The following is a 230686-nucleotide window of genomic DNA, read 5'->3' as shown; positions in this document are numbered from 1 at the left end:
GTCAGGGCCAGCGCTACACCAACCACCAGAATCGCGAGATTATATTCAAATCCGTTCTGTGTGGACCAGTATCCGTTCGCTCCATGGACTTTCACAATCGCAATGACCATCGTCAATGCAATCAGAATGCCACCTACCGGTGTGAGCAGACCCAGAGCCAGCAGCAATCCGCCACCAAATTCCGCGAGTCCAGCCAGTAACGCTACCAATGCACCGGGTTTCATGCCCATCGACTCAAACCAGCCGCCTGTACCCTTGATTCCGTAACCTCCGAACCAACCAAACAGCTTTTGAGCCCCGTGCGCCATGAACGACAATCCAATCACCAAACGAATCAACAACAACCCTACATCCAACATCATTTTCTTTTTCCTCCATTCAATATATACAAAATAGTATTCTTAGATTAAAGATATTATGCACATTTTTTCTTCATGATTCTCTGTGACGCAAACCCCTTCAACTGGTTTACATTTTATCTCATGAATGATAACTTATCCGCAACGTTTGCCCGGATGAAGTTTGTCATTTGCGTAACTCTTTAACTCATGTGTTGAGTATAAGTTACATACTTACTTTTTGTCAACAACTTAATTTAAATTACTTATTTCCTTATGATGGATACCTCCCTTTTACCCGCTAAAAAGCCTGGGGACACCGCAAAATTGCGAAGTCTCCAGGCTCAGTCATGTTGTTTATGTTGTTAATTCCCTTAACCTAACCGTTCACTTGCCAGATCACGCTGTCCTCGTCCTGACCATTCACCGGCCACCAGTGGAATCCGTCCTGCTCCAGCAGCTTATCTGTCGCTTCTGGTCCCCAAGTTCCAGCAGGGTACGTATGAAGCTCTCCTTGATTCTGCCCCCAGGCTGCTGCGATCCGATCCACAAAGGACCAGGCTGTTGCCACTTCATCCCAACGGGTAAAGTACGTAGAATCCCCTTCTGCTGCATCGTGCAGCAGGCGTTCATACGCTTCAGGCGAGTTGATTCCAATCATGCAGCTCTGACAGAAATCCATCGCGAGCGGCTGAATCTCGGAATCCGAGCCTGGTTTCTTGGCATTAATTTTGATATATATGCCTTCCATCGGATTCACCCGAATGACCAGCAAGTTCGGTTCGAGCTTATATTTTTTCCCAAGGTACACGTTGTTTGGCATCGACTTGAACTCAACTACGATCTCAGTCGTTTTCACCGGAAGACGCTTGCCTGTCCGAATGTAGAATGGAACACCCGCCCAGCGGAAATTATCCACGAATACACGTGCTGCAAAATAAGTTTCCGTATTCGACTGCGGATCAACCTTGTCTTCCTGGCGATACCCCGGAAGCTGCTTGCCACGGTACTCCCCTTCGGAATACTGTCCCCGCACAACGTTGTTGCTCACTTCCTCATCCGAAGTAAAGGCTCGCAATGAGCGCAATACCTTCACCTTCTCATCCCGAATGTCCTCCGGGAACAGGCGACTCGGCGGTTCCATCGCAATCATCGTCAGCATCTGAAGCATATGGTTTTGCCCCATATCACGCAGTGCGCCAGAGTGATCATAATAACCGCCACGTTCTTCCACACCTACCGTCTCGCCCAGCGTAATCTGAACGTTGGCAATATGTTTGTTATTCCACAGCGGTTCAAAAAAAGCATTTCCGAAGCGGATCACTTCGATATTTTGCACCATTTCCTTGCCCAGATAATGATCAATCCGATAGATTTCCTCTTCACGGAATACCTCACGAATCTGCTCATTCAGATGTTCGGCCGATTGCAGATCATAACCAAATGGTTTTTCGATCACCAAACGGTTCCACCCCTGACTTTCCAACATACCGCCGTCCCGCAAACTGTACGAGACACTGCCAAACAGCTCAGGTGCCAATGCCAGATAGAACAGCCGATTACCCGGCGTGTTAAACTTCGATTCTAGATGCTCCGTCTGCGCACGCAGCTCTTTGAATCCTTCCACATTATTGATATCCAGTGCTTTGTATTCAAAATGATCGACAAAAGCGTTCCACTCATCAGGTTCCCCCGCTGGATAACGGCAGAACTCTTTAATGGATTCATAGATGTCTTCCCGGAATTCTTCTGGGGACCTCGGACGACGTGCTACGCCAATAACCGCAAAGTCTTCGGCAAGCTTGCCTTCACGGTAAAGACTGTAGATGGCCGGAAACAGCTTCCGGCGGGCCAAATCACCCGTTGCTCCAAAAATGAAAAATACTGCGCCTGGTGTCTGTACTTCATCTTGCGATTGTTTTTCGACCATGGGCTCCTCTTTCTTCCGGGAAGATAACCTTCACGCTCTCCCCGAGCTATGTAATGGTGTTATATATGCACGACATACAACTATCAATTACCAGCAAGTTCCTTCTTGGATGTGATGCCATTTTAGCATATCAACTGAATGGATGCACTATTTCAAACTCTTTTTTCTGATAAAGATTCTCACTAGCCGCTCCAAGTTCATAAAAAATTCATCCTTAATATTCAATCGTAATCACCGGGAAACCTACGGTGATTCGATTGTTCCCTTGTTCACCAACCTGGTGAACTGCGAGTTGCATATTCAACATATGCGAGCCACTCTTGATCGACAGGGGCAGCTCAGCAGCTTCATAAGAGATACTTGCAGTGCCTGCGTCTGTATAACGTTCAACGGAGGTGTTATCCACCTTTGTGGACAGCTGTTCTTCGATCAGTTCCAGTTGCTGACTCGCATCATGTTCAGTAGCAGTTACTGCTGTACCTTGCACAGACATATTCCAGCTTGCCTTCATCCCTGAGTCTACAAGCAGTTGATCCACCTGTTCATGAACTGTCATTAAAGTCTTCCGATCCGTGTGTGCATCCCCTGAAATTTGTACGATGGCGTAGTAGCCGTTATCTCCTGTCTCGACGACATTGACCAAAAGACCTGCTTCTCCAGTAGCCTCATTAACAGCCATCTCACTGCGGTACACATCATGGCCCGTCTGGCGTACCCGTACTGGTTGTTCCAGACCCAAGTGACTGGCCAGTAATGCTGCTTGTGCCTCAGCATCTCCCCGGCCTTCTCCTTGCCATTTAATCACCAGACGATCAACATTATCAATCACGCTGTCAGCTGTATAGATTAGCTGTTCCAGTTGGGCTGCTTTGGGTTCGTTCTTCTCTGCATATACCTGTGTCACACCGATAAGAATAATGATTGCTATTGCCAAAATACCTGCTGTCATCCAACGATTTACCATTTGAATCCCCCGTTCATTCTTGCATTCTATGAATCTATCAACAGCATGCCCCTTTCGCATATTTGCTATACTTCTTCTGCACACAGCAAAAAAGCCCCACCCGCCACATGCATGGCAGATCAGAGCTTTCCATTCATACTTATAGAGGTTGTTCAAAAAGTCCGCTTTTGATTACGAAGGGTGCCTAGCGGCGGCATCAACATCGAATATGGAATTCAGCCGAAATAAGTAGAGGCTTACGAAGAATGTTTCCTTTGGAAACATTGCGGTTGCTCACGTAGCTTGATCTACGCTCCGCTACTCCATTTCTAGCTTTATTCCATCTTCTTCGTACTGAAAACCGACCTTTTTGAACACGCACTTATATATAAATCATCTCTTATCTATAACTTCCGCACATTAATGCACGGTTCTTTGGCTTGATTATGATATTGCATATGATCCTGCTTACTCTGCAAGTCCGTTTTTATAAGCATAGATCGCGGCCTGTGTACGGTCGTCTACGCCCAATTTTGCCAGTAGGTTTGTAACATGGAATTTGACCGTCTTGATACCAATGATCAGATCATCAGCGATGTCCTGATTCGATTTGCCTTTAGCCAGCAACCGGAGCACATCCATTTCACGGTCTGTCAATTCATCATGCAAAGGAGCTGCTGCCTGTGGCTGCCGAAATCGATTCATCATTTTCGAAGCGACCTGTGACTCCAGAACGGATTGCCCGCGAGCGGCTGCGCGAATCGCATCTGCCACTTCATTGGCTCTTGATGTTTTCAACAGATAACTGAATGCGCCTGCTTCAATGACAGGATACATTTTTTCATCATCCAGGTAACTGGTCAATACGATGACTTTGCACTCCGGATACATTTTAAGTACCTGACGAGTAGCCTCAATGCCATCCATGCCTTCCATAACCAGGTCCATCAGAACAACATCAGGCTTATATTCCTGTGCGAGCCGAATACCTTCCTCTCCACTACCTGCTTCACCAACAACTTCAATTCCATCTTCGGTATCCAGTACCGCTGCAAGACCAATACGTACCATCTCATGATCATCCACGAGCAATACTTTGATCGACGTTTCCGTCTCCGTTTCGACTTCCGGTTCCATTGACATGTTCTTCCTCGCTTTCATCGTTCATCAAAGGTATCGTAATCTCAATCCGCGTTCCCTTACCAGGCGCTGTTACAAATTGTATGGCCCCGCCAATCTCCGTAACACGTTCACGCATGTTAGCCAGACCGTAGGAAGCTTGTTTATTCTCATCCAGATCGAAGCCTTGCCCATCATCACGAATCAATACCCGGATCGCATCAGTACGGCGCTGGATCCGTATCTCCATTTTTTCCGCTTTTGCATGTCGTAACGTATTGGACATAGCCTCCTGAACAATCCGGAACAGATGATTCTCGATGCCTTTGATCAGATCAATGTCTTCGTCCATTTCGAGCACAATGTCCATGGGTACTTTTGTTTTCAGTTCCATCACCAGATCACGCAGACCTTGTTCGAGATGTTTACCCTCCAGATAGACTGGCCGCAGATGTAACAGTAACGCACGCATCTCGGACTGGGCTACCGAAGCCATCTCCTCAATCAAAGCCACCTGCCGCTGAGCACGTTCAAAATCCTTCTCCATCTTCCGTCCAACGGCTGTTGCTGTCATGGATATCGCGAACAATTGCTGTGATACCGCATCATGCAGTTCCCTTGCCAAACGTTGCCGCTCTTCCACAATAGCCGTAATTCTGGCTTGTTCAGCAAGCTGTGCATTATGAGTAGACAATCGCTGGAGCGAAGATATCTGATCTTCCCACTTTTTGCCGATTCGTCCGAGTTGCTCACTTAAACGGCCCACATCATCATCGCCCAGATCAGGTACAGTGCGTGATAGAGAGCCCTTCTCCCACAGTAGAAGTGTTTCCCGCAGCAGTTCGAGCCGGCGTTTAACCCGGTAACTCTGATAGAACCCAAAGACCGCACCGATTCCAATCAGAAGCAGCAATAAGGCCAGACCCGATTGAATCAGATGACGCCAACCCGTAAACGGAGCAAGATAACCATATGTATACAATACATACAAAATAACAGCGAGCACAATGAAAACCAGGAGGATCCCTTCACCCATACTTCGGGTTACCATGTCGGTATGTCGTTTTGTCTTCATCGGGGTCTCCTCCTTCTCTTCATCTATTTTACTACGGATTACTGATGTTTAGGTCGCCAACAATATAAGAAATGACAAATTTTGCTTTATGTTCACTGGATTCATATCCAGGTGTTCTCCATACTAATTTGTTCATCATGCCGCTATCTTGTTCTCCAAGAAGATTAATCCGGCCGAAAAGAACCGATGCTTCAATCTCCACACCATAATCTTCTGGTAGCGTAAGGCGAACATTACCCATAACTCCTTGCAGCAGCACAATCGTTTGTTTCTCCTCCGGAATCGAAAGAGATAGATCGGCGTTAACCTCACCTATGGCATGCCACAGACTCATACTACGTAACGTCCAGGATGATTGATCCCAGTAGTAACGAGCCATGAAATTCTGTTTCTTCATAACGCCTTCGTCCAGATGAATCTTTTTGTTTTTTGAATAAAAGTAAGCTAAAGACGCAAGTACAATCAAAAATACAATCATTAAATTATCCAGCAATAACAGTGCCGCACCAATGCCAAGATACCGATGACCTTTGCGGGTATCCCCATTGCGGACTTGAAGCATTCCAACCGTTAACAGAATGAGTGCGGCAGCGGTCAGCAAGTTAATATTGTCATTCAATAACATCATTGTGCCAATAATCATAATGACAACTGCAAGCCATTTATTCTTTTGATTCATCCCCGCCGCACCTCCTCTGTAAGTTAATCTCTCTTTATTCAACGGAAAAGCCATACCAGGCAATGAAGTCCTGTATGGCTTAACTTTTGTTCTACCAACCGTACATTATACACGATTTATAGAATATCATATTGTCCACTAAGCGAACAGTTATTCTTTTGAAGTTCCGTTCGCTTCATTCTTGGAACCATTGCCCATTTTATTTTTGAGGGCTTGTAATTGCTGATCCACTTTGAACTGTTTTTCCACATCTACAGGATTCGTGTACGTGGATGATGTGTTGCGATAAGGTGCACGAGCTACGTCAGCTTCAGCTTCCAGCTGCATGATTTTCTCTTCCATGCGGTGGAATCCAAGTGATGCGCCGCCACTTTCGATCGAATGCAAGCTGTTGATGGAAGACATTTGTTTTTTAGCTTTTGCCATTTGTGCACGGGATACAAGTTCATTACGTTTGTTACGCATTTTGTAGAACTCATCTTTCATATCATGCAACTGTTGCAACAGATCTTTAGCTTGTGCTTCGGACTGTGCGTGCAGTTCGCTGTACTCTGTAATTTTTTGATCAAAGTAGATTTTCTCTTCCAACAATTTGCGTGCCACTTCTTCCTGACCGTTAGACAGAGCAGCTTCTGCTTGGGACTCACGTTGTACCGAAGTACGCTCCGCTTCATCCAAACGTTGTTTCATGCGACGCTCATTTGCCATTTGTTTGGCAACAGTTACCTCTGCCTCATGAATCTCAGCCTCCATATCACGCAAGTACTGGTTCAACATTACAATCGGATCCTCTACTTTATCCAACATATCATTTACCGATGCTTTCGTCATATCCTTAATCCGTTTAAATACTCCCATTTTACTTTTCTCCCTTCTCGTAACGAGATAATTTTTGGCGAAGCTCTTCAACTTCTTTTTTCAGTGCTTTTTTCTCGATATCTTTCATCATGGAATCAAGTTCACTTTCTTGCGGTGCTCCTGCTCCGTAGGCGTTGTTGTCATAAGAACGGGGACCAGATTGAGGTCTGCCGTTGAATCCAGGGCCGGGATCGAAGTTACCAGGACCTTGCTGGTTGTGATTATTTTGAAAAGGACCTCTTGGTGGCTGATGATCATAGTTGTTGTATCCTCTGCCAGGGCCTGGGCCCGGACCGTAGCCATATGGATCATAAGGCGGATACGGTTCTTTTGGTACCACCAGTGCTGCGATAAAGTAAATTAACAACGACGTGCCGCCAGTTACGAAGATACTGATAACAAAGATGATACGCAGCAGGGTGGAATCCATTCCGATGGTTTCGGAAATTCCGCCGCACAAGCCGGTTAACATCCGGTCACGCGTTGAGCGGTATAATTTGCTCATGTGCTTGCTCCTTTCGTTTACTTGTATCCTCTTACGTTGGAATCATAAGCATATGGATCAACGTGATTGGATTCCTTTGGTACCACCAATGCAGCGATGAAGTAGATCAACAATGATGTACCTCCCGTAGCGAAAATACTGATGAAGAAGATGATACGTAGCAGCGTGGTACTCAATCCAAGATTTTCAGAAATGCCACCGATCAAACCTGTTAGCATTCGATTACGCGCCGAGCGGTATAATTTACTCATTGTGACTACTCCTTTCTGTCATTGTTCAATTTTTGTCTTAAGCGTTCCAGTTCCTTATCCAGCGTAGAGGATGACATGCTGCCAGTCACTCCTGAACCATCTTGATTCATCCGCCGGATATCGCGGAGACTTTGTGCTTCATATTCGAGATCAGAGACTTGATCATCCAGTCGGTTAAACATACGGGGTACATTCTGACCGTTGTGATTGCCTCTCTGGTTCATACGTTGCTGTAACTGAATCGTCTGCATACGAGCGTAGTAATATTGGCGTTTGCTGTATACGTTCTGATATTCAACCTTCAGCTGATCGATCTGTTCATCCAGCTCCTGTAATGCCGCATAACTTTGTGCATACAATTCATTGTACTGTTCCATTTTTTCCTCGTGGAGGATTTTCTCCTGCAAGGCCAGCTTAGCGAGATGTTCTTCCCCTGCTTTCAGAGCCATGGAAGCCTGTTCTTCCCGTTTGTTCACCATACCTGCTGCCTGATCGGCTTGTTGTTTCATTTGTCTGGTATGGCTTGCATATTGATGACGAAGTTTCTCGGCTTCACCGATGTCTTGGCGGGTCGAGACCAGGAACTGATCAATCAGTTTGACTGGATCCTGACTTTGCTCCAAATGTTCGTTCAGATTGGCTACGGTAATATCCCGCATTCGACGAAATACACTCATTATGTTCTGTCCCTCCTTTTCATAATCGTGAAAACTTAGTACCGACCACGACGACTGCGGTTATTGCTTAGCATTGAGATACCAAAGATGATTAACCCGATCGCGATGATCGGTCCGATCAACCATGCCAGTTTACCCATCAGTGAGATGATACCGATGATGAGAACAATCCAGCCAAGCATCACATTCCCTCGTTTAACTCCGTAGTATCCCAGTGCAATCATCAGGACTGGAATCAGATAACCCATTAAGTGTCCAAGAAGTGGAGTTAACTTTCCGAAGAGGAGTAGTGCACCCAGCGCAATCAATACAATCGCCCAGCCATTTCCCTTATTCAATCTCATAATTGTTGTTCACCGCCCTTTCCATTCGTTCGTTTTAATGTGTTGAGTCATTTGTTCGTTTGTTTCTTGTTTTTTTGTTTCCGTGTTTCTTGTTTAACCTTATGTCCTTATTCTAGGGGATTCCGCGACTTTTCAAAACAGACCGTGGACGGTTTTTCATCCTAGACTCAGGTCGGGGATCTAGTTGGACCTTTGACTGTCCCTGTATAAGACCAACGTTCCACCTAAGCTGAATAACACTCCAGATACCTTCCATTACCCGTATTCAGGCTACCCTTTAGCCGATATCGACCTGTAGAGAGAATGATGTCCATGTCTCTATTTACGTTCACACTGCAATTTCGTTTCTCATGATTCCGTGTTGGATAGTCAGTCCAAGCCGTTTCTCTAGCCGTTTCTGCAAGATCATCTATCAGCAATCCCTTATCTCTACTTCTATACCCTCTCGTAAAATTACTTATTTATCCAAATAAACAAAATTTAGATTGTTCTATATGTAAGCGTTTACTAAAATAGAAAGTGTTACTATTTCTAATGTCAGGGGTGGAACTGAGACTGTGCGACCAATCAGCTATCTCCATAAAATGATCATCTTTGGAATCCTGTTAAGCACCCTGCCCATTTTGTTAACGGGAATTGCCGCATTTATCTATTCATCAAACCAAACTGAGCTGCATCGTACGCAGGCCAACAGACAGTTGCTGGAACAAATGCAATCCAACGTAGAGCACAAACTCGCTACAGTCAGTTATATGCTTGATCAGGCCGTTCGCTCCCCAGTAACTCTCCGTTCCCTGTCTGCTTCTTCTTCACTGGAAGTGAAAGGGCCTTTGCTTGCCGACAAACTACAGAGTGAATTTAAGAATATGAGGTCATGGGAACCTTTGCTGGATATTACCCTGGTGAATCAATCTCAGAATTGGCTCATTGATCATGCCGGATTATATCGTAATACGGATTTTCCGCTGGCTCTTCCAATGAAGGAATTGATATCGGATACGATTACCTCTGGATGGCAGCTCTCCCCTTCATCGGTGTTCAGTAATGATGAGCGTTCACCCGGTACAGGCTGTATTTATCATATTGCCCTTGCGAGATCTATTCCGAATCTAAATACGTCTTCCGATGCTGCTCTGATTGCGGGAATTCCTGCATGCTCTTTGCAAAATACACTAGGAGAAGCCTCCTTAGGCAATGCTGCCTCAGGACTGATCATTTTGAATCGGGAGCAACGTATCTTGGTCCACCCCGATCCTGTATACATTGGACAACCGTTGTCTGCCATTGGATTACACGATGTGGATACGGAAGCCAACATAACCAAACTATCACCCATCACATTTTCAACAGGCTTTGAAAAACGGGAAGTTAAGATCGCCGATACACATTATACTCTGACGTATAGCCCTTCTACCTTAAAAGGATGGACTTATGTTCTAATCTCACCTACCAATATTCTGACACAAGAATATATCGATATCGGATTGCACACCTTGTATATCAGTATCTTCTTACTTTTACTTTCATTATTACTCGCCTGGCTCGGATCCAAGCGAATGCATGTCCCGATTCGTAAACTTTTAACCCAACTTGGTGACAACCACCTGTCCAAAGAAGGAAACACATTAGCTCAGCAATCACCACCATTTTCTGATGAGTTCGAACAGATTAGAGCAGGAGTCTCACAATTATCTGCCTCTCGCTCCCAATTAGAGAACACACTTAATATGCATCTGTTGCAGATTCGCACTCATTTTATGATGAATCTGTTCCAGGGCAGGAGCCCTGTGCATACTCTTCATGACACCTTGAATGAATATGGCTACACGCATCAGGTTCGGGAATGGCAACAAATTGCTGTTATTACATTACAGGCAGATCTTGTTAATCATACAAAATATAGAGCTTGTGATCGTGACCTCTTATTATTCGCTATTCAAAATATATTGGCGGAAACGGTTGTGCATAACCAACAATTGCTTCCCATTGTGCTGGAACATACGGTAGTCACGGTGATTGGGACCGTTGAACAGGATCAGTTTATTTTTTCACAGCAGCTATATGTATTAACAGACCAGTTACAGCAACAGATGGACAAGATTCTGGCTCTTCAAGTCAGTATAGGATTCAGCCAGCCGCACAGCTCTATATATCACATCCCTCAAGCTTACACAGAAGCCATGGAAGCACTAAGGCATCGGATGAAGCTGGGAACAGGCATTATTTTTCAATATGAGAACATAGATTATTACGCTCCCACTTGGTCCATGACCTACCCGGAATCATTGGAATATTCGTTGATCCAAGCTATTCAAAATGCGGACGAAGTCCAGGCCTCTGCTTTTTTGCAACAACTGCTTGAAGTGATCTTTGGTATGGAGGTTACACCCGAGGAGTATGAGGTGGCTCTTACGAGGCTACTCACGCATATTTTGCAAATGACTCAGGAATCCGGCATACGACTCGGACAGATCTCCCAAGGTCGTGGCTCGATGTTTCATGAACTTCATGGTTTGCAGTACGCTGCTGAAGTTGAGGATTGGTTTAACCATCAAGTCATCTTGCCCGTTATTCAGGTTTTTAAAGCGAGACAGTATGCCCAGTATCAGCATATATCTGAGAAAATGATTGCCATGATTCATCAAGATTATGATAAGGATCTGACGCTTGAGGAATGTGCTGTTAAGCTTCACTACAATGCCAACTACTTAAGTAGTGTTTTCCGCAAAGAGACAGGCTGTGCATTTAGTGAATATCTGACCAAGTACCGATTTAATATCGCTAAAAAATGGCTTGACGAAAGTGATCTAACCGTTAAAGATATCGCAGCACGACTTCGGTACAATAATCCGCAAAACTTTATCCGATCATTTCGTAAGTGGGAAGGAATCACACCCGGCCAGTACCGGGAGCGTAAGCAGAAAGTAGAAGTGTCGAACAGAAATTAGAAAAGGAGCACGATTGTAAGTCGTACTCCTTCGGCCAGCTTGGATACCTCTCCATATGGCTCCCCTAACAGGGCTCGGACCTGTGACAACTCGATTAACCGTCGAGTGCTCTACCAACTGAAATAACAGGGAATATGCTTAAGAGATCACTCTCTGAAAACGAGGTATGTGTTTTGTTTTTCGTTGTCTCGAACATCTCTAAATAAACGAGGGTCTGGTTCAAAGCGGTCGATATAAGTGCTTCAAAAAAGAGGGAGCACATAACCTGCTCCCTTCACTTACAACTTCACTTCTGCAATCTTAACTTCATATGTTTCAACCGTTCATCTTTTGGCACAGCATTGTGATGCTTGCTAGCGTCATCTTAGACGTTAGACTACATTGTCCGCCTCAATTCCCGTTTATTAGTACACGTGCCGAGCTTATCCGATTTATCGCTTATCCTTAGTACGAACTGTTTTCATATTGGGCTGTTCCAGTTGGATTAGAATTTTACCAAACCTTGCTCCGCGTGAGAAGGTCACCGTACTATCCTTGTACGTATCCCGAATATACTTCTCAGCCAGTCTGAGAGAATCTTCATCCGATGGTAACTCATACGTATTAAGCCATTCTGGCAGCTTCTCTACAACCTCTTCCACCGGTATTTCAAATGAGTTAACTTCTTTCGTAATGATCATGGTGTATGAATACCCCTTCAGATACAACAATTGTTGGATATACCCCATATCGCCGACCTTGTGTGAAGAAGTTACACCCAGTACATCCTTAAGTTCATCCATTAGTGTGTGTTCCTTCTGTCCCGCCATAGTACTTATATACACATACTTCCGGGCGCAATTAATCGCCTGCTCAATCGTTTCCCAATCCGACATTGCTGGACACATGGATGCAAATGCAAAGTCATATTTTTTCTCCCAACCCTTATCCTTAATGGAGATTTCCTCATATCGTTCGTTTACGATTTCGATATTGGATTCCAAAGATGAAGGTATCGTCTCTTTCATAAGGGAGACAAGCAACTCCGAAGGCTCAACTGCGGTCACACTTGCCCCCTTTTCCGCAAAAGGAATCGTAAATATGCCTGAGGCTGCTCCAATGTCCAAAATGGATAACCCTGCAAATTCTACACCCTGATTCTCAATCCAGCCCATAATGCGCTCAGAACGCTGCTTTCCTTCTTCAGTGAACGACTGTGCATGATAATCCCTGGCCCACCGCCCAAATGCTTCTTCTGTATTAGAGGGGACGCTTTTCTTCTTATAATTTGAACTTCTCGGACAATTCTTCCATGCCTCTTCCCATACAGAAAGATCAAATAACAGATCGGTATCCGATACATTTTTTCCATCAGTCACTCTACTTCACTCCTCTACATTAAAGACTTTACTTATCTACAATATACTTTATATAATCATACGTCAATCTTTAACTCTAGATTTTCTTACTGCACATAAATCGTTTCATATAAAATAAAAATAACCCTACACATTGCATAAGCAACATGTAGGGCTATTCAATATACCGGCGAGAGGACTCGAACCTCCACGGTTTCCCACTCGATTTTGAGTCGAGCGCGTCTGCCATTCCGCCACGCCGGCATATGCTGGAGGCGCCACCCAGATTCGAACTGGGGATAAAGCTTTTGCAGAGCTGTGCCTTACCACTTGGCTATGGCGCCATATTTTGGAGCGGACGACGGGAATCGAACCCGCGACCCTCGCCTTGGCAAGGCGATGCTCTACCGCTGAGCCACGTCCGCATAATGGCTGGGGATATAGGATTTGAACCTATGCATGACGGAGTCAAAGTCCGTTGCCTTACCGCTTGGCTAATCCCCAATAAAAAATGAAAAAACAAAGGGGCGATCGAGGGGAATTGAACCCCCGAATGCCGGATCCACAAACCGGTGCGTTAACCACTTCGCCACGATCGCCACAAAAGGTTATTTTCTAAAAATTTAATTGGCAGGGGCAGCAGGAATTGAACCCACACCAACGGTTTTGGAGACCGTTGTTCTACCTTTAAACTATGCCCCTAAAAACTGGTGGAGGATGATGGATTCGAACCACCGAACCCGTACGGGAGCAGATTTACAGTCTGATGCGTTTGGCCACTTCGCTAATCCTCCAGGATTACATGGTGCCGGCGAGAGGACTTGAACCCCCAACCTACTGATTACAAGTCAGTTGCTCTACCAGTTGAGCTACACCGGCATATTAAATTATTTTAAAAATGGTGGCTCGGGACGGAATCGAACCGCCGACACGAGGATTTTCAGTCCTCTGCTCTACCGACTGAGCTACCGAGCCATAATAAAGTCTAATCTTAATTCCTTACACTTTATATAGGGCATCAGTGCCATACAGCAGATGTAGTGAACAGTTTGCCTCATGTAAAGATTAAATGGCGGAACCGACGGGATTCGAACCCGCGATCTCCTGCGTGACAGGCAGGCATGTTAGGCCAACTACACCACGGTTCCAGATCACTTTCTCAAAGGAAAGTATAATTGCGGGGGCAGGATTTGAACCTGCGGCCTTCGGGTTATGAGCCCGACGAGCTACCGGGCTGCTCCACCCCGCGTCGTTATAAAAGTTATATGGTGGAGGCTGAGGGGATCGAACCCCCGACCCTCTGCTTGTAAGGCAGATGCTCTCCCAGCTGAGCTAAGCCTCCGAACAACACATTTATGATCATACCATAATCTTGTTGTAAAAATCAACTTCTTTTTTTGAAGTTATTATGACCCGTAGGGGATTCGAACCCCTGTTACCTCCGTGAAAGGGAGGTGTCTTAACCCCTTGACCAACGGGCCTTAATATTATGGCGGAGAGAGAGGGATTCGAACCCTCGAGACGCTTGTGACGCCTACACGATTTCCAATCGTGCTCCTTCGGCCAGCTCGGACACCTCTCCATATGGCTCCCCGAACAGGGCTCGAACCTGTGACAACTCGATTAACAGTCGAGTGCTCTACCAACTGAGCTATCAGGGAATATGCTTCAGAGATCGTTCTCTGAAAACTAGATTCGAAACGAAACATGCGAATTATCACTTGCTAATTGGATAAGCCCTCGACCGATTAGTACTGGTCAGCTCCATGCATTGCTGCACTTCCACCCCCAGCCTATCTACCTCGTCGTCTTCAAGGGGTCTTACATACTGGGAAATCTCATCTTGAGGGGGGCTTCACGCTTAGATGCTTTCAGCGTTTATCCCGTCCGTACATAGCTACCCAGCGGTGCTCCTGGCGGAACAACTGGTACACCAGCGGTACGTCCATCCCGGTCCTCTCGTACTAAGGACAGCTCCTCTCAAATTTCCTACGCCCACGACAGATAGGGACCGAACTGTCTCACGACGTTCTGAACCCAGCTCGCGTACCGCTTTAATGGGCGAACAGCCCAACCCTTGGGACCTACTTCAGCCCCAGGATGCGATGAGCCGACATCGAGGTGCCAAACCTCCCCGTCGATGTGGACTCTTGGGGGAGATAAGCCTGTTATCCCCAGGGTAGCTTTTATCCGTTGAGCGATGGCCCTTCCATGCGGTACCACCGGATCACTAAGCCCGACTTTCGTCCCTGCTCGACTTGTAGGTCTCGCAGTCAAGCTCCCTTATGCCTTTGCACTCTTCGAATGATTTCCAACCATTCTGAGGGAACCTTTGGGCGCCTCCGTTACTCTTTAGGAGGCGACCGCCCCAGTCAAACTGCCCACCTGACACTGTCCCCGCACCGGATTACGGTACCAGGTTAGAACCTAGATACGATCAGGGTGGTATCCCAACGTTGCCTCCACGCAAGCTGGCGCTCACGTTTCAAAGGCTCCCACCTATCCTGTACAGATCGTACCCAAATTCAATATCAAGCTGCAGTAAAGCTCCATGGGGTCTTTCCGTCTTGTCGCGGGTAACCTGCATCTTCACAGGTATTAAAATTTCACCGGATCTCTCGTTGAGACAGCGCCCAAGTCGTTACGCCATTCGTGCGGGTCAGAATTTACCTGACAAGGAATTTCGCTACCTTAGGACCGTTATAGTTACGGCCGCCGTTTACTGGGGCTTCGGTTCACAGCTTCGGATTGCTCCTAACCACTCCCCTTAACCTTCCAGCACCGGGCAGGCGTCAGCCCGTATACTTCGCCTTACGGCTTCGCACAGACCTGTGTTTTTGCTAAACAGTCGCTTGGGCCTTTTCACTGCGGCCCCCTCGTGCTATTCACACTACCGGGGCACCCCTTCTCCCGAAGTTACGGGGTCATTTTGCCGAGTTCCTTAACGAGAGTTCTTCCGCGCGCCTTAGAATACTCTTCTCGCCTACCTGTGTCGGTTTGCGGTACGGGCACCTTCACCTGGCTAGAGGCTTTTCTTGGCAGTGTGAGATCATGACCTTCGCTACTACAATTTTCGCTCCCCATCACAGCTCAGCCTTACAATGTGCGGATTTGCCTACACATCAGCCTCACTGCTTAGACGGACATCCATCAGTCCGCGTCACTACCCTACTGCGTCCCCCCATTGCTCATAACGGCTTACGGTGGTACAGGAATTTCGACCTGTTGTCCTTCGACTACGCCTTTCGGCCTCGCCTTAGGTCCCGACTTACCCTGAGCGGACGAGCCTTCCTCAGGAACCCTTAGGCTTTCGGCGGATCAGATTCTCACTGATCTTTTCGTTACTCATACCGGCATTCTCACTTGTATAATGTCCAGCGCTCCTTACGGTACACCTTCAACCCTTATACAACGCTCCCCTACCCCTGATGCAAAGCATCAAGCCATAGCTTCGGTGGTGTGTTTAGCCCCGTTACATTTTCGGCGCAGAGTCACTCGACCAGTGAGCTATTACGCACTCTTTCAATGGTGGCTGCTTCTAAGCCAACATCCTGGTTGTCTGTGCAACTCCACATCCTTTCCCACTTAACACACACTTGGGGACCTTAGCTGATGGTCTGGGCTGTTTCCCTTTTGACAATGGATCTTAGCACTCACTGTCTGACTCCCGGAAGTAAGTCTATGGCATTCGGAGTTTGACTGAGCTTGGTAACCCTTGCGGGCCCCGCACCCAATCAGTGCTCTACCTCCACGACTCTGTTTTCCGAGGCTAGCCCTAAAGCTATTTCGGGGAGAACCAGCTATCTCCGAGTTCGATTGGAATTTCTCCGCTACCCCCACCTCATCCCCGCATTTTTCAACATGCGTGGGTTCGGGCCTCCAGTGCGTGTTACCGCACCTTCACCCTGGACAGGGGTAGATCACCCGGTTTCGGGTCTACGTCCACGTACTATGTCGCCCTATTCAGACTCGCTTTCGCTGCGGCTCCGGCTCTTCACCTTAACCTTGCACGGGAACGTAACTCGCCGGTTCATTCTACAAAAGGCACGCCATCACCCCTAAAACGGGCTCTGACTTTTTGTAAGCACACGGTTTCAGGTTCTATTTCACTCCCCTTCCGGGGTGCTTTTCACCTTTCCCTCACGGTACTGCTTCACTATCGGTCGCTAGGAAGTATTTAGCCTTGGCAGATGGTCCTGCCGGATTCATACGGGGTTTCACGTGCCCCGCACTACTCGGGATCCGTCTCGGAGGGAACAGACTTTCAACTACAGGGCTTTTACCTTCTTTGGCGGGCCTTTCCAGACCTCTTCGCTTAACCGGTTCCTTTGTAACTCCATGTGAGACGTCCCACAACCCCAAAGAGCAAGCTCTCTGGTTTGGGCTTCTCCGCGTTCGCTCGCCGCTACTGACGGAATCACTATTGTTTTCTCTTCCTCAGGGTACTTAGATGTTTCAGTTCCCCTGGTATGCCTCACACTAACCTATGTATTCAGTTAGGTGTAACTGGAAATTACCCCAGCTGGGTTTCCCCATTCGGACACCCCCGGATCAAAGCTTGCTTACAGCTCCCCGAGGCAGTTTCGTTGTTCGCCACGTCCTTCATCGGCTCCTAGCGCCTAGGCATCCTCCGTGTGCTCTTAGTAGCTTAACCATTTTGTTCCGGTTTTGACTGCTCGCTTCCCTTGTTTTGCTTGCGCAAAGCCAAAAGTCGCTCCCATCCAATACCATCACAAAAGCAATTTGACTACCGTTTTTATTGAAACTTGTTTAACACAAGTTCAGCTAAAAAGGAATGTTCTAATTCGCGTTTGTTTCGTTTCGATATCTAGTTTTCAAAGAACAAGCTCCATGCAAAAGCAAGCTGTTTGAGAGTTTGAGCTCTCAAAACTGAGCAACGAGTGAGTGTTTTGCAGCTAAGCTGCATATTTGAATGTTTCCGTTGCAGGAAACGATTCTCCATAGAAAGGAGGTGATCCAGCCGCACCTTCCGATACGGCTACCTTGTTACGACTTCACCCCAATCATCTATCCCACCTTCGGCGGCTGGCTCCTTGCGGTTACCCCACCGACTTCGGGTGTTATAAACTCTCGTGGTGTGACGGGCGGTGTGTACAAGACCCGGGAACGTATTCACCGCGGCATGCTGATCCGCGATTACTAGCAATTCCGACTTCATGCAGGCGAGTTGCAGCCTGCAATCCGAACTGAGACCGGCTTTGTTGGGATTGGCTCCATCTCGCGATTTCGCAGCCCGTTGTACCGGCCATTGTAGTACGTGTGTAGCCCAGGTCATAAGGGGCATGATGATTTGACGTCATCCCCACCTTCCTCCGGTTTGTCACCGGCAGTCTATCTAGAGTGCCCACCCGAAGTGCTGGCAACTAAATATAAGGGTTGCGCTCGTTGCGGGACTTAACCCAACATCTCACGACACGAGCTGACGACAACCATGCACCACCTGTCTCCTCTGTCCCGAAGGAAAGATACATCTCTGTACCGATCAGAGGGATGTCAAGACCTGGTAAGGTTCTTCGCGTTGCTTCGAATTAAACCACATACTCCACTGCTTGTGCGGGTCCCCGTCAATTCCTTTGAGTTTCAGTCTTGCGACCGTACTCCCCAGGCGGAGTGCTTAATGTGTTAACTTCGGCACCAAGGGTATCGAAACCCCTAACACCTAGCACTCATCGTTTACGGCGTGGACTACCAGGGTATCTAATCCTGTTTGCTCCCCACGCTTTCGCGCCTCAGCGTCAGTTACAGCCCAGAGAGTCGCCTTCGCCACTGGTGTTCCTCCACATATCTACGCATTTCACCGCTACACGTGGAATTCCACTCTCCTCTTCTGCACTCAAGTCACCCAGTTTCCAGTGCGATCCGGGGTTGAGCCCCGGGATTAAACACCAGACTTAAATGACCGCCTGCGCGCGCTTTACGCCCAATAATTCCGGACAACGCTTGCCCCCTACGTATTACCGCGGCTGCTGGCACGTAGTTAGCCGGGGCTTTCTTCTCAGGTACCGTCACCTTGAGAGCAGTTACTCTCCCAAGCGTTCTTCCCTGGCAACAGAGCTTTACGATCCGAAAACCTTCATCACTCACGCGGCATTGCTCCGTCAGGCTTTCGCCCATTGCGGAAGATTCCCTACTGCTGCCTCCCGTAGGAGTCTGGGCCGTGTCTCAGTCCCAGTGTGGCCGATCACCCTCTCAGGTCGGCTACGCATCGTCGCCTTGGTGAGCCGTTACCCCACCAACTAGCTAATGCGCCGCAGGCCCATCCCCAAGTGACAGATTGCTCCGTCTTTCCAGTTTCCTTCAGGCGAAGGAAACAACTATTCGGTATTAGCTACCGTTTCCGGTAGTTGTCCCAAACTTGAGGGCAGGTTGCCTACGTGTTACTCACCCGTCCGCCGCTAACCATCAGAGAAGCAAGCTTCTCATCAAGTCCGCTCGACTTGCATGTATTAGGCATGCCGCCAGCGTTCGTCCTGAGCCAGGATCAAACTCTCCAATAAAGTATTGAAAAGAGCGATAAGCTCATTTTGAATCTGACGAGATTTAAAATCTCATTTGTGCTCCAGTCGATCCAAGCCAAGGCTTGGATCGACCTTTCGCGTTCATTCTGCAAGCAGAATGTTTACTCACTCGTTGTTCAGTTTTCAAAGATCAAACACGATTTGTTTCACTTCTTTTTCGTCTCAACCAAGTTTCGGCGGCGACTTAAATAATGTAACACATTTCGTTTGTTTTCGTCAAGAACTATTTTTGATTTCTTTTTTCGAAGCTTAAGTTCTTCACTTTTCCTCTGAAGAATTTATCGTTTGTTGACGATAATCTCGTTTGAGGAACGAAATATAATGTATCATATATCGTGAATCAGAGTCAACCTCTTTTTATAAATTATTAAACAAACAAAAAAGGAAGGTTTCCCCTCCCTTATGTGATCAATATAATGTCAGGCCTCTGGAGAAGGTTATGCCTCAATCCAATACCGAATTTCCCTACCCTCTCCTTCGATCGATGGCCATCCTGCCGATTCTTTTACAATAGAACGAAAGACCAGCTTACGTATAACCAAAGGCAGATCTTCTCGAACAAATCTTAACTGCGGATGATGAACAAGTTCATTCATGCTCCACGGCTCCTTGCGACTTCTTAACACACGCAGCAGCAGTTCTGAGCATTCACTCATTTTGGACATTACGGAAAACTCACAGGCAAGCAGGACAAGCTCTACTCGCTGCTCTAGCGTCTCCGAGCTTACGGTAAGCTCTTGATATAGTTTCCATAAAGCGCGATCCAGATTCTGCACATGTGTCCAGACGGCATGATCCGGGTATATCCCCTGTTCAATCAATACAATTCTTGCCCAGTTCCCCAGAGCCTCTAATACATTGTAGTAGGCGTCTACAACATGACCTTCCTGAATATGACGTTTGGCCTCCACATACATTCTCAAGAAACTGGTGAATTCATGAAGCAGCTTCTGCTCACGCAATTCTGCCCCAAAGGTAGACAGTTCTTCTCGCAAATCACTTAAGGCGCTATCCGCTTCCCAGATAATCTCACCTTCAATCAGACACTGGGTGAGATTATTATGATTCCCGGTTACTACACTACTCTTTAATTCATGACGGCTCGCATAGATCATCTGATAACGAAGATCACCATATCTGTAATGTCCCACCGCCGACTTCAATTGATCATCATTATGAACAACAAGTACTAATAATTCGAAATCTTGAATTAGGGAGCCGTGGAATCGCTCTCCCGGGTGGGAATAAGCGATAGCCCCAACTGCCCCTGTCTCTTCCGACTGTTCGGACAAAAAAGCAAGGTTCTTTAATTCCACGATTCCCTCCATACATTTCATGGCAGATAAGCGCCAAGTCAGTTATAATGTAATTCTACATCCAGACTGAAGTTTCCTTCTTTTCCAGGTCCAATACTACTCATACGATAGGAGCATTTTTCATGATTTTTAAATCAGCAAAAATTAATGCTTTTCGCACTTGGGGATTACTACTGACCATGCTAGGTATGGGCCTAATGATACTGGGAACAGCCGGGATTGTTTTTTGGGGACATGCAGGCAAGGTATTCGCAGCTGTAGGACTTGTCATCGGACTGATTGCCATGATGGCCAGTCTAGCCATTTATTTCTGGGCGGGTATGCTCTCCACCAGCGCAGTACAAGTCGACTGTCCGGAATGCGGGAAGTTAACCAAAATGCTTGGCAAAACAGATCGTTGTATGTTCTGTCATACCATCCTCACCCTAGACCCTAATAAGGCCAATATGACCAGTCAACAACTGAAAGCGCCTTCTACACAAGCTCCCCCCACCGATGGTTAGCACAAAATGATCTCCAACGTTAAATGTTTTACCTTAATTTCATTGAAGAACAAAAAAAGGCCCGGTATGTTTACCGGACCTTTTTGGACTTGGCTTATAAGTAAGCCCTTGTTGCTGTTATCAATAGCCAAGATATGAAATTATGTTATAAGTTCTACGATCAATAAAACGCTAGACTGCACGTATGATGGTATCCAAGGAGAAACTTTGAGCTTAGCGAAAACAAATTGAACCAAGCAGACACTCTGAGTTCGAGTAAATTATTTCTGGTAACCGGCCTGCTTCAATACCTCCCATGCAGAAGCATTAGCAAAACTCCGATTCCATGCTGCTACTCCGCCCAGCTTCAACGAAGCAATCAAATCCACCCGCGCCTGAAGGGACACGGCATCTTCGATCCATATTTTCTTGGTAGCTCCGTCTTCCTTATATTCCACATAGTTCTGTCCACTTGCCTGATCCAATTCAGGTTTGAGTTTCTTCTCTTTGATCAGCTCCACGATGGTATTCATGCCCACCGCTTTGGAAGACACTTTAACCTCACCCTGATCATTCGTCTCTTCCGTCCATATCCGTGTATAGAGCGGAACCGCCATGATCAACTTGTTAGAAGGGACTTCATCCTCCTCAAGTATACGTCTCATGGAAGCCTCGGTCCAAGGCAGAGATGCAACCGAACCTGCCTTAGGACTGGCCGCCCAATGTTCATCATAAGCCATCACAATAACATAGTCTGCAAAAGAACCTAATGCACGGCGATCCAGAAAGGCAGACCACATCTCACTGTTTGATTTTGGTGTTACATCGATTGATAACATCAATCCATGTATACGAGCCATCGCCTTGATCTCGCGCACAAACTGCGTAATATTCGGCCCGTCATCGGTATACACGTTCTCAAAGTCGATGTTGATACCATCCAGTTGATACGTCTGTGCATACTCTAACATCTGCTCAATAATATGCGTGCGTGTCTCGTAAGAAGCTACTGCTTCTTTGGTAACGTCCGGATCAAAGCTGTTATCCATGAGTCCCCATACTTCCATACCCGAACGGTGAGCCCAGTTCACATAAGCTTGGTTTCCCTTGCTTTTCACAGTACCCTGTCCATCCGTAATATGAAACCATGTGGGGCTGACCACATTCACACCGGGCATTTTACCGATAGAGCCCACATCAGGCTGACGATTGTACACGGCTTCCCAAACCAGATTTACCGGTTTATTCTGCCACTTCTTCTCTGCTGCAGTCAGCGTATACTTGGGCAAGTCCACCTTCTTTTTCTCAGTGAGGACAATATAATCATTATCTACATATCCGGCATATCCATTATCGAGTTGAACAAAACTCTGTTTATCACCCGTCTGCCATACACGTACCCTTGCATCCTTTTCCATATCGGCAATGATTGGTGAGGATTCTCCCCCACGTTTATATAATGGCACGGTCTTGTCCGCTTTGGATGATAATGTATCAATCTCTGCATACTGTATCATGTCTCCTCCACGCATCAGCAGCACAGCACCTGTTACTGAATCTTCCTGTACGGTTATGCCATATACTTCTTTCAAAGGTTTGAGTGGAATATAGGCTTCTCCGTCTTTAACCTCAGGCTTAACTGTCATAGGATAATCTTTGTGATTAAGTTCTGCTTGTGTGCTCCCATCTTTCATATGAAGGACTCGCTGAGGAGAGGCAATAATGATATCTCCCGATTCTGATTCATAACGTATGCCTTCATCAATCGCTTCTTGCAGCACATCTACAGGCAACTTGAGTTGATCTCCTGTACCCAGAGCGTCTCCATCCATCAGTTGCCCGTCTACAAAAATAGGCTGGCTTCTTCCTACCCAGTCGGGGTCTTCATGGGTCTGGTTCAACCATACATTTGTTATAAGCCAGTAAGCCCCCCCGGCGATCAGACAAGCCCCGAGAAAACCGGGCCAAAATGAACGTCGCTTCTGACGTGTATATCTGCTTTTTCTACCCAAACGTCTACCTCCGTTAATTATGCTGATCATAAGGATGTGCGCATAAGTTGTTATAAAATGAGCATTTTTCATAAATGCTAAAAAAAAAACGTGAAGAATCCATACTGAATTCTGCACGTTAATATTGTAATTCAACTCTCTTAATCCCTGCAACTTTTGCAAACTCCATATACTTCCAATCGGTGACCGTGTACTTCGAATCCTGTACTAGACTCCGCCTGAAGCTCTACACTTTTGAGTGAAGGATAGCTGAAGTCTTCAATCTTGCCGCATTGATCACAGATAACATGATAATGATCCGTCACATTGGCATCGAAGCGACTTGAATTATCTCCGTATGTCAATTCCCGGACCATGCCAGCTTCCAGAAACATCTTCAAATTATTATATACCGTTGCCACGCTCATACTGGGAAATTGGGGTTCAAGGGCTCGGTAAATTTCATCGGCTGTCGGATGCCCCATGGATTCCATCAGATAGTTCAATATGGCATGACGCTGGGGTGTAATACGGACACCGGTCGTTTTCAGATGCTCCAACGCATGTTGGACACGTGTTGCCATAAAACCCACCGCCTTACCTTTCATTCTCTGGTGAAGAGTAAGTTACTGTCTCCTCGCTCAGAGTTGATTCCCGGCCATTAAGAACGACAATCCATCTTTCATGCCGTGTAATCTTGCCAGTGTACATTTATTGTACGGCGATTACAAGTTTATTGTCAACGCGGCGGTCAAGGAACCTCTGTAGAATCCTCCTGGGAATTTGGTCCGTCCTCGGTAGTCTGTTCCAGATTCTCAGCCGTATCTTCAGAATCAGGTGTAACTGTTTCAGGCGTAGATACAGCCGGGTTACTCTGAATGGTGAGATCACTGTTGCCTTCAATTTTCACCCTGTACTCGCCCTCACCGAGCTGGCCTTCTATGGTTTTATTCTGTACTTTGAATGGCAGATCCGTACTTAGATCTCCATAACTGCTGGAACCCGCAAGACTGTAGTCTCCACGATCAGGAAGTAATACGTTAATGGCTCCCACCGCACTGTACACATCCCAGTCCCCTCCGACTTTGGTAGATACGATGTTAATGCTGCCATTAAGCGATTGGGCTTTGATTCCCAGATTGGCTCCATCCAGCGTAATATTGCCGTTGCGTGTCTCTGCGGTGAATTCACCAACGGAGTCCGCAATACTGATACTTCCCACTTGTGTAGCAAGATCTACATCGCCGGAAATACCGCGAGCCTTCATGTCGCCACGGTTACTGTCCAGATCCACATTACCGATGGCGTTGGCTACAATGACATCTCCGTTCAACGTTTTCCCAGAGATATCTCCAACAGCATTGGTAATCCGGATACGTCCGTTACCCGTTTCAGCCAGTATGGTACTAATGGCTTCCGGACGGTTTAATAATATGGCTCCATTGGAAGTTCGAATATCCAGATTAAAACGACGATCATCCGGGATCGTAATGGTAAGATTCATACGCGGCTGCGTTTTTTCATTGTCTCCATACGTCTTGCCTGTAGCTTTGATATAAATTACTTTTGTACCATCGGCCTCTACAAAAGAGGCTGCTGCAACGGCCTTTGCCTGTACTTCCGTCGTCTGATCTACCCAGATCACCGTCCGTACTTCAATCTCATCCGTATCTCCGCGTTGTACCGAGATATCTCCGTTAACACCTTCGACCACCAAATCTGACGTATCCATGCGAACAGGTACACGAATCGTGCCCTTATCCTCCATATATCCTGCCGCTTGACTATAGTCCATGGATGCCGCTCCGAGATTTAGACTCACTCTATTCCATAAATGCATGTAGTGATCCTGCTCGGTGACGATAAATACGGAAGCCGCCAAAATCAATGAGGTTAGAATGCCTTTGGCATCGGGTCTGAAACGTACTTTGATTTGCTCATCAGGATTGCTCGGGTTATCCGATTGCACCTTGTTTCTTCTGCGTGTCCATAGGAACAGCACAATATATTCAACACCTAAAACAACGAGCAAAAATGGCCACCAGTCCACCATCTCATATACATAGTCAGTTCCCCACCGTTTATCCAAAATCAACAGCACACCGACCGCTATGATTAAGGCGGCAGCCGTATAGCGGCCAACCCGGACTTTACGGTTCATCACGTTCCCTCCTTGTGTCGTTTCCACTACAATTTTTTCTTGTTCAACATAACCCAGAACTCACGACCAAACAGAAGCAAACCGCCTACGATCATGAGAACCGCAAATGAATATCCGCCGTACATGGCGAGAATCTCTTGAAACCAACGTGGTTTGCGAAAAAACAGCACCATCAAAGACCCTCCCACAATCAGAAGTAATCCAAACGATATGCCTCTCTCCCAAACCATCATTGCATCTCTCGTAGAACGTTCATTGGATATCGGCTTGTCCGAAGTTGCCTGGGTTACGGCTCTACGTCTGCGCATCATGACCCAATCTGCAGATTGCAACACATCATATACATTGTAAAAGTAAATAACCGGAATACACAAAGCCAGTAAGATGAGCAATGGCACATTGATCTGTATTCCAATGGATGAGAAGTACAATACTGCTGACAGATCAAGCAAAACAAGCAGCATAAAGGTCAAACCTCTCATGTACAATCTCAGATAAATATGACCCAGGCCAGGAATAATGGCACTCAGTAATCCCGCAATAAACTTGTGAGTCCGATTTCTGACCGGTTTGGTCTGAACTGTACGGGTCTTTTGGTTCAATTGACGTCTCCGTTTCATAACATACTCCTCTCTTCTGATCTGACCTTCCGCTCTTCATGCATTTGGTTAGATAGTACCCTAAAGAGCAAGGAGAGTAACTGGAAGAAATATGGATATGACCAAAAACCCTCCGGCACTACTGGCCTCGGGAGGGTTGTAATTCATTTATTCGATCGACACCTTGGTAACGTGTTCCCATTGTCTTAACTTGGATACCAAGCCAACCGTTTGGAAATCATGCGGTACCTGAACATGTAACACAATCTCAATTTTACGTTCAACCGACACCATCTCTGCATAAGCAAGGTCTTGTTCATTCACGGTAATTTTACGAATTTTGATCTTTTCCTGCTCCATACATGAAGACAGCTGTTCCAGGAAACCAGGTTCTGACAAGGTATGAAGTGTAACAACATGCAGTTTGTTCCCTCGTAAATACCTTAGCTCTAATTTGTTAAAGACCCAGAGATTAAGCAATACCAGAACGGTTGAAACGATAGAGGCAAAAAAGAATCCCGCACCTGCTGCGAGCCCAATGGCTGCAACAACCCAGATTGAAGCAGCTGTAGTCAGTCCGGTAATGGATTTTCCCGTGAAGAGAATTGTCCCTGCTCCCAGGAATCCGACACCAGTAATTACAGCAGTAGCCAGACGTGCTGGATCGATCCTTACATTTAATTCATTAGCAAAATCTTTAAAGCCATAAACAGACAACATCATAATCAGTGCAGAGCCAAGACATACCAGGATATGGGTGCGCAAACCAGCAGCATGATTGGACCGTTCCCGCTCCAGGCCTACGAGCCCTCCAAGCAGCATAGCCAGCAATAATCGTAATAAAATGTGCCACTCATCAATGAACCAGGGATCGCCCAAAGTCGGTATTCCTCCTCAAGTTGTTAATATTATTAAAGTTTATTCTTGTGAAAAGTCGTTAATTCCACTCCAGGTGCAATCTGTGTGACCTCCACGGGCGTAAAACCAAATTTGGTGTACAGATTCACTGCAGGTTGATTCAGCGTTCCTGTGGAGACGATATAACGTGGAAGATCCGCATGCTGTTCCAACACATACGTCATCAAAGATGCCGCAATTCCCTTGCGAAAGTGATCCGGGTGCACCATCATTCGTGTAATGGTCAGTGTATTCTCCTCTTCCTCTGCTACAGCAACAGCCCCGATAAGCTCTCCGTCATCATGGATACAACCATAAAAGCTCTCTCCACAATCCCGCAGTGTCTCCATCGTATCCATCAAAGGAGGAATCTCCTGAAATCCGATGATTTCGGCTTCCAATCGATAAGCTACATGTTGTAGTCTCCATAACTGTCCCAACATCTCCAGATCACTCAGTGACAATGGTTGAATGTTCATATCCGTTCCCCCGTCCGAAATACATTTGTATCTTTCAATACCAAAAAGAGGCTGTCACAGGGACGAGCCTCTTTCTGTCCGGCCTCACCGGAAGGATTAGCGGTTCAGTACATCTGCAAGCAGTTGGTTGGCTAGAGCGGGATTCGCCTTGCCTTTACTTTCTTTCATAACCTGACCAACAAGGAAGCCAATGGCTTTTTGTTTACCAGCTTTATAGTCTTCCACGGATTGAGGGTTATTCGCTACAACCTGCTCAACGATGGCAAGAATGGCGCCTTCATCACTAATCTGCACAAGACCCTTCTCTTCAACGATCTGCTGCGGAAGCTTGCCGCTCTCCAGCATTTCCTTGAATACCGTTTTGGCGATTTTGCTGTTAATGGTGCCCTTCTCCAGCAGTCCGATCATCTCACCCAAACCTTGACCTGTCAGCGGAACCTGAGTCACCTCAAGATTGCTCGTATTCAGGTAACCCAGCAAGTCGCCCATGATCCAGTTGGATACGGATTTGGCATCTTGAGTGAATTTCAAGCTATCTTCGAAAAGATCAGCTATAGCCTTGGATGATGTAATAACCTCTGCATCATAGCTAGGCAATCCGTAATCAGCCGTATAACGAGCTTTGCGTTCGTCTGGAAGCTCAGGTATGGTAGCTTTGATGCGCTCTTTCCAGGCTGCATCAATATGCAGCTTCACGAGGTCCGGGTCCGGGAAATAACGGTAGTCATGCGCCTGTTCCTTACCACGCATCGACAGTGTTTTTCCTTGAGCTTCGTCCCAACGACGCGTCTCCTGAACCACTTCACCGCCATCATCCAGAATTTCAGCCTGACGATATTGTTCATATTCCAGACCACGCTGAACACCACGGAAGGAGTTCATGTTTTTCAGCTCGGCTCTTGTTCCCAGCTTCTCCTGTCCATGTGGACGCAAACTGATGTTGGCGTCACAACGCAGTGAACCTTCTTCCATCTTCACGTCCGATACATCACAGTACTGCATGATTGCACGCAATTTTTCAAGATACGCACGTGCTTCTTCCGGAGAAGAAATCTCAGGTTCGGATACAATCTCCACGAGTGGCGTACCAACACGGTTAAAGTCCACCAAAGACGCGTATCCGCCATCGATATGTGTAAGCTTCCCTGCATCTTCCTCCAAGTGAAGACGTGTGATGCCGATTCGTTTCGTTTCACCATTCACTTCGATATCGATCCAGCCGTTCTCACCAATCGGTTGATCAAATTGCGAGATTTGATAGGCTTTTGGTGAATCGGGGTAAAAGTAGTTTTTACGGTCAAACTTGCTGACATCAGCAATCGTGCAATTGAGGGCCATCGCTGCTTTCATGGCGTAGTCTACCGCCTGACGATTCAGGACAGGCAGTACGCCCGGATGTCCGAGACAGACCGGGCAGGTATGCGTGTTCGGCGGAGCTCCAAAAGCTGTGGAGCAGCCACAGAAAATTTTGGAGTTTGTATGCAACTCCACGTGGACTTCAAGTCCAACGACCGTTTCATATTTAGATGCGGACATTTCTATATTCCTCCGTTCCGGACAGTCTACAGCTGCGGACGCTGCTTGTGGAATTCTGTATTTTGTTCAAACGCATGCGCTACACGCAATACGGTTGTTTCATCAAAGGCTTTACCGATAATCTGCAGGCCAACAGGCAATCCATCCGAGAATCCGCATGGAATGCTAACGGCGGGTACACCAGCCAGGTTGACCGGGATCGTCAAAATATCGTTCAGATACATCGTAAGTGGATCATCCACCTGTGAACCGAGTTTGAATGCCGTAGTTGGCGCCGTTGGTCCAATAATTACATCATATTTGGCAAATACATTGTCGAAATCTTGTTTGATCAATGTACGTACTTTCTGTGCTTTCAGATAGTAGGCATCATAGTAACCCGAACTGAGTGCATACGTTCCAAGCATGATACGTCGTTTCACTTCGGGACCAAAGCCTTGGCTCCGAGACTGATGATACAGATCGAGCAAGTTGTCCGGGTTGTCTGCACGCACGCCATAACGTACGCCATCAAATCGAGCCAGGTTCGAAGAAGCCTCTGAAGAAGCAAGCAGATAATACGTAGCCACCGCATATTCGGTATGCGGAAGCGATACTTCTTCCCATGTTGCCCCAAGTCCTTCGAGAACTTTCAATGCAGACAGAACCGTCTCTTTCACTTGTGGGTCGACGCCTTCACCGATGTATTCCTTCGGAACAGCAATACGAAGTCCTTTGACATCACCTGTCAGTCCGCTCAAATAATCGGGAATCTCTACTTTTGCAGATGTCGAATCCTTGGCGTCATAACCGGCAATGGCTTGCAATACATAAGCAGAATCTTCAACATTTTTCGTCAAAGGTCCAATCTGATCCAAAGATGAGGCAAATGCTACCAAACCAAAACGGGAAACAAGTCCGTACGTCGGCTTCAATCCAACAACACCGCAATACGAAGCAGGCTGTCTGATAGAGCCACCTGTGTCTGATCCGAGCGTGAAGTATGCTTCTCCCGCAGCCACAGCTGCTGCAGAACCACCGCTGGAGCCTCCTGGAACACGATCAAGTGCCCATGGATTACGTACAGGGGAGAAACTTGAGTTCTCATTGGAGCCACCCATGGCAAATTCGTCCATGTTGAGTTTACCAATAGTTACGGTGTCCGCAGCTTTCAATTTCTCGACAACTGTCGCATCGTACACCGGGTCGAAATTACGAAGAAATTGACTGCCACACGTCGTGCGCAGTCCGTTCGTAACGATGTTATCCTTAATACCTACAGGCAGGCCAAAAAGCAAACCTTTCTCCTCACCGCTAACCAGACGGTCATCCAGTTGACGTGCACGAGCGCGTGCTTGTTCTTCATCCAGTGCCAAATACGCCTTAACCTTATCATCATGCGCGCCAATATTCTGATACGCCTGATCCACCAGATCGCTGACCGACAGCTCTTTGGCATTCAGCTTGTTATGTAACTCAGGCAACGATTGTTCAAATAAACTCACAGTTTTTGTCCTCCTTCCGGTTATCCGTTATTCCATTACAGCAGGCACTTTAAACTGCCCGTCTTCTTCTTCCGGTGCATTACGCATCACCTGTTCAATCGACAGGCTTTCTTTGGTCTCATCTTCACGCATGACATTGCTTACGTGCAGAACGTGAGTGGTAGGTTCGATGTCGTCCGTATCCAGCTCATTTAGCTTTTCTGCATATTTTAAAATCGCGTTCAGCTGACCTGTCAGGGTCTGTTCTTCTTCAGCAGTCAAGTTGAGCCGGGCCAGCTTGGCCACATGCTGAACGTCATTATTCGAAATACTCATTAGCGGATGCCTCCTTCATTCGTTCTGATTCCCGAAACGACCTGAAACGAATCGCTCGTTTAACGGGCTAAAGTCTCAAGATAACTTTTTTCATTATAGGTGAGATAGTTCGACAATTCAATGCAAATGACCTGACAGTCTTCCGGGAAGCCAAAAACGAACTTACAAAATAAAAAAGAGCCGGCATCAGCCGACTCTTAAAATTCTAAATCCATGCACGCAGATTAACCTGCTTTATAAAATCCGCCTGAGACATAACATCGTTCGCGGTTTCCTCTTCCTCTTCCACAGCTTGAAAATCTCCGTTCATCAAATGATGAAACAGCTTCTCATTGTGTGTCGCAAGGGCGTAATCTATCAACGCTTCTCGCTCGACCCGCTCAGCTTCCTGCTTCAGCAGAACCTCTTCCAGATCGACGTCGCCGGATGGAACAAAAAAGTTCCGATTCACCTGCGGCACTCGAAGCACGTAATCGAACGCATTGTCCGGATTCCGGTCATAAGCGATGATGAAACCATATTCCCCCACAGGAAGATTCTGCTCAAACGCATCCGCGACGATGACAACCTTCTCTCCTAATCGCAGCATCGTCTAACCTCCTGGTAGTCTATCATTAATATTTATTTGTATAGTCTACTAGAAAAGAATAACGATGTCTAGGAATACTAGAATTAAACAACATATTTGTGCAAAATCTTTTTTTCCATTTTCAAAATGATGTTATTTCTGATTTCGTGCACCTGGCTTGCGCTGTGATCGAATTACGACAAACCAATATATGATGAGTGGCGTGGGAAATCCTGTGATGCCCCATAATCCCCATAACCAAGGGAAATGTCCACGTCTGCGTGCGTCCCGAAAAATCCATGTGCCCTGAACCAGAAGAAAAATGCCAAGCAATGTAAGCCACAGTGGAGAAATTTCATCCAATGAATAATGCATTTTATTCATGACGAACCTCCTTCCGGCGCCGTCCGGCCCAAATCACAGCCAAAATCACCGCGACAGCTGTACCAAGAGCCTGGATTCCCAGATATAGAGCTGGAGCAGATACAAAAAATAATGCCCCGAAGGTAATGGCAAACAATCCAACCAACCAAAAACATATCATCTCGATCATATTGGCTCGCCGTCTAATCTGTCTCCGTTCCCTGACTTGGGCTTCAAGTGCACCCAAAGAAGGAATACTTGGCGGCTCAAATGCATCATCCAGCACTTTCATGTGTTGCTGCAATCGTTCTACAACTTCTTGTTCTTGTGCATCATCTGATCTGCTCATCCTTATTCCAGCTCCTTTCTTAACTGACGGAGACCATAAGCTGTGCGTGACTTCGCCGTTCCCGCAGGAATACCCAGCATTTCCCCGATCTCGTCATACCCGTACCCATAATAATGCTTCAGTAACACTGCAACACGATGTTCGGGTGTCAGTCTTGTCATCGAATCCATGACATCTGTCCATTCTTCATTTCGAGTCTCAAGCTGCCAGCGGAATCGACGTACGGCCTGATCCCGGATGAGAGCAAGCCAGTTCTGTTCTCTCTTCTTACGTCTTGTCTTATCGATATAGATGCGGGTCGCAATGGTGATCATCCAAGATGAAAAGGCAGATGTGCCGTCATATCGATGGATATTTTCCATACAACGAATCATCGTATCCTGCACCGTCTCTTCTGCGAGGTTAGCGTCCATCGTAACTTTGACAAGATACTTATATACAAACGTGTAGTGACGTTGCAACAACGCTGCGAGCGCGCTATCGTCTCCCGATACTGCTCTCCGTACTTCTTCGAGTTCAGCTGCCTTTATCATGAAATCACCTGCTTCCCGTTCAATCTGGAGTTAATACGACAGGCTCTGCAGAAACGTTCAATGGGATCAAAAAAAAAATTAAAACCCGACAATTTCCCGGGCAATCAGACTTGATTCCGGTAATCCTGCAGCTTGTCGAACCACGGTTGGTTACGGGCCCCGTTTCTTAAAACACGGCTTGTCCATATATTCTGCTGAGACTTCACCACCTCATTGGTCACGCTAGGGTTATGTATTAAAGCTTGCTCAGTACCTGTTTCTCTTTTCCCACTTTCCAATATACGACGGTTTTCTTCAACGCTCGGATACTCGACACGCTGTCCCAACGGAATAACTCTTGGTTTCTCCACTTTGATATTCCCCACTCTCATGATCTATATAAGTTGAACTAAAGATTATTTACACTGACACTACGATGACAGAATAACCTTCCAATCGCTGTTATCCCCTGATTTTTTGATTCCCTTTTCCGAAGGGGAAAATCCGGGGATAGCTTATGCTTCCGATGCAGCTTTCTTTCAGAAAGCTTTTAGGCGAAGTTTATGCTTTCGAAGTAGCTTTCTTGCAGAAAGCTTTTAGCTTCGCTTTTTCAGGTTCTTTCTGTCCTCTCCGTTATCGTGTAAATGATTAGTTCAACTTATATACTATTTTCTTAATCTCATCATTTCTAAACAATCTGTTCTTGTTGCTAACTTGTTATTGGTCCCAAGCTGTCTTCTGATGAAGCGCATCTTACATCTCTATGTAGCGTAAAAAAGGCTAATTCTGCGATAAAAAGGGGCTGAAAACAAAAAAAGAACGCAAACCGGGTATAGACCACAGTCTGCGTGCTTCGCGAGGTTGGGTGTTTCTTGGTAATGCTTCAGTTAGATGATGCCTTAACGCTTGTAACAACTAATTGCTATTCTAATGAAAAAGTTGTCACTTGTCCAGACTTTCTTCACATATCATGTCGGATTATCTTGCGGACACGTAAGGATTGTTCTGTTTCTCATAACCAATGGTCGTTTTGGGACCATGACCTGGATATACTTTAACCTCATCAGCAAAGGTGTAGAGCTTGTTCTGGATTGAATCAATCAGATCCCGTTCACGCCCTCCTGTCAGGTCCGTTCTGCCCACACCCATGCGGAACAGCACATCACCGGCAAACAGGTCGTTATCACAAAGCAAACTTACACTGCCCGGTGAATGTCCGGGTGTATGGAACACTTTAAACGTATGACCAATCAGATTCAGCTTCTGCCCTTCGTCCATGGCATATTCAGCAGGATCTGTCGAAAGCGGTGGTGTCGCCTGCGGCCAATTCAAAGATCCATTTAATTTCGGGGTGGTAAGCCAGTCACTCTCCAAATCATGAAGATAAACGGGACATCCCTTCAATTTGCGGATCTCATCTACCCCGCCCATATGATCAAAGTGAGCATGAGTCAGGAGTATGGCTTCAATCTCCAAGTCTTGGATCGCTTTAAGCAGCGGCCCTGGATTCATGCCCGGATCGATAATGACGGCTTTACCTGGATCATCTCCTTGTAAGAGATACGCATTGGTCTGAAGCGGGCCTAGTGTAAACGTGCGAATGTTAAGCATATCGGCTTAGTAACCCGAAATCAGTTCACGCAACTCACGGATAATGGCTGCATGTGACTCCGTTCCTTCCCCATAACGTTTACCAATCTCTTGACGTGCTACAGCCAAATTTTCTTGATAATCTGCTGCTTCACGATCCGGATTAAGGCGTTTGAATTCAATCATGACTTCCTGTACATGCTGCGGACGAGGTCCCCACTGACCGAGGACATGACCACCTGTATCAGCGAAAATAACAACTGGCACGGAACGGCCACCCATCGTCAGAAACTCATCCATCACTTCGGGATGGTTCTCCATAATCAGAACTTCCGTTGGGATTCCTGAGATTTCAAGCGCCTGGAATACAACGGGAATATTACGTACAACATCCCCGCACCAGTCAGCAGCCAAAATTAACACACGCAGATCGTCGCGATGGTTCAGGCTCTCAAAGAACTCACGATCCTCTTCGTTCGACCAAGTAAAGCTATCATAGTTGGCCTGGAATTCACTTTGGTTCTTGGTCATACTCTCGATAAAATCCTTCGGTGGCAGACCTTTACCAAATTTGTGAGACAAGTTGGGTTTACCCATGACTAGACACTTCCTTTCTTTTTACGAGCATTCATCCATTTAATAAGTACATAAACGATCATAAGGGCGAGAGCGACAAGCAAAATAGGCATTACATACGGCGCCGCTTTCTCATCAATATGCTTCCATTGATCTCCAAGAATCATCCCTAAATATATAAACAATGCAGTCCAAGGTATAACAGCGAGTGTAGTAAGCAAGATGAATTTGCCTGTGTGCATTTTCGTGATGCCAGCCGGGATGGAGATTGCATGTCTTACCACCGGAACAAAACGCGCCGTGAAAATGACACCTGTACCATACTTGCGGAACCACTCCTCGGAATGGTCGATGTGTTTTTTCTGGATGAGTATGTATTTACCGTAGCGTTCAAGTACAGGTCTGCCGCCATAACGGCCAATCCAGTAAATAAATAACTGGGCAATCACACCGCCCACCGTACCAAAAATCATAGCACCGAAGAAGTTGATATTACCTTGTGAAACGAGAAAACCTCCATACGCCAGCACAATTTCGCTTGGGATAACTTCCACCATTAATCCAAGCATGATTCCAAAGTACCCAAGACTTTGAATCCAATCGAACAATTGGCCAACAAGGTTATGAATAAAGTCCATCTCAACCCTCTTTCTCCATCCTGATTGGCGGTGCCCCTCCGCACCATGGATGTTCGTCCCTATTTTATCACAGGGCTGTGGACGTTGCTACTTCACGAGGTTGGGATAGTGTCCCGTTCGCAGCAGTCCGCATATGGTATGGGGAGAGGAGCGTGAGAAGATGTCACACAAGTCAATACCCGGTTCTCCGCCGGTCAAACATACGCAATCTGGTCAAAACCTTCCTTCTGCTAGAGGAATTCGCCGGGCATGCAGCAAGGAACTGTACCGGACAGCCAAAAGGCTAAAAGTATATGTCTCTCCCGAACGGATGAAGCAGGCAGAAGAATATTATTACGGTAAGGTGATTGCTAATCTGCTCTGGATTGGGGAGAATCGCGACAACCGTAAAAAATTATGTGAGTGGTGGAACACGGATGTCAGTGCAGAGATCGCCGCAATGTGGGAAGTAGAGGTTGAACCATTAAAAGATGCGTTTCAGCACGCATTTGGCGGTTATCGTCTGTAGATATGGAGGAATGAGGCAGGTAGCTGTGTTTTCAAACCTACTGAATGACGCAGCAAAGCTGAAGCGAATCTGAACATGTTAGGAACAGGCGCGGGCACTGTGTCCTTAACGTGTGATGTTAATGTGTCCTTCACGTACGAGTAAGCGATAGAGACAACAAAAATGCGATTTTCTCTTTCCGATGTAAAGCTTCACTCCAGGTGAAATTCGGGGGCGACCTCTGGCTTGCGGTTGGAGCAGAGCATGGAGCCGACCTCCAGGTGGGCATGAATATAAACTGTGAGTATGAACATAAGCTGGAATTATATTTTCATGCTCATGCTCAAGCCCAAGCCCATGAGCGGTAACAAATCTGAGACGTCTTATTCAAGGATTTGAAGCACTCTTAGAAATCTAAGGAATCTGAGACACGTTATATCGGAATTTTTGGCTTTTTATAGAGTTTTTGTTAGGGGATTTCGGAAAATAACGTGTCTGATGTTCCTTACAATTTACAAAGAGAAGCTGGAGGCGATATAAGACGTCCTGTGTTCCTTAGAGAATCGCATACCCTCCGCAAAGAGCAGCCAGCTTGGACTTCCAGACTTTTTACACGCTGACATCCATCATCATATCGCTTGGGTAAACGACAAGATCCAGTAGTGATTCATGGGCTCCGCTTGGTCAACTCTGGAGTAAACGATGGAGAAGAAGCCGAAGCAAGCCTGCGCAGGTTCTCTCCATAGCCTGGAGCATGTTCCTCCAATACAAAACGGCGATCATTGCGAACGTTTCCTGCTTCCACTTCCTCAGCCAACAGTTGATACCGTTCATACATCTGGACACCAGCGGCAGCAGTCTGTCGGGCTCGCTCTCTATATCCTGCCTCCCATTCCCGCCGCGCTGCCTGCTCCATCCAATACAAAGCCGCGGATTGGCCAATGCTATCATACCGATTCAATGCAATCGCTTGTTTAAAATATACTCCAGCCTGCTGTCCTTCGCCGAATTGTGCTGCCAATCGTCCCAGTTCGATGTAAATCTGAGGGTGCATCGGGGAATGGGACAGGTTGTTTAAAAGGAGTGATTCTGCTTCTCGTCCTGGGAGCGTTCGCGCAAGAGATATCACGATATCCGATCGATTCGGGTTAGACCGAAGGGCAGCCATAAGATGCACCTTCTGTGCTGGAGTGCCATAAGGTTCAGACATCGCCTGACGGTACTGCACTTCTGCTACGGCATATCGGGAGGTCAGCCAGACTGTTCCACCAAGCCAGAAAAAGATGATCATCACTGTGGATACCCTTATTAGCCGAGCAGTTACTCGCTGAAAAATATGAAAGAAGGAGCGCATCGGGACAGCTGATGGGTGGGATTGGGTTGGTAAATATCGCAAGAAAAGAGATCTGGATTTAGATCTCATTTTGGATCTCAATTTAGATCCCGATTTGGATCTGATAGGAGTGTATTCCACAGTTCCGCCGGATCGTTGGACTCCCTCTGTTTCCGTCTTCAATGCTGATGCCCAAGCACCGAGCCAGATGAAGAACATCCAGAATAAGGTGAAGCTCCAGTCAAAGTCCATCGCCCCATGCAGACCAAAAACAAGCACGGATGGCATGAGCTGTGGTGCAAAACGAAAGATGCTCCGCAGGGTGATGAGAAACCACCCTGCGACAAGCAGGATGCCAATCATGCCCGTGTCCAGGGCGAGATCGAGCAAGCCGTTGTGGACCTCGCCTCCAACATAAGGCGAGGATTGAATGGCGCGAAACATGTTGCGCCATGTATCCCCACCGTGGCCGAGCCATGCGGCCTCGGTCCACAGCTGGAGGGCGTCCCGCCACATCTGTAGGCGGGACACCCCCGTGCCGACACCCGCCGCGAGGCGATCGGCGGTGGAGGCCACGGCCATGAGTGCGGCGGCGGCTCCCGCCAGCACGATGGCCGTCAGGGCAGCGGCGCGCGGAGCCTTGGCGGCGCCGCTGTGCCATAGACGGCACAGCAGCAGCGTGCCGAGCAGCGCAGCTGCCCATGCCCCGGCCAGGGCCAGCAGGCCGGGCACGGGTGCAGGCGCCAGCTGGGCAGCAGCCAGCTGGCGGTACAGCCAGGCCGCGCACGCCAGTGGCGCGGCCATGGCCAGCAGCAGCGGCAGGCGGGCACCGCGCCGCTGCAAAGCAAAGGCGGCGACCGCGGCGCAGCCGGTCGCCAGCCAAGCGCCGCGCGACTCGCTCAGCAGGAGCGCGGCTTGCGCGGGCATGAGCGGCAGCACTGCCGCGATGAGTCGCCCGACCGGCACAGGCCGGGCTATGACTCGCGCGGCGGCTGTTAGCCGCTCCAATGCGTACATGCCAACAATAGCACCGTACGCATTCGGGTACTGCAATAATCCGCCGAGCCTTGCTCCGGCGGAGCTGATCTCGGGGTCAGCAGTCCGCATCACCCCGAAGGGCAGCGGCAATATCCCGCACACGGCAAGGATGCCGCTTAGCACAAGCAAGCCGCCTGCCATCTGCCAACCGCAGGCTAACCAACGCGCACCATTCGTGCGCGCAGCCAGTAATTCGGTGAGCAGAGTAAACATCCCAAGCAGGCTCCACCGCAGCATCTCATCCATGCTGCCCTCTTTACTCACCGAGCCTGCCAACGCATGTACCCCAAAACATGTCATCATCCCCAGCGGCCACAATACCCGCCACATTCCCGGAAATCGAAATATGTTCTCAACGATTCGTTCGATGTTCCCCTGATCCTGTACCAATGACATGGGTATTCGTTCACTCGCCTTCTGTGGACGAGTCCCTACAAGGAAAAGAAATAATAGGATCAATATGCTTCCTGCTGCGATCAGAATGACAGGATACAGATCCGCCGAATAATATAGTCCCCGACTCAGACACCCTGCAAGTAGCAAGATAATTGAGAGTATGCCCAGCCCAACAGTCCCTCCCGACCCTGAATAATGTTCACTTCTCAAGATCCAAGGAAAACGACTTGACCCATCAATTTGGATAACTCCATTTGATTGATATGTATCATCTTTTTCATACATATCATCTTTGTTGTATGTATTTTCCCTATGATATGCACTGTCTCTACTGCCTTTACTGTCTCTACCGTCCCTCTTGCCCCCATTACATAAGTCCCTGTTATCTATACATTCTGTACCATTTGCATGGTGAGACCCTTCAAACACCTGTTCCACCATTTCCTCATTCGCCGCATACCCTCGTCTATACCTTACAACTCCCTTATGCATTGTCCTATTCTTCATCCTTATCCACCCTCCTTACTTCCACCGCTTCCTATGCATAACAAAAAGACAGAAGATCCCCATAACGGGTCCTTCTGCCTGATATACATCTGACAGTTATAATGTTGATTGCTACGAAGTATGTGCATTGAATATCATTTTACATTCAGAGACCCTAATTGCAGTATGTCCCTGTATTGTCATTGGCACACTCAGCAAAGGTCGCAATTTGCGGAATCTTGAACGGTTTCTTTGCTCGAATTTGATTTCCCGTTGGCCTGCTTGCCATCGCCAGGAAGCAAATCGGCACAAGCCCGCTCTAAATATGGATCGGCATGAATGAAATCACGGAAAGCCGTATATTCATTCCACATCTCCGTCACTTCGCCCGCCTGACCGCGAACAGCACGAATCAATATGTTTTTAGGCGTATTCTCCATATCGATGAATTCAAGCAATTGTGTCTTGTATCCCATCAGATCAAGCAACTTCGCACGAATCCCATCCGTAGCCAGTGCGGAAAAACGTTCCTTGAGGATGCCATGGGACAACAACGGATTCATCACGGAAGCCTCTACTTGATCAAACAGTTCATGCTGACAGCAAGGAACAGACAGAATAACAGAAGCCCCCCAACGAACTGCCTTCTCCAAAGCAGCATCGGTAGCTGTGTCACAGGCATGAAGCGTGACAACCATATCCACTTCATTCAATTCATCGTAGTCCGCGATGTCTCCAACCAGAAACTTCAGATCGCCATAATGCAATCGATTAGCCAGATCATTACAGTGTTCAATTACATCTGCCTTCAAGTCCAACCCAATAATTTTGAGTGAACGCCGTTGTTGTACAGACAGATAATGATATAACGCAAATGTCAGATAAGACTTCCCGCAACCAAAATCAACGATGGTCAGTGGACGTCCCTCTGGCAGATGCGGAATGACATCCTGCACCATTTCGAGGAAACGGTTGATCTGTCTGAACTTGTCATACTTGCGGGCCAGCACACGACCTTCTTCGTTCATAATACCAAGTTCAACGAGGAACGAGACGGGTACTCCCTCCTCCAATACATATTGCTTCTTGCGATTATGCGACAGATCCACTGCAGTTTTGGAAGCAGATTTGGTCAGAATGGATACTTTATATTTTTTGCTGATCAAAATTTGATAGTCTGCCTCAGTCGTACAGAGCAGGCCTTGACGAAACGTCTCTTCGCATAACAAAGTCATACGCTCTGCCGCTTCAGCCGGAGTCAAATTCTCGTGCAGCACTTTGTTGTTATAGTGAAATGCAAATTGATAATGCAGCTGATTCTTCAGTGTCACCGGCTTGACTTGCACTTTGGTATACGAGACATTGTCCCGTCTGCGCAGCTGGCTCCAGGTCGCTGTAATCAGCGAATTCTGTTCAAAGATGTCTTGTATAAGCTTTCGCAATGAATCCACGGGGTACATCTCACTTTCGGTTTGGTTTGGTCAACCGTTACCATACCACAATTACGTTCCCTCTCCAAGTAAGGGCATGTAACAGGACTTAATCCTATCCATATTTAGGAGCTCATCTCTTGACGACTTAGTTCAGCTAACCCCTCTTCAACTTCGTTGCGTGGCAAACCGCCTTGCACCAGTTGTTCATCCGTGAGTTGGCTCAACCTTTCGTAGAACGACTGTACATCATCTCGGTAGCTCACCGGGAACTCATCACCAAGCTGGAGCAGTCTGTACCAACTGTTCTCTGCCTGGTCGTAACGTCCTTGTTGTTCACGATAGAGGGCAAGCTGTCTTTCAGTTCGAGCAGGAAGTTCATATTCTTTCGTAAGCCCCAATACACCCTCCACCCGTTCCGGTGCATTCAATAACTGGGGATTAGCACCATGATTCAATGCATATAGGTAAAAATGAAGTGATCTCATCAATCGAATGACAGCCTCATCTTCTGCGTCCATTCTCTCCTGATCGTCGATGCCTTCCACTTTGGCCTTCTCTTGATAAATATATGCCTCTTCTTCAATTAGCCTGGCGGCTTGCTGCAGATTGTCTACCTCAATCATTCCGCGAAAACGGAACATTTCAATAACATCCTCTGCTGGCAATGAGTTCAGTAGAGATAAGTTCAACCCAAACTGCCTGCGCATCAACTCATCCAGTTCAGACAATGCCTCGGTGTGCTTACGCTGCTGTTTGAGCGTGAACACTTTGCCAATTGCTTCAGTCATTTCCTCCATCATGCGGAGCAGATAATCTTTTCTGAACATGCTGTATGCCCCCTCATCATTCGACCCTGTATATCCCAAACGCCCTAATATCGTTCCTTTATATTTATTTTAATTCATGCCATGACAAAAAGCCAAAAACAAGACGCACAAGTCTTTGCTCTGGCCATGAACACACCAAGCCCCCGCCTATCCCATAGGGACATTGCAGGGGCTCGGTTGGAATGGAACTGGTTACTCCTCCTCCACAAGAGGTTGAATCATCCAGAAACCAAACTATATTCTAATTTCTAATAAAATCAACATAAATTACTTCATCAATTACTTCGATAATCCAGCCATAAATTGTTTAATGACCTGAATTAATTCTTCAGGAGCTTCATACATGCTCATATGACCCGCACCCGCGATAACGGCCTGCACGATATGTGGCTTGTCACTTGTAAATGTACGTTCTGGCGGGATAATAGCATCCTTCTCTCCCGCAACCAGCAATACAGGTAAAGGTGTAGCCGATAACACATCGCGGCGATCCGGGCGTTCTCGCATAGCAAGTGCAGCACCAACCGCACCTTGAGGAGCAGTCTGGTAACCAATTTCCTTCACACGTGTGACATGCTTAGATAGCGATTCCACATGTTCCGGTGCAAACAGTCCGGGAACCAGTCCATCTACAAAATTTACGATACCTTCAGTTTGAATGGTGGATACAGCGCGAAGGCGTTTCTCCTTAGCTTCTTCACTGTCCGGATAGGCTGTCGAATGAATCAGACCAAATGCATTCAATCGTTCCGGGTGACGTTGTGCAATCGAGAGCGCAATATATCCCCCCATCGAGTGTCCCAGAAGGACTGCTTTTTCCACTTTCAACTCATCCATCAACTGCAATACATCGTTGCCCATCTGTTCGATGGTATAACTTCCTACAGGTGCATCTGTTTTTCCGTGTCCACGCAGATCAGGTACGATACAGCGATAGCTGCGTGCCAGTTCAGGTACGACCTCATCCCAATACGATGAACTGCCACAGTATCCGTGGAGCAAAATGAGTGCTTCTCCCTTACCTTGTTCGGCATAACAAATCGTCGTTCCATCACACATCACTTTTTCCATATGAATCCCTCTCTCTGCGCGAATTAAATAATTCAGGTTGTATATTATTAAGCCTACATATCATGAATGAAACGTTTGTCTCCATTTCCATGCTTCAATTGCGGCGTCTGCAATCGTCCGGGACATCCCCATGACCAAGTGGAGCGAGGTCATCTGCAAAATGGAATAGGGCCTTGGTCCATTCGCATTAACCACAGCTGCTACACTGTATTGTCCAACAGGGGGTAGCTTGCCTCCGACCGATTGGGCCGGAATGAGTGGGTTATTCGAGAGATAGTATGTACCTACCGCATTTTTTGGACCCAGACATGCATCAATCGCTATGATGGCATGGTGTGCAGGAATAAGTGCCAATTTCTTTTCCAGCGTATCTGCATCACAAGGGGAAGACAGCGTGCCAATCATGTTCTCCATTCCACTCTCTTGCAGTAAACTTCCTGTCAGTGGACCCAGAGCATCCCCGGTGGAACGATCAGTACCGATGCAGACAAACGTGATTTCAGCTGGAGAATGAAGTTGAACGATGTTTTTGAAAAATAAGACCAGATTCTCTGCAGGCACACCTTTGCGGACTTCCCTTCCTTGATGGCGAACCATTTCTCGCTTATACGCTGCCAAGCTGTATTCCCTCCAGTACACTCAGGTTTCCGTTAAATCCTGTTGTTGTATCCATCATTGTAACCGATGCTTGGTTTCCCCGCAAAAGCATTAGCCTGAGCGCTTCCAATCATGATACAATAACAAGAGTTTCCGATACGGAAGGGATGAACTTAACGATGGATTTAACACAAGCAACAGCAGCCAATATGGAATATATGATTGAAGCGATCAAAACCAAACTTCGTATGGCAAGCGGTGCCGCCATGCAAGCTTCTTCATTCCCACTTGAGAAATATGAAGATCTGTTTGACCTGTATGAAATGATTTTGAGCAAGGAACATCTCAGTATCTCTGAAGTGGAAGCTGTCGCTTCGGAACTGGGTAATCTTCGTAAATCTTAAGCCAAAAAAGGACCTGTTTCCACATCACCGTGGGAACAGGTCCTTTTTCACATGTTTATATTTCCAGACTATCTTTTAAGGAATACATCCCATCCTTAAGGCAGGTCAACCAAAACAAATTCGGCAGGTTCACTGGCTGTGCTCGTGATTTGCAGATCAAAACTTTTGCGAATTCGTGCAGCATCTCCCGGCTTCAGGTTGAAGTTACCATCCGAACAATGAATCTCCATATGCCCACTGATCAGGAAAAGATGTGTCCGTCGATCTTCGTGTTGTGGGTACATCAACTTCTTCCCGGACTCCAAATGGGACAGGTAACAGGTTACATCCTGGGAAATAGGCAATGCGCCTTCGGTTCCCTCTCCCCCTTGCCCGGATACAATCGGATATAGACGATTTAAATGCTCCTGCGGCTCTATTCTCCGATTCGTATAGGATGGTTTCAGCATACGCTCCGATGGCAAAAACCACATCTGGAGGAAACGTACCGGTTCATCCGCTGACGGATTGGTCTCAGAATGTTCCACTCCCGTACCCGCACTCATCACTTGGACCGTACCCGGTTCAAGCAATTGCTCTGTTCCCATACTATCCGTATGTTTGAGTGTACCTGATATGACATAACTGACAAGTTCAAGATCATGATGTGGATGTTTCTTAAAGCCTTCTTGCGGCATCAGCGTGTTTTCATTATGAGCCAACAGACAGCCAAAATGGGCATTGCTTGGATCATCATAATCCGCAAAGGAAAAGCTGAATTCACTGTGTATCCAACCTCGATCCGACGTGTGCCTTTCTTCCGATGTCACCACTTTAATCATGTTCATCCACCTCCAAGGGTTTAGAGCTGCCACATTACCGCGGCAGTCCGTGCGTGTATATGAATTGTATAGATGAATACCAGTTGGTATGTCATCTTTACCCGGGGTCCGGCAACTCTAATCACGCCCCTTCTTAAGGTTATACGCTATCTTCAAGTGAGTGAAGAATGAACTCACTATCTGCATGACCTACAAGGGTACCCGCATCATTTCGGATGTCCGAAGGGAATACTTCAGCCAATCGCGCAATGGTTCTCTCATTGGAGTAACCAATCTGTTTCAGGATGGATTGGGTAATAAAGGCCCACTCTTCCTCAGAACCATCAAGGACCTTGAAGGTGATTCCCAATCGTTCTTTTTTCAGACCAAAACCGAATACCCCTTTGAATCCACCTTTCGCTACAATGTTATCATCTTCCAGCAGCACTGAATCTACACGCTCCGTGCCACCTACCATCAACGGATGTTCATTCATAGCTGATGTTATGGTCTCTACAGCTGTTCTTGTGGAAGGATCAGCGATAAGATCCGGACAGGCGAGCTTCAGATAAGCGTTCGACAATGCCGACAACGGCAAAGAAAATACCGGAAAGCCGCAGCCATCCGTCCCAAGCTCAATCTCTTTTTCCTCAATACCTGCCAGGTCGGCAAAGGTTTCAAGAATTTCACGTTGTACCGGATGATCCGGTTCAGCGTAACTGCCCAGATCCACCTGCTTCATCTGACTGTACCCCAGAATTCCCAGATGTTTTCCGGAGCAGTTATGCAAGATGCGGCGTTTCTCCCCTTGTCCACGTATCCATTGATTACGGCTTTCTTCATTAAGCGGATAGCTTGGTGCACAGATCAGGCATTCTTCTCCCAATCCGATCTTACCGGATAACTGCTCCAGCACCCGAATGTGTTCCGGTTCCGAACGATGCGAAGAGGACATAATGGCGATCTCCTGTGATGATAGGCCATAGTAACTGGCAATTCCTGCCCGAATACCTGGAATGGCTTGAAAAGGTTTGGCAGATGAACGAGTGAACGCTCTAAAATGAGGGTCACCAGCCGAGTATACGATTCGGCCATACTCATCCGTAATACTTATGTGTCCGTAATGGGCGCATTCCATGACGCCTGCACGGTATTCTTTAATTAACAAGGCACTCTCCATGCGAGTTCTCTCCTTTGTGCTCCCGATTTCATCTCTGCTTTGCGTCACGACGCCGCATGGGATATCTTAAATAGTATAGTACAAAAGCGAGGTTTTTACAGTTTTTTCGACAGGCATTTCGGGTATAGCTTTATCATCTATGTTCATCTACTACAATAACTGAAGGAGAAACTCATTATGCAGCGCAAAACGTATTCATCAGCCTCATTCAGTTCAACTCCCGGCACGTTGTTACGTCCACTCCTCAACTGGGGTTTGGCTGGTCTGGCCCTTAGCGCATCGGTCGTATTCATCTTGGCAGGTCTGGGTGCCTGGTTGGGTGCTGAAGTTATTATTCGTCTGGATGATGAAATTCAACAATTATTTTATCTGAATTCAGATTCACGTCTTCATCTATTCCCTTACACTGCATTCATAACCGCACTGGGCTCATTCAAAATCTCTGCTGTGGCTGCAGGAGGTTTTGCTCTTCTTTTCTTCATTCAACGCAGTCCAAGGTTTGTTATATATGGATATGCGCTCACGGGAAGTTTTGCCATGATGTGGATTCTGAACACGTTATTGAAGGAATTTTTCAGACGAAGCAGACCTGAACTGGATCATCTGCTGGTTGTTCACGGGTACAGCTTTCCCAGCGGACATGCCATGATCTCCATGGGCTTCTACGGCATGCTCTTTGTAATCTGGGCCATTGAACGGCAGCGACATAACACTTCCAGTGTGTGGCTTCCTGTTCTATGTGGCATTAGTTTTATTTTCTTGATTGGCCTCAGCCGGATCATGTTAGGCGTTCATTATCCTACGGATGTATTTACTGGGTTTACTGCTGGATTGGCATGGATCTTCTGCATGGTTAAGGGCATTAAACAAAGCCGCTAAAGAATGAATTCCTCTGATTTCCAGTTCATTCATCCTCATCTTTATTGTTTCACAGGGTTGCACGGGGTTTATATACGAAGTAAGCAAACGCGAACAGACAACATCCTACATCAAGTTTAAAGGAGGCGGTTGTTATGTGGGGCATCATTATCAGCATTGTGATGGCTGTCATCATCGGTTTGATCGGAGATGCACTTGCCGGTCACAACATGCCTGGAGGCATAATCGGTGCAATGATTGCCGGATTTGCCGGAGCCTGGCTGGGAGCACTTTTGCTTGGTAACTGGGGACCAGTTATCGGTAACTTTGCCATTATCCCTGCTATCATTGGTACAGCGCTCTTTGTTTTCTTGCTGGGGCTTGTGTCCAGACTGCTAAGACAGGCTGCCTGATTCGGGCAACAAGGTGTTCGTTGTTTCGTATTTGTTTCTTAATTTGAAGAAGGAGTGATTAGACATGAATAAAGCAGAAGAGCAATATCCTGTACAGACGGGTTCGACTTTCGCAAAAGGTATTTTCATCGGGGGTTTGCTGGGAGCTGCAGCAGCACTACTCTTTGCGCCTAAACCGGGACGTGAATTGCGTGGTGACCTTTCGGAGAAAGTGGGCATCGTTACTGACCGCACCAAAGAAGTGGCAACTGTTGTAGGTGACAAAGCCTCTGAACTGGCTAAAACGGTCTCTTCCAAAACTTCAGACATTGCAAAAACGGTAAATCAAGGCCGCAATGATGTAATGGACTCTGTGAGAAAAGCGTCCGCTGATGTGGCTAACGAAGCATCCCGTGCATCTGATGAAGTGGCTGCCGCTTCCGTTGAAGCGAAGGAAGATGCACGCAAAGAACTTAACTCGACTAGCCTGTAAGGCGATACAGATCGAGTGACCAATAGCCAGCTGCACTCCAGCTGGCTATTTTTTATCCAATGCGAGTTGAGGAGGACGAATAACATGAGTAAAGTTACAATCAACGGTAATACTCCAATTACGGGAGGAACACCGGCACAGCAGTATGATACAAGCGAGCATCCATTTGAATTGCGTCATGAGGTAAAGCGATTGAACACCCGTCTGGACCAGATTGCAGACAGTCTGGAGAGAGCACAGATTAAGGATATTATTGAGAATTACAGCAGTCCTAAAAAGCGGATTATTACCAATTTCACAGCGGGCATGGCACGAGGACTCGGTCTGACTGTGGGTACCTTTGTTGTTCTCGGTTTGCTGGCATTCATTCTCAGCCAATTCGTGAATATGCCGATTGTGGGCCAATATATCGCTGACTTGCTTGGTTATATTGAAGATTACAAAAACTAAGAAACAAAGAAACTAAGAGGACTAACCAACAGTAGGCTTACCCTTACGTTTTTCCGCTGCTCCTTTTTTCTCTGTCTCTTCAGCTGAAGGCTGTGAGGATTTCACTTTGAGCAGATCTCCTGTCCAGCCTTTCATCATCAGCCATACATACATGCTGATCATGCTTAAGATAATAACAACAAGGACCAGTACAACTCCCCATGATTTATCGATAAAGGGCAGGTTCTCAAAATTCATCCCCCATATCGCGCCAGCTGCTGTAGCGGGTATGAACACAGCGGTAACAATGGTCAGTGTTTTCATGATCTCATTGCCACGTACACCGGAGATTGCATTATCAATGGAGATTAATGTATCGATCTCTTTCTCGTAATGACTAAACAATCGTTCCATTCGCTCTACTCGATGTTGGAGCTGTTGGAAGTATCGATTCTCATTTATTTCATCAAGGTAAGCCTCATGTGAAGCGGCCATCAGTTCCGAATAAGGGATGAACAGGTTACTCCAATACAATAATTCAAATCGAGCAGCGAGAATCTGGTCCATCAAGGTGCGAGCATTGCGGGATTCCATCTTCCGTTCCAGATCACGCAGGTTCATCTCAAAATGATCCATTCCCACATGGTAGTAATGCAGTATAGCTCGAAAAAGTACAAACATCCCGTCCCTGGCCTCACTACATTGCTGTAACATATACGCTCGTTCATCCGTCTTCATAATTCCTCGGGTATTGTCATCCATATTTAAAGTAACCAGGTTATTGCGATCGACATAAAAAAACATCTGATTATCTTGGCGTTGGTCATCTCTCTCATTCTTGATCGCATACAACAATGAACCAAATATAACTGGTTCTGTACCATTCACAAAACGCACGGACAGATAATTCGATTCAACTTCCGGAATTTTATGAAGCCAATACTGCATATCCGGAAATGCCTCTGTCAGCTCCTTCACAGCATCCTTCATGCTATCGGTGTCAGGTGCAACCCAATCCCACCATTGCCAATGGTCCGAGCAATTTAACTTGTCACGGCGAGCTTCCAACTTGATATGGTTCACAATCACTTTATCCACTCCTGCACTTATGTTCGTTCATTGCATACCCATCTTTTTTTTGATCCCAAAAAGGACACGTATGCATTTCAGTGCAATGACGTGTCCTTCTTTATGCCGTACTCAACAACATTAGGGTTCCATTTTTCATAACATTGAAGCATTCGACATGATCTGTTTCAATTTCTCTGTAGCACGTTTCTGAATCCGAGATACACTCATCTGTGAAACACCAAGCTTCTGGGCAATTGCCCGCTGAGATTGGCCATCCTGGAATGCTAGAATAAGTACCTGTTGTTCTTGTTCCTTCAATTGTCCCAATGCCTGTTGCAAGTCCATCCGTTTTTCGACCGAATCATAGTCGTTAACATCTGCACTGATCAGTTCACCCAATGTAGCTGCACTGTCATCCTGAGATAAAGGAGAATCCAGTGATACATAGTGATAACATTCCCGACCAGCCAGAACTTCAATCGTTTCTTCTGCAGTCAAATCAAGGTATTCAGCGATTTCATTCACACCGGGTGAGCGCTCCAATTTCACGGTTAACTCATCAATGGCATGTTGCACAAGTGCTCCCTTTTCCTTAATCCTCCGGGGCACCTGAATATACCAGGATTTGTCTCGCAAGTAGTTCTTCATATGACCAATCATGCTCTTCATGGCATAAGGTTCAAACGGAATACCCAAGTTGATATCGTATTGCTTAAGCAAACGAATCAAGGCCATCTGCCCGGTCTGATACAAATCTTCGTATAGATCGGGGCGATTCCGAGCGATTTTACCTGCTGCCATCTTGACCATCGGTTCATATTTACGGATGAGAACTGTTGCAATTTCATTATCTTGGGTCTGCTGGTATTCCCAGATCAAACCTATAGCTTCAGACATGGACTCTGGGGGAGTCACTTTTTCATTCATACTTTCTCCTCACTTCTTGCAAGACGTTTTACGAGTACTACTTTCGTACCTTTGCCCGTCTCACTTTCCACACTGACATCGTCCATCAAGGCTTGCATCAGGTAGAAACCAAGTCCGCCAATCTGTGCTTCTGTCAATTCTTTGTCGTGAAGACCAGCGCGTGACACAGCAGGGTTCATGTTCTCGAAGCTGGCACCTTCGTCCTTGACAGTAATGGACAATGTTTCGCCATCCACTTCGAATACAACTTCAACCATGCCGCCTTCGTGTGAGTAGGCATACAGTACAGAGTTGTTACAGGCCTCGGATACAGCAACTTTCATATCCTCAATGTCTTCATAAGAAAATCCCATTTTGGATGCAACTCCATAGAGATTAAGTCTTACAATATCAACGTAATCAGCTGTCGCCGGTAAATTAAGGGTGACTCTTTGAACTTCTGCATTCATTCCTTTTTCGATCCTTTCCTATTGGGAATTCTTCTGTGTGACAAAGAATTTGGCGATGCCCGTCATGTCAAAAAGTTTCTGGATTTGCGCAGGAACTTCCTGTACTTCAAAGCGAGCTTCCATTCCATGTCTTGCCTTCAGAACAGATAACAGGATACCAATCCCTGTACTATCGATGTACTTCAATTCTTTCATGTTGATTACAAGATCCTGTTCCTTGTTATCCACGAGCGGCTCCATCACCAAGCGGAAGTCAGGAGCAACCGACAAATCCAGTTCGCCAGTCAGATACACCGTGCATACGCCGTCCTGAGTTTCAGTTCTTGCATTGAATTTTTCATTTTTATTTGTATTCATTAGACATCTCTCTCCTGATCAATGGTTTCCTTACCTAATAACCCAACTTCAGCACGAGTGAAACAAAAAGAAGTTTGGCAAATGTTTCAATTGGCCTGATTCATGGCTGAAGGGCCTGGGTCTAGCATTTGTCGTTGTTTCTGAAACTGGGCTATTTTCTGTTTTACATTGCCCATTTTCACCGGTTTACTAATATAATCATCCATACCGGCAGCAATACAGCGCTGCTGAATACCTTCCATCACGTTAGCAGTCATGGCTATAATGATTGGCTGATCAGACTGGGACAGACTCTCTCGAATCCGCCGTGTACATTCCAAACCGTCCATAACAGGCATCTGCAGATCCATAAACACATAGTCATAGGGATAACGGCTGCCGTTTACCATATCAAGTGCGCTCTGCCCATCTTCAGCAATGTCAGAGAGCAACCCAAGCTTACCGAGCATAATCGCCATCAACTTCTGGTTAATAGGATGATCATCCACTATTAATACCGTAGGATATTTATTCTCATTTTTCACATCCGTTGGCTTCTCTTCCCCGTTCCTCTGGACCAGTTCAGTTTCTACATAACGTTTCGCCTGAATTGTAAATACAAACGTCGCTCCCCGTTGCTCTGTTGTATCCAGATAGATCTGTCCACCCATCATTTCAACCAGAGTCTTGCATATTGCCAGTCCTAAGCCAGTTCCACCGTATTTACGTGTCATGGATGTATCCAGCTGGGAAAACGGCTGGAACAGGCGATCAACCTTGTCTGAAGCGATACCTATCCCGGTATCTTTAACAGCAAACTCCAATGCTATTTGTCCGTCTTTTTCTTCATTCACTGACACGATCAGATATACTCCACCCTGGTCAGTAAATTTGATTGCATTGGCAATAAGATTCAAGAGAACCTGACGTAGCCTTGCCATATCTCCATAGATTAATTCAGGGACAGAATCTTCCAGAAAATAATCCAGTTCCAGATTCTTTTTGCCTGCTTCTGCAGCAAACAATCCCAACACTTCCCGAATACAGGAGACAAGTTCAAAAGGATGCTCTTCAAGTTCCATTTTTCCGGATTCCATCTTGGTAAAATCAAGAATGTCATTGATGACCGTAACGAGTGCATCTGCACTGCGACGAACAATGTCTGCATATTCCTTCTGATCTTCCCTCAGTTCAGTCTCCATCAGCAGATCAACCATGCCGATAACTCCGTTCATCGGTGTACGAATCTCATGGCTCATCATTGCCAGAAACTCGGTCTTTGCATTGGCTGCAATTTCTGCTTCTTCTTTAGCCTGAATGAGTTGTTGGTTCATCTTCTCCAGTTCCTGTGTCTTCTGGTGAAGAAGCATGGTCTGTGTCTTCAAACGTTTATTGGTGATAAACATCTCCACAAAGCCCTCGATTTTGGATTTCAAAATCTGAGGAATAAATGGCTTAACCATGTAATCAATGGCCCCGGCTGAATATCCGGCAAACAAGTGCTCCGCTTCTCTGCTGTTCGCAGAGATGAATATAATCGGCACATCCTTGGACTTGTCCCGTGCCTTAATTAACTTTGCTGTCTCAATTCCGTCCATTCCAGGCATCTGCACATCGAGAACGATAACCGCAAATTCGTCTTTTAGCAGACAGCGGAGTGCCTCTTCTCCGGAAGTTGCCTTAACGAGTTTATATTGTTCCGATTCCAGAACCGCTTCAAGAGCAAGCAAGTTCTCAGGGCGGTCATCTACCAATAATATGTGGATTGGTTCATTGAGCCCCATGGCTAACCCTAACCCCCTATTTGATCTTCCGGTATATTTTTTCGGTCCGGTCTAACGGCTCATAGGTATCACTGAACTCTGTAAAATGTATCGATTCTTTCGACCCCAGAACCAGAATACCAAAGTGGCTCAAGCTCTCATGAAACAGCCCATGCACATGGTTCCGCAGTTCATCATTAAAATAAATCATGACATTACGGCAAAAGATAACATTAAACTCGTTAAATGACCGGTCTGTTGCCAGGTTGTGCTCGGCGAAAATGATGTTCTTCCTTAGGAAAGGATGAAATATCACCGAATTGTATTTCGCTGTATAGTACTCGGAGAAGGCTCTGGTACCCCCTGCCTCCAAATAATTTGTAGTAAATAGTTTCATTTTCTCAATACCGTATACGCCTTCTTTGGCCTGTTGCAAAGAACGATCATTCATATCCGTTGCGTAGATTCTTGCCTTGTCATACAGTCCTTCCTCATGCAACATGATTGCCATGGAATAAACTTCCTCTCCCGTAGAGCATCCCGCATGCCATATTCGGATATACGGGTAGGTTCTCAGGATAGGAATAATCTGTTCCCGAAACATTCGGAAAAGCGAAGGATCTCGAAACATTTCCGTTACAGGGATGGATAAGTTCTGTACAAAACGGTCAAACGCGGAACGGTCATGAAGAACACGTTCCTGCAAGCCGGATATGCTTTTAACACCTTCAGCATGTGCATGATGCCAGATTCTTCGTTTCAGGGATGGCAGTGCATAGTTTCTAAAATCATATCCATATAAACGGTGCATGCCTTCCAACAGCAACTCAATCTCGATCAGCTCGCGTTCTTCATCTTGCGGCATACGGACCAAATCTGCCCCCGTCTCGGTAGGTTCCCACGGTGTCATAAGTTCTCTCCACTTCTTCATTTGTTACTTGCGTATTCGTCGTATTGTCTTTCATTACCCAAACAATGAGCATACGAATAATGAACTTACGAATACAGCCATACGCGCATTAGGGATAACAATTGATCGGTCTGGATCGGTTTTTTCACATAATCAGATGCTCCGGCCTCAATACATTTACCGCGATCCTCTTTCATCGCTTTGGCCGTGAGCGCAATAATCGGCAACTTTTCAAACTGCGGGATCTGTCTGATTCGTGTCATTGCTTCATAACCGTCCATTTCTGGCATCATCATATCCATCAGTACCAGATCAAATTCAGGATTTTTGTCCAAAATTTCCAAAGCCTCTCGGCCGTTTTCAGCAAACGTCACATCCATCCGATAGCCTTCAAGGACACTTGAAAGGGCAAATACGTTACGAATATCGTCATCTACAAGCAATATTTTCTTGCCTTCAAACAACGTTTCTTTGTTGTGTAGTTTCTGTAAGATTCGACGCTTGTCTTCCGGCAAATTGGCTTCTACCCGATGCAGGAACAAAGTGGTCTCATCCAGCAGACGTTCCGGTGACTTCACATCCTTGATAATGATGGATTCCGCATATTTGCGCAGCTTCATTTCTTCTTTGGAATCCAGTTCTTTGCCTGTATAAATTATAATCGGCAGATCGTTCAGATATTCATCATCGCGAATCTGGTCGAGCAACTCAAACCCGGTCATATCCGTTAACATCAGATCCAGTACCATACAGTCATAACGTTGGCTGTGTAATTCATTCAAAGCCTCACTACCTGTCGATACAGCGGTGATTGCAACATCATCATGACCAATCAATTCAATAATGGCTTTACGCTGAATCTCATCATCTTCGACGATCAACAGTCGTTTCAATTGATTCTCGGTATATGATTTGATATGCGAGAATGCTTTATCCAGTGAATCCTTGCTCGAAGGTTTTTTCAGATACGCAATGGCACCCATCATCAGCCCTTGCTTCATATCATCAATGACTGAAATCACATGTACCGGAATGTGACGTGTTGCCGAACTGCTCTTCAGCTCGCCCAGAATGGTCCAACCATCCATCACCGGCAGTTGAATATCCAGGATAATGGCATCCGGCAGATATTCACGTGCCATTTCAAGTCCTTTATCACCTTGAAGGGCAACAAGTGCTTTGAATCCTCTTCCTCTCGCCATATCCATCAAAATATGTGCAAAGTTCACATCATCCTCAATGATGAGGAGAATTTTGTCGCCTTCCATGATATTCTCCCGATCATCTTCGATCTGCGTGACATCTGGAGTATGGGAAGGAGACAGATCTTTACCCACGCTACGCTCCGGATCAGGAGAGAGAATGGACTGATGACTTGAAAGCATGGTCCGTGTTTCGATGGACTGTTCATAAAGATCCTCTGAGGATACAGCCGCTTCTCTTGAAGCACCTTCCTCCGCCAGCGCTTCCTCTTCATGATTATCCGGCAGGTACAAGGTAAAGCAGCTACCTTCCCCTTCGGATGATTCCACCTGTATTGCGCCACCAAGCAAACGTGCCAGCTCCCTGCTAATGGACAATCCCAGGCCAGTTCCGCCGTATTTCCGACTTGTTGTGCCATCTACTTGCTGGAACGCTTCAAAGATCAGATCTGTTTTATCCGATGGAATACCAATGCCCGTGTCTTTTACACTAAATCCGAGATATTCCTGATTGGTGTTCATATAACCCGGAAGTTCTTCCGGTTTCATCCGTCGTCCAATCAGACTAACCGAACCCCGATTGGTAAACTTAAAGGCGTTCGACAACAAATTCCGTAAAATCTGTTTGACGCGATGACTGTCGGTGTATACCCATTCCGGCAGATTGCTGTCGAAATCGATATTCAAGCTAAGTTCCTTTTTATTCGCCATCGGTCCAAAGTTCTGCTGAACAAAGCTGGTCAGCTCTTCCATTCGAACTGTCTCATAATTGATATCCATCTTACCTGCGTCCACCTTGGACAGATCCAGAATCTCATCAATCATCTTCAGCAGATCCGCGCCCGACATGTAGATGGTTTGCGCATATTCCTGCTGTTTGTCAGTCAGATTTCCACCTTTGTTCTCCGACAATAACTGGGACAAAATGAGCAAACTGTTCAATGGTGTACGGAGTTCATGTGACATATTCGCTAAAAATTCGGACTTGTACTTGCTTGTCATCGACAGCTGTGTAGCTTGCTGTTCCAACTGTGTCTTTGTTTTCTCAATTTCGTCATTCTTCTCTTCGACTTCACGCACCTGCTCTTCAAGCGCACGCGTCTTGGCCATGAGCTCCGTATTGAAATGCTCCAGTTCTTCCTGCTGACGCTGCAGCAATTCCTCGGAACGTTTAAGCGCTTCTGTCTGCTCCTCCAGATTCTCATTGGAACGACGGAGTTCTTCTTGCTGTGTCTGCAATTCTTCCGATTGAACCTGCAGTTCCTCAGTCAGTGCCTGAGATTCACGCAGCAGCTCCTCCACACGCAGACGACGTCGAACGTTGTTCAAAATTACGCCCAGGTTCATAATCAGTTGTGTGAACAACTGCTTGTGAAGTTCGTTGAACCCTTCAAAGGAAGCCACTTCAACTACACCAATCAGTTCATCTTCAAACACGACAGGATAGATCATGATACCCGCAGCACGTGTTGAGCCTGAAGCTGAACCAATATGCACGTAATCTTCAGGCGTATTTTCCAGAATAATCGGTGTCATATCCAGCGCGGCTTGACCAATCAGGCCTTCACCGATGCGATACATTTCTTTACCAACATCTTCGTTCTCTTCAAATGCGTATGCACCGTAGCGTCTCAGTTCGTCGGGATGTTTCTCCTCATCAATCAGATAGACGACACCCAACTGAGCGCCAAGCACAGGTGTGAATTCACTGATAAACATCTGTGATATTTGGCGAATGGAGCCAATCCCCCGAAGCAGCTCCGGGACTCTTGCAATATTCGAACTCATCCAGTTTTGATCCTGCTGAGCCTGTACATAAGCCCTCTCGATCTCCAGTTTTTCTTCCAGATCACTGGATACATCTTTGAACACACTGGCAATCTGACCAATCTCATCGGTTGATTTGACCTGTATGCGCCGAATGGTTCGGTAACGCCCTTTACCAAAGCTGGTAATCATCATAGATACAGTGTTCAGACCCCGTGTAATACTCGGCAGCACCCACATAATGACACCCAATGCAAGCAACAACCCCGCAATCATGATACTTATCGTGATCTGTACGGCTCTCGTATACGCTGCGTTAGCGTTCTTGATCTCAGCATCAATCTCTTGGTCCTGATAACGGGAGAGAGCATTCAAACTATCCACAGCTTCTTTTTGCACCGCGAGTCCTGTTGAATTGCGGTAGTTATTCGCATCTTCTACCCTGCTTTGGGACATCAGGTTGATCTGTCTCGTTGCATAAGAAGTATAAGCGGTCCACGCCGTATTCACACGATCCACCAATTGATGTTCAGGTGCACTGTCTGCTCGGTTTCTCACTTCTGCGAGGTAGCCATCCCCCCGATCCTTCATCTCCTTCAGGTCACCTTCAGCAGCACTGATCGAATTGTTCGGATTTAATAACAAGTTAGCCAGCACTTTGGCAATATCGTTAACTTCTCCACGTGCAGCAGAAGTGAACCTTACTTTGAGATAACGTTCCTGATACATCTGATCAATCTGTTGATTACTGCTGTTTAGCCGTTCATAACTCACAAATGTGAGCACGATCAAAATAGCCATCAGAGCGGTAAAACCAATCAGTAGTTTATTCCTGATCTTCATTCATCCCCCGCCCCTTTATCCAGAGTAATCCAGACCAGACATTTATCATCATCCCGCTCCTGGGGAATTTCGTCGTCAAAAAACATGGCCTGCATGGCAGCTTCATTCCACTGATGCGAGCCGGTCAGTTTTTCGATCAGGAATTCATGTTGTTCCTCCTGCCCGCCCTGAACAGCTTCCAATAATCCATCCGTATAGAGTGCAATATGCCCGTCACCCTCATAATGGATCGTTTGTGGTTCAATATCCATCTTGTCAAATAAACCGACAGGACAGCAGACGCTGTCAAATGTGGTCACACTGCCGTCGTTTCGGAAAAATAAAGCAGGTGGATGCCCTGCGTTAACATAATCAATGCGCTTCATCCGTGTATCAACGACCAGATAAATTGCCGTAAAATAATACTGCACCAATTGTTTCTCCAGATGGAGCTGGTTAAAACGACGGTTCAACTCCTGAATGACCTTCTCTGGATCCACATAAGTGGTAACCGTATCTTTCAACACGGAAGCGATAAACATCGTAAACAGGGATGAAGATATCCCATGTCCCATCATGTCGAGCAGCAGTACTCCGTAACGGCCTTCCCCAAGGGGGTACCAAGAATACAGATCACCCGCAAGCTCAAAGGATGGTTTATAGATGGCATGCACTTGGAACAACGGGTCCCTAATTGCCGGACTTAAAACAGCATTTTGGACCATTGCTGCCAACTTGAGCTCATCCTGAATACGTTGATCACGCTCTTTATGCCAATCCTTCTCCTGTTTCAAACGAAGTGCGAGTCGAATTCTGGCCATCAGTTCGACTTTATTAATCGGTTTGGTCACATAGTCAGATGCACCAGCATCCAATGCTTCGGCAAGTTTCTTAGAATCTCCGATGGCAGTCACCATAATAATCGGTATATCCTTCAGGTTCTCAAATTTCTGCACAATACTGCAGGCTTCGATACCGTCCATCTCGGGCATCATCATATCTAGCAAAATCAGGTCAATATCCGACGGTTTTGGACGAAGTTCGTTGCTTTCCTCTCCAATTCCCAACACTTCAAACATTTCCATGGCGGAACTCGCCGTTACAATGTCACGATAGTTCTCTTTTTTCAGAATTTCTCGAATGATAATGACATTCGTCGGATTGTCGTCAACAATAAGTATTCTCATTGATATCTCCTTATCTGTGGCGTCCGGGTTTGTCGATTCTTATTAAGGTAAAACGAACGTTGATTATACAAATTTTGCATACAAAACGGCAGTAGACATAATAATTCCTAGTATAACTATAATCGTAAAAACAAAAAAACTCTATCAGTAAATGGCACCATCGCAGGGGAAATAGCCCGCTTGTTACCCTGTTTTTGCAGCGTTCTGATCCCGCTTCCAAACTTGCAAAAACATAGATAAGGAATGGGGAAAGCCCCATTCCTTATCTATGTTTTTGATTAAGCATTTTACTTAAGTGATACAGAAGCTTGTCTTGTTCAGCAAACTTCCATTTGCACTGTTATATGGATCAATCTTTCTTTTTGGCAATTACGAGTACTTTACCTTTGTCTAACTCACTCTCGTAGAAGTCAGCTTCGGCTTCGGTAAAGCCCATCGAAACAATTTTGGCCCGGAGTTCATCACCACGTGAGCGGAACAGATTCGCCAAGGAATCAAATACGCCTTCTTCCTTTATGCCAATTTCTTTGGCATCTGCTGTATCAGCAATGCGATCTGTACGATCCTTCTCATGGGCGAGAACAAAGATTTGATCAGCAAGGTATCCGGTAATCTGCAATTCTTTCACCGCTTCTACCGCCTGGACTCCGTTTTCTACCACTTTTGCATAAGCTTGCTCATTGGTTGAATTCATCGTTTCCACTCTCCTCTGATTTAATCTTCTGTATCGAGCTACTTAATATATAACCATACTATATGGGGTTGAAACGATTCGGTAATAACCAATCCTAGGAAACTGTGTCATCAAAAAGATCAATGCCTTCAATCTGATGAGAACCTGACTTCATATATACCTTTAGAGCCTGGTCTCCACGGAGAAACACTTCTCCGTCCTCTGCCACATAATACGGTTTCCCTAGAGCATGATGGATCGCTTCAATATTCATCTCAATTCTCTTTCCGTTTAACATGATGTGATTCTCAGATGCATCGATATGCACATATTGAATGACATCCGTATCTTCACACAAGCCAACCTTCACATCATGAAAGTGATATTCAGGACACCCCAGATAAGGATCTTCCTGTTTATGCCCCGGCTGGCCCTTCTTGGCCAACATATTATCCATGGTGTCATCCAGAGAAATGCCATTCAGAGTCCGAAAATGCTGGAAAGTCTCGGATCGATCAACAGCCAGAGTTACCTCTGACGCCTTCTCTTCCATTGCCGTCCATTGCATATCGTGAGCAGCGGGTACCGCTGCCGGTTGAACGGAAAAGGGAGAAATTACGCTAAACATCACAAGCAGTAGTTTCATCATGATTCTCACCCTTTCATCAGGTTCATCACCGCTCTGAAGGCTTCTTCATGGGTTACAAAGCGGTCATGTTACTTGCGCATCCGTTGCCATACATTCGCTGCAACATCAACATACTTCATCCAGTTTTTCCCGCCCTTAGCTTCACCATTATATGTAGCTTCATAGGATTGTAGTGTACGATCCGTTGATGTAGCAGGCGGTGCAGTTACATGAACCGCTTCAGCATGCTTCGTCTGTTCAGCGTTGTTACGTTTGGTCTGAAATTTCGCCATCAGCGTTGTGGAGACTTGTTTGGCTGCTGCCGTCACTTCATTCAACACTTCTCCCAGATTCTCAACAGATTCCATAACAGGATCAATTTTTTTCATTTTGTGCTGTACATCCACCGTAATATCATTGGCATGCCTTACCGTCTGCTTCACTTCATAACTAAGTTCATCAATGGTTTTCTGTACCTCCTGCAATGTCTGTGAGACATTGTCCAAAGAACCCTGAGCGGATTTCAAGGTACGAATTAAAAAGAAAACCAGTACTGCAAATGCCACTGCAATCAGGGCCACGCTAATTTGATAGATCATAGAAGAACCTCACTTTCCATATGTGCATCAGTTTGTTATTGCTATAGTTACCCGGCGATTTCCCGGACGAAACAAAATTATATATCCCTTCATATATGCCTTCGCTTGGAAAAAAAACCAATGTTTCAAGCGGTTAGCACTCGGTTAAAGTTAGACTACACAAGGCGGTGAGGTGAACACAACTCACTCCACAATCAAGTAAACGAAAGGATGAATACTTATGTTGAAATGGTCTGTATTATTTCTAATTATTGCACTGGTAGCAGGTATTTTTGGATTCTTCGGTATTGTTGAAGCAGCTGCTTCAATCGCGAAAGTACTCTTCTTCATCTTTGTTGTACTGTTCGTAATCTCCCTGATTACGGGACGCAGCCGAATGCGATAACCTCAGGCTCTGATATGACTGAGCAATATTAACGAATACATACAAAAGCCGATCGTGCTACCCAGCCGATTGGCTTTTGTGCGTTTAGGCATAGGTCAACTTTTCTATATTATGTATTGCACTCCTTCCTGCTTTATTCCAAGCTGCTCTCCCATGAATTTAAAAAAAACAGGACCTTTTTGAGATAGCCAACCCGGTTTTATCCCACCGAAGTATGATATTTACAGGCTTGCTATATACCCACATATGATCCAGTTGACACTGGAGAATGCAAGAAAATATTGTTATAATTTGTGATTCATAAGGTAGCTTGCTTGGTTACTTTTAACACAGGACAACAAATTACATAACAAACCGAGGAGGAAAAAAAATGAAAAAAATCGTAAGTTTCGCCGCTGCTTTAACGTTGATGGGTTCGATGGCTGCCGCTGCAGGTGCTGAGGAAGCAGTTACTGGAACGGTAACTCCGGAAAAAGGAACAGAGGCTACAACAACGACAACAACAACTCCTGCTGTTGAAGTGAACAAACCTGCTGTAGAAACAGTAGAAGGTACTACTGAGACAGTAACCGGTGCTACCTACAGCACTAATGGTAATAACCCTTCTCCTACAACAGATAAGTTATTCGACGAACCAGTTGTAAAACCAGGCGATGAAGTACTGGCACCTACAATGTTGCTGAACCTTCTGGAGCGCACTTGGTTCTATGATGCACCTAACGGTAAACCAATCGGTGCATTAGGCTCCCAAGTCATCGATACAACAGGTGAAGTGGTTGACGGATTCGACGGTGGCGAGTGGGTGCAAGTGTACACTTGGAAAGGCAAAGCGTGGATCCACGTTGCCATTCAGTAACATCGTATAATCGTTCTAACGATAAGTAAAGAGGACAGCACGCACAATCGCGGCTGTCCTCTTTTGATTTTCCAAGATGTTCACGCCCTGTTCAAGTGTTCCCTATGACTTCTTCTGTCTTCGGTTCCACATGTACATGTACATGCATTATATTATGCGATCGCTTCAAACGCTCTTCCACTCGGTCACAGATCTGATGGCCTTCAATCAAGCTTAAACTTCCGTCCACTTCAATGACCACATCCACAAGTACATGACTGCCATGCACACGTGCCTTCACATCCTTGATCATCTCAACACCTGGAACGCGTGCTACTGAGGATCTGAGATCCGTCAGTTCCTTCTGGTCAAATCCATCGGTAAGACGATGTGTAGAATCCCGAAAAATCTCCCAAGCCGTTTTGCAGATCAACAGACCTACAGCAATGGCAGCTACTTTATCCAGCCATGGAAGTCCAAACTGCGCGCCTATAATTCCAACTGCAGCGCCTATGCTGACCCAGGCATCCGAACGATTATCTTTCGCCGCTGCCATCAGAGCCTGACTATTAATTTGTTTAGCCAGACGGTGATTGTAACGATATACGCCTAACATCACCACAGCACAGACTACAGCCACCGCTGCCGCCCACAGGTTGGGAGCCACAAAGGCTCCTTCATACCAGGAGCGAACGGCTTCAACCAATACTTGCAGCCCAACCATAGCCATAATAAATGAAGCCACCAAGGCAGCAACCGTCTCCGCTCTAAAATGACCATAGGCATGATCCGAATCAGGTGGTTTCTGGGAGATTCGAAGCCCAATCAATACAGCAACGGATGCCACAATATCCGTAAGGTTATTGAAACCATCAGCCAGCAAGGCACTGGAAGCAAATAAATATCCACAGATCAGCTTAAAGGCGGATAAGACGAGATAGGCTACGATACTAACCCAAGCCCCTCGCTCCCCTTTTCGAATTTCTTCATAAGCGTTCAAACCGGGCGACACCCCTTTAACGTTTCGTATTACGGTTTTTCCATGTTACCAAATGCGGAGCGTGTGGGTCTACAGAAACAGTGTTGCCAGGCTGCATTGCTGTAGGCAAGCCGAAACAAAGTTGCCAGACGGCAGGGCTGTAGTTAATGAGAAAAAATGTTGGCCTGGGTAAAACCAAAGGTTTTGAGCATTTTATCAGGTTGCCCTTGTGGGGCTTTTATAAAACGTATAAAATAGGTACATCCCGTCCAATCTGGACGGCTCACTGTAAGACCGGGAGGGAAATAACGATGAGCGAAAATAACGAACCGAAAAAGGTCAGTTTGCAGGATGCTATACGCCAAAAGCTGGCGCAAAAGAAAGAACAAGCAAATTCCGGTAACCAATCCAGCGCCTACTTTGAAGGCGGACCTAAAGCGATGAAGAGTCAAAACAACAAGAAGCCTAACAACCAACGTCGCCGTACTGGTGGATCTTAGGTCTTAAAGCCGCAGAGAAACCCATTGAATTACAAAAAGAACCGCAAGCCCTCTTCACAGAGGCTTGCGGTTCTTTGGTGTTCCTATAATAATGTGCAGTAGATGATGCTTGGTTTAAGCTTCTACCGGATACATTTTATTGCGCAGTTCTTTGATTTCATCACTTTCCAGATATTCGTCATAGCTCATTTGGCGATCAATGATGCCATTCGGCGTAATTTCGATAATCCGGTTAGCAATGGTTTGAATGAACTGATGGTCATGGGATGTGAACAGCATGGTGCCGTCAAAATCAATCATACCATTGTTCAGCGCTGTAATGGATTCGAGATCCAAGTGGTTCGTAGGCTCATCCAGAATCAATGCGTTAGCACCAGTCTGCATCATTTTCGCCAGCATACAGCGAACTTTCTCGCCCCCGGAGAGTACACTTGCCTTTTTCAAGGATTCCTCGCCTGAGAACAACATACGTCCCAAGAATCCACGCAGATACGTTTCATCCTGATCTTTGGAATATTGACGGAGCCAATCCACAAGAGTCATGTCTACACCGTCAAAATATTTGGAGTTGTCTTTCGGGAAATAAGCTTGAGTTGTAGTTACACCCCAAGTGTATTCGCCGCTATCCAATTCCGTTTCACCCATAAGAATATCAAACAAGAGTGACTTGGCGTTCCCGTTCGGGCCAACAAATGCGATTTTATCCCCTTTGTTCACGACAAAGCTGATATCATTCAGCATTTTCACACCATCAATGGATTTGCTGATGCGATCTACGGTCAACAATTGTTTACCGGCTTCACGCTCAGGTTTGAAGTTGATAAACGGATATTTACGGTTCGATGGACGAAGGTCATCCAGCGTGATTTTGTCGAGTTGTTTCTTCCGGGAAGTCGCCTGTTTCGATTTCGAGGCATTCGCCGAGAAACGTTGAATAAAGGCTTGAAGCTCTTTAATCTTCTCTTCTTTTTTCTTGTTGGCATCACGTTGTAACGCAAGTGCCAATTGGCTGGACTCGTACCAGAAGTCATAGTTACCTACGTACAACTGGATTTTACCAAAGTCGATATCCGCAATGTGCGTACATACTTTGTTCAGGAAGTGACGGTCATGGGATACCACAATAACAGTACCTTCATAGTCCATCAAGAAGTTCTCAAGCCATTGAATGGATTCGAGATCCAAGTGGTTGGTAGGCTCATCGAGCAACAGGTTGTTTGGACGACCAAACAATGCTTGTGCAAGCAGGACACGAACTTTTTCGTTACCACTTAGTTCATTCATTTTCTTATCGTGCATGTCACGGTCGATACCCAGACCGATCAGGAGTGCCGCTGCATCCGGCTCAGCATCCCAGCCATTAAGCTCCGCAAATTCACCTTCAAGCTCACCTGCACGCAGGCCGTCTTCTTCAGTGAAGTCCGCTTTGGCATACAGCGTATCTTTTTCTTTCATAATGGCATAGAGACGACTATGACCCATAATTACCGTTTCGAGAACCGGATACTCATCATATTCAAAGTGGTTTTGCTTCAAAACGGCCATACGTTCGCCCGGGGTGATGTGCACCTCTCCCGAGTTTGATTCAATTTCACCGGACAAAATTTTCAAGAATGTTGATTTACCGGCTCCATTGGCGCCGATGAGGCCGTAACAGTTTCCTGGTGTGAATTTGATATTTACATCTTCAAAAAGTGCACGTTTTCCGTAGCGGAGCGTGATGCCGCTTGTACTGATCATTAAGCATACCATCCTTTATTGGTTAATCTGCATACTGCATGAATAGCAAGTTGCGTAAATCATGGATTCAATATCCCGATGCCTATTCTGGCACCATATTATAACACAAAAAAGCGGCAAATTCGAAAATTGGCCGCTTTTTACTTATTAAAGATTTGGTAAATGTACTGTTCATGCAGGCATATCCCTACATTAACATATTTGGCTCGCTTTTGTTAGTCCTGTTTGCTTTTCTCGTGGTGAATGCGGAGCGTCTCGCCATGACCAAGCACCCTAATCCGCTCTTTACCAATGCCTAATCGTTCACGTTCAACTTCCAGCCGATCCAGTGCTTCCTTGGGCGTATCATCCGCCAGCTTGAATGTGCCGTAATGCATTGGCACCATGAGCTGGGAGCCGGATTCAACGAACCCCTGCAGTGCTTCTTCAGGTGTCACATGCTGAGAAGTCATGAACCACTCCGGATCGTAGGCACCGATAGGCATCAGGGTAACACCAATGTCAAAGCGTTCTCCAATCGTTTTGAATCCCTGGAAGTAACCTGTATCACCCACAAAATACAACACAGGCGGACCGCCTGATGTTTTGGATGTTTCGTTCTTCCCTAATTCCGTGGATGACTCATCCTGATTGCTCGTTGTTGCAGCACTCTCCGCTGCTGAAGGCGTCGCCACATGGTTCTGCTCCAACACATAACCGCCCCAGTGGGACGTGTTGGTATCAAACAACGTTCGGCGCGTCCAGTGCTGTGCAGGGACAAAAGTTATTTTGACTCCGCCAAGTGTCATATGATCCCACCATTTCATCTCCTGGCATCGATGGAACCCTTTGCGAATCATCTTGCGCTTCAGACCATCGGGTACGATCAGCAACGTCTTGGCTGTAATCAGCTTGCGCAAGGAAGCCAGATGCAGATGATCATAGTGGGAATGGGATATCAGAATGACATCCAACGGTGGAATGTCCTGAATCGGAATGCCGGGGGCACCGAGCCTTCGTTGAAATCCCATTTTTTCGGCCCACACCGGGTCAGTCACGATGTTCAGTCCATAATATTGAATGAAAAACGTGGAGTGACCAATCCAGGTAATACTTGTGTCATCCCGGTTGGCATGCAGATAATCCAGTTCAGGCGGGTGTTTGGGCACGGTGTAGGAGTAGTCCTTCACTTTATTGCGCCGCTGCTCCCTCCATTGTTTGAATTCCTTCAGCGTTTTGTCCGTACTTACATTATCGATATTGTTATAACGGATTTTCGGCATGAAAGGGCCCTCCTCCCTTCCTCATTTCTTAACAAGAGATTACCCCAAACGGGAATGGACGCACCAACCAATCAATCCTTTGGGTTCTTACATACGGCCAGATATACAAACAGAAAGACGATAGCAGCCGCAATGATCAGTGGAGGGGCGTACATAATGGTGAATGTCTCAAAAAAGCTTAATCCGGTTATACCGGGTATCCCCGTGACTCCCTCGGTAGATATTGGATTCAGCAAGGGAGTCATGAGTAAGAACATGTTTGGGTGCATGAACAGACTCATCCTTTCTTTTTACCAGAATTACCGCGCACATAATTGGCATCAAACAGGAACAGCTTCATAATCAGCACAAGCGAAGGAATGAGCACGAGTAGCCCCAGGCTAAACGCTGTAATGAGCGCAATCCCCATCGTCCGATTTGTAAAGCTGTCGTAAATATTAATGTAAGGATACAGAATGTACGGAAGGTGGGATCGCCCGTAACCATACCAGGCAAAGGCAAACTGAAGCATGACAGCGACAAAGCACCAACCTAGATATTTACTTTTCCACACCAGCGACACGGCAATGACAAAACAAATAAACGAAGCGATGAACATCCACGAAATATTCACCATCTGCTCAAAGTGTTCGGGATTCTGTTTGTTAATCTGCAGAAAAGCCAGAAAGCTCGCAAAAATGGTAGGTAAACTCCAGAGCAGCGCGTACTCTCGAAGCACCTCATATGCCGGCTCATCCCCTGCCCGTTTTGCATAATAGGATAGAAACATCGCCGAGATGTAGAGCACACTAACCAGCGCAAGCAAAACAACCGACCAGGTATAGGGATTCGTCAAAAATTCACGCCAGCGAAAAAACACCTGATCGCCCACCTGCTCAATAATCCCACCTTCGGATATCGCCAAAATGGTTGAAAATACGGCCGGAATCAGCAACCCCGTCGCTCCATACAATGCCATGTAGATCCGGCTGTTCTGCCCATGGTTGCCATAGGTATTGTAGGCGTAATACACGCCCCGGATCGCAAGCAGTACAATGGCCAGGGAACCTGGCACCAGCAAGGCAGTCCCGTAATAGAAAGCACTGTCCGGATAAAACCCAACCAATCCAACCACAAAAAAGATCAGAAACACATTCGTCACTTCCCACACGGGAGACAGGTAGCGCTGAATGATGTTATGAATTTTGTTCTCGTGACCGGTCAAGATGCTGTAAAAGCTGAAGAATCCGGCGCCAAAATCAATCGAAGCAACGATCAGGTAACCGAACAAAAACGTCCACAATATTGCGATGCCTGCAATTTCGAAACTCAATGCACGATCCCTCCTTCAAGCCCCAGAGACTCCAGTTCCTTCTCAGCTTCCTTGTTGCGGAACAGTTTGCTGAGTACCCGAATGCACGAGAAACACAGGATCAGATACAGCAAGATGAACAACACTAACATCCAGCCTACTGAAGTTGACGTCGTGGCTGCTTCCGCCACCTTCATATACCCGCGTAAGATCCAAGGCTGCCTGCCAACTTCAGCGAACATCCACCCCAGCTCGATCGCAATCATGGCCAGAGGCCCCAGCAAAACAATGCCGAGCAACAGCCATTTGGGATATGGTTTGCGCCCGGGCAACCAGCGCCGCAGAACATATAACACAGGAATCATCAGGATGATTACTCCCGTTGTGACCTTCAGGTCGAACATATAATGAATGGACAGCGGTGGCCTCAGATCCGCAGGAAACTCTTCGAGCCCTTTTACTTCCGTATCTGGACGATTACCCGCCAAAATGCTAAGAGCATAGGGAATCTCAATGGCGTATTTCACCTCATTGTTCTCATCCAAAATACCCCCATAGACGAGCGGTGCCTCTTTCATCGTCTTGAAATGCCATTCTGCGGCAGCCAGCTTTTCCGGCTGATATTTCGCCAGAAATTTACCAGAGGAATCGCCGATCATGACGGTACTGATGGCAAATACAAGCGCAGATACCGTCGTGAGTTTCAGTGCTTTTTTGTAATACACATGATCCCGTCCCCGAAGCAAACTGAAGGCTGCGATCCCTGCCAGAATACCTGCACTCAAGGTGTAGGATGAGGCGAGTACATGGGACACTTTGGTTGGCGTTGCCGGATTCAACATGGCAGCAATCGGATGAATGTCCTTCATGATGCCATTAATCAGGGTGAATCCCTGAGGCTGGTTCATGAAGGAGTTGACCGTCGTAATGAAAATCGCAGATGCAGATGAGCCGAGAGCTACCGGAATCAACAGCAGCATATGCGTATATTTCTTTTTGAAACGATCCCACGTATAGAGGTAAATCCCAAGAAAGATCGCCTCTATAAAAAAGGCAAACGTCTCCATGAACAGCGGCAGGGCGATTGCCTGGCCCGCTACCCGCATAAACATCGGCCACAGCAGACTGAGCTGTAATCCGATCGAGGTGCCTGTAACGACGCCAACGGCAACGGTGATGACAAAACCTCGCGCCCACCGGCGTGCCAGCAAGGTGTAATGCATATCATTGGTTCGGAGTCCTCGCCACTCGGCCAAGGCAATCATAAGTGGAACACCTACACCAATAGAGGCAAAAATAATGTGCACAAACAAGGTAAGGCCGGTTAGTATCCGGCTGAGCAAAACAGGGTCCAGGGATGACATGGTTACACTCCTCTTTCACATAATCGTTATGTACCACAGCAGTTACTCTGCTTGAACGTGTATCTCAATAACTCATGATTCGGATGATGCTCTTCACAACGGCATACAGCACAACCACAGCTGCAACCAGACAGACGATGATGAGTGTTTTCTCTTGTTTACGGAACATATACCTGCCGTCCTCCTTTTGCATGGGATGCAAATTATGGCTCTATAGACAGTTTGCAAAAGAAGTTGTTTTTTTATCCGGGGAAATTGAAAAACAAAAAAAGCCTTTCCCCTCATCACGCTCACGCGCTGAAGGGCAAAGGCTCTATCCGTAGGTCTCATACATAATTATTATTCATATAAAAGTGAAACACATTTCTTCATCCATCCTTAAATCTACACCAATACGTCCTGCTTGGGCAGTCGAACCTTGAACGTACTTCCTTTGCCCGGTGCAGATATAAAGGTCAACGTACCCTTGTGATCCTCTACAATTTTACGGGAAATGTACAACCCGATTCCTGTTCCACCAATCTGCCGATGATCCGAATTATCGACTCGATAGAATTTGTTGAACAGCATGTCCTTCTCTTGCTCCGCAATACCTATTCCGTAGTCACGCACATCAAGACATAACCATTCCTCTTCTTCCCATAACGTAACATCGATACGATCGGCTCCCGGCGAATACTTGACTGCATTGCCCACCAGATTATGCAGAACCTGAACCATCCTGTTCTGGTCAGCATAAGCAAAAAAGTCTCCATTAAACGTATGCACGTAGATACGTTGGGCAGACTTCATATTCCACTGTTCCGCAACCCCTTCTACCAACTCAACCAGCGGCACATACGTCATGTGGTAAGTCATACCTTCGTTGTCGAGGCGCTGAATATCGAGTACATCATCGAGCAAACTGCTCAGCCGCTTGCCCTCCGAAGAGATGGTCTGCATGAATTCCCGCTGCTGAGCTGCCGGAAGATCATACATCATCATTAATTCCACATATCCCATAATGGTGGCTACAGGCGTTCGAAGCTCATGAGATACCACACTGATCAGCTCATTTTTCATCCGATCCAGCCGTTCTTCTCCTGTCCGGTCACGGAACACCAGCAGAAACCCATGGTTTTTACCCGGGACATCCATCTGCTTCATGTATAAGGAAAACACACTTTTATCCACATTATTAAATATAAATTCGGTCTCGATAAACGCCGTTTCTCCATTCAGGAATGCTCTAGTCTGTTCCATCAGATTGAAGTTGTCCGTTAATACCATCGTATCAATCGCCTGCGCCAAATCTTCAATGGATCTGCCCATAAAATCACCCAAACCAAACATCTCTTCTATCCTTCGGTTGACGATGGTTATGGTCCCTGATCGATCAGACATCACGAGCCCTTCTCTTACGGATTCAATAAATTGCTCACTGATATCTCGCTGTTCCTGAATGGCAATCTTCTCATTGAACAACTCCGAGTTCAGCTTCTCCAGCGCAAGGGCATGACGTACACGATCTTCTTCTGCTCTGGTCCGCTCCGTAATATCCTTAATAAATAGGTTATATAATGTCTCATTTTTGCCCAACTGGATCTCAACAATTTTGTACTCAATCGGAAATACGGAACCATCCCGTCGGATACCTGAAATTTCTTCAACGATGGTGTATCTTTTACCTTCAACATATTCAAATCGCTCCAGCAAATTTTTGATCTCCTTGCAGCTGGCCCCTTGAAAAAGAGTCGGCGCTTCCTTGTGCAGAATCACTTCTTCCCGACGCAATCCAAACATTCTTTCAGCCTCCGGATTAAACTCAACGATCAGCCCACTGGAGTCCACAGCGATAATCGCATCAATAGAGGATTCAATAATGGCACGTTTGACCTCTTCACTATTCTTGAGTTCCTTGGTACGCTCAATTACCCTGTCCTCCAGCGTTAACTTGTCGTGACGAATCTGTTCAAATTGTTCCAGCAGCACATCGGCCATTTTGCGCAAATTACCAATCAGAATCTGTACTTCGGTTACATGGCTGGTTGGCCACTCCATCTTCCCATTTCGAAACAGCAGTCTCGGAAGAGAGCCTGTCATTCTGGTCAGTCTTAACAATGGGCTAACAACTTTACTGCTGAGGGGAGCCGCTACGATCATGGAAGCCACGATGATGATGAACAGGGATTGCAGCGTGGTCAGATAGATGGATTCGATTCGGGGGTAATAATTGGACGAGTCGGTCACAATGAATACCCGATAAGGTGTTATATTTGTCATTTCTGCTTCATAGATAAAAGAGGCTTGTTTCCAGTGATTCAATACATCGCTGTAATGGATATTTGCGGAACTTAACAGAAAAAGGTTATCCCTTGATTTCAGAAGACGGAATCTGTCCATGTCCAGGTAATCGCCGGCCTGAAGTGTGTTCAATCCAGAAGCAACGACTGTATCATCCCGATTCAGCAGAATCACATTCACACCCAGTAGATGATGATAACGCGCCATATTCTGATCCATGTTCTCGGAGGTAACATACTCTTCATCAATATCCTGAACAACCGCAGTCGCTGCATATTTCATATCACGTAATATGGCATCATTCATTTGACCCAATTGTCTACGGCTATCTGCGGATAACAGTACGAGAGAAACAAATACCACAAAGGCGACTACGTATTTAAACGCAATTCTTGTTAGTGGAATGGTTCCCGTCCGCTTTGATTTGTGTTCACCCGTGGTGATCCAGAAATCGACTACAATTCCCGCGATCAGCGCATTCACCATACCAATGACAGCAATATACATATACTCATACTTCAAATCGTCTATATTTAAACCCAACATAAAATGCCCGGCATAGATAACTGGAAGTAACATGACTACCCAAAAGACTGCATTAGCCTTGATTAGGCTGCCATTCTTCCAACGGATCTGCCAAACGAGCATCCAGATTAATTCCAAGAAGTGGGCAAGCATGACAGTTAAATTGTGCGGCACAAAGCCGACAAAGACGGTATTTAGCAGATGGATGACTGTAAGGGTGACAAATCCATAGATGGCCCCATGCAAACGAAGAGCAACGAGTGCTGCCGCGCTACCAATCATAAACTGTACACCATAGAATAAAGTAAACGGAAAAATAGTACTTAGTGAGCCCAGAATGATTAGAAGACTGGTCCCAATCCAGGGTATTCTCAGCTTCAACACGACCCAATCCAGCATTTGTCTTGCCTTTATACGATCCATAAGCAATTGCCCTCATGGATCATTGTTTCTTCTGTTTTCAACAACAACGTTGGTTCCCCCTATAAACTTAAGCGGATACAATCTTACTTTTTTCCCCTTAACTCGTTCTGATCCATTATACTGTAATTAGTACTTGGTGTAGCTTTGGGAAATTCTGATTGATCGGCAACCAAACTACATTCATGCTAGAATATTGAAGTTCATCAAAAAAGCTTATTCTTTCTCTACATATACATCCTATATTTTGGGATAGAAACATTAAAAAATTTGCAGCATTTATTCGCAATTCACCTTGTTTTTTTAGCATTTTCTTAACATATTATTTTCACCAGGAGTGTGACCCTATGACTATCAAAGTACTTCTTATAGAAGATGAGAAAAATCTGGCCGACATGATTGCTTTCTTTCTTGAGGAGGAAGGATATATCACTGAACGGGTTCATCATGCCCGCGAGGCACTTCAACTGTTTCCACAATTCCAGCCGGATATTGTTGTAACGGATCTCATGCTTCCTGAAATGGATGGAAATGATCTCGTAGAAGCCTTTCGCCAGCACTCCACTGTGCCCATTCTGATGATCTCGGCAAGTACCATGCTGAACGATCGACTTCGCGCATTGCATAATGGTGCGGATGACTTTCTGTGCAAACCGTTTAGTTTGAAAGAGTTGGATGCCCGGATTAAAGCACTGCTGCGAAGATCCATCATTTCCTATAAGGATAAACCGGTAAAAGAAGACAAGCAGGCAGAGGTTACGGGACATGTGAATGTGAATGAATACAGAAGAACTCTGTTTGTGGATGGCGTTGAAATCGAGGTCACTCATATTGAGTTTGAGATTATGAAGGAATTGTACCGAAATCCGGGTAAAGTGTTCACCCGCAATGAACTGATGGATCGGATCAAGGGCTCCGAACGCGCCTATCTGGATCGTACTATTGATGTTCATATCTCAAGTCTGCGAAAAAAAATTGAGCCTGACCCCAAAAACCCACGTTATATTAAGACGGTTTGGGGAACAGGCTATAAATATGTGATCTAATACGATCGTAACGATTGAAGTTAAACACTTTCGGCCATATCTCTCTTTTATCTCATGGATAAGATGGGCGGTATGGCTATTTCTGATTTATGGATAGACGACGAATGCAACCAGCTTTCCATATCCTTGATGAGCTGATCAGGGTCATGCTCGTTCCAGAGAATCATCTTCATCTCACCTGTACCTGTAATCTGTTGCAGGTGACGCTTCCGAATAAGGGATTTGAAATCCGTAATGACCAGTAACGGAAGTTGTGGCATAAAAGCCCGAATGGCATTTGCTGCTGACACCGCTTCTTCGGCAACCTGATAATCAACAATACAATAACGGGCATTTTCCCAACTTCCCCGATGTGTTTCTATGGCAGAACCAGATGTTGAGTCCTCAATCCAGTTCCTGAACAATTGAATAATATTCTCATATGCAATACGACGTTTTCCATCCGAGAGCACGGTAATGGGTTCCATAGGTATAACCTCCAGTTGATTCTTATCTTTATTGTGCCAATTTTCGTTTAAAAATGTTTGTGCGTGAACATGAAAGAAGTGTTAACAAATTTCGTACTTCTTCACATTAAGTGTTAGACACGTCCACTTCGCTTCTGGATGATTTCGCAGATTCCACACATTGATGTAAAATAGAGAAATACCCGTGTGATTTAATTTACGGGAAGTGAAAGATGAATCTGGTACTATAGGAGGTTACATTGATGAATATTGTTTCCATTGAACCAACACCGAGCCCAAATACGATGATGCTACATCTCGATGAACGTCTGGAGGACGGAATTCGCAAAACATATACACTGGACAACGAACGATCTGCTCCGGCGTTCATTCGCCAGATGCTTCATATTCCCGGTGTAAAGAGTGTGTTCCACACAACAGACTTTGTCGCACTTGATCGAAAAGGGAATGCCGACTGGTCCGTTATCTTGGGCGAAGTCCAAAATCGCCTTGGACAGCAAGGCATTGATCTGGACTGGATTGAATCCGAAGATGGTTCAGGCGAGCACTTCGGAGAAGCACAGGTATTTGTACAATTCTTCCGTGGCGTACCGATGCAGATTAGGGTCAAGGCCGGGATCAAGGAAGAACGAATCTCGTTGTCAGATCGTTTTGTCAAAGCCGTGACAGAAGTCGCCAGTGCAACGATGATTAAAGAACGAAAACTGAGTGATTACGGTGTTCGATATGGTGAATTGCCTGATATTGCACGTGAAGTCGAGCAGGAATTGGAAGCCGCTTACCCCCCGGAACGGCTGGAGCAAGTCATCAAACAGGCCATTGAACATGGCACCAAATCCGAAGAGTTCGTCGAGCGCCGCCGTGAATTGGATGGAGCCGAACTGGAAGAGGCTCTGCGAAACGAGGACTGGAATGTTCGCTATGCGGCATTTGACGGCATGGAGCCTACGGCAGAAAGACTGCCTCTCGTAGCCCATGCCTTGCATGACAACAAAATGCAGATTCGCCGCTTAGCCGTGGTATACCTGGGTGACATTCGTACACCGGAAGCGATGGAATTGCTGTATGAAGCGCTTCAGGACAGTTCTCCTGCGGTACGACGGACTGCCGGTGACACCTTGTCTGATATCGGTGACCCTGCCGCTACTCCAGCCATGACAGCCACGTTATCCGATAAAAGTAAACTTGTACGCTGGCGTGCAGCACGTTTTCTCTATGAGGTCGGAACGGAAGAAGCAGAGCATGCCTTGCGAGTTGCAGCCGATGATCCTGAATTTGAAGTCAGCCTACAGGCCAAGATGGCTCTGGAGCGGATCGAATCCGGCGAACAAGCTGCTGGAACGGTATGGCAGCAGATGGCTGGTCGTAACAAAAAAGAGGAATAGTCGTCTCTCAGACCTCACATCCAACAATTGTTATTGCACTGGAAAACCATGCGCGTTATACTGATTGTCTGTTTACTAAACAGGACACACGGTGTTAAGTTGTGTTGTTCATAATTTCATAGACAATAGATACACCTCATCCATTGATGGTGAGGTAGAGGTCGCGGGTGCGATCAGTACGCTGATGGAGGCGCTAAGGAGCCGCTTATGAGATCAGCCGAAAGGTGTACCCGCCGAAGCTCGTTGGACGTTCCTTATACGGTCCGGTGAGCTGGGGCTGCTGTCGAAAGGCGCAGAACTGTCACGGAAGGTACATTTCCTTTATATAAAGGTATGAATTCTTCTGTGTTGAGCTATCTTAATCATCTGGGACATGGTGCGGACATTGAAATATTAAAGACCGCAGGCTGATGCCTGTGGTCTTTTTGTTTATGAATTCAAGTATCGCAAACATCAGTATATCGAATGAAGGAGTGTTTCCATGCAAGACCGCAGTAACCCAACAACAACTGGACCTTCCCTGAAAAAAGGATTACGCGCACGCCATATGACGATGATCGCCCTCGGTGGCTCGATTGGTACCGGGCTGTTTCTCGCAAGTGGTACCGCCATCTCAACCGCAGGCCCTGGTGGAGCATTAATTGCCTATGCGGCCGTTGGCATCATGGTTTATTTCCTAATGACCAGCCTTGGAGAGCTTGCGACCTTTATGCCGGACTCCGGTTCATTTAATACGTATGCCGCACGTTTTGTCGATCCTGCTCTCGGATTCGCTATGGGCTGGAACTTCTGGTACAACTGGGCGGTAACCATTGCAGCAGAGCTTGCTGCCGCTACAGTACTCATTAAATACTGGTTCCCCGAGAGTTCGTCCATGTTATGGAGCTTATTGTTCCTCGTGCTGATCTTTGCCTTGAACGTGTTGTCCGTTAAAGGTTATGGAGAGTCCGAGTACTGGTTCGCCATTATCAAAGTCGCTACTGTGATCATCTTCCTGGCCGTTGGTGTGCTCATGATCTTTGGTATTATGGGTGGAGAAGCGGTTGGTTTCAGCAACTTCACCATCGGTGATGCGCCCATCCATGGCGGATTCTTCGCTGTGCTTGGTGTGTTCATGGCTGCTGGATTCTCATTCCAAGGTACCGAACTTATCGGGGTAGCCGCCGGTGAAAGTGAAAACCCGCGCGAAAATGTACCTCGTGCAATTCGTCAGGTATTTTGGCGCATTCTGATTTTTTACATCTTGGCGATTACCGTGATCAGTCTGATCATCCCGTATACGCATCCGAATCTGCTCAAAGGTGATCTGGAAAATATCGGTGTCAGTCCGTTCACACTGGTGTTTGAGAAAGCTGGCCTCGCCATTGCAGCTTCCGTGATGAATGCCGTTATTTTAACCTCTGTACTCTCTGCCGGTAACTCAGGCATGTATGCTTCAAGCCGGGTTCTCTATGCCCTTGCCAGAGACGGTAAAGCCCCTCGTTTCCTGGGTAAGCTGAATAAAAAAGGCATTCCAATGAATGCACTTTTGCTTACAACAGCTGTTGGTATGTTGGCATTCCTTGCCTCCCTGTTCGGCGATGGGATTGTGTACACCTGGTTGTTGAATGCATCCGGTATGTGTGGTTTTATCACTTGGCTGGGTATCGCTATCAGTCATTATCGCTTCCGTCGTGCATACGTTGCACAAGGCAGGGATCTGAGCGATCTGCCTTACCGTGCACGCTGGTTCCCTTTTGGGCCGATCTTTGCTTTTGTCCTGTGTATCATCGTGATCATCGGACAGAACTACCAGGCATTTACGGGTGACGAGATCGACTGGAGTGGAGCCATCGTTGCCTACCTGAGCGTACCCCTGTTCCTGGTGTTGTGGCTCGGTTACAAATGGATCAAAAAGACCAAAGTGGTGCCGCTGAAGGAATGTGATTTCACACCTACCGATTCACCAAGTGACAAGCACTAACGAAGCAATATTTACACTTGCCACTTCGATGACAGAATAACCTTCCGATCGCTGTTATCAACTTATACAGCGGATACGATTTAACATATTAAAAAACCTCCCCGTGGCGTTGCAGTTTTCCTACTGTGGCGAAACGGGGATATTTTGTTTTGGGGCGGCTTCCCCCTTCGAACATTTCTGTACGTCCTTTCGTCCCTGTCCATATTTTGTATAGATCCTTAAGTAGAATAGAGAAAGGTATACTATTTTTCTTAGACAACGGGAGTTGATGTATAATGAAAAAATTCTCTATTCTGCTCGTTCTACTGGGCATCCTGATCATCAGCTTTCCTTTCCTACGGGAAACGTATTATGACTGGCAGCAAACCCGTGTCATGAACGATCTGGAGCAATTGCAAAACGGCTTGTCTAAGCTTAATCACTCCTTCGAACAAGGCATACAGGATGCAGCTTCTGCAGAGCCGACTACTGACAATATAGGTACAGTACAAGAGGCCTCCTCAGATACGTTGGGGGTACTATCGATTGACAAGATTGATGTCCGCTTACCGATTCTGGAGGGTGCAACGGAGGACAATATGAAGGTAGCTGCAACCCATCTTGTCGAAACCACTAGGATCGGGAACAAAGGTAATGCTGCCATAGCAGCTCATCGCGCCCATAAAAAAGGCCGGCTGTTCAATCGTCTGGGAGAACTCCAGATTGGTGATTCAATGGAAGTCACCCTGGCAGATCGAACGATTATCCAATACAAGGTAGATCAGATATCCGTTGTGGAGCCAACTGACTTATCTGTGCTGGAGGATCCCGGGCTTGGACAGGTCCTTACCTTAATTACCTGTGATCCACTCGTCAATCCAACACATCGCCTAATTGTAAGAGCTATTGAAGTGAATCCGGAGGTTGCCGGATATTGATCTTCCCTAAGGTGCAGCTGAAATAAAATAAAACACCCTCTAGTAATTCACATGATGACGCTGAGTCACTTGTGAAAGTTAGAGGGTGTTTTTTTATCCAAATATGATCTGTTCCTGCATTACGTGCTGCGATCTAGCGCTGAAGCAATTGTCTGCGGCGGAAGTACATGAATCCCGCGCTACCTAGCGCCATCAGCATCATGCCCACAGCAGTGTAAGCCATTGTGCTCTCTTCACCTGTTTGTGGCAGCATTCCCTGAGATCCAGGACTTCCGTTTGGCTGTGATGCAGAATTTCCATTGCCCTGTGATCCATCTGTATCCGTTCCAGCAGGAGGTGCCAGTGCACCATCCCCATCCGGTGCATCTGTATCCCCAACAGGAGGTGCAGTGTCTTCACCGTTGGATACGCCTGGTGTCGGTGGCGCTACCCCGCCATCTTCATCTGTCGGGCTTTCGGTTCCTCCCCCAGACTCTGTAGGTTCAGTAACAACCGTGCCTGGAACCGATGGATTTGGTGTTCCTGGTTCCGGGTTTACTGGTTTCTCCGGATCTGGTGTTCCCCCCGTAGTAGGGGTTCCCGGATTATAAGGTCCACTCGATCCACCATCCGATACCGGGATAGCCTGATTCGTTTTTTCCACAACTACAGCTTCCGTTTGTATGTTCGTAATTTCAAATGGTACTGGTGTTGTGTCCAAGATATATCCGTTAGGCGCTTTTATTTCAACCAACTGATATTTATTGATATCCAGGTCTTTAAGTACAATTTCACCTTGTTGATTGGTTGTCAGTGTAGCTTCATCCAGACCTGTTACCTTGTGGAACTCCCAATTCCCATTGGCATCCATCAATGCAGTTTGAGCCCGTAATTCAAATACTGCTCCCTGAAGGTGCTGAGTTCGACCCGCATTGGTTTTAATCAATTTCACGGAACGATCATTTTCTTTATTTTCAATCGTCAATTGAGTTTCCGGTTTGATAATAGATACAAGCGTCTCTGGCTGTTCAATAACATAGCCTTCTGCCTTGGTCTCTACCAATGTATATGGACCATACGGCAAGTTATCAAATTCAATGATCCCATTGTTATTTGTAACCTGTGTGTCAACCACCGCATTAGTACTATTACGCAGTTCGAATTCGATTCCAGCTAACACGGATTGATCCTTGGCGTTTACTTTGGTCACCACCAGTTTGGCATTTGTGCCCTGCGTATTGGTATGTGTGAGCGTAACAATCTGAGTTTGATTGGTTACAATGGTAAGAGGTATGGGTGTTGAATCCAATTGATAGAATTCAGGTGCCTCGACCTCAATCAACTCATAATCCCCTGGCTCCAGATCTGTTGCTCCGATCTTTCCATCCTCACCCGAAGTTATCGTATCGATCAACTGGCTGGTTTGACCATTTTTCAGGTACAGTTCGAATGTTGCACCTTTTAGCGTTTTCGTGCTGTCAGCAGCATCCACCTTAGTTAATTCGAAGCCTTGACGAATCTTTTTATTTTCAATTTCAAAAGCAATATCCGCATCTTTGAACTCAATTGTTTTACCTGAGGCAGAGCCATATTCAGGATCAACCAAGTATCCTGCAGGTGCAGATAATTCTTTTAACTTATAAGGTACACCATTGGTCAGATTGTTTAATCGATAGTTTCTGGAGCTTTCAACTACTCCATTCTCGTCCGTTGGTTTCAATGTTTCCAGAAGCGTAGTTCCAGACGCATTATAGATTGCGAAGATCGCTCCTTCCAGCGGAACTCCGGTATCACTGACTTTGTGAATTCTGATTTTGCCTAAACCAGTGGAGGCTCCTCCACCTGCTCCAGCTAATGAAACTTTAATCCCCGCCTGATTGCCTTCCCCTACCACCGAAGAAGATTGGCCTGCAAATTCAACCTTATTCTCAATTCGGGCGCCATGATCGGCATTAATATAGGACTGATATTCCAAAATGAATGCAGTATGGATATCTTTCTTGAAGGTGAAGGTAAATGTATTGCCCTCCACAATCAATTCATAATCAGCAGGATCAACCAGTCCAGCTTTGTTGGATACATTGCCTGAATTGTTGGCAGGCAGGTTCGTTGCATATAATTTCAATGAATCAGCCAATAAAATTTGGTTCTCCGACAAGGTATCTGTTAATTGAGAACCCGCTGGAATATAAGATTGACTTGGATTGATATTTACCGTCCATGATGCTTTATCCGTTGTACCGATCTGTTGACCTGTTTTTTGTACATACACACCACCGTGAACTGGCGTGACGCTCGCTGATCGATTAAAGCGTACCTCACCATCCTCACCGTCGGTTAGAACAGCCTGGTTAGCATACGTGCCTTCGACGGAATAAGGTCCATCCAGGCTCGTTTGATACTGAATGCGATAAGCTGTTTTGCCGATGTTACCCAGATCCAATGTAAAACCTTTACCGTCCGGGTTCAGCTGGAATTGACCAGGTATGAGCGGAACCTCGCTACCTACAGCAGTAACGTTATTGGCTCCCTGTAACTCTAACTCATGAACTTTTAATGAACCGTCTACAAAAGATTGGTTACCCGTGTAGGCATCCTTGAGGATGGCTTCGTGAATATCAAACAAGTTGTAGTTTACATCAATTGTCCATGTGATCTTTTTGTCTTTGGCGCTGTATTCGCCCTTTTTGTTACCATTTTGAATGGTGTACTCTTGAGGTTTGACAACAGCAGATTTGGTAATCGCAGTCTGTGCTACATTGGATTCTTCCCAATCGATCTTGGCAGAGTTGCGATATTCATTATCCGTTGGCATACCTGCCGTCGGGTCAAAGCTTGTTGTATAGGTAATGACATGTTCCGTGTTAATTGTAACGCCGTCCTTCAGGCGAACGGAGAATCCATTTTCATACGTTGGATCAGCCGGGTCTGGAGTCAGTTCGAAGTCTTCTTTGTTAACCCCACTCACTTGAAGACTACCCGGAATCAGCTTCATGTGTCTGCCTTCGTAATTATCCGTGATGATGATATCCGTCATGTCCTGCAAATCACGGTTCAAAATAATCTGCCATTCGATTTCTTTTGTGTTGAAGTTTTCACTTTTTACACTCTTTGCAAAAATGACTTCCTGAATGTCTCTTCGGCCTGTTTTGGAAGTACCATCATACATGTTCACTGTGTTCGTAATGGTGTCGTTTGTATAAACACGATGAATGGATTGTGTATCATATTCGATCTCATAGGCCTTGGTAATATCGTTCTTAAAATGTAATCTGAAGCCATCATCGAACCCTGTACCCATCGCTTCGAGTGTGTATTCATTCGGATTGATCAGTATTCTGTTCGAAGCCGCTCCGCTTGCATTAATGTCCACTTGATACACTTTGACGGAATTGTTGATCAGTTGCTGTTTTGCCGTATCAAAGCGGTCTTCAATCCATGCATTCGTTTGCATGATTTCTTGCTGATTGTAGTTATATTGCACTTTCCATGTGATCGTCTGTGTCACCGGATCATACGCACTATCTTGCCCTGACTTGTTCAAAGGCTCATTAAAACTCACACGAACTCGGCCAATATCTGTTTCGTTGTGCTCACTCTGATCCGTTGTAAGCGCAACCTGGTTTTGATACTCCACGTTGGTGAACGGAGCAGTGGTTGGTGCTTTAACACTTGTCGTGTAGGTCACACGATAGGCCTTATCTGTATCCCCCAATTGGATTGGAAACTGTGGTTCCGTTTGAACTACTGGACCTGCTTTTACAGATCCATTCAATTGCACTTCCAATTCGCGAATTTCGATATTGCCCTTGAGTTCAAGGTTTGTTGGCAACGTATCTGTAAGAACCGCATTTTTCAAAGCCTTCTCGCCTTGGTTAAAATCTACGGTCCATTCAATTTCGTCGGAGTTGAAGTTGTTTTTGTTTGCGCTTCCCGATTTCTTCAACTTATCTACAGCTGTGTTGGCAAAATGCACATCAATGATGCCCTGCCCTACGGAACTAAAGTCTATCTGTTGTTTCAAGCCATCTTCCATCTTGCTCTCATCGAACTTAATCCACACGTAGAAGTTACCTTCCAGCTGCGCATGCTCGATCAGTTCATTAAAGGTAAAAATGATTGTGCCATCTGGATTCACCACATACTCCCCAACACCGCCATCCAGATTACCCTTAAGCTGCGATCCGATGATGAATTTATCGGGCAAGTTAAAGGTGAACGTAGAGCCATCGCTGTAGTTGTGGTTGTCATCTGCAAGTCCCCATGTAAAGACTACAGCCACCTCATCCTGAATGCGTGGTCGAATATCCTCGATTTTATCTCCTTTGACTTCAATAGTGCCATTCCCGTTGTCTTCTGGTACCTGATTGTACATCTGCACACTGGTAATCAATTGATCTGTAATTACCGGACCTGCAGCTGCCATTGCTAAACTGCTCTGGTTGAGGTTTCCCTTCCCCTCTTCTTCCGGAGTGGCTGCAACGTCAACGTTGTTCACCTCTTCCGAAACTGCCAAACCTTCTTCTGACGCTGTATCGCTGATTGCACTGGCTGGCAAATTAGTTAATTCATCCTGAGCGTGCATGGTTGGTGTAAATATCCAACCCTGCATCATTTGCGTGACCAGTAACAGAGCAATGATCACTATGCTCACTTTTTTCCTCATTTTTTGCATATCCTCCTCGTACGTAGTGTTGGCATACGCCGAAGATTAGAATAGCAAAGCGACATATACAAAAAATAGACAACACTAAAATCCTCGTTTTTGAACACAAAATTAAACGCAAAAAAGGATACCCCTCAAGCGGAGCATCCTGTTCAAACAATTGTTATAGTGTCCAGTTAATTTTGACGCGCAGATCTGTAGTACCTTCCATCTTGGACACATAATAAGATATCGATTTCATGCCAAGCTGGTACAAATCTTGCAAATCTTCAATCAGTCCAGCCTCCGTACCCTTGTACCTGAACGTGAGCGAGGTTCCGCCTTCCTTCAGTGTACTTTGAACCTTGGTCTTCAGCGCAGCATGGCCTTTGACGGCATCCTGTTCATCATACAGGGAATAGTCCAGAGCATGGTACAGCTTCTGATAAGCAGCTTTTTTGCTATCTCCGGCCTTCACCAGCTTTAATAAAGCTTCTCGATATGGGGCTGGCGCAGCGGGGTACTTGCTTTTGCCTGTCCAGATATGGTCACGTGCCATCTCATCATCGCTCAGCAAATAATAGCTGTGGCTCACCTTACCTTTGCGGTCAGGGGTAGGATCATCCCAGGTGGTGTCCATGTGGTACCACTTGCCGTCCAGGTTCACGATATTCCAGGCATGAAGCTGCCCACCCGCTGTACCTTCCACAATCCGGTTATCGATACCTACTCGCTCCAGCATCCGATATGCCAACAATGAATATCCCTGACAGACCGTACTGCCTGTTACAAGCCCGTCATAAGCCGTATATTTCTTCAACGAAGTATCGTAGGAAAGGTTAAGTACAATCCAATCATGGATGACCTTGACCTTCTCATGATCCGTCATGCCTGGTTTGATGATTTCTTTCAACACATTTGTGACTTTACGATTCACATAATCGGTCTGTTCCTTGGTCTCCCGGTAGGAGAGAGTCACATGTACTTCGGCCGACACATTGGAGCCTTTATAATTAAATGCATAACTTTTAACGGTATATTGGATATAGGGGTCACTCTTCATTGCCTCATCGATGGAGGTTTGTAATTGTTTTTTGAGGCCTTTCACATTGCCTTTGTATGTAAAAACAAGTTCCTCCGTTCGCTGTGACATTGCGGTAAGCAAGGTCTGGCGCAAATCTGTTGCCGTGGATATATCTGATGTCCCTGATGCAGCATACAGCTGATCCAGATCAACCGTACGTGGTAATGCTACAGCAATCAGACAGCCTGCCAGCAGTATGGTGATAATTCGTTTCCCGTTCTTACCCATGAAAGGAACCCACCCTTCTTTGCAAAGTTCTCACGCCCTATTGTATCACAAAAGGCTCTATCGTCATTCTTCTATATCATTTCAACTAAAGAATATTTACAAGAACACTCCGATGTCAGAACAACTTTCCGATCGCTGTTATCCCCAGATTTTTTTGATCCTTTATTCAAAAGGAAAAATCCGGTGATAGCGTATGCTTCCGACGTAGCTTTCTTTCAGAAAGCTTTTAGGCGCACGCTTCGCTTCCTCAAGTTATTTCTGACCTCTCCGTTATCGTGTAAATGTTAGTTGAAATGATTTAATTTTTGTAAAAATTAAATCAAAAGAGACCTTCTATGGAAGGTCCCTTTGATCTTCAGTTCAATGAATCACGATTACCCGTTATCTTCATCCTATGATTCGTTTGGTCACGATATGATTGATTCCTCGTCTAATACAGGCGATTACCACTCATAAACGTATCTGTCTTACCTTGAAGCTTCGCCAGCCGTTCCAATACTTGTGAAGCTTCAGCTACTGTCACTTTGCGTGCAGGCATGAATCGTCCTTCAATCGAAGGAAGTAATCCCAGCTTCAAACTCAGGGAAACAGCCCCTTTACTTGAAATGGCACTGGCATCCGCGATGTTCGGAAGATCCGATGGCAACGTGTAGAATCCGGCCAGCTTCTCATAGCGCAATATACGTACGAGCAACACTGCCAATTCTTCACGTGTCATCTCTTCCTGCGGATTCAAATTCTGTTCAGGGTCCGATCCGGCAAGCCAGCGTTGATCGATTAATGCCCGAACTGCCTTATAATACGGGCTATCAGGCGTCACATCAGCGTATAACTTGTCTTCTCCGTCCCCACTGTAGTACAGATCCATATTTGGATTAATCGCTCTTGCCAGATAGTTAAACCAATCTCCTCGGGTGATCACACGATCCGGGAATACACGTCCCTGCTCATCAGCAAGCAATACGCCATGCTGTGTCATATTGCGAAGAGCTGCTTCGGCCACATGCCCCAAGATATCCGTAGGTTCAGCCTTGGTTGCAGAGCTTGTGTCCCTGTATAAAAGCTTCCACTCTCCTGTGCTCGCATCCAGCACTTCATAATTGCCGTAGATCGAATGATCATCTCGTGTAGGCATATAAGCTAGGTTAACTCCCACCGGGATGACTTCACCGCTGTTCGTACCCCATCCACCGTAACGAGAATACGCCAGAACCAACTTGAACTCCTTCAGATAGATTGCCTTGGCCTCTTCGTAACTGATGGCTGGCTTAAGATCTGCCGGCAGTTGTTCAGACGTAGCCGCAATACGCGTATAGAACTCGTTAATCGTACCGTTGTTCAACACCTGTACTTGTGCCGTATCATCCTTAACCGGAATTCCGTTCAGATAACGCTGGAACAAAAATGTGCGAGCATCGTCCACCTCAATCACGTTAGCAAGCCGGAATTGCTCCGTTGCATCTGGAACTAGCGCAATGACCGTGTTCATCGCCAGTTTCTCAGCCTGCTTCCGCGTTACCAATTGGCCTGTCTTCTCTTCAGCAGGCTTCTCCTGTTCCATCTCCGGTCCCATTCGTTGCATCATCGTATAGCTGTATATCTGCCCGGTTACTGCATCTACCTGTGCTGAGATATCCCGCATGAACATATAGGACATATTGGCACTTCGATCGCTCCAGCTCAGACTCCATACCTGATTGTTCGGACTTGAGTAATGTCCCTTGCTCAACTGGCTATGTTCCAGCTTATAACCCTTGGGAATATCAAAGTTTGTTGCGACACGATTGGCGGCCTGCTGAACATTTAATCTCGTACCATTGGCCGGGACAAAAGGAGTCACATCACCTTTTAACTTCGTATCCTGCTGTAAAGAATCTTCATCTACAGCTTTACCTGTTAATGTATTAATCCGTTCCAACGTATTGGCTTCAATCGGAACGATACTGATATTTTTTGGTGTATATGCAAGGTAATACTGCTGACCCTGCTTGGAAGACAGACGATCTTTGGCGATATAAGCCAGTTCCACATCGAACTGTTCTTCAAACAGCTGTCTGGCCTTCTCTTCTGAAGATGCCGGTTTCGATGAGGGATACTTGGCTTCGGTAGTACCTCTTGAGTAACCTGTCACCAAACCACTTTCGTCCACATTAATGTAGACTGTCTCTGCGTCAGATAACAATCCGTCATGTTTTAACTGGTACCCGTATCGATACTCTGTTCTGCCAAACAATGACTGTTGTTCAATGGAAGAATACAGATCTCCAAGCGGAGCATATTCATTGTCCTTAAGACCTGGAATCGCTTGGTACAATAATGCCACGGCCTTTTCTTCAGCATCAGCTTTGGTTAGTTTCACATCCGATTCTGAGACATGTTTATCCAGGATATCTGACGGCAAATGTACACTTAACACTTCCCCTGTGCCTGCATGTACAGTTCCACTGAATCCCGACGTATGATTTCCTTGTGTAATCTGAAACCCGATCTCCCATGCCTTGTAGTCTGGCGGTGGATAGGAATTAGGTGAATCGAATCGTGCAGATGAGATTGTTGCTTTTTTTAACAATGGAAATAATTTCAGTATATTTTCACTGGCTTGCCTGGATGAGATTTTCGCTCCCTCAGGCACGTCATTGCTCGTTGCGTCTAGTTGTTCATTTTCCCCCGTTGTCGCTTCGGTCAACTGCTCTGCTTGCGCGGCTGATGCACTGCCTGCAAAACCTGGTGTTTGCGAAGCAAGCAGCAGTGTTGCCATCGCTGCGGTTGTTGCTTTGGTTGCGAACATTTTCATACGTAAATTAAACTTCCAATTCAAACTCAAATCTCGACCTCTCCCTTCAATTTCATACAAAGAAGCATAACAAATAACCTCGCATGAATATTGCCAGTCTATTCTATGATACCATAAGCTTCCTTTTTAATCGTCGTTTTCCGGGCAATTTTACAAATGTGAATTTCTGCATATTGCTAATAACAGCAAAAAAACGCCAACCACGTTGGCGTTTTCTCTGTTAGCCTGCACTCTTATGTAGGCTGATTCTACCTTATCAACTACTCGCTATAGACGAATCATTCGACTTCGCCTGACCTTGGACATGGGTTTTCAAAAAGGGAATAACGGTGTCCCAGAAGGCGGGATCTTCCTCGGAACAACTGTGTCCTCCGCTGTTGACCCATAGATGTTCAACAGGCGGATCGGCTTTGGACATAAAATATTCAAGCTCACTCGGGGGAATGAAATTATCTCCCTTGGAGTGCACCATAAGCATCGGCAGTTGCATCCCCCTGCGCCGTTCATTCAGCATCATCACCGGATCACGCTGACGATAGGATTTCAGAGATTCACCCAGTCGCCAGAACCAGATTCTCGGAATTAACTGGGCCAGTGGAAACAAGGGCAGACGCCGGCGTCTCAGCTCTGAACTGACGATCACCTCAAATTGCGAAGGCATCGAGTCCGTAATCACTGCTGATACAGGAATTCCCTCCGTCACTGCAAGAATCGTACCCAATCCCCCCAAAGAATGACCAAGCACTCCGATGGCATCCGCATCAATCTCTGGTCGTGCAGTCGTATACTGCAACGCCGCGAGCAGATCATCCCGGAACAGGTAGGCAGATGCAGCACGAACCGGATCACTGGCCCCATGACTACGCACATCATACATAAATAAGGCATATCCTGCTTCCCAGATCGGACGTGCGTAACGAAGAACACGGGAGCGATTGGAGCCCCAGCCATGTGCAATAATAACGAGCGGCCATGGTTTTGGAATGTCGGCTCTGGCCGGGATGAACCAGCCATGCACCCGACCTCCCCCACTGTCAAAGGTCACATCCTCAAATGGCATTGGGGGTGTCAGTGTGATTGGAATCTTCTTGGGTGTCTGGCTCTTTACCGCTGCCTTCCATAATCCACCTGCCGTTACTGCGGCCACGGCGAGCATGCCGCCTATCATTGTTTTAGCTTTCACATGGCATCTCTCCTCTCCGAATTCTGGCATACATCCATCATAAAACAATAGAATGAACGGCACGTTAAAGGACATCGGTTTTTATGATAAAGATTGATCCAACAATTAATTAAAGGTGCCTTCATATATATACCCAAATATACATATCCCTCATCTGACACTGGAGCCTAGGCTTCGGCTGCTTCCACAAATCTCCGTGCACAAGCTGCAATCTGCTCATGATCTCCTGCTACAAGAGCTTCTCGTGGTAAAAGTGCACTTCCCAGACCCACTGCAGCAGCGCCTGCTGCGTAATAATCGGCAATATTCTCCAGTGTAGCACCACCTGTTGCCAGCAGTGGAATATGATTCAGTGGGGCTTTGATCTCCCGCAGATACGGAATGCCCAGACTTGCCATCGGAAATAGCTTCACAACTCGTGCTCCCGCTTCATGAGCAGCGACAATCTCCGTAGGTGTCATGGCTCCAGGCCAGATCTCGACACCATGTTCTACAGCATATTCAATGACAGACAGATCGACATTGGGAGACACCAGAAATTGTGCTCCTGCTGCGACCGCTTCCTTCGCCATCTGCACATTCAGTACCGTACCCGCTCCAACAAAAGCCTTTCCTTCATGCCGCTCACGCCAGTCTGCAATAATATCATGTGCTCCAGGTGTGTTCAGTGTGACTTCCATCAGTCGGATTCCACCACCTGTCATACCTTGTCCAGCTGTTACTGCCGCTTCGCGGCTTATACCGCGCACAATCGCTACCAGTCTTGACTCCAATAGTACTTCCGTCAGATTCATATCCAGTTCCCCTTGCTTTATCAATTCGGCAGCCGAAGACAGGCAATCATGGTCACCGCTTTTCCGTTATTCATTATTGTAAAGCATATCCTCCCCTGGATGAAATACATTAATCCATTTCTGAAGTGAATGAGTGTTCCACGGACACTATGAAGTATTTTTATCATAACGCAAAAAAACCTCTTCATGGAAAACGGGATTAATTCACCCATTAAACTCCACAAAAGAGGCAGCATTTCAACCGAAAAATACTAAGCTTTTTCCAATACGTTATCCTTCTCCAAATCTTTAAAGTATCGATCGTTATATAACATGCTTGGATGTGTTGGATGATAGGCGAGTGCGATATCATTATGTTCCCGGGCCTTGGCACGGTTACCCATCCGGTCATAACACACACATAGTTGCAGATGCGGCATCCAGGTCCAGGCTGCTTCATTCAGCACCACCATAGGGTCATCAGGACGTACAGCACGAGTCGCCTGTTCGTACCAGAACAGGGCCTTGCGATAATCTTCACGGTCGGCAAAATAACCACCCAATCGACAGCAAATCTCGGCTCTTGGCAAATCATAGGCAAATGATCGGAACAACGCGGTGACTTCCTGTTCCGGATGTTCAAGTGCAGCTTCACAATCCGCAATTTTCTGGCAAGCAGCGATCTGATCTTCCACCCAGCCGAGCCCGGTATCCAGAAACTTTTCATAGTACTTCACCGCATCCTCATGCTGTCCATGGTCCTTCAGTTCATTACCGAAATAGTACAAGTCACGCGGCCCGAATTCTTCTCCGGCCTGTTCCCTTTTGCGATAGATACGCAGATTCCGATCGGTATACTCCTTATCTTTCTTGTGGGTAACCGCTATATCACTATGCAGCAGATTGCCCGCTACAGCCAGATATTCATGAACCGCGCCAATCCAGCGAAATTGCCGATCCCGACGCACCAGACGATTCCGGCGCAGGCTGTAGGCTACCTTGCCATCTGCTGTGAATGACAGATTGTAATCCATCGTGACACTATCCACATCCGGGTCCAGCGAACGTTTCAAGGCGATCAGTTTCGCACGATCTTCCGGTTCGAACACATCGTCAGCATCAAGCCACAGAATATATTCACTCTTCGCCTGATCGAAGGCAAAGTTGCGTGCTGCTGCAAAGTCATCCACCCATTCAAAATCAACGATACGATCCGTATATCTGGAAGCAATCTGACGGGTACGATCCGTTGATCCGGTATCCACGATTACAATCTCATCGGCAATACCATTGACTGAGTCCAGACATCTGGCGAGGGAAGCTTCTTCATTTTTCACAATCATACACAGGGTAATACTGATCGTCTCCTCACCTCGTCTCGCCCTACGATTAAAGGCAGATACCCCCGGCAGTTCGGACAATCGATAGATGTGGTACGCAGGGAAATGAGTATCGACGAACAAACGAAAACCCAGTGCCTGAGCACGGATGCAGAAATGACGATCTTCGCCCCAGAAGGATACATTGGGAATCTGGTCATACGAAACTCCTGCTGCCAGAACATTTTTGCGAATAAGGGTACATGCCCCTAGCCCTCCAACTTCATAACAACCCGGGATCCGCAGCTGATTTAGAAAAGCAGTCGTTTGCGTGCCCTCGTCTTCCGCCTCGGTTCCGTCTACTGTTTTGCCACCGCGGCGATACAGAGCATACTCATCCTGCAGCCATACCTGCGGCATTTCCCTGGCATCCGGCTGCCAGCGGGTCCAAAAGATATTGGATACAATGTCTTTGCCACTCGATACAAGTTGCTCCAGAGTCCGCGGATGCAGCACCAAGTCAGAATCAATCAGGAAAACCGCATCGTAGTGATTGTCGCGTGCATATTGCAATATGCGATTTTTCAAACCGGCTACACGCCAAATCTGCTCATCCTGCCAATAGTGTCCTCCCTCATCCTTGGTGTACACCCCTTTGTTGTCAGAACTACCGCTGCCGTGTTCATCTGCTTGAATAACCGTCCCTTCATGCTGAAGCAAAAATTCATGCAATATATTCGATGCGGCTTCTTCCACGTTATCGTCAACAAACAGATAATCCGTCTTCACTGTTGTTCGTTCCAGTGCATGCAGAGAATCCAGAAATTCACGGAGCACCGGAGTTGTCTGGCGAACCGGGCTGGCGATCAGTATTCTTTCCTGGCAAAGTTCTTCAAGCTTTTCCGATTGGCGGGTTTCCAGCGATTTATCAGAACGACTGGACGGTCGATGATTAATCTGGTTCTCTTTCTGATTCTCATTTGCGCTCTCATGTTGCTTCTCATTCTGATTCTCTTTCTCTTGGGAATTCGGCTCTGCTTGAGGTTTGAATTCTTCTTGCGATTTACGTAACGGGTCTTTCTTCAACGTGCTCACTCCCCCTCTCCTTATTCGAACCATGCCAACAGTCGTGGCTCTTGATCCAATATCGATTCATACTGTTCCTTCCAACCGTATCTTGCTTCAGGGTCTAGTGCTTGATAGCGTTCATATTTGCGGATGCGGTCTTCTTCCCGCGCCCACCCATAGTGCTTCACCCGGGGAGCATGACATCCATAGGACCAATGTTGGATCGTTAACGGAAAACGACCGCAATGCTGGGGTGTTTCCTTCCATTCATAGCTCATCCCCGGGTGATAACGAATCAGAAATGGCCGATAATAGGCATGCGCCTGCCAAAACTCATCTTCTCGGTAATGCGTCTCACTCCACATATCAAACAATCTGAAATAGATCGCATCCTCGTTGCCACTGAGCAGCAGATCCCGTACCACCCCAAAGTCACTGGTTAGAATCTCATCCGCATCCAGATTCAAAATCCACTCCGGATTGGTCGCCACCGTCTCTTCCCATTGTTGTTTTCTCAGGCTTACCTCGTCTGCAAAACGTGAAGCAGCGTTCTCCACTAATACGAGTGGAATACCGTCCAGAAGTTCCCTGCACAGCGCGACCGTTCCATCCGTGCTTCCGTCATCAATAATTACTGCGCGATCGATCCAGGAACGATGTCTCTCCAGTGCCTGCCTGAGATAACGATTCTCTTCATTACGAACGATCATCGACAAGGTAATATGTGGTCTTCCATGTTCCTCATGTCCATCCAAAGCTTCACCCCCATGCTCAAGCTTCTACCTATTAAAATGTCCGACACACGATGCCTGGACGGATCACAATCCTCTATTCTCAATCTATGCAGAGCCGGAATGCAGATATGCAGGACAAGGAAACCTTTCATGGGGTTAATCTTGATGAACGACAAAAAAGCACCCGCCTTCGCGGATGCTTTTAAATGTAATCATAAGATTAATGTAGTGAAATAAATGAATTAACGGTATTCAGCCAAACGATCATTGAGACTACGTGTCTGTCCATAAACTTTCTGATACAGTGCGAACAGTCCATCATAGACGGCAACCGTTTCCGGGTTTGGCTCATAGGACTTCGCTGGGTGAATAAACGCTGTTGCGCATTCCTGCAAGGACGAGAACCAGCCACAGCCATAGGCAGCCAGCATTGCTGCACCCATCGCAGGACCCTGTTCGCTCTCCAGCTTCACAATCGTAGCGTTAAAGACATCCGCCTGCATTTGCAACCAGGCTTCGTTCTTGGCACCGCCACCAATGGAGATGACTTCATTGACGGTTTTGCCTGCACCACGCAGAATATCAATGGACTCGCGCAGCGAGAAGGTAATGCCCTCCATCACCGCACGTCCAAAGTGCTCCAGCTTGTGTCCTGCATCCATACCGATGAAGCTGCCACGGATATTCGCATCCGGATGAGGTGTACGCTCCCCAACGATATATGGTGTGAACAACAATCCGTTGCTGCCCGCCGGAACCTGATCAATGCCCTGCAAGAGCACATCAAACGATTTGTCCGCTGCAAACGTATCCTTAAACCAGGACAGGCTGTATCCTGCGGCAAGCGTTACACCCATAATATAGAAGGCATCTTTCTCTCCATGGTTAAAAAAGTGTACTTTGCCTTCGAAGTCAAGATCTTTACGCTCTTCGTAGGAAAGCACAACCCCGGACGTTCCGATGCTGCACATCGTCTGTCCTTCACTCAGAATGCCTGCGCCAATGGCACCACAAGCATTATCCGCACCACCTGCATATACTTTCGTCGCAGCCGCCAGACCCGTTTGATCCGCAATCTCAGGCAGCAAGGAGCCCACTTCCTCAAACGATTCCACAAGACGTGGACAAAGGGAGATTGGCAGCTCGAATGCTTCTGCAATCTCTTTACTCCACTGTTTGCCTGCAACGTCCAGCAGCAAGGTACCCGCTGCATCCGAATAATCCATAGCGTAATCCCCGGTCAGGCGATAACGCACATAGTCTTTTGGCAACAAGAACAAAGATGCTTGCTGTAACAATTCAGGCTCGTTCTCCTGAACCCACAGAATTTTCGGCAAGGTGAATCCTTCCAGTGCACGGTTCCGGGCAATACTTAACAGCTTGCCATCCAGTACTTTTTCGATACGGCGGCACTGAGCCGTTGTGCGTGTATCGTTCCACAGGATTGCGTTACGCAGCGGTTTACCTTCAGCATCCACCAAAACCAGTCCATGCATTTGACCGGAGAAGCTCAATCCCTCGATTTCCGAAGGCTGCACGCCAGACACTTCGAGCAATTTACGCAAGGAAACAATGGTTTGCTCTACCCAATCTTCGGGATTTTGTTCACTGTATCCAGCCTTGGGCTGGTACAACGGATATGCCTCAGATGCTTCAAATGCCACTTTTCCTTCACGATTGACCAACACGGTTTTGACCGCGCTAGTTCCAAGATCGACGCCAATTACGTAACTCATAGGTTAACTCCTCTCGTTTATCACAGGTTATATCCACGAAAGATCCAAGTACACATGAAAGTCACTCCGTGATCAGAAAACCCTTGGATCGCCGTTACCCCCAGATTTCCTTTAATCCCTTTGAAAAGGGAGAAATCCGGGGATATGCCTATGCTTCCGAAGCCAGCTTTCTTTCAGAAAGCTCTTAGCGAACGCTTCGCTTCCTCGGGTCCTTTCTGCTCACTCCGTTTTGCATGCATGATCCTGGACACACATGGATATGAAACGAGTAAAACGTACTCGTTCTTATAACAGAAAGATTGATCCAATGACCTTGATTCGTCATTGGTTATAAATGAAACCTTGATGCTCATGTGGTCACTCCGTGATCAGAAAACCCTCAGATCGCCGTTACCCCCGGATTTCCTTTATACCCTTTAGCAAGGGTGAAATCCGGGGATAAGCCTATGCTTCCGAAGCCAGCTTTCTTTCAGAAAGCTCTTAGCGAACGCTTTGCTTCCTCGGGTCCTTTCTGCTCACTTCGTTCTGCATGTACCATCTTAGACAAACATTTATATCAAAAATTTAAAAAACGCGTTATTTGTTTAATCAAAAAACCGCCCCCGTCTTCCCAAGGGAAAGTCGGGGACGGTCCGAATGTCATGCTTGTTCAGGCGTTCCATGGTACAAGCTAATCTTGTGCATAGGCTAGTTTGGACACTAATGTCCAACCACATATGATTAACCATCGGTGGTCGACATGCACCCACCCTGCCTATCCGATATTAGTCAGCCAGGATGTACTGGTTGAGTTGCGCTCTCAGCAATTCCTGACGTCCGGATTGGTTTTTGCGTGGGCTTTCGTTGTTGAGTGCATACTCAGCAAGGGAAGCAAGTGTTGCTTTACCTGCAACCACATCTGCACCGATACCTTCGCTGAAGCTGCTGTAACGTTTTTCGATGAAGTCATCGAATACGCGATCTTCGATCAGTTTTGCTGCTACTTTCAGACCTTTTGCATACGTGTCCATACCTGCGATGTGTGCCAGGAACAGATCGTCTGCTTCGAAGGAACCACGACGTACTTTCGCGTCAAAGTTCACACCACCACGGCCGATACCGCCGTTTTTCAATACTTCATACATCGTCAATGTAGCATCGTACATATCAACCGGGAACTCATCTGTATCCCAACCGATCAACATATCGCCTTGGTTTGCATCGAGGGAACCGAGCATACCGTTTGTACGAGCTACGCGGATTTCGTGATCGAATGTATGACCAGCCAGTGTAGCGTGGTTGGCTTCCAGGTTGAGTTTGAAGTGTTTGTCCAAACCGTATTTTTGCAAGAAAGCAATGGAAGTTGCTGCATCATAATCATATTGGTGTTTCGTTGGCTCTTTTGGTTTAGGCTCAATCAAGAATTGTGCGTCAAAACCAATTTCCTTCGCGTAGTCTACAGCCATGTGGAACATGCGAGCAATGTTGTCTTGCTCCAGTTGCATGTCTGTGTTCAGCAATGTGTCGTAACCTTCACGACCGCCCCAGAATACATAGTTTTCAGCGCCCAGACGTTTACCCACTTCCAGACCTTTCTTGATCTGTGCCGCAGCGTGAGCATACACGTCTGCATTACAAGTGGAAGCTGCACCAAACATGAAGCGTGGGTTCGAGAACATGTTCGCCGTGTTCCAGAGCAGTTTTTTGCCGCTGGATTTCATATGATCTTCAATCAGATCAACGATTGTATCAATGTTGCTGTAGAACTCGCGCAGGTTGTTGCCTTCTGGTGCAATGTCCACATCGTGGAAACAGAAGAACGGCAGATTCATTTTTTCCAAAAATTCAAATGCCGCTTCCACGCGTACTTTCGCGAGGTCCAGACCTGAGTATTTATCCCACGAACGAACAGCTGTCTCCGCACCAAACGGGTCACTGCCGCCTGCAGTTAATGTATGCCAGTAAGCCATGCCGAAACGGAAATGTTCTTCCATCGATTTGCCGGCTACCACTTCTTCCGGATTATAATGTTTAAAAGCAAAAGGATTCTTGGAATCTTTACCTTCAAATGCAATTTTATTAACGGATTCAAAATAGGCCATGTGTAAAATGCCTCCTCAATAGTTTTAAGAAATCGTTTACACCGTTATCCTATCACATCGAATATACTTTGTCTATTGGTTAAACAAAGTAAAATAAAATTGTTTTTTACATGTTTGTTTACGCTATAATAGTCGAATAACTTGTTTCGGATGTGGGTCAGAACCCTTTTATCAGAAGAATAGGAGTGCCTTAACCATATGAAAATTACCGGAGACCAGATGCTGGTCAAAAAAATAAACAAGTCGATCGTTCTCGATACGATCCGGCGCCATGCCCCTCTTTCTCGCGCACGAGTGTCCGAGGTTACGGGGCTGAACAAAGCAACGGTATCCAACCTGGTTGCTGATCTGATCAGTGATGACCTGGTGCAGGAGATTGGCCCTGGTGAATCCAGCGGCGGACGTAAACCACTCATGCTGCTGTTCCGAGGGACATCAGGCTATGCAGTCGGTCTGGAACTCAGTGTGACCCATTTGAAAGGCGTGCTTACAGATCTGGAAGGACACATCATTACAGAGTACGCAGTGACCTTGGAACATCATGACGTCTCCTCTGTACTGGAGCAATTGAAATTGGCAGCAAAACAGCTCATTGAAGCTGCTCCTGCTTCCCCTCACGGTGTCATTGGCATCGGTATCGGAGTGCCCGGCATGGTGGATGAGGCAGGAACGGTCCTGTTTGCACCCAACCTGGGGTGGGAGAAGGTAGCTCTGCGCTCGATGCTTGAAGAAGAATTTGAACTGCCTGTAACGATCGATAATGAAGCCAATGCTGGTGCTCATGGAGAGTTGAATTTTGGGGCAGGTATCGGTGTCCGTCACATGATCTACATCAGTGCAGGCATGGGGATTGGTTCAGGCATCATGGTAGATGGTGAATTATACAAAGGCGCGTGGGGCTACGCAGGGGAAACAGGCCATATGTCCATTGAAGCGGAAGGTCTGCCCTGCTCCTGTGGTAATCGTGGTTGCTGGGAGTTATACGCATCGGAAAAAGCCTACGAGCACCCGGACCATCAGCTAAAATTACCTGCTCATACCACACGAGAGCTTATTCATCATGCGGAGCAAGGCCACGATACTGTTCAGGAATTATACAACACGATTGGACGCAAACTGGGGATTGGCATAACCAACATCGTTAACAGTTTCAACCCGGAACGTATTATCATTGGTGGTCCGCTTTCTGAAGCAGGTCCCTGGATTGAAACGTCGTTAAAACAGGTTGTCGAGGAACGTACATTACCTTATCACCGCCGCAGTTTGCAGATTGAATGGGCAGCTCTGGGCAGCCGTTCCACCCGCGTTGGTGCCGCTTACTCTGCGATATCCCAGTTTTTAGGAAAAATCAGAGTGTCTGTCTAATAACAGATGAAAATTGACATCATTTCGCCCCATTTCCTCCCTTTTTGTTAAAGAAATCCAGATGTATAATGGGGTTATGTGATTTTTGTCATGGCTGTGTGAATCAAGCTGTGTTAATTCCGATAACGAAACGGAGTGAAAAAAAGCGTGACCTACGTGGATACTTCAGATATCTCGGCGCAAATGTTTGTCACCGTCCTCCTGTTCCTGATTGTGCTTGCGCCCCTGTTCAGCCTTGGCATACTCCGATTGTTCCAGAGCAAAAAGAAGGCTGGTTTCATGTACATGCTGTCAGGATTGCTGGTGTATGTTGTATTTCAGACTTTCATGAGTATTTTTTTCTAGATGTAATTATTTGTTTTCATGCAAAATCCCCTTTCGCAGTTATTCATGGGTACACGTTATCATGTACTCTGAATTACGGACGCAAGGGGATTTTTCTACTTACCTATTTTAGCGTAACCGTGCTTACTTTTTGGAATTCTCTAGAGCGCGTTCTTCCATCATGTCGACAATATCCTGAATCTGGCCCATCACGGAGATCGGATCGGAGAAATAGAATTTGTAGCCATCAATTTCGTATAACTCATTGTCTTTGACTGCGTCTAGCGTTCCCCACACCGGATCACTTGCATAGTCAAACGATTCCGCTTTGGCATCCACGGCCATAAATATGTAATCACCAGCATATAATCCGGCGAGTTCATTGGAGATCGTAGCCCAGCCCACTTTTGGATCAACGCTGCGTCTCACGTTCTCGTTCATAGGCAAGTCCAATTCACCATGGATCGTTCTGCCCGTATGCGCATTACCATAAAGAGTGATGTCTTTGCTCAAGCCTCCGTCAAACACAGTAACGGTTTCTCCCTCTTTGATTATACTGCTTAAACTCTCCTTGGCCGAAGTCACCTTTTGTTCAAAATCGGTAAGCCATGCCGATGCTTCAGCCTCTTTCCCCAATATAACGCCAAGCTCTTTAACCTGATCACGAACGGGGGCCGAGTTGTCCAGAAAGACGGTTGGGGCGATTTTGGAATAAGCATCGTAACTTTTGGCATTACCTGTAACGATTAGGTCAGGGTTCAGTCCAGTTATTGCTTCAAGATTGTCCGAAATATCCTCGATACCGGAAACCTTGCCCTCCAGATAAGGGTTTTGCATGAATACGCCGTTACTTCCTACGGGTTTTACATTCAAGGCCAGAATATGACCCAAAAAGAAATCCGTTACGACACGCTGCGGATTAGCTGGCACTTCGACCTCACCCATGGATGTGTTCACTATACGTGTTGTCGCTTGGACATTTTCATTTGTATTAATATCGCTTGAACTGTTTACTTGGGAAGCTGGTGCTTTCGATTGAGCTGTACTTCCATCTCCTGTTGCAGCCCCTGTATTCCCTGAAGAACCGCCACTACATGCACTTAACAGCAACCCAAAAGCCATCAGTAAAGCCATTGGGACTCTCTTTATATTTTTCACCATTTCATCAGACCCTCCATCCAAATATTGATAATAATTATCATTATCATAAGATGGAATATAACACGGGCCTGGAGAGCCAACAATATGATTTCTTCCTGCTAAGGATATAACATCTTCCTCCTTGATTTGCTTCCGATACATCTGTGGAGAAATTCCGCTGTACTTTTTAAAGGCATTGCTGAAATAATACGCATCCTGATACCCGATAGATGATGCAATTACTCGTAACGGAAGCTTCGTCTCGGCCAATAGTTTATATGCTTTTTGCATACGTAGACGGATTAGACAGTCAATCGGTCCACGATTAAGCACTTGTTTGAAACAATTCGAGAGATGACCCGGACTCCGCCCCATCACCCCAGCCAAAGAATCCAACGTATGCGGTTTTGCATAGTTCTGCAACAGGTACTCCAAAGTCTGTATGACCAACTCGACTGGACTGGCCGTTTTGACGACCGGAGACTGTAAATAGTATTGTTCCACCATATGATAAACCCATTGATAGAAAGATGCCTTAAGTTGAAGCGGAACCGAAGGCCCCTCCTGCTGCCGGGTCTCTAACATACGATCTGCAATTTCATATAACATCATTGGCTGCGCTAGTGTCACACGATATGTAATGTGAGTTGGATCTTTGTGTTCATCTACAAACAGCGGCTCATCGCCGGACGTTGACTGCCGTTCTGCTTTATACGAAATTAGTATATACTCTGCTCCGTCTGAACCTGCGTTAACTTCAAACAGACTTTTGGAAGGAGCATGAATAATCTCAAAAGGATGGATGGAATAGGTCTTCTGATTAAGCAATACCAGTAAGTTCCCTCTCTTTATACAGAAAAAACTGCTGGACTGCATCGTGAATAATGTTCTTTCACCCTTTGCAAGAATAGCACGTTCAACATGGATATCTCGTATAATTGCCTGTTCCCAGAAGCGAAAATGCTCCTCCTGATCTATAATCATGCTGCTTGTTCACCTCAATTATGCTCTGCGACTTAAGAAAATGATATCGCACTTCTGTACATCGGACAATTCCGAATGATAATTCATTGCGCCATCATCTTAGAACTTCACGTTGCTTGCGATCAGTTAAATATCCGTTCATTACACTCAGAGTAAATGCACAAAAAACCGTACCCTTCCGGGTACGGTTCTTTCTATATCCTAACGGCTCGCGAAAACCGGAATTGCATATGAATCGAAAATTTCTTTCAACACATGATAATTCAGATAATAAGCCTGATTTAAGCGTCCAATGCTTTGGCAAATTGAGTTTTGTTCATACCCAGAATGCGGTGTTCACCAATTACAGTCAATGGCACGGCACGTACACCCATATCCCATACTTGTTGTGCAAATTCATCGCTAGTTTCGATGTTGCGCTCCTCATAAGAGATACCTTTGTCAGCCAGGAACGTTTTTACGGATTTGCAGTTCGGGCAGTTCGTTGATGTATATACAATTACGTTTTCCATGTTTAATTCACCTCATATGGTTTTATATTAATCTATAGTTTGGTTGAAATCAGCTCATTCTATTACAGAACAACTGCGCTGTGCTCCAAGCTCTCAATGTATTTCTCTGTGTCCATGGCAGCCATACATCCGCTACCTGCAGCTGTAATCGCTTGTTTGTAACGTGTATCCTGTACGTCACCACATGCAAATACGCCTGGGATGTTTGTCTCGGATGTACCTGGTGTAGTCAGGATATATCCATGTTCGTCCGTAGTGATCTGTCCGCCAAGGAAACCAGTGTTTGGTGTGTGACCGATCGCTACGAATACGCCGCTTGCCGGAATCACTTCTTCTTCACCTGTTTCGTTGTTCAACACTTTCAATCCGGTTACGCCGTTGTCGCCAGCAAGTACTTCGAGTGGTGTACGGTTCAAAGCCATTTCTACTTTTTCGTTGCTACGTGCACGATCCTGCATGATTTTGGAGCCACGCAGTTCTTCACGACGGTGTACCAGTGTTACTTTGGAACCAAAACGGGACAGGAAGCTTGCTTCCTCAAGAGCAGAGTCACCACCGCCGATGACGATGATTTCTTTGTTACGGAAGAAGAATCCATCACATGTTGCACATGTGCTGACACCACGGCCCACATTCGTTTCTTCTCCAGGAATACCGAGGTATTTAGCAGATGCGCCTGTAGACAGGATCAATGTTTCCGATACGAGTTCACCCATACCTTCAACTTGAATCTTAAATGGACGCTCGCTCATATCGATGTTGTTCACCCAGCCTGTGCGGAATTCAGCACCGAAGCGCTCAGCTTGTTTACGCATGTTATCCATTAGTTCAGGACCCATAATACCATCAGGGAAACCTGGGAAGTTCTCCACTTCAGTCGTTGTTGTCAGTTGGCCACCAGGTTGTGGTCCTTCAATAACGAGTGGGTTCAAGTTGGCACGTGCCAGATAGATTGCTGCTGTCAGCCCTGCAGGGCCTGTTCCAATAATAATTGATTTATACATGTATAGTTCCTCCCCCGGGTTCTGCAAAAAGGTTAGACCCTCCGGCATCAAAAGCTTAGGCTTTTGCATACACTAGAACGAAAAGCCCACATCATGTCCACAAGACCTGCCTGTGATATGACAATGGCCCTATGCAGAAACGGAATTCTAATTTATAATCATTCTAATCTGTTGTTCATTATGATCTCTTTTATGTACGGTGTCAATGCTCGGCAGCGATTATGAAGAAGTCTTCATCAGGAGGGAAAATGGAAGCATGAACGATGCACTCATTGGCAGTTTTATATCAGCCATGTCTACCGGCCTAGGGGCCGTACCGATTCTATTTATGCGCAAAATATCGCACCGTCTGCGTGATATCTTGCTGGCATACGCCGCTGGTATTATGACCTCGGCCTCGGTGTATAATCTCATTCCGGAAGCGCTTGGCCAATCAAATCTCTTTGTACTTGCATTTGGTATTATGCTGGGTAGCCTGGTTCTACTGGTGCTGGAGATGAAGATTCCACACGTCGATCTGGAGAATCCCGAGAAAATGCCTTTTAAAATTGAAACCAAAGCCTTCATGATTATTGCAGCCATCACCATGCACAACCTGCCGGAAGGGTTATCCGTTGGCGTCAGCTATGCAAGCTCGGATGAGAACCTGGGCAATCTCATTGCCTTTTCCATCGGATTGCAGAATGCGCCGGAAGGATTCCTGGTAGCCCTCTTTCTTGTGAACCAGAACATTGGCCGCTTCAAAGCACTGGGTATTGCCACCCTGACCGGAGCGGTAGAGATTATAACAGCTATGATTGGTTACACCTTGAGCAGTCTCGTAGCTGGTCTTGTGCCTTATGGTCTGGCCTTTGCAGCCGGTGCGATGATGTTTATTGTTTACAAGGAACTTATTCCCGAGAGTCACGGCGATGGCAATGCACGTGTGGCGACGATGTCCTTTTTGCTCGGACTCATCACGATGATTGGTCTTACCGAATTGTTTTAATTGAAGACTAAAGAACCCGGCGATCAGTCCAAGACTGTCGACCGGGTTCTTTGTTTAGCCACAAATGAAGATTCCATGAAATTACTGGGATCGCCTGTCAGAGGCATTATGTCCTCTCCTGATCAGGATTGGATGAAACGTATCAGTTCCGAATTGAATTTCTCCAATTCATCATAGAATGCACCATGACCGCTCTCTTCAAAAGCAATCAGTTGAGACGAAGCGATGCCCTTGTGCATCTGCTCGGCGAAGTCAAACGGACAGATCTCATCCTTTTTCCCGTGCAAAATGGCTGTTGGCACCTGAATGGAACTCAGTTCACCTCGCAAGTCCTCATCGCGCAACGCAATTGCACTGCGAATAGTACCATAGGATGAAGCCTCCATGCCAAGCGCATGGAACCAATCCATGAATGGCTGGCTGTGTTTCTTAGCAAAGAACATGCCGCCAAACGTCTCCAGTAACTTCGGACGATCTGCAAAGATCGGCTCAATGATCTGCTCGTTCAGCTGCTCTGGGGTCAATCCATATGGATATCCCTCACGCTGTGTGAACACAGGGGCTGCCGCAGATAACAAGGCCAGCTTGGAGACACCATGTCCCTTATGGCGAGCCATGTAATGAACTGCGATCGCTCCACCCATGGAGAACCCTGCAAGTACCGCGTCTTTCAGCTCCAGCTCATCGATAACGGCACGAACATCGTCTGCCATGCGATCATAATCATATCCTGTGGAAGGCTTATCCGATAAGCCATATCCTCTAAAATCTATCGCGATGGCACGAATGCCATGGTTCGGAAGTACGTTCAATTGGTATTCAAACATTTTATAATTAACAGGCCAGCCGTGCAAAAAGACAACCGGGGTGCCTTCGCCAATATCTTCAACATATACTTTTACATTTGGTTCCACTTGTACATAACGTCCCATATTTCACAGCTCCCTTATTATCGAATCGTCTCTTCGAATCATTACCCGCTGACCCAAGGTTCAAACGTGAGCCGTTCAACCAGCCGCATGCTACCAGCGAAACCAATTAACCATTTTCCTCTCCAAATCTGATTACCGTAGCAGCCTGAGCCCATTCAGAATAACCAGAATTGTACTTCCTTCATGTCCTACCACACCTAGAGGCAGTGCGACATCCTGGAGGAAGTTACCAGCAATTAAGGCCAGAATAACGGTGATGGCAAAAAACATATTCTGCTTCACCGTGCGCTGTGCTCGACGAGCCTGCCCAATCACCCAAGCGATCTCTTCAATGTTATCGTTCATCAATACCGCATCAGCGACCTCCAATGCAGTCCCGCTGCCGGACAATCCCATCCCCATACCCACAGTAGCTGCTGCAAGTGCTGGTGCATCATTGACACCATCCCCTACCATTAACACAGGACCATACTTTTTGCGGAGCGCTTGGACCTGCTTCACTTTATCTTCAGGCAGCAAATCTGCATAGACCATACTTACTCCTGTTTCACGGGCAATTACAGAAGCTGATCTGGCTCGGTCTCCTGTTAACATGACAACTTTTATACCCATCACTTCAAGCTTTTTCACTGCAGCTGCTGCCTGTGGCCGTACCGTGTCCCGCATCGCGATCAGCCCGACTAATTCACCATCAGCCATAACAACGGATACGGTTTTTCCCTCCCCCTCAAGACGAGAGCGTACATCGTCCCACTCAGAAGACACCTTCACAGGGGTAACACCCTGTTTATCTGGATCATCAACGTTGCTGTCTTTCATCTCCTCTGACTGCATCGATTCCATTACATCTGTTTTGCCAATACTCCAGACCACATCGTTCACCGTTCCTTCGATGCCCCAGCCCGTTAGAGCCTGTACGTGCTCCGCTTCCTGAAGTGTGATATTCTCCTTATTCGCCTGATCTACGATGGCACGAGCCAAAGGATGCATGGAGATGTTCTCAATCGCTGCCACCGCAGCTAACAGCTGGGTACGATCTACATGTTCAGCCGTAATAATATCGGTGACTTGCGGGGTGCCCATGGTCAATGTACCTGTTTTGTCAAAAGCCACGACCCGCGTGCGAGCCATATTCTCCATATGGGCACCTCCCTTGAAAAGAATGCCCCGGCGGGCGCTGCTGGACATCGCGGACAGCATAACAGGCATGATGGAAGACACCAATGCACAAGGAGAAGCAACCACCAGAAATACCATCGCTTTGTAAAATGCCTCATTCCATGTCCAGCCAAGCAGCAGCGGAGTTCCTGCAATGACAAGTAAGGTCACCCCCACAACAATACGTGCGTAAATCCCTTCAAACCGCTCCATGAAACGCTGAGAATCCGGTAGTTCCGCCTGCGCTTCTTCCACCATTTTAATGATTTTGCCGAACACTGAACCTTCCGCCGATTTTGTGACCTCTACGTATAATGCGCCCTCGCCATTTACCGTACCTGCATAGACTTCATCCCCCGCAACTTTGTCCACAGGCAGGGATTCTCCAGTAATGGACGACTGATTGATAAAAGAACTCCCTCGGTACACCACGCCATCCGCAGGAATCAGTTCTCCCGGTTTGACCAACAGCAGATCACCCGGCTGCAGATCATCAATAGCCACGAGATTCATCTGTCCATCTTCAATACGCAGTGCAGTCTCCGGCTTAAGTGCGAGCAACGATGAGATATCCTTATGACTGCGCTCTGTCGCATAACTTTCCAACGCACCACTGAGTGCAAAAATAAAGATAAGCATCGCCCCTTCATTCCAGTAACCGATGGCTGCTGCCCCAAGGGATGCGGCAATCATCAGCAGATTTACATCCAGATCATGGTCCTTAACCAGTGTCTCGATACCTTCCTTCGCTTTGGTCCAACCGCCCACGGCATACGCCACAATGTAGAGCATGATGGATAAGGTACCAAAAAACGGTGCAGTTCCCCAGGCAATCAGCATCAACAGCCCGCTGCCCAATGCAGATTGCATCTCTTTATTCTGCATCATGGCTCGAAAATCAGGCTTCTTGCCCCGATTGGGGCCGGGTGTTTGGGATGAGCGTTGTTCTGCTTGTTGCTGTCTGTGTAGAGGTTGATGTATCACTTGCATATAAATCACGTTCCTTTCAAATGGTAGGTTTGCGGATAGTGAATGTGCTCAAGTTCCGCTTCCAGAAATGAAGTTGTATTGAGAATGAGAGCCATTGTTAATGCCCTAAAAATGACACATGCTGCTGCGGGAATCCCGCAGCAGCATGGTTTTGTGAATGATTTTACAATAATCTCGAATGAGAATGATAATCATTTTTGTACTTATGCAATTATTTTTACTCAATACAACTTTTAATCAGTATATGCCTGTGATCCACATTTGTAAATGGGCTTTTTTCGATGGATAGTCATACATGCGTGTTCAAAAAGACAAAAAGCCGCTGTCCCAGAGGACAACGGTTTTAACCATCTATTTACATTCATTTGACCTGTTTATGGCATATCACTTAAGTGATTGTTCGCACATCCACCCAATGCCATTTACGCGCCTACACTTGCTCCCTGACTTGCTTTGATGGCTTGCTCCAGATCATAGATAATGTCTTGAATGTTCTCCGTACCCACAGACAGACGAATCAATTCCGGATTAACCCCTGCTGCAGTTTGTTCATCTTCAGTCAACTGTGCGTGAGTTGTACTTGCCGGGTGAATAATCAGTGACTTGGAGTCGCCCACGTTTGCAAGGTGAGAGAACAGTTTGACACTTTCAATCAATTTGCGCCCCGCGTCCGCACCACCTTTGATTCCAAAGGTCAGAATGGCACCCTGCCCTCTTGGCAGATACTTCTGTGCAAGCTCGTAAGAACCGTGGCTCGGCAGACCTGCGTAACTTACCCATGACACATCCTCATGTTTCTCAAGGAATTCCGCAACTGCAAGGGCATTGCTACTATGACGCTCTACGCGCAAATGTAACGTCTCCAGTCCTTGCAGCAACAACCAGGAGTTGAATGGAGAGATCGTTGCACCCAGGTCACGCAATAGCTGTACACGAGCTTTGATAATATAAGCAATCGGTCCAACCGCTTCCGTATATACAACACCGTTATAACTGGAGTCCGGCTCCGTCAATCCAGGGAACTTGCCACTTGCTTTCCAGTCAAATTTTCCGCTATCCACGATAACGCCACCAATGGATGTACCATGACCCCCAATAAATTTCGTTGCAGAGTGAACGACAATATCTGCGCCATGTTCGATGGGACGAAGCAGGTACGGACTTGGGAACGTATTATCCACGATCAAAGGAATTCCATGTTCATGTGCGATAGCTGCTACCGCTTCAATATCCAGTACATTCCCCTTTGGATTACCGATCGTTTCGGCATACAATGCTTTCGTTTTCTCCGTAATCGCTGCCCGGAAATTCTCAGGATCACTGGAATCCACAAATTTCACGTCCAAACCCAGTTTCGGCAAAGTTGTCGAGAACAGATTGTATGTACCTCCATACAAACTCGCCGAAGAAACGATCTCATCACCTGCACCAGCAATATTCAGAAGTGAAAACGTAATGGCTGCTTGACCAGAAGCTGTAGCCAGCGCGCCAGCTCCGCCTTCCAACGCTGCAATCCGTTGCTCAAACACGTCGGTTGTTGGATTCATCAAACGGGTATAGATGTTGCCAAACTCTTTCAAACCAAACAGGTTAGCTGCATGCTCGGTGTCCTTGAATCCATAGGATGTTGTCTGATACAAGGGTACAGCTCGTGCGTTGGTGGTTGGATCAATCTCCTGGCCTGCATGAATTGCCAATGTTTCAAATGAAAGCTCACGTTCGTTTGACATAAATCTGAATCCTCCCTCGATATATACGTTCTTGAATTTCCTGATGTCTTCACATGGTGGCATATGTTTTCCATATTCTCTCACAAGATGTCGTATTTGAAAAGACTTATTTCCGATTGTTCCGATAAGAAAAATTAAATATGTACACTATTTATTTCTGTACTAAAAAAACCTTTGCCCTCGCAAAGGTTTTTCAGCTACTTTGGCTTAGGTATGCAATACCGAAGCCAGGGTTTGGTTAGACCCGAACTGCACTCCATACTTCACGCAAATGTTTGGCTGCAGGTACAGCTTCCTCCGCAGTTACGCCTTCAAGTGAAATATCGATATGTGGCTTATACGTTTTTAGCAATTCAAAAAATAACGGGTAATCCAGTATTCCTGCCCCAGGTACTGGGTTGAACTTCTCTCCCTGTGCATCAAAGGCTACATCCTTCGCATGGATCACAATCATGCGCTGATACAGCGATTCCATCACCTCACGCAAGAAAGCCCCTTGGTCTGCTGCATGTGGCTGTTTGATCAAATTACACGGGTCGAACAGCATCCCTAGATTCGATGAAGGAATCTCTTCAAACAAACGTGTCATATGTTCATGCGTATGAAGGGTATGTGTGGACACAGGCTCAATCGCCGCATGCACGCCCCATTTCTCCGCTTCCTCAGCCAACTCCTCAACCGTTTCTTTCAGCACACTCCACGCCTTCTCTTCATATCCATCCGGATGTGTATCCTGATAGGTGTCCAAGACCCCGGTCTCCGTTGCTACCATGCTGCAACCAAAATCCCGGGCATAACGCAGATGCTCCTTGAATCGATCAATGTCCGCACGTCGTCTTACTGGATCAGGGTCAATCGGATTAATATAACAGCCCAGTACTGCAATCTTCACCCCGCGCTGTGCAAATTGATCTCCGATCTCATTTGCCAGTCCGGGGCTCAGCTTGCCATTTGATGAGTCCACATCTGATAATGCTTTGGCCAGCGCCAGCTGTACGGAATTAAATCCGTTATCCGCAATCGTCTGTGCAAGCTGTGCTGTAGGCTGTTTGCCAAATGTATGTGCCAGAATACCAAGTTTCATCTCACTGCCTCCTTATGCTAATCCGATTATCAAACGATTAACGTGCCATCCAGCCTCCATCGACATTCAGCACATGACCATTCAGATAATCCGAAGCGGCAGATGCCAGAAAGACAACCGGGCCTTTCAGATCTTCTGGTGTTCCCCAACGCCCCGCAGGAATACGGGCTGTAATATCCCGGTAACGATTCTCGTCCGCACGGATCTGGGTAGTATTATCGGTTTCCATATAACCAGGTGCGATACCGTTAATCTGGATTCCTTTACCTGCCCATTCATTGGCGAGTGCTTTGGTTAAACCGGCAACGCCATGTTTACTGGCTGTATATCCTGGCACGTTGATCCCACCTTGATAGGACAACATGGAAGCAATATTAATGATTTTGCCACTTCCGCGTTCAATCATATGTCTGCCTGCCAATTGGCTTAGGAAAAATACAGTGTTCAGGTTCAGACCAATTACATCATGCCAGTCCTGCCCTGCATGATCAGCCGCAGGTGTGCGACGGATGATTCCGGCATTGTTGACGAGAATGTCAATTCTGCCCTGGAACGCAAGCGCCTGTTCGAACACAGCCGACAACTCATCTTCTCTACTTAAATCCGCTTCAATCACATAAGCCTTGCGTCCGAGTGCTTCAATGGCACTTGCCGTTTCCGCAGGTTTGGAATAAGAGACCAGCACCACATCAGCACCTGCTTCTGCCAAACCAATGGCCATCCCTTGTCCAAGTCCTCCCGAGGTACCTGTCACCAGTGCAACTTGTCCGCTTAAATCAAATGGGTTCATGAATGATTCCTCCGCATGGTTTTGATATGCAATCCTTAGAGCCGTCCGTTCTTTAATCCCATGAATAATGAATGAGGTTAACTTTGATAATCCACTGTGACACCGCTCTGCTCGTATAAGGCAGCCGTCTCTTCATCCAAACGACTATCGCTGATAATGTAGTCCAGTTCCGAACACTGGGCAAAAGTCCGAAGTGCAAATTGTCCAAATTTATAATGATCCACAACGCCGTATACTTGCTGCGAGGCAGATATCATTGCTTTTTTCAAAGGAACCAGATCTCCCGTGTATATGGATAATCCAAATTCGGGATGAAGGGCTGTCGTGGATATAAAGGCTTTATGAATGTTAAGACTGGATATAAACGCAGCCGTATCATCCCCAACCAACATATTCCGTACACGCGCCCCGCCAGGCACAACCAGTCGCACTTGCTCCTTTTTGGTCAACTCCGCAATAATGAACAGGTCATTGGTCACCACCGTCAGTGGTTGATTATCGAGACGTTTGGCCATCTCCAGCGTGGTGCTGCCACCATCGAGGGCAACGATATCTCCAGGTCGAATGTAAGTAAGGGCACGTTCAGCAATCTCCGTCTTCTCCGGATGATGCTTCTCGGTAACTCCGCGGCTATTCAAGATGCCATACTGATCATTCTGAGCCAGCATAGCACCACCGTGGACACGTACGAGCAGTCCCATACTCTCCAACTTGTCGAGATCCTCTCGCACTGTTTTCCCAGTCACCTGCAGCAACTCACTCAGATCACTGACGGTTACTTCCTGACGCTCCAGCAGAGCCTCCATAATTTTTTCATGTCTTTTCAATGGATTCATCATAATCAACTTCCTATACTACCTGAGTCAAAATGAATGAGTGTTCTAGTGTCTACCCTGTCAATTTAACTCAGACATCTGTAATTTATTATTTCAGGTCTTTCATCGCTACGCCGTCCATATCTTCGAACGTCTGGTTCTCACCAGCCATCGCCCAACAGAAGGTGTAATTGCTTGTACCCACACCACTGTGAATGGACCAGCTTGGGGAAATGATCGCCTGGCGATCACGTACAACCAGATGACGCGTCTCGTTTGGCTCACCCATCATATGGAATACAACACCGTCTTCAGGCAAGTTCCAGTACAAGTATACTTCGGAACGGCGGTTATGGGTATGTGCAGGCATCGTGTTCCACATGTTCCCCTTGTCGAGTTCGGTAATGCCCATCACCAACTGACAACTCTGAATTCCACCTTCTCCTTGGTGAATGTAACGATAGATCGTACGCTCATTGGAAGTTTCGATGCTGCCCAGATGATTCGGCTGAGCTTGTTCTTGCGTTGCTTTTACTGTTGGATAGGTGTGATGAGCCGGTGTGGATACAAAATAGAATTGGGCAGGTTGAGCCTTGTCACTGCTCGTGAACACAACTTCCTTCACACCTCTACCGATGTAGAGACATTCCTTCGCTCCAATCTCATAACCTTGTCCGTCCGCTGTCACTGTTCCGTGACCACCGACATTAATGATACCGATTTCACGACGCTCCAGGAAAAAGTTCGTTCCGATATCTTTCAGGTTCACTTCAAGGGTAATGTCCTTGCTCTCAGGTACAGCCGTTCCCACAATATAACGATCTACATGAGAATACACCGTTACCAATTCATCGGTTGCAAACAGTTGCTCCATCAAAAATTCCTCACGCAGGCGAGATGTATCATACGTTTTCACTTCATTGGGATGTGCAGCATAACGATTTTCCATTATTAATCCATTCCTTTCGTCATTTGAATTAGTTGGGATTGAGTTTGATAATGTTCATATAAGTTCATTTTAGTTCATTATGTATCTTTTGTGTACCTTTATTTTTAAAATAATTCATATCATTAATCACTAACGATGTTTATTTCTTAAATAAAAGCAAAAAAAAGATCTCCGTAGTCTGTAAAACAGACCGGGAGATCTTCTTTGCTTCACATATTAATGTGCAACAGCATTGTTAAGCATGATCCAGATTGAACCAATTACGATGGTCATCATAATCAGTAATCCGAAAATAAGGGCCATGACATTCCAGCGTGGTTTCTCTGTTTCACGGATATGCATGAAGAAGAAGAGTTGAACCACAAACTGAAGTGCTGCTGTACCAAGAATCACAATGAGTGTACCTGTTTTGCCCATCATGTCGTTCAAAACCACCACAAGTGGAATGATTGTCAGTACGACGGACAGAATGAAGCCGATGACATAAGACTTCAGTGAGCCATGTTGTTCATGGCCGTGGGAATCATGTGAGTTGTGCTCTGCCATCTACATCACCCCCATGAGATAGACGATCGACAGGAGGAAGATCCATACGACGTCCAAGAAGTGCCAGTACAAGCTGATGACGTTGATCTTACCGCGAGTAACGTCGGTAATCCCACGTTTTTTCAGTTGGAACATGAGTCCGATCATCCAGATCAGACCAAGCGATACGTGAAGTCCGTGAGTACCCACGAGGGTGAAGAATGCACCAGAAGCTGCACTCGTTGTGTAACTAAAACCTTCGTGAACCATCTCAACAAACTCGTAAACCTCCAGGGCGATAAAGCTTGCACCCAGAACAGCTGTAACAATCAGCCAGTTAATCAATTGTTTCACTTTACCCTGGTTCATTGCCAGAACGGCAAGTCCGCTTGTAAATGAACTCGTGAGCAAGATAAATGTCTCGGCGATAACGCCAGGCATTTTGATCAGTTCGGACAAAATCGGTCCGCCCGCCGAATTGTCACGCAACACAATGAAGGTTGCGAACAATACGGAGAACAAGATAACGTCGGAAATCAGGAAGAACCAGAATCCGAGAATTTTCATTTCCTGTGGATCATGGTGGCCATGGTCATGACCATGCGCATGATTCTCACCGTGCTTAGCGGCTGCTTGAGCCATCTATACCGACCCCCTTAACGACGCTTCGGTACGCTTAATTTCGTCGACCGGAATGTAATAATCCGTATCGTAAGAGAATGAACGGGCGATCATACAGATGCCTACGCCAGCAAGTCCGAGAATCGCCATCCACAGCCAACCGAATACGAAGCCGAAACCAGCAACGAACCAGAAGACAGACATGATGAACGGAATCGAGGAATTCTTCGGCATGTGAATCGGCTCAAGCGGTTGCTCAGGCGGATAGATGCCTTTGGCACGACGTTCTTTCTCTTCCCACCACTCATCGATATCATCTCCGCGCGGTGTAACAGCGAAGTTATATTCAGGAGCTGGTGAAGGAATCGACCACTCGAGCGTACGACCATCCCATGGATCGCCGGAAGCTTTAAGTGTTTTGTATTTGCGAATACCGTCTGCAATTTGTGCAACTTGGAACAAGAATCCGACACCCATCAGGAACGCCCCGATTGTGGATACGAAGTTCAGTTCCCACCAGCCAGTATCCCAGCCGTATGTGCTCAGACGACGTGTCATACCCATCAGACCGACAGCGTACTGCGGCATGAAGCAGACATAGAAACCAATATTCCAAGTCCAGAATGCCCATTTGCCCAGTTTCTCTTCGAGTTGGAAACCGAACATTTTAGGCCACCAGTAATACAGACCAGCGAAGTATCCGAAGACAACGCCACCGATCAATACTTGGTGGAAGTGGGCAATCAGGAAGTAACTGTTGTGGAACTGGAAGTCAGCAGGAGCAACGGATAACAGAACGCCTGTCATACCCCCGACAATAAAGCACGGGATAAAGGCAAGTGTCCACATCATCGGAGTCGCCATGCGAATCCTTCCTCGATACATGGTAAACAGCCAGTTAAATATTTTGACCCCTGTTGGAATAGCAATCAACATCGTAGTTACGGCGAAGAATGCATTCACGTCCGCTCCTGAACCCATCGTGAAGAAGTGATGCGCCCATGTGAAGAAGGACAGGAAGCTGATAATTAACATTGCAAATACCATTGACTTGTAACCAAACAGTTTTTTCCGAGAGAAGGTACTTACAATCTCGGAGAACACACCGAATGCCGGCAAGACGACAATGTATACCTCAGGGTGACCCCACATCCAGATCAAGTTGATATACATCATTGGGTTACCGCCCAGATCAAGTGTGAAGAAATGCGCCCCGGCAAACCTGTCGAGGAATAACAATGCAAGTGTCACGGTCAAGATCGGGAAAGCAAACAAGATAATGATACAAGTGGAGAATACCGACCATGTGAACATCGGCATTTTCATCCATCTCATGCCTGGCGCACGCATTTTAATGATGGTAACCAGGAAGTTGATACCGGTAGCCAGGGAACCGATACCCGATATCTGTATACCCCATATATAGAAGTTCTGTCCGACCCCCGGACTGTGTGACAGCTCCGATAGAGGTGGATAACTCAGCCATCCCGCATCCGGTGAACCACCGATAACGAAGGACAGGTTAAACAGCATTGCTCCCAGGAAGAATAACCAGAAGCTCAATGCATTCAGAAACGGGAAGGCAACGTCCCTTGCTCCGATCTGTAATGGCACGATAACGTTAAATAAACCAAACATAAATGGCATCGCCATGAACAAGATCATGATCGTGCCGTGAGTTGTAAAGACCTGATTATAATGTTCAGGATGTAAGAAATCCATGTTAGGCATAGCCAGCTGCAGACGCATCATCAATGCATCCACACCACCACGGAACAACATGATAATGGAAGCAATGATATACATAATACCGATCTTTTTATGATCGACGGTAGTTAACCAGTTACGCCAGAGCCAGCCCCATTTTTTGAAATAAGTCAGCACCGTTACGATAGTAATCATCGTAATACCGATGGCCACGTCTGCTCCATAGATCAGCGGGTCGCCAGTTACGAAAAACTCCGATGCAAACTCTTTAAGTCTCTCTAACATTGGGGGCCTCCTTTCGAATCTTTAGTTAGCACTCTTGTCCTCGTCTTGATTGGACTTGTCAGTTGCACTTTGAATGGCTCCAGAAGCTTCACTTGAACTTCCATGCTTACTGTGAGCACTTTGACCATCTACAACATACTTGGTCACAATATTTTGGAACAATCCTTCTGGGAAGGCAGAATAATAAGCAACATTGCTTGTTCCTGGTTCAGCCAGTGCTTTGTAACCTTCTGTAGTCAACGCCTGAGAACTCTGTTTCACTTCAGCTACCCAATTGTCAAAATCTTCGTCCGATGTAGCATTCACATCAAAACGCATTTCTCCAAAATGCTCACCTGTGAAGTTAGCGCCTGAACCCCAGTACTTGCCTTCATGATCTGCCTGCAGATACAAGGTCATCGCCATACCCGACATCGTATAAATCTGTCCTCCAAGTTGCGGAATCCAGAATGAGTTCATTGGTGAATCCGCAGTGAGTTCAAATTTCACGGGCCGGTCTGCCGGAATATTCAGCGTGTTGACCGTTGCAATCCCTTGCTCAGGATACATAAACAGCCATTTCCAGTCCAGTGAAGACACTTGGATGGTAATTGGTTCTTTCTCATGAGCCAACGGCTTCGAAGGCTCCAGATCATACGTGTAACGAATCGTTACAATTGCAAGTATTCCAATAATAATAATTGGAACCGTCCACCAGATTGCCTCCGCCTTCGTACTATGAGACCAGTTAGGCTCATAAGCAGCTTTGTTATCCGGCTTGTCGCGGTAACGCCATACGATTACGGCAGACAAAATGAGTACTGGCACAATGATGACAGCACACAAAATTGTCGAGATGACAATCAAATCTCTCTGCGAAGCGCCAATTGGCCCCTTCGGATCCAGAACAACGTACTGCCCGCCTGCCAGCATTGGCCAGACAATCAATGCAATTGTAACCAACGTCAGGACAACCGGAATGATAATCCGGATTAGCGACCTAGGTTTCTTGTTCATTTTGATCCCCTCTCCTTAAATTCGCTCATACTGAAAAATCAGTATACTACTCTCTTCCTACTAAAGATATCAGAAATGAACAACTTTTTTGTTCTTGTTAACAAATTTGTCGATTTTACACCTTAAATGTGTGAATTTTTTCTCACAAATCGCTTGCATGCTTGATATTTGTACTTCGTAATCTTTACACTTCAAGTCACAAAATAAAACCCTTTGCAGTCCCGTTGAACAGTGTCAACGAATCCGCAAAGGGCTTTATTGACTGGATTCCGGGAACTTATCCAGTCTTATTATGAACGAATTAACGCAGGATTATAATCAATCGGCGCCTTCGTCTTCCCGGCGTGTATGAACAAGGCCAATCGCTTTGGCAATAACGTAAATAAACACACTACCTACAAGGAATCCAATACCAACCATCAAGCCAAGATTACGATCATTAAAGTCGTTCAGATTGATCAGACACATGACCACTCCCGTAATGAGTGCGACCCATGCCAGAACTGTCATCGTCAAGACGGCGCGCCGCATATTTTTGTCTTTGCGCTCCAATTGGCTAACCATTGCTGTCTTCGATGCCATAGTAAACACTTCCTTTTCCCTTTTTGTAAGTGCTTTCCTTATACCAATATACCACATCAGTATGATTTTTAGTCAACAAATGTTCAAATTTTATTCGCAATTTGGACACTTTATTTTGATTTCGACCGTTGACAAAACATTTTTCAATTCATCATACTTCTTATAACCCAAAAAACGTCTCTTCATAACAGGAACTGCACTTGACCTTATGAAACCTTTATGAACTACTCATTTCCAACGGTAAAAATACAAAAAAGACGGCATATTGGAATACTCCAATGTTACCGTCTTTTTCAACTTCAATAAGGGAACCATATATAATGAGGACCTGCTTTTCCCTTAAACCTGCCACCTAAACTATTGGGGATTATGTTCGTTCCGTGTCTCCAACCAATTATTCTTGATGACGTTCTGATACCAGTAATAACTCTCCTTCGGCGTTCTCACGAGTGAACGATAGTCCACATGAACAAGACCAAAACGCATGCGGTAGCCTTCTGCCCACTCGAAATTATCCATCAGTGACCACGCCATGTATCCTTTCAGGTTAATGCCGTCGTTAATGATGCGGTGAATCTGAGCCAAGTGCTGTTCATAATATGCAATCCGGCGATCATCATTAATTTTGCCATTCTCCAGATCATCATTGATGCAGGCACCGTTCTCCGTGATATACACATCCACATTGCCGTACTTTTGCAAATAATGCATGAATTCATACAAGCCGCGTGATTCCACTGGCCAGCCAATATCGGTTTTGGTGAGACCCATATCAACTTCTTCCGATTGCAGCGCGCCTGCCTCTGGATTGAAACGATTGATCCCCATGGTGTAATAGTTAATACCTAGTAGGTCGATCGGTTGCGAGATGATCTCCATATCGCCTTCTTGGATTGGCACCGTAGCTCCCGCTTCTGCGAACCAATCCACCATAAACTGCGGATATGAACCTTTGTAGATTGGATCAAGGAACCAATCGGTATTAAGCGCAATCGATCGGTCACACGCAGCTTGGTCCTCAGGAGATTTGCTGTACGGCTCAGCCCAGCATACGTTCGGAGCAATACCGATCTGTCCGGTTGTACCCAAACGACGGAAGGATTGAACGGCTTTACCGTGAGCGACCAACAATCCATGAGCAACATTGATTGACGTCTGCAGGTCTTTGTTTCCTGGCGCATGAATCCCGAGAAGGTTCGACAGGAACGCGATGCACCATGGTTCGTTGAATGTCAGCCAGAAGTTGATTTTGCCAGAGAATTCTTTGAAGATCACTTCGGCATATTTCACAAAAGCGTCTACAGTTCTGCGGTTGCCCCAGCCTCCGTCATCCTCCAGCGTTTGCGGAAGATCCCAGTGATACAGTGTGAGGAACGGTTCAATTCCAGCCTCGATCAATGCATCCACGAAGCGGTGGTAGAAGTCCAGACCTTCCCGATTGATCTCACCATCTCCGTCAGGAATAATACGCGGCCAGGCAATGGAGAACCGGTATGTATTAATCCCGAGTTTCTTCATCAGTTCGATGTCTTCCTCATACCGATGGTAACTATCACACGCGACATCTCCATTATCTCCGTTATATACTTTGCCAGGTGTGCGCGCAAACGTATCCCAGATGGATACCCCGCGTCCACCTTCCTGTGCCGCTCCTTCTATTTGATAGGAAGCTGTTGCTGTACCCCAGCGAAAATCTTGCGGAAATTTAAAAATGGTCATGGTTGGCTCCTCCGTCTCATGATGACACGCGGATCGTCTGTCCTGCGGTCATGGTTAAAATAATTACATAATCGCCCTGAGGCGTAAGCTCTGCCTTGGCTTGTTCGTTTCCTTCCACACGCAGCGGATAAACACTGCGAAGGGTCAGCGACTCATTTCGATCTGCCTTAATAACCGCTGACGCAAGCTTGTTGTCCGTCCACGTTATTGCTACCGTATAACCACCTCTTGCACGAAGCCCTTCAACACGACCTTGAGTCCAGAGTTCAGGCAGTGCAGGCAGTAAATGTAACTCGTTCAAGTGGCTCTGCAATAACATCTCCGCGATTCCAGCCGTGCCTCCAAAATTACCATCAATTTGGAATGGTGGATGGTCATCAAACAGATTCGGATGTGTGGACCGGGCCAGCAACGTGCGCACAAACTGATGTGCCTGGCTGCTATCCAGCAGTCGTGCATACAGATTAATCAACCATGCACAGCTCCATCCTGTATGCCCGCCACCTTGTGAGATACGACGTTCAAGTGATACCCGTGCTGCTTCTACCAATTCCGGTGTGTGTACTCGATTGATCTGCTCCCCCGGATACAACCCATACAGATGGGAGACGTGACGATGTCCTGGTTCAGATTCAGCAAAATCTTTAAACCACTCCAGCAATTGTCCTTCGCTTCCAATTCGGAATGGATAGAGTTTGTCCAGAGCCTCACCCCACTCGCTCACCAATGACTGATCTAGATTCAATTGCTTCGCGGCTTCAATACAGCGGCTGAACAGTTCACGAATTAACGTCATATCCATCGTTGAAGCCATGGATATACTGCGTGCCTCCCCAGCATCTGTGAGAAACTTGTTCTCTGGTGAAGTGGATGGAATCGTAACCAGATAACCATCAGGCCCTTCCACCAGCCAGTCGAGACAGAATAGCCCCGCCTCTTTCATGATGGGATACGCACGTTCCTCAAGAAAACGCTGATCCCCGGTAAATTGATAATGCTCCCATAGATGCGAGGTCAACCATACGCCGCCCATCGGCCAGAAAGCCCAGCTGGCATCTCCACTTGTCGGTGTAGAGGTTCTCCAGATGTCCACGTTATGATGGGCAGTCCATCCACGGGCACCATACAGAATCCGCGCCGTTCTGCGTCCTGTATCACTGAGATCGGTCAGCATATCAAACAGCGGCTCATGACATTCACTGAGATTGCATACTTCAGCCGGCCAATAATTCATCTCCGTGTTGATGTTGATGGTGTAGTCACTATGCCATGGCGGTTCTACCTGATGGTTCCAGATTCCCTGCAGATTGGCAGGCTGGCTGCCCGGACGCGAACTAGCCATTAACAGATATCTTCCATATTGAAAATAAAGTGCCTCCAGTCCAGGGTCTTGTTGCCCTGCCTGATAAGCCTGCAGCCGCTCATCTGTAGGTAATTCGGCGTTAGCCGATCCCCCTAAATCAATAGAGACTCTGTTAAACAACGCGCTATGATCCTGAATATGTCGGTCACGAAGGACTTCCGCGCCATGTGTGGTCGCTTTGGAGATCATCTCCTTGCATTCCTCTTCCAATACAAGATGATCCTTCACAGGCAAAACATCAAAACTTTCAAAGGACGTAGCTGCTGCCAGATAAAACACAACCTGATCAGCACCCTCAATATGTAACTTGCCTTCCAGATTGGAGACCTTCACCTGATCGCCAGATGCCGTAAACGCTACACGGACAGCATAAGCCGTCCCCCGATCCTCTTCATAGAGGACGGATTCCGGGTGATCCCTGAAGTAATTGGACTCCACATGACTTGGGCACCGACTGAACATAGTTAGAGCATCTCCCGAAGTCTCAATGCGATAAGGATGGGGACTATCTAGCGTAACACTTACACTCACAGCGCCCTTCTGATCAGCAGTCAATGTGCAGACCATTAGATCATCCGAAGCACTGGAATACACTTCACGTACGTATTGAGTTCCTTCCAATGAGTAGGTTGTGGTTGCAATACCCGATTCCAGATCAAGCTCCCGTTCAAATGCATCATATGAAAGATCATCCAGACCCTCATGGTGCAATAGAAAATGACCCATCGGCTGGTAGGCCTCTACATCACGACCAAGCATTTCACGGTTCAACAAATCCTCAGCTTCACCATACTGCCCAGACATGATCAACTCTCGCGTCTGTTTCAAATACCGCTGACTGCTGTATTGAATCGTATCCCGTGGAAACCCTGACCATAATGTATCTTCATTGAGCTGAATTCTTTCATCTGCTGCGCCACCGTACACCATGCCTCCAAGACGGCCGTTTCCGATGGGCAATGCTTCTTCCCAGCGCTTTGCCGGGTTTCGATACCATAGACGATTGATTTTAATTTGTTTATTGTGTTGGGACATGATTAGCTCCTGTTCCTAAATCAACTGTATATTTCTTATGACATAAAACGTTTTCGGTAAGTGCTTACAATAATAAAATTATATGTGATTTCAAAATTTGCGTCAATGCAAATCATCACATCATTCCACAAAAAAAAGGGCCCTATATAGGGCCCTTTCCTTGCGTAACCATGGATCACAGACAATCCATATTATTTTACGTCTTTTCCTGTCCACAGAGAGACACGTTCTTTAACCCAAACCGTAAATTGTTTCTCCATTTCAACTGCACCCGCTTTGTCCAAATCAGCCAGTAAAGCATCATAGGTTGCATCAAAGTTGGCTGGTGTAGTCAGAACAGCTTCCGGAATCCGTTTACGAATGATATCCTGCGTTTTCTGGAACGTTACCTCATAGTCTGTACCGGAAGGTACGGACATGTTATACGCTGCGCCCCAATCCTTAACTGGCAGATCTTCTTCAGCCGGATAGAACTCTTTCCAAGTCGTGATACCGTAAGCTTTCAGCGTTTCTTTCTCTGCAGCTGTGTAACCAGCTACAATCTGCTCAGGGAAGTTTGTTGTGTAGTAGTTATCCGTAGAATCTTTTACACCATCACCGTATCTTGCACTAAATACGTTATACATCCCAATTCCTGTTTCCTTACTGAAATTGGAGTTGTCATTCGTTTTGCGGTCCTGAACGTCATCTGGAATCACGCGTTTACCATCTTCTACGTTGTAATGTTCACCTTCGATACCCCAGTTTCTCAGAACTTGTCCTTCATCGGAAGCAAGCCAATCCATGAATTTGATGATACGCACTGGATCTTTGGCCGAAGTTGTAATCCCAATGCCATAACCGTCAAAGCCGGCTGGTTGGAACGTGTGATCCACAATTTCATCGTTAAGTGACACAGAGAAGTGAGCGTATGTGGCATCATCCTTACCCGATGATTTGAGCGCGTTCTCCGCTTCTTGATAGTTCCACTCTTGGTCAATCAGACCGAGGACACGGCCACTCGCAATTTTGGACTTGTATTGATCATCCTTTTGAACAAAGGCATCTTTGTCCAGTAGGCCTTCATTGTACATTTTATTCAACCAGCGGAAATATTCTCTTTCCTCTGGACGTTTGTAGTGCAATGTTGCTTCATACGTTTCAGGATCAATGTAATATTCACCATCATCCGGTGCGCCTGTTGCCTGGAAGGCCGGATTCGTTACCGTGATCATGATCTTCCAGTCATCTGCATTCAATGTTAATGGAATGGTTGGCTGACCATCAATGGTTGGATGTTTTTCATAATAGGCTCTGAGTACATTCTCGTAATCCTCAAGTGTCTTCACTTCAGGATATCCGAGCTCTTTCAATACTCTTTGCTGAATTTCAAATCCACCTGTAGCGTCAAACGTAACATTATCAACACCCATATTGGTTGGAATAGTATATATCGCTTGATCTTCCAAACTGTATTTCAAACGGTTCATCTGTTCTCCATAGATTTTTTTCAGATTGGGAGCATGCTCCTCAATCAGATCCGTGAGATCCAGCATCGCGCCTGCATCCACAAGCTTAGATAAGTTACCTTTAGGGTAGATCATATCAGGAAAGTCACCACTGGCAGCCATAAGGGCAATCTTCTGGTTACCACCATCGTTTACATCATATTCAGCTTCAATTGTAACGCCTGTTTGCTCCGTAATCTTTTTACCAACAGCATCTTGCATCTTGTTCCAGGTTGGGCTAGCATCCGCCCCGAAGAATGTAACCGTGATCGGTTCGGTTCCGCTGGACTCCGAAGTCTCTTTGGTTCCCGAATTCCCACAGCCAGCTGTGACCAACATTGCACTTGCGAGCATCAACATTGCAAACGTCTTGGGTGTATTGCCTTTCATTTTGCCTCTCATTGTCTAGTTCCCCCTATTATTTATGAAGGTTTTATCTGTATAACAGGCTTTATGCCTGAGGATACCACTTTTTTGAATGCGCTTTCGGTATCGTTCATTCTAACGTGTTTACTAAAGCTGATGTTTCGATTCTGCAAAAAGAAAGATTCTTCTTCTAACATACGTAAAACGTTTTCGTAAATGGAATAAATCGCTTACTGAAAGTGCTTACATGATAGATTATAGGCTATCCATCACCTCACGTCAACAATAAAAAAAGCCCTTTCTCAAGGGCTTTTTCCGCTATGAAAATCCTTAACTTTAATGCTTGGTTTTCAAGCTTATTTCACATCTTTTCCAGTCCAGAGAGCTACACGTTCCTTGATCCAAACCGTGTATTGTTTCTCCATCTCCACTGCACCCGCTTTATCGAGTTCAGCCAGAAGACCATCGTATACGCTGTCGAAGTTCTCAGGTTTGGCAAGGATAGCCTCTGGAATACGTTTACGTACGATATCCTGTGTTTTCTGGAACGTTACGTTGTAATCCGTGTCAGATGGTACAGGCATGTTGTATGCTGCGCCCCAATCTTTCAGCTTCAGATCATCTTCGGAAGGATAGAAATCTTTCCATGTTGTAATACCATAGGCTTTCAACGTTTCCTTCTCAGCTGCAGTGTAACCTGCTTGAATCTGTTCAGGGAAATTCGTTGTGTAATAGTTATCTGTGGCATCTTTCACACCATCACCGTATCTGGCGCTAAATACGTTATACATGCCTACGCCTGATTCTTTGGTAAAAGCAGAGTTATCATTGGTTTTGCGATCTTGTACGTCAGCCGGAATGATGCGTTTCCCATTCTCGACTTGGTAATGTTGGCCTTCAACGCCCCAGTTTCGCAGGACCTGACCTTCATCGGAAGCAAGCCAATCCATGAATTTGATAATACGTACCGGATCTTTGGCCGAAGTCGTGATTCCGATACCATAACCGTCGAATCCCGTCGGTTGGAACGTATGATCCACAATATCCTTGTTCAAGGACACGGAGAAGTGGGCATATGTTTTATCTCCACCATTAGACGATTTCAAAGCATTCTCCGCCTCACCATAGTTCCACTCCTGGTCGATTAGACCGAGTACACGGCCACTGGCAATTTTGGATTTGTATTGGTCATCCTTTTGAACAAATGTATCTTTATCAAGCAGACCCTCATTGTACATTTTGTTCAACCAACGGAAATATTCTTTTTCTTCAGGACGTTTGTAGTGTAGAACGGCTTCATACGTCTCAGGGTTGATATAATACTCACCGTCATCCGGTCCACCCGTAGCTTGGAATGCAGGGTTTGTTACCGTAATCATAATTTTCCAGTCATCTGCATTCAATGTTAGCGGAATCGTCGGTTGACCATCAATCGTTGGATGTTTTTCATAATACGTTCTCAGTACGTTCTCATAGTCCTCAAGCGTTTTTACTTCAGGGTAGCCGAGCTCTTTCAATACTCTTTGTTGAATTTCGAATCCGCCCGTAGCGTCAAACGCAACGTTATCTACACCCATATTCGTCGGGATCGTGTAAATGGCTTGATCTTCCAAACTGTATTTTAGACGGTTCATCTGATCACCATAGATTTTTTTCAAATTGGGAGCATGCTCCTCAATTAGATCGGTCAGGTCCAGCATCGCGCCTGCATCCACAAGCTTAGACAAGTTGCCTTTAGGATAGATAATATCAGGGTAATCACCACTGGCAGCCATCAAAGGAATCTTTTGGTCACCACCATTATTCACATCATACTCAGCTTCAATTGTAACTCCCGTTGCCTTCGTAATCTCTTGACCGACAGCATCCTTCATGTTATTCCAGTTCGGACTCGCGTCTGCACCAAAGAATGTAAAGGTCACTGGACTGGTTGTATCTCCGGAATCAACCGGTTTCTCTGAAGCGTTAGTTCCTCCTCCACTGCCGCTGCATCCTGCTGTAATTGCAAGAGCACTGGCTAACAGAAGCATTGCGAATGTTTTTGGTGTTTTGCCCTTCATGTGTAATCCCCCTTATGGATATTAATGAAGCTGTATATTTGTATAACAGGCTGACCTGCACATACCGTGACCAGATGAAACCAATGTAATTTTCTTGTTTTATAACATTAGAAGCGTTTTCTTAAAAATAAAAAAATGTTCTTTTCTTACCCTTTTCCTCTTCATTCCTGTAAGTGTTAACTTTGAGATTCAGGTGTATGCCACATGGTGTACAAGCAAATGTAAGTGCTTTCATAATTGAATAATAATCGCTCCTATATCCCTTGTCAATAGTGAATTTATAAAATTGAAAACGTTTTTTAGAAAACGTTTTAGATAAAAAAAGAACCCAAATGTTTTGGGTTCTTTTTCGTTTTAGCTCTGAATTGCGAATCGTTTATTTAGCCTCTTCACCGCTCCACAATTGAACACGGTTTTGAACGAGTTCTGTATATTGTTTCTCCATATCCTCTGCGCCTGCTTGGTTCACTTCTGTAATCATGCCGTCATAGATCGCATCGAACTGTTCAGGAGTACTCAGAATGGCTTCCGGTATACGCTTCCGGATGATATCCTGTGTTTTCTTGAAGATGACGTTGTAGTTGGAGTCACCTGGTGTTGGCAGATTGTATGCTGCTCCCCATGGTTTGATTGGGAACTCGTCTTCACTCGGGAACAGATCTTTCCACGTCGTAGCACCGTAAGCTTTGAGTGTTTCTTTCTCTACATCGGAATATGCTGCCACGATCTGTTCAGGGAAATTCGTAGTGTAGTAGTTATCCGTTGAATCCTTCACACCGTCTCCATAGTGACCAGACATATTGGTATACAGTCCAATACCCGTTTCTTTCTGGAATACGGCTGCATTATTGGTTTTCTGATCCAGAATGTCGGCAGGAATGACACGTTTGCCGTCCTTCACTTCGTACTGTTTGCCCTCAATTCCCCAGTTCATCAGCACTTGCCCTTCTTCAGAAGCCAGGTAATCGAAGAATTTAATCGTACGAACCGGGTCAGGATTCGATGTTGTAATCCCTACACCCCAACCGGATACAAAACCAGGGTCTTGGTAGGCATGATCCTTGATATCCTCGGAAAGGGTTACCGGGAAGTGTGAATACGTTGCTTCATCCTTGCCCGCAGATTTCAGTGCATTTTCTGCATCGGAATAACCCCAATCCTGGTCAATGACACCCAGAACACGTCCACTTGCAATTTTGGATTTGTATTGGTCTGTTTTCTGGATGAAGCTGTCCTGATCAAGCAATCCCTCATTGTACATATGGTTCAACCAGCGGAAGTACTCTTTTTCCTCTGGACGTTTGTAATGCAGACTTGCTTCATATGTCTCTGGATCGATGTAGTATTCACCGTCATCCGGAGCTCCTGTTGCCTGGAAGGCAGGGTTCGTTACGGTAATCATGATTCTCCAATCATCCGCGTCCAGTGTTAACGGGATCGTTGGCTGACCATCAATTGTTGGGTGTTTCTCTTTGTAAGCCTTCAATACATTCCCGTAATCCTCAAGTGTACGCACTTCCGGGTATCCGAGTTCTTTCAGTACACGATGCTGAATGCCGAATCCACCACCTGCATCAAAGTACTTCTGGTCTACCGCATAATACGTCGGCAGCACATAAATAGCCTGATCCTCATTACTGTATTTCAACCGGTCCATGTAATTACCATACAGCTTCTTCAGATTGGGAGCATATTGGTCGATCAGATCTGTCAGATCGAGCATTGCTCCGGCATCCACCAGTTTGCTGAGTTCTCCTTTGGGGGAGACGATATCCGGATAGTCTCCGCTCGCCGCCATTAAGGATATCTTATCTTGACCACCACTAACGGCAAACTCACCGTTAAGGGTTATCCCTGTTTTTTCCGTAAGGACTTTACCTACTTCATCCTTCATGCCATTCCAGTTCGGACTGGGGTCAACGCTAAAGAAGTCAAAAGTAAGTGGAGTTGTCTCTGCGCTTGTATCCTTGAACGACGTATCACCGCCGCTTCCTCCACCGCAACCTGCGAGTAAAGACATTGCAAGCACTGGTGCCAGTGCAATCTTCATTTTGGAACTTGCCATAATGGTAATCCTCCCTGTTTCATATGTCTGTCTTATCCGGGACTTTTTTGTCCCTGTCTATAGCTTCATGAATACCACACCGCAGCCCTATACGGTGAAGCGCAGACCAAATGGCTGCGCTTCGGGTATCCTGATGCTTCATTTGTAGATGTACGGCCGCTCTATGTGGCAGCCTGTACCCACTTGTTTAACCTTTTACTGCACCCAGTGTCATACCGCCAACAAAGTACTTCTGAAGGAACGGATATACAATGAGGATTGGAACCGTTACAACGATCGTAATCGCCATTTTGATCGATTCCGGTGAAATCTGTGTCATTTGCTGCGCCATATCATTGGCATTTCGTCCAGCACCTGAGCCTTGCTGTGTACTTTGCAATACTTTCATCAGCTCATATTGGAGCGTGGTCAAATGTGCCTTTGAACCATTATACAGGTACGTATCAAACCACGCATTCCATTGACCTACAGCCAGGAACAATGCGATGGTAGCAAGCACTGGTTTACACAGTGGCAAGATGATTCTGTAATAGATCGTAAAGTCATTCGCTCCGTCCAGCTTCGCGGATTCCTGCAATGAGTATGGCAGGCCATCAATGAATGAACGGATGATGAACACGTTAAATGCACTGATCATGCCAGGCAATACATATACCCAGAATGTACCGATCAGGTTCAAGTCACGCATCAGAATGTACACCGGAATCAGACCACCGGAGAAATACATCGTGAGCGCGAGTGTTGTGGAAACAAATTTTCTAAGTCCAAAATCAGGTCTGCTCAGTGTAAAGGCGATCATGGATGAACTGATCAATCCGAGCACGGTACCTACAAGTGTACGCAAAATGGAGATCTGTAAACCTTGTAACAATCCATCATATTGGAAAATCGTTTTGTAGTTCTGTAATGTGAATTCGCGAGGCCACAAGTAAATTCCGCCACGTACTGTATCTGTCGAGTTATTGAGTGAGATAGCTAGTACGTTAAGGAATGGATAAAGTGTTACAACCAGCACCATGGTCATCGCGAGGATGTTGAATATATCGAACAGTTTATCGCCCCGAGTAGCATTGAATGCTTTGTTCGCCATAATGTCGTCCCCTCCCTACATGATGCTTTCTTTAGTGAATTTTTTGAACAAGCCGTTCGCAGTAAACAGAAGGATGATACTGACAACGGAGTTGAATATACCTATGGCTGTACCATATGAGAATCGTCCCATATTCAAACCATAATTGAGCGCATATAGATCAAGTACTTCCGAGTAGTCCGTGACCAGACTGTTGCCAAGCAAGAACTGCTTCTCGAAACCGATACTGATCAGATGCCCAATTGACATGATGAAAAGTACAGAAATCGTGGTCCGTATGCCAGGCAGCGTAATATGCCACATCTGTCTCCAGCGGTTGGCTCCATCTACACGGGAAGCTTCATACAACTCATTGTCGATACCTGTAATCGCCGCCAGATAGATGATGGCATTCCAACCGGTTTCCTTCCACATATCTGAAGCGGTTACAATGTACCAGAACAAGTTCCCCTTGGCCATGAATTGGATCGGCTGATCAATAATGTTCAGGCCTACCAAAAGATCATTGATAATCCCTCCATCGGTGGAGAGCATCTTCGTAATGATCCCGGCTACAACAACCCAGGATACAAAGTGAGGCAGATATGATACCGTTTGCACGGCACGCTTGAAGAACATGCCTCTCATTTCATTCAGGAGAATAGCGAAGAATATCGGCACGATAAAACCAACAACTAGTCCCATCAAGCTCATTGCAAGCGTATTTCGAAGTACCAGATAGAAACGATCATCACTGAACAGTTCTACAAAGTGTTTAAAGCCAACCCACTCTTGATCACCAAACGATCTGGCAGGTTTATAATTTTGGAAAGCCATCGTCCATCCCCATAGTGGCAGATAGTTAAATACGAAAACCCAAGCTACGAATGGCAATGACATGAGATAGAGATATTTCTGCTGTTTCATTCTGTCCCAAATTCCGTTCCGCCGATTCTTTAAAGGCGGTTTGGGGTCACTGCTTCTGTTCGCGGAAGCGGATTTTTTTGTTAGCGTTTCCATCTCCGTTCCCCCTCCTCTGTTTTATAAAATAATCATACTCGATAGAGCGTTTTCAAAATACCATCTGGATTTTAGAGAAAATCATATAAAAATTAGATATAGACATATATAATCAGACATTAATTCGTTAAAATCAGTGATAAATTCTACTTTTAAATGATATAAAAGTAATTTTAAGGAAAAATAATGTTCAAAGTGGTAAATATCGAAAACGTTTTATAGTAATCGTTTACTTCAATTACATGGCATACAAAAAGGACCCTTTCGGGTCCCTCTGATTACAATGTAAATTGAATGGTTTGCAGTTTAACGATGCCGAGTAATTGCGCTACGGATATGGAGGTTGCTGGACGGAATTGATCTCCATTCAGATACGCAAGCATCTCCTGAAATAAGTAGGCGGCTTCCGGACGCTTCATTACAGCCAGATTGGCAAACGGAAGTGAGGATATCAAAATCTTGCCCTTCCCTACTTTTGCCTCAAAGGCATAAGCGAGTCGTTTGGCCCGATGGAAATGGTCCACCACTTCGATCAGCGGCTCCACCCCGGGCAACGTATCCAAACATATCGCTGGTGTACCGTTCACCAAGTGATACCAATGCCAGTCCGAAGCCCCATCATGCGGGAAGGAGCCTAGTAGTGCTGGCCGATCTCTCAGATACATGCCCATCGTTGCACCAGGCTGTGTAGCAAACATCAGGTAATTCCAAAATACAGGCAGATACTTGGTCTCCACTGAATCATACAACCCTTCTGCGGTTGACTGTAGCCAAACACTTCCCCCGTTGACCACATAATCAACGACATTGGGTGTTAACGACTGAACGATAACCAAGTCAATCTCCCGATTTTTCAACAACTGAAATCCATCGATGCGATCTACACAATCATCATGCGCTTCACCCAGGAATGGCTTCAACTCTGCCACGGTATTCCAGAACCGATTCGAACCCGGATGAGACTGATAAAAAGGAAACGACCAGCCCTGCCATACATTCGCTACAGCTCTTTCCAAATCGCCTGATATCAGCTCCGCTTCGATCCGAAAAGCTGCTGCCCCTTCATGAGGAGCGGTAGCGACGATGCTTCCCAGTGACATGACAGACCCACATTGGATATCTCCGGTCTTCCATTCCCCTTCAGTAAGTATCACATCATCGCTTATTAACCTCCAATGAATAGTTGCGTCCTCAAGCGGATCTTTACCATAGTGAGAGATGCGCACATCGACATGAATAGGTTCTCCGGCGAAAAATGTACGCTCCTTGCAGCTTAGCAACAGCACCAGATCCGCATTGAACCGCATGAATTCTTCAGGTGTTGTAATGCCTTTGTCGTCCCAAAATACATCCAGAATGCCCGTCATAGCATGTCCCTGGCCTGGAAAATCGCGAATGTCCAGAAGTTGTACGCCCGCAGCGTCCGGTGTTCGCCGAATCCGCTCCATGGCTTCTTTTAAGGAACGTACCAGATGGGTACCACTGACCTGTTGAAAATGCTCCAGGTCCTCGATCATGCCTTTGTTTGTTAACGATTCTTCAATCGGCCCTAACCAGCTAGGACGCAATACGCCAGTATACTTGGCACGCTCTTGGGGCCGCACATACATGGTGTACTGTGCATGTTCGTGCCCAATGACGGGATGCTCCGCAAGCCGGGTGACTGCATGATAGTCCAGCGTGGTATCCGGCACAGCAGAATATGCGGATTCCAACGGGGGATGCCAGTTCAACGACTGAATATAATAATCACCTTCCCGCCCTTGCGCCGGAAGCTGTCCAAAACCTGTATTGTCCGTATATAAGCGAGTCGGGTCTGATTCCCTTGCCCTCGATACCCATGCATTGAGTTCAGGATGGCCATTCGGACCAATAAGCTCATTCCCCATGGAGAACATGACGAATGAAGGATGTCTATGCAGCGACTGAAGCAACCCGTCCAGTTCTTGTGTCAGATAGGACAATACTTCAGCTGGCGCAGACTGATCCGATTGCTCAAAGAAACGAGACCAATGGGGAAGTTCTGCCTGTACCAGCATGCCCGCTTCATCAGCCGCCTCCCAGAAAGGCTCCGGCGCGCTCCACCCATGCAGTCGGACATGATTGAAGCCATACGATCTGGCGACCCTAAATTGCTGAAGATAATGCTCCTTGTCCCAGACGGGATAACCTGTCAGTGGAAAGATACAGCAATCGACGTACCCACGCAGATATACTGGTGTCCCATTCAATTCAAGCTGCTTCCCATTTGTTGCAAAGGATCGTACACCAAATGATTGCTCCAGCCGATCCAGTTCCTGTTCACCGTCATGCAGACGGATCACTGCCTTGTATAATTCAGGGGATTCGTCCGACCATCTTGCGATAGACTTCTCTGTTCCAAGTTCCAATCGCCACTGTTCTATTAAAGCGTTACTTTCAATTAACTCTGCTGAGCTTATATCCACATGTGATGGATCACTCAGATTCACATTACAACTATATCGATCAAGCCATGTGCCGTCCGGATGCTGAATATCCACATGTAATTGCATCGATCTAGCGGAATCATTTGCGGGAGCGCTTACAGTACAATCAACCAGAATGGTTCCGTTCTCAGCATCTGGTTGAATACGTAACGTCTGTAATCGGCATGGGGGCAGACTGTCCAGATAAACACCACCCGTGATTCCACCCCAGGCTGTGGCCGTATGCAATGAATGAATATGGCTACCCGCCAGCGGAAGTTTCATCGTATTATCCACGCAGATCTCCACACGATTCAATTCTCCCTGCTTCACCAGAGAGGTAACATCCCACTTCTGTTGATTCACCAGACTATCCTGCTGCCCGGCATACTGTCCATTGATCCAGAGATTTGTTGTCCATCGGACACCTTCCAATCTGAATACATATTGACATCCAGGATCGTCTGATGGAACATGCACATCCTGAGCATACCAGGCTGAGCCTTCATACTCGCGAACCTTGGTCCAGGTATCGAGCCTTTCATATTCAGGCTCATCTCCGTATCCTTGCTCTTCCCATGAACCGGGAATCTGAATGGTCTCCCATGATGTATTTTCACACTGTGATGGCGGTAATATCTCTTGTTCAACGAGTTCATCGGACTCCCGATTCAAACGAAACTGCCATGTTCCATTTAAGTTCAATGTATGACGTACAGCACTTGTATCAGACAAATTCATATCGTACAACCATCCCTTCATCTGGATTCTTGTAAATCCAGTCTAAGATGTGAAGCATTCCGTGACCATTGCTTATCATGGGAAGTGCATGGACAATATGATGAATCTGGAATTCCTCAGAAATACCGAAAACGTTTTATACAATAGGCAAGGGCAATGCCCAGCGCTCCGTACTTATTCCTCGTTTGTATCCGTAGCCGTTCCTTTCAACGTTGATTGGGTTCTGGCCTGTTTGTAAGCGGAAGGGGATTCCCCTACATATTTCTTGAACTTACCGTGGAAGTAGTCCACATTTGCATACCCCACTCTAGCCGCGACCTGATGGACCTTCAGTCCTTCATCCAGCAATTCCTTGGCTTTTTCCATGCGAACCTTGTCCAGAAATGCATTGAAATACTCTCCAGTATGATTCTTGAACAACTTGCCCAAGTAACTGCTGTTATAGTTAAACACTTCAGCAAGTACTTCGAGCTTGAGATTTTCGCCAGGGTTACGCTGGATAAATTCAATCATCTGTTTCAATACAGTATCCTTGCTTCCCCCACCCATACGTTGAATAAGTCGATTCAAATGTTCCGATGCCATGACTTTGAGATCAGACATCGTAAATTGATGATAGACTTCATTAATTAGAACCGAATGTTCCTGCATAATGGAGTGCATCTGTTGATTCGTCGCTGCAAGCTTGTTGAACGCCAGGGAAAATACCTGTGAGAACGCCGTCTTGATCGCTTGCTCTGTTCGGTGATATGGAACGAGGCGCTCTTCCATCTCACCCAGTACCCGCATAACGGACTCACTACTGCGGATGTCTAACGCATAATACAGCTTGTCCGCGAGTTCGTCCTCAACTGGCTCATGTGCTCCGTCCACAGCTTGAACTTCTGGCTTAACAACGCTTTCGCCTTCGCTGCCTTCAGTCCACAGCATGATACGTTTCTCCGTGAACAAAAAGCGTTCACCGAGTATACGATTCGCCTGCGTGTATGACCGCACAATTTCAGAAGTGGAATGTACGGGTTCTCCTGCAGCACCATACATGTGAACCTCCCATTCTCCCAGCAGTCCTTCCAGCTCATCATACAGATTTCTTGCAGATGACTCGGATGTGATTGTTTCCTTACTTAATAGCCCCAGACCTGAATGGAACGAGAATACAATGCCTCGGTCTTTCTGGTCAAATGCTTCAATCAGTTTGCGTTTCATTACACTTCCCCGCTGCAGGTCGGGGGCTACATGCATCTCAAGCAGCACAATTTGATAGTGAGGCCAGTGCAGCCCCAGGCTATCTTCTTCCATGCTACCCGCACCCTCCAGACTGTCAAAGAGCAAAGCCTCGATCTGATGCTCCCGATAGACGGTATCTTCACCAGCATAACGTGCCATTGTCTCCCGTTCACGGGTCAGGATTGTAGCAATACGCTCCAGTTCACCAATAATCTCTTCTTCATCAACCGGTTTGAGCAGATAACCATCCACACCAAAACTGATGGCTTTCTTGGCATAGTCAAAATCCGCGTAACCACTTAATATCAAAAAGTGCGAATCCGGATGATTCCGGCGCACTTCTTCAATCACATCCAGCCCGGTCATACCGGGCATGCGAATATCAATAATCGTCAGATCAGGCTCCAATTCCTCAAACCGGGAGATGGCCTCACGCCCGCTGGCAGCTGTAGCAATGACCTGGAATCCGTATTTTTCCCACTCGATAATGGTTGTCAGTCCCTCACGTATGCTCGGTTCGTCATCCACCAAAAACACTTTATACATGTTGGTCCCCTCCTGCTGGCAAAGTGAAAGAAACCTCTGTTCCTTCCCCATATACACTCTTAATCTGCAATCCATATGGCTCCCCGTACGTCAAGGTTAAGCGTTGATGTACATTACGCATGCCGATCCGGCTCTTCTCCTGTTCCTCTGGTCCACAGATGAACTGCATTACCTCAGCCAGTCGTTCTGGCGTTATGCCTGCACCATTGTCATCCACACGGATCTGCACAATGTTCTCTACTAAACGAATACTTATATGAACACGGACTGTACCCTCTTTGTTCTCCAGACCATGGACAATCGCATTCTCAACCAAAGGCTGAATAATCAAAGGCGGAATGTACATCTTCTCCACCTCGGGATCGATATGGATCTGGAATGCAAGGCGGTCGCCGTAACGAAATTTCTGAATTTCCAAATAGGAACGTACCATTTCAAGTTCAGCCCGGAAGGTTGTTTTTCCACTGCCAATCTCCAGACTCTTGCGCATCAGCTTGCCCAACAGCCTGACGATGTTAGCAATCTCTGCTTCTCCCTTAATATGCGCTTTCATCCGAATGGACTCCAATGCATTAAACAAGAAATGTGGATTGATCTGGCTCGCCATCATTTTCAGTTTAATCTCTTTTTGGGCGATTTCCAATTGATTGTTCTGTTCGGTCGCTTCTACCACCTGCGTCATGAGTTCATTGATACTTTTCACCATATAGTTGAACTGTCGTGACAGTTGCCCAATCTCATCGTTTCCATCAATCCGCGAAGTCACGTTCAGGTCTCCTAATGCAAGCTTGTTGAGGTGTTTACTCAGCCGGAGCAATCGGTTCGAAGTGAGGAACGAGATGATATATACGAATAATAGGGCGATAACCAGCACAAGGATAATGAAAATCATGCCAATCATGCTGACGGTGTTGGCGTCTTTGACGATATTTTTGGTGGCAAAAACCGAAATCACCTTCAGGCTATTCATGCTCGATCCAGGGCCCAACTCATCAATAACAATGTTGGATGGCTCCCCCCGAAAATCAGCTTCAATGGTGCCTTTTGCCTGATTCTGCAGATCAACGCCAAAATCAAGCTCGTCCAGCGTTTTCCCTACCAGTTCGGTATTCTTGGCTGCAACCACATAGCCTTGCTCGTCCGTAATCATCGTCTCGAATTGTTCCTGACGCAACAATCCATTCAGCTCATCCTGATTGATCACAATCATCAACACGCCCTCGGTCCGATATTCGGCAAAAGGTACTTTGCGCACCAAACTGAGCTTGTGTACAGGATTATCTTCCTTGTCCGGAATGTAGAACCACCCGATGCTGGTTGTTTTCAGTGCCTGTTGGTACCAGTAGCTCTCTTCCGTCTGCTTGTCTACCGGGATGAATTCGAGGTTGTTGATCAATGTTGGGTTAGTTGAGTAAAAACGAATGCCCGCTATCTCACGGTACAAACGCCTGTACTCCTGAAAGTCTTTGTATGCAAGATACGCTGAGGTTAACTCCACAACGCTCTTGTACCGCTTATTCACGATCTCCTTGAGATCCGCATTAAACATTAAAAGATTGGATATATCGGTTGGTACACGCAGCATGGTTGCCGTCTGGCTCTTGATTTTGTCCACATTGATGATCGTCTGTCCTATCGCATTGTCCAGGGCTTGCTGGCGAAAATAACTGGTCACAGCAAGACCAACAATCAGGACCGGAATCATGACAACCAGTACATAGGAAATGAGCAATTTATGCTTTAATTTGAGATTATTAGTGGTTCGTATCAGCCTTTTAAACATGTCTGCACCTTCCGTCATCTGTATAAGCGCTTACATATAAACAGCAGGATCAGGATGTACTGTCCTCAGAATTAATCATACCACATAACCGCCAGAATTCGGATTGTCATTCCAATGGGTAATATATTGCCAGGCAACAAGCCAGCCTATCTCTAGTAGAAGAGGCCGCCATTAACATGGCGACCGGGCTTACCGAATTATTTTCTACTGACGGAAGTTTAGTGACTCCTAGATGGGCGAAATCCATATCCTTTGGCACGCCATGCAACAATCAATGCCACCAATGTTAAAGCCAAGATGGCCCAGTTAAATGACGAAGCTCCCCATTGATTCAGAAGAACACCTCCCGCCATTCCCCCAAGGGCAATAGCCAGATTCCAAACGGTTGTATTAATCGGCATGACGAGATCCACACCTTGTTCCCCAGTAGCTTGAGCAAGTGCAGTCTGTAACAGGGTAGCCGCACCGCCAAATGTCAGACCCCACAGCGCAACAGAACCAAAGACGACAACAATGTGCTCACTCCAAAGACCTAATACCAGGGAAATCAAGGCAAAGCCCGCAAGGCTCATGAGAACCAGCATACGCAACCACCGATCAATGAAAATACCTGTAATCCAGATGCCCACCAATGCCATCAGGCCAAATAAAAGTAAAATGAGTCCAACCTTGGATTCCAAACCAACATCGGCGAGAAAAGGAGCAATATACGTGTATAAAATATTATGAGCCAACATCCAGGCCAAAACGACAGTTAAAATGGGTATTACACCGGGGGTGAACAGTACTTGCTTGACAGAGATACGCTTATCCGCTGACTGCCCCGGATAGTCGGGTACTTTCCAGAGCACCCAGAAAATCAGTACAAACGCCAGCAACGACATCAGCCAGAACACTGAGCGCCAGCCCATAAATGAACCAAGCAGCGTACCTGCCGGAACACCAAATGATAAGGCAATCGGCGTTCCAATCATAGCCACAGCCATGCCTCTTCCCTTGAGATGATCAGGTACCATGCGTAATGCATAACCACCAATTAGGCCCCAGGAGACACCTGCTGCAACACCGGCCAAGAAACGAGCGAACAGTGTCAGTACATAGTTTGATGAGAGGGCAGTAATGGTGTTGAAGACAAGAAAACCGATAATAGACAGAAGTAAAAGCGGACGCCGCCGCCAACCCTTTGTCAGCACTGCCACAGGTATGGCAGCAACCAGCGACCCAACAGCATAAAAGGTGACAAGCTGCCCCGCCCCTGCCTCAGAGATCTGCAGCCCTTCTTTTATTTGCGGCAGCAACCCCGCAGGAAGTGTTTCGGTCATAATGGCTATGAAACCCGCCATAGCCAGGGCCAGCAACCCCAACCACGGAAAACGATGAGAAGATATATCCGACATCTGTGCAGCTCCTTTTAAGATAGTGTAAAACAAGAATCGAATTATGGATCGATCATTCCTTATATTATTCAGACTGTCTCACCTTGTCAATGACTTTTGGATCGATTAGTATATAATTAAGAAAAAAGAGGGGGGAACTCTTATGGCAAGAACGGGACGTCCGCGAATTTTCGATCGGGATGAAGCCCTATTACAAGCGATGATGCTCTTTTGGGAGCAAGGTTTCGAGGCCACTTCATTACTTCAGCTTCGAGCAGCCATGGGGGATATTTCAGCAGCCAGCTTTTATGCAGCCTTTGAATCCAAAGAAGCGCTGTATAAAGAAACAGTAGAACGATATATGGATACGTTTGGACGTGTGACGGAAAGTTTCTCGGATCTCACGCTGTCACCAAGAGAAGCGATCGAAACCACATTAAGAAGTACTGCAAAAATGCAAACAGACAGCACACATCCATCTGGCTGTTTAATTGTGCTGTCAGCCAGCACATGTTCTTCCAAAAACAATCATATCCGTGACATTGCCGCTGAGAAAAGAAAGCTGACTCGCAAACGCCTGCAGGATTGCATCCAGCGCGCTGTGGATGTCGGTGAAATCCCCGCTTCCACGAATGTACACATGCTGACCACCGTATTTGATACCTTTATGCAAGGCATATCTACACAAGCCCGGGACGGTGTTCCTCATGCAACGATCGATCAGGCTATCACGGAATTCATGGGCATCTGGAACCTTGTTCAACATCCAGCCTGACTTAAACCTACGAACTTTTGATAGGTTAGAAAAGCCAAAAAAAGGCACTCCCACGATTGGAAGTGCCTTCTCAGAATAGAATCTGTATGTGTGCTATTAAGGACGAGGTGTACTTACCCCATTGAGGATCAGTTTAGGATGAATATCGGCACTCAGCGAAGCGGAGACTGCACAATATTTCTCTTCAGCCATTTGGATGGCTTTCCAGATGCGATAATCCGGGATATCGCCATCAACTTTGAAGATCAGATCAATGGATGTGAACCCTTTAGGCATCTCTTCACTGCGTGTGCCTTGTGCTTCAATCTCAATCGACTCAATTTTGTCCAGGAAAGCGTCCAGAATCATCGTAATATCGATTCCCATACAGCCGCCGAGACCCGCCAGTAACAATTCCATCGGGGTCGCACCCTTGCTGTCGCCACCATAAGCAGCAGTGGCATCCATGCCAACCGCGTAGCCAGAGGGTCCTTCGGAAGTAAACGCACGTTTGCCTTTCCATACGGTTGTTACATTCATGATGTTATCCTTCTTTCTTACAATAGTTTAAGTTCAAGCGAAAAAGATTTGCACTTGCCACTCCGATGACAGAATAACCTTCCGATCGCTGTAATCCCCAGATTTTTTTGATTCCCTTCTTCAAGGGGAAAATCAGGGGATAAAGGCGCACGCTCCGCTTCTTCAGGTTTCTTCTGTCCTCTCCGTTCTTGTGCAAAAAGTTTAGTTGAACTGATATCGTCACGACCTTAAATACCCGCTCCGGGTACGTTCGTTCTTCCGATTGCTGTTATCTTTATCAAAATTCAGTAATCTGTTGCAAGAAACGGCGGGTGCGCTCTTGCTTTGGATGTTCAAAGAAGGCCTGTGGGCTCGCTTCTTCCACAATCGACCCATCTGCCATAAAGACAATTTTGTTCGCCACATTACGGGCAAACTTCAATTCATGCGTCACGACCAGCATGGTCATGCCTTCCTCTGCCAGCTCCTTCATGACGGAAAGCACCTCTCCGACCAATTCAGGATCAAGAGCAGAAGTCGGCTCATCAAACAGCATCACTTCCGGCTCCATTGCAAGTGCACGTGCAATGGCGACCCGCTGCTGTTGTCCACCGGATAATCGGGATGGATACGCATCCTGCTTGTCCGACAAGCCGACCCGATCCAGAAGAATCCGGCCGCGTTCAGCCGCTTCGTCACGCTTGATTTTTTTCACCGTCACGAGACCTTCCATCACATTGCCCAGCACTGTCTTGTGCGGATACAGATTGAACTGCTGGAATACCATGCCGGTCTGGCGACGAATCTCCAGTACCCGGGCACGCTGGACTCGCAACGGATCTGCGCTGTTAACCACAACACCGTTCACTTCAATCTGTCCTCCAGACAACTCTTCCAGTCCATTCAGGCAGCGTAGCAAGGTACTCTTGCCGGAACCACTTGGGCCAAGCAACACAACAATATCTTTGGCATCGACATGCAGATCGATGTTCGTAAGTACTTCATTTTTCTGAAAACGTTTGGTAAGTCCAGTTGTTGTAATCATCGGTTCTCTCCTCCTATCAGTAAGCCCGGGCCAACCGGCGCTCCACTTGTTCCAGAATGGCCGAGAAGCCGATACTCATAATCCAGTAGATCACACCAATTGCCAGATAAAATGGCATATTCAATGCATATTGTGATACCAGCAGCTGTGCTGAACGCAACAACTCGGTAACACCGATGGCCGCCACAAGTGATGTTTCCTTCAACATGCCAATAAAGGTGTTCCCCATCGGCGGGATGGCAATCCGCACAGCCTGCGGGAAGATAATGCGTCTCATCGCCTGAGCCGGGGTCATTCCCGTTGCATATGCAGCTTCTGTCTGCCCTTTTGGTACAGCCTGAATGGCTCCACGGAACGTCTCCGACAGAAATGCACCTGCATTCAGACTGAGTCCCAGACATGCTGCGGTGAGTGATCCCAAGGTCACTCCATAATCGACCAATCCGTAATAAATAACGAATAATTGCACCAGCAGCGGGGTTCCCCGCATGATGGATACATAAAACCTTGCGATCAACCTAAGCCACATCGGTCCCTTTAGACGAGCAATCGCAACAAGCACCCCGATGATGAACGCAAAAAACATGGAGATCACAGTTACATACAGCGTATAGTAAGCCCCCTTCAGAAAGAAGGGGATATTCTCAAATACCAGTTCCATGGGTCAAATCTTCCCTTCGCCTTGCAGGTTCATTATTGCGCAGGCTCTTCACCAAACCATTTTTTGAAAATGGTATTGTACGTGCCATCATCTTTCATGCCTTTGAGAGCATCATTCAGTGCTGCTACGAGTTCCGGATTGTCTTTGCGTACAGCGATTCCTGCTTGGTCACTCTTAATTGCTTCGCCTACAGCTTTGATCTTTAATCCATTGGCATCAACAATCGGTTTCAATGCGTACATGTTGTTGATTGTGGCGTCAATCCGTCCAGCATTCAGGTCTTTCAGTGAAGAGATGACATCGTCATAGGTTTTGATCGTGAAGTCTCCCACTTTAGGCAACACTTCATTACGCAGATATGATTCATCATTTGTACCCAGACCTACGCCAATCGTTTTCCCTTTGAAATCTTCCAACTTGGTAATATCGTTATTGTCTTCTTTTACAATGATTTTAACTTGGTTCGTAATATACGGATCACTGAAATCGAGTACTTTCTTACGATCATCGGTGATCGTCATCTGGCTGATGATTGCGTCCAGCTTTTTGGCTTGCAGACTCGGTGTCAGACCGGAGAACTCCTGGGATACAAATTCAACTTTAACCCCAAGACGCTTTGCAACCTCAAGTGCGATATCTGCATCGTAGCCGTCCATTTCTTTCTTATCGTTCAGGAAGTTGTATGGTGCATATGTGCCCATCATGCCTACTTTGATCACGCCAGCAGACTTGATCTGCTCCAGTTCATTACTCGCCTGTGCACCATTCGTGCTTCCATTGTCTGTTGCTTTACTTCCACAAGCACTAAGTACCAGCACGGTCATCAGCAGAATCGCTGTCAGAGACCAGCCTTTACGAGTTTTCGATCCATATGTTTTGTTCATTACGTTAACTTCCTCTCAGTCATGTATTGTTCTGGATGTACATTTGGTTCCTTTATTGTGTGACTAAATCGCAATTGTACCCATTATTCCCTGCTACTTGTTTAATCATGTGAATCTCTGGTCTCTCCTTTGAAAAATAAAGCTGCGAACTCTGCACATTGCTTATGTGCCCAATAGTCCGTAAAACTCAAAGCTTGCTGCCTCAGCTGCCAGCGAAGAAGCTGTCATGGCTGAGAACTTGCTGTGCAACTCATCGGAGCCGAACAACCAGCGCGATATCATGCCTTCAATCATGCTTACCAACAGCGCTGCTCGAAGCGGTACATCCATGCTCTCAGGCAACATGCCGAGTTCGATGGCACGTTCCATATTGTGACGGAACGCTGTCTCGACAGCATTACGTGTCTCCTCAACCAGGCGTTGTACGGATTCTTCCGTCACGATGCCTTTGAGCAACAGTTCCATAAAATAACGATTCTGCGCAGCAAATGAGAACAAGTCAGTGAACAGCCTTTCCGATGCTTTCACCATATCTTCTATCGATCCGGCATCCTTGCGGTACCCTTGTCCGATCGACTCAAGCAACTTCTCCTTGCCCGTTAAGACTATCTCTGAAGCAATAGCTTCTTTACTCTTGAAGTGCCAGTAGAATGTCCCTTGCGCCACACCAGCCTCGCGGACGATATCGGAAATTTTCGTCTGATGGTAACCCTGGGTTGCAAAACGCTCCATCGCTATGCGTATTATTTGGTCCCGGCGTTCTTCACCGGGTTCCAAACCGTTAATTTTGGTCATTCATGTAACCCTCCCGATTGATCAGTCAGTCAGTTAAGTTATATCCTATGGGATAACTAGGTTTTTGTCAATATAGTTTTAAACAAATGGTTACAAGCATAAGTTGAAGTTGAGTGCATTTGTGATCATAATAGGTGATAGCCTTGTTCAAATGAACAGGCATGGTCAAGCAGGACAGCCTGTGCTGTCACCTGCATTTCAAGGAGGAAGAGAATTGGACATTATATCATCCATTATTATGGGCATCATCGAGGGTTTGACTGAGTTTTTGCCCGTGTCCTCCACTGGACACATGATTCTGACTGCCCACTTGCTGGGGTTATCGGAGGACAACGAGTCAGTCAAAACGTTTGAGGTGGTTGTTCAACTCGGAGCTGTACTTGCTGTTGTTGTACTGTACTGGAACAAATTCATTGATATGTTCCGCTTCACCGGAGGGAGCAGACCTTACTCCCGCCGCCTCAATCTGGGACATATCTTCCTGGCGATGGTTCCTGCCGTAGTCATCGGACTTGTATTCCGTGACTGGATCAAAGCACATTTGTTTGGTCCGGAAACAGTGCTGTACAGCCTCGTTATAGGTGGTATATTGATGATCGTAGCCGAACGCTGGAGTCGGAAGAGTGGGCGGATTACTACCCATGATGTCGATGATATTTCCTACAAACAGGCATTCGCAGTGGGTATATTTCAGATCTTGGCATTGTGGCCAGGCTTCTCTCGTTCCGGGTCAACGATCTCAGGCGGTCTCTTTGCAGGGGTGAGCCGTGTAGCCGCTGCGGAGTTCACATTCCTCGTGTCTGTGCCGATTATGATTGGTGCTACGGGATATGACCTGTACAAAAGTATCGATCACCTGAACGGCAGTGATTTCCCAATCTTTGCGATTGGATTCATCGCTGCGTTCATCGTCGCCATGCTGGCGATCAAGACGTTCCTGTCCATTTTGAAAAAATTGAGCCTGACCGTCTTTGCTGTATATCGCTTTGTCTTGGCAGCCGTGTTCTTTATTATTTTGATGTAATCATTACAATTCAAGTAATTAGACAGGCAAAATCAATGGCGGCCTCACGTTCCCTTGGGAAGTGAGGCCGCCATATTTTATATTTTTTGCTATACTTCCGTTACTTCATGATTCTGTTGGTTTATGATTCTTTTTCTGCTCCAGAGACAGGAAAATCCGTAATTAGAAGAAGTCTGATTCTTCATTACTTCCTTCTTTAGTGGGTTGGATCATTGGTGATGCCGACTAGGTTTACTATGTATCATGGACAACCATATTCATGTTCACTTCTAGAAAGCGGTCTGGCTTATTACCACTCTTTCACTTGAATACTCCGGTGTTTCTTACGATATTTTAATCTCTCACGCAGATTATATCTATTCTCCTTTTGTTCCTGCAGCAATTGCTTCACCCCGATCATCAACAATCGGTATCTTCGGTCATCATTGTGACTTAATTGGTGCATTTCTTCAAAAATTTCATTCTTCATACGGATCTTGTTCACTCCAAATATTCAGTTTGTTCTCACAGTATACATGGGAGCACTGAACAAATTCTAAACAAGCGTTGTTTCTCAACTCAGTTATTCGAATGCATATATGAATGCACATCATGCGTGATGGAATGAAGCAGAAAAACCCCTTCCTGTCGCAAGACAAGAAGAGGCCTCCTTAGCTAAGTTAATTAAGCAAACTGCTGAGCCTTCGTACGCTTAAACTTTGGATTCAAGCGTCTCCAGGTACTCGGAGATTTGAGCAGGTGTTTTAGCCCATTTGCTATGCAGATGTGCGATTTTCTTGCCGTTCTGGAACACGAGCAGGCTTGGAATGCCGCGTACTCCATTCTCTTCGGCAAACGGCTGGAACTTTTCTGCATCCAGGGCATAGAAGGTTTTGTCCGTATGTTGGTCGATAACATCCCCGATAAAACGATCCAGGTTTTTGCAATCCGGACACCAGGTTGTATCAAATTTAATGACGGTAAAACCATCAGAGTTAATTGTATCCAAATACTGTTGTTCACTTTGAATTCTTTCCATATGTCTTCTCTCCCTTATATGTTCCTTTTTTGGCTGATCTTCATTGTACCTTGTATAGTTACAATTGAAAATAGGCTTAATGGAGTTAACGATGCTGCTTGTACAGATTAGCGGGACTGAGCTCTCGTATTTCCTGAATTTCCGCAGCGGTGAGTTCAGGCGAATTCGAAGCAGCAATATTGTGCAGTAACTGTTCTCTTGAACTGGCACCAGGGACAACAGCTGCTACGGCAGGATGGGATAACGCGTAGCGAATAGCTGTCTGAGCCATACTGCGTTGGTCCGTAACAAGACGACTTAGCCCTTGCCGAATGGTATATAGTTGCTCTGGCGTATAGTCCAGGTAACCTTTGTCTGCCTTGGCAGATCCGGAATCGGCAAGCACACCGCTAGCTACGGGCCCACGGGCAATTACGCTGATCCCCTTTTGTTCCAATAAAGGTAGCACCTCTTCTTCCGCTCTGCGGTCAGCAATGCTGTACTGGTTCATCACACTGACGATGGATGCCCTCTTTACATACTCCCGAATCACATTGGGACGAATGGAGGAAATTCCGTAATATCGGATAAGTCCTTCCTTCTTCAGTTCCTCAAACGCTTCAATCGTCTCTTCGATGGGGTCGTCCAAGGTCCCGCCATGCAGCTGATACAGATCGATGTAATCGGTCTGCAGACGCTTCAGGCTTTCATGTACAGCCTGCTTAATGTAGGCTTTGGACGGGTCCCATGACCAGCCCTCTTTGCCAGGCAGACGACGATTACCTACTTTGGTCGCCACAATGACTTGGTCCCGACGCCCTTTAATAGCTTGTCCTACAATCTCTTCATTACGCCCTTCGTCATACAGATCGGCTGTATCCAACAGATTGACACCATGATCCAGAGCCTCATGAACCAGGCCCAAAGCGTGCTCCATTTCAGTTCCAAGTGACATACATCCCAGCCCAATCTCAGACACCATCAGTTCGGATGTACCCAGACGATTTTTCTTCATATGTGCATCTCCCTCCATACGTTCTGCAAGTATCCATTGTATCATTCTTGCTGGCAAAAATCGCATTACACACAAAAGCAAGGGATTGCTTTTGATTGCACAAAAAAACCTGGAACGACTTCATCTCCAGGTTTCTCATAATCATCATTTAATTCAATCGTTAGGTGAACTATCGAAATTTATTTCACTTCCACGCGTGGTCTGGTTTTGCTTGTTCCATTGGACGAATTGGAGCTTTTCATCATACCCGAGACAGTGCTAAACAGTTTATCTCTTGCTTGTTTGTTCCTCATCAGATAAGTCACACCTGCGCCGATAGCCGTCATGAGTATTCCTCTTCTTTTAGACATGTGCTTCTCCTCCTTCAGGATAAATGTACATCGTGTCTTGTTTGACAATTACCCTGTGGAAGCAAAACGAAACGAAGTGCAGGCTTGATCGCAGAAAAAAAGATGACCTCCGAATTAAAATTCAGCAGTCATCTTGCAATCGTCCTGTTGAAACATCAACCGAACGAGATAAATCAAACAAGCTTTCATACAATCAAGACATACGTTCACGTCCGCTTAATCGGACGGTGTTGCCACATGGGTCATTTCTTCATGTTTGTAGGTCGAACCATCCGCGGTCAGATAAAAGTGTCCGATGGGATGCAGATCTTCATCCAATTCGTAGACAAGCGGAATGCCTGTCGGGATATTGAGGGCCATCACGTCTGCTTCGGACAATTGGTCCAGATGCATGACGAGTGAACGAAGCGTGTTCCCATGCGCAGAGATCAGCACTCTTTTGCCAGCAGACACCATCGGTTTAATCTCCGCATTCCAGTACTCCAGTACACGCTTCGAGGTATCCATCAGGTTCTCCGTAAAAGGGATGGTGCATCCGAGCCGCTTGTACTTGTCCAGATCCTGCACATATCGGTCATCGGTTTGGTCCAGTGCCGGGGGAGATACGTTAACGGATCGTCTCCATTCCTTTACTTGGTCTTCCCCATACTTCAGAGCAGTCTGCTGTTTATTCAGTCCTTGAAGCGCACCATAATGGCGTTCATTCAGCTTCCAAGTCTTCGTAATGGGAATCCACATGAGGTCCATTTCATCCAGCGCAATATCGAGTGTCCGGATAGAACGTTTCAGCACGGATGCATAGGCGTAATCAAAATCAAATCCCTGTTCCTTCATGATCTTCCCTGCTTTACGAGCTTCTGCGTAACCATCCGTCGTCAGATCCACATCTGTCCATCCGGTAAAACGGTTCTCTACATTCCACATACTCTGTCCATGGCGAATCAAAACAACTCTGTACATAAATGCGAACCCTCCTTCCATGGAAACATTACCCGCAACTCAAACTAATTAGCACAATGAAACGTTCATCACATTAATAATATGGTGCCATCATGAGATATACTACAACACCTGTAGAGCTGACATATAACCAGATTGGCATCGTCCAACGTGCAATTTTGCGGTGTTTCTTCAATTGATTCGTCCAACCCCATACAAGTGTGAACAGCGCCAATGGAACAATCAGAGCTGCCAGTATACTATGGGTAATCAGAATGAAGAAATAGATCGAACGAATGATGCCCTCGCCGCCGTATTTGGACGTCTCTGGTGAGAGGTAATGAAACGTCAGATAAGTCACGAGGAATAACAGTGTTGTTGAGAATGCAGCAAGAATAAATCGTTTGTGCAGCTTCACATTCCGCTTGATAATAGCAATAAGCGCTGCGAGCAGGAAGATGAAGGTAAAGCTGTTAAACACGGCATTAAACCGCGGCAACACCGTAATATCAAAGGTTACATCACCTTTGTAACCAATGGACGGTGCGAAGAACAATAATAAAATAATGACATTAGCGAGAATGGAAATCGTGATAATGATGCCTGCGAAATTTTTATTACTCGTCGGGGACTGGATGTTCGGCTCCCCTTTGTTATTTTTGCCCAATGCAAAATCCTCCTCATATCCTAACTTCTATGTTCTATATCATTATATCTCGCTAATTCCGGGCTGTTAAGTGACAACACTCTGAACAAAACCGCTGCACTCCCCTATAAAATGCCCCTTTACGGCCATTTTCAATCAAATCCAAACCGGCTCCCATTTACCCGAGTCCACATTTGTGGTATAATTAATGCAATTAATCACATACGCGTTGAAACTGGAGGAGCCTGTCACCAAGGGCCCCTCTTTGTCTTTTTCAGGCACAGAACGGCACTTTTCTAAATGCCGTTCTGTGCCTTTTTGTCTGATTGAAGCAGAGGATGGATCGCCCTTGGGTTGGTTAACCTATAGACGCTATTACTGGAGGGAAGAACACCTATGGAATTTATTTTGGTTCTTGCACTTATTTTAATCTTTACCAAACTTGCTGGTGATCTTTCCGTAAGATTGGGTCAACCATCGGTTCTGGGGAAGCTGATTGTGGGTGTCATCCTCGGGCCTGCAATTCTCGGTTGGGTTCAGCAAAGTGATTTCGTACATTATATGGCTGAGATCGGGGTATTGCTGTTAATGTTCATCGCCGGATTGGAAACGGATCTGGAGCAGTTGAAGAAAAACTGGAAGGCGGCCTTTGCTGTGGCCGTCGGTGGTGTTATTTTACCTTTTGTCGGGGGATACGGTTCGGCCATAGCATTTGGTATGTCGCAGACACACGCGCTTTTCTTCGGGTTGTTGTTCTGTGCAACGTCAGTCAGTATCTCAGTTCAGACATTGAAGGACATGAATCAGCTGAGTTCACGTGAGGGCACTACAATCCTGGGTGCAGCCGTTGTCGATGATGTACTCGTGGTAGTTCTGCTCGCCGTTATGATGAGCTTGCTCGGCACTGGTGCGGGGGATGTCTCTATTGGATGGTTGATTAGCAAGAAACTTCTATTCTTCGTCATCATCTTTGCAGCAAGCTGGTGGCTTGTACCGCGAATCATGAAATGGATGGCCCCGCTTCGGGTCACCGAAACTGTGATTACAACCGGACTCATTATCTGTTTTGGATTCTCGTACTTTGCTGAGTGGATGGGTGTTGCTGGCATTATCGGTGCTTTTGCAGCAGGGATTGCCATCTCTCAAACCACCTTCAAACATGAGGTTGAAACCAAAATTGAGCCGATTGCTTACGGAATTTTTGTCCCGGTATTCTTTGTTAGTATCGGCTTAAATGTCACCTTTGATGGTGTGGGTTCACAAATTTGGTTTATTGTTGTTATCAGTATCATCGCTATTGTTACCAAACTTATCGGTGGTGGAGCTGGTGCCCGGCTGACCGGGTTCGACCGTTCCTCTTCCCTGGCTATTGGGGCAGGCATGATCTCAAGAGGAGAGGTTGCCCTGATTATCGCTTCAACGGGACTTGCTTCCGGATTGCTTGATTCGGAGTACTTTACCAGCGTTGTAATCATGGTTATTGTGACTACACTTGTTACTCCGCCACTTCTCAAAATCACCTTTGCACGCAAAAAAGGTGAACAGCGGGTTGAAAGAGGCATTGAGGAATCACATTTGAACGGGTAAAGTATTGAAATCATTCCGTATTTAAAGCTATACTTGATTTAGAAATGCAATATATCGGTCGTGAAGCACACGCCGCTTTGATCTATTCTTCCCCTTCGACATGAAGGTTGGAGATGGTCAGAGCGGCTTTTTGTATTTTTATAATGTAATCCTCATTCGTTACTCATTCGATTTCGCTATATAGAAAAACAAAAAAAGACCACCTTACACTCAAGAGGTCTTCCATCCTTGCCTGTTGTTACAACAGGCTGTCCCATTTTAAGTTAACACACCAACATAAAAACCAATCGAGATAAAGACAACACACCAGACGAATGCACCGATGCTGGATACAATTACGTACCTGCCAATCGCCATGCGGCTAATCCCGGAGAAACAGCACATGAGATGACGAATACCTGGAATGAAGTAACCCAGGATGATGGACCAATACCCATATTTGAGGAACCACGACTCCACCCTGCTGAATCGTTTGGCATTTACGCCGACCCACTTGCCGTATTTTTCAACCAGCGGCCTGCCCGCTTTCTTGCCAATCATGTAGCTAAGCAGCCCTCCGGTAAATGCGCCACCGAAACTGACGGCGATGGAGACGGAGTAATTCAATACCGAGATGGAGGCGAGATAACCGACAAAGGTCATCATCACCTCATCCGGAATCGGCATGCCAATAACGCCAAGAGCCAGTAGTCCGTATATTGCGAAATAACCATATTGACCAATAAATTCTTTTGCAAATTCCATACTGACTCGCTCCTTATTTCGGTTCCACAATATCCTTCTCATGTGAGGCTAGCACTTGTTTTAGAGACGGGAATCGGATTTGGCTCACCATGAGACCGGATAATACAATAATGACAAGATAGGCTACACCATGTGTGAAATAAGGACTCCAGAGCGCGAAAAAGGACATCAGACCGCCGGCAAATGTAATCGGCATCCCGACAAAACCACTGCTTGCTGTCTTCTGACAGTTATAACGGGCCAGACGCAATGCACCGCAAATCGGAAACAATGCAGTCAGTGCCATCCCCAGCACACTCACTTCAAGCATGGAATTCAGGTACAGAATCAGCACGGGTGCTGTTCCGAATGAAACTACATCCGCAAGCGAGTCCAGGGACTTGCCGAACTCACCCTCACAATGCAATTTCCGAGCCGCAAATCCGTCAAACAGATCAAAGAACATCGCTACCCATATCATCATCACAGCCAGGGCAAATTCACCATGAATAGCCATAATGACTGCCAGCATGCCTGAACTCAGATTCCCCAAGGTTAAAATCGATGGTAAAGACTTCATAAGAGTTGACTCCCTTTCGTACTAGGCTTTAGGAAAAATAATATAAAAACGGACTCCATCCGGTGTATTCACTACTCCATAACTGCACCCATGCAGATCAAGAATCTGCTTCGCAATGGCCAGACCGAGCCCGGTCCCCCCCATTTTGCGATTACGTGAGCGCTCTACCCGATAGAACCTCTCCCATATATACTGCCTCTCAGCTTCAGCAATCTGCTCGCCCTTGTTTTCAATGGAAATATGGACAAAACCTTCACGTCTGCTGATCTCAATAGTTATATCGGTATGTGGTATCGCATGACGTATAGCATTCATCATGATATTGAAAATAACTTGCTCCAGCTTGCTTCGGTCACCCTCAACCGTCTGTTCTGTTGTGGATACAAGCACCACATCCAATCCTTTGTCCTTCAGTTGCGGACCCAGACGGCCGGCGATATCTTCAATCATGTCAGCCAGTGCAACCGCATCCGTATTCAATTGAACCGCTGAGGATTCCAGTCGCACCAGATCCAGCATCTCTTCAACCATCGTTTCCATTTTGATCGCCTCATCGGCAATGATCTCAATGTAACGCTCCCGTTTGGTCTCACTCACGCCATCCTTCAGCCCTTCAGAATATCCCTTAATAATGCTGATTGGAGTCTTAAGTTCATGTGATGCATCGGCAAAAAACTTGCGCTGACGCTGTTCAATCTCCTGCTTCATTTCCATATCTGTACGCATCTGCGTGTTGGCCTGCCTCAGCTCTTCCAGTGTCTGACCCAAGGTTCCTGATAAGGCATTGAGGCTGTTAGACAGACTGCCGATTTCATCATTACGCCGGATGGGTGATTTCACCGTGAAATCCAGCGTAGACATTTTCTTCGCGACATGGTTCAAGGCCAAGAGCGGCTTCGTTACAATTCGGGACAGGAGTAACGCCAGCAACAGAATCAATATAAATGCCCCTATGCCAAAATACGCATAGAACAAACGTGTTGCCTCATTCGCTTCCCTCATCTCCTGTAGAGAGGTAAGCGAGAAGATCAGTTGCTGCTCGGGGCCGGAACGATGCACTGGAGCAATGGTGATGACATTGCGAACACCGCTCCAGCTATCCATCCATTCTTCATTGAGCATTTTGCCATTTGCCAAGGCCAGTTGGTCTTCGGTGGACAACGGGAACCGGCTATCCAGTGCTTGCACCAGCAGTCCCTGCCTCTGACTCCACGTTGCCAGATTGGGAAGAACGACCTCGGTCAATACACCTGACCATTCCTTTACCGGTTCAATTGATTCCTGAAAGCTTTCAGTTCCCCATGCGGCAGAAGTGGCATCCTGGATTTTGAATGGATAGACCATGTTCCCGCTGGCCGGACCTCGCACCGTCAGTTCTTGCCCATATTTCAGATGGGATGTAATCCAGCCAGCATTCTCACTATTGATAAACAAGGACAAGGACACCTTCACGTGACTCCCATCCTCTTGAAGCAACGTAATGTGGAACGGGTCATTAACCAATCTTCCGGTATTCGTCAAAATGACCAGATGTGATTGATTCTGACGCATGAACTTCCCTGTCTCCTTGGCTAGCTGTAAATCACTCCAATGCCCATTGGAGTATTGCTGTTCGAACTTGGACAGCTTTTTCTTCATACTGCTGACCTTTTGATGCTGATAGAAGTCGGGGAACCAGACCAACTGGGCAAAAACCGTCGTCCCATATAGAAGAACCAGACATCCTGCCATGACCAGGAAAAGCTTCATCGTTACGCCATTTCTTCTCATGTTTCTGCCTCGAAACGATATCCAGTGCCAATCACCGTCCGGATACACTTGGCTTCATCACCCAATTTGCTGCGCAGCTTCTTGATGTGGGTATCTACAACACGTGAGTCCCCTTCAAAATCAAATCCCCAGATCCGATTCAAAATGGCATCCCGGGACAACACAATGCCTGCATTGCGTACCAAATAAAGCAACAGATCATATTCCTTTGGTGCAAGTTCCACTTCAATTCCGTCCTTCTCCAGGCGTCTGGCCCATGGATCAAGGGTTACCTGTCCGAAGCGAATCACACCCTGCTCTCGTCCAAATGCACCTTCAACACGCTTCATTAATGTCTCTGCACGTGCAACCAGCACACGTGGGCTAAACGGCTTGGTAACGTAATCGTCTACGCCCAGCTGAAATCCATGAATTTTATCGTCATCCTCGGACCGTGCAGTCAGCATGATAATAGGTACGGTGGATTGGGATCGAATATGCCCACATAACGTCCATCCATCCATTTCAGGCATCAAAACATCCAGAATAACCAGATCCACCTCATGCAGAGCCAACAGTTCCAGTGCCTGTACTCCATGTTCTGCTTCTATGACGTTCCATTGTTCTTTTATGAAATAATCGGCCACAATCTCACGAATGCGGCTTTCATCTTCCACCAGAAGCACTGTTCTGATCATGGCCGACTCTCCTTTTTAGATTTCTGATGATAACATACCTATTCCATGTGTCGTCCATGTGTCCATACATGTTTTGGAATACTCCCATGATATATACGATTAATATAAGCCAAAAGTTACTAATTTTTATAAAAATTCGCACAAAAAAGAAGCCGTCAACGAGCAAGCTCCAGCTCATTGACAGCTACTTGAATGAAATCGAAGTGTGTTATCCAGAATTGATGCGCTACTGCGCGCTCCCTGGCAACACTTAACGTTGTTGCTCCAGACGGTGTGCCACATGCAGTGTCGGGCCAACAAAACGGTTCAGCGGGAATCCGCCGGCAATCGCTTTGGTCACGAAGGCTTTACCTTCACGAACAGCCTCTTTCACTGAAAGACCACGAGCCAATCCTGCGGTAATCGCCGCAGACGTTGTGCAGCCCGCACCATGCGTATATCCGGAGCCGACAACATCGGCTTCAAACCATTCGTAGTTGGTTCCATCATAGAGTAGATCCATTGCTTTCCCCGGGCTAATGACACCTCTGTCTTTGATCAGAACATGTTTCGAGCCATGGGCATGAATTGCTGCTGCCGCTGCTTCCATCTGTTCCTTGGAGCGAATCGGTCCACTCTTCGCCAGTTGGGATGCTTCGAACAGATTAGGTGTAACCAGATCAGCACCTGGCAACAGGAATTCGATCATCGCTTCCGTATTTTCCGGTTGCAGTACTTCGTCTGTACCTTTGCAGACCATTACCGGATCGATAACGATCTGTGGCAGACCGCTGCGGCGAATATGTTTTGCTACCAGTTCAATAATATCTACAGAACCGAGCATACCTGTCTTCATGGCATCAAAACCGATACCGTCCAGAACAGTGCGAAGCTGCGCTTCAACTACATTTAATTCAACAGGAAAGACCTGGTGATCCCATGTTTCGGGTTCCATTGCCACAACCGTAGTCAGTACGGTCATGCCATACACACCCAGCTCCTGAAAAGTTTTCAAATCAGCTTGAATACCTGCACCGCCGCTCGTGTCCGAACCAGCTATTGTTAATGTTTTTGGAATCGTCATGGTAGTTGCATTCTCCTTCGTGTCTCAGTTGACATTATCCTATCCCTTGTACGAGCGGATGTCAATGGCATCTGAAGCCATACAGAGCATGGTTTTCCGAATGATTCAGTTCACATCTTTTGTCTCCAGACGAACCATGGACATCGAAGCAATCCATATCCCTATTGCTCCAAGGGTCAGAGGGATAATAATAAGCGAATGAATGGAAACTTCCGACCCGTTGAATCCGGAGCAGACAATCGAAACTAGCAAAATGGACGAGACCATTGTCGCTGTAACAGAATGCTTACGCATACCGAAGAATAGGGGAATGAGTGCCATACACGCAGCCGATAAAGAACTGATACTGTACTTCACCAGAAGTCCCAACATATCCCGATTGCTCAGTGATTCAGGAATGAAGGAGTAGAATTGATTAACAATCAACAGCAGTGAACCCATCAACAGATCGGTAACCATAATCATCACAAATGTAAAACCAAACACGATAATCAATTTGGCCGCGATGATTTTATGACGCTGGATGGGATAGGTGAACATGACGTTCATGGTTTTATTTCGATACTCACTGATCACCAGCTTGGATAATAAAGCTCCTGCAAATATGATGAAGGTCGCTCTCACAAATGTATCGATAATTATAAAGGCGGTCTGGTAATCGGCATAGGCATAATCTTCTGCTCCCACATCCATGAATCCAATCATAATCAGGAAAAGAAGAATGGCTATGTTGGCAATACCTGCACCTGCAAAATTACGTGCAAAGCGGTGCTTCCGCATCTCAAGTCTGATTAGTTTAAGCAACGTCTTCATCCCCTTTTACCAACTTCATGAAGTGTTCTTCCAGGGAATGAGCCCGTTTGGATATCGATTCGATCTCAATGCCGTGTTGGATCAGCTTGGTGTTCAGTTCCGATGGAATGATTCCCGGATCATAGATGCGTAACGTTTGGTCATCGACCAGTTTATAATTACTCAAACCAAGCTGGTGTTCAATGACATAAGTCGCTTTGCGGATATCTACCGCCTGTAACTCGATGTACTCATTTTGACTTCCACGAATGCTCTCCATCGATACTTCCTCCACCAAGCGACCGCCGCGAATGACACCAACCGTGTCAGCAATTTGCTCTATCTCGCCAAGAATGTGACTAGAGACCAACAGGGTAATGCGATACTCATTGCTAAGGCGCTTGAACAAATCTCGCATCTCCCGGATCCCTACAGGGTCCAATCCGTTGATCGGTTCATCCAAAATGAGCAGTTCGGGTGTGGTTATGAGTGCACGAGCCAATCCCAGCCTCTGTTTCATACCCAGAGAGAAGTCCTTGACCGGTTTCTTGCCCGTATCCTTCAGCCCTACCGTTTCCATCGTGTTGTCGATGATCTTTTTGTTGTGAAACCCCATGTATTCACAGTGAAGCTCCAGATTCTCGCGAGCAGACAGCCTATCATAGAAAAAAGGATATTCAATAATGCTGCCCATTCGTTTCAACACTTCATAGGATGTAGGTGTAAGCTTCTCCCCAAACAGTTCAATTTCTCCTGTTGTTGGTTTAACCAGATTGGTCAGCATCTTCATGATGGTTGTTTTGCCTGCACCATTCGGACCGAGAAATCCATAGATCTCACCTTGCTTAATACTCATATTGACGTTAGATACAACCTCTACCCCTTCATATACTTTGGTCACATCTATCGTTCGTGCGATATAAGTCATCGTCTTGTTCTCCTTTACGTCCCCTGTCCGGGTTCCTATATCTGTATTGTAAAGAGAAAAGTCTGCTTTTTTATTAATCAAATCTTACAAAAACCTTAAGCTTGACCGAAAATGCCAAAACAGGCTCTACCTGGCCTTTAAGGTAACCGAAAATACAGTCCGTTGATGTGGCACACTATGTAAATGAATGCTTCCACCCATCCGCTCAACTAGCCGCTTCGTGATCGTCAGACCAAGGCCACTGCCCTGATAGAGTCGATTGCGGGAATCCTCCAGCGTATACATACGTTCGAACACACGACTATGCTCACTTTCAGGAATTCCCTTCCCTTGGTCCCAGATTTGTAGCGTCACAGGTCCACCTTTCGAATGTTCGAGCGTTAGCCCCAGCATCTTACCCTCTGCTCCATACTTCATCCCATTGGTAATGAGATTATCCAGCACACGGTCCATTGCTTCTTCATTCGCTTGCACGAAGATATCCCCGTCAGGTATCTCCAACTGCACATGCAACCCGAGATTGGTCAACATTTCATAAAAGGAGATCATCTTCAACCGGCATAATTCGCTTATATTAACTCGACTAAGCACCAGCTCAGTGTCTCCAGATTCCAGCTTCGCCAGATCGAAAAAGGAATGAATCAGACGTAGCACTTCCTGCGCCTTATCTTGTATTTTCTCCGTCATAATCTTTCGTTCCTGATCGGTCAATGATGGACTGTGCAGCAAGGTCTCACTATAACCCAGCACAACCGTAAGCGGCGTTTTCAGATCATGCGAGATGTTGGAGAGCATATTGCGCATCTCCTTCTCCTGGTTCGCATAACCGGCCGTCGCACGGTGCGCATGATCCAGCAGCTGGTTCATGTCTTTCAAAAGCTGACTGACTTGGTCATCACTATTGAATACAAGCAAGCGCTCAAAGGTGCCTTGATCCAAAATATCGGATATTTTCTGATGAATATAGGTCAGGTGTTGGTTTCTTTTCCGGAATTTCACCCACAATACAATGAAGGCAATGGCCAGAATACCCGTTGTGATGGCAAAAATTAGTGTCATCCCTGCTCCGCCTCCAGCTTATACCCGATGCCCCAGAGTGTCTTGATATACTGGGGAGCCGAAGGATCTGCCTCCAGTTTCTCACGCAGACGACGCATATGTACGTTAATGATATTTTCGTCTCCATAATACTGATCGTTCCAGACGGAAGCGTAGATCTGAGCCTTGGTGAACACTTTGCCGGGATGAGTAACCAATAACTTCAGGATGCCAAATTCCTTGGATGTCAGCTTGACGGGTGTACCTTCACGCTCCACCTCGTACGTCTCCATGTCAACTACGAGTCCTCCAATCTGAATACGTTGATCTTTAGCCACTTCAGTCACAGGCAGAGCAGTATAATTGGCGCGGCGAATCGCAGCTTTGATGCGGGCAGTCAGCTCGATTAATGAGAAGGGTTTGCTCAAATAATCGTCAGCACCGAAGCCCAGCCCCAGCGCTTTGTCCACTTCTCCATCCTTCGCAGACAGAATGAGCACAGGTACCAAACTTACTGCCCGAATGGTCTGCAGCACATCCATCCCACTCTTACGAGGCAGCATCAGGTCCAGAATAACCAGATCATATCCCGGTTGTGACTGACTGAATTGACGTTCTGCCTCTAATCCGTCATATGCATACGTGACGTCGTATCCCTCTTTTTCCAGATAAGGTCCGACCATCTCACTAATTGAACGATCATCTTCAACAAGCAATAAGCGTTGACTTGACACAAGTTCCCCTCCAACATGAACATTTTTCTTTATTACCTCACAGTTTGTTTGAATTGGCAATGACATACGAAAAAACCTGACAGGAGCACCACTTTGGTATAAAGTGTGTTTCCTGCCAGGTCTATGAGCGTTAATAGATGAGTGCTTATACGTCTAGTCTCTGTATCCGTTCTCGCTGTGTATCCAGCACAGTCCAATGGTTCCTGCACCTGCATGGATACTTACTACAGGAATGAATGGCATGATCTCGGTCTTTAATTTAGGGAGCAGATTGGCAATCTGCTTCTTGATCGTGACGGCTTCTTCCTGATTGTTCGCATGCATAATGCACACATGCTTTACTTTCTCCATATCAAGCTTGAGCATATCCAGCATGCGATCTTTCGTCCGCTTGAACGTGCGAATCTTCTCATTCACAACCACTTTGCCCTCTTCAAATCGGAGCAGCAGATGGATCTTGAGCAGTTGACTGATGATTAGCTGTGTGCCCGACACCCGTCCACTGCGATGAAGATGCTGAAGACTGGCCGGTATGAGGTAAAAGGACATGTTATCAATCATCTGTTCAATGTTTACTTTGATCTCGGCAGCTGAACATCCCTGCTTCTGCCATTCCAGTCCTTGCATAATCATCTCACGGTGAGGATAGGCACCTGCCTTTGAATCAATTGCGGTCACCGTCACTCCTGCAATCTCTGCAGCCTGCATGGACGTATGCAGCGTTCCGCTAAGCTCTGTAGAGCAATGAATCGTAATAATCTCATCGTACTTGTCTTTGAGCGACTCATACAGTTCAATGAACTCGCCAATGGGTGGCTGCGAACTGCTCGCACGTGAAGCCTCCGCAAGTTTCTCATAGAACATTTCAGATGTAATGTCATCGGTTTCCCGGTAACATTCCTCTCCAAATAAGATGCGCAGCGGTACGATGTAGATATGATTTTGCTCCGCAAAAACGGGATCCAGTGTACTGGTACTATCGGTGACCCATGCAATTTTCTTCATGACATCCTTCTCTCTTGCCGGATTGTTCGTTCTGTATCCTCAATCGTCAAGCACAAGCCCGGCGGTTTATTTAAAATTTGAATATTCCACATTGTAAACGTTTGCGATACTACCTCTCAATTATAAATGAACGGACAGACCGTTGTCTTGTGGCGCAATCATGAACACCCCTGTTAATACCATTATTAGCTAAAAAAATGTCTTGCCTGTGAAGGAATAAATTGGTATGCTGTTGTCCTTCTCTCTTTTTCGCCTTGACTGAAGTGAACGGAAACGCCGTTCAATCCACTTATCGGAGGTGTCACATGCTTTATTTCACTCTGGCTTCCAAAGCCTACTCCCGGAATCTGCAATACCGCGGGGCACACATGGTACATAACTTGGCAAGCGCCATGTTTGGTTACATGTATGCCTGCCTCTGGATCGGCATCGGGGCCGACCATACGCTCGGGGAATACGGGACACAGGGGATGATCAGTTACATTGCGTTCACGCAATCCTCTCTCTGGATCTCGGGTTTTCTCACGAACGGATTGGGTATTCCCTTATCCGTCAGGACAGGGCAGATCGCATTGGACCTGATGAGGCCAGTTCATCTGTTCACCCACCTGATGGCACGCGAATGGGGGCAGATTGCCTACCAGTTTGTGTACAAAAGTATCCCGATCTACCTGCTCTTCTCCATTGTCTTTTCCCTACATTGGCCCTCAGACGTTTCAACACTATTCTATGTCGCACTTGGTCTTGCCGGCGCCGCATACTTGTCCATCTGTATGAACTACATCATTGGTGCCACGTCGATGTGGACCACAGAGTCCTCCTGGCTTCACTGGGGCAATCACGCGATGATGAATCTGCTGGCTGGTTTTTTCATTCCGCTGGAATGGCTACCGGACTGGCTTGAACAACTTGCCTGGATATCACCCTACCCTTTCCTGCTCTATGTACCTACCCGAATCTATCTTGATTTCGAAGATGGCTCCTTGTTATGGGGAACCTTGCTTTGGTGTGTCTTTATGACGTTGATCTGTCTTGCGATTACCCAAGTGTTACGTCGTAAAGTGGAGGTACAAGGCGGATGAAGCGAACTTCCTGGTTCAATTTATATAAAATGCTGATTCGAACAAGCATCCGCAGCCGGATGCAATACAAGTTCAATTTCATCATGGCGTCCGTACTGGCCGCTTTAATTCAGATCTCCGAGTTTCTGATGGTTGCTCTGGTGCTGCACAAATTCGGAGCCATTAAAGGCTGGTCCCTCCATGAGATCGGTTATCTCTTTGCCATCATGACGTTATCCAAAACACTGTATCGAACATTCGGAAACGAAGTTCATCATCTGGAAAAATATCTGGTTAATGGTGAGCTTGATCAACTGTTAACACGTCCCATGCCCGTATTGCTGGCACTGCTGCCGCAAAACTTCCGCATCATGGCTGGGGAAGTCCTGCAAGGCGGGTTCATTCTCTGCTGGTCATTGGCAGGCATGATGCACAGCGGACAGATTGACTGGACTGCCATTCCCTTCTCCCTGCTCATTATCCTGACGGGCGCAGTCATTCTCTTTTCCATCGGACTTGCTACTGCCACACTCGGATTCTGGACCACACGTATCGAGGAATTACAGACGATCACTGAAGATGCCGCACGAACGGCTGCCCAATATCCGCTAACGTTATATCCCAAATGGATGTCTGGCATTCTGCTAACGGTGATTCCCGTGGGATTCGTCAACTACATTCCGTCACTCTACCTGCTACGTGGTGAAGGAGGAGCGTGGATTCTTGTTGCTGTTGCTGCGGTTGCCGTACTGAGCTTGGCTGCAAGTCTGCGTTTCTGGCAATTCGGCATGACCAAATATCAAAGTACAGGTAGCTAAGGAGGCGGAAACGAATCATGAATATGATCACAGCACGGCATCTGCAAAAGGAATTCAAGACCCCTGTTATTCGCGAAGGACGTTTCTCCGGGTTACGTACGTTATTTTCACGTGAGTATGTGTCCAAGGAAGCGGTACGCGATATCAGTTTTGATATCGGCCCAGGTGAGTTTGTGGGTTACATCGGTCCAAACGGAGCTGGCAAGTCTACCACGATCAAAATGCTGACAGGTATCCTGCACCCAACCTCGGGTGAGGTAAGGCTTGACGGTATGAACCCGCATCAGGACAGGCGCAGAACCGTTGGTCGACTGGGCGTTGTGTTTGGACAGCGCAGCCAGCTCTGGTGGGATCTGCCCGTGAAAGATTCATATGATATTCTGGCCGAGATGTACGGCGTCCGTACCGAGGATAAAAAGAAACGGCTGTCCCAGTTCGCCGAGCTGCTGGACCTTGAATCGTTCTGGGCCACGCCTGTCCGCAAGCTCTCGCTTGGACAACGCATGCGTGCGGATCTCGCAGCTTCCATGCTGCATGATCCCGAACTGCTTTTTCTCGATGAACCAACGATCGGACTGGATGTGAACGCAAAGCGGAACATTCGTCAATTTTTACGTACATTAAATGAAGTGTTTGGCAAAACAATTTTGCTGACCACACATGACATGGACGACATTGAGCAGTTATGCAGCCGGGTCATGGTGATTAACCATGGTCAACTGACATATGACGGCACGATCTCATCACTTCGCGAAACCATCGGACTGCCTACGTTGATACGGGTAACGTTCCGAGGAGCTTTTCACATCCCGGATGTTGTGTCGTCCGCGATACACATTACAGGAGTGGAAGGGCAGATTGTCACCGTGGAAGTGAACCGGAAGGAATGGAGCACAATGGACATTCTGAAACAGTTAGAGCACTGGGGTGAGATTGAAGATGTAGAGATGAAAGAACCCGATTTCGAAGATATCATTCATCGGGTGTATTAGTCGGCCCATTTTGTGAGTAAATAGGATGAAGACCTGTTCTTACGCCGTTACATGAAAGAGGGACATGGCGTACTGTAATAACGGAGGTGAAGCGTCATGCTTGTGACCAAACATGTCCTTCTAGCATCCAGCGTACACGCTACTCCCTACTTCATCGTACGTGGCATGATGCCGGGCCCGGTGATGTTCATTACATCCGGGGTTCACGGGAATGAAACGGCGAGTATGGCCGCTGCGCAAAAACTCGCAGATGATATTGCGACAGATCGTCACGCCATTCAGCGAGGGCTGTTAATTATCGTGCCACGCGTGAACCAGCAAGCCTACGCAAAGAAAATCAGAGGCAAGCCAGATCTGAATCGTACGTTTCCACGCCGTATGTCAGGCAAGGCCAAACATCCGCTCGCTGCGGCAGTTTTTCAGCTGGCGCGTGAACATCGGGCCGACTGGTGGCTCGATCTGCATGAAGCCAACGGCCTGTCTCAACTGAGTTCACGAGTACTTGGACAGACGTTGATCACCAATCCCGGCAGTCGGACGATTCCAGCTTGCAGAAGAGTTATCGAACGGATGAATCGGTCGATTGCCATTCGTGATCGTCATTTTAACCTCAAGCAGCATGAATTGCCTGGATCTGCCCGTACAGCGGCTTCAAGACTATTACAAGCCCGTTCCGTCACGGTGGAGACCTGCTGGAGTCTGAAACGCTCGACCCGTATCAAGTATCAGACGGAGATTGTACACCATTTTCTGCGTGAAGCAGGTATGTCATGACCAAGATCATTAAGATAGAACTACAAGAAACCTCGAACAGAGAGCGCCCGAAGTACATCCTCAGGTGCTCTCTGTTCGTGCATTTACCTTTGCATCATAGATTCTAATATTTTATTGCCCACGGGGTCCAGCGGCATGAGTGGATAAAGGTCTTTTTTAGTTATAAACTTGAATATAGCATCCAGATACTCATCCACAATGGAGACTGATCCAAAACAATAATTGGACAATAATACAACACCCATACTCTGTTCCTTATGAATAGCCAAATAACTGCTAAAACCAAATGTGCCACCGTTATGCCAGAGAATATTCTGATCTGAGATGTTATCACTAAACCAGGCGTAATGATGGGTTGAATCTCCAATCATCACAGGCATGTGACTTTGTTGTATTGCAGAGGCTGGCGGATGATCTTCATTCAGATTGGCCTGTACAAATAAACACATATCGTGAAGAGATGACTTGATCGCCCCTGCCCCTTCATGTACACCAGTATCCCAATGAGGCATCTTTTTCCCCGTTGACGTATGTCCATCCACAAATCTGCCATTCTGTTCTGCATTCAGCATAACAGCTGTCTCTGTCATGTTTAATGGACCTGTGATATATTTTTTCAGCAGATCGTCATATGTACTTCCTGATACTTTACATAGGATATAGCCAAGTAAACCCACGCCGGTATTGGAATACTCAAATGAACCCATCTGATCCGTAAAGTCAGCATCGGATAAAAAAGCAAGTAAATCATCCTCCGTATAATTTGAATACGGATTGTATCGGTTTTTCTTCGAGGACAGGTTTGTGGCAACTCCGGGTAAGCCAGAGGTATGCGTCGCAAGACTTTTTAAGGTAACCTTATTCAAATAATCGTTTTTGCCATTGTGTATGTACTTGCCAACCGTGTCATCCGTGGAAAGCTGCTGTTGACGCTCCAATTCTAACAGAAGGATCGATGTAAAAAGTTTGGTTACAGAGCCGATTTCGAACAACCTGTGTTCAGGAGAAGCCACGCTCTTCTTTTTGGGATTGCCCAATGAATGATATTCGATATCTCCCTTTGTAATAACGCCAATCTCAAGATGCAGATGTTTCTTGCCCTTAATGTAATCGGATACAAAACCTTGTAAATCCCTCATAGAAAATGTTACTCCTTTTGTGGTGTGAGTTTCATTATTGAATTATTGAAATCACGTTAACCACCATTATGTATTGGCAAACTACACTATGTATTCGTTTTAAATATCCGATTCCCTGCTCAGTAGTCCACGCCTGTTTTCTCCTAAACAGGAAAAGAGCCGCGATTACGGCTCTTTCTTTTGCACCCTGAACGATTGAATATAACTGTCGATATCGTCCTCCGGTGTATGTAACAGTCGTGCCAGATGAATCTGCATCTGTTCCAGATGGTCAATATGTTTCTGAATGCCAGCGATGCGTTCGCGTACAAGGGTTTTTAACGTATCCTTTTCCATGTCTTCCTGGCTGAGTAGTTGCAGGGTCTCTTGTATCTCCTTTAAGGAGTAACCCAGCAACTGGGCATCCTTAATGAACTTAACTTTGACCAAATAATCCTCGGTATACACCCGATATCCGTTGGAGGAACGACGGGGAGCAGGCAGAATTCCACTATCTTCGTAATAACGGAGGGTTGCCATACTCACGCCGGTACGCTTGGCCAACATTCCTCTTGTCATGGTTTCCATGTCTACTCCTCCACCTTTCTGCGGACTTATTGCGTTTGTTTGTTGCGTATCTTGGTATACGTGGCATCATAGGTGACCTCGGGAAATTGTGCTGAAGCTCCTTGCAGCAATGACTGCTCTTCCCCTTTCAGATAACGGTCAAAGAATGCCAGCGCATAGGATCTGGTTATATCCACATTATGTTCTGGCGTCATGCCTCTTGCGAATAGTTTCGGTGAAATCAACGATATATCCGTAAAGCTTTGATGGAAGAAATTATCCACCGTCAGATAATAGGTATCATTCAGACTACTTGTCATCACTCGATCCAGATCAGGCTTAAACTCTGGATAGGCTACTTTTTCCGTTTCGGTGGCATCCGGTTCCAGACTTTTGGCGGTTCCACCCGACATGATATACATAAACGGCTGTTTCAGGGCTGTCGTGGATACTTTTCCCCAGAATCCTCCCTCCAGGCTAAGTCCTGCCTGGAATCTTTCATCCTGCGCCAGTGCTTCCGCTGTTGTTGCCCCACCATACGAATGTCCCATGATGCCGACGTGATCCAGATCAAGTTTGCCTTGGAGCAGTTGATTCGGATCATGTGAATTCCACTGGGTAAGCATATCGAGAACAAAGCTTGCATCATCTGCACGTATGCCTATACCTTCTACATTATATTGATATAATTCCGCTGACGTTGCAAATTCAGGGTCAGCCTGATAGGAAACTTCACGTCCCTCGGGAAATGTCACTTGTGCTGACGTATACGGGTGATCTATCCCCACGACAATGTAACCATGGCTAACCAGTTCCTCAATCATCGTCATGCTTTGAAAACGGGCTGAGCGGACACCCGGCGAGAATAGCAGAACCGGATACTTGCTTTGGACGGTGGACATCTCAGCTCCTTGCACCACATGTGTTGGAATGGTATCCAGATAACTGAACACCTGAGACGGAATGCCAAACACCAGACTGATCGCTTCTCCCAGTTCACTAGGGTAATGCGCCAGCGGCAGCCCTTGGGCGGCCTCCTGATCCACCGGGTACCATACATTAATCATAAGTTCACGCTTGTCCCCCGCGTCGGGTGTTTGGGTCTCTTCACGAGATCCATCCACCAGGTGCTCAGAGAACGTGCCAATGGCATAGGTGCCGGTTGGTTCAGGCATCGTAAAGGCAGGTAACAGCCAGGTAAGTATGATTGAACCTGCACTGAAGGCCAGAACCAGAATCGATACCAGTGTCATCTTGATTTTTGAAAGACGGTTGGGTCTTCGCGCGCTCTGAACATAACGGCCACTACGGTATGATTTCATGAGTTGAATGATTAACGTAATGAATAATACTAGACTAACAAGATAGGTTGGTATCATCTGCACGCGAAATGAATTGATCAAGCCATGCAGAAGCACTGCCAGAATCAGAGCTGTGAGTGTCTCCATTATCATTGCCCGGCGCTTCGGAAACACCAGCATAAATACCGTAGCAGCTACGGTTACCAATACCAAAATCCATTCTAAAATTCTCATTATTCAGCCTCCAATATTTCTTGATAAAAAAAGAATAAACCTTGAAGTATACTTCAAGGTCAAGGCTGAATTTTAGATAGAATTTTATCGGGGAATTCGTAAATCCCATTTGTGAAGCTCGGTCAACGTACACGTTCCAGACGAGAAAGCCTTGATACCTGTCGAGTTCGGCCCAGGATATATTCGCCCTGTCATGACCTGCTCTCCCTGCTGAATGAACACCTCAACGGAGCTGACATCCATAAAAATATGAAGTTCCAGTTTCCCGGCAAGCAGTTCCACTGTCACAGCTCGTTCTCCGCCCGGCCCTTGTCCGGCATGCTCGCGATTTAAGCATAAACGACGCTGCTCTACATCATAGGAAATCACGGTTTCTTCATCCTCACCCGTACGCAGCTTCAATCCGAAGTGTCGTGCCTGTTCCGCTTCGAATACAGCATACAGTTCGTAACAGTCTCCACTGATTCCAAGATCAAGATCATGTCCGTCACCACTTAAATGTATACCATACTGCTCGGTGCCTTCCGACCTGTACTGTATAAGTTCGGGAAGCGGCTGGAATATCAATTGTTCTCCCCTGCGAATGAGTTGTCTCGGCAACGTCATCGCTCCAGCCCAGGCATGAGACTGTTGTGTCGGGATTTCCGTTTCCCACGTATCCATCCAGGCCACCATGATTCGTCGTCCCTGTGCATCCTCCATCGTCTGGGGCGCGTAAAAGTCGAAGCCACAATCCAGCGGAACGTACTGCTCGTACTTCAGCACACCTTGGTCTTCATCCAACGTTCCCATCATATAAACGGTCGAATGCAAGTTGCGATAGTTATCTCCCTGAGCAGGCATGCGCTGTGGAGACATGATCAGCACATCTCGGCCATCCAGTGTGAACAGATCTGGACATTCCCAATTGTCACCAAGCGTCCCGTCACTCTGGGCCATGATGTTAACATAACTCCAATCCAGCAAGTCCGTTGAACGGTATAACAGAATGACACCTTTGCCCGCAGCATCATTTGAGCCAAGGACGCAATAGTACACACCGTTTCGTTCAAACACTTTTGGATCACGGAAGTCCTTGGGACTGGTATACGCTGGGATTTGATCCAGCCGTATAACCGGATTCATCGCGCTTTTGACAAAATCAATTCCATTGTCCGAGACAGCGATATTCTGTGTCTGCAAGTAATCGTTATCCTTGTCGGGTCCAGTCACAACATGCCCCGTGTACATCAGCACCAATTTGCCATCCTGCACGATTGCACTTCCGGAGAAACAACCTCCACTGTCGTAGCTCTGATCGGGCGCCAGTGCAACAGGCAGGTAAGACCACGTAACCAAATCACGGCTCACCGCATGGCCCCAGTGCATCGGCCCCCATACCGGTTCATAGGGATAATGCTGATAAAACATATGATACATCCCACCAAAGTATATGAAGCCGTTGGGGTCATTCATCCAGCCTACCTCCGGCATCAAATGATAGGCCATTCGATAGGTTGGATCAACTTGATGTCGATGCTCCTTGATATATGCATTGGCCCGGGCGAGTGTATAACTCTCCTTCGTTTGAGCCGAAGAACTCGTCAGTCCAAGGTCTGTCTCTTGCCTTGTGTCTATTTCCTTCTGCTCGTATCGTTCCTGGTTCATATGTCCTTCACTCCTGTCTCTCTCTATATCACCCAACTGAACTTATTTGATAGCCCCTTGCATAACCCCCTGAATAATGTACTTCTGCGCAAACAGATAAACGATCAGTACAGGCAGCAGGGTCAACACCAGACCAGCCATCAATGGGCCGTAATCAACTGTGTATGTCCCATAAAAATAAAACGTGGACAGCGGCAGCGTTCGCTGCTCGGATGAAGTCAGCACCAAGGAAGGCAGCAAAAAATCATTCCATATCCACAATACATTCAGTACGCTAATCGTTACGGTTGTTGGCAGTAACACCGGCAGTACGATGCGAAAAAAGGTCTGCACTCTGCCGCAGCCATCCATTAGAGCCGCTTCTTCAAGCTCCAGGGGAATACTTTTGATAAAACCATGGTAGATAAATACGGCAAGCGGACTGCCAAAGCCAATATACATGTAGATCAGCGACCACTTGTTATCCAGCAGGCTGAGCGAGCCGTATATTTTAACCAGCGGAATCATAATGGCCTGAAACGGAATAATCATCGCAGCTACCATCAGGAAAAAGAGATACTGATTCATTTTGCTTTTGTGACGAACAAAGTAATGTGCTGTCATCGCCGCAAAAAGAGCAATCAGTAATACACCTGCAACTGTAATGAGCAACGAATTGCTGAAGGCGGATACATATCCCATTTTGTCAAACGCATTGACGTAATTATCAAATTGAAAGGAGCTTGGCAAGCCCAGCGGATCGGAGGTAATTGCCTGGTTAGCCTTGAACGAATTGACGATCAGAAGTACAAAAGGAAATACAAACAAAATCATCACAACGATTAATGCAATAAACTTCATCCAGTTGAGAATGCGTGATTGTCCAGCCATCATGCCTCGACCTCCAGTTTTTTGCTGAAATAGACCTGGAGCAATGTAATGGCGGCTACAAGGATAAACAGAACAAAGGCTTCTGCCTGACCCAATCCGTAGTCACGAGCAAGAAATGCCTGCTCATAAACATGCATGGATACCATCTCTGTGCTCTTGAAGGGCCCGCCACTGGTCAGGGAGACGTTCAGATCATACACCATGAATCCCCGTTGCAGTGACAAAAAGATGCATACAATAAACGAAGGAACCATCAGTGGCAATACAATGCGCGCCAACATTTTGCGATTACTTGCCCCATCAATGCTGGCTGCTTCCATAACATCCTTCGGCACATTCATTAGTCCTGCAATGTAGATAACCATCATATAGCCGGCATACTGCCAAACGGTCACCACAATGAGTGCCCAGAACGCTTTATCCGGGTCAGCCAGCCAGGAGGTGGAAAACAGAGTAAGGTTCATTTTTTGTCCTGCAAAAACGAGTACCTGATTAAAAATAAACTGCCAGATGAAACCAAGCACGATTCCGCCCACCAGATTCGGCAGGAAAAATCCGGCCCGAAACCAGCCCTGTGCCTTCATTCCCCGAGTTACAGCGTAAGCGAGCAGGAAAGCAACCGCATTGGTCAGCACAACGGTAATAAATACGTACTCCAGCGTCATCCCGAATGATTTCCAGAACACCGTGTCCTTGAACACACCGATGTAATTATCCCAGCCAACAAAGTTTTGATCGACTGCAATACCATCCCAGTTCGTAAACGTCAAATAAATACCATACAAAAATGGAATAATCATCACCGTAGCAAACGCAAATAATGTCGGGCCAGTAAAGATCAGGCGAGTGCGCAGACGTGTCCATAATCCTTTTTCGGTCAGCATTGTCATCCTCCACTCTATCCAAATGATTAGCCTGGCGGTTATACCGGAAACAAGTTGAACGGACCTCATGTGGAAGCTGTACATTCATCATCTCCGGCTACCGCAAGTCTCTCTCTATGTGCTGCACAGGGCTATGATTAATTCCTTTATTTCACGTTGCTCCAGTATGCCTGAATTTCGCTGGCAAGCCCGGCACGGTCAATGACATCAGCCAAATATTTCTGCATGGATGCACCCAGTTTGGACCAGTGATCCGCAGGAAGTGTACTCATTGATTCCTCGATTTTGCCTGCCTTGATGTATTCACTAATGGATTTGCCAAGCGGATCGGTTGGCTCCAGTGTAATGTTGCTGAATGCCGGAATAATACTGGCTTGATTCACCAGGAAATCCTGACCTTTTTCGTTATAAACAATCCAATCCAAAAATTTCTTCGCTGCTTCCTGCTGCGCTGGTGTGCTCTTTTCCTTATCCAGCAATATTCGTTTGGATACAGCAGCAGAGATTTGCGTATTACCGAAATCATCCGGATTATTGCTCACAGGTACCGGGAGGAAGCCATAATTTCCATCTGCTGTATCAAAGCTTGAAATTTGTGGCCATGCCCAGTTGCCCTGGAACCAGATGCCAACATCACCCTTGCCAAGCACCTCAGGTCCACGCTCATAAGTTCCGGACAATGGAGAAGCCTTGTCAATATTGTAGGTTTTCATCAGATCAAATGTATCTAACAAGCCATTAAACACGGCGTTGGAAGCAAGGTCCACTTGACCAGCCTTCAGATCAGTAATGAATTGATCCACCTTCGCACGGTCCGCCGACTGCCCACCATATGCAAGCCCCAGATAATGCGCACCAAGCGACCAATCCATCGGAGATACAATCAAAGGTGATTTTCCAGTAGCAGCAATCTTTTGGAACAGCTCCTCAAGCTGTGCAGTGGTCTGTACAGACTTGGGATCGAATGTCCCACCTACTGCCTGATCCAATACATTCTGGTTATAGATGAATCCATATCCTTCAATAGAGAACGGGAAGGCATAATTTTTGCCATCAAACGTTGTAGCCGCTGTGCTGTTCTCCACAGCATCCTTCATCCAAGACTCGGATGTGAGATCCAGAACACGATCCTTGAATTTCTCGACATCCCCTGTGTCCAGCATCATCATCGTTGTAGGGCTGCCGGAGGCATACAAAGCAGACGCTTTTTCAAACGGAGACTGTCCACTGCCTACAGGTACAATTTCGAGTGTGATATTTGGATTTTCGGCATGGAAGTCTTTAGCCGCTTGCTCCAGCTGATTGTTAATTTCCGACTTGGAATTGAGCATCGTGATTTTGACACTCTCACTGCTGCTCCCCTCCGAGGAGGAGTTGGACTCCGTCGCTGCTTTACTTCCACATGCCGACAATACAAGCATCATAATCAATGACAATACCAATAATTTCATCCATCTCTGTTCTCTTTTCATCTTGTTATGTCCCCCGATCAATAGTTTAAAAGGAAACGCTTACAAATCGAATTATAATGTCAAAGGTTTGACATGTCAATCGTTTGACATACCATTTTAAAAAAATATCGCGCCTTGATTTTTACATTGCAAAAGGACGAATATGAAAAAACGACCTGTATCAGGTCGTCTCTCTCTCCACGATGGTAACCGGCAAAATATGCTCCATTCCGATCTTCTCTTCCGCGAGCTGGCGCCGAATCAGATCAATCGCCAGCTTAGCCATAGCCTCCACCGGCTGCCTGATCGTTGTTATGCCAGGCACCGTATACGCTGCCGCACGACTGTCATCATAACCTATAATAGCGATATCGTCGGGTACCTTGCGCCCACCTAACACGATCTGCTTCAGCGCATGCACCGCCATCAGATCACTCGTTACAAAGAGCCCATCCACCTCGGGGTGTTGTGCAAGCAGCTTATCCACCAATTCCGTATACTGATGCTGATCAAACACATTCAGATCGGTTTCATGAATCATGACCGGTTTGACTCCATGAGCCTGCAATGTATCAACGAAACCTGTCGTCCGGCGATTGGACAGCATTTGCAATTCCAAATTACCGCAGATATGTGCCAGATTCCGTCTGTTCTTCGAGAGCAGCAATTCAGCAGCCATAACCCCTCCCTGATAGTTATCAGATGAGATAAACGGGATGTCTTCACCGATCTTACGATCAAAGGTCACGATTGGGGAATGCAGATTCATATACTCATCAACTTCCAGTGTATGACTTCCCATAATAATGCCATCCACGCGATTACCCTTAAGCATTTCCACATATTCACGCTCTTTGGAAGGGTCCATGTGGGAATTGCATAACATAATTTTAAATCCATTCTGGTAAGCATGATACTCAACATAGCTAGCCAGTTCTCCAAAAAACGGATGGGATACATCAGGAATAATCAAGCCTATAACATTGGATTGCTTACGCAGAAGAGAACGGGCAATTTCATTGGGTCGATAATTAAGTTCGTCCATGGTTTGATACACTTTGTCCCGAGTCTTCTGACTGATATATCCCCGGTTGTTTAATACACGCGAGACGGTAGTTACAGAAACTCCTGCCCTGAGTGCAACATCATGAATAGTTGCCATAACACCCTCTTTTCCTACAACATTCTTCATACCTTTAACATTATAAACCCATTGCTAACCCTGAACCAAACCCTTGGTACCCGCCCATTGCTTCATTCCGCTACAATTCTCGCTCTCGGCATGCTATGCATAGCTCCGTGCGTAACATGGACCTGTACCACATACGTACCTGGTTCTTCAAAGGTATGCTGGATTTCATACAGCCCTTCCTCTGACTCAGTGGCAGTAATAGCCCCCTGATTCTCCAGTTCGTCCGCTGTCATCATACCTTGTTCCGGAGATACAGAAGGCGGATCATCAAGCTCATTCCAGATCTGGAATTGCACATGATCAGCCTGACTTAACGGTGCATCTCCCTGTGTAAGCTTCACCTGCAACCTTGTTGGTTTATGAAGAGAAGCCTTCTCTGGAACGTCAAGTTTCACTTTAATCATCTCTGGCATCTCGCCTGATTGTGACTGTTCTTCATAAGAGCATCCCACCGTCAGGAGGAGCAGAATAATGAAGGGCATGAACCAACGAGCTTGTCCGCTCATCACCATCTATCCTTTCTTATTAAGAAGATTTTGGTGTTTTGCCGATACCCCACAGCATCACGATGATGATAATAAAGGCGATCAGTGCCAGTAATGGAATCGTGATGAAACCAAACCAGTTCAAATAGTCGGTATAACATGGAACCTTACCGCACGCCACGGCATTACCTGTAGCCGAAAAAATACGCTGGATTGTTACATGATATAACGAAATGCCGCCACCGACGAAACTAAGTGGGAGTACGTATTTGGTGATGCCCACGTCATCCTTAAAGTAGGCAATGCCCAACAAGATGGTTAGTGGATACATGAATATACGCTGGTACCAGCATAGATCACATGGAAGATATCCCTTGATCTCACTGAAATAGAGACTCCCGCCTGTTGCAATAACGGAAACGGCCCAAGCAACAAATAACCGGGTATCCACATTTCTCGCTGGACGCTCCGATTTTGATGATGTACTCATTCCTCTGTCCCCCTCTTCATTTTGCTTATACCAAATTATCATACCTCATTCTGGACTCCATCGGCTATTCAAGCTGTTATGTAGGTCATTACTCGATGATTATACCAAATATTTGGAACTTTTGGGTGAATACAAAAAAGCTGCCGTATGGGGCAGCTCTTTTTGTTTTAATCTTGTTTCACTCTACTATTACATCGATTTCGTCAGCGTAATGGAACCATCTTTTTGTGCCCATTTCACGTCCCAGTTCAGAAGTTCAGCAATGAAGCGCAGAGGTACTTGCGTACGTCCATCTTTGTTTACAAATACCGTTGCACCCACGTTTTTCTTCACGCCGTTCACTTCCATAACGTTGTTGTTCACCCAGAATTCAAGCGTATCATCGCCAGCCATTACCGTTACTTGTTGTGCCTTTTTGTCCCATTTCACCGTTGCACCAATACCTTCACTCAAGAAACGCAGTGGAATGTATGTTGTGTTTTTCCAAAGCACTGGTGTGGTGTCCATGTTGGTTGTTTTGTCGTTAATTTTCAGCATTTTGCTGTTCAGTTGCATCCACACCGTTGTCATTTCTGGCGCTGGTGCAGGTGTTGCTGGCTCTTGGAATTTGTCATTGAATTGAGTCACGATGGCATTACCAAGGGCTTGACCTACACCAAACATCACTTTGAAGCCTTCACGATTTGTTGTGTAAGAAGCATCATAGTTACCTGCTGCATATTGATTCAATACGTTTTGTACTTGATTTTCATGCGTTGTCAGCGCTTGTTGTCCTGCTGCTTTTGGCAGATTGCCAGCTGTTGCTGAATCCAGAAATGTAGCGAACTCTGTTGTAAATCCATCAATACGTTTCTCTACTGCCGCACGAGCCGCAGCATCGTTGTTTTTAACAGCTTTTACATAGTCGCTTTGTGCATTAACGTGGTTCGTTACCCAAATTTTCTCGAAAGCATTGGCACCATCGTTACCGTAAACGGAAGCAATCGCTGCTTTGAAGTCAGCTGTGTTTCCAGCTTCAGCTGTAATCAGTGCGTTGGAAGCTGCTGTACGTCCATCAAATTCCTCTTGCATTTGCAGAGCCGAAAGCGCAAAGTGTTCGGAAGCCAAGTGGTTGAGTGCAGATCTCAGATCGGCTGCTTTTGTATCCGCTTTGGTATTTTCGAATTTCTCAGGCATTTGTGTAGTAATGGCTGTGGAGAGTGCCTTACTTACGTCGAACATTTCTTTGAAACCTTCACGGTAAGCCTTGTATGCATCAGCGTAATCTCCAGCTACATACTCATCGAATACTTTTTGCACGAGATCTTCATGTACTTTCAGCGCCTGTTTGGCTGCTGCTTTTGGCAGCTTGCCTTCGGTAGCTGTGCTCAGGAATGTGGAGAACTCATCCACGAAACCGTTGATGTTTGCTTGTGCTTGTTTGATTCCAGCCTGGTTGCCCATTTTGGTTGCTTTCACCAGATCATCTGTGTATTTGTTATGAGCACGGAAGATGCGTTCGAATTCTTTGGCACCTGCCTCACCGTATAGGGAAGCGATGGCTGGTTGCATATCCAGTGCATTCTGGTCGAGTGCTTTATAGGCTGCATCTGCATCTTTTGCTCCGTCATATGCTTTGGCCATTGCTGTTACTGCGAGTGCAAAGTGCTCGGACAGCAGGTGGTCCAGGTTCGCTCTCAGGTCAGCCGCAGGTGTGTTCACGGATGCTTTCATCATTGTCATTGGTGTCTGTGGTGCAGAAGCTGCTCCAGCGATCCCCGGCATCAACAGTGTCAAGCTAAGTACAGGTGCGATAAACTTCTTCATTTTCATTTTCATTACGTGTTCACTCCTCGATTATGTTTTGTGTATAATTTCTTTCCTCGTCGTCGTCTTCATAGGGTGTAACGCAGGGTTCTCTATTCTGGATCACTCTGTGGACAAAAAAAATTCGCAACCTTCAGTGAAGAAAGCTGCGAGTGCCTGTTGTATCAAGGTTTTTTAATATTAAAAAATAATAAAATTGTAGTGATCCTTCCGATCCAAGACTACATACATACTGTAAGACAGATACTTCATTTCCCTTATTTTCTCAAATGAATCTTACATCAAAGGTTAACTTGAAGTACAATAAAGACATATCATATTATTTGCGAAGGAGGTCCATTCATGACCTGGTTGCCTTATGTTTTAATTGTGGGTATCGCCTTATTTGGAGGTATTGCTACCATGATCATCGGAAATTCCAAAGCCAATCAGACCAGCAACCCCGAATATGACCGTCGCACAAAGCAAAACCTAAGCAAACTTTCCTATGTATACGTTGGTGCGATTGTACTTGGTTTTGGCGGACTAATCCTCTATCTTTTTAACTAAAATGTTTCGATTCGGCAAAGAATACGTTCAAACATGCCAAGCAGCTTCAGTTTTCATTCTACATTCTCAGCATATACACACATGTTTACAAGTTGGAGATAATTCAGAATTATTCTGGATATGTTCGGGGTTTAATATAAAGCCATAAGGGACAGCGAGCCCATTAAACAAAACTAAACCCCAACTTGAAGGAGAGATATATGATGAAAAAAAACATGAAGAAATCCGTAGCAACGATGATGGTACTGGGCATGACATTAACAGGAGCAACGGGCGTATTCGCCGGAACGCAGCTGGAGAAAATCTCTGCATACCTTAATCATGGAATCAGCTTTAATGTTGATGGGGCGGCTTACTCACCATCGGATAGCAATGGCAACAAACTTGCTCCAATTACCTATAACAACTCCACTTATCTGCCTGTACGTGCGCTGGCCGATGCGTTGCATGTACCCGTATCCTATGACGGCAAAAAAGGGCAGGTTATTATCGGCCAAGCTACGAGCAATCCATCAGCTCTGACAAATGTAACGTATAGCGCAGCACAAAAAGCGGCGATTCAAAAAGCTTTTGCACAATTCGATGGGTTCGAGACCGCTTATGTCCCTCAGCAGATGATCGCAGGTGACACGTTCAAAAGTGTAGGTGCGGGTGGCGACGGCGTAAGCTTTATTTTTAGCCATATGAAAGTGGATGTATCTCCAAGAGATTATTCGGACGGCTATACGAGCAAAGACGTGAAACTATCCAATGGGGTTATCGCCAAATGGTACACACCCGACCAAACGGGCATGCTCACATTCCAACTGGATGATCGTTACGTTACCCTTAGCTCGCCGGATCATAAGCTGAGTCAAGCTCAGCTGCAACAAGTCGCTGTATCTGTTCAGAAGGCAACTGGCAACAACGATCAAGGGATCACTGCATTTGCAGATGTGAACTATAGCAAGCAACAATTGGATAACATTCGCAAAGCATTTGCGAAGTTTGACGGGTTCACAACAGCCTATGCCCCACAACATATGGTTGCTGGAGATACGTTCAAAAGCGTAGGTGCAGGCGGTGATGGTGTAAACTTTGTTTTCAATCATATGAATGTCACGGTATCCCCTAAAGACTACTCGTTCAGCTATGATGGCAAAACGGTAAAACTGCCTAATGGCGTATCAGCCAAATGGTACACACCAGACCAAACGGATATGCTCACGTTCAAGCTGGATGATCGTTATGTAACCATCACCTCACCGAATAACCAATTGACTCACACTCAACTCGAGCAAATGGCGGTATCTGTACAAAAAGTGAAATAAACAAAAATAAACACACATCATTTTGGTCCCACTCTATGAGCTGGGGCTGATTTGATGTGTGTTTTTTTGAATCTTTAGAATTTATTTTTATCAAATGGTTCTGGAAGCTTTAAGGAGTACACCATCGTTGATTTTCCTTCTTTCACGGGAAAAATCATATTAAGCACACCATCTTGTAACATGTTTTCTGGAATCTTGGCTGTGCTAAATCCCCATTTCCTCTCAGGTATGTCCATTAAAGATACTTTCCCGATCACCGAAGTGTAGTCTGGATTGGTGAAAAGCAACTCTGTAATTGAATCTTTAGAGGAAGAAATGGTCAATGTTCGATCAAAATTCAGCACTACACCATCAATTCGGTCTGGCACAGCTGATTCCATCGGCCTAGTATTTACCGGATCTAATTGGTAACTGTCCCCTACCCGATCCATCCATCGTGCACTTGCCTGAAAAGGGAGAATTTTGGGCTCCATGGCCAGATCAGTACCCTTTTCTTCATCGCTTATGCTTAATTGTTTGTTGTACCTGCTTCCTTTTGTCTCCGATACTTTGAGCCCCAAGTCCTTGCTCCACTGACCTAAAGGAATAAAGCTCTGATTGTATAGCGTCAACAATTGTTTTGAAGGTTGATTCACACTGGAAGAACGCTGTCCACGAGTGAAGGTGATCCGATCCTTGCCCAGATTATATTGAATATGAAATGCTTTAGTGAATTCTTCTAAAGGAACATAATGCTGCCCTTCCATATAGAAGGTGGGCTGCCCTTTATACTCCAATACACCCTGATCAGACTTAATAGCTACAGGTTCCATCGGAAAAAAGACATTAGAGAACTGAAAAGAATTCCAGTATTTTTTCCAGTCACTGTACGTACCATAATTCAATTTAAGATGTTTATTTTCTGAAATAACATATAAGGATGGCGGGTAAGAGCCTGGATTGGAAAAATACTGTTCAATAATATACTCATCCTCAGTAATCCACTGGATACTTTCGGTACGAGCACGATAAGGAGAATCATAGGAACGAATCCGCTTAAGGGTCTTCAAATCATAGACTTGTACCTTGGACGACTCCATCTTACTATCCAAGCCATTCTCCGTGACCAAAACCAATGTTTTTCTTTCGGGAGAGATAAATGAATGCACATAGCCCACTCGCTCTTTAATCAGTGTGGTTTTTTTACCATTCTTGGTTACAACCACGGTCCAGTCTGATTTCCGATCCCTCGTGTTACCTTGAGAAACATTTAAATGAACATCTGCACTTACCTGAAAAGCTTTAGTAGACAACCCTGTCTTCTGGTCAGGCTTCATCCACAAGTCGCTTACTTTAGCCTTTTTCCCCTTTATACCGCCATATTCAAGATAGTGGCAATCTAAAGTATCTGTGCAATACACCCCAAAATTACGGGTTTGTGGAATTGGTGATACCACATATTTGGTATCTGTCAAATCCCTTTCTAGCAAAATATTTCCGCGAGTGTATATTTTTTTTCCTGTGACCATGGAATAGTAGTTGGATTTATGTACGTTTTTCTCGTAAATCGTATAATACATTCCGATTTGAGGTTCCAAGTAGATACGGTTTTCGTCCTCATGGACTTTGCGAAGAGTGTTCGAGCTATAGTCATACTCATACAAAACGTAATAATACTCATTATCATCCGTGGCATAATAAGTTATGTATCCTTTTAATCCTGCTGGTGTGTCACTAACGATAGGATCATACTGATGGGAAGTTGTCGTCAGACCGGTATGTATCCTAGGAAGGATTGCTGGATCAGTAAAATGGTACTCATTTTCTTTGATTTCCCCAGTATCAAAACTTGTTCGAAGCGTAGTCACGGCCACCTCCGTGCCTCTGACTGCAAAACGAATGTTGTGTTGCACCCGATCTTTGGATGAAATGGATCGCTCTGCATTCTGTGCGGTTTGAACTATTGAAGTGGACGCTGAGACTGTGAATTCCGACATGCTAAGTATAAAAATTGAAACTAAACTAACGATGAGCCATTTGGATACTCTGGACATACTTAACTCCTTCTCTGTGTAATGGATTTGATTGAGACTCGTTAAGTATAGAACTTTTGATCTAAATATTCATTACTTTTTCTTCCACCTTCTGGTCATAATGGAACACTCCAAAGGACAGAGACGGATGTATTCATTTATCTGTCAACTGCCCTTTAGAATCCACTAAATCTCTTTCTACGTATGGGATGCTACCGCTCACTAGCTGCTTTGATTAATCCATCAAACCTTTAGATCAGCCAAACGAACAACCCTGCGATAGACCATCGCATCCATCAAATCCTCCCAGTCGAGTTCACTGGCATTAATGTCTCGATAATATACCGCAGCAGCAGGCAAGAAACCAACCAGCGGCCCTGTACCACCGCAAATCAGACTTCCGCCGTCTCCGCCTTTGGGCATTACGTCCCCAGCTGAATCGAGGGTAAGCTCATACTTGTAGGGATCACCGGCAAATTGCACTCCAAAGAAATTCGGCAGTTCCAGATCATAAGGACGATCATCCTTTTCTTCAACCCGTGAAGAGGCCGTCTCTGCCGATCCATCCACAATCTCATCCACGCCTTCCAGACTGCCAAAGTGCTTCAATCTCATCGTATAGTCGAAGCTGTCACCCCAGGGAAATAACGTGCGACAACCGCCGCCATAGATATACTCCCATTCGTCTTCGGTCAGCAAACCAAAACCCGCCGCAGCTTCCTCCCTCACGACGTCCTCCAGTTCTATTCCTTCATTGAACCACAGGATTCGGACTTCATCCTCACTTTGGCGAATTAGACGGAATTGTTGATGCAATTCATATTCACGTATTTCCGATTGCTTAAACTGCTCCAGGGCTGACGGGAAATCAGGATCTTCCTGTGCAAATGCTTCCTCCTCGGACACTTCAATCCAGCCAAGCGAGATCAGTTCGCATTCCACAAGCATCGGCGCAATAGTAACTTCTCTCACAGGTGACATTTGACTCGCCAGAAACGAATCTACGTCCTCCACACCATACTCACTGACCGTTTCATGCAGGTCGGCTAATGTCTCTTCGTTCATACCATGCTGCCAACGATCCCAGCCTAGTGTTACTTGATCCCCAGGGACAAACACAAATCTCAGCCCATCCTCAGTAAATACACCCGTCTCCATCCGCTGACCGAATCGTTCAAATGTCTCGAGACCCTCATATACCATACCGTCTGGTAACTGACGAACGAGCTTACGCATCCAAGCCTCTTTGTCCTGAGCATTCAACCCCTGCCACATGTCTCGTCTCAATGCCTCCATGACTCTCCCCACCTTTCCTTATACACTTTCACTTCTCTAAAATGCTCTACTGACTCGCACATCACAATCTTATTTGTCTTGTGTACATCTTCATTTCCCTGCGGCTTGCAACAGTTCCAGCAATAATTCCTTCCGTCTTCCCTCCGCTTTACGAGTGAGCATTGTGAGCTTCTCCACCTTGCCAAAGATCGGATAGAGTACACGTTCCGCTTCATAACCCTCAAGTTCTTGAACCTGCCTAACCAACTGTTCGAGTATTTCCTCATTCTCAAGCTCAGTCTGAATCTTAAGCTTCAGACTATCAGTCGAACGACGCAAACTGGCGACTAACGCAGGTATGGCTTGAACCGTTACACCCTGTTTTTCTACAAATGCCGCAATAAACTTGTCCTGAATTAACTGATGCTCATCATCCACTTCACCCATGTAATATTCAACCAGCGGGAAATACCGCTCATCCACGAGCCCCAGTCCAAAGGTTGCATAACTGCCTGGCATACAGCTTTTCTCTCCCTCGGTATCCTCGTAGAACTCAAACTCCTGGATAGCCTCACGCGCATACTCTTCCAGGAGTGGATGCAGCTCCGGGTATTCCAGTGCATTCGCAAAGAATCGGTGGGTATCCGACTTCGCGAGTCCCTTGATCGGCAAATACTGCTTTACGGCAGATTTCAGCTTGATCTTATAACCTTTTGGAAATCCCTGTTTCAATAAATAAATGATAAAGTTAAGTGCCTGTTGATAGGCACCCGCCTCCTCCTTACGAATGTGAATGTTCATCAGAGCAAATACATCATTTGCTTTGCATTCTACTTCTTCCGTTTTCACATGAATATCGTCCTTCGCATACGTACCGCTGCCTTCTGTCATCATACGTGCCGCACGTTTGCTACCGAGTTGCTTCGCGAGTTCCAATAAAGTCACACCTTTGGGTTTGCTATAACTCGGCTCAAAACGCAGAATCATGACCGCCGTGTATAACAGCAAATCTATTGGTTGAGTCCCGGGTGTTTGCGCCTTCCCCTGCTCATCCGACGGTTGGCCTGTCTGTGATTCAACGTCCCATTCCAACGTTGCTCCTGGCTTAAGCGAATATTCATTGGTACGATAAGCCGAAGACTGTACATCATAATACTGTGGCAAAAACTGATTCTCCGCCCATGCCGTCACCGCACGAGTAATCTCACCCCGATGTTCCGCAAGTGCCTCCGGACGACCCTGATTCAACTCTAGAATCCGGTCATACTGCCTGATGGTCCATGCTACATCCAACTCCGAGAACAGCTTTGGATCGAGCAGATGACTCGTCAAAAAGAAGGATTCCAATGGCTTTGTTGGATATGTACTGTTCTCCAGATTCTTGTCTACATAGGTATGAATACGCTCAAGGAGCAGCTTTCTTTTCTCTTCGTTTATCCATTCCAATAAATTCAGTTGCAGCTTGCCTTCGGTTGTTGGGAATTTCCCACGCAAGGTGAAGCGGTAGTCAATCAACGGAGTATCTGCCAGCTTGTCCAATCTAGCTTGGACAACCTCTACAAGCTTAGGCCCGATCTCATTCCGTACCTGCTCCTCGGTAAAGGCTACTGCCTGCTTTGATTTCACATCATCATCCAAACCCAGATCCAGGCTGTCTACCGTGGTCCGTCCAGGTTTGTAATCCAGCACAATATCATTAACAATACCCATTTGCAGCGTGGTTCGCTTCACAACACTTTCCAAGTCATCCCGCTTTTCCTGTTCATCAAACCATTCATGAATCGTCGTTATCATCTCTTCCATCGCCTGATCATAAAGTGTACTCATCTAATCTCCTGCCTTCCCATGCATCTTATGATGTTCATCAACCACACTTGAACCTCTATGAATCCCGGATCAATCCGGGGCATCTATGTTATAAATACGTATTGATGTTCGTATACTACCTATTATTTTACTCTCTCCAGCACACCCGGAACAATAAGGCAGCAGGGGGAGAAAAGGTGGTGAAAGATGCCCATAAGTGGTATTTAAGACATGCCCTAGTCAAAGAGATCTACGGATTAGGATTCCTTTTTTTCATATCTATGTACACTCTCGGCTTGCCCTCGCTATCATCATCCCTACGTTGTATAATTATTGTATTCCTTTTCAGGAGGTTCGAATAAATGAGCTACAGCAAATACTTCCCCTTGGAAAACTATTTGAATCAGGTTTCAATCACCCTTACATATGCAGAGCTTGAGGAAATTCTCGGATTTACGTTACCCCCTACAGCGTATAATCGCGAACAATGGTGGGTGAATAATTCCATGAATCATACACAAGCATTATCCTGGTTAAATGCCGGATGGAAGGTGGATAATGTGGTTTTAGGAAAAAACGTTACTTTTGTCCGCTGTGAGTCATAGCCGATCTGTCCGATATAGATTGGTAGCTATAACTCCTAAGACTCTATTTTTCCATAAATGTTATTCGAGACAAAAAAGCAGGGTAGATCCGATGAATTCATCGTTCTACCCTGCTTTTGTTTATTAATTGACTGTCTTATACCACTCGTTCACTTCGGCGGTAATATCATCCCCGCCCATGGATTTCCACTTTGTCACAAACGCATCAAATTCCTCAATGCCTACCTGACCATAGATGATCTTGCTGAACGTATCTTTCTCCAACTTGTCGATTGCGTCCTTCTTCATTTTCATCGTCTCGGTTGGTGCCCCGGTGAACTTGTTCTTGATCGCGTTATCTTTATTCGCAACGACGACTTCAGCGGCTACAAACACTTCCGGTTTGTTGGCAATTTTCGTATTTTTCTCAAAAGGAGTTTCCGGTTCCTTGCCTTTTGCAAGTTCCGCCAGCGTATCCATCATCAGATTCGGAATTCGGGCACCATCATACGTAATTGTATATTTGAGTGGTGATACGCCGTCCTTCACTTCGGCTTCACCAACAACTTTGCCATCCACGATGTCATAGTCATATCCTTGTGCAAAGCCATGTTCGAACTCGCTGCCCACTTCCGGGTTGGCAAAGTTGTCGAACAGATAATTTTGATACGTGAAGAAAATCTCCGGGTTCGCCATGTCCTTGTTAATCAGCACCACCCCGTTGCTTGCCCCTGAACCATGTTGGTGGCTCTCGCCTGATGGTCCTGTAGGTAAGGCAATGGCCTTATACGTGGCACCGTCCACATTTTTCTTCACATCATCAATCGGCCAGTTTGGCATCCAGTGTGGCCCCACGATAATGCCTGCTTTACCTGCGGTGAACAATTCTGCTGCCTTGATTTCGTCATAGACACCCGCTTCTTTGGGCAGGTAACCTTTGGACAACCAATCTTTCATCGTTGCAAGACCTTCCTTCACACCTGGCTGAATGGAACCATATTGCAGTGTGCCGTCTCCAGCATCATTCCATTGTCCAGGCATCGTGTTGTACATGCCGAAGATCCAGCCAGATTCCGTCATCCAGGTATTGAGCGCATTTTTCATGCCGACGGTCAGACCATACGTATCTTTTTTACCGTTCCCATCCGGGTCCTGATTCGTAAAAGCATCCATGACCGTAACCAGCTCATCCATGGTTTTTGGTTCTTCCAGTCCCAGCTTCTTCAGCCAGTCTTCCCGGATAAACATGACCGAATCGCCGTTGTAGGCATAATCGAAGATTGGAATGCCATAACGCTCGCCCTCATACATGTACGGATACCATTCCTCCGGCGCGGATTCAGATGCCTGTTTCCATGTGTCCGAAGCATACTTGTCAAACAGCTCGCCTGCATTCGCAAACTTGCCGGACTCAATTAATTCCCGGACCAGATTGTAGTCTCCCCGAATGGATACGATATCCGGCAATTCTTCGTTAGCGGACAGCGACAAGCGTAATTTCGTGTAAAATGCATCATTGGTCACCGATACAGCCCATGGCGTGGTCAGATCGATGCCAAGTCGTTCCTTGGCCCATTTGGTATGCACATTGTTCTGTGCCGTTTCCCCATTCTTGAATTTGGTATCATCATTCCAGGCCCGCAAATAACTCATCTGTACCGCCGGTTCATACTTCCCGTCTTGCAGAGCAAGTGGTGCAGCGGCTTCCTTGGCCGGTTCTTCCTTGGCCCCCGAACTGCATGCCGTTACAGCAACCATCGTTATTGCGAGTAATGCCGTCATCATTTTTCTATACATGAACTAACCCCTCCTCAGGTAACTTGGATACCCTTATGTGCCAAATGCACCTCTGCATGTGGCATTATGCACCTTACATGAAAAGGATAGTGCAGCCGGGGAGGCAAACATATATCACAATTTCAATGTTCATATTGATTTGTTAACCGTTCCGAAAATCCTGCGGGGTCAGTCCATAATGTTTGCGGAAAACCTGAATGAAATAAGGCGTGTTATTGTACCCCACTTCCTGACCAACTTCATAAATCTTCATTGCCGTATGCTTCAGCAAATGAACCGCACGTTCCATTCTGGAACGGATAATATAATCACTAATGCCTTCACCTGTGGATTGTTTGTACATTTTCGACAGATATACGGGGTGCAAATGCACCTCTCCGGCAATGACCTGCAACGATAGATCCTCGCCTAGATGATGGTCAATCCATTGCTGCACCTGCCGAATCAGCGATGATCCGGCATCCTGTCCCGCATCGCTCGTGCTCTCTTCCCACTGCTGCATCACACTTCTGGTCCACGTTTCCAGACTACGCAGCGAGATGCCATAACCATCCTTGAGCAGCTGCTGGTACTGCTCGCCAAGCACTTCGGCTAACTGTCTTCCTTCCCGATGAGCCATATAGGAGAATGCTGCCGCCAAATAATGAAAAGCCACATACACATGCTCCGGGAACACACTGTTCGACAGTTCGGCAAAGATCTGATCAATCTTACGGTGTGCATCCTCCATGCGCCCGGCTTCCAGCAACGCCGTTAGACCCGGCGGTTCATACAGTGCTGCAAGTGACTTCAACGTGGCCCCATTGGTTCCCGCAGCCGCATTCAGATGTAATCCTTTGCCCGCCTCGGCCTGCTTGCGAAGTGCACTCACAGCTTGATGATATAGCTGCGGCACCTGATCTGGGAAACGCCCCATACGACTAACGGACAGGGAAATGGTCGCGTTCAGATACTGCCTCACACTGTGGATCAAACGCTCTCCAAGCCGACCCATTAGCATTTCAGGTTCAGCCTGAGTTTGTTTGGGACTGGCCATGAAGACCAGGTCATCGTAAGCATCATCCGTATGACAGAGATGATAGGTACTGCCGTAGATCTCCTCCACTACATTCGAGATGGCGTACTTCATCAATCGAAACGCTTTATGTGTCGGTTGATGGTCATCATACCGGATGAGCAGCAGTTGCATTTTATCCTGTGGACGGAACCCGATCTCCAGTTGCTCCAGCTTGCCTTCGAGTTCAGCATCCGCAAATTTATGTCCTAACAGTACATCCTTCATCAGCTCTGCCCGCTTCTCGGGCAGATGTTCCCTTACCGAATACATCGCCCGCTGATGCAGCATTTGTTTCTCACCCTCCAGGCGAATCTGCACGGCAGCCTGCTGCACGGATTCGATCAATTCCTCATCCCGGACCGGTTTGAGCAGATAACTGACCGTCCCATGTTTAAGCGCCTGCTTCGCATAATCGAAGGAAGCATGCCCCGACAAAATAATACATTTCGTCTGTTCCCACTTTTGCCTGATGTGACTGACCAGATCCAGACCGGACAGACCCGGCATGCGAATATCCGTGATAATAATATGGACCTGTTGTGTTGCCATATGTTCCAAGGCTTCTTTGACTGAATAGGCTTTGAACACCTGACCAATCCCGTGTTCTCTCCATGGTATGGAGACAGCGATCGACTCTACTGCGGAATGTTCATCATCCACAACCATCAGATTCATCATGCGTTTGTTCCTCCTCAAACCATCGAATTTCTACACTAAGTCCCCCATAGGGAATCGCTCCAAAATGAAGACCAGACGACAGCCCATATCGCGTAACGAGACGCTGGTGCACATTCCACGTCCCTGTTCCAATCTCCTCACCCATCGGCTCATGGATCTCCCGTTCCAATTCCGCAATCTCTTCCGTTGTCAGTGTGACACCGTCATTGTCTACAAACAGGCTGTATCTTGTATATTTTCGTCCCTCAATATGTTCGGGTACCGCCATTCCCGTTACGACGACATGCCCACTGCCTTCCATCGGCTCGATGCCGTGGATCACCGCATTCTCTACGATGGGCTGAATGAGAAGCCGTGGAATGTGGAGCTGCATCAGTTGCTGCGGTACGGCGATCTCATAGGTCAGTCGGTTGGTCCGCATCTGTTGAATGGACAGATAATGGTCCAGCAGCCGAATCTCTTCTTCCACTGTGGTCATGTCATTCTCGCCCCGCGTAATGTAGCGATAGTAGTCTCCCAGACTTAGCGACATGGCAATAACCGCTTCACGGTTGCCAAGCTGGGTCATATTTTTGATATAAAACAGGCAGTTGTACAGAAAATGCGGATTGATCTGTGATTGCAGATGTTTCAGTGTGGCTTCCCGTGAGCGGATACGTTCCTCGTATACCTTCTCGATCAATTCCTGAATCTGTTCCGCCATATGGTTGAAGCTCTGGGTCAGGTACGCGAATTCATCACGGGAGTGATCAACTGGAATCCGAGTGGACAACTGCCCTTTGCGAATCTGTTGCAGCCCTCTCATCAAACGATGGATCGGCACCTGGACTTTTCGATACAAAAGTAGTGCAGCCCCGATACTCAGCACGAGCAGTAACAGAATGGAGGTAATGAACATATTCCGGCTCTTGTCCATTGGGGTTAGTAAATCATCCAATACCACCGGGTTCACGTATACCGCTTGCAGTTGTTTCGAGTGTACGTAACTGACCAGATACTGTTTGTCACCTACCTCCAGCTGATGATTACCTTCCCGCTCCGGTCCGTCAAAGGGGATATCTCGCATAATCGCTTCGACCAGTTCGGGGTCCGCCGTACGGTTCAGCAACGGATCTTTACCTGGTACGAGCAAGAAAGGATCTCCTCCCTGCGTTTCTTTGAAATCATCCAACATGGCAACCACGTTCATCGGGTCAAAATTAATCTCCATCACCGTTCGCACGCCTGTGTTCACCGGTTTTTCATTCCACTCATAGTTATCCGTGAAAAAGTAAGTGAAACTCCCCTGCTCCAGCTGCCATTGGCCCGGTTGCGGAAACGTCAACATCTTCTCATCGTAGACCGTCCGGCTGGACATGGTGGACAACACAAGTTCCGCTTGTGGCAGCACAATGGTAATATCATTCTTCCAGCGGCTGGTGGACTGGTACAATGATAATTTGTCGAGGATATCCAGATAGATACTGTTTTTCTCATATTGGCTGGTGGAGTCCGTCATGTAACGATAGTGCAGGATACTGGGATCTCGCAGCAATGTCAGGCCATACAGCGAAAGCTGCTCGATATTTTTATCCACCTGGGAACTGAAATAATTGAACTGGTTCAGACTCGACTGTTGTTTCTCTTCAACGACCATGTCCACATTTGCCTGGTTCGCGTATGTATACAGCAGCAGAATGGGTACCAGCAGGCAGATTAAGAGAATGACCGTCTTCGCAAATACTGTGAATTTCATCGTTTCACCCTGTCCCTGAATTTTTGAAGTCTTTCTATACCGAAGTCCTATTTTATATTGAAAGCCCTTACAATTCTATATGATTTTTTGTTCTCCCGCTTTCCTGTGACTGGAAATCCTCTTATACTGGGAATGAATCAACATTTCGTGAGGGGGCTCTGTGATGCAACTGACAGAACAAGGCATTTTGCACATTGAAGAAGACGATATCTCCAGCTTGTATTGTTACCGGGATCAGGATGGCATGGGTTTTGAAGCTTCCTTCCTGTTTGAATTGCAGCTTCAGGGCTTAACGTTGACACAAGGCAGCGTTCGGGCAATTCAGTTTGGTTTTGAGGAAGAGGAAGCCCCCCTCTATGAAGAACGGGAACGTCTGGTGGCCGAGGTACAGTCAGCGGTTCGTACCGTTGATGCGCAGTATGATGGCTCCATTGTGAAATGATATAGGTGCGTTCAGCATGAAGGGCATATCGGAAGCAAATAACATATGGCCGGAGCACAACCTGAAGACAGGGCATTGGACTTTACAGTCGGATGCTCCTTTTTGTCGTTTCCATCAACAAGTTAATATTTCAACATCCGCATTGAAATGTTGTTCTATAGTCCGCCCTTTTCCATTGCTATAATTCAGTTGCTCCACTCTGTGCAGAGGCTTGCTCGCCTCATGTTGCCCGGGTTGGACGAGATAAAGGAGGGACCCTGATGGCTATCGAACAACCGTTAACAACCAATACGCCGGTGCGAAAAATGACGCCTCATCCACGCAAACGTACCCGCTGGAATTTCAAACGCACATGGCCGCTGCATCTGATGCTGCTGCCTGCTGTACTGCTCACTTTGCTGTTCGCCTATGTGCCCATGGGCGGCATTATTATTGCTTTTCAAGACTTCAAACCGTGGCTGGGATTCACTGGCTCCAAATGGGTGGGCTGGGACAACTTCCGGTTCATGTTCGAATATCCCGACAGCGTTCAGGTCATCTGGAACACGGTACTGATCGCTTCGATGAAAATCGTAGCCGGACTTGTGGCCCCCGTAGTGTTCGCCATTTTGCTGAATGAGGTTCGGAACTCCACGTTCAAACGTTTCTCACAGACCTTGGTGTATCTGCCCCATTTCCTGTCTTGGGTTGTCCTTGGTGGTATATTGCTCGACATGTTATCACCGGAAGGCGGGCTGGTAAACCAGGTGTTGGCGGCGGCTGGCGTTGAACCGATCTTCTTTCTGGGGGACGGCGACTGGTTCCGTGTAACGGTAGTTGTCAGTGATGTGTGGAAGGAGTTTGGATTCGGAACGATTGTATTTCTGGCAGCACTTGCGGGTATTAATCCCGCATTGTATGAGGCTTCCGAGGTGGATGGGGCAACACGACTTAGACAGACAATACATATTACCCTGCCTGCACTCGTGCCGATGATAATCGTGGTAGGTACGTTATCGCTGGGCAATATCCTGAATGCAGGCTTTGACCAGATCTTTAACCTGTACAATCCGCTGGTATATGAAAAAGGTGATATTATCGATACCTTTGTCTACCGGATGGGGATTCTGAACGGCAAAATGAGCTTTGCGACCGCCGTTGGACTATTCAAATCATTTGTCGCGATGTTCCTGGTCATCTCTGCGTACCGGATGGCGTACAAAATCGCCAATTACCGTATTTTTTAAGGGGCATTTTGCATACATCCAGACAGCGACTTTCAATCAGCGAGATATAGATCGAAATGGTTTAGTTCGTCTATATCTTGTACACGCGAGCGATTCAAATCGAATTATGCAAAATGCAAAGGAGGAATTAAGGTGTATCACAAAACAACCGGGTACCGTATATTTAATGGCTTCAACCTGATATTCATCGCGGCCGTCTCGATCCTGTGTATCCTGCCGCTGGTCCATATTCTGGCGGTTTCCTTCAGTGGTAAAGCGGCAGCATCCGCCAATCTGGTGACACTTTGGCCGATTGATTTTACGGTGGACGCCTACACCAAAACATTTGGTAACAGTAACTTTCTAAGTGCACTCTGGATTTCAGTCCAACGTACGGTTCTGGGTACACTGCTCAGTATGACACTTGTCTTCCTGACGGCTTATCCGCTATCCAAGGAGAGTCTGCACTTCAAGGGGCGCTCGTTATACGCGTGGTTTTTCATCTTCACAATGCTGTTCAGCGGGGGATTAATTCCATCTTATATCTTGATCCAGAAGCTTGGACTGATTAATACGATGTGGGCTCTGATTTTGCCAGGAGCGGTGGCTGTCTGGAACCTGATTCTGATGATGAACTTCTTCCGTAACGTGCCGAAAGAGCTGGAAGAAGCCGCATTTATCGATGGAGCCAACCATATTACGACGTTATTCAAAATCTATCTGCCTGTATCCATGCCCGCCATTGCGACGATCTCTTTATTCACGATGGTAGGTCAGTGGAATTCCTGGTTCGACGGGTTGATCTATATGAATGATGCTTCCAAATATCCACTAGCCACGTTAATGCAGACCATTATCGTTCAGCAGGATTTCTCCAACATGAACGTGGATGCAACGCAGCTTCAGAACATGTCTCAGCGTACGGTTAACGCGGCTCAGATCTTTATTGGCGCTCTGCCGATCCTGCTCGTGTATCCGTTCTTGCAGCGTTTCTTCGTGAAGGGGATTGTGCTCGGGGCGGTAAAAGAGTAAGGCAAACACACGGAATCCCTTCTTGGAATTCTTTGTTCATTTTATAAGTGCATTCTATACGTTCATTATTTCAGTTGATTCGAATTCGTTCTTCCGCGAGTTGCGTTGTTATATTCATTAATTAACTCATCCAGCACCATGGATTGGCGAATAACCTCCGGATGCCACAGTTCCGCATATTGAGCTGCAATCTGGTAGAGCCTTTGCCGTGCATGTTCGATACATTCCTGAATGGTTTCCGGATTATGTACCATACTCCCGCCCCCTGTTGTCCTTGAATATCATCATCCAAAAAAGACCATCTAATATAATATTCGGAACAATAGGGGATTTGGATTACCCCAAAATTAAAATTTTGGTTATTTTTTCTTGTAAAATTTATTATTAGCGTGGATCACATAACCTGATGTGCATATATGTTGAATGCAAATAAACCGGATCGGCTGCAGCCTGTCCGGTTTTATAGCGTTTATTTTTTTGCAGAACAACTTCGTATGCCGAGATGAATATGAGCAGGCTCAACAGCTTACTTACGCTAATCCTCATATTTCGTAAAGAAAACATCCTCAAGAACGGCCTTGGCCTTCTTCAGATCACGGGTATTCAGCGTATGAAGCATCCCCATAATTTCATTCATTTCCTCGTTAACGGTTGACTCCCCTGTGGTCTCATTAAGTTCTGAGTCATCTTCAGGATAAGCCCCCCCATCACCAGAAACGATGGATGGCCCATCTTTTTCCGAAATGAACCAGGACGCCTGTGCCGTATCACGGAGAGCATGCGCTAAGAACTGCAATTCATCTTCGGTATATCGCTGCAAAAAACGATTTGCGCCAAGATCAATTTGTTGATGCATGGCTTGATGTAAACGATAGATGTCTTGACCCCGTTCTGTCATGCGAAACAATACTTCTTTTTTATTATCCGGCAGATATTCAGGCAAAATGATATTTTTCTGTACCAGCCTTTTGGTGATTTTGGAAACTGTGCCTTTGGAAAAACCGAATTGTTTTGAAATGGTTATCCCATTTACAGGTTCAAGTGTTCCGATAGCATCCAGCACATGTAACATCGTAACCGTCATTTCTTCGATTAACTCTTGAACTTCCGGATCAGGGCTGTGCTTAAGCAGCCATTCCTTCTCTTCGTCATCTTCCGCTTGGAATTTAATCTGTATGTCTTTCACAGCTCCCAGCACTTCATCAATCAGGTGCTCTTTATTGTGATAGTTTGATGGCTTGATCATCCTTTTTCCTCCAACACTAATGAACTTCATCCCAGTATATCAAGGACAGGTTCACAATTAAAGTTTCCAGGAAACAATATTGACAAAAGAATAGAATTCAAATTACTATTGTTGCACGGAAACTTATTGTTTCTAAGAAACAATAAGTTGTAATTTTCATAGTCCGTTAGTTATTAGAAACAGAACTTTATTTCAGATCCAATTTAGAGAGGAACATTACAAATGACAGCTATACGATTCAAGCCATTGCAAGAGAAGCAACAACCGGATGTGAGTCCATCGAGGGAAGATTACGATATCGACGTATTGGTTGCAGGTGCTGGCCCGACCGGATCTACATTAGCAGCAGATCTGTTGCGCCGCGGCCTTCGTGTCCGGCTGGTCGACAAGGCTCCCCATGCCTTTAAGGGTTCTCGTGCCAAGGGCGTACAGCCGCGAACCCAGGAGGTTTTTGAAGATCTAGGCGTGCTGAGTGATGCTCACACAGAGGGAAGTTCTTACCCGCTCGCAGGTATCCATCTAGGTCCGATCACTGTGCCGTGGCGCATGCAGCAGCGAAATAAACCTACACCAGATCTGCCCTATCCGAATATTCTTCTGCTGGCTCAACACCGCACGGATGCCATCCTGCACCGCCTACTCGAACGTCAGGGGCTGAATATTGAATTTAACAACGCGGTAGATACTTTTGAACAGGATGCCGCTGGGGTGACGGTGACGCTCTCTTCAGGGGAAAAGATTCGCAGCAGATATCTGGTGGGGGCAGACGGGGGTTCCAGCACCGTTCGTAAAGGTACAGGTATTCGATTTGTTGGAGAGACCAACGAATCAGATCGTATGCTCATCATTGATGGCACAATCGATGGCTTGTCTCGCAATCGTTGGCATATGTGGCCCCGCACAAAAGGTGAATTTGTAGGAGCATGCCCATTGCCACACTCCGACCAGTTTCAGGTCATGATCAGGTTGGGAGCAGACGAGAACCCAGATCTGGACGAGGCTGTACTTGCCGCTCAGTTTTACAAGCTCACTGGTTTACGACTCTACGACATTACCTGGAGTTCCGTATTCCGTCCCAACGTGCGACTTGCTGAGCATTATCGGTCGGGCCGGGTCTTCCTTGCAGGCGATGCTGCCCACGTCCATACCCCAGCTGGTGCGCAAGGACTCAATACCGGTGTACAAGATGCTTATAACCTAGGCTGGAAAATAAGTCAGGTCATTGCTGGTGCACCTGATCGCCTGCTTGACAGTTACGAAGCCGAACGTCAACCAATTGCCGCACGTGTTCTTGGAAAATCCAGCGAGTTGTACGCCAATCTCGATAATAAACGTCTCGCCAGTCTCAAACGCGGTGACGAGGAACGACAGCTCAAATTATCGTATCATGGTGGTCCACTTAGCTCTGAGCATGCATCAGCGACCAAGTCACTTCAGGTCGGAGATCGAGCACCCGATGCTCCATGCATCGGCCCAGGCGGAGTAAGACGACTTTTTGAAATTCTCCGTGGACCACAATTCACATTACTTGCTTTTGGAGCCATTGCCGCTCATATCCTCCCTGACCTGATCTGGCCGGATAGTGGTGCCGAATTGCACAGATACATCGTCAGTACTGGTAATGAAGCCGAACAGAATGTTATCAACGACACCACCCAAAAACTGACTGACATCTACGGCATTAACAGCGACACGCTGATACTTATTCGACCCGATGGTTACATCGGCAACATCATCAAGAGCGACTGGCAGACGGAATTTGAGAATGTAGTCAGTATAGTTACCCCGCCACGTTAAGTGAGAAATATTTAAACTGCGCTTCTAGCATCAAATGGAACTTCGGCCTGCGGTATCACATCAGAGAACTACTTATTATATTTATCTTAATCCAACATCCTTAAAACGATTGCCTATCGTCTCTGGAAAGGCACGTTTAATGGCATCAATGGCACGTTGTTCCGTAGCCCCTGCCTTCCGGATAAGCTCAATCACGCTTTGCACACAATCTGGTTCCTTCGTATTCCAAGAGATGAAGTTGTCGATTTTCTCAAAGATCATTGTATACAGGCTTGCGAGTAGCTCATACTCGTTTATGACCTGGTCCATTTGAATGGACAGATGCTTAAGTCCTGCAACATAAGAGGCAATATCCAATCTTGATTTGGCATAATAGCAAAGTACAGTTGCCGCTTGTTCAGCGTCATATCTTCCTGACTGCAAAGCAGCAGCAATAGCGGCATACGCAGCCGCCCCACAGGCATAATCTTGGGGCGGCAGCATATAGTCATGGGTTTCCCATTTGTAAACGGCCTGGATTAACGATTCCTTGCAGACTTCCCATCGATCTATGGGTGCACAAGCTTCCAGCACCTGATAGTACCAGTAGGGTGTACTGTTCCTTCCAAACGAATCATAAGGCAGACGAATGACTTCATTGCCTTTACTTTCACAGATGAATAACACCCGTTCCACATCATCATATCCAGTAACAATGACAAATTGATCGTGCCATAGAATCGCACCTACGCCCCGGTCAATGGAAGCTTTGATATCCAGCAGAGCCTGCTTCTGATAGAGCGGAAAAGTCGGTTCAAATGAAAATCCACCATGTTGTCCCGTTGTCACACCAATGAAGTCTGCTGCGACAAAGTTCTCTGCCATCCAATTGTATGCGGAGATTGACTCTGACGTCAGACGCCGATCCACCACTAATCGGAATGCACTTGCTGTCATACCTGCAATCATGTGGTGTGGGAAAACCGTCCACTGTTTATGTAATAAAATGCGATACAACGCATCTGTATACGCGCTCACACCGCTCCATGATCTATATTCATCAGCAAAATTAACAGCTTGCGGGGATTGAATCCAGTCCTGCAATACTACTTTTGTCGCCATCATCCTTCACTCCCTTCCCCTCTCATCCTATCGTGCGGAATGTGCTCCCCACCGTGGTATAGTGGACCTTTTACGGTCAGGATACTTCCTGGATATCACTCGAAAATAATCAATAGCCTGCTCTTCCAATTCTTTCGCCTTCACGAGTACCTGTGCTAGATCTTCTGTCGTATCTGATCGCAAGACACGTCTATTTTCCTGCTGAACTAGATATCCTTTCATTTGGTCAATGAACGTCCCAAGCTGTTCATAACATGCACAAGCCTGGTCCAGTTCGTTCCATATCCCTCGGACACCCTGCAAATACATCCTTATTTCGGTTCGAGCATGGCAGAAGGATTCCAAAATATAAGCCGCACCTGATTCATCAAAATCCCCACTCCGCAGGGCCTCCACCCACACATCATATGCCTTTCTACCTGAAGCAATATTCCGATCAGGTAACAGACGATAGGGAATATCCCAATCCTCAATCGCCAGTCGCAGGGATTCCAGCAGCATCTGTTCTTCAGGGATGCGGACCTGATCACCAAATACCTGACAATACCAAAATCCGGTAAAGTTCAAGCCGAAATTGTCATACAACAAAATCTTCGGTTCCTTGCTCCATCCGTCTTGCACATAAAAGATGCGATCACGGTCATCATATCCATGAATAACACCGAACTCAGGAATCCAGTAAATCACACCAGTGCCTTCATCAATACTCCGTCTCACCCAATTCACTGCATCCTGCTGATAATAACCAAACGTGGAATGACGTGTACGTCCCCCATCCCAGATCGTGAATATCCCCAGGTTATCGACTCCAGGACGATGTGCTTCCCCCCATTGCCCATACGCTGTAACCGACATGGGAAGTAGTCTGCGATGTATCGACAGCTTGAAAGCCATGCCCGTATATCCGGCAAGTACAACCTTGGAACCTTGAAACTGTCCTGTATGGGTGAGTATCGCATGCAGACTATCCACGTACGATTTGGACTCCCGCTTCATAATGAGGTTATCTAAAATATTCTCAGCCAAGGACGGATCTTCTCCTCTCTATGCTGCTTTATTCCACGTTTTGCTCACGTTGTATCGCGAGCCTGTCAATTAATCCTTCTGCGCTTTGCTGAAGCTTACGTCTAAGCCACCCAGGAGACAAAAGTTCCTCCCATTCGCTAATAAACAAATGCTGCAAGAAAGCGTCCGTGTCATAAAATTCAATTGAATAAATCTGATCTTGCCTAGCCTGGATACGATACCCTTGCCATAGGTCCATTTGCTGGAATTCCTTCAAGCGAATCTCAGCTACAAACGGTTTACGCACAGGCAGTGGTTCTTCCCATCCACCTAGGAGGGTATCTGATCTGTACTCAAATCTCTCATCCAAGATCGATACATGAACAATACCCTCCAAGCGAATGGCCACTTGCTGTACAGGGTCTGCTTCATAACCCACCACGTAATCGGCGTTAAACTGGGATATCATCTTTAATGGACACAAGGAAAACTGCCGTTCTCCATCGTGATCCCTGTAATGAATATGTACTCTGCGCAAGTCGGTTATGGCATGGGACAATAATTCAAAGAATTGCAGTTGCTTCGGTTGCGCCGAAAATACCGGAAGCTCACTACTTCCCATCTGTTGTTCCTCCAACGTAAAACGCTCCAGCAAATGCGCTACACGTTTCACCGCGTCCGATTGATCATAATCGTAATGTCGATATCGATGCGCCAGATATTTCAGCACACGTTGCTCTTCTTCGGTCATATACAAATGGGGCAATCGAAAAGTCTGATCCTCATAACAATAGCCCCGATATTTAGCCATATACACCAAAGGGGCTCGCAAGGAACTTGCCATATATTCAATATCACGCTGAGCCTGACGACGGGAGATTTCAAATTCACGGGCAAGCCAGCTGCTATTCGGAAAACGTCCACCCCGAATCTGTTCGTCAAACCAGTGAATCCGATGCATGTTACTCATCTTCCCGCCCCCATCTCATTCCATTCCTAATATATTCGATTATATCAAAAGACATGGCCCGTTCCGAAGAACAGGCCAGTTATGTTATACATGTGCCTTATCCACTCTGGATTGCACGGCTTTGAAGCATTTCTTGCATACTTTCAGACTTGTACCGTCTGTTTTTGTTTGCGTATACAACAATTTAATTCGGGTACTGCTGCACACCGGGCATGTTCCCCGGCCCCTGGAAGGAAGACTCCACAAGATGCGTCCTCTTTTAGTTTTTGCCAATGGTTGTGAACCTCTTTTCGATATGGTTTGTGTGTTCACCGTTATTATATATGGCATCGTACGACACAGAATGTCGCATCAGTTTTAAAGGTTGTTCAAAAAGTCCCCAATTGATCACGAAGTAGCCCACGAAGCGAACTCGACATCGAATCTTGCGTTCACCTTCTCGGTGCTGAATCGTTAACTTTTTGAACATGCAGTATCAGAAAATAAAAATGTCCCCTCTTCGACCTGAAGAAAGGACAAAATTTAGGAAGGATCTGTGCTTGACTGAGCTGCGGCCTGCAATAACGGTTGTAAGAGACCTGGAAAGCGCGTTTCCAAATCTTCGGATCGCAGGGTGAGAAAATGCTGTGTGCCCTGCACTCTGACCCGAATAACTCCGGCTTCCCGCAGAGTGCGAATGTGGTGCGACATCGTTGACTTCACAACAGGTGCATGAAAATGACTGCACGGTTGCTCCCCGCTTCTGGCTGCTTCCGCAACAATCCCAAGACGGGTTGGGTCGCTTAACGCATACAAGACGGAGGAAAGTTCAATATCTGACACCTGTGGATGATGTAAAATTTTCATACTGTAGTCCCCTTTTCTCAGACTATCCATTGTATTTTAACACAGATCCATGATATATTTCTAATGTTCGACACCAATCGAACTTTAATGATTTCGTTATGTAACCCCTGCTGATAGGCACGGGATTGACATCATACTACATTTTGCAAATGTTACACACCGTTTCTGAAATGTTGCGAAATACATATCACTTTAGGAGGTTTTTATGAACAACACTGCAACCGCATCATCAGGGGAACGGACCGGAATACAGGAAGGTTTAATTGTAAGCTTGCTTGGTTTCACCGTTGTACTCGTTGTTATGAATACAATGATGTTTAATCTGGCTCTTCCCAAAATTGCAGCCGAATTTATGCTTACATCCGTCGCTTCCTCATGGATTGTTACAGGGTATTCCATTGTATTTGCCATTTCCTCGATTACGTTCTCACGTCTATCGGATTTCATACCTATTCGTACATTATTCACGACCGGGCTTACGTTACTTGGTGCGGCATCCGTTCTCGGGTTCTTCAGTAATCATTTCATCATTTTGCTCATTGCACGTCTGATCCAGGCTGCGGGTGCTGCATCAGTTCCGGGGCTCGCCATTGTGCTGATTACCCGGTACATTCCACATGATCGCCGGGGTAAATCGATGGCTGTCATCATGTCCGCCAGTTCACTGGGTCTTGGACTTGGTCCCGTCATCGGCGGAAGTATTACCCAGTTCCTGGGATGGCATGATCTGTTTATCGTTACGGGGTTAACGTTATTCTTGATTCCTGTATTCTTCAAACTGCTTCCGCGGGAAACACCGCAAAAAGGTTCATTTGACCTGCTGGGTGCCGTGCTTCTTGCCATCGGTACTACGGGTGTACTGTTATTCCTGACTTCCCGTCAGTGGTACACACTTGTTATCGGTGCTGCAGCACTGCTTCTGTTCTGGCTCCGAATTCGGCGCGCGGCAGATCCATTTGTTCAACCTGCTTTGTTCAAAGACAAAAAATATATGATGCTCAGCTCGCTGGGGATTGTATCGTACATCAATAACTTCTCAACGTTGTTCCTGCTGCCGCAAATTTTGGCACATCTATATGGACTGACCCCTGCTCAATCCGGGCTAGTCATCTTCCCGGGTGCAGTCGTGTCCATGCTGCTGTCCAACCGGATCGGCCGTATGATTGACCGACACGGCAATACGTTGCTACTGAAGTTTGCACCATGGTTGCTACTGGCTGCTGCCGGGTTGTTTGCCTTATTTGCAGGCAATAACATCTACGCCATTATGGCGGTCTATGTGCTGCTCAGCGTTGGCTTCTCATCCCTGACCACTAGCGTGTCCAATGAATTGTCTGGTAATCTGACCATGGATCAGGTGGGCGCAGGTATGGGACTGTTCCAACTCAGTCAGTTCTTCAGCGGTGCTTTCAGCGTTGCTGTTACTGGCGTAGCATTAACGGCGATGCAGAACTTGCCACTCTCCTCGGCGTACACCAATATTTTCTGGGGTATGACCGTGGTCGCACTGGCATCCGTTATTTTCTCTCAGGTGTATCTAAGAATGCAGTCTCGGAAAGTCACGGAAACAAGTAGCCGGATCTAACATCATATTTAAACAAAAGAAGTCAGGAAGGGACCCTCGGGTTCTGAACCTGGCTTTTTTGTTATCCCATTTTTCTGTGTAGGTGTCAGCTGTTCTGCTCCACTAACACCAAATAGCCCCAAGGACGCATTCATTGCGCTACTCGGGGCTATTATTTTCATGGTTGATCAAATTCTCTATTCTGTACACGGATTATACTATTCAAACAGGTCCAGACGAAGACGTTTCAGACTTGTATGTTTGATGTACCACTGGCCGTCGATTTTGACAAACGTTTCGTGGTAGTGCCCAAATCCGTGGAAGGATTTGTTTTCATTGCCCTCCGGGAACGTGACCCAATCTTCCATTGGGGAGATGACCTTTGCTTCGTTCTCAGATACAAATTCAACTTCGGCGCTATGAACATGATGTACGGTTACGGCAACATCCACCAGATCACGGAATACTTGTACGATCGTATCACGGCCTGTTAATACCGGAATCGGATTGCCTTCTGTGCTGAAATCGGCCACTGCATCCGGAGCAAACACATCACCCAAGGTATCCCATTGTTTCGTATCAATATAGCGGCAATAACGCGCCTTGGTGTTCCGAATGTTTTCCAGCGCGAGCAATTGTTCCAGTCCTGTGATCGTTGATTGGCTCATGTGTTGTCCCTCCAGAGATGTAAAATGTGATGTAAGATTTGGATCATGTATGTATGCATACTATACCTTCCTTATTGTACCATTCGGCTTCTATTAGGTACAACGATACAAAAAAATCTTTCCTTACCTCTCGCGAGGTTGGGGAAAGATCTGGATATACCTATGTGCCATACGAGTTAACCGCGTCCGTCGAAGCTTCACTTGTAGTGCAAGTTACAGGGAGTGTGCACCCTTCATCTTTGAAGCCAGTTCTGACATTTTTTTATTGTTCAAGAAACTTTCCATCTCTTCTTCCGCCTGCACCATCACCTGCTGGATCAAACAACCTGCGTTATGATTCTGGGAACATTCGAACAGAGAGGCCTGACCTTCGATCGCATGAATGATCTCCAGGAAGGAAGGATCGGGATTTTTACGACTAAGCCGGTAGCCACCATTGGCACCAGAAGTTGATTCGATCATGCCCGCCTTAACCAATTTGGTCAATATCTTGGACAGATAGGTTGGTGATACCTTCTGCAATTCTGCAAATTGGTGTACACTAACCAGCTGTTCGGGGGCAGTGCTTACAAGATGAAGCATCGTATGCAAAGCATAATTTGTCGCTTTTGAATATTTCATGAGGGCACCTCATTATACACGGATTTAATTTATCCATAATAGACTTGATTAAGCTCTCTGTCAAACTATTACTCTTTATGCGCTGGCAACTTCGAAAAGATACGGGTTAATTGTGATACAATCCGCGGTAATCCGTAGGTGTCATCCCCTCGTGGGCCATGAACTGGCGGTTAAAATAACTGGCATTGGGATACCCCGCTTCCTCCGCGATTTGTCCAATGTTGGCCGTAGGCCGTTCGAGTAACCACTGCTTCGCCATCTGTAGCCGTGAACGAGTGATAAACTCCATAGGCGTCATCTCCACAGCACTCTTGAACATTTTGCAAAAGTAATACGAACTTACACCTGCGAGATCCGCCCAGTCCTGTAACAGGAAAGGTTGACAGGCCTCTTGCTGCATCTGTGGAAGAAGTGCAAGTACCCGACTCTCCGCCTTGCTTGTGGTACGAGTGCTCTTTAAAGGTACTGCATGCTGCACGAACTCGGCGAGTACGGCATAGGTCAGTGTGGATAGCTGAGCAGGACGCAGCATCGTGTTCTGTTCCGCTTCAGTCAGCAAAGCCAGATGAGCCTCTTCCCATGAGCTACGCTGCCGTAGCGTCCACAGCAGATTGCGATGCAACCCCCGCTCGATCATATAATCATGCAGACGTTCACCGTAAAAATGAACCCATCTCACATCCCACGGGTCATCTTCACTACTATAATAATGCTGCCGCTGCTGCGGGAAATAGAGAACCGCCTGACCTGCGCGAAGCTCATGCATCACCCCGTCCACTTCCACGTACCCTTTGCCCGCAGCGACATAGTGAATATTAAAGTTGTTCAGTGCTCCTGCCTCCCGCAACACGGAATGCTGGACGTGGTCCATATAATGTCCAACGGACTCGGGATAACAAAAATATGGAATATCCTGCAGGGTAAGCAATACGGTTTGTCTCATCATAGCCGGTTCTCCTTGATCAACAATATTGTGTTAACTAACTTCAATATATTATCATTTTAATTCATTGGTCTATTCTTTATAATCACAATATACATTTATACACAGGAGGATACAACACATGAATTCAGTTCAAAAATTGCGTTGGGGCATTCTTGGTAGCGCTAGCATTGCTGTGGAATCCGTCATTCCAGGCCTGCAGCAATCCGAGTTGAATGAAGTAACCGCGATTGCCAGTCGAGACGAAGATAAAGCCAAACAGACGGCCGAACAACTTGGGGTCAACAAGGCTTATGGCAGTTATGAAGCTTTGCTCGCTGATGATTCCATTGATGCCGTATATATCCCACTGCCGAATCATCTGCATCGGGAATGGACGATCCGTGCTGCTGAAGCAGGCAAACATATTTTGTGTGAAAAACCACTGGCTCTGACAGAACAGGAAGCTCAGGAGATGGTTCAAGCTTGTGCAGATGCAGGTGTACATCTGGCTGAAGCATTCATGTACCGCCATCATCCACGATATGAGCAGATCCGAGATATCATTGCCAGCGGTGAGATTGGTGAGATTCGTGGTATGCACAGCACATTTTCATTTAATAACTCCAATGCATCCGGCAATGTCCGCTTTCGGCGGGATTGGGGCGGAGGTGCACTGTATGACATCGGGTGTTATTCCATCAGCGTAGCACGTCTGCTGCTTGGTCAAGAACCAAGTGCAGTTACCGTTATTGGCATGTTCTCCCCACAGCATGATCAGGTCGATATGATGGCTTCCGGACTGCTGGAATTCGATAATCACGTTGGCGTGACGTTTGACAGCAGCATGTGGGCAGCCTTCCGCAACACGCTGGAGGTATTGGGATCCGACGGGATTATCGAAGTCCCTTCGGCATTTGTCAGCGGACAGGACCGCAGTTCCAACTTCTATGTAACGGCTGGTGGTGAACGCAGAGAGATTGAAGTCCCACAAGTGAACCACTACTCTCTACAGGGAGATGATATGGCACGTGCTGTACTTCAAGGTAAGGATCTGCGCTTCTCCCCTTCCGATGCGGTAGCTAATATGAAAGTGCTGGAAGCTTGTCTTCGTTCAGCGGAAGAACGTACACGAATTACACTATAATTGAGAGGATGAACTGACTTATGGAATATATCGAAATTGCTGGTGCAGGTAAACGTGTCTCCAGATTGATTAAAGGAACCGATTATTTCGTGCATGATGCCTACGATAAAGCAGCTACGAACATGGATGCTTTTCTGTCGATTGGCGGTAACACTGTAGATACAGCACATATCTATTGTGGTGGACAGAGTGAAGAAGTCCTTGGTCGTTACATGAAAGAACGTGGTAACCGCGACCAGATCGTCATTCTCACCAAAGGCGCGCATCATGACCAGAATGGACCACGTGTGAACGCTGATGCCATCCGCAGTGACTTGATGGAAAGTCTGGAGCGTCTTCAGACAGATCACGTAGAGATGTATGCCTTGCACCGGGATGATCCAAATACTCCTGTGAGTGTTATTCTTGAAGCATTAAACGAACATATTGAATCCGGCAAAATCGGCGCAATTGGCGCCTCCAACTGGACCTGGCAGCGGCTCGAGGAAGCTAATGCATATGCTGCGGCAAATGGCCTGAAGGGCTTCACATTCAGCAGTCCAAATCTCAGTCTCGCCAAAGCAAACGAACCTTTCTGGGAAGGTTGTGTGTCAGCAGATGCAGAGACGCTGGCATGGCATGACCAAACCAAGCTGCCATTGCTATCCTGGTCCTCTCAAGCGCGTGGTTTCTTCACTGGAAGATTCACACCTGAAGTTCGGGATAACGAAGATCTGGTGCGTGTATTCTACAGTGATGGCAACTGGGAACGGTTGCGCCGGGCTGAACAATTGGCTAATTCAAAGAAAACATCACCCATTCAAATTGCACTCGCCTATGTATTGAATCAGACTTTCCCAACCTGTGCCCTGATCGGTGCCCAGAATCAGGCGGAGCTACTGTCCTGTGACGAAGGTTCCCGCATCACGCTTACTCCTGCTGAAATCGCATGGTTGGATCTGGGAAGTAATGTGCCGGCTGGCATCTAAAGAAAGTTAATCATTCGATCATTAATTTTAATGACTCTAAGGGGCTGATATTACGCGCTATCGCAGAATATCAGCCTTTTCTGTTGTGTAAAAACGATCCACTATTGTAAACCCTATTGCACAATTACCATATCGCTGTTTACTTTTACCCACTTGCCTGGGAACAAATAAAGAAGGACTTACCCCAGAACACTTCTCTGAAGATAAGTCCCTTATATCATAGATTAAGCCATATAGAATGTTAGAAATTGCACTGTCATTCGTATGGATTACAGTTTAACGATCTGACCTGTTTTCTCGGATTCGAATGCTGCCAAGATCACTTGCAGGGAACGCAAGCCCTCTTCCCCGGAAATCGCTGGAGGGGTTTGAGTTACAATTGACTCTACAAATGCGTCAATGACACCACTCGGCACTTGTTTCTCGTTGGTAGCCATGGCACCAACTTTGTACGTCTCAACTGTGCCATTGGTCAGCTCAACGATAACTTCATCGCCTTCCACTGTTCCGATCTTCATAACACCATTTTCGCACCACAGCACTGTACTGTTGTCTCCAGCTCTGTATTGTGTCCAGCTTGCTACGAGCGTTCCGATCGCTCCGCTCTTCATACGCAGTAAACAAGTTGCGTTATCGTCAACTTTAGTGCCTTCCTTGTGCAGTGTGCTGATGAAACCAGCCACTTCAGATACTTCATCATTCAGCAAATAACGGATGAAGTCTGATTTGTGTACGCCTAGGTCGCCCATCGCGCCCATGATCGCTTCTTCTTTACGGAAGAACCAGCTTTCAGCTCCGTCCACACTCCATCCTTCCGGACCCGGGTGACCGAAGGAAGTACGGAAATTCAGGACTTTTCCGAGTCTGCCGGAGTCGAGAATTTCTTTTGCTTTTACGTGAGGAGGCATCAAGCGCTGGTTGTGTCCAACCATCAGATACACACCATTTTTCTTGGCAGCTTCGATCATTTGCTCGCCTTCTTCAGTGGATACTGCCATTGGTTTCTCAACCAATACATGCTTGCCTGCATTTGCAGCTGCAATCGCCATTGGCGCATGCAGATAGTTAGGTGTACACACACTAACGGCATCCACTGTTTCGTTTGCAAGCAATTCTTCGTAACTGGAATACGCTTTACCGCCGTAAGTCTCGGCCATCTTCTCCGCACGCTCCACAATCGGATCGGCAAAAGCGACAAGTTCTACGTTCTCATTGGCAGCGTACTCTGGAATATGTCTGCGCTCGGCAATGGCTCCACAGCCGAATACAGCAACTTTAATTTTACTCATGTACATAAGTCTCCTTTGACAAATAGATTAGCATTTTTTATGGTTCGATGGTCCGTTAGAATTGGTTCAAATAGTTCTGTTTCAGCCAGTTGTAGCTGTTGGATACGCTCTCAAGCGGAGGATTCTGACATACGTCTTGTTCCACGATCAGCCATTCCACGCCTGCATTTGTAGCGCCTTCAATAACAGCTGGCAGGTCAACCGAACCTTGTCCCAATTCCAGTGTTTTCATCTGGCCCTGTTCGTCTTTGCTGAAGTCCTTCAGATGAAGCAGCGGCAAGCGACCCGCATATTGTTTAATATACTCGATCGGATTTTGTCCCGCAAATTGTACCCAACATACGTCCATTTCCACTTTTACCGCTTCCGGTGATGTTTGAGCGAACATGGCATCAAAGGCATTAGCATCGCCAACCTGGCCATGGAATTCAAAGTCATGGTTATGGTATCCGAAGATCAAACCTTGTTTCGCTGCTTCAGCTCCATATTGTTGTAACTCAGCGAATAGCTTGGTCCATCCTTCTGCATTCTCAGGACGATCTTCTGGCATCAGGTAAGGGCAAATGATATATTGTGCACCAATTGTTTTCAGGTAATCGATTTGTTTTTGCAAGTCTTCGCGCATCGCATGTAATGAAACGTGGCTGCTGAATCCTTTCAGTCCAAGTTCATCTAGTAGCGCTTTCATTTCCTCAGCTGGAATATCGCCATATCCGGCAAACTCCACACCTTCATATCCAAGGGCCGCTACCTTACGCAACGTACCACGAAAATCTGCTGCAGTTTCATCACGGAGTGTAAACAATTGCAAACCAATATTAAGTTTTTTCATGTAGGATACACCTCTGTTCTCAAATTTGCTTTCATTGCTCTATCTGGTATCATCCTAACGCAAAACAGGCTAGAATGAACATATACAATATAGTCAGAACATGAACTATCTGATCAAATTTTATTTCCATCATTTTGCATCAATTGAATGTAGCCCATTTGAATGCATGCAGGATGTACATATTGGGGGATTTTATCTTTGGATACGTTAGAGACATCTGTACTGATCTGTGACTACTCATACCACTATAAAGCGTTCACACATAATATGAAGGGCGAGTTGCAAACCTATCTGTTCCGTCTGCAGACCGAAGGCTCGTGCAAAGTGTATGTACAGGATAAAGAATTCAGGATGACTAGCGGGGATTTGTTGCTACTCAAGCCTGGCGACGACTATCATCTCGTTGTAGATGAACCACATAAAGAAGGACGTTTGTCCAGCGGAGATTATTATCTGTTCTGCGAGGGCAGCTGGATCGAGAACTGGTGGAAACGGCAGCATCGATCTACCGTGAGCCGGATTGGACTTGATGATAAACTCATCAGCCTGTGGAGAAATATGTTACTTGAGAAACGTCGCGGGCCTCTAGAAGAAAATGCGGAGCTAAAGGATGCGTTACTGCGCGGGTTATGTCTGTATATCGACCGGGCAATTAAAGAGAATATTCAGACCGATCGGGCAGTTTCCTCTGCGCTGAAGTTAAAACGTTTTATTGAGGAGCATGCCACGGTTACGTTCAAGCTTGAGGAAGCGGCACGTTATGCAGGGCTCAGCTTGTCACGTGCAGTCCGTTTATTTAAGGAGCACTACAATCAGACCATGATTCAATATGCGATTGAGATCCGTCTGAATGCGGCGCTGGAACGAATGAAATACAGTGAAATGACACTGGAGCATATTGCGGAATCCTGCGGTTTTGCAAGTTACTCCTATTTCCACCGGGTATTCCGGGCACACTTTGGTGTGTCTCCGGCGGAGTATCTCAAATCCAGACAGCATGAGCCTATCGATGATCTGGAGCATGTGTGACGAGCAGTATCAGATCAGAAACCCATGACCTTAAAGAGGTTCATGGGTTATTTTTGATACGGTAAACTGTAATCAGCTTTTAGTGCGAATAGAAGTCAGACCATTTTTATAAGAATGAAGTTCAATTCAATATTTTTTTATGTGACTCCCACAGAACAAGACTGTACAATTATAGAGACAGTCATTTTACAAATTCATACATATATATTCGATTAACATCTATCATACTGGAGCGATACATATGCTAAACCACCAGCGCAAAGTCCTCATCATCGAGGATGAATCAGATATTTCGCGCATTCTGCGAGATTATTTAACCAAAAATCAATATGAAGCCGCCGTGGCAGCCACTGGACAAGATGGACTTCAGATTATGGAGCTTATTCAACCAGACTACATCATTCTGGATATTATGCTTCCGGACATGGACGGGATCGAGGTCTGTCGAGAGATCAGAAGGCGTAACAATATCCCCATCCTCATTCTAAGTGCCAGAGGCAGTGATACCGATAAGGTACTTGGTCTTGGTTTTGGAGCAGACGATTATATGACGAAGCCCTTTTCGCTCAGCGAATTGTTAGCACGGATTAATGCCCACTTCAGGCGTTATGACAGCATGACATCAGATCGGGACAGAACAGATCTACTGCATCTTGGAAACCTGGTGATTGATAAAAAAGCCTATAAAGTTACTTTGAACGGATCGGAAGTTTCTCTGTCTGCCAAGGAATTCGAATTACTTCATTATCTGGCAAGCCATAAGAATCAGGTATTCTCCAAAGCCCAGTTGCTCGACGCCATCTGGGGATATGCAACCTACGGCGATGAAAATACCGTAACCGTATACATTCGCAGACTGCGTGAAAAAATCGAGGCAGATGCCTCGCATCCGACCGTTCTGAAGACCGTATGGGGTGTCGGTTACAAATTCAATTACGCATAAGTGAGATTGGAGGCTCCCACATGTCATTGAACAGCTGGTCCAAACGCTGGTTGTTAACAACACTTGGGCTTCTCATTATTATCGTTTCAAGTATCCTTGCACTGTCGATGATGCTGTTACAAGATCGAAATTCAGGCGAATCCAATCTGTCCCTGAATCAGGTTCGACTCAAGGTCAATCCGATCTTACTCGCTTTGGAGCAAAATCATCAGCATCTTAATGAACAAAATATTCGTGAAGTCATACGTTCCACCGCCAGAGAGACCGGAGTTCTGCTTACCTATCTAAACTTGGATGGAAAAGTCATGCTGTCCTCCGACCCCAACTCTGAATGGACGCAAGTTAATCTGCGTTCAGCTCTCCATTATGATCTGCATCATGCCACGCAGGCCGCGGACGGTAACGATACGCTTGATATTGCGTTTCCCGTGATGGACGGACCGGTGGGAAGTCAGATCGGCAATGCCATCTTTTCCATCCCCCAAGCCATGGTTACGGTTCAGCAGTCGATGACTTTTCCGGTTATATTGATTAGCGCACTCATTCTCCTGTCACTGATTCTGAGCTTATTTCTATTCTGGATGAAACGAAAACTGGACAAACACCTGCTCTCTCCCATCCATCAATTGAAGCAACATGCGGAATCCATGCTTAAAGGCAATTATGAAGAAAAAATCCAGTACAACCGCAACGATGAATTGCTCGAAGTATATGCCATGTTTGATCTAATGCGTACGGAGATTAAACATATGAGCGAGCAGCGTATTCAGCAGGAACAAGCACAAAAGGAACTCATCACCAATATATCTCATGACATTAAAACACCAATTACCACGATAAAAGCTTACATAGAAGCTATTGAGGAAGGACTATGCAACGATCAGGAGACGCTGATGGAATATATGGGAGTCATGCGGACCCATACGGATAAAACGGCCCGCCTTGTGGAGGATCTGCTGGTTCATGCACTTCAGGAATTGGGGCAAATTTCGGTGGAAACCCGTGAGATGTACAGTGGGCCTATACTGGAGACGATGTTGAAACCTATTGAACATGTTGTCCTAACAAAGGGGCTTATCTATAAAGGACCCAACTACATCCCCAATGTGTTAATCGCTATCGATCCCACTCGAATTGAACAAGTGATTTCCAATCTTGTCGTCAACGCCCTCAAGCATACAGCTCCAGGAGACACGATACGTATAGGTATGGAACTGGAATCCGGACACTTGAAAGTGACGATTGCCGATTCGGGTCAGGGAATACGTGTACAGGACATGCCGTTTGTATTCCAACGTTACTTCAGAGGCCAAGCGAGTCAGGCAGACCAACATGTTCAGGAAGGTACAGGGCTGGGTCTTTCCATCTGCCAAAGCATTATTGAAGCACACGGAGGCCGTATTTCTTTTACTAGTAAAGAAGGAGAAGGTACGACCTTCCGATTCTATCTGCCGATCTGCTGAGCCCACACTCCACAGCTGTAATACTTTATTCATAATTTGATAAGGCTTCCTCAACATCCCTCCTCTAGAATGAATCCTATACTGCACTTGGGAGTGATTTGACTTGTCTAAAAAGGGGATTATCCGTGCACAGAATCTGTGCAAAACGTACAACAGCGGAAGTGAGCAACATCATGCCATCCGTAATGTTGATCTCGATATCTATGAAGGGGAATTCACGGTCATCATGGGTAACTCTGGCTCTGGCAAATCAACCCTCTTATATCTGCTAAGCGGACTGGATCAGATTACAGCAGGTGAGGTCTATTTTCGTGATCAGCGGATTGACGCTTATAGTGAACGGGAAATGTCCAGCTTCCGCACCCGCCGAATCGGTTATATCTATCAGAGCATCAATCTGGTCCCAGACCTTTCCATTAAAGAAAACATTGCTTTACCGGGATACATTGCAGGAAACAAAAAGAAGGACATCCAATACCGTGCTGCTGAGCTGATGAGTGCGATGGATATTGATGGACAGCGTAACCGTCTTCCCTCCCAAACTTCCGGAGGACAGCAGCAGCGAGCTGCCATTGCACGGGCTTTGATCAATTCGCCGGATATCATTTTTGCGGATGAACCGACCGGAAGCCTGAATATGGAGCACGGCACAGCTGTTCTTGATATCCTTACGGCTATCCATCGGAAAGGACAGTCTGTTGTCATGGTGACGCATGATATCAAGGCCGCCTGTCGGGCAGATCGCCTGATCTACATTTTGGACGGCAAGATTGGCGGAATCCTTGAGTTTGACACCTATGACGAACATCAAATTCAAGATCGTGAAGCGATCATCTTCGCTTTGGTTACTGGGAAGGAATAACGATGGCGGTCATGTTTAAACTTAGCTTGTCGTATCTGAGTAGGAACAAAATACAAAATGCGTTGATTGCGCTGCTTATTTTGCTGTCAACCCTACTGGTGTCCACATCTGTCATCATTCTGGCCAATACGGGTAACCAGTTCAAGGAAATGCATAGTCGGACCAACGGGTCCCATCAGATCTTGACGTTCGACAAAGGACTGAATGATCCCCAAACTGTGCATGACTGGTGGGCTGCCCAGAACGGTGTTCAAGTCTCACCTTTGCTTACTTACCGCATCTTGTCGGGCATCACTTTTGGCGGCACTGACATCCCTAACCTTTATCTGTACATGATGAGTACCCCGCCTCCTCCGTGGAGTGTAGATGAACTTGTATTTGCAAGTGGTACACAGCATTCGGCTCCTGAACAAGGAAGCGTATGGATCCCAACTTCCATGGCGAATAGCTATAACATCGCTGTCGGTGATACCATTCAATTCAAAACTGGATCTACCACACTTGACCTCGCAGTCTCAGCTATTGTTGTGGATGTTCCTTATGGAGCACCGTTCACCAATACGGCAAGAATTTGGATGAACAGTACGGATTACCAAAATGATCTTAGTACGCTTGCAGGAAAAGATATTCACATGATGGGCATCCATTTTGATGATTACAGTACGAACTCCAGCTACTGGGATCGTTATACAAGCGAGACGGGTGCCCCATTCTTGGAAACCAAAATGGAATTTGAAAGTATCTCATCCTTTTATCTGATCATCAATCAGATCGTAGGGTTCATTATGATATTCTTAGGGGCCGTCATGATGATTATTGCCCTCATTACGATTGGCTTCACCATATCCGATGCCATTCTGGCCAACTACAAAACGATAGGTATCCTTAAATCGCTGGGACTCACTTCCCGGGGCACCATTGGTACCTACGTCATTCAATATACCCTGCTGTCCATCATCGCCGTTCTTCCCGGGCTAGTACTGAGCGTATTCGTCTCCAAATTCATCATCAACATCTCCGTATCGTCCCTGCGAACTGGCCAGGGTGATCTTCCAATTGAGGGCATTGGAGCTGCTATTGTTGTGGGGCTGCTGTTACTCGTCTTGGTTATTGCATTTGTCGTGTTATACGCCAGAAAAGCTCGCACGATTGAGCCTGTTCAGGCCATTCGGTACGGTATGTCGGAGAGCGACAATGTACGCATGGCGCGACGAATGAATTCACCGCTCGCAAACCGGGCCTTGTTTGGACGATTGCCCGTCTCTTTTGTAATCGGCATACGCAATCTGATCAAAAACAGCAAAAGCTCGGTTCTGATGTTATTGCTAACAACGATGGCTGCTTCCGTACTTGTCCTCGGGTATGTTGTACTGACCAGCATTACCGGAATCTATCAGACGGCGGCCAAATGGGGGTATGACAATGCTAACATTGCCGCAGTCGTTGTAAACAAAACTACGTTTCCGAGAGCAGAGCTGCAGAACGTATTGGAAGAAGACCCTCGCATCAAAAATGTGGGCTGGCAAGGAAACATCACCGGAGTTATCCTTCCAGATGATTCAACCGACGTGGTCAGCCAGTCTACCAGTCTTTATCTAAGAGTACTGGATGGAAGCTATCAAGATCTTGGTTTTGAGACGTTGAGAGGAAACAATCCGGAACTCGAAAATGAAATTTCAATCGGGGTTAGTGTTGCCAAGATGTTAAACAAGGATATGGGAGATCTCATTGATCTCTACATTGAAGGAGAGAAGCGCACGTTCATGATTTCGGGCATCTATCAGGCCATCTCCGACTTGTCGGTATCCGGAAGAATCACAGCTCAAGCGGTTCGAAGCGTGAATCCGAATTACGGAGATGTAAATGTCGCGTTTATCAATGTCAACGATCCTTCACAGGCAGGAGCCATTGCTAACCAATTGAATGAGCGGTTCAAAGACTCTGCTTCCATCGTCACGCAAAAAACGCTGCTGGATTCTGTTTATGCAGAAGCTGCAAGCATTCTTGTGTACCCCATGGCTCTCATTGGTCTGCTGTTCATTTTGGTTACATTTATCATTATCTTCAGCACCTGCCGGATCAGTATTCGCAAAGAGAGCAAGACGTATGGCATTTATAAGTCGATTGGAATGACATCTAGCAGTATTCGGTCTTCTATTACACTGGGAGTCGTATTGTTATCCCTAATCGGTTCGATGTTTGGCGTTATTGCTGGCGTGTACCTTCTTCCGTTGTTGCTTGAAAAAGTACTCTCGGGATACGGTATTGTTCAAATCCCATTGGTTCTGAATTGGTGGGGAATTATACTTTTCTCTTCTCTGAGTATCCTTGCAGCAGCTTTTGGCTCCTGGAGATCATCCAAGGTGATTCGTCAGGCACCCCCGCGCATTCTTGTTATTGAATAACATGCAGCAGCAGACAGACATTAAAACACATGACAATATATTTCAACAAAACTCTAAATCCGACACAGAAATAGTCCTATATACCTAGCAATGATAGATATGATAGACTTAATGGCATACTATGGTAAAGGAGTTAATTTCTTTGTACAACAAAAATAAAACGAGTAAATTGTTGAAGTGGATAGCTTGGATTAGCATCATTCTATCCATTATTGCCGGCATCCTCGTTGGGCAAAATGAGTTCAGTGGCTTTCAATGGTCTTTGACTCTTCCAGTTATGATGAACGGCATTGTAGCAGGACTATTGTTACTAGGTGTTGCGGAGATCATACGGTTGGTGCAGGATATTAAAAATGAAACGGTAGGTCCAGATTAAGTTTGACCTCGATTTTTGTTAAGGAGTTGTTTATTTTGAAATGGTTATGTATTCGATTTTGTTTGTTGATCAGCATCCTGAGTCTAGGATTGTTGTCAGTAGACAAACCTTCAGCGTCGGCTAAAGCCAAGACCGTGCCACAACTTGAATGGGTCAAGCAGGTCGATTCTGGCCAATGGGGGGATGGATTCACTCCGCATTACTTCAGACTGGATTCGTCCGGCAACCTAAACATTCTGGTGAGAAAGGTTGTGAATGAGGACCTCATATATGTGGAGAACATAAGTGGTGAAACCGGGGACATCCGATGGTCCAAGCCAGAATCTGATTATGGTTCAACAAGTGATGGTTACATGTATACTTTCAAACCTGCTGAAACTGATGACTATGAAAATAGATTAGATGATATTATTACGGTCTCGGATCTGACAACTGGTAAACCGATATGGTCTTCAATAAACCCTTACTTTCGTGAAGGTCAGTCCTCAGATTTCGCCAAAAACGGAACAGTTTATTCTTTCACTTATCACAAAAACAAATATGTAACTCTTTATTATTATGATGAACAGGGACATCGAAGCAAAAAGCTTGTTCTCCCCTATATGCAATATTACACAATAGAAGGCAATTTTATTTTAGGTCAACCGGGCAACAAAAGTCCGTATACTCATGTTTTTAATCTTTCTACAGGTAAGAAGCTAACGGTGCTGACCAATGAAACAACCTTGCCCTACGGGAATAGGGTTACGGACGATGGAACCCTAATAACCCGGAAGTTTATCAATAACCGTGAACTTGAGTTGAGGGCATACTCGCCTACAGGAAATTTGAAATGGAAGTATGATTTTTCTTTTAAAAAGGGGCCTCCCGAGATATTTATCATCCATGATCGTGTGCTGTATCTGGAACAAACCGCAGGCAATATCATGCTTATGAATTCCGATGGAAAATTCATTACAGGGGTCAATGAAAATCCCTTCTACATGCAAGGTGAGCCAAATAGCTCTCTGAAAATGGCCATCGATTTACAGAGTTTTATGTACATCCAATACACGGAACAGGGAATAGAACTCGTGATTAGAGATTCAAATAATCTGAGAGAACTCTATCGGGTGTCGCAGAACGATTGGAAAGATGTAAGGTTTAATCGAGATGAACTGTTCCTCAACAAGCAAAATGAACTATTTTTCATACCTTCCGACGGGCAAACGATAAGAAAGTATCAGTTACTTCCATAATCCAGAGAACATTACATAAGGAGTCTACCAATCATGAGTTTAAAACGAATCAACTATTGGCTTATAGCCAGCCTATGCATCTTCCTTGCGATCCCATCCGAGCCAGCTCTGGCTAAAGATCTGCTGCAATTCCAATGGGGGTATGATATTACCAACGGCGGACAGAGTGCAACAAGCTCATATTCAATGAAGAGTGTTACAGATACCATGGGGAATGAAAGTCTGCTCGTAACTAAAGCAGACAAGAATAATGATTATTATATCGACAGTGTAGATGCCAAAACGGGGAAACTCCTCTGGTCCATTCCAACGAACAACGAGTACAAACTTTCCGATGATGGATATATGTTTATTTTTCACGATAATCAAGTGAGTGCCAAGCATATAGCCACAGGTGAAATCCGTTGGACTGCACCTTTGCCCGGCACGCAAGAAGATTTTTTGAGAAACGGGGCTGAGTTAGCCTATCCAGAAGAAAATGGAAGTTTATATGTGGTTATGCACGCTGACGATTCAAAAAGTAGTACACTCTACTATTACGATACAAAAGGAACTTTAATCCAAAAGTTCAAAGTTCCATATTTAATTGAACAGATTACAGGAAATGTGATCATCGGCAAAAAATTTAGTGATCATCCCGATTTCTACATGAGCAGCCTGACCACAGGAAAAAAAATAAAAACGATTGCTGGCGGAAAAGGGTATAACCAGATTATGAGTATATCTGATGATACATTGTTGCATTATAGTATTCACAAAAAAACTATGACGCTAAAAGCATACAATAGTACGGGGAAAATCAGATGGACAAAAGAACTTCCTTATATTGATTATTCAACAGAAATTGTTGCATTGAAGGATCGTTTTTTGTTTGTGGATGCTAAAAATAAACGAATAAAATTATATTCATCTGCGGGTAAGTTAATCGCTGAGAAGGCATATCTGCCGATACCAACCACCTATAACAGCTATTGGATGCCTCTTCATATGGCAGTTGATGGTACAAGTTTTATGTTTACAGCTAAAAAGAATGGAAATGACGAACTTGTTATTATGGACACAAGCAATCTTAAGGTTTTGTTCACCTACAAGAAAGGCGAATTTGATCTTGAAAAGGAACGTCTATTTCTCAATAACACAACCGGTCTGTACTTCCTGAGTGACGAAGGTCGTACCTTAGTTAGCACTCAGTTAATTAAATAGCACAATCAGAAGCATCAGAAGAGGAATGTCCTCATGTTGATGTTAACGCTAAATCACACTGAAGAAGCCCTCACCAATCCAGTAATGGGTCGTGAGGGCTTCTTCATATTTGGTTGTATCTCTAGCTTTTCGGGGTACAACTCTACATCAAGTCTTTTAATTCCGCCACTTCTTCGCAAGTTCGCCAATCTGATGTGGCGTAGTACGGCAACAGCCGCCAATGATTTTTGCACCCACAGCAACCCATGCCTCCGAAGCATCACTCATACTGCCACATGTACCCTGTCCACTCCACGTCTTCGTTGCTGCATTGTATACTTCTCCCGAGTTCGGATACACAATAACAGGTTTGTCGCTGGCACGGCTGAGAATACTTACGGCTTCTGTCACCACTTCCATCGGAGCACAGTTCAGGCCAATCGCCGCAATCTGCGGCTCGGAGCCAAACGTCTGTGCACATACCTCAAGCGGTGTGCCCTCGCTGATGCTTGTCCCGTCTTTTAAAGAAAAAGATAACCAGGCATATGCATGAGGAAACTCCTTCAGCAAATCAACCAGCACCTGTGCTTCCTGCAAGGATGGAATCGTCTCAAAAGCCAGAATATCAGCACCCGCTTCAAGCAGCGCGGCCATCCGCGGACGATGGAATGCAGCCAACGTCTCATCTGTCACACCGTAGTGACCGACATACTCCGATCCATCAGCTAGATAAGCGCCGTAAGGCCCAACCGATGCAGCAATAATTGGACGTGGACGGAGACTGTCTTCTTCGCGATCCACTGTAAGATCTACTATATGCTCCTCATTCTCCACGGTCTCGGAACGTATCGAAGGAACTTCTACAAGCTGACCTGTCGAGCTTTCTCTCCCTACTAAACCACTCTGCACTTCTGCCCATACGTCATCTCTCGCCTGTGCAGCCAGCTGCACCGTCTTGCGAATCAGGTCCAGTGCTGCCTGTTCATCGATCCCTCTCTTGCGGAAACCATCCACCGTCGCCTGATAACTGGATGTAATCGCACAGTCGGCTCCTGCTCGAAAATAATCTGCATGGACCTGAACGATAACATCCGGATTCTCAAGCAACACACGAGCAGACCATAGTGGATCATCGAGATCACATCCATGCTGTTCAAGTTCCGTTGCCAGCGCTCCATCCAGAATCATGACCGGATGTTCACGCAGGATCTGTTCTATGGGGTTAGTCTGTTGTGCTTGCGTCATGTACTTGTCCTCTTTTCTTATTCACACGTTCTGTCAGATAATAAGCAGCGTAACATACTGCGATAAACGGAACCCCACAATACAGCGCAATTCGCTGTGTCGGGTCAAAGGCAATACCTATGCATGAAGCTAGGCATAATATAAATGAAACAATTGGTACCACCGGATACAGTGGTGTGCGGTAGACCAGATCTTTGACCGCATGTCCTTCCCGGATATATTGTCTGCGGAACATGTATTGGGAGGCACTGATGCTCATCCATACCGCAACGACAGCCAGACCTGAGATGGAGACCAGAGTAATATACACGGTACCTGGTGCAATGATGCTGGACAGCAAAGCTAGTGCACCACCCACCATACTGATCAGAAGTGCATTCAGCGGTACCCCGCTTTTGGTCAATTTGGCAAACCACGGAGAGATCGTTCTTTTGTCAGCCAAAGACCAGAGCATCCGTGAAGATGCATATAGGCCTGAATTGGCAGCAGAGAGAATCGCCGTCAGAATAACAAAGTTCATAATGTCTGCTGCATAGGGTACTCCCACCCGCTCCATTACCGCTACAAACGGACTTTCCAGTACACTGGCATCCGACATGGGCAGCAAGGCCGACAAGATAACAATCGTTCCGATGAAGAAAATAACCAAACGCCACAGCGTTGTATGAATAGCCTTTGGTATCGTCTTTTCCGGATTCTCCGTCTCACCGGCGGCAATGCCGATTAACTCGGTGCCTGAGAAGGCAAAGTTTACAGCAAGCATGGTCATCAATATCGCTGTAGCCCCATGAGGGAACCACCCGGATGCGGTAATATTTGATAGAAATGGAGCCGGTTCAGAATCCGCCATGGGAATGATACCAAACATGGCTGCGCCACCGATAATAATGAAGATTACAATAGTAACTACTTTTACAGATGAGAACCAGAACTCGGATTCCGCAAATAATTTCACCGTTAATGCATTAAACAGAAAGATCATCAGTGCAAAGAGCGCGCTCCATATCCATACGTTCACCGATGGGAACCAGCGCTGCATCAGCAATCCGGCGGCTGTGAATTCGGAGCCAAGCGCAACAGTCCAGGTTAACCAGTATAACCAAGCCACCGTGTAACCTGTTGCCGGTCCGATATATTTGGCTGCATAACTATGAAATGCTCCCGTCTCTGGCATATGAACAGACAGTTCACCAAGACAGAGCATCACCAGATATACAACGATGGCTCCGATCAGATAGGACAGAATGGTTCCCAGTGGTCCCGCCTGCTGAATGGTGTAACCTGAGCTGAGGAATAATCCCGTTCCAATGACTCCTCCGAGAGAGAGCATGACCACATGCCGTGCCTGCATTTTTCGCTGAAAATGCCCTTTGTCGTTGTTGTTCTCCATACCTACTGCTCCCCTACTTCTTCATCCAGAAAAAACAAAAAAGACCCACTCTTCCTAAAGAGTGCGCCGTTACTGACAAATAAAAACAAACGCTCCTATCTATCAGGCTTTCACCCGCTGGAATTAGCACAGTATCCTTCAGATCTGTTGCTGAGGTTTCTAAGGGCCAGTCCCTCCACCTCTCTGGATAAGAAAATGATTTTTTATAAATATAGCGATTGATCATGAATGTGTCAACATTTAAATAATAAATGGCACACCTCGCTATTCCGTAGAAGACCCCGGATTGATGATGGAGGTCTTTACCTCATACGTAATGGGTATAGTAGCAAAGATTTCATCCCAGTTCCCTTTAACCTTCTTCCACGTTTTTGGATATTTAATACGAATGCTATCGCGGAAACCAGCAACATCGACTTTGTAGGTATGTTGGAGCTTGTATAGTAACTGTTTGATCTGTTGCTCGACCAGTTCAGCAAAATCGTTTTCCATTTCTTTCAGATATGCACCCTTTTCCTCTTCTTCCGGTGCCCGCCAATCCTCCATTAGCCATCCTTCAGACTCTGCCTTCACATGGAACGAGATATCATCGCCATTAACCTTCGGAATGATTTTGATTTTCTTCTTCTTGATTTCATAGAGTACCGTGAAACCCTCCTTACTATATGTTTTTATGACACCACCTTGTTCTTTAGGCATAAGCCAGGACAGAGCTTCCAAATCAGTTTGGCTGAGTTCCCCCAGAAATTTGGTTGTATTTGCAGCAAATATGCTGCCCCCGGAGAACTTGTCCTCTCCATTGGCATTCAGCACATTTTGAAGCAGAAAACTGGACCCGGACTGCATCTGTGCATCCAGTTTTGCCAGCGAAACGGGTTCCAGAATCTTGTTGGAAATGTATGCATTGTTCGTAATGCCTGTAAGGTAAAATGCAGGAATACGGGAAGGATCATCTGAGGTAAGCACATCAACCGCCCGCTGGTGACTAATCAGTACAAGACAGTTCGGTCGAATATCGTTATCCCGGAGTACAAAATCGAGCAATTGAATCAGTCCATACTTTTTGGCAATATCCTTGGAGATCACAATAACCTTCAGATGATGTCCAATGAGTGGACGATCTCGCCGCAAAGCAAACTGACGAAAAATTTGCAGCATGGAATCTCCCGTAAGCTGCTCATTGGAATAAGACTCTTTGCCAGAAGAGGGTGAACCAGATTGCTGACTTTTTTGACTGCTAGAATTCCCAGGGGCAATCTGAACGGTTGCTGTGACATTGTTTTGTTTGGGATAATGCCCACCCTGCGCTGAAATCTTCTTCTCGAAATCGGTCTCTTTTCCAACGTCAATCCCGAGACCTACATACAAGCTTAGATCTTCTATCTCGCGGCTGCTCCAGCAACCTGATATTATACACAGGATGAACACAGCACAAGTTACTCTTAAGCACAGGCGGAATGAAATCATGCGTGTTTGCCTCCTTTTTTGCGAATTATGCTGATAAGCAACAATACCAGAGGTAATATAGCGAACAAAACTACAGATACGTTACCTAACATATCGCCCAGTGCAAAAGTTTCAAACACTGTTTTAGGCATCATTGCCGTCAGATAAATGAATGGAAGCAGGGCATACATAATCCAGCGTATCTTCTTTGCCCGAAACAAGTCCCGGATTCCTACGGAAGCACAGTAATGGGTAATGGCAAATGTCGAGAAAATCTGCATAATCCAGATCACCAGCAATAACGATTCGAAACGTTCAAATATCAGTCCCTGTATCTCAAAACTTCGTACCAGATCCAATGTTGGCCATGTTCTGGTCTTAATTCCATCCAAGGACAAACTGCCTACGACCATTACAACAGTGATCAGATATACCATTGTAGAGATAGTTAACCCCCATGTCATCGCCTTGTTGCTTTTCTTCGGATCTTGCATATATGCAGTGATGACCAGCATAACTTCGTAACCGGTATACGACAGTAGCGATGGTTTCAGCCCTTTGAGTACAGGCATGATGCCCTCACCCAATACGGGTCTGAGGTTACTAATTTCGAAGAGCTGATTACTGAGCAATATCTCCATGACAAATATAATCAAGGTGATCGGCAGGATGATCTCAAACACGCGAATAATGACACCAAGCCCACCGGAGATCATATAGATGCCTATCCACATAAATACCATTACAATAGCCCATGTAGGCGTGCGCTCAAGCAGATACATCCCCGTGACATCGGCCATGACTCTAATTTCGAATGCTGAAATGATCATAAAATACAAAATTGTCACACAACCCAGTATGTAAGCAATCCAGCGCCCGGTGATCTCCCGGGTAAACTGGAACACGGTTTTCTCAGGAAATCTGCGGCACAGGGTAACCAAAATCAGACCAATACCTGTGACAATGAGCCCTGACAGCAGGATGGAAATCCAGACGTCCGGCGTTCCAACGGCTCTGCTAGTTGTTCGAGGTAACGTCAAAATACCCGCTCCAAGCATGTAGTTAACGATAATAACAACGGCCTGTGTGGTGTTAATTTTCACTCGCGAGTCATTCACTTTGTTGTACCTCCAGACCTTCTGTGGATTGTCTACTTCTTGCGATCTGCATCTACCGGATTCGTCATCTCGGGACGTCTTCTCATCATGTTGAGTGGAGCACGAATGACAAAATCTTTCCAATCACTCAAGTGATATGGAACAGCTGGTGCGACATAAGGCACTCCAAAGCTGGAGAGTCGTGCAAGATGTGTACAAACCAGCAAGAAGAACATAACGACACCAAACAGACCTAGTATTGCAGCACTAAACATGGCAGCAAACCGGAGAATCCGTAGCGTTAATCCCGCACTATAGACAGGAATCGTGAAAGAGGATATGGCTGTAACAGCTACAACGATAACAAGAAACTGACTGATGATTCCCGCCTGTACGGCAGCTTGACCAATAATCAAACCGCCAACGATACCCATCGCAGGTCCAATCGGCTTGGGTAAACGTATTCCCGCCTCTCTCAGGATCTCAATGGAGAGCTCCATGATCAGCACTTCTATAATAGAAGGAAACGGTACTCCAGTCCGGGTTTCTATAATCGTCAGTACCAGCTTGGTCGGAATCAACCCCGGATGAAACGATATAAAAGAGACATAGAGCGCTGGAGCAAGAAGGGCCAGCATGGCGGACATAAACCTCAGGACCCGGAGAAATGTACCGGGAATCCAGCGTTCATAGTAATCCTCAGGAGATTGGAGCAACATGCTGAAGGTCACGGGTACCACGAGGACAAATGGCGTTCCATCCAATAAAATAGCCACTCGACCTTCAAGCAAAGCACCGATTACCCGGTCAGGTCTTTCCGTATTCAGAACCTGCTGAAAGGGACTCAGTGTATTATCTTCAATGAGTTGTTCCACATAACCAGATTCCAGCATCGAATCCATATCCATCTCTTCAATTCGCTTGCATACTTCTGCCACGAGATTAGGATCGGCAATATCCTGAATATAGGCTATCGCCAAATCTTTTTTGATCCGTGAACCCACTTCATACTTCTTAATAAACAGGCTCTGATCACTTCCATAACGACGCAAAATGCCTGTATTATCGCTTAATTGCTCTGTAAAACCAATACGTGGCCCACGAAGCAATCCCTCAGACAGGGGTTCATTCATACCTCTTGTTTTGATCTTATGGGCTCCAATTAATAAAGCACCCGGCAGTCCATCGACCAAAAGCGCATTTTTCCCAAAAAGTACACCTACTGCAAGCTCTTGAAGGGACTTCGTCTCCTCAACCAGACTGACAGGAAGTAATTGATCTTGCAGATATGCCGACAATAAGTGGGCGTTGTCCGGATGGAGGAATCCTTCCTGTTTAAGCATGGGAACCCCTTCTAACATCAACGGTGTAATCAAGTGATCATCAATCAAATCTTGATCTACCAAGCCTTCGGTATAGATGACCGCAGCCCGTGTATTCGTTCCCCTAATGGTAAATTCCCGAATATGCACATCTGCATTTTGTCCAAAGCTTTCTTTTACGCTAATCAGATTGGTATTGTACTTCTCGGTTAATTTAATATTGGCATAATGGCCCGTTTCGGTTCCTTGACCCTGTCCTTTGGCTGCTGGCGAGATATCCTCCGAGGATACAGCAGGTTGCTTCGAACGCGAGAAGCTTCCACGCTTAATGGCGGCATTGATCCAGCGCATGGTCATGGTAATCCCAATCGGAATAATCAAGACCAAGAATGCCTGAATCCATATGGACGAATCTGGCACGTAGGATAGAATTGTTGACCACATGTTCCCACCCCACCATTTCTCTGCATGTGAAGCTGCAGGTATTCCCAAGTATTGTGTCCCCGTTTGATCACAAAAATTCCCGTTTTTTTGTGTACTGAACGACAAAAAAAACGGTTCCTGTGCACGGAACCGTTATTACTATATATTTTTATACGATTCTGGTCACATGCTCCGCTTTGGCATCCAGCAAGTGAGCCGAAGCAGCAATTGCTGTAAAATCATTCAAAGCGATCTCAATCTGCTTCTGGCTCCGCTCAACGTATTCCTCTACTTTTTTGGTGCCGCCTGTGATATTACCAATTTCCTTGGTTATTCCAGTCACGCTATCACGAATCTCATTGATCGAACTCTCCACCATTGCGGATAGTTTCTTAACTTCCTTGGCCACGATATCGAATCCTCGTCCGTATTCCCCTGCATGCGCAGCTTCAATGGCGGCATTTAATGCAAGCAATTGTGTCTGTGATGAAATCTCGCGTATGGTTCGTACCACGCCCTGAATCGATCCCGCTTGTTCCTGCAGATGAGTCAGTGTTGCACGGTTAGTAGCCGACACCTCTGAGATATAGGAGATGGTGGACATTAATTCCTGGCTCCGTTCAATACCTACATCTGCCTGCCCATTCAGTTCATGAGACATCGTTTTCAGCTCATTCACTACGACCGAAATGTTGTTCTGACGGTTGGTAATGTTGGTGGCGATTTTGGAGACACCCAGTATCTTCTGATTCGTCTCATCGTACACCGGCATATATGTCGCCTCAAGCCATACGGAATTCCCCTTTGCATCCTTGCGTTCAACCTTGTCCTGGAAGCTGACACCATTAAATATGCTATTCCAAAAAGCATCATATTCCGGAGTATTTGCAAATTGACCGAAGCACAGTTGCTGATGCTTCATGCCGTACATCTCATCTACCGTGTATCCCATCGTCTGGGCAAAGACTTCATTCACGTAGGTTACCCGGCGATCCAGATCGAATCGAATGATAGCAAGACTTTTCTCCATCGCCTTGATGACCATTGCATCGGTGACAACATCTTTCTTTTCCATATCTAATATAGACACTTGATAACCCCCACAGTTCATTCCATAATAGACAGCCTTTAACTAGCAGAAAACGATCATAACAACATATGTATCCATCAGGTTCTAGATGACTCTACTATTGATACCCGATTTGCAGAACTTTGGATCACCTGTTGTCATTTATTTTTTAAAAGAAAATCTGCTCCACCTCATCCGCTGACAATGGCTTGCTGTAGTAGTATCCCTGCACTTTATCGCAACCCTGTCCAATCAAAATATATAGTTGTTCCTTCGTTTCAATGCTTCTTCAATATCCTGGATAAAAGGCATCCGTCAACATACTTTCGGAGCATGTTCATCGTCCAGAAAAGAGACGCTATAGCTTATCTTATCCGTAAAATATCTCTGTATCTACTTGTTCGTATCGTAACATAAGGCAAAGAAGTATACACTTCTGTATTTGTAACGTATTTGTAACATAATTTCTGTTTTTTATTAAACATTTAGCCCCTATATACAAGAAAAACAGGACGATTTGTCGTCCATCGTCCTGTTTCTTATCCAGTCTCATCTTTATTATTTTTTTCGTGGTGTCCAGCGCTTCGCTTCACTGTGATTCGGATACCGAATGCCCGCAGGATAGGAGATCAGCTCGATCAGCATCCCCCAAGGTGCCCTTCCGTACACAAACTGATTGCCTTCCCCGCCTTCAATATGACCGGTCAAAGCCCCAGGCTCTGTTAGCAACACCCCGCCCGCTTCTTTGAAGTGTCGTGCAGCTTCTTGCATATCGTCCACATACAATGCCATATGCTGCAATCCGTAATCCGATGCCCTAACTGGCTCTGATTGCGCTGTATTCGCGTACTGAAATAACTCTATACTGGCACTCTCCCCGAGCGATAACATCCGAATATGAATAACTTTTGCTCCTGAACGCAGTCCTAATTTACGCTCTGCCTCAGGTCCTTCCTGTGGGGGATCATCCGGCGTTATATGATCATAGGCAAGTTGAGCTCCAAACGCCTGTTGTAGAAATAGTGTCGCCTGATCCATATCCGGTACAGTTATTCCAATATGGTCGATTCCTCTCGTAATCATATTATCCCTTCTTTCCTTTATCCATTGAACTTGCTTGTACACAGCGACATCCGTACCTATATGATTTACACGAAAAGAGGTCCGCTATAACCATCGGTTGCTCGAAAAACCTTGTATAGAAACCGAAGAAAGAAGAGCGCATGTTATCCATGGCTCTTCTTTTTTTTATGTTTTTAAGTTAGTTCCAAGTTTACATACCGAGTGCTTAACCGGGGGCCTGAACTCATTTTAAAAATCGTGCACAGTGACACACAGCTGAATTGCAATGCCAAATGGGTCCCGCACAATGCCATAACCTGGGCTGAATTCATTTTGTTCATACGCTACCAGTACCTTCACACCTTCATGTTGCACCAGAGAATGATACAGTTGATCGATTGTATCTTTATCCTTGGATTGAATACATAGTGACGTGCTGTTCCCCAGCTGCCATGCTCTCTCCGTGTCCATTGCTTCTTCCGCAATCATGACTTTGTTAACCCCAATCTCCAGCACCGAATGTGTAATATACTCATCTTGACCGGCAGGGTACTCGAAACCTGGGTTCATTTCCTTCATCTCTCTATAACTTTTCTTGAATATCACCTTGGCGCCCAGAAACTCCTCATAAAAAGCAATGGCTGCCGCGGCATCCCCGTTCATCGACAAAAATGGTATCACTTCAAAATTCATTATATTGCCTCCTTGTTCCTATTGGATTACACTTATCACTATAACAACGAAAGGTGCCAATCCATGGCACCATTAAGAGGGTTTGATATGAAAAAATCAGAACGTATGAACCAGATGTTACGCTTCATTAATCAAAAACAACAGTTCACCCTGCAAGATCTCATGCAGGAGTTCCAGATCTCCAAACGAACTGCGTTAAGAGACATCGCTTCATTGGAAGAGTTGGGTGCGCCCATCTATGTCGAATATGGACGCTACGGCGGATATCGACTGCTGCAACAGATGCAGCTGCCTCCCATTTCGTTTAATACGGGTGAGCTTCATGCCCTTTATGTTGCGATGCAGGCTCTCCGCAGTTTCTCTAGCTTACCCTTTCAAGTCTCTTTCCGTACCATTCATGAGAAATTTATGAGCGCGTTATCCGACAAGCAACGACAGGATATTGAGAACATCCAACACCGGGTTTCCTTCCGACATACGGAGCAGATCCGCGACAGTGCACATTTGGAATTTCTGTTGATGGCTGCTGTGCAGAATATAGTGATTCAGATTACGTACACTAATCAGCGTAGATCCCCTGATCAAAAGCCATCTTCTGCAAACACCAATATCCGCACCATTCAACCCATCACACTCTATGCCAGGAAAGGCTATTGGTATTGCCAAGCCTATGATCTGCATAAACAAGCGTATCGTGTATTCCGCTGCGACCGCATCATTTCAGCCGAAACAACGGAGATTGAACCTTTAACTCATGTAAAGGAACTCTATTCACAGGATGCCCAATCTCTATGGAAACCATCGGAACAAGCAATTCCATTCAAATGCCTGATTGATGAAGCCGGGATGGAGCTATTCCAGCAAGAACATTTCCCATCTATGCAGATCATCGAGCAGATGGGACACATGTATCTTGTTGGTTCATATGAACCTCACGAGCTTGATTTCATAGTGAGATATCTTGCAGGCTATGGTAAATCGATTAAGATTATTGAGCCCGTCATCTTACAGAAAGCATTAAGGCAGTACTATCTGGACTTGTTGGATCATGTATAAAAGTCCTATTTCTATATCCATTTCACTTTTAAATGCCTTTTAGCTCCTGCTCATGATCAATAACTTTTGAGCTTTTTTTATTACCAATAGCCAATTGAACGATAATCTGCAACACGATGATGATAGCCAAACCATAAAATGCTTGCACAAAGCTGCCTGTTAGATCGCGGAGCCAACCAATCGCCAGCGGCCCAAGTGCTCCAAGAATGTAGCCACCAGATTGAGTCATAGCCGACCAGCTACTGGCTTCCTGAGCATTGTTTGTCTCATCAATCGGCAACATGAGTGCAATCGGGAACAGTCCACCTGCACCGATACCGAGCGGGATCGCCGCGAGCCACGGACTGACAGAGACATTCAGCATCAGGACACCAATTAACTCCAACAACGCACATCCAACAAGCCAGAAGACACGTCTTTGGTACCGATGTACAAGCATGGGAATGAATAACGTTGAGGGCAGTGATATCAATGTAAATAACGTTTGGATGTTGCCAGCAGTCTCTTGGCTATACCCATGGCTTTGAATGGCTGGCGCAAGCCAGGCGGTTAATGAATAGAAGATCGCGGCCATCAATCCAAAGAACAGTGTCAGCACCCATGCACGCCTGTTCTTCACCGGAAGTGGTGCATGGACTACAGCCGAAGTTTGTCCGGATTGCCGCTCTGTACGCGCAGACCAAGCTAATTTCAACCAGATCGGCAATGCAATGGCTGCGAGTAATGCCCATGTAGCCAAAGAACCTCTCCAAGATCCACCCAACGTCTGCTGAAGCGGAACCGATAATCCCACACTAATGCTGGCCCCCATCACCATAGCTGTAGAGTATATGCCGACCATGGCTGCCACTCGGTTAGGAAAATACTGCTTAATGAAGCTTGACAACAGCGGCCCTGCCAATGCAATCCCTACACCTGACAGAAAAGAAGTGAACATCATCAACGGAGTTGCGCCTACGAACAATCGTAATCCCGTACCTATCCCAATAAGGATTAAAGCCAGCACAATGGCACCTTCGTTCCCCCACCTTCTACTTAGTCTTACAGAGAATGGAGCGAATATGCCCATACATAATACCGGTAGTGTAGTTAACAGACTGGCGGTCATGCCACTCAAACCCAGATCATTCTGTATGGTACTCATCAAAGGAGAAATGGAAGTAATCGGTGGTCTTAAGTTCAGTGAAGCCAGAATAAGCGCCAATACAATATAAAAAAGTTTCATTATGGATCACCTCATGGTAGTAGTATCGTTGCCTTCACCAAAGATCCCAATTGTTAATGACAAGATCTTCGGGTGGTTCACGATTAAGTATAGGATCATTAGAATGATTGAACAATACTATTGTTTCTATTAAAATGATTACTAAAACCAATGATTAGAGGTGAATTTATGGAGATTCGTCAGATGGAAAACTTTATTACAGTGTGTGAGGAGCTTCATTTTACACGGGCAGCTGAGAAACTTGGCATATCTCAACCTACGTTGAGTCAACAGATACGTGGGTTGGAGGATGAACTTGGTGTTCCTTTGTTTGACCGTGTTGGCAAAAAAATTGTGATGACCCAGGCAGGCACTCTGTTTCTGGAGCACTGTGTAAAGATGATCCGGCATTTACAGAATACCCAGGATGCGCTAGCTGAATTCCGGAATGATCAGCGGGGACGATTGGTTATTGGTGTTCTTCCATCCGATTTGGATTACCGTATCACTCCGCTGCTCGTTGATTTTCATGCCCGATTCCCCAAGGTGCAATTGAAGGTGATCTCGTCGATCTATGTCGTAAATCAAGTGTTGGAAAATGAAGTCGACATCGGCATCGAGATCACGTCTGCCCCTGATAGGCGGCTTGTACGCATTCCTTTGTGCAGTGAAGAATATGTACTGGTCGTATCCGAGAATCATGATTGGGCTGAACGAAGCACAATTGAAATTCAGGAGTTACGTGATATCCAAACGGTGATGTTCCCCGAAGGATTCACGGGCAGAGAATTGGTCGACGGCTATTGCCGCAAATACGGCTTCACCCTAAATACCATCATGGAGACCAGTTCGGCAACCTCCATCATTAGCCTGGTCAAAGCCAACGTCGGAGGAACACTGCTGCCTTATCCTCTGATCAAAGCCATGAATGAGCCCACGCTACGTTGCATCCGAATTACAGATGATCCGCCCTACCGGCACTTTGAGATCATCCATCGGTCCGACCGTTACCTGACGCAATCGGCCAAGGCATTTATTGAGAAAACAATTGAGTATTTCAATCAAAGGTGAGATTAAAAGGAGGGTATTAAAATGATAATAAGAGAAGTTGGTTTATTAACACATGAGGTCGAGGCCATAAAAGAGTTTTACGGTACACTACTGGAACTGGATCTTGTGGAGGATAATGCAGCATGCGTTTCATTCCGTGCGGGGAACTCGGTACTATCTTTCAAGAAGGCGCCAGAACAAGAGAAGCCCTACTATCATGTAGCATTTACGATTCCAACGAATAAACTTGCTGATGCAAAAAGGTGGGCTCAAGACCGAAACATTTCATTGCTCTCCAAAGATGGACAAGATGAATTTTACTTCCCCTACTGGGATGCAACAGCCTTCTATTTTTATGATCCAAACGGCAACTTGATGGAATTTATCGCTCAACATTCACTCGATAATGCAGTTGATGAAGCTTTCGAAGCGAAGCATCTGTTATGTATTAGTGAAATCGGTCTGCCTGTCGATGATGTTTCTGAGACAATGAACACATTGAATGAGCATTATCAACTTGAACCATTTGCCGGAGACGGAAAACAATTCTCCCCCACGGGTGATGCAGAAGGCATGTTTATTGTCATTGATAAACAGATGCCCTGGTTCCCAGACGGGCGTATGCCTGGTGTATTTGCTACAGACGTGAAGGTGGAAACTGGGCAGCCCGGTAATCTGCGTATACAGGACGATATGTACTCGATTGAATCGATATGATGTAAGAACGTACTGAATGAAAACCTCAAGAGGGACTTCCGGCTTAATACTTACCAAAACCATCCTCACACGTGATATCCGATTTAAGAATTTCGTACAGATTTTGTTTGGAATTCTCTAATTTATGTTGTGTTTCTTCAATTTCTGATATTTTCGCTTGGATAATGCTTGCTTGATCATTACTTGAAAACCCATGTTTAGAGACCATAGATTGGATCTCATGGATCGTAAAACCAACAGCTACACATTGTTTGACCACTTCCAGATGCTGAATAATGCTCTGCGCATATATTCGATAGTTATTATGATCTCTCAGCATATGTTCATCCGGGATAATACCTATTTTCTCGTAGTAACGAATCGTGGATATCGGAAGGTTTACATGGTTCGCTACTTCACTAATCTTCATATGGATTTCCCCCGTTTCTTCTTCTTGCTATAAAGTATACTTCATAGTTTACAATCCTCATAGTGAGACAGATGAAGATATAATTTATACCCTACTCTCACCAATATAGATATGAGGAGAGATTTCAATATGAACACAATTACCGGTCAATTCAACAAAACAAATGATTTTGATACCATCGTCTTGGAGCGCCATTCCGTTAAAGCCTACGACCCTGAAGTGAAGATCAGCCGCGAGGAGATGACCGAAATACTGGCGAAAGCTTCACGTGCCCCTTCGGCCATTAACATGCAACCTTGGCGTTTTCTTGTTATCGACAGTGCTGAAGGCAAAGAGAAACTTGCACCACTGGCCTCTTTTAACCAGACACAGACACTAACGTCTTCCGCTGTCATTGCCGTATTTTACGATGCCAACAACGTTGAATACATGGAAGAGATTTTCAGCAAATCAGTGGAACTTGGGTACATGCCCCAAGACATCATGGATATGCAGATGCAGCAGGTACAACCTTATTATGCGAACATAAACGCATCCGAACTGCGTGACATGAACCTCATTGACTCAGGCCTCATATCCATGCAACTCATGCTCGTTGCCCGTGCTCATGGCTATGATACGAACCCTATGGCCGGCTATGACAAAGGTCAGATCGCCGAAGCGTTCGGCCTAGATAAAGAACGGTTCCAGCCCGTGATGTTGATCTCCATAGGTAAAGCAGCCAAAGAAGGGTATCCTTCCTATCGTCTCCCGGTTGAAACGATTACAACTTGGGCGTAACCAACATCTACTCTCAAGACTAAAATGACTATGGATGATGCTATAGTAAATACTAAGTCTGAAAAATAGATGAAAATCACTGTGCATCCCATAATACCAGAGTACTCATCCTATATCAGTTAAAGGCTTTCATTATAATAGCCTCATACTGATTTGGACATAGGAACATTAATTATACGTTCATAAACAAAGGGTCCTGATGACAACTGTCATCAGGACCCTTTGTTACATAACTTAAATACTTTTGTCAGGTGATAAAAAAGTCGTGAAACCACCACAAATTTTCATTACCACTTCCTCAATATACCGAATGTCGCATATAACGTGCTTAAATGATCCATCTTCACCCAAGCCGGATAAAGGATTAGAAAATAATATCAATAGCCTCTAGCTCATCTTGCTCCTGTTCGGATTGCCCGTTCAGGGAAATATCCTTTAACAGCACCGAAGGCTGTTCGCCAATTTGGTTGATGATCACGAGCAGGTCCTGAGCAAAATTGTCGATCAGATTGCGCGTAAACAACTTGGTTGCATATTCAAACTGCCCGTTCATTCCCTCATCCAGCAACGAAATGACCAAGGTAAGGTCAAATTGGGAAACCGCATGCAATTCCGGATAAGATTCGATCTGGATATCCCCGAAGCTTTGAACGTTATCTTCCTTCGTTTCCAGCGCAAACATGACATCGAATACAGGATTGCGGCTTTGATCGCGCGGCACCTGCAGCTTTTTCACGAGTTCTTCAAACGGATAATCCTGATGGTCGTAGGCCCCCAGCATCGTTTCTTTGACTTCGTTCAAGTAAACAAGGAACGTCTTCTCCCCGGATGGATAATGTCGAATCGCCAAAGTGTTGACAAACATTCCGATGAGCGGCTCCAGGTCAGCATGTGTGCGGCCCGAAACCGGTGTGCCTACAATGAAGTCTTCTTGTCCCGAGTACTTGCTGAGCAGGATTGAATAGGCCGCCGATAACACCATATATAGGGTAGCACCGTTCTCATCGGCAATGCGCTGCAAGCTGTCGGTCATCTTCTTGTCGATACTGAAAGGCAGCACATCTCCCTCAAAGCTGCGAGCGGCAGGTCTGACAAAGTCCGTAGGCAACTCAAGCGTTGGCAGTTCACCTTCCAACATGTCCAGCCAGTAGGCTTCCTGGCGTTTCAGCCGTTCTTTTACAGGCTCGGACTGCTGCCAAGCGGCGAATTCCTTGTATTGAATCCGAAGTGGTTCCAGTGTCTCACCGTTATACAGGCGTAGCAGCTCTTCGATGAAGATACCCATCGACATGCCATCCGTGACGATATGATGAATGTCCAGCATAAGCAGATGACGTTCCGCTTCCCATTCAACTAAGCCCACACGCAGCAGCGGCGGCCGCTCCAAATCAAAGACACGTACGAAGGCATCCGCAATGCTTTTCGTTTCACTTTCCGTCGCTTTTGTATACTCGACGGCAAACTCCAAGTCCGAATAAACCCGTTGTACCGGTTCACCGTCGACCATTTCGAAGCCAGTTCGCAAAACTTCGTGACGAGCGATTAATCCTTTGAGCGTCGCCTCGAATTGATTCCGCTCCAAGCGCCCGACGAGAACCGTCATGCCGGACATGTTGTAGCTAAGTTCGGCACCTTCCATCTGCTGCTGGATGTAAAGCCGTTTTTGCACAGAGGAAAGCGGATAATACTCCCTTTTATCCAGAACCGGAATGGAAAGGAATTCCTGCTGCTCCAATCCGCTAATCACTTCAGCCATCGCTTCAATAGTCGAGTACCGGAATACATCGCGCAGTGGCAGGTCCACGTGTAGCTCCTTGTGCACCTTGCTGACCAGCGTCGTCGCCCGCAGCGAGTGACCGCCGAGGTCGAAGAAGTTGTCCGTCACACCAATCGTAACTGACCCAAGCACGTCCTGCCAGATGGAGACCAGTTTCGTCTCCAGATCGGTGCGCGGCGCCACGTATTCGCGCCCTGCACTTGCTCCCTCTTCCGGCGCCGGCAACGCTTTCCGGTCGATTTTCCCGTTTGGTGTCAGAGGTAAATGCTCCAGTTCGACGAAATACGACGGGATCATGTAACCCGGCAGCTCGCTGGAGATCGCTCGTTTCAGGTCGGCCGCCGTCAGTTCGATATCCGTTGTGTAGTACGCGCACAGCGCCTTTTGCCCGTTCGCATCACTTCGAACCAGCACCACCGCTTCGCGTATACCTACCACCCGCAGCAACTGCGACTCAATCTCACCCGTTTCGATCCGGTAGCCCCGGATTTTCGCTTGGTTATCAATCCGGCCGATGAAATCCACGTTGCCGTCCTCCATCCACCGCGCCAAATCTCCCGTGCGATACAACCGCTCACCCGCGGTGAAAGGGCTGTCTACAAACTTCTCTTCCGTCAGCTCTGGACGGTTCAAGTATCCACGTGCTACGCCAACGCCGCCGATGACCAGCTCGCCCAACACACCGACGGGTACGGGATTCAGATGTGCATCCACGATGTAAAACTTCGCATTCAACCACGCTTTGCCAATTGGCACATGGCCTGTCTGCGGCAGTTTCGCCAACTCCTCGTCATAGAAACTGGAGTCAATTGCCGCTTCCGTCACACCGTAGGCGTTAATGATGCGGAACGACGGGCCGAACCGTTCCTGCAAGGTACCATAATCTGCCACGCTGCAGCTGTCCGAGCTTGTGATCAACAGTTCCATCGCGCTCAACTCCAGCCCCTGCTCATGCACGTATTCCATAAACGGTACGATCAGTGCTGGTGTTGATTCAAAGATCGACACTCGCTCCCGCTCTATCCAGTAGTGCAGACGAGACGGATCAATCCGATCGTCCTTCGGTACAATGACCATGGTGCCGCCATTGTACAACGTGCGAGCAATATCGCCCACAAACACGTCAAACGAGAAGCTGGCGAGTTGCAGTAGCCGAACTGGGAACTGATCTAACCGGTATTCCCGTCGGTAACCCGCTGCCGTGTTCACCAGGCTACGGTGCTCAATCATCACGCCCTTCGGCTTGCCTGTCGTCCCGGACGTATAGATGACGTACGCCAGATCCTCCGGACGGGCTTCATGGAAGCTGTCCATACCGACAACATCAACATCATTTGGATGACTTTCGCCACCACCGTTCACAGCCCCCGTTAGCTTGCCGTTGACTGGATCGGGAGCACTGCTGGAGCCTTGGGCAAAGTCCATTGGCGCATTGCTTCGTTCCTCGTTGTACGACGCTTCATCGTCGAGATACAGCACCGTCTCCAGTGCCAGTTCCTCTTCACCCAGCCAGGATTCGGCACGCTCTCGCAGCGGCGTTTGCGTAAGCAGCACCTTCGCTCCGCTGTCTTCGAGCATAAACCGCACTCGGTCCGCCGGATAATCCGGATCAAGCGGTACATACGCCCCTCCCGCTTTCCAGACGGCCATCACGGCCACCAGCAGGTCCACCGAGCGCTCGGCGAGAATGCCAACAATCTCCTCACGGCCAATGCCGCTTCCGCGCAGCGTAGCCGCCAAGCGATTCGCCCGCTCGTTCAGCTCCGCGTACGTTAGCCGATCGTTCTCGTATACGACGGCTTCCGCTTCCGGCGTGTGTTCCGCCTGTTCCTCGAACAGTCGATGGAACGCTGCCATAGGAGCCTCTTCCGGTTGCGCAGGGTTAAACGCGCCGACAATCTGCTCTTTTTCCTCTGCCGTTAACAAGTTCAGCTCGGCAATCGTCGCCGACGGGTTGCGGAGAATGGATTCAAGCAACTGCAAGTAGTGGGCAGCCAACTTCTCCACCGTTTCGGTTTTGTATAGAGCCGTGGCGTATTCAAACAGATATTCCAAGCCGTCCTCAATCTCCGTAACGTCCAAGCTGAGATCGAATTTGGAAACATTTTCTTCGCTAGCATACGTCGACAGATGCAGTCCCGGAAGCTGGATTTCCACATTTTCTGTATTCTGCAAAGCAAACATCGTATCAAACAGTGGATGACGGCGTAAATCACGAGCCACGTTTACCTTATCCACCAGTTCCTCAAACGGATAATTCTGATGTTCAAAAGCACTCAGCGTTGTCTCCCTGATTTCCTTCAAGTAGTCAAGGAACGTCTTACTGGCAGCCGGGTAACTGCGGATGGCCAAGGTATTAACGAACATCCCGATCAGCGGCTGAACGTCGCTATGATTTCTGCCCGCAATCGGCGTCCCAACCACCACGTCTTCCTGACCTGAATATTTATGCAGAAGTACTTTATACGCCGCAAGCAGAACCATGTAAAGCGTTGCGCCGTTCTCAGCTGCAAACCGTTTCAGACCTTCGCTTTTCTCAATATTCATAAACAATTGCAGCGTGCGGCCCTCGTAGCTCTGCATAGCCGGGCGCGGATAGTCCGTCGGCATTTCCAGAACTGGCAGTTCTCCGCGGAACATGTCAATCCAGTAGGCTTCCTGCTTGGCAAGCTCCGTTTTCTGCTCGTCCGATTGCTGCCATACTGCATAATCTTTGTACTGAATGCGGAGTGGCTTGAGCGGCTCCCCGCTGTACAAGTGCACGAACTCTTCGATCAGTACGTCCATTGAAACGCCGTCCGATACGATATGATGTGTATCGAACATCAGGATGTGCCGGTCCGGCGCGAGTTCGGCAATGCCCACCCGCAGAAGTGGCGGCTTCGCTAGATCAAACGCACGAACGAATTGGCGCACCGTTTCTTCCGTCTGCTCCTCGCTGATCTGCACATATTCCACCTGGAAGGTGACATCTTCGTAAATTCGCTGAACCGCTTCGCCTTCAACCATCTCAAAGCCCGTACGCAGCGTTTCATGACGAGCTACA

198 protein-coding genes, 16 tRNA genes, 2 rRNA genes and 2 riboswitches (2 of these 218 running past the window's edge) are annotated in these 230686 nt (G+C 46.3%); of the genes, 47 read left to right on the top strand and 169 right to left on the bottom strand.

Going from position 1 to position 230686, the window contains the following annotated elements:
• The 11 genes from NSQ38_RS10305 to NSQ38_RS10255 all read right to left on the bottom strand — a co-directional run.
• Positions 1–359, bottom strand: the 5' portion of a protein-coding gene (locus tag NSQ38_RS10305) for a DoxX family protein (RefSeq protein WP_053783291.1). 40 nt of this gene lie to the left of the window's left edge; only the first 359 of its 399 coding nucleotides appear in the window; the start codon lies at positions 357–359; its stop codon lies beyond the left edge, outside the window.
• A 358-nt stretch (positions 360–717) separates the two neighbouring features.
• Positions 718–2268, bottom strand: a complete 1551-nt coding sequence (gene zwf, locus NSQ38_RS10300; RefSeq protein WP_339788959.1) for a glucose-6-phosphate dehydrogenase — start codon at positions 2266–2268, stop codon at positions 718–720.
• Between the two features lie 214 nt (positions 2269–2482).
• Complete coding sequence (locus NSQ38_RS10295) at positions 2483–3232, bottom strand: YwmB family TATA-box binding protein (RefSeq protein ID WP_339788956.1); 750 nt, start codon at positions 3230–3232, stop codon at positions 2483–2485.
• Positions 3233–3679: 447 nt separating this feature from the next.
• Positions 3680–4348, bottom strand: coding sequence for a response regulator transcription factor (locus NSQ38_RS10290; RefSeq protein ID WP_091020933.1), 669 nt, complete (start codon positions 4346–4348; stop codon positions 3680–3682).
• Positions 4290–5405, bottom strand: coding sequence for a sensor histidine kinase (locus NSQ38_RS10285; RefSeq protein WP_339788953.1), 1116 nt, complete (start codon positions 5403–5405; stop codon positions 4290–4292). The genes NSQ38_RS10290 and NSQ38_RS10285 overlap by 59 nt, the downstream gene beginning before the upstream one ends.
• 31 nt (positions 5406–5436) lie before the next feature.
• A complete protein-coding gene (gene liaF / locus NSQ38_RS10280; protein WP_339788950.1) occupies positions 5437–6084 on the bottom strand; it encodes a cell wall-active antibiotics response protein LiaF in 648 nt (215 codons plus the stop codon).
• A gap of 150 nt (positions 6085–6234) precedes the next feature.
• The gene (locus NSQ38_RS10275) at positions 6235–6942 is read right to left on the bottom strand and encodes a PspA/IM30 family protein (RefSeq protein WP_017692315.1); all 708 of its coding nucleotides are present in this window, start codon (positions 6940–6942) and stop codon (positions 6235–6237) included.
• Between the two features lies 1 nt (position 6943).
• Complete coding sequence (locus NSQ38_RS10270) at positions 6944–7447, bottom strand: PspC domain-containing protein (RefSeq protein WP_339788947.1); 504 nt, start codon at positions 7445–7447, stop codon at positions 6944–6946.
• 17 nt (positions 7448–7464) lie between these two features.
• Positions 7465–7698, bottom strand: coding sequence for a PspC domain-containing protein (locus NSQ38_RS10265; protein ID WP_017692313.1), 234 nt, complete (start codon positions 7696–7698; stop codon positions 7465–7467).
• 5 nt (positions 7699–7703) lie between these two features.
• Positions 7704–8375 carry a PspA/IM30 family protein gene (locus NSQ38_RS10260; RefSeq protein WP_017692312.1) on the bottom strand — a complete coding sequence of 224 codons (672 nt, stop codon included), beginning with the start codon at positions 8373–8375 and terminating at the stop codon, positions 7704–7706.
• A 35-nt stretch (positions 8376–8410) separates the two neighbouring features.
• Positions 8411–8719: a hypothetical protein gene (locus tag NSQ38_RS10255; protein ID WP_017692311.1), complete on the bottom strand. Its 309-nt coding sequence runs from the start codon at positions 8717–8719 to the stop codon at positions 8411–8413.
• Between the two features lie 557 nt (positions 8720–9276).
• Here NSQ38_RS10255 and NSQ38_RS10250 point away from each other — a divergent pair.
• Positions 9277–11667 carry a helix-turn-helix domain-containing protein gene (locus NSQ38_RS10250; RefSeq protein ID WP_339788944.1) on the top strand — a complete coding sequence of 797 codons (2391 nt, stop codon included), beginning with the start codon at positions 9277–9279 and terminating at the stop codon, positions 11665–11667.
• 56 nt (positions 11668–11723) lie between these two features.
• On the opposite strand, the gene NSQ38_RS10245 is transcribed toward NSQ38_RS10250, so the two are convergent.
• The 20 genes from NSQ38_RS10245 to NSQ38_RS10150 all read right to left on the bottom strand — a co-directional run bounded on the left by NSQ38_RS10245 (position 11724) and on the right by NSQ38_RS10150 (position 20859).
• A tRNA-Asn gene (locus tag NSQ38_RS10245) sits at positions 11724–11800 on the bottom strand.
• A gap of 298 nt (positions 11801–12098) precedes the next feature.
• Positions 12099–13025, bottom strand: a complete 927-nt coding sequence (locus NSQ38_RS10240) for a methyltransferase domain-containing protein (protein WP_339788941.1) — start codon at positions 13023–13025, stop codon at positions 12099–12101.
• Between the two features lie 164 nt (positions 13026–13189).
• A tRNA-Leu gene (locus NSQ38_RS10235) sits at positions 13190–13268 on the bottom strand.
• Between the two features lie 6 nt (positions 13269–13274).
• Positions 13275–13348, bottom strand: a tRNA-Cys gene (locus tag NSQ38_RS10230).
• A gap of 6 nt (positions 13349–13354) precedes the next feature.
• A tRNA-Gly gene (locus tag NSQ38_RS10225) sits at positions 13355–13429 on the bottom strand.
• A 4-nt stretch (positions 13430–13433) separates the two neighbouring features.
• Positions 13434–13508: transfer RNA gene (locus tag NSQ38_RS10220), tRNA-Gln, on the bottom strand.
• A gap of 22 nt (positions 13509–13530) precedes the next feature.
• Positions 13531–13603, bottom strand: a tRNA-His gene (locus NSQ38_RS10215).
• 29 nt (positions 13604–13632) lie between these two features.
• Positions 13633–13706 (bottom strand) — tRNA-Trp (locus NSQ38_RS10210).
• A 6-nt stretch (positions 13707–13712) separates the two neighbouring features.
• Positions 13713–13798 (bottom strand) — tRNA-Tyr (locus NSQ38_RS10205).
• Between the two features lie 9 nt (positions 13799–13807).
• Positions 13808–13883: transfer RNA gene (locus NSQ38_RS10200), tRNA-Thr, on the bottom strand.
• Between the two features lie 20 nt (positions 13884–13903).
• Positions 13904–13979: transfer RNA gene (locus NSQ38_RS10195), tRNA-Phe, on the bottom strand.
• Between the two features lie 95 nt (positions 13980–14074).
• Positions 14075–14152, bottom strand: a tRNA-Asp gene (locus tag NSQ38_RS10190).
• A 27-nt stretch (positions 14153–14179) separates the two neighbouring features.
• Positions 14180–14253: transfer RNA gene (locus NSQ38_RS10185), tRNA-Met, on the bottom strand.
• A 17-nt stretch (positions 14254–14270) separates the two neighbouring features.
• Positions 14271–14346 (bottom strand) — tRNA-Val (locus tag NSQ38_RS10180).
• Between the two features lie 67 nt (positions 14347–14413).
• Positions 14414–14485, bottom strand: a tRNA-Glu gene (locus NSQ38_RS10175).
• 9 nt (positions 14486–14494) lie between these two features.
• Positions 14495–14586: transfer RNA gene (locus NSQ38_RS10170), tRNA-Ser, on the bottom strand.
• Positions 14587–14589: 3 nt separating this feature from the next.
• Positions 14590–14665: transfer RNA gene (locus NSQ38_RS10165), tRNA-Asn, on the bottom strand.
• 67 nt (positions 14666–14732) lie between these two features.
• A 23S ribosomal RNA gene (locus NSQ38_RS10160) occupies positions 14733–17658 on the bottom strand.
• A 311-nt stretch (positions 17659–17969) separates the two neighbouring features.
• Positions 17970–19522: ribosomal RNA gene (locus NSQ38_RS10155) — 16S ribosomal RNA — on the bottom strand.
• The 16S and 23S rRNA genes sit together here with 15 tRNA genes alongside, the layout of an rRNA operon.
• Before the next feature lie 458 nt (positions 19523–19980).
• Positions 19981–20859 (bottom strand): nucleotidyltransferase-like protein, encoded by an 879-nt coding sequence (locus tag NSQ38_RS10150; RefSeq protein ID WP_240768309.1) that lies wholly within the window; start codon positions 20857–20859, stop codon positions 19981–19983.
• Positions 20860–20981: 122 nt separating this feature from the next.
• Here NSQ38_RS10150 and NSQ38_RS10145 point away from each other — a divergent pair, with 122 nt between their 5' ends.
• Positions 20982–21362, top strand: a complete 381-nt coding sequence (locus NSQ38_RS10145; protein ID WP_017692307.1) for a DUF2614 family zinc ribbon-containing protein — start codon at positions 20982–20984, stop codon at positions 21360–21362.
• Positions 21363–21622: 260 nt separating this feature from the next.
• Here the strand turns inward: NSQ38_RS10145 and NSQ38_RS10140 are convergent, their stop codons facing one another.
• The 17 genes from NSQ38_RS10140 to NSQ38_RS10060 form a co-directional block, all read right to left on the bottom strand.
• Positions 21623–23353, bottom strand: a complete 1731-nt coding sequence (locus NSQ38_RS10140; RefSeq protein ID WP_133387133.1) for a glycosyl hydrolase family 18 protein — start codon at positions 23351–23353, stop codon at positions 21623–21625.
• Between the two features lie 140 nt (positions 23354–23493).
• Complete coding sequence (perR, locus tag NSQ38_RS10135; protein WP_026081471.1) at positions 23494–23916, bottom strand: peroxide-responsive transcriptional repressor PerR; 423 nt, start codon at positions 23914–23916, stop codon at positions 23494–23496.
• Positions 23917–24083: 167 nt separating this feature from the next.
• A complete protein-coding gene (locus NSQ38_RS10130; protein ID WP_339788938.1) occupies positions 24084–25493 on the bottom strand; it encodes a DUF4097 family beta strand repeat-containing protein in 1410 nt (469 codons plus the stop codon).
• A 26-nt stretch (positions 25494–25519) separates the two neighbouring features.
• On the bottom strand, positions 25520–26113 hold the full coding sequence (locus NSQ38_RS10125) for a hypothetical protein (RefSeq protein WP_339788935.1): 594 nt from the start codon (positions 26111–26113) through the stop codon (positions 25520–25522).
• Positions 26114–26260: 147 nt separating this feature from the next.
• A complete protein-coding gene (locus NSQ38_RS10120; protein WP_017692302.1) occupies positions 26261–26971 on the bottom strand; it encodes an MgtC/SapB family protein in 711 nt (236 codons plus the stop codon).
• 32 nt (positions 26972–27003) lie between these two features.
• Positions 27004–27468, bottom strand: a complete 465-nt coding sequence (locus NSQ38_RS10115; RefSeq protein WP_339788932.1) for a GNAT family N-acetyltransferase — start codon at positions 27466–27468, stop codon at positions 27004–27006.
• A gap of 96 nt (positions 27469–27564) precedes the next feature.
• Complete coding sequence (gene gatB / locus NSQ38_RS10110; RefSeq protein WP_062836483.1) at positions 27565–29004, bottom strand: Asp-tRNA(Asn)/Glu-tRNA(Gln) amidotransferase subunit GatB; 1440 nt, start codon at positions 29002–29004, stop codon at positions 27565–27567.
• A gap of 26 nt (positions 29005–29030) precedes the next feature.
• Positions 29031–30488, bottom strand: a complete 1458-nt coding sequence (gene gatA / locus NSQ38_RS10105; protein ID WP_339788929.1) for an Asp-tRNA(Asn)/Glu-tRNA(Gln) amidotransferase subunit GatA — start codon at positions 30486–30488, stop codon at positions 29031–29033.
• 27 nt (positions 30489–30515) lie between these two features.
• Positions 30516–30803 carry an Asp-tRNA(Asn)/Glu-tRNA(Gln) amidotransferase subunit GatC gene (gatC, locus tag NSQ38_RS10100; RefSeq protein WP_339788926.1) on the bottom strand — a complete coding sequence of 96 codons (288 nt, stop codon included), beginning with the start codon at positions 30801–30803 and terminating at the stop codon, positions 30516–30518.
• Between the two features lie 205 nt (positions 30804–31008).
• Positions 31009–31392, bottom strand: coding sequence for a hypothetical protein (locus NSQ38_RS10095; RefSeq protein ID WP_024631336.1), 384 nt, complete (start codon positions 31390–31392; stop codon positions 31009–31011).
• Between the two features lie 132 nt (positions 31393–31524).
• A complete protein-coding gene (locus NSQ38_RS10090; protein ID WP_339788923.1) occupies positions 31525–31755 on the bottom strand; it encodes a sigmaY antisigma factor component in 231 nt (76 codons plus the stop codon).
• On the bottom strand, positions 31748–32083 hold the full coding sequence (locus NSQ38_RS10085; RefSeq protein ID WP_339788921.1) for a YxlC family protein: 336 nt from the start codon (positions 32081–32083) through the stop codon (positions 31748–31750). Before NSQ38_RS10085 ends, NSQ38_RS10090 begins: the two co-directional genes overlap by 8 nt.
• Positions 32084–32085: 2 nt before the next feature.
• The gene (gene sigY / locus NSQ38_RS10080; RefSeq protein ID WP_339788918.1) at positions 32086–32616 is read right to left on the bottom strand and encodes an RNA polymerase sigma factor SigY; all 531 of its coding nucleotides are present in this window, start codon (positions 32614–32616) and stop codon (positions 32086–32088) included.
• 104 nt (positions 32617–32720) lie between these two features.
• Complete coding sequence (locus NSQ38_RS10075) at positions 32721–32987, bottom strand: hypothetical protein (protein ID WP_339788916.1); 267 nt, start codon at positions 32985–32987, stop codon at positions 32721–32723.
• Positions 32988–33573: 586 nt separating this feature from the next.
• Positions 33574–34206 (bottom strand): MBL fold metallo-hydrolase, encoded by a 633-nt coding sequence (locus NSQ38_RS10070; RefSeq protein ID WP_036607016.1) that lies wholly within the window; start codon positions 34204–34206, stop codon positions 33574–33576.
• 6 nt (positions 34207–34212) lie between these two features.
• On the bottom strand, positions 34213–34782 hold the full coding sequence (locus NSQ38_RS10065; protein WP_017692292.1) for a thioredoxin family protein: 570 nt from the start codon (positions 34780–34782) through the stop codon (positions 34213–34215).
• Between the two features lie 2 nt (positions 34783–34784).
• Positions 34785–35399 carry a DedA family protein gene (locus NSQ38_RS10060; protein WP_339788914.1) on the bottom strand — a complete coding sequence of 205 codons (615 nt, stop codon included), beginning with the start codon at positions 35397–35399 and terminating at the stop codon, positions 34785–34787.
• A gap of 160 nt (positions 35400–35559) precedes the next feature.
• Here NSQ38_RS10060 and NSQ38_RS10055 point away from each other — a divergent pair, with 160 nt between their 5' ends.
• A complete protein-coding gene (locus NSQ38_RS10055) occupies positions 35560–35907 on the top strand; it encodes a dehydrogenase (protein WP_339788913.1) in 348 nt (115 codons plus the stop codon).
• A gap of 646 nt (positions 35908–36553) precedes the next feature.
• Here the strand turns inward: NSQ38_RS10055 and NSQ38_RS10050 are convergent.
• The 5 genes from NSQ38_RS10050 to yyaC all read right to left on the bottom strand — a co-directional run bounded on the left by NSQ38_RS10050 (position 36554) and on the right by yyaC (position 43088).
• Positions 36554–39160, bottom strand: a complete 2607-nt coding sequence (locus NSQ38_RS10050) for an O-antigen ligase family protein (RefSeq protein WP_339788910.1) — start codon at positions 39158–39160, stop codon at positions 36554–36556.
• A 191-nt stretch (positions 39161–39351) separates the two neighbouring features.
• On the bottom strand, positions 39352–40599 hold the full coding sequence (locus NSQ38_RS10045) for an SAM-dependent methyltransferase (RefSeq protein ID WP_244988473.1): 1248 nt from the start codon (positions 40597–40599) through the stop codon (positions 39352–39354).
• Positions 40600–40694: 95 nt separating this feature from the next.
• The gene (locus NSQ38_RS10040) at positions 40695–41399 is read right to left on the bottom strand and encodes a DUF6483 family protein (protein ID WP_339788908.1); all 705 of its coding nucleotides are present in this window, start codon (positions 41397–41399) and stop codon (positions 40695–40697) included.
• A gap of 279 nt (positions 41400–41678) precedes the next feature.
• The gene (locus tag NSQ38_RS10035; protein ID WP_339788906.1) at positions 41679–42470 is read right to left on the bottom strand and encodes an alpha/beta hydrolase; all 792 of its coding nucleotides are present in this window, start codon (positions 42468–42470) and stop codon (positions 41679–41681) included.
• 60 nt (positions 42471–42530) lie between these two features.
• A complete protein-coding gene (yyaC, locus tag NSQ38_RS10030) occupies positions 42531–43088 on the bottom strand; it encodes a spore protease YyaC (RefSeq protein ID WP_339788904.1) in 558 nt (185 codons plus the stop codon).
• Between the two features lie 158 nt (positions 43089–43246).
• Here yyaC and NSQ38_RS10025 point away from each other — a divergent pair, with 158 nt between their 5' ends.
• Positions 43247–43471 carry a DUF1128 domain-containing protein gene (locus NSQ38_RS10025; RefSeq protein WP_017692283.1) on the top strand — a complete coding sequence of 75 codons (225 nt, stop codon included), beginning with the start codon at positions 43247–43249 and terminating at the stop codon, positions 43469–43471.
• Between the two features lie 95 nt (positions 43472–43566).
• Here NSQ38_RS10025 and NSQ38_RS10020 read toward each other — a convergent pair whose 3' ends face one another.
• Together NSQ38_RS10020 and NSQ38_RS10015 are read right to left on the bottom strand one after the other, a co-directional pair.
• Entirely contained in the window at positions 43567–44292 is a 726-nt protein-coding gene (locus NSQ38_RS10020) for a pirin family protein (protein ID WP_339788902.1), read from the bottom strand.
• 139 nt (positions 44293–44431) lie between these two features.
• The gene (locus NSQ38_RS10015) at positions 44432–45451 is read right to left on the bottom strand and encodes an asparaginase (RefSeq protein WP_339788900.1); all 1020 of its coding nucleotides are present in this window, start codon (positions 45449–45451) and stop codon (positions 44432–44434) included.
• 177 nt (positions 45452–45628) lie between these two features.
• Here NSQ38_RS10015 and NSQ38_RS10010 point away from each other — a divergent pair, with 177 nt between their 5' ends.
• The 4 genes from NSQ38_RS10010 to NSQ38_RS09995 all read left to right on the top strand — a co-directional run bounded on the left by NSQ38_RS10010 (position 45629) and on the right by NSQ38_RS09995 (position 47644).
• Entirely contained in the window at positions 45629–46330 is a 702-nt protein-coding gene (locus NSQ38_RS10010) for a phosphatase PAP2 family protein (RefSeq protein ID WP_339788897.1), read from the top strand.
• A gap of 134 nt (positions 46331–46464) precedes the next feature.
• Positions 46465–46722 (top strand): GlsB/YeaQ/YmgE family stress response membrane protein, encoded by a 258-nt coding sequence (locus NSQ38_RS10005; protein WP_017692278.1) that lies wholly within the window; start codon positions 46465–46467, stop codon positions 46720–46722.
• Between the two features lie 64 nt (positions 46723–46786).
• Entirely contained in the window at positions 46787–47194 is a 408-nt protein-coding gene (locus NSQ38_RS10000; protein WP_036606997.1) for a YtxH domain-containing protein, read from the top strand.
• Between the two features lie 84 nt (positions 47195–47278).
• Positions 47279–47644, top strand: a complete 366-nt coding sequence (locus tag NSQ38_RS09995) for a DUF5665 domain-containing protein (protein ID WP_017692276.1) — start codon at positions 47279–47281, stop codon at positions 47642–47644.
• Positions 47645–47665: 21 nt separating this feature from the next.
• Here NSQ38_RS09995 and NSQ38_RS09990 read toward each other — a convergent pair whose 3' ends face one another.
• From NSQ38_RS09990 to NSQ38_RS09940, 11 genes are all read right to left on the bottom strand, one after another.
• Positions 47666–48721, bottom strand: a complete 1056-nt coding sequence (locus NSQ38_RS09990; protein WP_339788895.1) for a magnesium transporter CorA family protein — start codon at positions 48719–48721, stop codon at positions 47666–47668.
• A 126-nt stretch (positions 48722–48847) separates the two neighbouring features.
• On the bottom strand, positions 48848–49621 hold the full coding sequence (locus NSQ38_RS09985; RefSeq protein WP_047841571.1) for a sigma-70 family RNA polymerase sigma factor: 774 nt from the start codon (positions 49619–49621) through the stop codon (positions 48848–48850).
• Positions 49618–50070 (bottom strand): anti-sigma B factor RsbW, encoded by a 453-nt coding sequence (gene rsbW / locus NSQ38_RS09980; RefSeq protein WP_062836469.1) that lies wholly within the window; start codon positions 50068–50070, stop codon positions 49618–49620. The genes NSQ38_RS09985 and rsbW overlap by 4 nt, the downstream gene beginning before the upstream one ends.
• 18 nt (positions 50071–50088) lie before the next feature.
• Positions 50089–50427, bottom strand: a complete 339-nt coding sequence (locus NSQ38_RS09975) for an STAS domain-containing protein (RefSeq protein WP_036606989.1) — start codon at positions 50425–50427, stop codon at positions 50089–50091.
• A gap of 86 nt (positions 50428–50513) precedes the next feature.
• Positions 50514–52190, bottom strand: a complete 1677-nt coding sequence (locus NSQ38_RS09970) for a response regulator (RefSeq protein WP_338588544.1) — start codon at positions 52188–52190, stop codon at positions 50514–50516.
• A 16-nt stretch (positions 52191–52206) separates the two neighbouring features.
• The gene (locus NSQ38_RS09965; RefSeq protein ID WP_074096446.1) at positions 52207–53079 is read right to left on the bottom strand and encodes a protein-glutamate O-methyltransferase CheR; all 873 of its coding nucleotides are present in this window, start codon (positions 53077–53079) and stop codon (positions 52207–52209) included.
• Between the two features lie 86 nt (positions 53080–53165).
• Positions 53166–56891, bottom strand: a complete 3726-nt coding sequence (locus NSQ38_RS09960) for a response regulator (RefSeq protein ID WP_339788893.1) — start codon at positions 56889–56891, stop codon at positions 53166–53168.
• Entirely contained in the window at positions 56888–58057 is a 1170-nt protein-coding gene (locus tag NSQ38_RS09955) for a fused response regulator/phosphatase (protein ID WP_338588546.1), read from the bottom strand. Before NSQ38_RS09955 ends, NSQ38_RS09960 begins: the two co-directional genes overlap by 4 nt.
• A gap of 349 nt (positions 58058–58406) precedes the next feature.
• A complete protein-coding gene (locus NSQ38_RS09950) occupies positions 58407–58751 on the bottom strand; it encodes a general stress protein (RefSeq protein WP_017692267.1) in 345 nt (114 codons plus the stop codon).
• Between the two features lie 94 nt (positions 58752–58845).
• Entirely contained in the window at positions 58846–59379 is a 534-nt protein-coding gene (locus tag NSQ38_RS09945) for a hypothetical protein (protein WP_339788891.1), read from the bottom strand.
• Positions 59380–59447: 68 nt separating this feature from the next.
• Positions 59448–59957, bottom strand: coding sequence for a DUF948 domain-containing protein (locus NSQ38_RS09940; RefSeq protein WP_036606976.1), 510 nt, complete (start codon positions 59955–59957; stop codon positions 59448–59450).
• Between the two features lie 220 nt (positions 59958–60177).
• Here NSQ38_RS09940 and NSQ38_RS09935 point away from each other — a divergent pair, with 220 nt between their 5' ends.
• Together NSQ38_RS09935 and NSQ38_RS09930 are read left to right on the top strand one after the other, a co-directional pair.
• Positions 60178–60342: a DUF1328 domain-containing protein gene (locus NSQ38_RS09935; RefSeq protein WP_017692264.1), complete on the top strand. Its 165-nt coding sequence runs from the start codon at positions 60178–60180 to the stop codon at positions 60340–60342.
• Positions 60343–60712: 370 nt separating this feature from the next.
• Complete coding sequence (locus NSQ38_RS09930) at positions 60713–61198, top strand: hypothetical protein (RefSeq protein WP_339788889.1); 486 nt, start codon at positions 60713–60715, stop codon at positions 61196–61198.
• A gap of 91 nt (positions 61199–61289) precedes the next feature.
• Here the strand turns inward: NSQ38_RS09930 and NSQ38_RS09925 are convergent, their stop codons facing one another.
• Positions 61290–62177 carry a cation diffusion facilitator family transporter gene (locus tag NSQ38_RS09925; protein WP_338588549.1) on the bottom strand — a complete coding sequence of 296 codons (888 nt, stop codon included), beginning with the start codon at positions 62175–62177 and terminating at the stop codon, positions 61290–61292.
• Between the two features lie 290 nt (positions 62178–62467).
• Here NSQ38_RS09925 and NSQ38_RS09920 point away from each other — a divergent pair, with 290 nt between their 5' ends.
• Positions 62468–62656: a hypothetical protein gene (locus NSQ38_RS09920; protein WP_017692261.1), complete on the top strand. Its 189-nt coding sequence runs from the start codon at positions 62468–62470 to the stop codon at positions 62654–62656.
• A 114-nt stretch (positions 62657–62770) separates the two neighbouring features.
• Here the strand turns inward: NSQ38_RS09920 and NSQ38_RS09915 are convergent, their stop codons facing one another.
• The 5 genes from NSQ38_RS09915 to NSQ38_RS09895 all read right to left on the bottom strand — a co-directional run bounded on the left by NSQ38_RS09915 (position 62771) and on the right by NSQ38_RS09895 (position 71544).
• Entirely contained in the window at positions 62771–64396 is a 1626-nt protein-coding gene (locus tag NSQ38_RS09915; protein ID WP_091038559.1) for an ATP-binding cassette domain-containing protein, read from the bottom strand.
• A 215-nt stretch (positions 64397–64611) separates the two neighbouring features.
• Entirely contained in the window at positions 64612–65658 is a 1047-nt protein-coding gene (locus NSQ38_RS09910; protein ID WP_339788887.1) for an MBL fold metallo-hydrolase, read from the bottom strand.
• A gap of 277 nt (positions 65659–65935) precedes the next feature.
• Entirely contained in the window at positions 65936–66970 is a 1035-nt protein-coding gene (locus tag NSQ38_RS09905) for a cytochrome d ubiquinol oxidase subunit II (RefSeq protein ID WP_307416099.1), read from the bottom strand.
• Positions 66967–68313, bottom strand: coding sequence for a cytochrome ubiquinol oxidase subunit I (locus NSQ38_RS09900; protein ID WP_036606964.1), 1347 nt, complete (start codon positions 68311–68313; stop codon positions 66967–66969). Before NSQ38_RS09900 ends, NSQ38_RS09905 begins: the two co-directional genes overlap by 4 nt.
• A gap of 384 nt (positions 68314–68697) precedes the next feature.
• Positions 68698–71544, bottom strand: a complete 2847-nt coding sequence (locus NSQ38_RS09895) for an ATP-binding protein (protein WP_339788884.1) — start codon at positions 71542–71544, stop codon at positions 68698–68700.
• A 344-nt stretch (positions 71545–71888) separates the two neighbouring features.
• Between NSQ38_RS09895 and NSQ38_RS09890 the strand changes: the two genes are divergently transcribed.
• The gene (locus tag NSQ38_RS09890; protein WP_036668013.1) at positions 71889–72587 is read left to right on the top strand and encodes a response regulator transcription factor; all 699 of its coding nucleotides are present in this window, start codon (positions 71889–71891) and stop codon (positions 72585–72587) included.
• Between the two features lie 47 nt (positions 72588–72634).
• Here NSQ38_RS09890 and NSQ38_RS09885 read toward each other — a convergent pair whose 3' ends face one another.
• A complete protein-coding gene (locus NSQ38_RS09885; RefSeq protein ID WP_339788881.1) occupies positions 72635–73054 on the bottom strand; it encodes a hypothetical protein in 420 nt (139 codons plus the stop codon).
• A 242-nt stretch (positions 73055–73296) separates the two neighbouring features.
• Between NSQ38_RS09885 and NSQ38_RS09880 the strand changes: the two genes are divergently transcribed.
• The 3 genes from NSQ38_RS09880 (at position 73297) to NSQ38_RS09870 (ending at position 77319) form a co-directional block, all read left to right on the top strand.
• Complete coding sequence (locus NSQ38_RS09880) at positions 73297–74439, top strand: virulence factor (protein WP_339788878.1); 1143 nt, start codon at positions 73297–73299, stop codon at positions 74437–74439.
• Between the two features lie 147 nt (positions 74440–74586).
• Positions 74587–74803, top strand: a riboswitch (Lysine riboswitch).
• A 117-nt stretch (positions 74804–74920) separates the two neighbouring features.
• On the top strand, positions 74921–76402 hold the full coding sequence (locus NSQ38_RS09875; RefSeq protein WP_339788876.1) for an amino acid permease: 1482 nt from the start codon (positions 74921–74923) through the stop codon (positions 76400–76402).
• Between the two features lie 275 nt (positions 76403–76677).
• On the top strand, positions 76678–77319 hold the full coding sequence (locus tag NSQ38_RS09870) for a class D sortase (protein ID WP_339788874.1): 642 nt from the start codon (positions 76678–76680) through the stop codon (positions 77317–77319).
• A gap of 133 nt (positions 77320–77452) precedes the next feature.
• Here NSQ38_RS09870 and NSQ38_RS09865 read toward each other — a convergent pair whose 3' ends face one another.
• From NSQ38_RS09865 to xylA, 9 genes are all read right to left on the bottom strand, one after another.
• Positions 77453–81964 carry a collagen binding domain-containing protein gene (locus NSQ38_RS09865; protein WP_339788871.1) on the bottom strand — a complete coding sequence of 1504 codons (4512 nt, stop codon included), beginning with the start codon at positions 81962–81964 and terminating at the stop codon, positions 77453–77455.
• Between the two features lie 163 nt (positions 81965–82127).
• Entirely contained in the window at positions 82128–83255 is a 1128-nt protein-coding gene (locus NSQ38_RS09860; RefSeq protein WP_062836448.1) for a transglutaminase domain-containing protein, read from the bottom strand.
• Positions 83256–83685: 430 nt separating this feature from the next.
• The gene (locus NSQ38_RS09855) at positions 83686–86079 is read right to left on the bottom strand and encodes a YcdB/YcdC domain-containing protein (RefSeq protein WP_339788869.1); all 2394 of its coding nucleotides are present in this window, start codon (positions 86077–86079) and stop codon (positions 83686–83688) included.
• Between the two features lie 226 nt (positions 86080–86305).
• Positions 86306–87232: an alpha/beta fold hydrolase gene (locus NSQ38_RS09850; RefSeq protein ID WP_315939679.1), complete on the bottom strand. Its 927-nt coding sequence runs from the start codon at positions 87230–87232 to the stop codon at positions 86306–86308.
• Between the two features lie 167 nt (positions 87233–87399).
• Positions 87400–88026 carry a bifunctional 4-hydroxy-2-oxoglutarate aldolase/2-dehydro-3-deoxy-phosphogluconate aldolase gene (locus tag NSQ38_RS09845; protein ID WP_339788867.1) on the bottom strand — a complete coding sequence of 209 codons (627 nt, stop codon included), beginning with the start codon at positions 88024–88026 and terminating at the stop codon, positions 87400–87402.
• A 251-nt stretch (positions 88027–88277) separates the two neighbouring features.
• Positions 88278–90419, bottom strand: a complete 2142-nt coding sequence (locus tag NSQ38_RS09840; RefSeq protein ID WP_339788865.1) for a glycosyltransferase — start codon at positions 90417–90419, stop codon at positions 88278–88280.
• An 11-nt stretch (positions 90420–90430) separates the two neighbouring features.
• The gene (locus tag NSQ38_RS09835) at positions 90431–91147 is read right to left on the bottom strand and encodes a glycosyltransferase family 2 protein (RefSeq protein WP_339788863.1); all 717 of its coding nucleotides are present in this window, start codon (positions 91145–91147) and stop codon (positions 90431–90433) included.
• 221 nt (positions 91148–91368) lie between these two features.
• A complete protein-coding gene (gene xylB / locus NSQ38_RS09830) occupies positions 91369–92862 on the bottom strand; it encodes a xylulokinase (protein ID WP_339788860.1) in 1494 nt (497 codons plus the stop codon).
• Positions 92863–93626: 764 nt separating this feature from the next.
• Entirely contained in the window at positions 93627–94943 is a 1317-nt protein-coding gene (xylA, locus tag NSQ38_RS09825; RefSeq protein WP_036606941.1) for a xylose isomerase, read from the bottom strand.
• Positions 94944–95141: 198 nt separating this feature from the next.
• On the opposite strand from xylA, the gene NSQ38_RS09820 reads away from it, so the two are divergent.
• Together NSQ38_RS09820 and NSQ38_RS09815 are read left to right on the top strand one after the other, a co-directional pair.
• A complete protein-coding gene (locus NSQ38_RS09820; protein ID WP_036668027.1) occupies positions 95142–96308 on the top strand; it encodes an ROK family protein in 1167 nt (388 codons plus the stop codon).
• Between the two features lie 147 nt (positions 96309–96455).
• Positions 96456–96653 carry a hypothetical protein gene (locus NSQ38_RS09815; RefSeq protein WP_017692236.1) on the top strand — a complete coding sequence of 66 codons (198 nt, stop codon included), beginning with the start codon at positions 96456–96458 and terminating at the stop codon, positions 96651–96653.
• Positions 96654–96776: 123 nt separating this feature from the next.
• Here the strand turns inward: NSQ38_RS09815 and NSQ38_RS09810 are convergent, their stop codons facing one another.
• The 3 genes from NSQ38_RS09810 to trxB form a co-directional block, all read right to left on the bottom strand.
• On the bottom strand, positions 96777–98756 hold the full coding sequence (locus NSQ38_RS09810; RefSeq protein ID WP_339788857.1) for an AraC family transcriptional regulator: 1980 nt from the start codon (positions 98754–98756) through the stop codon (positions 96777–96779).
• A 281-nt stretch (positions 98757–99037) separates the two neighbouring features.
• Entirely contained in the window at positions 99038–99268 is a 231-nt protein-coding gene (locus NSQ38_RS09805) for a glutaredoxin family protein (protein WP_036668031.1), read from the bottom strand.
• 62 nt (positions 99269–99330) lie between these two features.
• On the bottom strand, positions 99331–100272 hold the full coding sequence (gene trxB, locus NSQ38_RS09800; RefSeq protein ID WP_036668032.1) for a thioredoxin-disulfide reductase: 942 nt from the start codon (positions 100270–100272) through the stop codon (positions 99331–99333).
• Positions 100273–100528: 256 nt separating this feature from the next.
• Here trxB and NSQ38_RS09795 point away from each other — a divergent pair, with 256 nt between their 5' ends.
• Entirely contained in the window at positions 100529–101260 is a 732-nt protein-coding gene (locus tag NSQ38_RS09795; protein ID WP_036606933.1) for a ZIP family metal transporter, read from the top strand.
• A gap of 122 nt (positions 101261–101382) precedes the next feature.
• Here the strand turns inward: NSQ38_RS09795 and NSQ38_RS09790 are convergent, their stop codons facing one another.
• From NSQ38_RS09790 to NSQ38_RS09680, 23 genes are all read right to left on the bottom strand, one after another.
• A complete protein-coding gene (locus tag NSQ38_RS09790) occupies positions 101383–102192 on the bottom strand; it encodes an alpha/beta hydrolase (protein ID WP_036668033.1) in 810 nt (269 codons plus the stop codon).
• Positions 102193–102324: 132 nt separating this feature from the next.
• Entirely contained in the window at positions 102325–104340 is a 2016-nt protein-coding gene (locus NSQ38_RS09785; RefSeq protein ID WP_339788854.1) for a heavy metal translocating P-type ATPase, read from the bottom strand.
• A gap of 422 nt (positions 104341–104762) precedes the next feature.
• Entirely contained in the window at positions 104763–106070 is a 1308-nt protein-coding gene (locus NSQ38_RS09780; RefSeq protein WP_036606925.1) for a homocysteine synthase, read from the bottom strand.
• A 238-nt stretch (positions 106071–106308) separates the two neighbouring features.
• On the bottom strand, positions 106309–107154 hold the full coding sequence (locus tag NSQ38_RS09775) for a sugar phosphate isomerase/epimerase (RefSeq protein WP_339788852.1): 846 nt from the start codon (positions 107152–107154) through the stop codon (positions 106309–106311).
• Between the two features lie 37 nt (positions 107155–107191).
• Complete coding sequence (gene kduD / locus NSQ38_RS09770) at positions 107192–107944, bottom strand: 2-dehydro-3-deoxy-D-gluconate 5-dehydrogenase KduD (RefSeq protein WP_062836432.1); 753 nt, start codon at positions 107942–107944, stop codon at positions 107192–107194.
• 77 nt (positions 107945–108021) lie between these two features.
• A complete protein-coding gene (locus tag NSQ38_RS09765) occupies positions 108022–108780 on the bottom strand; it encodes a DeoR/GlpR family DNA-binding transcription regulator (protein WP_176873132.1) in 759 nt (252 codons plus the stop codon).
• Between the two features lie 88 nt (positions 108781–108868).
• The gene (gene kduI / locus NSQ38_RS09760) at positions 108869–109708 is read right to left on the bottom strand and encodes a 5-dehydro-4-deoxy-D-glucuronate isomerase (protein WP_036606918.1); all 840 of its coding nucleotides are present in this window, start codon (positions 109706–109708) and stop codon (positions 108869–108871) included.
• 216 nt (positions 109709–109924) lie between these two features.
• The gene (gene cyoD, locus NSQ38_RS09755; RefSeq protein ID WP_091019256.1) at positions 109925–110254 is read right to left on the bottom strand and encodes a cytochrome o ubiquinol oxidase subunit IV; all 330 of its coding nucleotides are present in this window, start codon (positions 110252–110254) and stop codon (positions 109925–109927) included.
• On the bottom strand, positions 110255–110875 hold the full coding sequence (gene cyoC / locus NSQ38_RS09750) for a cytochrome o ubiquinol oxidase subunit III (RefSeq protein WP_091038523.1): 621 nt from the start codon (positions 110873–110875) through the stop codon (positions 110255–110257).
• Positions 110876–112846: a cbb3-type cytochrome c oxidase subunit I gene (locus tag NSQ38_RS09745; RefSeq protein ID WP_091038522.1), complete on the bottom strand. Its 1971-nt coding sequence runs from the start codon at positions 112844–112846 to the stop codon at positions 110876–110878.
• Positions 112847–112867: 21 nt separating this feature from the next.
• Complete coding sequence (gene cyoA / locus NSQ38_RS09740; RefSeq protein ID WP_091038520.1) at positions 112868–113842, bottom strand: ubiquinol oxidase subunit II; 975 nt, start codon at positions 113840–113842, stop codon at positions 112868–112870.
• Positions 113843–114160: 318 nt separating this feature from the next.
• Positions 114161–114424, bottom strand: coding sequence for a hypothetical protein (locus NSQ38_RS09735; RefSeq protein WP_091038518.1), 264 nt, complete (start codon positions 114422–114424; stop codon positions 114161–114163).
• A gap of 357 nt (positions 114425–114781) precedes the next feature.
• Positions 114782–116143, bottom strand: coding sequence for a GH1 family beta-glucosidase (locus NSQ38_RS09730; protein WP_133387168.1), 1362 nt, complete (start codon positions 116141–116143; stop codon positions 114782–114784).
• Positions 116144–116159: 16 nt separating this feature from the next.
• Positions 116160–118541, bottom strand: coding sequence for a glycoside hydrolase N-terminal domain-containing protein (locus NSQ38_RS09725; RefSeq protein WP_339788850.1), 2382 nt, complete (start codon positions 118539–118541; stop codon positions 116160–116162).
• A 191-nt stretch (positions 118542–118732) separates the two neighbouring features.
• A complete protein-coding gene (locus NSQ38_RS09720) occupies positions 118733–120418 on the bottom strand; it encodes an ABC transporter substrate-binding protein (RefSeq protein ID WP_249913253.1) in 1686 nt (561 codons plus the stop codon).
• 332 nt (positions 120419–120750) lie between these two features.
• Positions 120751–122454 carry an ABC transporter substrate-binding protein gene (locus NSQ38_RS09715; RefSeq protein WP_124118142.1) on the bottom strand — a complete coding sequence of 568 codons (1704 nt, stop codon included), beginning with the start codon at positions 122452–122454 and terminating at the stop codon, positions 120751–120753.
• Positions 122455–122830: 376 nt separating this feature from the next.
• Positions 122831–124519: an ABC transporter substrate-binding protein gene (locus tag NSQ38_RS09710; protein WP_339788849.1), complete on the bottom strand. Its 1689-nt coding sequence runs from the start codon at positions 124517–124519 to the stop codon at positions 122831–122833.
• 187 nt (positions 124520–124706) lie between these two features.
• Positions 124707–125609, bottom strand: coding sequence for a carbohydrate ABC transporter permease (locus NSQ38_RS09705; protein WP_036606894.1), 903 nt, complete (start codon positions 125607–125609; stop codon positions 124707–124709).
• 15 nt (positions 125610–125624) lie between these two features.
• Positions 125625–126608, bottom strand: a complete 984-nt coding sequence (locus NSQ38_RS09700; protein WP_036606891.1) for a sugar ABC transporter permease — start codon at positions 126606–126608, stop codon at positions 125625–125627.
• A gap of 278 nt (positions 126609–126886) precedes the next feature.
• Positions 126887–129796, bottom strand: coding sequence for a sugar-binding domain-containing protein (locus tag NSQ38_RS09695; RefSeq protein ID WP_339788847.1), 2910 nt, complete (start codon positions 129794–129796; stop codon positions 126887–126889).
• A 174-nt stretch (positions 129797–129970) separates the two neighbouring features.
• Positions 129971–131569: a response regulator transcription factor gene (locus NSQ38_RS09690; RefSeq protein ID WP_339788844.1), complete on the bottom strand. Its 1599-nt coding sequence runs from the start codon at positions 131567–131569 to the stop codon at positions 129971–129973.
• On the bottom strand, positions 131562–133352 hold the full coding sequence (locus NSQ38_RS09685) for a histidine kinase (protein WP_339788842.1): 1791 nt from the start codon (positions 133350–133352) through the stop codon (positions 131562–131564). The genes NSQ38_RS09690 and NSQ38_RS09685 overlap by 8 nt, the downstream gene beginning before the upstream one ends.
• A gap of 218 nt (positions 133353–133570) precedes the next feature.
• Positions 133571–134749 (bottom strand): MFS transporter, encoded by a 1179-nt coding sequence (locus NSQ38_RS09680; RefSeq protein ID WP_339310839.1) that lies wholly within the window; start codon positions 134747–134749, stop codon positions 133571–133573.
• 142 nt (positions 134750–134891) lie between these two features.
• On the opposite strand from NSQ38_RS09680, the gene NSQ38_RS09675 reads away from it, so the two are divergent.
• Entirely contained in the window at positions 134892–135503 is a 612-nt protein-coding gene (locus NSQ38_RS09675) for a TetR/AcrR family transcriptional regulator (protein ID WP_339788839.1), read from the top strand.
• 96 nt (positions 135504–135599) lie between these two features.
• On the opposite strand, the gene NSQ38_RS09670 is transcribed toward NSQ38_RS09675, so the two are convergent.
• The 5 genes from NSQ38_RS09670 to NSQ38_RS09650 all read right to left on the bottom strand — a co-directional run bounded on the left by NSQ38_RS09670 (position 135600) and on the right by NSQ38_RS09650 (position 139386).
• A complete protein-coding gene (locus NSQ38_RS09670) occupies positions 135600–136022 on the bottom strand; it encodes an OsmC family protein (RefSeq protein ID WP_036606882.1) in 423 nt (140 codons plus the stop codon).
• A 277-nt stretch (positions 136023–136299) separates the two neighbouring features.
• Positions 136300–137046 (bottom strand): amino acid ABC transporter ATP-binding protein, encoded by a 747-nt coding sequence (locus tag NSQ38_RS09665; protein ID WP_339788836.1) that lies wholly within the window; start codon positions 137044–137046, stop codon positions 136300–136302.
• A 16-nt stretch (positions 137047–137062) separates the two neighbouring features.
• Positions 137063–137707, bottom strand: a complete 645-nt coding sequence (locus NSQ38_RS09660; RefSeq protein WP_017692207.1) for an amino acid ABC transporter permease — start codon at positions 137705–137707, stop codon at positions 137063–137065.
• Positions 137708–137739: 32 nt separating this feature from the next.
• Positions 137740–138591, bottom strand: a complete 852-nt coding sequence (locus NSQ38_RS09655; RefSeq protein WP_339788834.1) for a transporter substrate-binding domain-containing protein — start codon at positions 138589–138591, stop codon at positions 137740–137742.
• A 162-nt stretch (positions 138592–138753) separates the two neighbouring features.
• Positions 138754–139386, bottom strand: a complete 633-nt coding sequence (locus tag NSQ38_RS09650; RefSeq protein ID WP_339788831.1) for a TetR/AcrR family transcriptional regulator — start codon at positions 139384–139386, stop codon at positions 138754–138756.
• Positions 139387–139624: 238 nt separating this feature from the next.
• Here NSQ38_RS09650 and NSQ38_RS09645 point away from each other — a divergent pair, with 238 nt between their 5' ends.
• A complete protein-coding gene (locus tag NSQ38_RS09645) occupies positions 139625–140410 on the top strand; it encodes an undecaprenyl-diphosphate phosphatase (protein ID WP_047841678.1) in 786 nt (261 codons plus the stop codon).
• 289 nt (positions 140411–140699) lie between these two features.
• On the opposite strand, the gene NSQ38_RS09640 is transcribed toward NSQ38_RS09645, so the two are convergent.
• The 6 genes from NSQ38_RS09640 to NSQ38_RS09615 all read right to left on the bottom strand — a co-directional run bounded on the left by NSQ38_RS09640 (position 140700) and on the right by NSQ38_RS09615 (position 144378).
• On the bottom strand, positions 140700–140879 hold the full coding sequence (locus tag NSQ38_RS09640; RefSeq protein ID WP_133387174.1) for a hypothetical protein: 180 nt from the start codon (positions 140877–140879) through the stop codon (positions 140700–140702).
• 222 nt (positions 140880–141101) lie between these two features.
• Positions 141102–141428 (bottom strand): thioredoxin family protein, encoded by a 327-nt coding sequence (locus tag NSQ38_RS09635; protein ID WP_017692202.1) that lies wholly within the window; start codon positions 141426–141428, stop codon positions 141102–141104.
• Between the two features lie 85 nt (positions 141429–141513).
• Positions 141514–142422 carry an aldo/keto reductase gene (locus NSQ38_RS09630; protein WP_339788829.1) on the bottom strand — a complete coding sequence of 303 codons (909 nt, stop codon included), beginning with the start codon at positions 142420–142422 and terminating at the stop codon, positions 141514–141516.
• 179 nt (positions 142423–142601) lie between these two features.
• The gene (locus NSQ38_RS09625) at positions 142602–142772 is read right to left on the bottom strand and encodes a hypothetical protein (protein ID WP_165980418.1); all 171 of its coding nucleotides are present in this window, start codon (positions 142770–142772) and stop codon (positions 142602–142604) included.
• Between the two features lie 216 nt (positions 142773–142988).
• Positions 142989–143732 (bottom strand): 2,3-diphosphoglycerate-dependent phosphoglycerate mutase, encoded by a 744-nt coding sequence (gene gpmA, locus NSQ38_RS09620; RefSeq protein WP_074096492.1) that lies wholly within the window; start codon positions 143730–143732, stop codon positions 142989–142991.
• Positions 143733–143805: 73 nt separating this feature from the next.
• A complete protein-coding gene (locus NSQ38_RS09615; RefSeq protein ID WP_074096493.1) occupies positions 143806–144378 on the bottom strand; it encodes a DUF420 domain-containing protein in 573 nt (190 codons plus the stop codon).
• 375 nt (positions 144379–144753) lie between these two features.
• Between NSQ38_RS09615 and NSQ38_RS09610 the strand changes: the two genes are divergently transcribed.
• Positions 144754–145944, top strand: coding sequence for a cation:proton antiporter (locus tag NSQ38_RS09610; protein WP_339788826.1), 1191 nt, complete (start codon positions 144754–144756; stop codon positions 145942–145944).
• 258 nt (positions 145945–146202) lie between these two features.
• Here the strand turns inward: NSQ38_RS09610 and NSQ38_RS09605 are convergent, their stop codons facing one another.
• The 10 genes from NSQ38_RS09605 to NSQ38_RS09560 form a co-directional block, all read right to left on the bottom strand.
• Complete coding sequence (locus tag NSQ38_RS09605) at positions 146203–146688, bottom strand: DedA family protein (protein ID WP_339788823.1); 486 nt, start codon at positions 146686–146688, stop codon at positions 146203–146205.
• 13 nt (positions 146689–146701) lie between these two features.
• Positions 146702–147247, bottom strand: a complete 546-nt coding sequence (pssA, locus tag NSQ38_RS09600) for a CDP-diacylglycerol--serine O-phosphatidyltransferase (RefSeq protein ID WP_339788822.1) — start codon at positions 147245–147247, stop codon at positions 146702–146704.
• Positions 147248–147268: 21 nt separating this feature from the next.
• A complete protein-coding gene (locus NSQ38_RS09595; RefSeq protein WP_339788819.1) occupies positions 147269–149017 on the bottom strand; it encodes a HAMP domain-containing sensor histidine kinase in 1749 nt (582 codons plus the stop codon).
• Positions 149014–149694, bottom strand: a complete 681-nt coding sequence (locus NSQ38_RS09590) for a response regulator transcription factor (protein ID WP_017692192.1) — start codon at positions 149692–149694, stop codon at positions 149014–149016. The genes NSQ38_RS09595 and NSQ38_RS09590 overlap by 4 nt, the downstream gene beginning before the upstream one ends.
• A 250-nt stretch (positions 149695–149944) precedes the next feature.
• A complete protein-coding gene (gene thiD / locus NSQ38_RS09585; RefSeq protein WP_017692191.1) occupies positions 149945–150757 on the bottom strand; it encodes a bifunctional hydroxymethylpyrimidine kinase/phosphomethylpyrimidine kinase in 813 nt (270 codons plus the stop codon).
• Between the two features lie 105 nt (positions 150758–150862).
• Positions 150863–151561, bottom strand: a complete 699-nt coding sequence (locus NSQ38_RS09580) for an ABC transporter permease (RefSeq protein ID WP_339788817.1) — start codon at positions 151559–151561, stop codon at positions 150863–150865.
• Positions 151554–152477 carry an ABC transporter ATP-binding protein gene (locus tag NSQ38_RS09575; protein WP_076253550.1) on the bottom strand — a complete coding sequence of 308 codons (924 nt, stop codon included), beginning with the start codon at positions 152475–152477 and terminating at the stop codon, positions 151554–151556. The genes NSQ38_RS09580 and NSQ38_RS09575 overlap by 8 nt, the downstream gene beginning before the upstream one ends.
• A 126-nt stretch (positions 152478–152603) precedes the next feature.
• A complete protein-coding gene (locus NSQ38_RS09570) occupies positions 152604–153536 on the bottom strand; it encodes a sensor histidine kinase (RefSeq protein WP_339788814.1) in 933 nt (310 codons plus the stop codon).
• Positions 153533–154249: a response regulator transcription factor gene (locus tag NSQ38_RS09565; protein ID WP_339788811.1), complete on the bottom strand. Its 717-nt coding sequence runs from the start codon at positions 154247–154249 to the stop codon at positions 153533–153535. The genes NSQ38_RS09570 and NSQ38_RS09565 overlap by 4 nt, the downstream gene beginning before the upstream one ends.
• Positions 154250–154402: 153 nt before the next feature.
• The gene (locus tag NSQ38_RS09560; RefSeq protein WP_211084441.1) at positions 154403–155254 is read right to left on the bottom strand and encodes a DegV family protein; all 852 of its coding nucleotides are present in this window, start codon (positions 155252–155254) and stop codon (positions 154403–154405) included.
• Positions 155255–155559: 305 nt separating this feature from the next.
• Between NSQ38_RS09560 and NSQ38_RS09555 the strand changes: the two genes are divergently transcribed.
• The 4 genes from NSQ38_RS09555 to NSQ38_RS09540 all read left to right on the top strand — a co-directional run bounded on the left by NSQ38_RS09555 (position 155560) and on the right by NSQ38_RS09540 (position 158899).
• Positions 155560–156336 (top strand): ABC-2 family transporter protein, encoded by a 777-nt coding sequence (locus NSQ38_RS09555; RefSeq protein ID WP_339788809.1) that lies wholly within the window; start codon positions 155560–155562, stop codon positions 156334–156336.
• Positions 156333–157133, top strand: coding sequence for an ABC-2 family transporter protein (locus NSQ38_RS09550; protein WP_339788806.1), 801 nt, complete (start codon positions 156333–156335; stop codon positions 157131–157133). Before NSQ38_RS09555 ends, NSQ38_RS09550 begins: the two co-directional genes overlap by 4 nt.
• Positions 157134–157156: 23 nt before the next feature.
• A complete protein-coding gene (locus tag NSQ38_RS09545) occupies positions 157157–158125 on the top strand; it encodes an ATP-binding cassette domain-containing protein (protein WP_289392898.1) in 969 nt (322 codons plus the stop codon).
• 96 nt (positions 158126–158221) lie between these two features.
• A complete protein-coding gene (locus NSQ38_RS09540) occupies positions 158222–158899 on the top strand; it encodes a succinylglutamate desuccinylase/aspartoacylase family protein (RefSeq protein WP_339788803.1) in 678 nt (225 codons plus the stop codon).
• A gap of 83 nt (positions 158900–158982) precedes the next feature.
• On the opposite strand, the gene NSQ38_RS09535 is transcribed toward NSQ38_RS09540, so the two are convergent.
• The 11 genes from NSQ38_RS09535 to NSQ38_RS09485 all read right to left on the bottom strand — a co-directional run bounded on the left by NSQ38_RS09535 (position 158983) and on the right by NSQ38_RS09485 (position 170956).
• Positions 158983–160038, bottom strand: coding sequence for a serine hydrolase domain-containing protein (locus tag NSQ38_RS09535; protein ID WP_339788801.1), 1056 nt, complete (start codon positions 160036–160038; stop codon positions 158983–158985).
• A 165-nt stretch (positions 160039–160203) separates the two neighbouring features.
• Positions 160204–160605: a MerR family transcriptional regulator gene (locus NSQ38_RS09530; protein WP_339788798.1), complete on the bottom strand. Its 402-nt coding sequence runs from the start codon at positions 160603–160605 to the stop codon at positions 160204–160206.
• 26 nt (positions 160606–160631) lie between these two features.
• Positions 160632–162119 (bottom strand): prolyl oligopeptidase family serine peptidase, encoded by a 1488-nt coding sequence (locus NSQ38_RS09525; protein WP_339788795.1) that lies wholly within the window; start codon positions 162117–162119, stop codon positions 160632–160634.
• An 84-nt stretch (positions 162120–162203) separates the two neighbouring features.
• The gene (locus tag NSQ38_RS09520) at positions 162204–163766 is read right to left on the bottom strand and encodes a glycoside hydrolase family 32 protein (protein ID WP_339788792.1); all 1563 of its coding nucleotides are present in this window, start codon (positions 163764–163766) and stop codon (positions 162204–162206) included.
• A 42-nt stretch (positions 163767–163808) separates the two neighbouring features.
• Positions 163809–164636, bottom strand: coding sequence for a carbohydrate ABC transporter permease (locus NSQ38_RS09515; RefSeq protein WP_289392899.1), 828 nt, complete (start codon positions 164634–164636; stop codon positions 163809–163811).
• Entirely contained in the window at positions 164636–165520 is an 885-nt protein-coding gene (locus NSQ38_RS09510; RefSeq protein WP_338588587.1) for a sugar ABC transporter permease, read from the bottom strand. Before NSQ38_RS09510 ends, NSQ38_RS09515 begins: the two co-directional genes overlap by 1 nt.
• Before the next feature lie 146 nt (positions 165521–165666).
• A complete protein-coding gene (locus tag NSQ38_RS09505) occupies positions 165667–166992 on the bottom strand; it encodes an ABC transporter substrate-binding protein (RefSeq protein WP_339788790.1) in 1326 nt (441 codons plus the stop codon).
• A gap of 160 nt (positions 166993–167152) precedes the next feature.
• Positions 167153–168133 carry a LacI family DNA-binding transcriptional regulator gene (locus NSQ38_RS09500; protein WP_339788787.1) on the bottom strand — a complete coding sequence of 327 codons (981 nt, stop codon included), beginning with the start codon at positions 168131–168133 and terminating at the stop codon, positions 167153–167155.
• Positions 168134–168225: 92 nt separating this feature from the next.
• Positions 168226–168669, bottom strand: coding sequence for a FixH family protein (locus NSQ38_RS09495; protein ID WP_338588589.1), 444 nt, complete (start codon positions 168667–168669; stop codon positions 168226–168228).
• 19 nt (positions 168670–168688) lie between these two features.
• Positions 168689–169138: a disulfide oxidoreductase gene (locus NSQ38_RS09490; RefSeq protein WP_124118173.1), complete on the bottom strand. Its 450-nt coding sequence runs from the start codon at positions 169136–169138 to the stop codon at positions 168689–168691.
• A 189-nt stretch (positions 169139–169327) separates the two neighbouring features.
• A complete protein-coding gene (locus NSQ38_RS09485; RefSeq protein ID WP_339788784.1) occupies positions 169328–170956 on the bottom strand; it encodes a copper amine oxidase N-terminal domain-containing protein in 1629 nt (542 codons plus the stop codon).
• Between the two features lie 330 nt (positions 170957–171286).
• On the opposite strand from NSQ38_RS09485, the gene NSQ38_RS09480 reads away from it, so the two are divergent.
• Both NSQ38_RS09480 and NSQ38_RS09475 read left to right on the top strand, forming a co-directional pair.
• On the top strand, positions 171287–171493 hold the full coding sequence (locus NSQ38_RS09480) for a hypothetical protein (RefSeq protein ID WP_017692174.1): 207 nt from the start codon (positions 171287–171289) through the stop codon (positions 171491–171493).
• 200 nt (positions 171494–171693) lie between these two features.
• Positions 171694–172803: a hypothetical protein gene (locus tag NSQ38_RS09475; protein WP_339788782.1), complete on the top strand. Its 1110-nt coding sequence runs from the start codon at positions 171694–171696 to the stop codon at positions 172801–172803.
• A gap of 74 nt (positions 172804–172877) precedes the next feature.
• Here NSQ38_RS09475 and NSQ38_RS09470 read toward each other — a convergent pair whose 3' ends face one another.
• The 3 genes from NSQ38_RS09470 to NSQ38_RS09460 form a co-directional block, all read right to left on the bottom strand.
• Positions 172878–174779, bottom strand: coding sequence for a hypothetical protein (locus NSQ38_RS09470; protein WP_339788779.1), 1902 nt, complete (start codon positions 174777–174779; stop codon positions 172878–172880).
• A gap of 279 nt (positions 174780–175058) precedes the next feature.
• Entirely contained in the window at positions 175059–176111 is a 1053-nt protein-coding gene (locus NSQ38_RS09465; RefSeq protein ID WP_339788776.1) for a hypothetical protein, read from the bottom strand.
• A 90-nt stretch (positions 176112–176201) separates the two neighbouring features.
• Positions 176202–177917, bottom strand: coding sequence for a DUF6138 family protein (locus NSQ38_RS09460; RefSeq protein WP_339788773.1), 1716 nt, complete (start codon positions 177915–177917; stop codon positions 176202–176204).
• A 341-nt stretch (positions 177918–178258) separates the two neighbouring features.
• Between NSQ38_RS09460 and NSQ38_RS09455 the strand changes: the two genes are divergently transcribed.
• Positions 178259–178501, top strand: coding sequence for a hypothetical protein (locus NSQ38_RS09455; RefSeq protein WP_017692170.1), 243 nt, complete (start codon positions 178259–178261; stop codon positions 178499–178501).
• A 123-nt stretch (positions 178502–178624) separates the two neighbouring features.
• On the opposite strand, the gene NSQ38_RS09450 is transcribed toward NSQ38_RS09455, so the two are convergent.
• The 3 genes from NSQ38_RS09450 to NSQ38_RS09440 all read right to left on the bottom strand — a co-directional run bounded on the left by NSQ38_RS09450 (position 178625) and on the right by NSQ38_RS09440 (position 183747).
• Positions 178625–180277 carry an extracellular solute-binding protein gene (locus NSQ38_RS09450; protein ID WP_338588595.1) on the bottom strand — a complete coding sequence of 551 codons (1653 nt, stop codon included), beginning with the start codon at positions 180275–180277 and terminating at the stop codon, positions 178625–178627.
• 142 nt (positions 180278–180419) lie between these two features.
• On the bottom strand, positions 180420–182012 hold the full coding sequence (locus tag NSQ38_RS09445; RefSeq protein ID WP_339788770.1) for a response regulator: 1593 nt from the start codon (positions 182010–182012) through the stop codon (positions 180420–180422).
• Positions 181987–183747, bottom strand: coding sequence for a histidine kinase (locus NSQ38_RS09440; protein ID WP_339788767.1), 1761 nt, complete (start codon positions 183745–183747; stop codon positions 181987–181989). Before NSQ38_RS09440 ends, NSQ38_RS09445 begins: the two co-directional genes overlap by 26 nt.
• Positions 183748–183910: 163 nt before the next feature.
• Between NSQ38_RS09440 and NSQ38_RS09435 the strand changes: the two genes are divergently transcribed.
• The 3 genes from NSQ38_RS09435 to NSQ38_RS09425 all read left to right on the top strand — a co-directional run bounded on the left by NSQ38_RS09435 (position 183911) and on the right by NSQ38_RS09425 (position 186426).
• Positions 183911–184189, top strand: a complete 279-nt coding sequence (locus NSQ38_RS09435) for a hypothetical protein (RefSeq protein ID WP_074096519.1) — start codon at positions 183911–183913, stop codon at positions 184187–184189.
• 305 nt (positions 184190–184494) lie between these two features.
• Entirely contained in the window at positions 184495–185415 is a 921-nt protein-coding gene (locus NSQ38_RS09430; protein WP_339790466.1) for an ABC transporter permease subunit, read from the top strand.
• A 132-nt stretch (positions 185416–185547) separates the two neighbouring features.
• The gene (locus tag NSQ38_RS09425) at positions 185548–186426 is read left to right on the top strand and encodes a carbohydrate ABC transporter permease (protein WP_017692164.1); all 879 of its coding nucleotides are present in this window, start codon (positions 185548–185550) and stop codon (positions 186424–186426) included.
• A 65-nt stretch (positions 186427–186491) separates the two neighbouring features.
• On the opposite strand, the gene NSQ38_RS09420 is transcribed toward NSQ38_RS09425, so the two are convergent.
• Both NSQ38_RS09420 and NSQ38_RS09415 read right to left on the bottom strand, forming a co-directional pair.
• Positions 186492–186680, bottom strand: coding sequence for an aspartyl-phosphate phosphatase Spo0E family protein (locus tag NSQ38_RS09420; protein ID WP_074096520.1), 189 nt, complete (start codon positions 186678–186680; stop codon positions 186492–186494).
• Positions 186681–186961: 281 nt separating this feature from the next.
• Positions 186962–187672: a MarR family transcriptional regulator gene (locus NSQ38_RS09415; RefSeq protein ID WP_339788764.1), complete on the bottom strand. Its 711-nt coding sequence runs from the start codon at positions 187670–187672 to the stop codon at positions 186962–186964.
• Positions 187673–187894: 222 nt separating this feature from the next.
• Here NSQ38_RS09415 and NSQ38_RS09410 point away from each other — a divergent pair, with 222 nt between their 5' ends.
• On the top strand, positions 187895–189469 hold the full coding sequence (locus NSQ38_RS09410) for an FAD-dependent monooxygenase (RefSeq protein ID WP_339788761.1): 1575 nt from the start codon (positions 187895–187897) through the stop codon (positions 189467–189469).
• Between the two features lie 81 nt (positions 189470–189550).
• On the opposite strand, the gene NSQ38_RS09405 is transcribed toward NSQ38_RS09410, so the two are convergent.
• The 5 genes from NSQ38_RS09405 to NSQ38_RS09385 form a co-directional block, all read right to left on the bottom strand.
• Positions 189551–190573, bottom strand: a complete 1023-nt coding sequence (locus tag NSQ38_RS09405; RefSeq protein ID WP_339788758.1) for a hypothetical protein — start codon at positions 190571–190573, stop codon at positions 189551–189553.
• A gap of 24 nt (positions 190574–190597) precedes the next feature.
• Positions 190598–191596 (bottom strand): hypothetical protein, encoded by a 999-nt coding sequence (locus NSQ38_RS09400; RefSeq protein WP_339788755.1) that lies wholly within the window; start codon positions 191594–191596, stop codon positions 190598–190600.
• A 28-nt stretch (positions 191597–191624) separates the two neighbouring features.
• Entirely contained in the window at positions 191625–192545 is a 921-nt protein-coding gene (locus NSQ38_RS09395; RefSeq protein ID WP_339788752.1) for a WYL domain-containing protein, read from the bottom strand.
• 84 nt (positions 192546–192629) lie between these two features.
• On the bottom strand, positions 192630–192818 hold the full coding sequence (locus NSQ38_RS09390) for a hypothetical protein (RefSeq protein WP_339788749.1): 189 nt from the start codon (positions 192816–192818) through the stop codon (positions 192630–192632).
• A gap of 249 nt (positions 192819–193067) precedes the next feature.
• Complete coding sequence (locus NSQ38_RS09385) at positions 193068–193391, bottom strand: helix-turn-helix transcriptional regulator (RefSeq protein WP_338588604.1); 324 nt, start codon at positions 193389–193391, stop codon at positions 193068–193070.
• A gap of 205 nt (positions 193392–193596) precedes the next feature.
• On the opposite strand from NSQ38_RS09385, the gene NSQ38_RS09380 reads away from it, so the two are divergent.
• Positions 193597–194976, top strand: coding sequence for an MFS transporter (locus NSQ38_RS09380; protein ID WP_339788747.1), 1380 nt, complete (start codon positions 193597–193599; stop codon positions 194974–194976).
• 197 nt (positions 194977–195173) lie between these two features.
• Here the strand turns inward: NSQ38_RS09380 and NSQ38_RS09375 are convergent, their stop codons facing one another.
• The 3 genes from NSQ38_RS09375 to NSQ38_RS09365 all read right to left on the bottom strand — a co-directional run bounded on the left by NSQ38_RS09375 (position 195174) and on the right by NSQ38_RS09365 (position 197190).
• Complete coding sequence (locus NSQ38_RS09375) at positions 195174–195623, bottom strand: nuclear transport factor 2 family protein (RefSeq protein ID WP_074096526.1); 450 nt, start codon at positions 195621–195623, stop codon at positions 195174–195176.
• A 213-nt stretch (positions 195624–195836) separates the two neighbouring features.
• The gene (locus tag NSQ38_RS09370) at positions 195837–196244 is read right to left on the bottom strand and encodes an Rrf2 family transcriptional regulator (protein ID WP_339788744.1); all 408 of its coding nucleotides are present in this window, start codon (positions 196242–196244) and stop codon (positions 195837–195839) included.
• A gap of 106 nt (positions 196245–196350) precedes the next feature.
• Complete coding sequence (locus tag NSQ38_RS09365; protein ID WP_338588608.1) at positions 196351–197190, bottom strand: helix-turn-helix transcriptional regulator; 840 nt, start codon at positions 197188–197190, stop codon at positions 196351–196353.
• Positions 197191–197308: 118 nt separating this feature from the next.
• Between NSQ38_RS09365 and NSQ38_RS09360 the strand changes: the two genes are divergently transcribed.
• Together NSQ38_RS09360 and NSQ38_RS09355 are read left to right on the top strand one after the other, a co-directional pair.
• Positions 197309–198313, top strand: a complete 1005-nt coding sequence (locus tag NSQ38_RS09360; protein WP_339788742.1) for a Gfo/Idh/MocA family oxidoreductase — start codon at positions 197309–197311, stop codon at positions 198311–198313.
• 20 nt (positions 198314–198333) lie between these two features.
• Entirely contained in the window at positions 198334–199281 is a 948-nt protein-coding gene (locus tag NSQ38_RS09355) for an aldo/keto reductase (protein WP_339788740.1), read from the top strand.
• Positions 199282–199550: 269 nt separating this feature from the next.
• Here the strand turns inward: NSQ38_RS09355 and NSQ38_RS09350 are convergent, their stop codons facing one another.
• Positions 199551–200570 (bottom strand): Gfo/Idh/MocA family oxidoreductase, encoded by a 1020-nt coding sequence (locus NSQ38_RS09350; protein ID WP_339788737.1) that lies wholly within the window; start codon positions 200568–200570, stop codon positions 199551–199553.
• 55 nt (positions 200571–200625) lie between these two features.
• Entirely contained in the window at positions 200626–201402 is a 777-nt protein-coding gene (locus NSQ38_RS09345) for a sugar phosphate isomerase/epimerase (RefSeq protein WP_339788735.1), read from the bottom strand.
• A 198-nt stretch (positions 201403–201600) separates the two neighbouring features.
• Between NSQ38_RS09345 and NSQ38_RS09340 the strand changes: the two genes are divergently transcribed.
• The 8 genes from NSQ38_RS09340 to NSQ38_RS09305 all read left to right on the top strand — a co-directional run bounded on the left by NSQ38_RS09340 (position 201601) and on the right by NSQ38_RS09305 (position 210921).
• Positions 201601–202431 carry an AraC family transcriptional regulator gene (locus NSQ38_RS09340; RefSeq protein WP_315939870.1) on the top strand — a complete coding sequence of 277 codons (831 nt, stop codon included), beginning with the start codon at positions 201601–201603 and terminating at the stop codon, positions 202429–202431.
• A gap of 241 nt (positions 202432–202672) precedes the next feature.
• Entirely contained in the window at positions 202673–203374 is a 702-nt protein-coding gene (locus tag NSQ38_RS09335) for a response regulator transcription factor (RefSeq protein ID WP_339788734.1), read from the top strand.
• A 20-nt stretch (positions 203375–203394) separates the two neighbouring features.
• The gene (locus NSQ38_RS09330; protein ID WP_339788733.1) at positions 203395–204837 is read left to right on the top strand and encodes an ATP-binding protein; all 1443 of its coding nucleotides are present in this window, start codon (positions 203395–203397) and stop codon (positions 204835–204837) included.
• A gap of 103 nt (positions 204838–204940) precedes the next feature.
• Positions 204941–205699, top strand: coding sequence for an ABC transporter ATP-binding protein (locus tag NSQ38_RS09325; protein ID WP_339788731.1), 759 nt, complete (start codon positions 204941–204943; stop codon positions 205697–205699).
• A gap of 2 nt (positions 205700–205701) precedes the next feature.
• The gene (locus NSQ38_RS09320) at positions 205702–208104 is read left to right on the top strand and encodes an FtsX-like permease family protein (RefSeq protein WP_339788729.1); all 2403 of its coding nucleotides are present in this window, start codon (positions 205702–205704) and stop codon (positions 208102–208104) included.
• A 142-nt stretch (positions 208105–208246) separates the two neighbouring features.
• A complete protein-coding gene (locus NSQ38_RS09315) occupies positions 208247–208480 on the top strand; it encodes a hypothetical protein (protein ID WP_339788727.1) in 234 nt (77 codons plus the stop codon).
• Positions 208481–208752: 272 nt separating this feature from the next.
• A complete protein-coding gene (locus NSQ38_RS09310) occupies positions 208753–209718 on the top strand; it encodes a hypothetical protein (protein WP_339788725.1) in 966 nt (321 codons plus the stop codon).
• Positions 209719–209751: 33 nt separating this feature from the next.
• A complete protein-coding gene (locus NSQ38_RS09305; protein ID WP_339788722.1) occupies positions 209752–210921 on the top strand; it encodes a PQQ-binding-like beta-propeller repeat protein in 1170 nt (389 codons plus the stop codon).
• 156 nt (positions 210922–211077) lie between these two features.
• On the opposite strand, the gene mmuM is transcribed toward NSQ38_RS09305, so the two are convergent.
• The 8 genes from mmuM to NSQ38_RS09265 all read right to left on the bottom strand — a co-directional run bounded on the left by mmuM (position 211078) and on the right by NSQ38_RS09265 (position 220647).
• Positions 211078–212145, bottom strand: a complete 1068-nt coding sequence (mmuM, locus tag NSQ38_RS09300) for a homocysteine S-methyltransferase (RefSeq protein WP_339788719.1) — start codon at positions 212143–212145, stop codon at positions 211078–211080.
• Positions 212123–213535 carry an S-methylmethionine permease gene (mmuP, locus tag NSQ38_RS09295; protein ID WP_339788718.1) on the bottom strand — a complete coding sequence of 471 codons (1413 nt, stop codon included), beginning with the start codon at positions 213533–213535 and terminating at the stop codon, positions 212123–212125. The genes mmuM and mmuP overlap by 23 nt, the downstream gene beginning before the upstream one ends.
• A gap of 92 nt (positions 213536–213627) precedes the next feature.
• A riboswitch (SAM riboswitch) is annotated at positions 213628–213729 on the bottom strand.
• Between the two features lie 70 nt (positions 213730–213799).
• A complete protein-coding gene (locus tag NSQ38_RS09290) occupies positions 213800–215002 on the bottom strand; it encodes a Ger(x)C family spore germination protein (RefSeq protein WP_339788716.1) in 1203 nt (400 codons plus the stop codon).
• On the bottom strand, positions 214999–216099 hold the full coding sequence (locus NSQ38_RS09285) for a spore germination protein (RefSeq protein WP_338588618.1): 1101 nt from the start codon (positions 216097–216099) through the stop codon (positions 214999–215001). Before NSQ38_RS09285 ends, NSQ38_RS09290 begins: the two co-directional genes overlap by 4 nt.
• A gap of 32 nt (positions 216100–216131) precedes the next feature.
• Positions 216132–217844 (bottom strand): spore germination protein, encoded by a 1713-nt coding sequence (locus tag NSQ38_RS09280; protein WP_338588619.1) that lies wholly within the window; start codon positions 217842–217844, stop codon positions 216132–216134.
• Positions 217845–217992: 148 nt separating this feature from the next.
• Entirely contained in the window at positions 217993–218898 is a 906-nt protein-coding gene (locus NSQ38_RS09275; protein ID WP_339788714.1) for a PAS domain-containing methyl-accepting chemotaxis protein, read from the bottom strand.
• Positions 218899–219450: 552 nt separating this feature from the next.
• Entirely contained in the window at positions 219451–219975 is a 525-nt protein-coding gene (locus NSQ38_RS09270) for a VOC family protein (RefSeq protein ID WP_339788712.1), read from the bottom strand.
• A gap of 228 nt (positions 219976–220203) precedes the next feature.
• On the bottom strand, positions 220204–220647 hold the full coding sequence (locus NSQ38_RS09265) for a VOC family protein (RefSeq protein ID WP_339788708.1): 444 nt from the start codon (positions 220645–220647) through the stop codon (positions 220204–220206).
• A gap of 87 nt (positions 220648–220734) precedes the next feature.
• Here NSQ38_RS09265 and NSQ38_RS09260 point away from each other — a divergent pair, with 87 nt between their 5' ends.
• Positions 220735–221703 (top strand): YafY family protein, encoded by a 969-nt coding sequence (locus NSQ38_RS09260; RefSeq protein WP_339788706.1) that lies wholly within the window; start codon positions 220735–220737, stop codon positions 221701–221703.
• A gap of 28 nt (positions 221704–221731) precedes the next feature.
• Here NSQ38_RS09260 and NSQ38_RS09255 read toward each other — a convergent pair whose 3' ends face one another.
• Entirely contained in the window at positions 221732–222928 is a 1197-nt protein-coding gene (locus tag NSQ38_RS09255; protein WP_338588624.1) for an MFS transporter, read from the bottom strand.
• A gap of 183 nt (positions 222929–223111) precedes the next feature.
• Between NSQ38_RS09255 and NSQ38_RS09250 the strand changes: the two genes are divergently transcribed.
• Positions 223112–223978, top strand: a complete 867-nt coding sequence (locus NSQ38_RS09250; RefSeq protein ID WP_339788703.1) for a LysR family transcriptional regulator — start codon at positions 223112–223114, stop codon at positions 223976–223978.
• A 21-nt stretch (positions 223979–223999) separates the two neighbouring features.
• Positions 224000–224674 carry a hypothetical protein gene (locus tag NSQ38_RS09245; RefSeq protein WP_339788700.1) on the top strand — a complete coding sequence of 225 codons (675 nt, stop codon included), beginning with the start codon at positions 224000–224002 and terminating at the stop codon, positions 224672–224674.
• Between the two features lie 43 nt (positions 224675–224717).
• Here the strand turns inward: NSQ38_RS09245 and NSQ38_RS09240 are convergent, their stop codons facing one another.
• Positions 224718–225083, bottom strand: a complete 366-nt coding sequence (locus NSQ38_RS09240; protein WP_339788698.1) for a MerR family transcriptional regulator — start codon at positions 225081–225083, stop codon at positions 224718–224720.
• 129 nt (positions 225084–225212) lie between these two features.
• Here NSQ38_RS09240 and NSQ38_RS09235 point away from each other — a divergent pair, with 129 nt between their 5' ends.
• Positions 225213–225863, top strand: a complete 651-nt coding sequence (locus tag NSQ38_RS09235; protein ID WP_339788695.1) for a nitroreductase family protein — start codon at positions 225213–225215, stop codon at positions 225861–225863.
• 364 nt (positions 225864–226227) lie between these two features.
• On the opposite strand, the gene NSQ38_RS09230 is transcribed toward NSQ38_RS09235, so the two are convergent.
• Positions 226228–230686 carry the 3' end of a non-ribosomal peptide synthase/polyketide synthase gene (locus tag NSQ38_RS09230; RefSeq protein WP_339788692.1) on the bottom strand. Its footprint extends 14540 nt past the window's final position, so 4459 of the gene's 18999 nt are visible here — the last part of the coding sequence; its start codon lies off the right edge, out of view; its stop codon occupies positions 226228–226230.

This window comes from Paenibacillus sp. FSL R7-0313 (genome assembly GCF_037969885.1).
Classification (GTDB): Bacteria; Bacillota; Bacilli; order Paenibacillales; family Paenibacillaceae; genus Paenibacillus.
This window is presented reverse-complemented; position numbering and strand designations above follow the sequence as displayed.

Bases quoted from the DNA above. Each gene is read 5' to 3' on its own strand.
- NSQ38_RS09510 (WP_338588587.1), bottom strand. From the start codon at position 165,520: ATGCTGACCGAAAAAGGATTATGGACACGTCTGCGCACTCGCCTGATC.
- NSQ38_RS10285 (WP_339788953.1), bottom strand. From the start codon at position 5,405: ATGAAGACAAAACGACATACCGACATGGTAACCCGAAGTATGGGTGAA.
- NSQ38_RS09745 (WP_091038522.1), bottom strand. From the start codon at position 112,846: ATGTTAGAGAGACTTAAAGAGTTTGCATCGGAGTTTTTCGTAACTGGC.
- NSQ38_RS09910 (WP_339788887.1), bottom strand. From the start codon at position 65,658: ATGCCGAAAATCCGTTATAACAATATCGATAATGTAAGTACGGACAAA.
- NSQ38_RS09575 (WP_076253550.1), bottom strand. From the start codon at position 152,477: ATGACTTATATCGCACGAACGATAGATGTGACCAAAGTATATGAAGGG.
- xylB (WP_339788860.1), bottom strand. From the start codon at position 92,862: ATGAGTTACGTAATTGGCGTCGATCTTGGAACTAGCGCGGTCAAAACC.
- NSQ38_RS09900 (WP_036606964.1), bottom strand. From the start codon at position 68,313: ATGTCATCCCTGGACCCTGTTTTGCTCAGCCGGATACTAACCGGCCTT.
- NSQ38_RS09935 (WP_017692264.1), top strand. From the start codon at position 60,178: ATGTTGAAATGGTCTGTATTATTTCTAATTATTGCACTGGTAGCAGGT.
- NSQ38_RS09945 (WP_339788891.1), bottom strand. From the start codon at position 59,379: ATGATGAAACTACTGCTTGTGATGTTTAGCGTAATTTCTCCCTTTTCC.
- NSQ38_RS09685 (WP_339788842.1), bottom strand. From the start codon at position 133,352: ATGTTTAAAAGGCTGATACGAACCACTAATAATCTCAAATTAAAGCAT.
- NSQ38_RS09505 (WP_339788790.1), bottom strand. From the start codon at position 166,992: ATGAAAAGAGAACAGAGATGGATGAAATTATTGGTATTGTCATTGATT.
- NSQ38_RS09645 (WP_047841678.1), top strand. From the start codon at position 139,625: ATGGGCATCATCGAGGGTTTGACTGAGTTTTTGCCCGTGTCCTCCACT.
- thiD (WP_017692191.1), bottom strand. From the start codon at position 150,757: ATGACGATTCCAAAAACATTAACAATAGCTGGTTCGGACACGAGCGGC.
- NSQ38_RS09550 (WP_339788806.1), top strand. From the start codon at position 156,333: ATGAAGCGAACTTCCTGGTTCAATTTATATAAAATGCTGATTCGAACA.
- kduD (WP_062836432.1), bottom strand. From the start codon at position 107,944: ATGAACCCATTTGATTTAAGCGGACAAGTTGCACTGGTGACAGGTACC.
- zwf (WP_339788959.1), bottom strand. From the start codon at position 2,268: ATGGTCGAAAAACAATCGCAAGATGAAGTACAGACACCAGGCGCAGTA.
- NSQ38_RS09665 (WP_339788836.1), bottom strand. From the start codon at position 137,046: ATGATTACAACAACTGGACTTACCAAACGTTTTCAGAAAAATGAAGTA.
- NSQ38_RS09535 (WP_339788801.1), bottom strand. From the start codon at position 160,038: ATGAGGGATTTACAAGGTTTTGTATCCGATTACATTAAGGGCAAGAAA.
- NSQ38_RS09650 (WP_339788831.1), bottom strand. From the start codon at position 139,386: ATGACCAAAATTAACGGTTTGGAACCCGGTGAAGAACGCCGGGACCAA.
- NSQ38_RS10295 (WP_339788956.1), bottom strand. From the start codon at position 3,232: ATGGTAAATCGTTGGATGACAGCAGGTATTTTGGCAATAGCAATCATT.
- NSQ38_RS10055 (WP_339788913.1), top strand. From the start codon at position 35,560: ATGTCACACAAGTCAATACCCGGTTCTCCGCCGGTCAAACATACGCAA.
- cyoD (WP_091019256.1), bottom strand. From the start codon at position 110,254: ATGGCAGAGCACAACTCACATGATTCCCACGGCCATGAACAACATGGC.
- cyoA (WP_091038520.1), bottom strand. From the start codon at position 113,842: ATGAACAAGAAACCTAGGTCGCTAATCCGGATTATCATTCCGGTTGTC.
- NSQ38_RS09950 (WP_017692267.1), bottom strand. From the start codon at position 58,751: ATGAATTCAACCAATGAGCAAGCTTATGCAAAAGTGGTAGAAAACGGA.
- gatC (WP_339788926.1), bottom strand. From the start codon at position 30,803: ATGAGTATTTCGAATAATGACGTTCAGCATGTGGCCAAGCTGGCCCGG.
- NSQ38_RS09630 (WP_339788829.1), bottom strand. From the start codon at position 142,422: ATGAAGAAAAATCGTCTGGGTACATCCGAACTGATGGTGTCTGAGATT.
- NSQ38_RS09705 (WP_036606894.1), bottom strand. From the start codon at position 125,609: ATGGCGAACAAAGCATTCAATGCTACTCGGGGCGATAAACTGTTCGAT.
- NSQ38_RS09290 (WP_339788716.1), bottom strand. From the start codon at position 215,002: ATGATTTCATTCCGCCTGTGCTTAAGAGTAACTTGTGCTGTGTTCATC.
- NSQ38_RS09260 (WP_339788706.1), top strand. From the start codon at position 220,735: ATGAAAAAATCAGAACGTATGAACCAGATGTTACGCTTCATTAATCAA.
- NSQ38_RS09495 (WP_338588589.1), bottom strand. From the start codon at position 168,669: ATGAGCGGACAAGCTCGTTGGTTCATGCCCTTCATTATTCTGCTCCTC.
- NSQ38_RS09350 (WP_339788737.1), bottom strand. From the start codon at position 200,570: ATGAGTAAAATTAAAGTTGCTGTATTCGGCTGTGGAGCCATTGCCGAG.
- NSQ38_RS09485 (WP_339788784.1), bottom strand. From the start codon at position 170,956: ATGAAAATGAAAATGAAGAAGTTTATCGCACCTGTACTTAGCTTGACA.
- NSQ38_RS10130 (WP_339788938.1), bottom strand. From the start codon at position 25,493: ATGAACCGTAAAGTCCGGGTTGGCCGCTATACGGCTGCCGCCTTAATC.
- NSQ38_RS09475 (WP_339788782.1), top strand. From the start codon at position 171,694: ATGATGAAAAAAAACATGAAGAAATCCGTAGCAACGATGATGGTACTG.
- NSQ38_RS09445 (WP_339788770.1), bottom strand. From the start codon at position 182,012: ATGATGAATCTGATGGTTGTGGATGATGAACATTCCGCAGTAGAGTCG.
- NSQ38_RS09595 (WP_339788819.1), bottom strand. From the start codon at position 149,017: ATGAGAAGAAATGGCGTAACGATGAAGCTTTTCCTGGTCATGGCAGGA.
- NSQ38_RS10085 (WP_339788921.1), bottom strand. From the start codon at position 32,083: ATGAGCAGATCAGATGATGCACAAGAACAAGAAGTTGTAGAACGATTG.
- NSQ38_RS09680 (WP_339310839.1), bottom strand. From the start codon at position 134,749: ATGTCGGATATATCTTCTCATCGTTTTCCGTGGTTGGGGTTGCTGGCC.
- NSQ38_RS09500 (WP_339788787.1), bottom strand. From the start codon at position 168,133: ATGGCAACTATTCATGATGTTGCACTCAGGGCAGGAGTTTCTGTAACT.
- NSQ38_RS09515 (WP_289392899.1), bottom strand. From the start codon at position 164,636: ATGGCTGGACAATCACGCATTCTCAACTGGATGAAGTTTATTGCATTA.
- NSQ38_RS09605 (WP_339788823.1), bottom strand. From the start codon at position 146,688: ATGGAATTTGCAAAAGAATTTATTGGTCAATATGGTTATTTCGCAATA.
- NSQ38_RS09450 (WP_338588595.1), bottom strand. From the start codon at position 180,277: ATGTATAGAAAAATGATGACGGCATTACTCGCAATAACGATGGTTGCT.
- NSQ38_RS10040 (WP_339788908.1), bottom strand. From the start codon at position 41,399: ATGTTCAGAAAAGATTATCTGCTCCGCATGATGGAGGAAATGACTGAA.
- NSQ38_RS09660 (WP_017692207.1), bottom strand. From the start codon at position 137,707: ATGGAACTGGTATTTGAGAATATCCCCTTCTTTCTGAAGGGGGCTTAC.
- NSQ38_RS09455 (WP_017692170.1), top strand. From the start codon at position 178,259: ATGAGCTACAGCAAATACTTCCCCTTGGAAAACTATTTGAATCAGGTT.
- NSQ38_RS10035 (WP_339788906.1), bottom strand. From the start codon at position 42,470: ATGGAAAAAGTGATGTGTGATGGAACGACGATTTGTTATGCCGAACAA.
- NSQ38_RS09280 (WP_338588619.1), bottom strand. From the start codon at position 217,844: ATGTGGTCAACAATTCTATCCTACGTGCCAGATTCGTCCATATGGATT.
- NSQ38_RS09435 (WP_074096519.1), top strand. From the start codon at position 183,911: ATGCAACTGACAGAACAAGGCATTTTGCACATTGAAGAAGACGATATC.
- NSQ38_RS09555 (WP_339788809.1), top strand. From the start codon at position 155,560: ATGCTTTATTTCACTCTGGCTTCCAAAGCCTACTCCCGGAATCTGCAA.
- gatB (WP_062836483.1), bottom strand. From the start codon at position 29,004: ATGTCCGCATCTAAATATGAAACGGTCGTTGGACTTGAAGTCCACGTG.
- NSQ38_RS09275 (WP_339788714.1), bottom strand. From the start codon at position 218,898: ATGGAAAAGAAAGATGTTGTCACCGATGCAATGGTCATCAAGGCGATG.
- NSQ38_RS09545 (WP_289392898.1), top strand. From the start codon at position 157,157: ATGATCACAGCACGGCATCTGCAAAAGGAATTCAAGACCCCTGTTATT.
- NSQ38_RS09985 (WP_047841571.1), bottom strand. From the start codon at position 49,621: ATGAATGAAAAAGTGACTCCCCCAGAGTCCATGTCTGAAGCTATAGGT.
- rsbW (WP_062836469.1), bottom strand. From the start codon at position 50,070: ATGAATGCAGAAGTTCAAAGAGTCACCCTTAATTTACCGGCGACAGCT.
- NSQ38_RS09695 (WP_339788847.1), bottom strand. From the start codon at position 129,796: ATGAATTTGTCTGATACAAGTGCTGTACGTCATACATTGAACTTAAAT.
- NSQ38_RS09625 (WP_165980418.1), bottom strand. From the start codon at position 142,772: ATGTCTAAAAGAAGAGGAATACTCATGACGGCTATCGGCGCAGGTGTG.
- NSQ38_RS09885 (WP_339788881.1), bottom strand. From the start codon at position 73,054: ATGGAACCCATTACCGTGCTCTCGGATGGAAAACGTCGTATTGCATAT.
- gpmA (WP_074096492.1), bottom strand. From the start codon at position 143,732: ATGTACAGAGTTGTTTTGATTCGCCATGGACAGAGTATGTGGAATGTA.
- NSQ38_RS09960 (WP_339788893.1), bottom strand. From the start codon at position 56,891: ATGAAGATCAGGAATAAACTACTGATTGGTTTTACCGCTCTGATGGCT.
- NSQ38_RS10010 (WP_339788897.1), top strand. From the start codon at position 45,629: ATGCAGCGCAAAACGTATTCATCAGCCTCATTCAGTTCAACTCCCGGC.
- NSQ38_RS10060 (WP_339788914.1), bottom strand. From the start codon at position 35,399: ATGGACTTTATTCATAACCTTGTTGGCCAATTGTTCGATTGGATTCAA.
- NSQ38_RS09725 (WP_339788850.1), bottom strand. From the start codon at position 118,541: ATGTCCCAACACAATAAACAAATTAAAATCAATCGTCTATGGTATCGA.
- NSQ38_RS09375 (WP_074096526.1), bottom strand. From the start codon at position 195,623: ATGAGCCAATCAACGATCACAGGACTGGAACAATTGCTCGCGCTGGAA.
- NSQ38_RS09330 (WP_339788733.1), top strand. From the start codon at position 203,395: ATGTCATTGAACAGCTGGTCCAAACGCTGGTTGTTAACAACACTTGGG.
- NSQ38_RS09480 (WP_017692174.1), top strand. From the start codon at position 171,287: ATGACCTGGTTGCCTTATGTTTTAATTGTGGGTATCGCCTTATTTGGA.
- NSQ38_RS09995 (WP_017692276.1), top strand. From the start codon at position 47,279: ATGAGTAAAGTTACAATCAACGGTAATACTCCAATTACGGGAGGAACA.
- NSQ38_RS09465 (WP_339788776.1), bottom strand. From the start codon at position 176,111: ATGGAGGCATTGAGACGAGACATGTGGCAGGGGTTGAATGCTCAGGAC.
- NSQ38_RS09635 (WP_017692202.1), bottom strand. From the start codon at position 141,428: ATGGAAAGAATTCAAAGTGAACAACAGTATTTGGATACAATTAACTCT.
- NSQ38_RS09410 (WP_339788761.1), top strand. From the start codon at position 187,895: ATGACAGCTATACGATTCAAGCCATTGCAAGAGAAGCAACAACCGGAT.
- NSQ38_RS09940 (WP_036606976.1), bottom strand. From the start codon at position 59,957: ATGATCTATCAAATTAGCGTGGCCCTGATTGCAGTGGCATTTGCAGTA.
- NSQ38_RS10015 (WP_339788900.1), bottom strand. From the start codon at position 45,451: ATGGAGAGTGCCTTGTTAATTAAAGAATACCGTGCAGGCGTCATGGAA.
- NSQ38_RS09810 (WP_339788857.1), bottom strand. From the start codon at position 98,756: ATGATTATAGATCAGGAGGAGCATTTTCGCTTCTGGGAACAGGCAATT.
- NSQ38_RS09775 (WP_339788852.1), bottom strand. From the start codon at position 107,154: ATGAAACTTGGTATTCTGGCACATACATTTGGCAAACAGCCTACAGCA.
- NSQ38_RS09675 (WP_339788839.1), top strand. From the start codon at position 134,892: ATGGCAAGAACGGGACGTCCGCGAATTTTCGATCGGGATGAAGCCCTA.
- NSQ38_RS09820 (WP_036668027.1), top strand. From the start codon at position 95,142: ATGAAAATTACCGGAGACCAGATGCTGGTCAAAAAAATAAACAAGTCG.
- NSQ38_RS09490 (WP_124118173.1), bottom strand. From the start codon at position 169,138: ATGAGTACATCATCAAAATCGGAGCGTCCAGCGAGAAATGTGGATACC.
- NSQ38_RS09460 (WP_339788773.1), bottom strand. From the start codon at position 177,917: ATGAGTACACTTTATGATCAGGCGATGGAAGAGATGATAACGACGATT.
- NSQ38_RS09785 (WP_339788854.1), bottom strand. From the start codon at position 104,340: ATGCAAGTGATACATCAACCTCTACACAGACAGCAACAAGCAGAACAA.
- cyoC (WP_091038523.1), bottom strand. From the start codon at position 110,875: ATGGCTCAAGCAGCCGCTAAGCACGGTGAGAATCATGCGCATGGTCAT.
- NSQ38_RS09690 (WP_339788844.1), bottom strand. From the start codon at position 131,569: ATGTATAAAGTGTTTTTGGTGGATGACGAACCGAGCATACGTGAGGGA.
- NSQ38_RS09640 (WP_133387174.1), bottom strand. From the start codon at position 140,879: ATGAAGAATGAAATTTTTGAAGAAATGCACCAATTAAGTCACAATGAT.
- NSQ38_RS09590 (WP_017692192.1), bottom strand. From the start codon at position 149,694: ATGATCAGAACAGTGCTTCTGGTGGAAGATGAAAGCCGCATTCGTGAG.
- pssA (WP_339788822.1), bottom strand. From the start codon at position 147,247: ATGAAGTCTTTACCATCGATTTTAACCTTGGGGAATCTGAGTTCAGGC.
- NSQ38_RS10255 (WP_017692311.1), bottom strand. From the start codon at position 8,719: ATGAGATTGAATAAGGGAAATGGCTGGGCGATTGTATTGATTGCGCTG.
- NSQ38_RS09240 (WP_339788698.1), bottom strand. From the start codon at position 225,083: ATGAAGATTAGTGAAGTAGCGAACCATGTAAACCTTCCGATATCCACG.
- mmuM (WP_339788719.1), bottom strand. From the start codon at position 212,145: ATGACGCAAGCACAACAGACTAACCCCATAGAACAGATCCTGCGTGAA.
- NSQ38_RS09570 (WP_339788814.1), bottom strand. From the start codon at position 153,536: ATGACACTAATTTTTGCCATCACAACGGGTATTCTGGCCATTGCCTTC.
- NSQ38_RS09345 (WP_339788735.1), bottom strand. From the start codon at position 201,402: ATGAAAAAACTTAATATTGGTTTGCAATTGTTTACACTCCGTGATGAA.
- NSQ38_RS09560 (WP_211084441.1), bottom strand. From the start codon at position 155,254: ATGAAGAAAATTGCATGGGTCACCGATAGTACCAGTACACTGGATCCC.
- xylA (WP_036606941.1), bottom strand. From the start codon at position 94,943: ATGGCCTATTTTGAATCCGTTAATAAAATTGCATTTGAAGGTAAAGAT.
- NSQ38_RS09380 (WP_339788747.1), top strand. From the start codon at position 193,597: ATGAACAACACTGCAACCGCATCATCAGGGGAACGGACCGGAATACAG.
- NSQ38_RS09860 (WP_062836448.1), bottom strand. From the start codon at position 83,255: ATGGGTAAGAACGGGAAACGAATTATCACCATACTGCTGGCAGGCTGT.
- NSQ38_RS09805 (WP_036668031.1), bottom strand. From the start codon at position 99,268: ATGGAAAACGTAATTGTATATACATCAACGAACTGCCCGAACTGCAAA.
- NSQ38_RS09875 (WP_339788876.1), top strand. From the start codon at position 74,921: ATGCAAGACCGCAGTAACCCAACAACAACTGGACCTTCCCTGAAAAAA.
- NSQ38_RS10090 (WP_339788923.1), bottom strand. From the start codon at position 31,755: ATGAATAAAATGCATTATTCATTGGATGAAATTTCTCCACTGTGGCTT.
- NSQ38_RS09320 (WP_339788729.1), top strand. From the start codon at position 205,702: ATGGCGGTCATGTTTAAACTTAGCTTGTCGTATCTGAGTAGGAACAAA.
- NSQ38_RS09880 (WP_339788878.1), top strand. From the start codon at position 73,297: ATGAATATTGTTTCCATTGAACCAACACCGAGCCCAAATACGATGATG.
- NSQ38_RS10265 (WP_017692313.1), bottom strand. From the start codon at position 7,698: ATGAGTAAATTATACCGCTCGGCGCGTAATCGAATGCTAACAGGTTTG.
- NSQ38_RS09470 (WP_339788779.1), bottom strand. From the start codon at position 174,779: ATGTCGGAATTCACAGTCTCAGCGTCCACTTCAATAGTTCAAACCGCA.
- NSQ38_RS09845 (WP_339788867.1), bottom strand. From the start codon at position 88,026: ATGAATCTGACGGAAGTACTATTGGAGTCAAGACTGGTAGCGATTGTG.
- perR (WP_026081471.1), bottom strand. From the start codon at position 23,916: ATGGCAACACGTGTCCAACATGCGTTGGAGCATCTGAAAACGACCGGT.
- NSQ38_RS09970 (WP_338588544.1), bottom strand. From the start codon at position 52,190: ATGGGGCTCAATGAACCAATCCACATATTATTGGTAGATGACCGCCCT.
- NSQ38_RS09765 (WP_176873132.1), bottom strand. From the start codon at position 108,780: ATGAATCCATTGAAAAGACATGAAAAAATTATGGAGGCTCTGCTGGAG.
- NSQ38_RS10275 (WP_017692315.1), bottom strand. From the start codon at position 6,942: ATGGGAGTATTTAAACGGATTAAGGATATGACGAAAGCATCGGTAAAT.
- NSQ38_RS09610 (WP_339788826.1), top strand. From the start codon at position 144,754: ATGGAATTTATTTTGGTTCTTGCACTTATTTTAATCTTTACCAAACTT.
- trxB (WP_036668032.1), bottom strand. From the start codon at position 100,272: ATGTATAAATCAATTATTATTGGAACAGGCCCTGCAGGGCTGACAGCA.
- NSQ38_RS10005 (WP_017692278.1), top strand. From the start codon at position 46,465: ATGTGGGGCATCATTATCAGCATTGTGATGGCTGTCATCATCGGTTTG.
- NSQ38_RS09865 (WP_339788871.1), bottom strand. From the start codon at position 81,964: ATGAGGAAAAAAGTGAGCATAGTGATCATTGCTCTGTTACTGGTCACG.
- NSQ38_RS09525 (WP_339788795.1), bottom strand. From the start codon at position 162,119: ATGAGAATTTTAGAATGGATTTTGGTATTGGTAACCGTAGCTGCTACG.
- NSQ38_RS10290 (WP_091020933.1), bottom strand. From the start codon at position 4,348: ATGGAACCGGAAGTCGAAACGGAGACGGAAACGTCGATCAAAGTATTG.
- NSQ38_RS09895 (WP_339788884.1), bottom strand. From the start codon at position 71,544: ATGGATCGTATAAAGGCAAGACAAATGCTGGATTGGGTCGTGTTGAAG.
- NSQ38_RS09930 (WP_339788889.1), top strand. From the start codon at position 60,713: ATGAAAAAAATCGTAAGTTTCGCCGCTGCTTTAACGTTGATGGGTTCG.
- NSQ38_RS10065 (WP_017692292.1), bottom strand. From the start codon at position 34,782: ATGGGTAAACCCAACTTGTCTCACAAATTTGGTAAAGGTCTGCCACCG.
- NSQ38_RS09235 (WP_339788695.1), top strand. From the start codon at position 225,213: ATGAACACAATTACCGGTCAATTCAACAAAACAAATGATTTTGATACC.
- liaF (WP_339788950.1), bottom strand. From the start codon at position 6,084: ATGAATCAAAAGAATAAATGGCTTGCAGTTGTCATTATGATTATTGGC.
- NSQ38_RS09415 (WP_339788764.1), bottom strand. From the start codon at position 187,672: ATGATCAAGCCATCAAACTATCACAATAAAGAGCACCTGATTGATGAA.
- NSQ38_RS09245 (WP_339788700.1), top strand. From the start codon at position 224,000: ATGATAATAAGAGAAGTTGGTTTATTAACACATGAGGTCGAGGCCATA.
- NSQ38_RS09270 (WP_339788712.1), bottom strand. From the start codon at position 219,975: ATGATTACGAGAGGAATCGACCATATTGGAATAACTGTACCGGATATG.
- NSQ38_RS10050 (WP_339788910.1), bottom strand. From the start codon at position 39,160: ATGAAGAATAGGACAATGCATAAGGGAGTTGTAAGGTATAGACGAGGG.
- NSQ38_RS10020 (WP_339788902.1), bottom strand. From the start codon at position 44,292: ATGATTAAAGTGGTGACATCGGAAGAAAGGCACACGTCGGATCGAGGT.
- NSQ38_RS09360 (WP_339788742.1), top strand. From the start codon at position 197,309: ATGAATTCAGTTCAAAAATTGCGTTGGGGCATTCTTGGTAGCGCTAGC.
- NSQ38_RS10095 (WP_024631336.1), bottom strand. From the start codon at position 31,392: ATGCTGCGATTAGGAGAGAAGGTTGTCATCGTCGCGGATGCGTTTGAG.
- NSQ38_RS10115 (WP_339788932.1), bottom strand. From the start codon at position 27,468: ATGAACATTCAACCATTGTCACTGAGTGATCTGGAGATGTTGGGACAG.
- NSQ38_RS09440 (WP_339788767.1), bottom strand. From the start codon at position 183,747: ATGAAATTCACAGTATTTGCGAAGACGGTCATTCTCTTAATCTGCCTG.
- NSQ38_RS09405 (WP_339788758.1), bottom strand. From the start codon at position 190,573: ATGATGGCGACAAAAGTAGTATTGCAGGACTGGATTCAATCCCCGCAA.
- NSQ38_RS10075 (WP_339788916.1), bottom strand. From the start codon at position 32,987: ATGAGAGTGGGGAATATCAAAGTGGAGAAACCAAGAGTTATTCCGTTG.
- NSQ38_RS09730 (WP_133387168.1), bottom strand. From the start codon at position 116,143: ATGACCATTTTTAAATTTCCGCAAGATTTTCGCTGGGGTACAGCAACA.
- NSQ38_RS10260 (WP_017692312.1), bottom strand. From the start codon at position 8,375: ATGAGTGTATTTCGTCGAATGCGGGATATTACCGTAGCCAATCTGAAC.
- sigY (WP_339788918.1), bottom strand. From the start codon at position 32,616: ATGATAAAGGCAGCTGAACTCGAAGAAGTACGGAGAGCAGTATCGGGA.
- NSQ38_RS09890 (WP_036668013.1), top strand. From the start codon at position 71,889: ATGACTATCAAAGTACTTCTTATAGAAGATGAGAAAAATCTGGCCGAC.
- NSQ38_RS10000 (WP_036606997.1), top strand. From the start codon at position 46,787: ATGAATAAAGCAGAAGAGCAATATCCTGTACAGACGGGTTCGACTTTC.
- NSQ38_RS09335 (WP_339788734.1), top strand. From the start codon at position 202,673: ATGCTAAACCACCAGCGCAAAGTCCTCATCATCGAGGATGAATCAGAT.
- NSQ38_RS09710 (WP_339788849.1), bottom strand. From the start codon at position 124,519: ATGGCAAGTTCCAAAATGAAGATTGCACTGGCACCAGTGCTTGCAATG.
- NSQ38_RS09265 (WP_339788708.1), bottom strand. From the start codon at position 220,647: ATGAATTTTGAAGTGATACCATTTTTGTCGATGAACGGGGATGCCGCG.
- NSQ38_RS09735 (WP_091038518.1), bottom strand. From the start codon at position 114,424: ATGGCATCGAAGACAGCAATGGTTAGCCAATTGGAGCGCAAAGACAAA.
- NSQ38_RS09915 (WP_091038559.1), bottom strand. From the start codon at position 64,396: ATGATCAGTACAAGCGGCATCACGCTCCGCTACGGAAAACGTGCACTT.
- NSQ38_RS09715 (WP_124118142.1), bottom strand. From the start codon at position 122,454: ATGAAGGGCAAAACACCAAAAACATTCGCAATGCTTCTGTTAGCCAGT.
- NSQ38_RS09975 (WP_036606989.1), bottom strand. From the start codon at position 50,427: ATGAATACAAATAAAAATGAAAAATTCAATGCAAGAACTGAAACTCAG.
- NSQ38_RS09965 (WP_074096446.1), bottom strand. From the start codon at position 53,079: ATGACACCGTGGGAACCTACCGAGACGGGGGCAGATTTGGTCCGTATG.
- NSQ38_RS09920 (WP_017692261.1), top strand. From the start codon at position 62,468: ATGAGCGAAAATAACGAACCGAAAAAGGTCAGTTTGCAGGATGCTATA.
- NSQ38_RS09395 (WP_339788752.1), bottom strand. From the start codon at position 192,545: ATGAGTAACATGCATCGGATTCACTGGTTTGACGAACAGATTCGGGGT.
- mmuP (WP_339788718.1), bottom strand. From the start codon at position 213,535: ATGGAGAACAACAACGACAAAGGGCATTTTCAGCGAAAAATGCAGGCA.
- NSQ38_RS10025 (WP_017692283.1), top strand. From the start codon at position 43,247: ATGGATTTAACACAAGCAACAGCAGCCAATATGGAATATATGATTGAA.
- NSQ38_RS09520 (WP_339788792.1), bottom strand. From the start codon at position 163,766: ATGAACCAGGAACGATACGAGCAGAAGGAAATAGACACAAGGCAAGAG.
- NSQ38_RS09790 (WP_036668033.1), bottom strand. From the start codon at position 102,192: ATGGGACGTTATGTACAAGTGGAACCAAATGTAAAAGTATATGTTGAA.
- NSQ38_RS09720 (WP_249913253.1), bottom strand. From the start codon at position 120,418: ATGAAAGGCAATACACCCAAGACGTTTGCAATGTTGATGCTCGCAAGT.
- NSQ38_RS10125 (WP_339788935.1), bottom strand. From the start codon at position 26,113: ATGAAACGGAGACGTCAATTGAACCAAAAGACCCGTACAGTTCAGACC.
- NSQ38_RS09250 (WP_339788703.1), top strand. From the start codon at position 223,112: ATGGAAAACTTTATTACAGTGTGTGAGGAGCTTCATTTTACACGGGCA.
- NSQ38_RS10145 (WP_017692307.1), top strand. From the start codon at position 20,982: ATGATTTTTAAATCAGCAAAAATTAATGCTTTTCGCACTTGGGGATTA.
- NSQ38_RS09385 (WP_338588604.1), bottom strand. From the start codon at position 193,391: ATGAAAATTTTACATCATCCACAGGTGTCAGATATTGAACTTTCCTCC.
- NSQ38_RS09255 (WP_338588624.1), bottom strand. From the start codon at position 222,928: ATGAAACTTTTTTATATTGTATTGGCGCTTATTCTGGCTTCACTGAAC.
- NSQ38_RS09370 (WP_339788744.1), bottom strand. From the start codon at position 196,244: ATGAAATATTCAAAAGCGACAAATTATGCTTTGCATACGATGCTTCAT.
- NSQ38_RS09700 (WP_036606891.1), bottom strand. From the start codon at position 126,608: ATGGAAACGCTAACAAAAAAATCCGCTTCCGCGAACAGAAGCAGTGAC.
- NSQ38_RS09420 (WP_074096520.1), bottom strand. From the start codon at position 186,680: ATGGTACATAATCCGGAAACCATTCAGGAATGTATCGAACATGCACGG.
- NSQ38_RS09870 (WP_339788874.1), top strand. From the start codon at position 76,678: ATGAAAAAATTCTCTATTCTGCTCGTTCTACTGGGCATCCTGATCATC.
- NSQ38_RS09430 (WP_339790466.1), top strand. From the start codon at position 184,495: ATGACGCCTCATCCACGCAAACGTACCCGCTGGAATTTCAAACGCACA.
- kduI (WP_036606918.1), bottom strand. From the start codon at position 109,708: ATGGAAAATCGTTATGCTGCACATCCCAATGAAGTGAAAACGTATGAT.
- NSQ38_RS09365 (WP_338588608.1), bottom strand. From the start codon at position 197,190: ATGATGAGACAAACCGTATTGCTTACCCTGCAGGATATTCCATATTTT.
- NSQ38_RS09305 (WP_339788722.1), top strand. From the start codon at position 209,752: ATGAGTTTAAAACGAATCAACTATTGGCTTATAGCCAGCCTATGCATC.
- NSQ38_RS10270 (WP_339788947.1), bottom strand. From the start codon at position 7,447: ATGAGCAAATTATACCGCTCAACGCGTGACCGGATGTTAACCGGCTTG.
- NSQ38_RS09530 (WP_339788798.1), bottom strand. From the start codon at position 160,605: ATGGAAACCATGACAAGAGGAATGTTGGCCAAGCGTACCGGCGTGAGT.
- NSQ38_RS09655 (WP_339788834.1), bottom strand. From the start codon at position 138,591: ATGAACAAAACATATGGATCGAAAACTCGTAAAGGCTGGTCTCTGACA.
- NSQ38_RS09795 (WP_036606933.1), top strand. From the start codon at position 100,529: ATGAACGATGCACTCATTGGCAGTTTTATATCAGCCATGTCTACCGGC.
- NSQ38_RS10070 (WP_036607016.1), bottom strand. From the start codon at position 34,206: ATGCTTAACATTCGCACGTTTACACTAGGCCCGCTTCAGACCAATGCG.
- NSQ38_RS09955 (WP_338588546.1), bottom strand. From the start codon at position 58,057: ATGAGAATACTTATTGTTGACGACAATCCGACGAATGTCATTATCATT.
- NSQ38_RS09670 (WP_036606882.1), bottom strand. From the start codon at position 136,022: ATGAATGTAACAACCGTATGGAAAGGCAAACGTGCGTTTACTTCCGAA.
- NSQ38_RS09780 (WP_036606925.1), bottom strand. From the start codon at position 106,070: ATGTCAAACGAACGTGAGCTTTCATTTGAAACATTGGCAATTCATGCA.
- NSQ38_RS09540 (WP_339788803.1), top strand. From the start codon at position 158,222: ATGCTTGTGACCAAACATGTCCTTCTAGCATCCAGCGTACACGCTACT.
- NSQ38_RS09355 (WP_339788740.1), top strand. From the start codon at position 198,334: ATGGAATATATCGAAATTGCTGGTGCAGGTAAACGTGTCTCCAGATTG.
- NSQ38_RS10045 (WP_244988473.1), bottom strand. From the start codon at position 40,599: ATGTACCCCGTGGATTCATTGCGAAAGCTTATACAAGACATCTTTGAA.